This is a genomic window from Roseovarius dicentrarchi (assembly GCF_003316635.1).
GTDB lineage: Bacteria > Pseudomonadota > Alphaproteobacteria > Rhodobacterales > Rhodobacteraceae > Roseovarius > Roseovarius dicentrarchi.
Map to the genome: position 1 here is coordinate 114044 of NZ_QNQP01000001.1, position 189603 is coordinate 303646.

184 protein-coding genes, 2 tRNA genes and 1 riboswitch (1 of these 187 running past the window's edge) are annotated in these 189603 nt (G+C 62.8%); of the genes, 76 read left to right on the forward strand and 110 right to left on the reverse strand.

Translation table 11 applies throughout. The annotated features are described in order from the left end of the window. Positions 1-764: the final stretch of an ABC transporter substrate-binding protein gene (locus DQ230_RS00530; protein WP_113910536.1), read on the forward strand. The gene continues 796 nt to the left of window position 1, outside the view; only the last 764 of its 1560 coding nucleotides appear in the window; its start codon lies off the left edge, out of view; the stop codon is at positions 762-764. A 164-nt stretch (positions 765-928) separates the two neighbouring features. Further along, positions 929-1630: a dimethylsulfonioproprionate lyase family protein gene (locus tag DQ230_RS00535; RefSeq protein ID WP_113910537.1), complete on the forward strand. Its 702-nt coding sequence runs from the start codon at positions 929-931 to the stop codon at positions 1628-1630. Positions 1631-1640: 10 nt separating this feature from the next. On the opposite strand, the gene DQ230_RS00540 is transcribed toward DQ230_RS00535, so the two are convergent. From DQ230_RS00540 to DQ230_RS00595, 12 genes are all read right to left on the reverse strand, one after another. Next, on the reverse strand, positions 1641-2534 hold the full coding sequence (locus tag DQ230_RS00540) for a DMT family transporter (RefSeq protein WP_238987377.1): 894 nt from the start codon (positions 2532-2534) through the stop codon (positions 1641-1643). A 1110-nt stretch (positions 2535-3644) separates the two neighbouring features. Next, positions 3645-4439: a shikimate dehydrogenase family protein gene (locus DQ230_RS00545; protein ID WP_113910538.1), complete on the reverse strand. Its 795-nt coding sequence runs from the start codon at positions 4437-4439 to the stop codon at positions 3645-3647. Between the two features lie 7 nt (positions 4440-4446). Continuing rightward, positions 4447-5694 carry a pyruvate dehydrogenase complex dihydrolipoamide acetyltransferase gene (locus tag DQ230_RS00550; RefSeq protein WP_113910539.1) on the reverse strand — a complete coding sequence of 416 codons (1248 nt, stop codon included), beginning with the start codon at positions 5692-5694 and terminating at the stop codon, positions 4447-4449. 11 nt (positions 5695-5705) lie between these two features. Continuing rightward, positions 5706-7898: an alpha-ketoacid dehydrogenase subunit alpha/beta gene (locus DQ230_RS00555; protein WP_113910540.1), complete on the reverse strand. Its 2193-nt coding sequence runs from the start codon at positions 7896-7898 to the stop codon at positions 5706-5708. Between the two features lie 12 nt (positions 7899-7910). After that, complete coding sequence (locus DQ230_RS00560; protein WP_113910541.1) at positions 7911-8687, reverse strand: SDR family NAD(P)-dependent oxidoreductase; 777 nt, start codon at positions 8685-8687, stop codon at positions 7911-7913. A gap of 89 nt (positions 8688-8776) precedes the next feature. Beyond that, positions 8777-9520 carry an SDR family NAD(P)-dependent oxidoreductase gene (locus tag DQ230_RS00565; RefSeq protein WP_113910542.1) on the reverse strand — a complete coding sequence of 248 codons (744 nt, stop codon included), beginning with the start codon at positions 9518-9520 and terminating at the stop codon, positions 8777-8779. Then, a complete protein-coding gene (locus tag DQ230_RS00570) occupies positions 9517-9999 on the reverse strand; it encodes a VOC family protein (RefSeq protein WP_203227968.1) in 483 nt (160 codons plus the stop codon). The genes DQ230_RS00565 and DQ230_RS00570 overlap by 4 nt, the downstream gene beginning before the upstream one ends. Before the next feature lie 25 nt (positions 10000-10024). Continuing rightward, positions 10025-10738, reverse strand: a complete 714-nt coding sequence (locus DQ230_RS00575; RefSeq protein ID WP_113910543.1) for an ABC transporter ATP-binding protein — start codon at positions 10736-10738, stop codon at positions 10025-10027. Positions 10739-10766: 28 nt separating this feature from the next. Then, entirely contained in the window at positions 10767-11486 is a 720-nt protein-coding gene (locus tag DQ230_RS00580; RefSeq protein WP_238987378.1) for an ABC transporter ATP-binding protein, read from the reverse strand. Then, positions 11483-12712: a branched-chain amino acid ABC transporter permease gene (locus tag DQ230_RS00585; RefSeq protein WP_113910544.1), complete on the reverse strand. Its 1230-nt coding sequence runs from the start codon at positions 12710-12712 to the stop codon at positions 11483-11485. Before DQ230_RS00585 ends, DQ230_RS00580 begins: the two co-directional genes overlap by 4 nt. A gap of 4 nt (positions 12713-12716) precedes the next feature. Further along, positions 12717-13658, reverse strand: a complete 942-nt coding sequence (locus DQ230_RS00590; RefSeq protein WP_113910545.1) for a branched-chain amino acid ABC transporter permease — start codon at positions 13656-13658, stop codon at positions 12717-12719. 102 nt (positions 13659-13760) lie between these two features. Further along, positions 13761-15005, reverse strand: a complete 1245-nt coding sequence (locus tag DQ230_RS00595; RefSeq protein ID WP_113910546.1) for a branched-chain amino acid ABC transporter substrate-binding protein — start codon at positions 15003-15005, stop codon at positions 13761-13763. Positions 15006-15241: 236 nt separating this feature from the next. On the opposite strand from DQ230_RS00595, the gene DQ230_RS00600 reads away from it, so the two are divergent. Beyond that, on the forward strand, positions 15242-15991 hold the full coding sequence (locus DQ230_RS00600; protein ID WP_113910547.1) for a FadR/GntR family transcriptional regulator: 750 nt from the start codon (positions 15242-15244) through the stop codon (positions 15989-15991). A gap of 155 nt (positions 15992-16146) precedes the next feature. Here the strand turns inward: DQ230_RS00600 and DQ230_RS00605 are convergent, their stop codons facing one another. Beyond that, the gene (locus DQ230_RS00605) at positions 16147-17130 is read right to left on the reverse strand and encodes a LysR substrate-binding domain-containing protein (RefSeq protein WP_162497326.1); all 984 of its coding nucleotides are present in this window, start codon (positions 17128-17130) and stop codon (positions 16147-16149) included. Between the two features lie 65 nt (positions 17131-17195). Between DQ230_RS00605 and DQ230_RS00610 the strand changes: the two genes are divergently transcribed. From DQ230_RS00610 to DQ230_RS00660, 11 genes are all read left to right on the forward strand, one after another. Next, entirely contained in the window at positions 17196-18722 is a 1527-nt protein-coding gene (locus DQ230_RS00610) for a GMC oxidoreductase (protein WP_162497327.1), read from the forward strand. A 285-nt stretch (positions 18723-19007) separates the two neighbouring features. Continuing rightward, positions 19008-19964, forward strand: coding sequence for a 3-hydroxyacyl-CoA dehydrogenase family protein (locus DQ230_RS00615; RefSeq protein WP_113910550.1), 957 nt, complete (start codon positions 19008-19010; stop codon positions 19962-19964). A 72-nt stretch (positions 19965-20036) separates the two neighbouring features. Continuing rightward, positions 20037-21209, forward strand: coding sequence for an ABC transporter substrate-binding protein (locus DQ230_RS00620; protein ID WP_113910551.1), 1173 nt, complete (start codon positions 20037-20039; stop codon positions 21207-21209). A 21-nt stretch (positions 21210-21230) separates the two neighbouring features. Beyond that, a complete protein-coding gene (locus DQ230_RS00625; RefSeq protein ID WP_113910552.1) occupies positions 21231-22079 on the forward strand; it encodes a branched-chain amino acid ABC transporter permease in 849 nt (282 codons plus the stop codon). Then, a complete protein-coding gene (locus DQ230_RS00630) occupies positions 22079-22999 on the forward strand; it encodes a branched-chain amino acid ABC transporter permease (RefSeq protein ID WP_113910553.1) in 921 nt (306 codons plus the stop codon). The genes DQ230_RS00625 and DQ230_RS00630 overlap by 1 nt, the downstream gene beginning before the upstream one ends. Continuing rightward, the gene (locus DQ230_RS00635) at positions 22996-23772 is read left to right on the forward strand and encodes an ABC transporter ATP-binding protein (RefSeq protein WP_113910554.1); all 777 of its coding nucleotides are present in this window, start codon (positions 22996-22998) and stop codon (positions 23770-23772) included. The genes DQ230_RS00630 and DQ230_RS00635 overlap by 4 nt, the downstream gene beginning before the upstream one ends. Next, positions 23762-24487 carry an ABC transporter ATP-binding protein gene (locus DQ230_RS00640; RefSeq protein ID WP_113910555.1) on the forward strand — a complete coding sequence of 242 codons (726 nt, stop codon included), beginning with the start codon at positions 23762-23764 and terminating at the stop codon, positions 24485-24487. Before DQ230_RS00635 ends, DQ230_RS00640 begins: the two co-directional genes overlap by 11 nt. An 11-nt stretch (positions 24488-24498) precedes the next feature. Then, positions 24499-25149: a glutathione S-transferase family protein gene (locus DQ230_RS00645; protein ID WP_113910556.1), complete on the forward strand. Its 651-nt coding sequence runs from the start codon at positions 24499-24501 to the stop codon at positions 25147-25149. Positions 25150-25154: 5 nt separating this feature from the next. Further along, a complete protein-coding gene (locus tag DQ230_RS00650) occupies positions 25155-26009 on the forward strand; it encodes a sulfurtransferase (protein ID WP_113910557.1) in 855 nt (284 codons plus the stop codon). A 36-nt stretch (positions 26010-26045) separates the two neighbouring features. Then, complete coding sequence (locus tag DQ230_RS00655; protein WP_113910558.1) at positions 26046-26807, forward strand: SDR family NAD(P)-dependent oxidoreductase; 762 nt, start codon at positions 26046-26048, stop codon at positions 26805-26807. Between the two features lie 34 nt (positions 26808-26841). Further along, positions 26842-27723 carry a cyclase family protein gene (locus DQ230_RS00660; protein ID WP_113910559.1) on the forward strand — a complete coding sequence of 294 codons (882 nt, stop codon included), beginning with the start codon at positions 26842-26844 and terminating at the stop codon, positions 27721-27723. A 25-nt stretch (positions 27724-27748) separates the two neighbouring features. Here DQ230_RS00660 and DQ230_RS00665 read toward each other — a convergent pair whose 3' ends face one another. Beyond that, positions 27749-28474 carry a GntR family transcriptional regulator gene (locus DQ230_RS00665; RefSeq protein WP_113910560.1) on the reverse strand — a complete coding sequence of 242 codons (726 nt, stop codon included), beginning with the start codon at positions 28472-28474 and terminating at the stop codon, positions 27749-27751. Between the two features lie 361 nt (positions 28475-28835). Between DQ230_RS00665 and DQ230_RS00670 the strand changes: the two genes are divergently transcribed. The 3 genes from DQ230_RS00670 (at position 28836) to DQ230_RS00680 (ending at position 34041) form a co-directional block, all read left to right on the forward strand. Further along, positions 28836-29159: a monooxygenase gene (locus tag DQ230_RS00670; RefSeq protein ID WP_113910561.1), complete on the forward strand. Its 324-nt coding sequence runs from the start codon at positions 28836-28838 to the stop codon at positions 29157-29159. A 162-nt stretch (positions 29160-29321) separates the two neighbouring features. Continuing rightward, a complete protein-coding gene (locus DQ230_RS00675) occupies positions 29322-30185 on the forward strand; it encodes a 3-oxoadipate:acetyl-CoA acetyltransferase (RefSeq protein WP_113910562.1) in 864 nt (287 codons plus the stop codon). A 415-nt stretch (positions 30186-30600) separates the two neighbouring features. Beyond that, the gene (locus tag DQ230_RS00680; protein WP_113910563.1) at positions 30601-34041 is read left to right on the forward strand and encodes a pyruvate carboxylase; all 3441 of its coding nucleotides are present in this window, start codon (positions 30601-30603) and stop codon (positions 34039-34041) included. Between the two features lie 176 nt (positions 34042-34217). Here the strand turns inward: DQ230_RS00680 and DQ230_RS00685 are convergent. The 15 genes from DQ230_RS00685 to DQ230_RS00755 form a co-directional block, all read right to left on the reverse strand. Then, positions 34218-34292: transfer RNA gene (locus DQ230_RS00685), tRNA-Gly, on the reverse strand. 430 nt (positions 34293-34722) lie between these two features. Beyond that, positions 34723-35055, reverse strand: coding sequence for a hypothetical protein (locus DQ230_RS00690; RefSeq protein ID WP_113910564.1), 333 nt, complete (start codon positions 35053-35055; stop codon positions 34723-34725). Between the two features lie 90 nt (positions 35056-35145). Beyond that, the gene (gene nusB, locus DQ230_RS00695; RefSeq protein ID WP_113910565.1) at positions 35146-35631 is read right to left on the reverse strand and encodes a transcription antitermination factor NusB; all 486 of its coding nucleotides are present in this window, start codon (positions 35629-35631) and stop codon (positions 35146-35148) included. Continuing rightward, complete coding sequence (locus DQ230_RS00700) at positions 35628-36173, reverse strand: 6,7-dimethyl-8-ribityllumazine synthase (RefSeq protein ID WP_113910566.1); 546 nt, start codon at positions 36171-36173, stop codon at positions 35628-35630. Before DQ230_RS00700 ends, nusB begins: the two co-directional genes overlap by 4 nt. Positions 36174-36179: 6 nt before the next feature. Then, positions 36180-37313: a 3,4-dihydroxy-2-butanone-4-phosphate synthase gene (ribB, locus tag DQ230_RS00705; RefSeq protein WP_113910567.1), complete on the reverse strand. Its 1134-nt coding sequence runs from the start codon at positions 37311-37313 to the stop codon at positions 36180-36182. A 46-nt stretch (positions 37314-37359) separates the two neighbouring features. Beyond that, positions 37360-38769, reverse strand: coding sequence for a UDP-N-acetylmuramoyl-L-alanine--D-glutamate ligase (gene murD / locus DQ230_RS00710; RefSeq protein ID WP_113910568.1), 1410 nt, complete (start codon positions 38767-38769; stop codon positions 37360-37362). Positions 38770-38811: 42 nt separating this feature from the next. Continuing rightward, positions 38812-39894 carry a phospho-N-acetylmuramoyl-pentapeptide-transferase gene (gene mraY, locus DQ230_RS00715; protein WP_113910569.1) on the reverse strand — a complete coding sequence of 361 codons (1083 nt, stop codon included), beginning with the start codon at positions 39892-39894 and terminating at the stop codon, positions 38812-38814. Beyond that, the gene (locus DQ230_RS00720) at positions 39895-41334 is read right to left on the reverse strand and encodes a UDP-N-acetylmuramoyl-tripeptide--D-alanyl-D-alanine ligase (protein WP_113910570.1); all 1440 of its coding nucleotides are present in this window, start codon (positions 41332-41334) and stop codon (positions 39895-39897) included. It lies immediately after the preceding gene. Beyond that, positions 41331-42830: a UDP-N-acetylmuramoyl-L-alanyl-D-glutamate--2,6-diaminopimelate ligase gene (locus DQ230_RS00725; protein WP_113910571.1), complete on the reverse strand. Its 1500-nt coding sequence runs from the start codon at positions 42828-42830 to the stop codon at positions 41331-41333. Before DQ230_RS00725 ends, DQ230_RS00720 begins: the two co-directional genes overlap by 4 nt. 11 nt (positions 42831-42841) lie before the next feature. After that, a complete protein-coding gene (locus DQ230_RS00730) occupies positions 42842-44638 on the reverse strand; it encodes a peptidoglycan D,D-transpeptidase FtsI family protein (protein ID WP_113910572.1) in 1797 nt (598 codons plus the stop codon). Next, positions 44635-44994 (reverse strand): cell division protein FtsL, encoded by a 360-nt coding sequence (ftsL, locus tag DQ230_RS00735; protein ID WP_113910573.1) that lies wholly within the window; start codon positions 44992-44994, stop codon positions 44635-44637. Before ftsL ends, DQ230_RS00730 begins: the two co-directional genes overlap by 4 nt. Continuing rightward, positions 44994-45980: a 16S rRNA (cytosine(1402)-N(4))-methyltransferase RsmH gene (gene rsmH / locus DQ230_RS00740; RefSeq protein ID WP_113910574.1), complete on the reverse strand. Its 987-nt coding sequence runs from the start codon at positions 45978-45980 to the stop codon at positions 44994-44996. Before rsmH ends, ftsL begins: the two co-directional genes overlap by 1 nt. A gap of 3 nt (positions 45981-45983) precedes the next feature. After that, positions 45984-46487, reverse strand: coding sequence for a division/cell wall cluster transcriptional repressor MraZ (mraZ, locus tag DQ230_RS00745; protein WP_113910575.1), 504 nt, complete (start codon positions 46485-46487; stop codon positions 45984-45986). Positions 46488-47501: 1014 nt separating this feature from the next. Next, positions 47502-47741, reverse strand: coding sequence for a DUF2842 domain-containing protein (locus DQ230_RS00750; protein WP_113910576.1), 240 nt, complete (start codon positions 47739-47741; stop codon positions 47502-47504). Positions 47742-47772: 31 nt separating this feature from the next. After that, complete coding sequence (locus tag DQ230_RS00755) at positions 47773-49068, reverse strand: adenylosuccinate synthase (RefSeq protein ID WP_113910577.1); 1296 nt, start codon at positions 49066-49068, stop codon at positions 47773-47775. A 223-nt stretch (positions 49069-49291) separates the two neighbouring features. Between DQ230_RS00755 and secG the strand changes: the two genes are divergently transcribed. Together secG and DQ230_RS00765 are read left to right on the forward strand one after the other, a co-directional pair. Next, a complete protein-coding gene (gene secG, locus DQ230_RS00760) occupies positions 49292-49660 on the forward strand; it encodes a preprotein translocase subunit SecG (protein ID WP_113910578.1) in 369 nt (122 codons plus the stop codon). A gap of 186 nt (positions 49661-49846) precedes the next feature. Continuing rightward, entirely contained in the window at positions 49847-51490 is a 1644-nt protein-coding gene (locus DQ230_RS00765; RefSeq protein WP_113910579.1) for a CTP synthase, read from the forward strand. A 1350-nt stretch (positions 51491-52840) separates the two neighbouring features. On the opposite strand, the gene recN is transcribed toward DQ230_RS00765, so the two are convergent. The 13 genes from recN to ftsW form a co-directional block, all read right to left on the reverse strand. Continuing rightward, on the reverse strand, positions 52841-54490 hold the full coding sequence (recN, locus tag DQ230_RS00770) for a DNA repair protein RecN (RefSeq protein ID WP_113910580.1): 1650 nt from the start codon (positions 54488-54490) through the stop codon (positions 52841-52843). Between the two features lie 119 nt (positions 54491-54609). Further along, on the reverse strand, positions 54610-55497 hold the full coding sequence (locus DQ230_RS00775; RefSeq protein WP_113910581.1) for an outer membrane protein assembly factor BamD: 888 nt from the start codon (positions 55495-55497) through the stop codon (positions 54610-54612). Positions 55498-55636: 139 nt separating this feature from the next. Beyond that, positions 55637-56557, reverse strand: a complete 921-nt coding sequence (gene lpxC / locus DQ230_RS00780; protein WP_113910582.1) for a UDP-3-O-acyl-N-acetylglucosamine deacetylase — start codon at positions 56555-56557, stop codon at positions 55637-55639. Positions 56558-56829: 272 nt separating this feature from the next. Then, positions 56830-58527: a cell division protein FtsZ gene (gene ftsZ, locus DQ230_RS00785; RefSeq protein WP_113910583.1), complete on the reverse strand. Its 1698-nt coding sequence runs from the start codon at positions 58525-58527 to the stop codon at positions 56830-56832. Between the two features lie 179 nt (positions 58528-58706). Then, positions 58707-60041 carry a cell division protein FtsA gene (ftsA, locus tag DQ230_RS00790; RefSeq protein WP_113910584.1) on the reverse strand — a complete coding sequence of 445 codons (1335 nt, stop codon included), beginning with the start codon at positions 60039-60041 and terminating at the stop codon, positions 58707-58709. Further along, the gene (locus tag DQ230_RS00795) at positions 60038-60904 is read right to left on the reverse strand and encodes a cell division protein FtsQ/DivIB (protein ID WP_113910721.1); all 867 of its coding nucleotides are present in this window, start codon (positions 60902-60904) and stop codon (positions 60038-60040) included. The genes ftsA and DQ230_RS00795 overlap by 4 nt, the downstream gene beginning before the upstream one ends. Continuing rightward, the gene (locus DQ230_RS00800; protein ID WP_238987379.1) at positions 60901-61779 is read right to left on the reverse strand and encodes a D-alanine--D-alanine ligase; all 879 of its coding nucleotides are present in this window, start codon (positions 61777-61779) and stop codon (positions 60901-60903) included. Before DQ230_RS00800 ends, DQ230_RS00795 begins: the two co-directional genes overlap by 4 nt. Before the next feature lie 110 nt (positions 61780-61889). After that, positions 61890-62816: a UDP-N-acetylmuramate dehydrogenase gene (gene murB, locus DQ230_RS00805; RefSeq protein WP_113910586.1), complete on the reverse strand. Its 927-nt coding sequence runs from the start codon at positions 62814-62816 to the stop codon at positions 61890-61892. Continuing rightward, the gene (locus tag DQ230_RS00810) at positions 62813-63094 is read right to left on the reverse strand and encodes a hypothetical protein (RefSeq protein ID WP_113910587.1); all 282 of its coding nucleotides are present in this window, start codon (positions 63092-63094) and stop codon (positions 62813-62815) included. Before DQ230_RS00810 ends, murB begins: the two co-directional genes overlap by 4 nt. Positions 63095-63143: 49 nt before the next feature. Beyond that, entirely contained in the window at positions 63144-63404 is a 261-nt protein-coding gene (locus tag DQ230_RS00815) for a DUF2484 family protein (protein WP_113910588.1), read from the reverse strand. A 3-nt stretch (positions 63405-63407) separates the two neighbouring features. Continuing rightward, complete coding sequence (gene murC, locus DQ230_RS00820) at positions 63408-64826, reverse strand: UDP-N-acetylmuramate--L-alanine ligase (RefSeq protein WP_113910589.1); 1419 nt, start codon at positions 64824-64826, stop codon at positions 63408-63410. Beyond that, entirely contained in the window at positions 64827-65942 is a 1116-nt protein-coding gene (gene murG, locus DQ230_RS00825) for an undecaprenyldiphospho-muramoylpentapeptide beta-N-acetylglucosaminyltransferase (protein ID WP_113910590.1), read from the reverse strand. After that, entirely contained in the window at positions 65939-67105 is a 1167-nt protein-coding gene (gene ftsW / locus DQ230_RS00830; protein ID WP_113910591.1) for a putative lipid II flippase FtsW, read from the reverse strand. The genes murG and ftsW overlap by 4 nt, the downstream gene beginning before the upstream one ends. A gap of 136 nt (positions 67106-67241) precedes the next feature. Here ftsW and DQ230_RS00835 point away from each other — a divergent pair, with 136 nt between their 5' ends. Further along, positions 67242-68441 (forward strand): BaiN/RdsA family NAD(P)/FAD-dependent oxidoreductase, encoded by a 1200-nt coding sequence (locus DQ230_RS00835; RefSeq protein WP_113910592.1) that lies wholly within the window; start codon positions 67242-67244, stop codon positions 68439-68441. Between the two features lie 78 nt (positions 68442-68519). Here the strand turns inward: DQ230_RS00835 and map are convergent, their stop codons facing one another. Both map and sfsA read right to left on the reverse strand, forming a co-directional pair. Next, a complete protein-coding gene (gene map / locus DQ230_RS00840; protein WP_113910593.1) occupies positions 68520-69386 on the reverse strand; it encodes a type I methionyl aminopeptidase in 867 nt (288 codons plus the stop codon). Between the two features lie 115 nt (positions 69387-69501). Continuing rightward, positions 69502-70203: a DNA/RNA nuclease SfsA gene (sfsA, locus tag DQ230_RS00845; RefSeq protein ID WP_113910594.1), complete on the reverse strand. Its 702-nt coding sequence runs from the start codon at positions 70201-70203 to the stop codon at positions 69502-69504. 47 nt (positions 70204-70250) lie between these two features. Between sfsA and DQ230_RS00850 the strand changes: the two genes are divergently transcribed. Genes DQ230_RS00850 through DQ230_RS00860 form a run of 3 tightly spaced genes read left to right on the forward strand, consistent with a single transcriptional unit; the run spans position 70251 to position 72645 of the window. Continuing rightward, positions 70251-70970, forward strand: coding sequence for a competence/damage-inducible protein A (locus tag DQ230_RS00850; protein ID WP_113910595.1), 720 nt, complete (start codon positions 70251-70253; stop codon positions 70968-70970). Next, complete coding sequence (locus DQ230_RS00855; protein ID WP_113910596.1) at positions 70970-71707, forward strand: GNAT family N-acetyltransferase; 738 nt, start codon at positions 70970-70972, stop codon at positions 71705-71707. Before DQ230_RS00850 ends, DQ230_RS00855 begins: the two co-directional genes overlap by 1 nt. After that, a complete protein-coding gene (locus DQ230_RS00860; RefSeq protein WP_113910597.1) occupies positions 71704-72645 on the forward strand; it encodes an OmpA family protein in 942 nt (313 codons plus the stop codon). The genes DQ230_RS00855 and DQ230_RS00860 overlap by 4 nt, the downstream gene beginning before the upstream one ends. A 25-nt stretch (positions 72646-72670) precedes the next feature. On the opposite strand, the gene DQ230_RS00865 is transcribed toward DQ230_RS00860, so the two are convergent. From DQ230_RS00865 to DQ230_RS00900, 8 genes are all read right to left on the reverse strand, one after another. Then, entirely contained in the window at positions 72671-73933 is a 1263-nt protein-coding gene (locus tag DQ230_RS00865; RefSeq protein WP_113910598.1) for a C45 family autoproteolytic acyltransferase/hydrolase, read from the reverse strand. Between the two features lies 1 nt (position 73934). Next, entirely contained in the window at positions 73935-74993 is a 1059-nt protein-coding gene (locus DQ230_RS00870) for an extracellular catalytic domain type 1 short-chain-length polyhydroxyalkanoate depolymerase (RefSeq protein WP_113910599.1), read from the reverse strand. A gap of 28 nt (positions 74994-75021) precedes the next feature. After that, entirely contained in the window at positions 75022-75438 is a 417-nt protein-coding gene (locus DQ230_RS00875) for a CopG family transcriptional regulator (protein WP_113910600.1), read from the reverse strand. A gap of 465 nt (positions 75439-75903) precedes the next feature. Further along, a complete protein-coding gene (locus tag DQ230_RS00880; protein ID WP_113910601.1) occupies positions 75904-76935 on the reverse strand; it encodes an NADP-dependent oxidoreductase in 1032 nt (343 codons plus the stop codon). A 131-nt stretch (positions 76936-77066) separates the two neighbouring features. After that, positions 77067-79046 carry an oxidoreductase gene (locus tag DQ230_RS00885; protein WP_113910602.1) on the reverse strand — a complete coding sequence of 660 codons (1980 nt, stop codon included), beginning with the start codon at positions 79044-79046 and terminating at the stop codon, positions 77067-77069. Continuing rightward, positions 79043-79774 (reverse strand): NAD(P)-binding domain-containing protein, encoded by a 732-nt coding sequence (locus tag DQ230_RS00890; protein ID WP_238987380.1) that lies wholly within the window; start codon positions 79772-79774, stop codon positions 79043-79045. The genes DQ230_RS00885 and DQ230_RS00890 overlap by 4 nt, the downstream gene beginning before the upstream one ends. Position 79775: 1 nt before the next feature. Next, positions 79776-81821, reverse strand: coding sequence for an NADH:flavin oxidoreductase (locus DQ230_RS00895; RefSeq protein WP_113910604.1), 2046 nt, complete (start codon positions 81819-81821; stop codon positions 79776-79778). Positions 81822-81830: 9 nt separating this feature from the next. Beyond that, the gene (locus tag DQ230_RS00900; protein ID WP_113910605.1) at positions 81831-83390 is read right to left on the reverse strand and encodes a trimethylamine methyltransferase family protein; all 1560 of its coding nucleotides are present in this window, start codon (positions 83388-83390) and stop codon (positions 81831-81833) included. A 94-nt stretch (positions 83391-83484) separates the two neighbouring features. Between DQ230_RS00900 and DQ230_RS00905 the strand changes: the two genes are divergently transcribed. Further along, complete coding sequence (locus tag DQ230_RS00905) at positions 83485-84144, forward strand: TetR/AcrR family transcriptional regulator (protein ID WP_113910606.1); 660 nt, start codon at positions 83485-83487, stop codon at positions 84142-84144. 12 nt (positions 84145-84156) lie between these two features. Here DQ230_RS00905 and DQ230_RS00910 read toward each other — a convergent pair whose 3' ends face one another. Beyond that, positions 84157-85236, reverse strand: coding sequence for a C45 family autoproteolytic acyltransferase/hydrolase (locus DQ230_RS00910; RefSeq protein WP_113910607.1), 1080 nt, complete (start codon positions 85234-85236; stop codon positions 84157-84159). A 136-nt stretch (positions 85237-85372) separates the two neighbouring features. Here DQ230_RS00910 and DQ230_RS00915 point away from each other — a divergent pair, with 136 nt between their 5' ends. Continuing rightward, complete coding sequence (locus tag DQ230_RS00915; RefSeq protein WP_113910608.1) at positions 85373-85708, forward strand: hypothetical protein; 336 nt, start codon at positions 85373-85375, stop codon at positions 85706-85708. A gap of 19 nt (positions 85709-85727) precedes the next feature. Here the strand turns inward: DQ230_RS00915 and DQ230_RS00920 are convergent, their stop codons facing one another. Next, positions 85728-87242, reverse strand: coding sequence for a biotin carboxylase (locus DQ230_RS00920; RefSeq protein WP_113910609.1), 1515 nt, complete (start codon positions 87240-87242; stop codon positions 85728-85730). Between the two features lie 389 nt (positions 87243-87631). Between DQ230_RS00920 and DQ230_RS00925 the strand changes: the two genes are divergently transcribed. From DQ230_RS00925 to DQ230_RS00935, 3 genes are read left to right on the forward strand one after another with little or no spacing between them, the layout of a single operon-like run. Beyond that, positions 87632-88654, forward strand: a complete 1023-nt coding sequence (locus tag DQ230_RS00925) for a TRAP transporter substrate-binding protein (protein WP_113910610.1) — start codon at positions 87632-87634, stop codon at positions 88652-88654. Beyond that, positions 88654-89274 (forward strand): TRAP transporter small permease subunit, encoded by a 621-nt coding sequence (locus tag DQ230_RS00930; RefSeq protein ID WP_113910611.1) that lies wholly within the window; start codon positions 88654-88656, stop codon positions 89272-89274. The genes DQ230_RS00925 and DQ230_RS00930 overlap by 1 nt, the downstream gene beginning before the upstream one ends. Positions 89275-89319: 45 nt before the next feature. Further along, complete coding sequence (locus tag DQ230_RS00935) at positions 89320-90633, forward strand: TRAP transporter large permease (RefSeq protein ID WP_113910612.1); 1314 nt, start codon at positions 89320-89322, stop codon at positions 90631-90633. A gap of 209 nt (positions 90634-90842) precedes the next feature. On the opposite strand, the gene rpoC is transcribed toward DQ230_RS00935, so the two are convergent. From rpoC to DQ230_RS00995, 12 genes are all read right to left on the reverse strand, one after another. Continuing rightward, complete coding sequence (gene rpoC / locus DQ230_RS00940) at positions 90843-95072, reverse strand: DNA-directed RNA polymerase subunit beta' (protein WP_113910613.1); 4230 nt, start codon at positions 95070-95072, stop codon at positions 90843-90845. A gap of 88 nt (positions 95073-95160) precedes the next feature. Beyond that, positions 95161-99297, reverse strand: coding sequence for a DNA-directed RNA polymerase subunit beta (gene rpoB, locus DQ230_RS00945; RefSeq protein ID WP_113910614.1), 4137 nt, complete (start codon positions 99295-99297; stop codon positions 95161-95163). Between the two features lie 312 nt (positions 99298-99609). After that, entirely contained in the window at positions 99610-99984 is a 375-nt protein-coding gene (gene rplL, locus DQ230_RS00950) for a 50S ribosomal protein L7/L12 (RefSeq protein WP_113910615.1), read from the reverse strand. 72 nt (positions 99985-100056) lie between these two features. Continuing rightward, on the reverse strand, positions 100057-100575 hold the full coding sequence (rplJ, locus tag DQ230_RS00955) for a 50S ribosomal protein L10 (protein WP_113910616.1): 519 nt from the start codon (positions 100573-100575) through the stop codon (positions 100057-100059). 318 nt (positions 100576-100893) lie between these two features. Continuing rightward, positions 100894-101313, reverse strand: coding sequence for an adenylyltransferase/cytidyltransferase family protein (locus DQ230_RS00960; protein ID WP_113910617.1), 420 nt, complete (start codon positions 101311-101313; stop codon positions 100894-100896). Positions 101314-101404: 91 nt separating this feature from the next. Then, positions 101405-102229, reverse strand: coding sequence for a LicD family protein (locus DQ230_RS00965; protein ID WP_113910618.1), 825 nt, complete (start codon positions 102227-102229; stop codon positions 101405-101407). 177 nt (positions 102230-102406) lie between these two features. Continuing rightward, positions 102407-103105, reverse strand: coding sequence for a 50S ribosomal protein L1 (gene rplA / locus DQ230_RS00970; RefSeq protein ID WP_113910619.1), 699 nt, complete (start codon positions 103103-103105; stop codon positions 102407-102409). A 1-nt stretch (position 103106) separates the two neighbouring features. Further along, positions 103107-103532: a 50S ribosomal protein L11 gene (rplK, locus tag DQ230_RS00975; protein WP_113910620.1), complete on the reverse strand. Its 426-nt coding sequence runs from the start codon at positions 103530-103532 to the stop codon at positions 103107-103109. Between the two features lie 137 nt (positions 103533-103669). Next, the gene (gene nusG / locus DQ230_RS00980) at positions 103670-104200 is read right to left on the reverse strand and encodes a transcription termination/antitermination protein NusG (protein ID WP_113910621.1); all 531 of its coding nucleotides are present in this window, start codon (positions 104198-104200) and stop codon (positions 103670-103672) included. A gap of 216 nt (positions 104201-104416) precedes the next feature. Further along, entirely contained in the window at positions 104417-104614 is a 198-nt protein-coding gene (gene secE / locus DQ230_RS00985) for a preprotein translocase subunit SecE (protein ID WP_113910622.1), read from the reverse strand. A gap of 179 nt (positions 104615-104793) precedes the next feature. Beyond that, positions 104794-104869, reverse strand: a tRNA-Trp gene (locus DQ230_RS00990). Between the two features lie 69 nt (positions 104870-104938). Further along, positions 104939-105568, reverse strand: coding sequence for a hypothetical protein (locus DQ230_RS00995; RefSeq protein ID WP_113910623.1), 630 nt, complete (start codon positions 105566-105568; stop codon positions 104939-104941). A gap of 128 nt (positions 105569-105696) precedes the next feature. On the opposite strand from DQ230_RS00995, the gene DQ230_RS01000 reads away from it, so the two are divergent. Together DQ230_RS01000 and DQ230_RS01005 are read left to right on the forward strand one after the other, a co-directional pair. Beyond that, positions 105697-107064 (forward strand): cytochrome P450, encoded by a 1368-nt coding sequence (locus DQ230_RS01000; RefSeq protein WP_113910624.1) that lies wholly within the window; start codon positions 105697-105699, stop codon positions 107062-107064. A 121-nt stretch (positions 107065-107185) separates the two neighbouring features. After that, positions 107186-107539, forward strand: a complete 354-nt coding sequence (locus DQ230_RS01005; protein WP_113910625.1) for a hypothetical protein — start codon at positions 107186-107188, stop codon at positions 107537-107539. A 124-nt stretch (positions 107540-107663) separates the two neighbouring features. Here DQ230_RS01005 and DQ230_RS01010 read toward each other — a convergent pair whose 3' ends face one another. Beyond that, positions 107664-109985 carry a DNA topoisomerase IV subunit A gene (locus tag DQ230_RS01010; RefSeq protein WP_113910626.1) on the reverse strand — a complete coding sequence of 774 codons (2322 nt, stop codon included), beginning with the start codon at positions 109983-109985 and terminating at the stop codon, positions 107664-107666. A 155-nt stretch (positions 109986-110140) separates the two neighbouring features. Between DQ230_RS01010 and DQ230_RS01015 the strand changes: the two genes are divergently transcribed. The 6 genes from DQ230_RS01015 to DQ230_RS01040 all read left to right on the forward strand — a co-directional run bounded on the left by DQ230_RS01015 (position 110141) and on the right by DQ230_RS01040 (position 114395). Continuing rightward, the gene (locus DQ230_RS01015; RefSeq protein ID WP_162497330.1) at positions 110141-110815 is read left to right on the forward strand and encodes an SH3 domain-containing protein; all 675 of its coding nucleotides are present in this window, start codon (positions 110141-110143) and stop codon (positions 110813-110815) included. An 11-nt stretch (positions 110816-110826) separates the two neighbouring features. Next, entirely contained in the window at positions 110827-111675 is an 849-nt protein-coding gene (locus DQ230_RS01020; RefSeq protein ID WP_238987381.1) for an SDR family oxidoreductase, read from the forward strand. An 86-nt stretch (positions 111676-111761) separates the two neighbouring features. Then, complete coding sequence (locus tag DQ230_RS01025; RefSeq protein WP_113910629.1) at positions 111762-111974, forward strand: twin transmembrane helix small protein; 213 nt, start codon at positions 111762-111764, stop codon at positions 111972-111974. A 2-nt stretch (positions 111975-111976) separates the two neighbouring features. Then, a complete protein-coding gene (locus DQ230_RS01030; protein ID WP_113910630.1) occupies positions 111977-112549 on the forward strand; it encodes a cob(I)yrinic acid a,c-diamide adenosyltransferase in 573 nt (190 codons plus the stop codon). Positions 112550-112707: 158 nt separating this feature from the next. Further along, positions 112708-113466 carry an electron transfer flavoprotein subunit beta/FixA family protein gene (locus DQ230_RS01035; RefSeq protein WP_113910631.1) on the forward strand — a complete coding sequence of 253 codons (759 nt, stop codon included), beginning with the start codon at positions 112708-112710 and terminating at the stop codon, positions 113464-113466. Then, the gene (locus tag DQ230_RS01040; protein WP_113910632.1) at positions 113466-114395 is read left to right on the forward strand and encodes an electron transfer flavoprotein subunit alpha/FixB family protein; all 930 of its coding nucleotides are present in this window, start codon (positions 113466-113468) and stop codon (positions 114393-114395) included. The genes DQ230_RS01035 and DQ230_RS01040 overlap by 1 nt, the downstream gene beginning before the upstream one ends. A 64-nt stretch (positions 114396-114459) precedes the next feature. Here the strand turns inward: DQ230_RS01040 and DQ230_RS01045 are convergent, their stop codons facing one another. Next, a complete protein-coding gene (locus tag DQ230_RS01045) occupies positions 114460-115293 on the reverse strand; it encodes a DUF6473 family protein (protein ID WP_113910722.1) in 834 nt (277 codons plus the stop codon). 170 nt (positions 115294-115463) lie between these two features. Here DQ230_RS01045 and DQ230_RS01050 point away from each other — a divergent pair, with 170 nt between their 5' ends. Further along, positions 115464-116339 (forward strand): 3-hydroxybutyryl-CoA dehydrogenase, encoded by an 876-nt coding sequence (locus tag DQ230_RS01050; RefSeq protein ID WP_113910633.1) that lies wholly within the window; start codon positions 115464-115466, stop codon positions 116337-116339. A 238-nt stretch (positions 116340-116577) separates the two neighbouring features. Here DQ230_RS01050 and trpB read toward each other — a convergent pair whose 3' ends face one another. From trpB to ihfB, 4 genes are all read right to left on the reverse strand, one after another. After that, complete coding sequence (trpB, locus tag DQ230_RS01055) at positions 116578-117807, reverse strand: tryptophan synthase subunit beta (RefSeq protein WP_113910634.1); 1230 nt, start codon at positions 117805-117807, stop codon at positions 116578-116580. A gap of 80 nt (positions 117808-117887) precedes the next feature. Then, the gene (locus DQ230_RS01060; RefSeq protein WP_113910635.1) at positions 117888-118532 is read right to left on the reverse strand and encodes a phosphoribosylanthranilate isomerase; all 645 of its coding nucleotides are present in this window, start codon (positions 118530-118532) and stop codon (positions 117888-117890) included. Between the two features lie 9 nt (positions 118533-118541). After that, positions 118542-118892, reverse strand: a complete 351-nt coding sequence (locus tag DQ230_RS01065) for a lipopolysaccharide assembly protein LapA domain-containing protein (RefSeq protein WP_113910636.1) — start codon at positions 118890-118892, stop codon at positions 118542-118544. Positions 118893-118895: 3 nt separating this feature from the next. Further along, positions 118896-119177, reverse strand: coding sequence for an integration host factor subunit beta (gene ihfB / locus DQ230_RS01070; RefSeq protein WP_113910723.1), 282 nt, complete (start codon positions 119175-119177; stop codon positions 118896-118898). A 401-nt stretch (positions 119178-119578) separates the two neighbouring features. Here ihfB and DQ230_RS01075 point away from each other — a divergent pair, with 401 nt between their 5' ends. Next, entirely contained in the window at positions 119579-121264 is a 1686-nt protein-coding gene (locus tag DQ230_RS01075; RefSeq protein ID WP_113910637.1) for an acyl-CoA dehydrogenase family protein, read from the forward strand. A gap of 226 nt (positions 121265-121490) precedes the next feature. Continuing rightward, positions 121491-122189: a DUF1045 domain-containing protein gene (locus tag DQ230_RS01080; protein WP_113910638.1), complete on the forward strand. Its 699-nt coding sequence runs from the start codon at positions 121491-121493 to the stop codon at positions 122187-122189. 34 nt (positions 122190-122223) lie between these two features. On the opposite strand, the gene recO is transcribed toward DQ230_RS01080, so the two are convergent. The 12 genes from recO to folK form a co-directional block, all read right to left on the reverse strand. Continuing rightward, positions 122224-122973 (reverse strand): DNA repair protein RecO, encoded by a 750-nt coding sequence (recO, locus tag DQ230_RS01085; RefSeq protein WP_113910639.1) that lies wholly within the window; start codon positions 122971-122973, stop codon positions 122224-122226. A gap of 45 nt (positions 122974-123018) precedes the next feature. Continuing rightward, complete coding sequence (locus tag DQ230_RS01090; RefSeq protein WP_113910640.1) at positions 123019-123351, reverse strand: DUF1491 family protein; 333 nt, start codon at positions 123349-123351, stop codon at positions 123019-123021. A gap of 52 nt (positions 123352-123403) precedes the next feature. Further along, positions 123404-124309 carry a GTPase Era gene (gene era / locus DQ230_RS01095; protein ID WP_113910641.1) on the reverse strand — a complete coding sequence of 302 codons (906 nt, stop codon included), beginning with the start codon at positions 124307-124309 and terminating at the stop codon, positions 123404-123406. A gap of 82 nt (positions 124310-124391) precedes the next feature. Then, positions 124392-125078 carry a ribonuclease III gene (gene rnc / locus DQ230_RS01100; protein WP_113910642.1) on the reverse strand — a complete coding sequence of 229 codons (687 nt, stop codon included), beginning with the start codon at positions 125076-125078 and terminating at the stop codon, positions 124392-124394. Further along, on the reverse strand, positions 125075-125905 hold the full coding sequence (lepB, locus tag DQ230_RS01105; RefSeq protein ID WP_113910643.1) for a signal peptidase I: 831 nt from the start codon (positions 125903-125905) through the stop codon (positions 125075-125077). Before lepB ends, rnc begins: the two co-directional genes overlap by 4 nt. A gap of 69 nt (positions 125906-125974) precedes the next feature. Beyond that, entirely contained in the window at positions 125975-126397 is a 423-nt protein-coding gene (acpS, locus tag DQ230_RS01110) for a holo-ACP synthase (protein ID WP_113910644.1), read from the reverse strand. Beyond that, complete coding sequence (locus tag DQ230_RS01115) at positions 126394-126837, reverse strand: ABZJ_00895 family protein (RefSeq protein WP_113910645.1); 444 nt, start codon at positions 126835-126837, stop codon at positions 126394-126396. Before DQ230_RS01115 ends, acpS begins: the two co-directional genes overlap by 4 nt. Beyond that, complete coding sequence (locus DQ230_RS01120) at positions 126834-127580, reverse strand: pyridoxine 5'-phosphate synthase (protein ID WP_113910646.1); 747 nt, start codon at positions 127578-127580, stop codon at positions 126834-126836. The genes DQ230_RS01115 and DQ230_RS01120 overlap by 4 nt, the downstream gene beginning before the upstream one ends. A gap of 64 nt (positions 127581-127644) precedes the next feature. Continuing rightward, positions 127645-128319: a DUF2062 domain-containing protein gene (locus DQ230_RS01125; protein ID WP_113910647.1), complete on the reverse strand. Its 675-nt coding sequence runs from the start codon at positions 128317-128319 to the stop codon at positions 127645-127647. A gap of 19 nt (positions 128320-128338) precedes the next feature. Beyond that, entirely contained in the window at positions 128339-130471 is a 2133-nt protein-coding gene (locus tag DQ230_RS01130; protein ID WP_113910648.1) for a RelA/SpoT family protein, read from the reverse strand. Positions 130472-130521: 50 nt separating this feature from the next. Further along, complete coding sequence (gene rpoZ, locus DQ230_RS01135) at positions 130522-130875, reverse strand: DNA-directed RNA polymerase subunit omega (RefSeq protein ID WP_113910649.1); 354 nt, start codon at positions 130873-130875, stop codon at positions 130522-130524. Between the two features lie 69 nt (positions 130876-130944). Continuing rightward, positions 130945-131514, reverse strand: a complete 570-nt coding sequence (gene folK / locus DQ230_RS01140) for a 2-amino-4-hydroxy-6-hydroxymethyldihydropteridine diphosphokinase (RefSeq protein WP_113910650.1) — start codon at positions 131512-131514, stop codon at positions 130945-130947. A 150-nt stretch (positions 131515-131664) separates the two neighbouring features. Between folK and DQ230_RS01145 the strand changes: the two genes are divergently transcribed. From DQ230_RS01145 to DQ230_RS01170, 6 genes are all read left to right on the forward strand, one after another. Further along, the gene (locus DQ230_RS01145; protein WP_113910651.1) at positions 131665-132237 is read left to right on the forward strand and encodes a LabA-like NYN domain-containing protein; all 573 of its coding nucleotides are present in this window, start codon (positions 131665-131667) and stop codon (positions 132235-132237) included. A gap of 123 nt (positions 132238-132360) precedes the next feature. Next, complete coding sequence (gene ispH / locus DQ230_RS01150; RefSeq protein ID WP_113910652.1) at positions 132361-133311, forward strand: 4-hydroxy-3-methylbut-2-enyl diphosphate reductase; 951 nt, start codon at positions 132361-132363, stop codon at positions 133309-133311. A gap of 5 nt (positions 133312-133316) precedes the next feature. Further along, positions 133317-133769, forward strand: a complete 453-nt coding sequence (locus DQ230_RS01155) for a DUF3429 domain-containing protein (RefSeq protein WP_113910724.1) — start codon at positions 133317-133319, stop codon at positions 133767-133769. Further along, the gene (locus tag DQ230_RS01160; RefSeq protein WP_113910653.1) at positions 133766-134359 is read left to right on the forward strand and encodes a class I SAM-dependent DNA methyltransferase; all 594 of its coding nucleotides are present in this window, start codon (positions 133766-133768) and stop codon (positions 134357-134359) included. The genes DQ230_RS01155 and DQ230_RS01160 overlap by 4 nt, the downstream gene beginning before the upstream one ends. After that, the gene (gene rnhA, locus DQ230_RS01165; RefSeq protein ID WP_113910654.1) at positions 134352-134816 is read left to right on the forward strand and encodes a ribonuclease HI; all 465 of its coding nucleotides are present in this window, start codon (positions 134352-134354) and stop codon (positions 134814-134816) included. Before DQ230_RS01160 ends, rnhA begins: the two co-directional genes overlap by 8 nt. Then, positions 134813-135436 (forward strand): trimeric intracellular cation channel family protein, encoded by a 624-nt coding sequence (locus tag DQ230_RS01170; RefSeq protein WP_113910655.1) that lies wholly within the window; start codon positions 134813-134815, stop codon positions 135434-135436. The genes rnhA and DQ230_RS01170 overlap by 4 nt, the downstream gene beginning before the upstream one ends. Before the next feature lie 68 nt (positions 135437-135504). Here DQ230_RS01170 and DQ230_RS01175 read toward each other — a convergent pair whose 3' ends face one another. The 4 genes from DQ230_RS01175 to def (DQ230_RS01190) are packed head-to-tail and all read right to left on the reverse strand — an operon-like array spanning position 135505 to position 137688. Next, positions 135505-135747 (reverse strand): hypothetical protein, encoded by a 243-nt coding sequence (locus tag DQ230_RS01175; RefSeq protein ID WP_113910656.1) that lies wholly within the window; start codon positions 135745-135747, stop codon positions 135505-135507. Further along, complete coding sequence (gene fmt, locus DQ230_RS01180; protein WP_113910657.1) at positions 135747-136661, reverse strand: methionyl-tRNA formyltransferase; 915 nt, start codon at positions 136659-136661, stop codon at positions 135747-135749. Before fmt ends, DQ230_RS01175 begins: the two co-directional genes overlap by 1 nt. A 5-nt stretch (positions 136662-136666) precedes the next feature. Beyond that, on the reverse strand, positions 136667-137164 hold the full coding sequence (gene def, locus DQ230_RS01185; RefSeq protein ID WP_113910658.1) for a peptide deformylase: 498 nt from the start codon (positions 137162-137164) through the stop codon (positions 136667-136669). 5 nt (positions 137165-137169) lie between these two features. Beyond that, a complete protein-coding gene (gene def, locus DQ230_RS01190; RefSeq protein WP_113910659.1) occupies positions 137170-137688 on the reverse strand; it encodes a peptide deformylase in 519 nt (172 codons plus the stop codon). A 109-nt stretch (positions 137689-137797) separates the two neighbouring features. On the opposite strand from def (DQ230_RS01190), the gene DQ230_RS01195 reads away from it, so the two are divergent. Next, the gene (locus tag DQ230_RS01195; protein WP_113910660.1) at positions 137798-138967 is read left to right on the forward strand and encodes a MalY/PatB family protein; all 1170 of its coding nucleotides are present in this window, start codon (positions 137798-137800) and stop codon (positions 138965-138967) included. 106 nt (positions 138968-139073) lie between these two features. On the opposite strand, the gene DQ230_RS01200 is transcribed toward DQ230_RS01195, so the two are convergent. Further along, on the reverse strand, positions 139074-139430 hold the full coding sequence (locus DQ230_RS01200; protein WP_113910725.1) for a hypothetical protein: 357 nt from the start codon (positions 139428-139430) through the stop codon (positions 139074-139076). 105 nt (positions 139431-139535) lie between these two features. Then, complete coding sequence (locus DQ230_RS01205) at positions 139536-139910, reverse strand: response regulator transcription factor (protein WP_113910726.1); 375 nt, start codon at positions 139908-139910, stop codon at positions 139536-139538. 221 nt (positions 139911-140131) lie between these two features. Here DQ230_RS01205 and cbiB point away from each other — a divergent pair, with 221 nt between their 5' ends. Together cbiB and DQ230_RS01215 are read left to right on the forward strand one after the other, a co-directional pair. Next, on the forward strand, positions 140132-141043 hold the full coding sequence (gene cbiB, locus DQ230_RS01210; RefSeq protein ID WP_113910661.1) for an adenosylcobinamide-phosphate synthase CbiB: 912 nt from the start codon (positions 140132-140134) through the stop codon (positions 141041-141043). Between the two features lie 106 nt (positions 141044-141149). Further along, entirely contained in the window at positions 141150-142319 is a 1170-nt protein-coding gene (locus DQ230_RS01215) for a lytic murein transglycosylase (RefSeq protein WP_113910662.1), read from the forward strand. A gap of 145 nt (positions 142320-142464) precedes the next feature. On the opposite strand, the gene DQ230_RS01220 is transcribed toward DQ230_RS01215, so the two are convergent. Continuing rightward, positions 142465-145920 (reverse strand): chromosome segregation SMC family protein, encoded by a 3456-nt coding sequence (locus DQ230_RS01220; protein WP_113910663.1) that lies wholly within the window; start codon positions 145918-145920, stop codon positions 142465-142467. 137 nt (positions 145921-146057) lie between these two features. Between DQ230_RS01220 and DQ230_RS01225 the strand changes: the two genes are divergently transcribed. Next, positions 146058-146507, forward strand: a complete 450-nt coding sequence (locus DQ230_RS01225) for a GNAT family N-acetyltransferase (protein WP_113910664.1) — start codon at positions 146058-146060, stop codon at positions 146505-146507. Positions 146508-146539: 32 nt separating this feature from the next. Here DQ230_RS01225 and DQ230_RS01230 read toward each other — a convergent pair whose 3' ends face one another. Both DQ230_RS01230 and DQ230_RS01235 read right to left on the reverse strand, forming a co-directional pair. Then, on the reverse strand, positions 146540-146731 hold the full coding sequence (locus tag DQ230_RS01230; protein WP_113910665.1) for a cupredoxin domain-containing protein: 192 nt from the start codon (positions 146729-146731) through the stop codon (positions 146540-146542). A gap of 105 nt (positions 146732-146836) precedes the next feature. Then, positions 146837-147238, reverse strand: a complete 402-nt coding sequence (locus DQ230_RS01235) for a hypothetical protein (protein ID WP_203227970.1) — start codon at positions 147236-147238, stop codon at positions 146837-146839. Between the two features lie 181 nt (positions 147239-147419). On the opposite strand from DQ230_RS01235, the gene DQ230_RS01240 reads away from it, so the two are divergent. Beyond that, positions 147420-148748 carry an NAD(P)-dependent oxidoreductase gene (locus DQ230_RS01240; RefSeq protein ID WP_113910727.1) on the forward strand — a complete coding sequence of 443 codons (1329 nt, stop codon included), beginning with the start codon at positions 147420-147422 and terminating at the stop codon, positions 148746-148748. Between the two features lie 30 nt (positions 148749-148778). Continuing rightward, positions 148779-150083, forward strand: a complete 1305-nt coding sequence (gene preA, locus DQ230_RS01245) for an NAD-dependent dihydropyrimidine dehydrogenase subunit PreA (protein WP_113910666.1) — start codon at positions 148779-148781, stop codon at positions 150081-150083. Positions 150084-150131: 48 nt separating this feature from the next. Here the strand turns inward: preA and DQ230_RS01250 are convergent, their stop codons facing one another. Together DQ230_RS01250 and DQ230_RS01255 are read right to left on the reverse strand one after the other, a co-directional pair. Continuing rightward, positions 150132-150362: an N-(5'-phosphoribosyl)anthranilate isomerase gene (locus DQ230_RS01250; RefSeq protein WP_113910667.1), complete on the reverse strand. Its 231-nt coding sequence runs from the start codon at positions 150360-150362 to the stop codon at positions 150132-150134. A gap of 363 nt (positions 150363-150725) precedes the next feature. Continuing rightward, a complete protein-coding gene (locus DQ230_RS01255; RefSeq protein ID WP_113910668.1) occupies positions 150726-151358 on the reverse strand; it encodes a TetR family transcriptional regulator C-terminal domain-containing protein in 633 nt (210 codons plus the stop codon). Positions 151359-151517: 159 nt separating this feature from the next. On the opposite strand from DQ230_RS01255, the gene DQ230_RS01260 reads away from it, so the two are divergent. The 7 genes from DQ230_RS01260 (at position 151518) to DQ230_RS01290 (ending at position 158241) form a co-directional block, all read left to right on the forward strand. Further along, positions 151518-152768, forward strand: a complete 1251-nt coding sequence (locus DQ230_RS01260; RefSeq protein ID WP_113910669.1) for a Zn-dependent hydrolase — start codon at positions 151518-151520, stop codon at positions 152766-152768. Positions 152769-152846: 78 nt separating this feature from the next. After that, the gene (hydA, locus tag DQ230_RS01265) at positions 152847-154310 is read left to right on the forward strand and encodes a dihydropyrimidinase (protein ID WP_113910670.1); all 1464 of its coding nucleotides are present in this window, start codon (positions 152847-152849) and stop codon (positions 154308-154310) included. 189 nt (positions 154311-154499) lie between these two features. Further along, positions 154500-155279 (forward strand): ABC transporter ATP-binding protein, encoded by a 780-nt coding sequence (locus DQ230_RS01270; protein ID WP_113910671.1) that lies wholly within the window; start codon positions 154500-154502, stop codon positions 155277-155279. After that, positions 155272-155481, forward strand: coding sequence for a hypothetical protein (locus DQ230_RS01275; protein ID WP_113910672.1), 210 nt, complete (start codon positions 155272-155274; stop codon positions 155479-155481). Before DQ230_RS01270 ends, DQ230_RS01275 begins: the two co-directional genes overlap by 8 nt. Next, entirely contained in the window at positions 155481-156353 is an 873-nt protein-coding gene (locus DQ230_RS01280; protein WP_420820880.1) for an ABC transporter permease, read from the forward strand. The genes DQ230_RS01275 and DQ230_RS01280 overlap by 1 nt, the downstream gene beginning before the upstream one ends. Beyond that, positions 156353-157198, forward strand: coding sequence for an ABC transporter permease (locus DQ230_RS01285; RefSeq protein WP_113910674.1), 846 nt, complete (start codon positions 156353-156355; stop codon positions 157196-157198). The genes DQ230_RS01280 and DQ230_RS01285 overlap by 1 nt, the downstream gene beginning before the upstream one ends. Positions 157199-157239: 41 nt before the next feature. Then, positions 157240-158241, forward strand: coding sequence for an ABC transporter substrate-binding protein (locus DQ230_RS01290; protein WP_113910675.1), 1002 nt, complete (start codon positions 157240-157242; stop codon positions 158239-158241). A gap of 76 nt (positions 158242-158317) precedes the next feature. Here DQ230_RS01290 and aroA read toward each other — a convergent pair whose 3' ends face one another. The 8 genes from aroA to DQ230_RS01330 form a co-directional block, all read right to left on the reverse strand. After that, complete coding sequence (aroA, locus tag DQ230_RS01295; RefSeq protein ID WP_113910676.1) at positions 158318-159667, reverse strand: 3-phosphoshikimate 1-carboxyvinyltransferase; 1350 nt, start codon at positions 159665-159667, stop codon at positions 158318-158320. Between the two features lie 73 nt (positions 159668-159740). Continuing rightward, entirely contained in the window at positions 159741-160586 is an 846-nt protein-coding gene (locus DQ230_RS01300; RefSeq protein WP_338050491.1) for a lysophospholipid acyltransferase family protein, read from the reverse strand. 118 nt (positions 160587-160704) lie between these two features. Next, positions 160705-160983 carry an HPr family phosphocarrier protein gene (locus DQ230_RS01305; RefSeq protein WP_113910677.1) on the reverse strand — a complete coding sequence of 93 codons (279 nt, stop codon included), beginning with the start codon at positions 160981-160983 and terminating at the stop codon, positions 160705-160707. 4 nt (positions 160984-160987) lie between these two features. Then, positions 160988-161383 (reverse strand): PTS sugar transporter subunit IIA, encoded by a 396-nt coding sequence (locus tag DQ230_RS01310; protein ID WP_113910678.1) that lies wholly within the window; start codon positions 161381-161383, stop codon positions 160988-160990. Between the two features lie 31 nt (positions 161384-161414). Further along, on the reverse strand, positions 161415-162335 hold the full coding sequence (gene rapZ, locus DQ230_RS01315; protein WP_113910679.1) for an RNase adapter RapZ: 921 nt from the start codon (positions 162333-162335) through the stop codon (positions 161415-161417). Between the two features lie 11 nt (positions 162336-162346). Then, positions 162347-162778 carry an HPr kinase/phosphorylase gene (locus DQ230_RS01320; protein WP_238987382.1) on the reverse strand — a complete coding sequence of 144 codons (432 nt, stop codon included), beginning with the start codon at positions 162776-162778 and terminating at the stop codon, positions 162347-162349. Positions 162779-162782: 4 nt separating this feature from the next. Continuing rightward, positions 162783-164492: a sensor histidine kinase gene (locus tag DQ230_RS01325; RefSeq protein ID WP_113910681.1), complete on the reverse strand. Its 1710-nt coding sequence runs from the start codon at positions 164490-164492 to the stop codon at positions 162783-162785. A gap of 2 nt (positions 164493-164494) precedes the next feature. Further along, positions 164495-165199, reverse strand: a complete 705-nt coding sequence (locus tag DQ230_RS01330) for a response regulator transcription factor (RefSeq protein ID WP_113910682.1) — start codon at positions 165197-165199, stop codon at positions 164495-164497. 393 nt (positions 165200-165592) lie between these two features. Here DQ230_RS01330 and DQ230_RS01335 point away from each other — a divergent pair, with 393 nt between their 5' ends. After that, entirely contained in the window at positions 165593-167197 is a 1605-nt protein-coding gene (locus DQ230_RS01335; RefSeq protein ID WP_113910683.1) for a phosphoenolpyruvate carboxykinase, read from the forward strand. A 106-nt stretch (positions 167198-167303) separates the two neighbouring features. On the opposite strand, the gene DQ230_RS01340 is transcribed toward DQ230_RS01335, so the two are convergent. Both DQ230_RS01340 and DQ230_RS01345 read right to left on the reverse strand, forming a co-directional pair. Then, complete coding sequence (locus tag DQ230_RS01340) at positions 167304-167636, reverse strand: AzlD domain-containing protein (RefSeq protein ID WP_113910684.1); 333 nt, start codon at positions 167634-167636, stop codon at positions 167304-167306. Beyond that, complete coding sequence (locus tag DQ230_RS01345; RefSeq protein WP_113910685.1) at positions 167633-168352, reverse strand: AzlC family ABC transporter permease; 720 nt, start codon at positions 168350-168352, stop codon at positions 167633-167635. Before DQ230_RS01345 ends, DQ230_RS01340 begins: the two co-directional genes overlap by 4 nt. Positions 168353-168409: 57 nt before the next feature. Between DQ230_RS01345 and DQ230_RS01350 the strand changes: the two genes are divergently transcribed. From DQ230_RS01350 to DQ230_RS01365, 4 genes are all read left to right on the forward strand, one after another. Further along, positions 168410-169300 carry a formate dehydrogenase accessory sulfurtransferase FdhD gene (locus tag DQ230_RS01350; RefSeq protein ID WP_113910686.1) on the forward strand — a complete coding sequence of 297 codons (891 nt, stop codon included), beginning with the start codon at positions 168410-168412 and terminating at the stop codon, positions 169298-169300. 67 nt (positions 169301-169367) lie between these two features. After that, positions 169368-169970 carry a molybdenum cofactor guanylyltransferase MobA gene (gene mobA, locus DQ230_RS01355; protein ID WP_113910687.1) on the forward strand — a complete coding sequence of 201 codons (603 nt, stop codon included), beginning with the start codon at positions 169368-169370 and terminating at the stop codon, positions 169968-169970. Next, a complete protein-coding gene (gene mobB, locus DQ230_RS01360) occupies positions 169967-170470 on the forward strand; it encodes a molybdopterin-guanine dinucleotide biosynthesis protein B (RefSeq protein ID WP_113910688.1) in 504 nt (167 codons plus the stop codon). The genes mobA and mobB overlap by 4 nt, the downstream gene beginning before the upstream one ends. Beyond that, positions 170467-172596, forward strand: coding sequence for a molybdopterin-binding protein (locus DQ230_RS01365; protein WP_113910689.1), 2130 nt, complete (start codon positions 170467-170469; stop codon positions 172594-172596). Before mobB ends, DQ230_RS01365 begins: the two co-directional genes overlap by 4 nt. Before the next feature lie 17 nt (positions 172597-172613). Here DQ230_RS01365 and DQ230_RS01370 read toward each other — a convergent pair whose 3' ends face one another. The 3 genes from DQ230_RS01370 to DQ230_RS01380 are packed head-to-tail and all read right to left on the reverse strand — an operon-like array spanning position 172614 to position 175216. Next, positions 172614-172727, reverse strand: coding sequence for a DUF2474 domain-containing protein (locus DQ230_RS01370; protein WP_113910690.1), 114 nt, complete (start codon positions 172725-172727; stop codon positions 172614-172616). After that, on the reverse strand, positions 172727-173764 hold the full coding sequence (cydB, locus tag DQ230_RS01375) for a cytochrome d ubiquinol oxidase subunit II (protein ID WP_203227971.1): 1038 nt from the start codon (positions 173762-173764) through the stop codon (positions 172727-172729). The genes DQ230_RS01370 and cydB overlap by 1 nt, the downstream gene beginning before the upstream one ends. A 3-nt stretch (positions 173765-173767) precedes the next feature. Then, positions 173768-175216 (reverse strand): cytochrome ubiquinol oxidase subunit I, encoded by a 1449-nt coding sequence (locus DQ230_RS01380; RefSeq protein ID WP_113910692.1) that lies wholly within the window; start codon positions 175214-175216, stop codon positions 173768-173770. 155 nt (positions 175217-175371) lie between these two features. On the opposite strand from DQ230_RS01380, the gene DQ230_RS01385 reads away from it, so the two are divergent. From DQ230_RS01385 to DQ230_RS01420, 8 genes are all read left to right on the forward strand, one after another. Then, positions 175372-176085 (forward strand): Crp/Fnr family transcriptional regulator, encoded by a 714-nt coding sequence (locus DQ230_RS01385; protein WP_113910693.1) that lies wholly within the window; start codon positions 175372-175374, stop codon positions 176083-176085. A 94-nt stretch (positions 176086-176179) separates the two neighbouring features. Beyond that, positions 176180-176392 carry a YgaP family membrane protein gene (locus tag DQ230_RS01390; RefSeq protein ID WP_113910694.1) on the forward strand — a complete coding sequence of 71 codons (213 nt, stop codon included), beginning with the start codon at positions 176180-176182 and terminating at the stop codon, positions 176390-176392. A 27-nt stretch (positions 176393-176419) separates the two neighbouring features. Next, on the forward strand, positions 176420-177301 hold the full coding sequence (locus tag DQ230_RS01395; RefSeq protein WP_203227972.1) for an MBL fold metallo-hydrolase: 882 nt from the start codon (positions 176420-176422) through the stop codon (positions 177299-177301). Between the two features lie 22 nt (positions 177302-177323). Next, complete coding sequence (locus tag DQ230_RS01400) at positions 177324-179003, forward strand: bifunctional protein tyrosine phosphatase family protein/NAD(P)/FAD-dependent oxidoreductase (RefSeq protein ID WP_113910695.1); 1680 nt, start codon at positions 177324-177326, stop codon at positions 179001-179003. Between the two features lie 72 nt (positions 179004-179075). Next, entirely contained in the window at positions 179076-180818 is a 1743-nt protein-coding gene (locus DQ230_RS01405) for a SulP family inorganic anion transporter (RefSeq protein ID WP_113910696.1), read from the forward strand. A gap of 1 nt (position 180819) precedes the next feature. Beyond that, positions 180820-181260 (forward strand): YeeE/YedE family protein, encoded by a 441-nt coding sequence (locus tag DQ230_RS01410; RefSeq protein WP_113910697.1) that lies wholly within the window; start codon positions 180820-180822, stop codon positions 181258-181260. After that, positions 181260-181679, forward strand: coding sequence for a DUF6691 family protein (locus DQ230_RS01415; protein WP_113910698.1), 420 nt, complete (start codon positions 181260-181262; stop codon positions 181677-181679). The genes DQ230_RS01410 and DQ230_RS01415 overlap by 1 nt, the downstream gene beginning before the upstream one ends. Positions 181680-181687: 8 nt before the next feature. Further along, positions 181688-182599 carry an MBL fold metallo-hydrolase gene (locus DQ230_RS01420; RefSeq protein ID WP_113910699.1) on the forward strand — a complete coding sequence of 304 codons (912 nt, stop codon included), beginning with the start codon at positions 181688-181690 and terminating at the stop codon, positions 182597-182599. A 61-nt stretch (positions 182600-182660) separates the two neighbouring features. Here DQ230_RS01420 and DQ230_RS01425 read toward each other — a convergent pair whose 3' ends face one another. After that, positions 182661-183479 (reverse strand): TlpA disulfide reductase family protein, encoded by an 819-nt coding sequence (locus tag DQ230_RS01425; RefSeq protein WP_113910700.1) that lies wholly within the window; start codon positions 183477-183479, stop codon positions 182661-182663. 128 nt (positions 183480-183607) lie between these two features. Here DQ230_RS01425 and DQ230_RS01430 point away from each other — a divergent pair, with 128 nt between their 5' ends. The 4 genes from DQ230_RS01430 (at position 183608) to DQ230_RS01445 (ending at position 188106) form a co-directional block, all read left to right on the forward strand. Beyond that, complete coding sequence (locus DQ230_RS01430) at positions 183608-184288, forward strand: response regulator (protein ID WP_113910701.1); 681 nt, start codon at positions 183608-183610, stop codon at positions 184286-184288. Then, on the forward strand, positions 184279-185616 hold the full coding sequence (locus DQ230_RS01435; RefSeq protein ID WP_113910702.1) for an ATP-binding protein: 1338 nt from the start codon (positions 184279-184281) through the stop codon (positions 185614-185616). The genes DQ230_RS01430 and DQ230_RS01435 overlap by 10 nt, the downstream gene beginning before the upstream one ends. 184 nt (positions 185617-185800) lie before the next feature. Continuing rightward, complete coding sequence (locus DQ230_RS01440; protein WP_113910703.1) at positions 185801-187027, forward strand: aromatic ring-hydroxylating oxygenase subunit alpha; 1227 nt, start codon at positions 185801-185803, stop codon at positions 187025-187027. A 5-nt stretch (positions 187028-187032) separates the two neighbouring features. Next, positions 187033-188106 (forward strand): FAD-binding oxidoreductase, encoded by a 1074-nt coding sequence (locus DQ230_RS01445; RefSeq protein WP_113910704.1) that lies wholly within the window; start codon positions 187033-187035, stop codon positions 188104-188106. A 249-nt stretch (positions 188107-188355) separates the two neighbouring features. On the opposite strand, the gene DQ230_RS01450 is transcribed toward DQ230_RS01445, so the two are convergent. Continuing rightward, on the reverse strand, positions 188356-188688 hold the full coding sequence (locus DQ230_RS01450) for a hypothetical protein (RefSeq protein WP_162497331.1): 333 nt from the start codon (positions 188686-188688) through the stop codon (positions 188356-188358). Between the two features lie 121 nt (positions 188689-188809). Then, positions 188810-189018, reverse strand: a riboswitch (cobalamin riboswitch). A gap of 140 nt (positions 189019-189158) precedes the next feature. Between DQ230_RS01450 and DQ230_RS17000 the strand changes: the two genes are divergently transcribed. Further along, entirely contained in the window at positions 189159-189392 is a 234-nt protein-coding gene (locus DQ230_RS17000; protein ID WP_162497332.1) for a hypothetical protein, read from the forward strand. Positions 189393-189603 lie beyond the last annotated feature (211 nt).

Here is a 189603-nt window from a genome sequence, read left to right on the forward strand (position 1 = left end):
ATCCCAACCTGAACATCAGTTCGATCGCCGGGACGCAGCATTTCACCTTTGCCATGGATTCGCGTCAGGCGCCGTTTTCGGACAACAACGTGCGCCTTGCCATGAAATACGCCATCAACCGCGAGGAGCTGGTCGAGAAGATCCTGTTCGGCTACGGCTCGGTCGGGAATGACATTCCAATCGGCCAGAACCAGCAGTTCTACAACACCGAGCTGGAGCAAAAGACCTACGACCCCGACAAGGCGAAATTCTACCTCAAGGAAGCGGGCGTCGACTCTGTCGATGTCGAACTGTCGGCCTCTGACGCGGCCTTCGCCGGGGCGGTGGATGCGGCGACGCTCTATCAGAACTCGGCCAAGGCGGCGGGCGTCAATATCAAGGTCGTGCGCGAGGCGAATGACGGCTACTGGTCCGACGTCTGGATGAAAAAGCCCTTCACGGCGGTGTATTGGGGCGGGCGCCCGGTGCAGGATCAGGCATTTTCCATCGCCTTCACCTGCGGCGCGGAATGGAATGACGGCTTCTGGTGCAACGAAAAATTCGACGCGCTGCTCAAACAGGCCCGCGCCGAGCTGGATCAGGACAAACGCCAGCAGCAGTATTCCGAACTGCAAGAGATCGTCAGCACCCAAGGGTCGGTGATCATCCCGATGTTCGCCAACTACGTCTATGCCACCGACGCCAAGATCGGCATGCCCGAAAAGGCCGCGTCGAACTGGGACATGGACGGCGAACGCTGGGCCGAGCGGTGGTGGTTCGTCTAAGCCGCGCGCGGACCCCTCTGGGAGATCTGGATCGTTAAATAATCAAAGCTGCCGGGATGAGGATCCCGGCAGCTTTTTTTTATTGCACCGTCTTGCGTGGGGCGCAGCCCGTCTGCCATGCTGAACTGCGCGCCGGTGGCCGCAGTCCCGAACCGGAGAGGCTGATGACATCCGCCGCAAACGACCCCAACGCCGACAGCCCCCCGCGCCTGAATGACAGCCCGGACTGGCTGTATCTGCTGCGCGAATTCGACGCGCTCTACCGCCACGGGTCGGACGGGGGCAGCGCACCGATCCGCAGCCATCGCAAGCGGGTGCGCGATGCGCTGTCAGCGTGCTTTGCCGCAAACCCCGAAATGACGCCGCGCGCGCCGCATCTGAAACCGGTCACCGCCCACCTGCCCCGCGCACTGGATCTGGGCGAGCGGGCCGCGATGCAGGGCATGGCCCGCGCCCTGCGCGAAGTGCGCGGCGCGCTGACATGGGAATATGGATATGCCCAGATCTCGAAATCCCTCGCCCGCAAATACGCCTATTGCGAAATCCTCGGCCCTCAGGGGCCGGTGCCGTCAGACCGGCTGATATTGGGCTTCGTGCTGTTTGCGCCCGACACCACCTATCCGCAGCACAGCCACATGGACATCGAGGAAAGCTATATTTCAATCGCTGGTGCGTGGTCGGAAAACAATGCGGCGGTCTATGCGCCCGGATCGCTGATCTTCAACCGCTCGGGCGACGAGCATCGCATCACCACGGGCGACCGCGATCCCTGCCTTCTGGCCTATGCCTGGACCGGACCCGCAGACCGCCTGCGCGCACCGGGGATGAAGCTGACCGCCCCGCGCCGCGCAAAACCGGCAGGCTGACAGGGGCGCGCTACAGCTTGGTCTCCAGGCTGGTCGGTGTGATCGCGCGGCGCTTCAGGATCGCCTCACGCCAGGTGATGAAACTGACCGACGCGACGATCACCAGACCGCCCAGCACCACGTAAGGGTCAACCCCTTCGCCGAACACCAGCGCGCCCAGCAGCACCGCCCAGACCAGTTGCAAAAACGTCATCGGTTGGGTCACCGCCAGCGGCGCCGCCTGAAAGGCCAGGGTCATGGTGTAGTGTCCTGCCGTCGCCAGCGCCGCGACACCGAACAGGATAAACAGCTCCAGCGCCGTCGGCGTGACCCAATCCATCGCCGCCAGCGGCGCCAGCCCGATGGTCGCCGTCACCGAAAGCATACCCACCACGACGACCGGCGACACCTCGTTCGAGGCCAGCTTTGCCAAGAGGTAGGACGCGCCGAAACAGATCGCCGTCAGCACCATCGCCATATGCCCCGGCCCGACCTCGCGCAGGCCCGGACGCAGGATGATCAGCGCCCCGATCAGCGCCAGAATCACCGCCAGAAGGCGGCGCAGCGCCAGCCGCTCGCCCAGAAACAGCGCAGCGCCGATGGTGACATAGATCGGCGACAGGAAATTCATCGCCGTCACATCGGCCAGCGGAATCCGCGCCATGGCATAGAACCACAGCGCCACCCCAACGGTATGCACTGCACCGCGCGCGCCGAACACCGCCCACAGGCGCGGGCTGTAGGGCGCACGCCGGATCACCGGCAGCGCCGGAACCAACAGGACCAGCCCCAGCGCATAGCGCAAGAACGCCGCCTGCGGCGCGGGCAACCGCGTGCCAATCGTCTTGACCAGCGCGGTCACGCCAACAAACAGGACGCCCGTGATCACCATCCAGAAAATGCCCCAGCCGGGCCGCGTATTCATTTGCGCAGTCATACCGCTAACATGCCGATGCGGCCCCGAATGTCGAGCCGTGATCTGCCGCTTTTTTCATCATTCCCAAATACACCTGCCGAGAGGGAGCCGGCCGCCATGCGGCGTCATCAGAAACCGCAGAATGTTGCAATCGAGCGCTGACAGAAATGTAGGGCTCACGTGACTTGCGCGAAAAACGGAGACTCTGAGAGTGAACAGCTCGCGGCAGCGGACAGTGGTTCTATAAATACTGGACATCAACAAGCGACGGGGTTCGGCCTGTTCAACCTTTGTAATAAAAAATTACAGTAAGTGCTTTGATCGCCGCTGTAAAACCGGGGGACAAAGCAATCCTGCCGCAAAATACCAGACTTGGGTGAGTGCTAGAATTATCCAGAATGATCGTAGAGTGATGTTGTTTGCCTGTATCGTAATCCGGCCACGCATCGAACCATGGTTCCGAATTATTTTAAATACGCCTCTTTGTCAGATTGACCAAGCCGATCAGGTCGCACCCCCATCCATCCCTACGGCAACATGAGCTGCCCGGAGTATGGAATTTTGCTGACCATTCCCGATGGTCGCAAACCGGAGCGCCGGTGAAAGTGGGCTAACCACTTATAACTCGGTGACTTTTCAATATGGACCGGCCTCACTATTGGCCCGGCCTCGGTGCGATCATTACCAGACTTGGCGCGGAAGTCACCCGGCCCGGATTGCTGCGAGTCGTCCTCTTCACGTCCCGAAGACCTTTATTTACCCTTTCCAGATGTGCCTACACACAGGCAAGTCACGGTGGGGTTTCATGACTGGATTACCACCGTTATTCAGTATCATTCTGCGCAAACTTCAGAAATGACAGCCCGCGCGACGCACCTTTTTTTTGCAGGATCAAAGTCAACGCGACACCTTGACCGCCAGTGCGGGCGTTGTGGGGCCTTTTGCATCCGTACTGCGGTGCCCGGTGGCGGTGCTGTGTCAGGCGCCCTTATTTCGGACGAAACGTCGAATTTCAGCGGCACTCTCGTTTTTATCGTATCACCGATCGGATCATCACGACCCGTGCCAAAACAAATTTCTTGCGCCTGGAATGTGCGATGCGCAATGCATCCGGTTATCCTATGTCATATCCTGCGTTAAAAATCGGAACATTTCGGAAAGTTGTGCGTCCAGCATATGCTGCCCTGTATGGATCTTGAGGTCGCGGGCCTCGGCGGCCCTGAGAAGTGCAGTTATTTCGGGTTGCATGATGACCTCTGCAACCAGCGTTCCATCGCTCAGCCTGGCAACATCGAAAGGCAACGGATCGTCTGCCTTCAGCCCCAGCGACGTGCCATTGATGGCGATATTGTGATCCGACGGATCAGTGCCGGCACGCAACGCGACATCGGGGAAATGTTGGCGCAGCCGCGCCAGCAGCGCTTCGGCCTTGGCAGCAGATCTGTTGGCGACCGTCAGCGCGCTGATGCCCTGCGCCGCAAGAGAGAATGCAATCGCGCTTGCAGCACCGCCGGCGCCGGCCAAAAACACCTTTTTGCCAGCCAGCTTAACGCCGGCACGTGTCAGCCCAAGCGCGAAACCTTCACCGTCCAGCAGCTCCCCGTGAAGGAGGCCGTCGGCGCTTCGCCGGATCACGTTCACACTTTGCGCCGCCTCTGCGCGCGAGCTGAGCGTATCGCACAAGGCGGGGATGGTGGTCTTGTGCGGCACCGTGACCACGAACCCTGCGAAATTACGGCAGGCTTTCAGGCCGGTCATCGCTACAGCCAAATCTTGGGCCGACACTTCGAGCGGGACAAGCACCGCGTCGACGCCCTCCTCTTCGAACTTGCGATTCAGAGCCTGCGGGGTGCGAACATGCGTGACCGGATCGGCCAGAATTGCCAGCGTTTTCGTGTGTCCTGTAATCGTCATAGCATCCTCATACTAAAAGGGTCATGGGCGCTTCGACCGCGTCCTTGAATGCAGCAAGCCATGCCGCGCCGACAGCGCCATCGACCGCTCTGTGATCGACGGACAGTGTCACGCTCATCACGTTGGCAAGGACAATCTGATCGCCCCGTCCCACCGGGCGGCGCGCGGCTGCGCCCACGGCCAGGATGCAGCTTTGCGGCGGGTTGATAATGGCGGAAAAGCTTTTGACATCGAACATGCCCAGATTGGACAGCGAAAAACCACCGCCCTGATATTCGTCGGGCAAAAGGCGGCCATCGCGCGCCCGGACAGCAAGTGTTTTCATTTCCCTGGAAACAGCCCCAAGGCTTTTCGTATCTGCCTGACGTATGACGGGCGTAATCAGCCCGCCATCAGTGGCGACAGCCACGGAAATATCAACGGATTTCAGCCGCAGGATGGCATCATCCGTCCAGATTGCGTTCGCCTCCGGCACCAAAGCCAGCGCATGTGCAACCGCCTTGATGACAAAGTCATTGACCGAGATTTTATCCGCAGGATCGCGCCCCTCGTTGATCTGCGCGCGCAGATCGAGCAACGCGTCGATCTCGCAATCAGCCTCAAGGTAGAAATGCGGAACCGTTGTTTTGGACTCCAGCAGCCGCCGCGCGATCGTGCGCCGCATACTGCTGTGCGGGATTGCCTCGTATGCGCCAAGCCCGGCCATATCGGGCGCGGGCGCGGGCGCACTGGCGGGCGCGGTATCGGCAGGCGCGGGCGCGGCAGCTTGCCGGTCTGCCGCGCGATCAACATCAATGCGCACGATCCGCCCGTGCGGGCCTGACCCCGTCAGCGCCGCCAGATCGACGCCCTTTTGCGCCGCGACGCGCCGTGCAAGCGGGGAGGCGATGACATCGGCGCCATCGCGCTTGGGTGCAGGAGCCTGACTGGCGCCGTCCAGCGCCCGTTCTGGCGACGGGTCCATCGCTGGCGATGCTGCGGGCGCGTCCGGCAAGGCGATCTGCGCCGCGTCCTCGCCTTCCTCCAGCAATACGGCGATCACATCGTTGACGTTGGCGCGCTCCCCGGCCGGCACGGCGATCAGGCCGACGCGCCCGGCGGCAGTCGCCTCCAGCTCCATCGTGGCCTTGTCGGTTTCGACCTCGGCCAGCGCCTCGCCTTGGGCGACCATGTCGCCCTCGGCCTTGAGCCAGCGGGCAATGATTGCGTCCTCCATCCCTGCGGACAGGGCCGGCAGCGTGATTTCCTTGGGCATGATCGCGCTCCTTATTCCGCCGCCAGCGGCAGGCCCTGATCGGCCATGACCTCGCGCAGCGCGGTCTCGATGTCCTGCGGACGGGCGCAGGCGGCGGCCTCCAGAACCTTGGAAATGCTGGGCGACGCTTCGGCGCCATGCACACGTTTGATCGGCTGGTCCAGCCAGTCAAAGCAGCGCCGTTGCAGCTCGTCCGCCAGCCATCCGCCATAGGACGTCCCGGCGGCGCCCTGCTCGACGATCAGCACATTGCCGGTTTTCTTGATGGATGCCTCTACCGTTTCCCAATCCAGACCTGCGCGGTCCAGACTGCGCAAATCGATGACTTCCGCGTCGATGCCCAGCCGCGCGACCGCGTCGGCGGTGGACTGCACCATCGACAGATAGGTCAGGATCGTCATCCTGGCGCCCGTGCGCACGACCTTGGCCTTGCCCAGCGGGATAAAGTAATCAAGATCGCTGGCAGGCGCCGGGCCTTTGGATGCATAAAGATCGACATGCTCCAGCACCAGCACCGGATCCTCGCACAAAAGCGCCGAATTCATCAGGCCGATATAGTCGAACGGCGTTGAGGGCGCGACAATGCGCCAGCCGGGCGCGGTGGAGAAAATGCCGGCAGGGTCCATGGAATGCTGCGATCCATAGCCGGTGCCCATGGCCACCTTGGTGCGCAGCACAACCGGCATGGCATTTTCGCCGCCGAACATATGCCGCGCCTTGCCAATCTGGTTAAACACCTGATCGGCGGCGACCCACATGAAATCAGGGTACATGAATTCGATCACCGGGCGCACGCGGCCATCGGCCGCCATGCCACCGGCAAGACCGGTAAAGGCGTTTTCCGAAATCGGTGTGCCAAGGCAGCGATCGGGGAACGCATCGGACAGACCGCGTGTCGCGCCGTTGGTGCCACCCTTCAGGCGGTGGACATCCTCGCCCATCACGACAATGCGGTCATCGGTCTCCATGCGGCGCGTCATGACGTTTGCCACGCAGTCGATGAATTTCACGTCATCCGTCAGCTCGCCGGTAAAGGTCGCTTCTTCCTCGAACCGTGCGCCGTCGAATTCGGACAGATCGCCGCGCAGGCCCATATCGCGAAAGCTTTCTTCGGGCCAGAGTGCGGGAATGATCCGGCGCTGGCCGTCCACTTCCTCGATCAGCTCGCCCGCGATCTCGTCCATCATGGTCTGGCAGTTGGCGCGCAGGTCTTCGATGCCTTGCGATCCGATGATCTGACGCTCCATCAGATCGCGCGCCATGGCGTCCAGGGGATCGCGCGCCCGCCACTCGGCCTCTTCCTCCTTGCTGCGATAGCCGAAGGCAGAGCCGGGCAATGCGCCGTTCTGATGGAAATAGCGATAGACATCCGCCTCGATCACCACCGGGCCACCGCCCTTGCGCATGATCTCGTTGGCCTCCTGGCACGCCAGATAGACCGCGATCGTATCCATCCCGTCCACGCGAAGCGCCGGGATACCAAAGGCCAGACCGCGCGCCGACAGGCGCGGTTCGGCGGTGACTTCGTCCACATGGGTCGACACCGCATAGCGGTTGTTTTCGACGAAAAAGCAGATCGGCAGCTTCCACGCCGCGGCGATGTTCATCGTCTCAAGGACCGAGCCGATGTTGATTGCCCCATCGCCGAAATAGGTATAAACCACATCGCCGGTACCCGCGTTCCTGTGCGCCCATGCGGCGCCCGCCGCCATGGGTACGCCGCCGCCGACAATGGCGTTGGTGCCCAAATTGCCGCTTTCGCCCCAGCGCAGATGCATGGACCCGCCGCGCCCCTTGCAGAACCCATCGGCAAGGCCCAGGATTTCCGACAGCGTGCGCTTGGACAGATGGCGCAGGTTGTCACCAATGCTGGCCTCGGGATCAATGCCATCGGGCGCGACATAGGCCAGCGCCTTGGCCAGAAACTGGTGATGCGCGCGGTGCGATCCGTTCACCTGATCGCTGCCACGCATCGCCAGCGCAGACCCGACCGCGCCGCCCTCCTGCCCGACGGCAGAATGGGCCGGCCCATGGACCAGCCCCTGCCCGGCCAGTTCCAGAACCTTTTCTTCGAAGGCGCGGATCAGGTGCAACTGGCTGAGCATGGTGCGGCCGATTGTTGGCTCCAGCGCGGCGCGATCCTCGGGGGCGGCGGCAATGTCGCGCCAGTATGTCTTGGGCATCAGATCGGTGTAGGTGGGCATGTCAGATGTCCTTTACAAATAGCTATATGAAGACCAGCCGCCATCTGCGACCAGTGTCTGGCCGGTCACGTAGGCGGCCGCGTCAGAGGCCAGAAACAATGCGGCCTGTGCGATTTCTTCGGGCGTTCCAAGACGCCCCGCCGGCACCCGGTGATGCAGCGCATCCAGATCGATCCGCCCCTGCTGTATCAGCGTTTCGGTCAGCGCGGTGCGCACATAGCCCGGCCCGATGGCATTGACCCGAATGTTGCGGTCTGCCCATTCGATGGCCAGCACCTTGGTCAGGGCCACGACGCCGGCCTTGGCCGCGCAATAGGCGGCCCGTTCGGGCGCGGTGACAACACCGTACATCGAGGCGGTGTTCACGATGGACCCGCCGCCCTGATCGGCCATGATCCGGCCCGCCGCCTGCGCGACCAGAAACGCGCCGGTCAGGTTGACGTCGATTGCATGGCGCCAGGTCTGTTCGTCCAGGTCCAGCGACGACGCGTTGCCCGATATGCCGGCGTTGTTCATCACGATATCGAGCCGCCCGGTCAGCGCCTGCGCATCGCGGCAAGCCGCTGCAACCTGGGCCTGATCCGTGATCGACCCGGCGCGCGCGATCGCCCGGCCGGGATGGCGTGTGTTGATCGCCTCGGCCGCTGCGGCGGCGCCGCCTGCGTCCATATCGAACAGAACCAAGGACGCGCCCGCATCTGCAAACGCGTTCGCCATGGCAAGCCCCAGTCCCGAGGCCGCGCCGGTCACCAGTGCCGTGCGGCCAGAAAAATCGAAGTGAATATCCATGCGATGTCCTTGTCCCTGTTTTGCGCGGCGCGGCGCGCGGCGATGTCTGGATCGCCCGAAATAGATGCCGGCCTGCCCGGCACATCCGATCAGGCCATGTAGAGGCCGCCGTTCACATGAATCGTCTCGCCGTTGACGAAACTTGCCGCCGGGCTGCAGAGAAACGCGATGACGGACGCGATTTCCGATGCCCGGCCAACCCGCCCCATCGGCGTGTGGCGCAACGTGTCGTCGCCGCGCGTGGCGATCAGATCGGCGGTCATCGGCGTTTCGATCACGCCGGGCGACACGGCGTTGACGCGGGTGCGCGGCGCCAGCTCCTTGGCCAGCGCGCGGCTCATCGCGCCAAGCGCGCCCTTGGACGCGGCGTAATGCGCGTTGGTCATCGCGCCGCGATGCGCCGCCATGGAGCTGAGATTGACGATGGACGAGTCCGGCGCCAGATGATCCACCGCGCGGCGCGTGATGTAGAACACGCCGTCAAGGTTGATGGACAGCGTGCGCCGCCACTCGTCATCTGTCATCTGCGCGAACGGCTCGGCCAGATATATGCCGGCAGACGGCACCAGAAAATCAACCCCGCCCAGATCGGCGGCGGCGGCAATCACGCGGTCTGCATCGGCAGGGTTCGCCGCATCCATTTCCAGCGTTTCGACCATGCCGGCGCCGGTGTCCGGTGCCAGCCCGGCGGCGAAGGTCGCCAGCGCATCCGCATCCCTATCCGCCAGCACCAGATTTGCCCCCGCCGCATGGAACAGCGACGCGGCCGCGCGGCCGATCCCGCCATTGGCCCCGGTCAAGACGAGCGTGCGACCACTGAAATCAAACATCATTTGGGATTTTCAACCAAATCAGGGCGATACGCGTGAATATCTGCATATTGAACGATCTCGACGATATGCCCCTCCGGGTCGCGCAGAAACACAAGGTAGGTGCCGGGGCGCACCTCGACCGGATCATCGCCGGTCATCAACCGGGCGCCGGCCGCCACGGCGCGGGCGGTGACAGATTTGATATCGTCAACGATGAAGGTGACATAGCTGGCGGGGTGCTGGTCCAGAATATGCGCCCCCGGCGCCGGCATGTCCGATGGCGTCAGATCCGGCGCCAGCAGCTTGATCCGCTCGCCCCATGGGGTTTGCAGGCGCACAACGCGGTAGCCACCGGCGCTGAGCGCGGCCTGATCGGCCTTGGGCGCGGGCACGGTGACATCGGCCTCCACCGTCAGCCCGAAAGCGTCGCGGTAGAAATCCAGCATGGCAGGAAGGTCTTTGACCGTCAGGCCGATTTCCATAGGGGCAGTCATTTTCATGGGTATCTCTCCTCGCGCCGCGTGCTTAGACGGCAAGCCATTCTTCGGTTATTTCCGGCGCGTCATTCAGGGCCTGGGGCGTGCCGGAAAACACGATCTGGCCATGGCCCATCACGCAGACGCGGTGTGACACCTTCATCGCGATGGTCAGCTTCTGTTCCACCAGCACCACTGAAACGCCCTGCTTGTTGATGTCCTTTATGACCTCGCCAACCACCGTGACGATCTTGGGCGCAAGACCCTCGGTCGGCTCGTCGATCAGTATCACCAGCGGATTGCCCAACAGCGAACGGCACATCGTCAGCATCTGCTGTTCGCCGCCCGAAATACTACCCGCGCGGGTGTTGCGGCGTTCCTTGAGGCGCGGGAAATAGGTGAACATCTGGTCGACCGTCCATTTGGTCGCGCCTTCCGGCCCCTTTTGCTGACCCATTTCAAGGTTTTCATCGACCGTCAGGTTCAGAAAGATCTCGCGCTCTTCAGGAACGTAGGCCAGTCCGCGTCGGCAAATCGTATAGCTGCGCTGGCCTGCCAGATCCTCGCCATCAAGCCGAACGTGACCCGAACTGGGCGGGGCGAGGCCCATGATCGATTTCAGCGTGGTTGACCGCCCCGATCCGTTGCGCCCAAGCAGACTGACCACTTCGCCGCGCTGCACATCCATGGTGACACCGTGCAGAATGTGGCTTTTGCCATAGTAGGTGTGCAGGTTCTCAACCGAGAGAATAGGATCGCTCATGCTACCTCCTCGCCCAGATAGGCTTCTTTCACGCGGGCATTGGCGCGGATTCCTCGGGTGTGCCGGTGGCGATGATTTCGCCGTAAACCAGCACGCTGATGCGGTGCGCCAGCGAAAAGACCACGCTCATGTCGTGCTCCACGATCAGCAGGGTGCGCCCGTCGGTGATTTCACGGATCAGCCCGGAGGTGTAATCGGTTTCCTCCTGCGACATCCCCGCCATCGGCTCGTCCAGCAGGATCACCTGCGGGTCCGAAGCCAATGTCATGCCGATTTCCAGCGATCTTTGCTCGGAATAGGACATTTCACTGGCCAGCGAATGGGCCCGCTCGGTCAGGCGGATCTTGGTCAACAGATCGTCGACCTCCTGATTGACCTTCTTCAGCCGCGCGGCCGAGCGCCAGAACACAAATTGCAGGTTGTGCTTGCGCATGACGGCCAGGCGCAGGTTCTCCAGAACCGTGACACCGGGAAAGATGTTGGTGATCTGAAACGACCGCGCGAGGCCAAGCCTGTTTACCTCGGCAGGTTTGAGCCCGGCAATGTTCTTGCCATTCAGCACGATTTTTCCCGATGTCGGCGCAAACTGACCCGAGCACAGGTGAAACAGCGTGGATTTGCCCGCCCCGTTCGGCCCGATGATGGCGTGACGTTCGCCCCGGTGGACATCAAGGTTGGCGTTCTGAATGATCTTGGCTTCGCCAAAGGATTTGTGAACGTCCTGCAAGGCAAGGATGGTATCGGTCATGCGCTTGCCTCCTGAGCCGCCGCAGCGCGGCGATTGACGATCATTGTCAGCGCAATACCAATGGCAAACAGGCCTATGCCAAACGCCCATGGCAGCACGGACACGGGCGACCAGACATATGAGAACAGCGCGATGTCAGGCCAGTTGCCGTTGCCCGCCGTCGCGCGATAGTCGGACGACAGAAAGCGCTGGATAAACTCGATCATGAACACGCCACCAAAGGCCGCGATGGCAAGGCTGGCCACGCGGAGCGCCATTGTCCCCGCCGTTTGAGCAAGCCCGCGAAGAGATGAATGCCGGAACCGCTCGATCACCTCACCGACGATACCGCGCGGCATGAACATCATCACCAGAACAAAGATGATACCCTGATACAGCAGCCACACCCGCGTCAGATCGGAGGTGATGTAGCCAAAGAACGTCATCAACGCGCCGCCGATGGCAGGCCCGAAAAACACCCGCACGCCCCCGATGAAGCTGTTCAGTACAACCGCCGTCGATATGTGCGATTCCAGAACGACGTAATTGGCAGCCTCAAGGTTCAGCGATTGCAACGCACCGGCGATCCCCGCAAACATCGCCGATACGGCAAAGATCAGCGTACCGAGCGCATGTGTGTTATATCCCAGAAACCGCATCCGATGGGCATTCTCGCGCAGGCCCAGCGCCAGACGGCCCAGCGGGGTTTTGCTGAACAGATACAGCAGCAGGATGCAGCCCAGCGTCCAGATCAGCGTCAGATAATAGACCTCGCTCAGCGATCCAAAGGTAAAGCCCCAGGCCGGCATCCGAAACGAGGAAATCCCCGCCTCTCCGCCAAAGACCGCTTTCAGATGCGGCGCAAGGGCGTGCAACAGCTCGGCCAGCGCAAGGGTGATCATCGCGAAATAGACGCCCGTCCGCTTGGTCGAGAAATAGCCGGCAATAAGCCCGCTGATCATGCCCGTTCCCGCGCCGACCAGCGGCAGCAGCGGCGTCGGCAACAGACCCTCGCCGTTGAATGCGTTCATGGCGTGAACCGCCGCAAATGCGCCAACGCCGAAATATGCCGCGTGGCCAAAGCTGAGCATGCCCGCCCGCCCGCATAGCAGGCCAAAGGCCATCGCAAAGAGCGCCGCGATCAGCATCTGCACCGCCGCATTCAGCATGGAATCCGATACCAACCACGGCAGCGCCAGCAAAAGCGCCACGCCGATGGTCAGAATTGCCAATGTTCCGATCTTCATGGCCCTACTCCTTCTCGCCCATCAGCCCCGAAGGACGCAGTACCAACACCAGCAACATGATGAAGAACGGCAAAGTAGCAGCCAGACTGGACAAATTGATGGTCAATAGTCCGCCAACCCCCTCGGCCCAGTCCCCAAGCCCGAAGACGGACAGCAGGTCGGCCATGCGGAAATCGCTGCCAACGGCCAGCGAATTGGTAATCCCGATCAACAAGGATGCGGCCATAGCCCCGCCCATGGAGCCAAGCCCGCCAACGACCACGACGACAAACACGATCACCCCCAGCTCAAGCGCCATGTTCGGGTTCGTGGTATAGAACGCACCCGCAACCGCGCCGGCCAACCCGGCCATTGCCGCGCCGATGCCAAAGACGCTCATGAACACCAGCGGCACGTTATGCCCCAGCGCCTCGACGGTCTGAGGCCGGTAAATGGCAGAGCGCACCACGATACCGACCCGCGTGCGCGTCAGCAGCAGATAGATGGCGATGAACATGGCCACGGCGACCGCACCCATGAAGATCCGGTAAAACGGGTAGTCCAGCCCCGAAAGGGTAAAGGCGGCAAAGCTCAGCTCCGGCGGCACACGGTATTCGACGGGGAAATTGCCGTACACCATCTTGATGACCTCGGCGATCACCACCGCAAGGCCAAATGTCACCAGCAGCTCATGCGCGTGTCCGTGCGCATGAACACGGCGCAGGATGAATCGCTCGACCAGTATGCCCAGCCCCATGACCAGAAGCGGCGAGACGACAAGCGCCAGCCAGAAGCCGATCAGCGGCTCCAGCGTATAGGCAAAATACGCCCCAAGCATGTAAAAGGACGCATGGGCAAAGTTCAGAACTCCCATCATCCCGAAGATCAGCGTCAAACCGGCCGACACCATAAAGAGCAAAAGCCCGTAGATCGTCCCGTTGAGCAAAGCAAAGACTAATTGATCCACACTATCCCCTAACTACTCCGTTGAAGCGGCTTTGCCGAATGGGCCGGGACAAATGCCCCGGCCATGACTTTCATCGGTAATGCTGGAAAAGAAGGCAGCGGGTTAACCCGGACGCTTCATGTTGCAGCTGTCCTGCACCGGCTGAACGGCATCCTCGGCCGCGATCACCTTGACCGGCACAAAGCCGAATTCGGTGTCGTCCGCCTTGAATGCGGCGTCCTTGCTGACCTCCTGCACGATCATCGGCAGAATGACCTGGTGATCATCCGAGCGCATCGAGATCTGGCCCATCGGCGTCTGCACCGTTGCCTGCTCAAGCGCCAGCGCCAGATCCTCGGCGTTCAGCCCGTCCTCGGTTGGCTCAACATTTTTCAGCGCCTCGCCCAGCAGCATCACACCAAAGACTGTCGCAGGCTCGACATAGGATGGATAATGCCCGGTGACGGCCTTGTAATCCTCGACGAATGCGGTGGTTTCTTCGGGGTTGACTTCGGGGTTGAACGGGGCCGACAGGAAATGCCCTTCTGCCACGGCGCCCGCATTGCCGATATTGCCCGGCTGATCCAGGAATGCCGTGCCGAATTTCACGTCGATCCCTGCACCGCTGACCGCCTTCATCAACAGCAAAAGATCGTTGGACCAGTTCCCGCTGATAACGCTGTTGACGTCTGCGGCCTGGATGCGCGCCACGTAGGGGGCGAAATCCTGAATCTTGTTCACGTCGTGAAGGGTCTGCTCGACCACCTCAAAGCCCAGCCGCTCGGACCCGGCGACGGTGTTGTTCTGGAAATCAACGCCCCAGGAATAGTTCTGGTTGATCGCATAGACCCGGTCGCCCAGCACGCCCGCGTCCTTCATCCCGTCCAGCAGTGTATTGACGCGGATCGCGGCGTTCGGGCTGGTGCGGAAGTGGTAAAAATGGCATTTCTCGCCGGTCAGTTCCATCGCTTCGCCGCCAAGGTTGATATACAGAATCTCGTTGCCCGCGTTGCGCAGATTGTACTTGCGCACATCCTCGGTGACCTGACCGGCCACGGCAGAGGACGACCCTTGCAGGATCACATCGGCGCCATCGGAAATGGCCGCGCGCACACGGTCGGCAGCGCCCACCGGTCCACCCTGATTGTCGTATTCCATAAGCTCGATTGGCTGGCCGCCAAATCCACCGGCCGCGTTCAGCTTGCCGATCTGGTAGTTCACAGCATCGCGGTACAGCAATCCGGTGGATGCCTGCGGACCCGACAGTGTTTCAACCAGCGCGATTTTCAGCGGCTCGGCCGCCACAGCCCCCGCGCAGATCACGAAAGACGCCGCAGCGGTGCTGCCCAAAAGATTTCGAAGTGCCATGTTTCTCCTCCCCGAGGTTAGACGGATCCGGCAGAGATTTTCCCCACTTCGCCGTCACGCATTTTTGATCGCACAAATGGTCTTACCGGTCAATAACTGGATGGACCACTTTTTCCAATCCTCCGCAACAGCAGGCAAGCGGTGCCATATGCTCAACAAAATCACATATTTCTGCGGACTTCTGTGTTTGATCTGTCAGGCCAATAAGGTATCCATCTTTAATAAAAGAGGGCCACATGACAGAAAACAATCGAATCTCTGCCGATCTTCCACGCGGTCGCCTGCAACGGCGCAGTGGCCATCTGCCCGAAGAAATCGCAAAGGATCTGATCGAAGGCATTGCATCGGGGTCACTGCCCGTTGGCGCACGCCTGCCATCCGAGCGCGATCTGTGCGCCCATTATCTGGTCAGTCGCGCGGTCGTCCGCGAGGCCCTGTCCCAACTCAAATCCGATGGGTTGGTCGCCGCACGCGCAGGTAGCGGGGTCTATGTCATCGAACAGGACGCAACAAACGCGTTCCGATTCCAGAACTTCTCAGTCTCCAACCTGACATCCCTACAGGAAGCGATGGAGCTTTTGATCCCGATCGAAGTCGCCGCAACGCGCATCGCCGCGCGCCGCAGGAATGCCGAGGATCTCAAGAAGATAAGGCGCGCCTTGGTCGGCATGGAGTATGCCATCGCCAGTGACCAGTTGGGCGACGAAGAGGATTACGCGTTTCATCAGGCGATCGTAGAGGCGACGCACAACCAGCACTTCATATCCCTGTGCAAGCATCTGGAGGCCAGCGCCAGGAACATCATCCGCCAGGCCCGAAACAACACCCGCGTTCATCACGAAAATCTGCTTGAGGCAGTGCAGGAAGAGCATAAAGCCATTTTTGAAGAGCTGAAAAACGGCGACGAAGCCGCTGCCGCGAAGGCGGCAGAGCGGCACCTGGTAAATGCCGGCTCCCGCATCCAGCTATATCTGGATGTTATGTAGGGCGCAGTGATTTGCGGCCCCGATTGCAGCTGAGCGCAACCAACTTCAACGGGATCGAGCGAGCCGGCAGAGACGCTTTGCGCAGCTCGTCCTGACATGACGTTGATGCAGCCTGCGCACAAAGCGGGCGCAAACCGGTGTCATTGAACCTGATGTCAGACAGCAGGCGGCATCGACAGGGCTTGATGTAGGTCGGCCAGACGTGACTGGATTGCGCGGGTCAGTACGGTAAGTGGCTTTGAGCGGGGGCTTCCCTCCGGATAGAGCAGCTTGGGCGCCCATTGCAAAAGCGGCTCGAATGGACGGGTGACGACCTTTTCAACCCCGGTGCCGCTGGCGGAAAGGGCATCCAGAATCGAAACTCCGACACCCGACGCCACGATCTGGCAAATTGAAATGCCCAGCGTGCATTCCCCTGCTGTCGTGAAAGGGACATTCTCTACTGCAAAACTTTGCGCAATCTCCTGGTAAAGCTGGGTGTTCTCAGGTGGCGCAAAAATCGATTCCTCCGCCAGATCCTGTGGCCGCACGCAGGGTGCCGCCCCAAGCCGGTGACCTTCGGGCAAAACACAGACCAGCGGAAAGCTGGGCAGATCCTCGCATTCAATTCCCGCAGGGTTGGGCGCGACCGCCGTGATCCCCAGATCACAGCGGCGGGTGCTGACCAGATCAATGATCTCGGAGGACCGTGTCACCGTCAGCTTGATCCGGACGTCGGGAAATTTGCGACGCATCTTCATCATCGCGAAAGGCAGGCACTGGTAACCCAGTGCGCCAGTGACCGCCACGTGGATTAGTTTCTCTCGCTTTTGCCGGATGGCAAGCGCCGTATGTTCCAGATGCGTCATGCCGACAAAGCAGCGCTCAACCTCGTTGAAAAAGGTGATGGCATCGCGGGTGGCGCTGATCCCTGAACCGCTGCGCTTGAACAATGTCAGTTCGGTTTTCGCCTCCAGATCCCGGATAAGCCGACTGACCGCTGGCTGTGTGATCGACATCAGCCGGGCTGCCGTTGTCATGCTGCCACTTTGAAATACCAGGTGGAAAGCCTCTATCTGGCGTGGATTTAACTTCATTGGGAACCCATAACATTTTGTGATTTCAGCCCGCTTTAAGGCATTAGACATTTGGCTTGTCACCTTGTCAAATGCGTCGGCACGCTCAACGCCGCAATGAGGGATGAAAAGCTCAAATGACGGAAAACATGACAGAAGCTGTCGTGATCGGCAGCGGTTTCGGCGGTTCCGTCACCGCGGCACGTCTGGCGGAAGCGGGCGTGAACGTGACCCTGCTGGAGCGCGGGCCATGGTGGGATACGGTGCCGACACGGTCGATGGGTGTCGAGGATCGAACACCCTTTCCGAGACACGCGCGCCTGTTCACCCATTCCTTGCGTTCTCTCACCCTTCGCTGGACGCCATGGGGGCGCACACGGCTGAACCGCAAGGGTCTGTTCGAGGTCTATATCTCGAAGGGGATGGAGGTCGTCTGCTCCTCCGGTGTTGGCGGGGGCAGTCACGTTTATTCGGCCCTGCATCGCCGCCCGCTGTCGCCCGACTATTGGGACGGGTACTTCGACGATCTCAGCGAACAAACCATGGCGCCGCATTACGCGGATTTCATCGACCGGGTCGGATCATCCAAGCCAGATCCGGAAAACGCGCCTCCGCATACCGCGATGCAGATGTATTCCAACCATCCCGATTTTGCGCCGGTCGTGCCGCAGGTTGACGTGCGCACCGGGTTCCTGTTTCCACGCGATAAGGACAATCCCCGGCTGGTCACAACTGAACACGGCGTTGCCCGGTACGAGACGGATTACAGCACCGGCGATCACGGGTTTCTGGGGGCGCCGTCGGGGTCAAAATCCACGATGGATATTGTGTATCTTGCCCCCGCTCTGGCGCAGGGCCTGACGATCCGCGCGCTGTGCGAAGTGATTGCAATACGCCGACAGGCGGACGGCGCGCGTCGCTTTCGAGTGGATTACATGGATCACGACATCCGCAAGACGAGGTCAATCCAGACCGATCACGTGTTTGTCGGCGCAGGCACGATGAACACGCTGCGCCTGCTGCTGGAAAGCCGCGACAAACATGGCGGTCTGTCCGGAATGCCGCATCTGGGCCACAGATTCAGCGGCAATGGCGATATCCGGGGATTCTGGGATCTGGACATGGACGACACGGATTTCACGCAAGGAGTGCCCAGCAAGGGCGCGATACACCTGCGCGACGACAAATGGCCTCGCATCGGTATCGGCCGCAACAACATGCCCAGCGTTTCCGCCTACCCCCTGCCCGGCCGGATACGCGAACGGCTGAAGCGTGGACTGGTTGTCAGCGGCATGGGTGCAGATTCGGCAGACGGCGTGGCAAGCATCCGAAATGGCAAATTCCACATCGAGTTTGATCCGTCCAACAGCCCGATCTACGCGCAGATTTACGACACGATGATGGAAATGGCCCGGCTTTCGGGCCGCAAGATCTTTGCCGGGCGGCGGCCATCCACCGTGCATCCGATGGGCGGCGCCTGTCTTGGTCCGGCGGATGCCGGCGGGGTCGTCGGCCCCGACGGCCAGGTGCATGATGTGCCCGGCCTTTATGTTGTCGATGCGGCCGCGTTTCCCGCGCCCACGGCCGCCCCCCCAACGATGAGCATAGGCGCCTGGGCCGAGAATGTCGCCGCCCGCTTCATCAAGGCCCATCAGCCGCCGGGACAGGCAGAATGAAACAGAATTACCGTGCGACCGGACCTGTTCCGCACAGCCAGGCTGGGCCAAAAACCCTTTTTTCATTGGCTATCTGTTTGAAAGGCAGCTTGCATCGCTGCTTTGGAATGCGAACACAAATCTGTTGACAGGTGGGTAAATTATCTAATTATGTTCGACATATCAGAGTTACTGACGCTCAATATCTGGCAGGCGGCTTAAAAAATGCTGGCCGTTTCAGGGATCACACACTGCACCGATAGCGGGTCATGATCGGTGGCATGGGCGCGCGCGAAAGGGGAAGGAATGGCAGATTGGACTTGCACACATGTCGCCATTGTCGGGGCTGGCCTGTTGGGCCATGCCATCGGCCTGGTTCACGCCGTTGGCGGATGCCATGTCGTGCTGCACGATCTGAGCGGTGACGCGTTGGACCGCGCCATGGATCTGGTGCGGTCGGCGGCGGACGGAATTGTCGAGGGCGGCATCCACAGCCGCGATGAGGTCAATCAGGCCATTGCCCGGATTTCGACCGAAACCGACATGGCTGCCGCCTTGGCGCGCGCGGATCTGGTCGTCGAGGCGATCATCGAGGATGCAGAGGCCAAGCGCGAGGTGTTCGCGCAGATCGACAGGCACGCGCCGGAGCAAGCCGTGATTGCCAGCAACACGTCCTATCTGGATATTTTCCCGCTGGTGCCTAATCGCAGGCAAAGCCGCACGATGATCGTTCACTGGTACACGCCGCCCTATGCGATCGACCTTGTGGATGTGGTGCGTGGCCCGCACACCCGGCCGGATCTGACGGATGCCATGTGCAGCTTTCTGCGCGGCATCGGAAAAAAGCCGGTTTTGCTGAAACAGTTCATCAACGGCTACATTGCCAACCGAATCCAGACCGCCATCAGCCTGGAGGCGTTTCATCTGATCGATGCCGGGCTGGCCACGGCAGAGGATATCGACACCGCGATCATGCATGGGTTGGCCGGGCGGCTGGCATTGATGGGCCATCTCAGGCGCATTGATTACACCGGCCTGAAGGTCACGCAGATGAATCTGGCAAACAAAGGCTACAGCCCGCCAGTTGCGCGCGGACATGCTGACGTGGTCGACAGGCTGGTGGCCGAAAACAAGCTGGGCGTCGCGACGGGCGAAGGCTTCTACAGCTATGAAGGGCGTACACCTGCCCAGCTTTTCAAGGGGCGCGACCGCAAGCTGTTCGCGCTCAAGCGCGCACTCACAGACATCAGAAAACAGGAGTGAACCTGTTCGCCGAACAAGGAAACCAAGCAGTCGGCGCCACTGACCTCGGCCACATTTCAAGGGAGAGAAAAGTTGGATATCAAAATTCATCGCAGAGCAATGATGGCCGCACTGACATGTTCAGCGCTGGCGTTGTCGGCAGGCGTTGCGCAGGCGCAGGACGTGCTTCGTGTCGGCGTGATCGGACCGCTGACCGGCGGGGGCGCCGCCTGGGGTCTGGGCCTGGACGGCGGCGTCAAGATTGCCGCGCAGGAAATAAACCAGGACGGCGGCCTGAAAGTGGGCGACGACACCTACACGATCGAGGTCGTGTCCTATGACGATCAGTACAAGGCCGCAGAAGCGCTGACCGCCGCCAACCGCCTGATGGGCCCCGACGATGTGCGCTTTATCTTTGGGCCGATCGGCTCGGCATCGCTTCTGGCGATCAAGCCGATGACCGAACGCGAAGGTGTGCAGCTTTATACCGGCGCCTGGGCGGCGGATGTGCTGAAGGACAGCGAGTATGTCTTTCGCGTTGGGCCGACGACACAGGAATTTGCGCCCTCGACCGTTCAGTGGGTCAAGGAAAACAAGCCTGACGTGCAGCGTATCGGCCTGATCGCGGCCAATGATGAAACCGGCTGGAACAGCCAGAAAATTCAGGCAAACGCCTATTCCGAGGCCGGCTTTGACGTGGTCACAACCGAATTCTTTGAGCGCACGCAGAATGATTTCAGCGCGATCCTGACCAAGATGCTGGCGCAGGACCCCGACAACATCGAGCTGGACACAGCGGCACCGCGCACAGCGGGCCTGATTGTGCGTCAGGCCCGCGATCTGGGCTACACCGGCAGTTTCACCAAATTCGGCGGTTTCGATGTCGATGAATTGGTCAAGGCCGCGGGCAAGCAATACGCCGAGGGTGTCGTCGGCATCACCATGGCCGCGCCGGATACGGAGGTCTGGAACCGTCTTGGTGACGAATTTGCAAAGCTGCACAAGGCCGAGATGAACGACTATGTCGTCATGTTCTATGACGCGGCAAACCTGGTGTTCAGCGCCATGGAAAATGCCGGATCTCTGGACAGCGACGATGTGGTGGCGGCCCTTGAATCCAGCGCCCCCTTCGAGGGGTCGGTCGGCACCATGACATGGGGCGGCGGCGAGGCTTACGGCGTCGATCACCAGATCTATCGCTCGGTCGTGATGGTCGAAATTCAGGACGGCGCCGGTGTCGTCATTGGCGAAGCCAAGCTCAACTGATCATCAAGCGGGACGAAGCGAATGTTACAGCAATTTCTGGTCGTCGCGGGCCTGTCGTCTGCGACATACATGCTGACGGCACTGGGGTTCACCCTGATCTTCGGGATCATGCGTGTCGTCAATTTCGCGCATGGGGAGTTTTTGCTGATCGGCGCCTACACCGTCTTTGTTGCCCAGTACAATCTGGGCCTGGACTATATGATCGCACTTCCCCTGGCGGCCGTCGTCGCCGGGGGATTTGGCATCATTGCAGAACGCCTGGTATTCCGCCGTTTTACCGGCGACGAAACGGGCGGCATGATTGTTGCGCTGGCGCTGGCCATTACGATCAAGGGCGCGGTGACGATTATATGGGGCGTGGACAGCCAGCCCATCGACAGACCCTTTTCCGGCTCGTTCCAGATCGCCGGCGCTTTCATTCCCAAAGATCAGCTGTTCGCGGCGGTCATGGCACTGGTGCTGGTTGCCGGCACGTACTGGCTGCTTAACCATACGCGCCTTGGGCTGGCGATGCGCGCCGTCGCGCAGGCACCTGATGTGGCGCGCCTGCAAGGCATCACCCCGTGGAAGACGTACCCGGCCGCCTTTGCCATCGGCTGCGCACTGGCCGGTTTTGCCGGTGCGCTGGCCGCACCAATCTACGGGGCAGAGCCGAACATGGGCGAGGCCGCGCTGATGAAGGCCTTTATTGTCGTGGTTCTGGGCGGCCTTGGCTCTATTCCCGGCGCCTTGCTGGCTGCGGTCCTGCTGGCCACAATCGAGGCGGGGATATCCATCTTGTTCAACTCCAGCATTGCCGCGCTTGCGTCATTTCTGGTCGTGATCGTGGTCCTGCTGGTGCGCCCGGCCGGCATTCTGGGGAGGACATAATGCGAAACTACGCCCAAATCGTTCTGGCGCTGGTCATTTGCGCTGCCGCGCTGTCCCCGTTCCTTATCGGTGGACGGTTCACCTATCACATTGCGATCCTGATCGGGATCAACCTGCTGCTGGCACTCAGCCTGCATCTGATGTTGCGCATCGGGCAGTTGTCGCTGGTGCAGGCGGGTTTCATGGGCATTGGCGCCTATGCATCCGCACTCCTGACGCGCGATGTCGGCTTTCCCTTCTTGCTGGGCATGCTCATGGCCATTGCCATCCCGGCGGCTATTGCATTCGTTCTGGGCACTGTCATCCTCAAGGTGCGGGGCGTGCATTTTGCGCTGCTGACATTTGTAATGGGCGAGGCGATCGTTCTGGTTTTCGTCGAGTTTGTGGTTCCCTTCGGCGGCAATAACGGGCTGATGCGGATACCCGCGGCGTCGATTTTCGGGCTTTCCCTGCACGACCGGCCCAGCTTTTACGTCTTTGTTCTGGTCGTCGTCGGCGCGGCGCTGCTGGTGTTGCGCGGCATGCTGCACGGCCAGTCCGGGCGCATTCTGGACGGGCTGGACAAGAACGAAGCGCTGGTTCAGTCCTTTGGGATCGACGCGTTGGGCTGGCGAAGGTTTGTCTTTGCGGTCAGCGCCGGCATCGCGGGGGCATCGGGCTGCCTTTATGCGCATTACCTCAGCTATATCTCGCCCGAAGCGTTCAATGTCATAACCTCGATCAATGCCCTGGTCATCAACGTCGTGGGCGGCGCGTCGCTGATTGCCGGGCCGATCATCGGGGCGGTACTGCTGGTGCCGCTGCCTGAATTGTTCCGCTCAGCGATCACATATCAGCAATTTCTGTACGGAATCTCGCTGTTGCTGCTGATGCTGTTCATGCCGCAGGGCATTGCCGGACTGTTGAGGAGGAAGAAATGACGCACGCACAGCTGGAACTGAAAGGTGTCTCGCGCAATTTCGGCGGTATCAAGGCGGTCGACAATGTCAGCTTTGCCGTCGATCCGGGGCGCATTACCGGGCTGGTCGGTCCAAACGGCGCGGGCAAGACGACGTTGTTCAACCTGATCACCGGCGGCATGCGCGCAAATAGTGGCACGATCCACTTCAACGGCCGCGAAATCTCCGGCTGGGCGCCGGGCAAGGTTGCGCAGGCTGGACTGGTGCGCAGTTTCCAGACCGCGATGACGCTGCCGGAGCTGACCGTGCGCGAGCATCTGGAGCAGGCGGTACTGTTCAAAACCGCCGGTACGCCGCTGTCGATCCTGTCGGCGCGAAAATTGCGCGCGGCGCGCGATGAGGCGCGGACGGTGGCCGAAGACATGCTGACATTCGCCGGTCTTGCAGACAGCGCCGATGAGGTCGCAGCGTCCCTGCCCTATGGATTGCAGAAAATACTTGGCGTCGCCATGGCCATCGCCACGAGGCCCCGGATGCTGCTGGCCGATGAGCCGGCCGCCGGGTTGAACGGCGCCGAAACCGCCCGCATGGAAACGCTGTTTCGCGCGGTTCACAATGAACGCGGCATTGCCCTGATCGTGATCGAACATGACCTGCCAATGGTCATGCGGCTGTGCGACCGTATCATTGCCCTGTCACAAGGCCAGCTGATCGCCGACGGCACGCCCGGCGCGGTGCGCAACGATCCGACCTTCATCGAGGCCTATTTGGGAAGCTCGGCAGATGCGGCTTGAACTTGACAATATCTCGATCCATTTCGGCGCGATCAAGGCGGTTCGCAATGTGTCGATAGACGTGCCATCCGGCAGCGTGGCCGCGATCATCGGCGCCAATGGCGCGGGCAAGACCACGATCATGCGGGGCATTGTCGGACTGGTGCCGCTTGCGGGCGGCGATATCCGGCTTGATGGGACTGTTATCAACGATGTGCCGACCGAACAGCGCACCCGCAGCGGTGTGGCGCTCTCGCCCGAAGGGCGCCGCCTGTTCCCCGAAATGACCGTCGAGGACAACCTGCGTACCGGCGCCTATCTGCGGCGCGATGCGGCGGCCGTGAAGGGCGATATGGACATGGTTTATGACCTGTTTCCGCGCCTGACGGAGCGGCGCCAAAGCCTGGGCCGCACCCTGTCCGGGGGCGAACAGCAGATGGTCGCCATCGGGCGCGCCCTGATGGCTGCACCGCGTCTTTTGCTGCTGGACGAGCCGTCACTGGGGTTGGCGCCGGGGGTCATCCACATGATGGCCGGTGCGATACGCCGTATTGCAGATACCGGGGTGACCGTTTTGTTGGTCGAGCAGAACTCGCATCTGGCCCTGTCGCTGTCCCGCACCGGGCATGTTCTGGAAAGCGGGCGACTGATACGCTCTGCCCCCTCGGCCGAGCTGTTGCAGGACGAAGATCTGAAACGCGCCTACTTGGGCGATGACCCGATGGCCGTAAAATGAGGGATCGCTGAATGAAACTGTTTTACTCTCCCAATTCGCCTTTTGTGCGAAAGGTATTGATGACCGGAATGGAGCTGGGGCTGGACGACCGGATCGAGCGCGTTCAGGCCGCACCGCATCCGGTAAATCGTGACCGCGACCTGATCGCGCATAATCCGCTGGGCCAGATCCCCGCCTGCCTGACCGATGATGGTGAAGAGATTTCGGACAGCCGGGTGATCTGCGAATATCTGGCGGCGCTTGTGCCCGATCAACAGATTTTCCCGTCAGGGCCGCGCCGCTGGGCAGCCCTGACGGAACAGTCCATCAGTGACGGGCTGATGGCCGCGGCCCTGTCGATCCGCTACGAGCGCAGCACACGGCCCGCCGAACAGCAATCGCAAACATGGATCGCAGGCCAGACCGACAAGATCGAAACCGTCCTGGACGCGCTGGACCGCCGCTATGTGCGGCCGCCGCCTGGCTTTGATATCGGGCATATCTCGGTGGCCTGTGCGATTGACTATCTGGCGTTTCGTTTTCCTGAAATCACGCTTGGCTCGCGCTGGCCGCATCTGGCGGATTATCATGCGCTGTTGGACGCGCGGCCCTCGTTCGCTCAGACCATCCCGCCGGACAGCCCCCGTGCGCAGTCCGGCGCGGCATCCGGTGCGCCAAAGTGACGGCGATGCTTGTCACCCAGGATTGGCTGCTTGACCATCTGGGCGATCCGCAGATACGCATTTTTGACTGCACTGTGGAAATGCAGCCACAACCGGTGGGCAAATCCATTCTGATCAGCGGGTATGATGACTGGGCGCAGGTACATATCCCGGGCGCACGCTATCTTTCCATGCCCGACGATCTGTCTGCGCCCTCTGCCACCATCCCCTACGGGCTGCCCCCGGCGGCACAGATAGAAGCGGTGCTGCGCCGGCATGGTGTCAATGCAGGCGACACTATCGTGCTGTATGGTGCGGGCTATGCCGGGCCGGTCATGCGCAGCTGGTGGGTATTGACAGCCATGGGGGCGCAGGACGTGCGCATTCTGGACGGCGGGCTGGAAGGGTGGCGCGATGCGGGCCTGCCGCTGACGGATATCTCCGCCGCCCCCCTGCCTGGCAATTTCATCGCCCGGCCCCGTCCCGCGCTGGTCGCGGATGCCGACGTGGTCGCGGCCGCAATCAATGACCCCGATACGGTTTTGCTGAACGCGCTGGCGCCTGAGCAGTTCACCGGCGCGGGCGGCGCGCATTATGGCCGTCCCGGCCGTATCCCGCACAGTGTGAGCGTGCCGTTTCGCGATCTGTTGCTGCCAGGGACGTCTTGGTTCAGATCGCCCGATGAACTGCGCGCAATCTTTGCGGCTGCCGATGTTTTGGAACAGCCGCGGATCATCAGCTATTGCGGCGGCGGGATCGCGGCAAGCGGCACGACATTTGCACTGCATCTGATCGGGCGCGATGACGCCGCGCTTTATGACGGGTCGCTCACGGACTGGACAGCCGACCCCGACCGCCCGATGATCCTAGGCCCGGCCTGACGTGGTGCGCCTTGCATTCAGCAACCGGAGAGTAGCATGATCACAGCAAATCTGACAGGCAAGACCGCGCTGATCGCCGGCGGCGCCTCGGGGATCGGTTTTGCCGCTGCCCGGATGCTGGGGCAGTCCGGGGCAACGGTCTGCATCAATCATCTGGCCGGCGATCCGGTGGCGCCTGACAGGATCGCCCAGCTGCGCAGCACCGGCATAGACGCGCATGCTGCCGAAGGCGATGTCAGCGATCCCGGTTCTGCACGGATCATGGTGACAAATGCGATTCAGACGCTTGGCGGTCTTGATATCCTGATAAACAACGCCGGCACTTCGGGCGGCGCGCAGCCTATCGCGTTTGGTGAACTGGACAAGATGACCGAGGAATTCTGGCAGCAGATCCTGTCGACAAACCTTCTGGGCGTCTTTCGCTGCACCAGCGCTGCGGCAGATGCATTGCGGGCCAGCAGGGGCGCGGTAGTCAACACTGCTTCGATCTCGGGGTTTGGCGTGCGGGGCAGCAGTATCGCCTATGCCGCCAGCAAGGCCGCCCTGATCAATCTGACACGCAGCCTGTCGGTCGCCCTGGCGCCAGATGTGCGCGTGAACGCCGTCGCGCCGGGGTTCGTCGATACGCCGTGGACGCAAGGCTGGTCAGATGAGCGGCGCGCAAAGGCGGTCGCGCGCACCTTGCTCAAGCGTATGGCCGCGCCCGAGGATATCGCAGAGGCCATGCTGTATCTGGCCGCTGGTGCCGCCTATGTCACCGGCCAGACAATTATTCTGGATGGCGGCACAGCCCCCTGAAATGCCAACGATTTGAAAGCCGAGGAGAGAGTAAATGCATCACTGCCATTCCCAGTGGGGCCGCCGCGAACAGATCGGCGCCGGTGTGTATCTGACCCCCGAGAAAACGCTGTCGGCGATGGCGCTGGTGCGCGACGGAATACTGACGGATATCAGCCATGATATTTATTACGGCGCGCCCTGCATGCCGCCCAATCAAACGCCGTTCCTGATGTCGATCTTTGCCAGTTGGAAAGACACGATGAAGCGGCGGCGCCAGATGAAATACAACAACGAAATGGGGACCAATCTGGAACGCGTCGAAATGACGATGCATACCGGCACCCATGTCGATGCCTTGGGCCATGCCACGATCGGCGACCGCATGTTCGGTGGTGTTTCCGCCGGGGATGAGGTGACCAGCCGGGGCCTGGATACACTGGGGGCCGAGCATATCCCGCCGATGATCACGCGCGGTCTGCTGTTTGACGTGGCAGCTGAGACCGGGCGCGACGCGGGCGAGGTCATCACCATCGCCGATCTGGAGGCCGCAGCGAAGCGGGGTAAATTCAGCGTCGAGCAGGGCGATGTTGCGATGATCCGCACAGGATGGGGCCGTCATTACGAGACTGACAATGCAAAATATCTGAATGGGGAGCCCGGCATTGACTGCGCTGCGGCAGAGTGGCTGATCGCGCAGGGCGTGGTTGCCATCGGCGCGGACAACATGGCGGTCGAAGTCCTGCCCAATCCCGATCCATCGCAGATCATGCCGGTACATCAACTGGCGTTGGTTGATCACGGTGTTTACCTGATCGAAAATCTCAATCTTGAGATGGCGGCCCAGGACGGTGTTTATACATCATGCTTCATCATGCTCTCGACCAGGTTTCGGGGGGCGACCGGCGCACCGGTCCGGCCTGTTTTGCTCCGCTAAGGCGGATGCCAGACGCGCAGGCGGCTTAGGTCTGATTGATCTTGATGCGGGTCTTGTATTGCACTTCAGCGGGTGGGTAGTAGGACACCGACACCTCGAACAGTTCGTCATCCATCCCGTGGAATCTGCGAATGATCAATAGCGCCTGACTGTTGCGTTTGATGCACAGCACCTTGGCGGCTGCGTCCGTGAACGGGGCCGAGGACACTTCGACGTCAATGAATTTGACCGCCTTTTTGTATTTCATGTTCAAAAGTTCATAGATCCCGCCGCGCTCTTGGCCAATCAGGTCAACGACGCCCAGAAACTCCTTGCGCAGATAAATATAGGACCACGAAATCGCACGGTCCGACTCCGGCGCGCAGCGATAGGTATCAAGTTGCGCCCAATCGGCCAGATCCCCGTCAAGCTGGGTTTCTGCCGGTTGTCGCGGCAAGTCCGTAACAGTCCGGACCAGCTTCAGGTCAGTGCGTTCAAGATAGCGGCCCAGACTGTCCGATGATTCAAAATTCAGCCCATAGAGGGGCATGCTCGATGCGCTGATAATCTTTGTGCCCGAGCGTTTCTTGCGTTTTACCAGCCCGCGGTTTTCAAGGTTGCGCACTGCCTCGCGAATGGTGTGGCGGCTGGTGTTGAATTCCGCGCAAAGATCCAGCTCGTTCGGAATATTCTCGCCGACACGGTAAATCCCACCCGAGATCCGCTGAATCAGATCCGATGCAATCTCGTCAATTCTGGAGCTTCTGGACATCTTAATCGACTCTGTTCACGCGGGAAAATTCAGGCGCCGCCAAGCGAAAGACCTGTCACTTTGCCCGTGGCTGTTACGCAATCTGCGATCATTATCTTATGGTATCAAATACATATTCGTAAAGATCGATACCTCTAATTCAAGCGGTCAGGCCCACTTTCCGCGCCGAAATAACACGGACGGCTGCATGGATTGCATTCATTGCCAGCGTCGCACTCCCCGGAATATGCGCTGTGAGGCCCACCGCCGGAGGGGCGCTGCATGGCCATAACATTCGCGCATGTCCAATCAGGTAAAACGCCTTGCCTGCTTGGGGTTGATCTGGGAATGTCAGACAAATACTACTCGGAAGGGGCGGCATATGTTGATAGCAATCGTTCAGATTCCGGGGCTTGAGCGGTCAGAAGAGGACGCAATCGCCTCGGCCCGGACGTCGGCGCCGACATTCAGCCATATGCCCGGTCTGACACGCAAATATTTCCTCAACGGTGAAAATGGCGGCGGCGGGGTTTATATCTGGGAGTCACGCGAGCAAGCCGATGCGTGGTACACACCGGAATGGGCAAACAAGATCAAGGAACGGTTCGGGGCCGCGCCGACCCTGACCTATTACGACAATTACGTCGTTCTGGACAATATCGCCAACACATTCAGCGTAAATGGCACGGACGAGCCGCTGGACTGATCGCGGCGCGCGCTGCCAGGCCGCGCCGGACTATCGGTCATTATACAATGTGGCGGCCCGTAAAACGGCAGCGTTCAGATCAAGAGCCGGTGCAATTCCTGGGGATTACGGCATCGCAGACGCTCAATGTATCGCGCCGCGTCACTTCCAAAAGGCAGCACCATGACCAATCCCTGCATCATCTGCGTGGCCATCACCGGAAGCCTTCCGACCAAGGACAATAATCCGGCGGTGCCAATCAGCATTTCCGAACAAATCGAAAGCGCCCACGAGGCGTTCGAGGCGGGTGCCACCATCGCGCACTGCCATGTCCGCGACGATCAGGGCAAGCCGACGTCAGATCCCGGCCGCTTTGCCCTGCTCAAGGAGGGGTTGGAAAAACACTGCTCCGGCATGATTGTGCAATTCTCCACCGGCGGTCGGTCGGGGGCGGGCCGCGAACGTGGCGGGATGTTGTCGCTATCACCCGACATGGCCTCGCTTTCCGTGGGGTCGAATAACTTTCCGACGCGTGTCTATGAAAATCCACCCGATCTGGTGGACTGGCTAGCCTCGGAAATGTTGATCCATGACGTCAAGCCCGAGATCGAAGCCTTCGATCTGAGCCATATCGTACAGGCCGCACGCATGGCGGCCGACGGTCGCCTGAAAGGGCCGCTATACGTTCAGTTCGTGATGGGCGTAAAAAATGCCATGCCGGCGGATGAGGCGATCCTCGATTTTTACATCGAAACATTGCGCCGTTTTGCGCCAGACGCCCAGTGGTGTGCTGCCGGCATCGGAGCGGCGCAACTCACCTTAAACGAATGGTCCATCGCCAAAGGCGGTCACACAAGGACAGGGCTGGAAGACAACGTGCGGCTGGATCGCGACCGTCTGGCACCCTCCAACGCAGCCTTGGTTCGGCGCGCCGTTCAAATCTGCGAGGAACATGACCGGCCTGTTGCCACATGGCGCCAGGCACGGACGATCCTGGGATTGCGCGATATCAGCGGCCAACCCGACCGACATCAAACCGGGACGTGACCACGTTTCATCAGAGGGCGGATCTGCACTTGGGAGGCGGCACCGCACGCAGGTATTTTGGCAATCACCTGTCTCGCCGCGAAATCTGGGTGATGTTACCTCCGGCGCCACGGCTCTCACGCCGAGCACAGTGCGCTGTCATCGCTGTGATGACTGATCGGCCGCATTCCTCGCCAACTATCTGATTCCGAGTGGAAACACCTATTGACGATATCGCAACCAAAGGCGGCCCGGCCCGCCCCGCGCCCCACCGGGTAGGAAATGTCGCAAAGGGGTGGGTAGAGCGGCGCAATCGTTGCGCAAAACAGACACGCGCCGTACAAAGTGTGAAAAAAGTTGCTCTGCGGTGCAGCGTTCAACACTCTGCGCCGCAACACCATCAACACGTCACTTCATCAACGGGGGACATAGCGCTGTGACCGAGTTCAAAAAGATCCTGATCGCCAACCGGGGCGAAATTGCCATCCGCATCATGCGCGCCGCCAATGAGATGGGCAAACGCACCGTCGCCGTCTTTGCCGAAGAGGACAAGCTGGGCCTTCACCGCTTCAAGGCCGATGAGGCATATCGCATTGGCGAGGGGCTGGGACCGGTCGCCGCCTATCTGTCGATCCCCGAGATTATCCGCGTTGCCCGCGAATCCGGCGCCGACGCCATTCATCCCGGCTATGGCCTTCTGTCCGAAAACCCCGATTTCGTGGATGCCTGCGTTGCCAACGGCATCACCTTCATCGGCCCGCAGGCCAAAACCATGCGCGAGCTGGGCGACAAGGCCAGCGCGCGCCGCGTTGCCATCGAGGCCGGCGTGCCCGTCATCCCCGCGACCGAAGTGCTGGGCGACGACATGGACAAGATCCGCGCCGAGGCCGAGGAAATCGGCTATCCGCTGATGCTGAAAGCGTCCTGGGGTGGCGGCGGGCGCGGCATGCGCCCGATCAACGGCCCCGACGAACTGGAGGAAAAAGTGCTGGAGGGCCGCCGCGAGGCGCTTTCCGCGTTCGGCAACAGCGAGGGGTATCTGGAAAAGATGATCCTGCGCGCCCGCCACGTCGAGGTGCAGATCCTCGGCGACAAGCACGGCAACATGTACCACCTGTTCGAGCGTGATTGCAGCGTCCAGCGCCGCAACCAGAAGGTGGTGGAACGCGCCCCGGCCCCCTACCTGACCGAGGAGCAGCGCGCCGAAGTGTGCGAGCTGGGCTATAAGATCTGCAAGCACGTCAATTACGAATGCGCCGGCACGGTCGAATTCCTGATGGATATGGACACCGGAACCTTCCACTTCATCGAGGTGAACCCCCGCGTGCAGGTCGAACACACCGTCACCGAGGAAGTCACCGGTATCGACATCGTGCAGGCCCAGATCAAGATCGCCGAGGGCAAGACGCTGGCCGAGGCGACCCGCAAGGACCGGCAGGAGGATATCCACCTGCACGGTCATGCGCTGCAAACCCGGATCACCACCGAGGATCCGCAGAACAACTTCATCCCCGATTATGGCCGCATCACAGCGTTCCGCGAGGCGACCGGCATGGGCATCCGCCTTGACGGCGGCACGGCCTATTCGGGCGGGGTCATCACCCGCTTTTATGACAGCCTGCTGGTCAAGGTGACGGCACACGCGCAAACGCCCGAGGCGGCGATTGCCCGGATGGACCGCGCCCTGCGCGAGTTCCGCATTCGCGGCGTGTCCACCAACATCGCCTTTGTCGAAAACCTGCTGAAGCATCCGACATTTCTGGACAACACCTACACCACCAAATTCATCGACCAGACTCCCGAGCTGTTCACCTTCTCCAGCCGCCGCGACCGCGGCACCAAGGTGCTGACCTACATCGCCGACATCACCGTCAACGGTCATCCCGAGGTCAAGGACCGCCCGCTGCCCCGCCCCGGCCTGAAAGAGCCGCGCGCGCCGCAGCCCCAGCGCGAGCCGCAGATGGGCACCCGCAACCTGCTGGAGCAAAAAGGCCCGCAGGCCGTCGCCGACTGGATGAAGAAGCAAAAGCAGTTGCTGATCACCGACACCACCATGCGCGACGGGCATCAATCCCTGCTGGCCACGCGGATGCGCAGCCGCGACATGATCGCCGTCGCGCCCGCCTATGCCGCGCATCTGCCGCAGCTGTTTTCAGTGGAATGCTGGGGCGGCGCGACATTCGATGTGGCCTACCGCTTCTTGCAGGAATGTCCGTGGCAGCGCCTGCGCGATCTGCGCGCGGCCATGCCCAACCTGATGACGCAGATGCTGCTGCGCGCCTCCAACGGCGTCGGCTACACCAACTACCCCGATAACGTGGTGCAGGAATTTGTCCGGCAGGCCGCCGAAACCGGCGTTGATGTCTTCCGCGTATTCGATTCGCTCAACTGGGTGGAAAACATGCGCGTTGCGATGGATGCAGTGGTCGAGAGCGGCAAGATTTGCGAAGGCTCGATCTGCTACACCGGCGATATCCTGAACCCGGACCGCGCCAAATATGATCTGAAATATTACGTCGGCATGGCACGCGAGCTGGAGGCAGCAGGCGCGCATGTGCTGGGCCTCAAGGATATGGCCGGCCTTCTGAAGCCCGCCTCTGCCCGCGTTCTGGTCCGCGCCCTGAAGGAGGAGGTCGGCCTGCCGATCCACTTCCACACGCATGACACCGCCGGCATCGCCTGCGCCACGATCCTTGCCGCCGCCGATGCGGGCGTCGATGCCGTCGATTGCGCGATGGACGCCCTGTCCGGGAACACCTCGCAGGCCACGCTTGGCTCGATTGTCGAGGCGCTCGCCCATACCGAGCGGGACACCGGCATTGATATCGGCGCTGTGCGCGAAATTTCGGACTACTGGGACAATGTGCGCGGCCATTACGCAGCGTTTGAATCGTCCATGCAATCGCCCTCCTCCGAGGTGTATCTGCACGAAATGCCGGGCGGCCAGTTCACCAACCTCAAGGAGCAGGCCCGCTCCATGGGGCTGGAGGATCGCTGGCCCGAGGTCGCGCAGACCTATGCGGATGTGAACCAGATGTTCGGCGATATCGTCAAGGTCACGCCCTCCTCCAAGGTTGTGGGCGACATGACGCTGATGATGGTGTCCCAGGGACTGAGCCGCGCCGATGTGGAGGATCCGAAACACGATCTGTCCTTCCCCGACTCGGTGCTGGACATGCTGCGCGGCAATCTGGGCCAGCCTCCCGGCGGATTCCCCCCTGCGATCACCACCAAGGCACTGAAGGGCGAAAAGCCCGTCACCGACCGACCCGGAGCCCACCTGCCCCCCGTCGATCTGGAGGCCACTCGCGCCGAGCTGAGCGCGCTGCTGGAGGGGCGTGCCGTCGATGACGAGGATCTGAATGGCTACCTGATGTATCCCAAGGTGTTCCTCGATTACATGGGCCGCCACCGCATCTATGGCCCTGTCCGCGCCCTGCCGACGCGCACCTTCTTCTACGGCATGAAGCCGGGCGAGGAGATCACAGCCGAAATCGACCCCGGCAAGACGCTGGAAATTCGCCTGCAAGCCATTGGCGAGACAGGCGATGACGGCAACGTGCGCGTGTTCTTCGAACTGAACGGCCAGCCGCGCGTGACCCGTGTGCCCAACCGCGCCGTCAAGGCCACAACAGCCGCGCGCCCCAAGGCCGAGCCGGGCAACCCCTGCCATATCGGCGCGCCGATGCCCGGCGTGGTTGCCAGTGTGGCCGTCACCGTGGGCGCCGAAGTCAAAGCGAACGATCTGTTGCTGACAATCGAGGCGATGAAGATGGAAACCGGCCTGTATGCCGAACGTGACAGCGTGGTTAAGGCCGTTCACGTCACCCCCGGCGGCCAGATCGACGCCAAGGATCTGCTGATCGAGCTGGAATAAGACCGCAGCCAACACGCGATAGAAAGGCGGAGGCAGATCAACCTGCCTCCGCCTTTTGCATTCGCGCCAAGACGCGCAGGCGCCCGTCCGTCGCTCGTTCCAAATGCATGTGGTAAAAAGCAGAAAGGCCACCCGAAGGTGGCCTAGTCTGACCTGCTGGGTGGGCAGGATCTAATTGGAGCGGGCGAGGCGATTCGAACGCCCGACCCTAACCTTGGCAAGGTTATGCTCTACCCCTGAGCTACGCCCGCACCGATTGACGTGGATGTACAAATTTACCGCACGGGCCGCAAGGGTAAATAACCGATATCCTGAAAAAAACCGCGGCGACCCAGCCGCCAGCCCACTCGCGGGCACGTCCCCTATGACGCACGCCGCAGAATATAAACCAAAACGCCCACCCGCGCCCCTTGTTACGAGGCCACACGCACCCTAGTTTGAGCGGTGGCGGGTTCTGCCCTTCTCGTGAACGGTTGCATTCCGGTGGCCTTAAGCAAATCCGAGGGAACTGGCTCTGTCCTGGCCCTGGTCAGGTTACCCGGTGCCCACCTGTAAATACAGGTCCTCGGGAATGAGATAACCAAACGGCTGCGTGCGGGCCCGCCACTTTCCTACGTAAGCAAACACAAGAAAACACGCCCCTTTCAGGGCGTGCGCCGGATGGCAATCTCGCAAACTCTGTCAACGGCGTTTTGACGTCTCCGGGCGTGCCTGCGCGGCAACGCGCACCGGCACCATCTGGCCGTGGTTGCGGCTGACGCGCTGCTTGTGGCCGCCGCGCGGCTCGTCATCGTCGTCCTTCATGTTCATGACCGCAATACCGAACTGCACCCCGGCAAACACCACACCATTGGCCAACCACAGCACCAGAACAGCCAGCCACCCCTTGTCAGAGTTGGATACAAGATGCCACAGATTGGCGATATCAAACCACAGCAGCATCCCGACAAACGCGCCGGCAATCGCAAATCCGATGATCACATGCGTAATATATAGGCGGATCAGTTTCGGCATCGGGGCATCTCCTGCAAATGGGATACCTTTTAATGTAACGCGGGTGTGTCCCGTCGCAAGGGCAATCGGCGAATAATGGCGCACAGCGTGTCAAAAGGCCGCCGGTTGCGCCTCCCGCGCCATGTGGTCCAGCACGGCATTTACAAATTTCGGCTCGCGCCCGTCGGGGAAAAAACTGCTCGCAACATCAACGTATTCGGTAATAACGACGCGCGGCGGCGCGTCATCGCTGATCAACTCGGCGCCGGCAGCCCGGAACAACGCGCGCAAAGTGGGGTCAATCCGCGCAATCGGCCATTTTGCCACCAATGCGCGGTCGGTCATCTGGTCAATCCGGCGCTGATTTTCCACCGCACTGTCCAGAACGCTGCGAAACAGATCCTCGTCCCCGTCAACCATATCGCTATCGTCGTCAAAGGCCGCACCAAAGCGGTGGTCGAGAAACTCTAGGTACACGGTATCGGCGCTTTGGTTGGAATGCTCCATCTGGAACAGCGCCTGCACGGCATAAAGCCGCGCGGCAGAGCGCATCTTGCGTTTTTGATTGCCGGAAATGGGTGCAGGCTCGCTGGTCATGCCGTCGGTTTGTCCTTGGATGTGCCGGCAATGCGCCTGTCGCCCTCGCCGGGAATGAACCCCACGCCCTTGCGCGGAGCGCCCCATTTACGGGTCAGCGCGATCAGATGCAAGGCAGCAGCGGCGGCGCCCCCGCCTTTGTTCATGCGCGCGGGATCGGCCCGCGCCTCGGCCTGATCGCGGTTTTCCACCGTCAGAATGCCGTTGCCGATGCAGATGCCCTGAAGGCCCAGCAGCGTGATGCCCCGGCTGGAATCGTTGCACACCGTCTCGTAATGGGTCGTCTCGCCGCGAATGACGCAGCCCAGCGCAACGTAGCCGTCATAATTGCTCAGCCGTTCGGCGATGCCGATGGCGGTCGGCAGCTCCAGCGCGCCGGGCACCTCGACCAGATCAAAGGTGGCGCCGGTCGCCTCGATCTCGGCCGTGGCGCCGGCGATCAGGTTGTCGGCGATGTCGCGGTAGAACGGCGCGACGACGACCAGCAGCTTGGCGGGTTTGTCCAGCGCGGCGCGGGGCATGGTATATTCGGTGCCTGCCATGGGATTTTAACCTTTGCTCAAGGGATGCGTGCCAATGATGGTGATACCGTAGGCATCAAGGCCCAGATACCGCGTGTCGGGGTTGTCAGTGACAAGGATCAGCTCGTGAATGCCCATCGTCGACATGATCTGCGCGCCCAGACCAGTATGCTTGATCGTGCGTGGGCCATCCTCGTCCAGTTCCTCGGCCAGCTCGGGACGTGGCTGGCGAAACAGGAAAATGGCGCCGCGACCCTCGTCCGCGATGATCTGCATCGCGCTGCGCAGCTTGCCCGCGGGCGCGCCGCCGATGCCCAGCACATCCTCCAGCGCGTTCAGCGCATGGGTGCGCGCCAAGACAGGTGCGCCATCAGTGATGTCGCCCTTGATCAGCACGACATGCTCGGTGCCAGATATCTGATCTGCAAAGATGCGCATTTCCCAATCGCCGCCGATATGGGCGCTGACCTGCTCGCGCCGTACTTCGCGCACAAGGTTGTCGTGCTTGTGCCGGTAGGCGATCAGATCGCTGATCGTGCCGATTTTCAGACCATGCTTTTGCCCGAATTCGACCAGATCGGGCAGCCGCGCCATGGTGCCGTCGTCCTTCATGATCTCGCAGATCACGCCGGACGGGTTCAGCCCCGCCAGCCGGGAAATATCTACAGCCGCTTCGGTATGGCCCGCCCGCACCAGCACACCGCCCGCGCGCGCGCGCAAGGGGAAGATGTGGCCGGGCGTGGCCAGCGCGGCCATCGTGTTCTGCTCGTTGATCGCGGTGGCAACGGTCAGCGCGCGGTCGGCGGCGGAAATGCCGGTGCTGACGCCTTCGCGCGCCTCGATCGACACGGTAAACGGCGTCTCGTGACGCGAGGAGTTGTTGACGGCCATCATGGGGATGCCCAAACGGTCCACCCTTTCGGCCGTCATCGGCAGGCAGATCAGGCCGCGGCCATGGACGGCCATGAAGTTGATGGCATCCGGCGTGGCGAATTCGGCGGGGATGACCAGATCCCCCTCGTTTTCGCGATCCTCATGGTCGACCAGAATGAACATCCGCCCGGCGCGCGCCTCGGCGATGATCTCCTCGGTCGGGGCGATGGCGCTGCTCAGGTCCGATTCGACCGGTCCGGGCGTGCGATAAGCTGTCGTTTCAGGCATGGGCCCCCCTTGACGTCCTTTGCCGTTCAGATAACCCGCGCCGCCCCTATTGACCAGAGCGGAGTGCCGCATGGACGCATGCGGCAAAATCGTCGCCGCGCTGCTCGAAACTGTCATATTGATCAAAACTGGCCGCCGCAGGTGCCAGCAAAACCGTCTCGCCCGGTTGGGCATCGCAATGCGCGCGGCGCACCGCGTCGGCCATCGTGGTGCAGATCTCGGCCTGCACACCCTCCAGACCCAAGGCGAAATGCGCCGCCTCGCGGCCTATCACATACGCCTTGGTCACATGCCCCAACGCCGGGGCCAGCGCCGCCAGGCCGCCCTCCTTCTCCAGCCCGCCGCAGATCCAGCGGATACGGTCGAACGCCTGTAGCGCCTTGAGCGCGCTATCGACATTTGTCGCCTTGCTGTCGTTCACGTAAGTGACGCCGCCCGCCTCGGCCACGATCTGGCTGCGATGGGGCAGGCCCGGATAGCTGTGCATTCCCTGCTCGATCACGCGCGGGGCAAGGCCCATGGTGCGGCAAACGGCATAGGCGGCGCAGGCGTTCTGGTGGTTATGCGCGCCGGGCAGCCCCTTGATAGGGCGCAAATCTATGCTGCCTGCCTGCCGCCCCTTGCGGTATTCGGACAAAAACCCCTTGCGCGCAAAGACTTGCCAGCCGGGGCCAGTCAATTTTTCCGTGACGGAAATGCGGATGACACGGTCATCCCCTGCCCCCTCGGACATTTGCCCGGCCAGAAATCGGCCCTCGGGCTCATCGACGCCGATGATGGCACGGTCCGGCCCGCCTTCGGCAAACAGGCGCCGCTTGGCCGCGAAATATCCGCCAAGACCGGCGTGCCGGTCCAGATGATCGGGGGTGAGGTTGGTAAACACGGCGACATCCGGCGTCAGCGCGCGCGCCAGTTCGGTCTGGTAGCTGGACAGTTCCAATATGACCGCGCCGCCATCCTCGGGCGGGTCGATGTCCAGCACCCCGCGCCCGATATTGCCCGCCAGTTGCGCGTCGCGCCCGGCCTCGGACAGGATGTGGTGGATCAGCGCAGATGTGGTGGATTTGCCGTTTGACCCGGTGATCGCAATGACTTTGGGCGGCTGGTCAAAATCGGCCCACTCGGCGCCGGCAAAGGATCGGAAAAACAGCCCGATATCATTATCCACCGGAACGCCCGCGGCCTGTGCCGCCGCGACAACGCGGTTTGGCGCCGGATACAGATGCGGGATACCGGGGCTGACAATCAGGCTGGCAATGCCGTGAAAGGCGCCCTCGCGCGTGAGGTCCAGCAGGTCGAACCCTTCGGCTGCCGCCCGGTCGCGCGCCGCGTCATTATCGTCCCAGCAGACCGGCAGCGCCCCACCCGCCCGCAAGCTGCGCGCCGCAGAAAGGCCGGACCTGCCAAGGCCCAGAACAGCCACCCGCGCGCCGTCATATCCGCGAACGGGGATCATTGCGCCCTCCAGCGCGTTGCAAAGTCACCCTTGAACATGGCGTTACCGCACCTTCAGCGTTGCCAGACCAATCATCGCCAAAATCAGGGAGATGATCCAGAAACGGATGACGATCTGCGGCTCCGACCAGCCCTTTTTCTCGTAATGGTGGTGAATGGGGGCCATCAGGAACACCCTCTTGCCGGTGCGTTTGAAGTACAGCACCTGGACAATCACGCTCAGCGCCTCGACCACGAAAAGGCCGCCGACAATGGCCAGGACAATTTCGTGCTTGGTGGCCACGGCGATGGCGCCCAGCGCTCCGCCAAGCGCGAGCGAGCCGGTGTCTCCCATGAACACGGCAGCCGGGGGCGCGTTGTACCACAAAAACCCAAGTCCGCCACCGACAAGGCCCGCGACGAAAATCAGGATTTCGCCGGTGCCATCGACGTAATGCACATCCAGATAGGTGGTGAAATCGACCCGCCCGACAACATAGGCGATCACGCCCAGTGTGGCGGCGGCGATCATCACCGGCATGATCGCCAGCCCGTCCAGACCATCAGTCAGGTTCACAGCGTTGGCCGCACCGACGATGACGATCATCGCAAAGGGGATAAAGAAGAATCCCAAATCAATCAGCGCATTCTTGAACACCGGCATAGCCAGTTGATATTGCAGCGCTTCGGGGTGATAGACCGCCGCCCAGTAGGCCGCGATGGCCGCGATCAGGAACCCCAGCGCAAGGCGCAGCTTGCCCGGCACGCCGGCGTGGTTTTGTTTCGACACCTTGGCGTAATCATCGGCAAAGCCGATCGCGCCAAATCCCATGGTGACAAACAGCACGATCCAGATGAACGGATTGTCCAGCCGCGCCCACAGAAGCGTCGATGTCAGCAGCGCGCCGACAATCAGCAGCCCGCCCATGGTGGGCGTGCCGGCCTTGACGAAATGCCCTTCGGGTCCGTCGGTGCGGATGGGCTGCCCCTTGCCCTGGCGTTTGCGCAACACGTTGATCAGGGGACGGCCAAACAGGAAACCGAAAATCAGCGCCGTCAGGAATGCCCCGCCGGTGCGAAAAGTGATGTAGCGGAACAGATTGAAAAAATCGCCGCCGTCGGACAGGGCGGTGAGCCAATAGAACATTCAATCATCCCTTTCATGGGAACGGTCTGCCCGCCCCGACTTGCGCAAGCTGTCGACAATCTTGCTGACTTTGCTGCCCTTCGATCCCTTGACCAGCAGCACATCGCCCGCGTCTATCACGTCATGCACGCGCTGCGCCAGATCCTCTGCGCGCTCAAACCACTGGCCGCGTTGCGCGCGCGGTAGCGCGTCCCACAGCGCGCGCATACGAGGGCCGACGCAATGTACGGTTGTCAGCGCGGCGATGTGCGGCAGGTCCGCCAGCGCGCGGTGCATGTCCGCCTCGGTCGCGCCCAGCTCCAGCATGTCGCCCAGAATGGCAATGCGGCGCCCCTTGGAGATGCGCCCGACATCATGGCGCGGCGCGCTGGCGGCCAGCACTTCCAGCGCGGCGGCCATGGATGTGGGATTGGCGTTGAAAGCATCGTCGATCAGCTCGATCGTCCAGTCCTCATGGGCGCTGTCCAGCTGGACCACCTCGCGCGTGCCGCGCCCGGCGGGCGGCTGCCAATGGGCAAGGTCCGGCGCGGCCAGCCCGGTATCGCCGCCCAGCGCATCGACGGCGGCCAGCACGGCAAGGCCGTTCATCGCAAAATGGCGCCCGGCGCTGAGGATCTTGAACACCGCAGGCGCGCCATCAATCGCGGCACGCACCACGGTGCAATCATTGCTAAGCTGCGCCGTCTCCAGATGGTAGGCTTCGCCTTTGGCGCCGAAGGTGACGATCCGCGCAGCCGCGCGCTGCGCGGCCTCCAGCAGAATGGGCGTCGTGTCCAGATCGGCGTTGACGATGGCGGCGCCGCCCGGCTCCAGCCCGTCAAAGATCGCCGCCTTTTCGCGCGCGATACCGTCGATATTCTCGAACGCTTCCAGATGGGCGGCGGCGACGGTGGTGATCATCGCCACATGCGGGCGCGCCATGCGGCTGAGCGGTGCGATTTCGCCGGGGTGGTTCATGCCGATTTCGATCACCGCGAATTCGGTGTCCTGCGGCATCCGCGCCAGCGTCAGCGGCACGCCCCAATGGTTGTTATAGCTGGCCTCGGCGGCGTGGGTGCGGCCCTGACGCGACAATACTTCGCGCAGCATTTCCTTGGTCGAGGTCTTGCCGACGGACCCGGTGACAGCAACGACGCGGGCGCCCGTGCGCGCCCGCCCGGCCCGGCCCAGCGCCTCCAAAGCTGCCAGAACGTCCGGCGCGATCAAGAGCGGCGCGTTCCGTGCAACGCCGTCCGGCACATGGCTGACCAGAGCGGCGGCCGCGCCCTTGGCCAGGGCAGCGGCGACGAAATCATGGCCGTCCCGCTCGGCCTTCAGCGCAACGAACAGATCGCCGGGGCGCAGTGTACGCGTGTCAATCGACACCCCACCTGCCTGCCAGTCGCCCTGCACCTGACCGCCTGTCGCGGCAGCGGCATCGGCGGCGCTCCAAAGGGTCACGCGCGGTCCCCCGCCTCGGCGGCGTCCAGCGCCATGACGGCAACGCTGGCCTGTTCGGCATCGTCAAAGGGCAGCACATCGCTGCCGACGATCTGACCGCTTTCATGGCCCTTGCCAAGGATCAGCAGCGCATCGCCCGGCCCCAGTGCATCGACGCCGCGCAGGATGGCCTCGGCCCGGTCGCCCACGTTCGAGGCATCCGGGCAGCCGCCCATGACGGCGGCGCGGATGACGCCGGGATCTTCGCTGCGCGGGTTGTCATCGGTCACAATCACCAGATCGGCATGGGCGGCAGCGGCCTGTCCCATCAGCGGGCGCTTGCCCGGATCGCGGTCGCCGCCCGCGCCGATGATCGCCACCAGGCGGCCCATCACATGCGGGCGCAGCGCCTGAATGGCGGTGGCCACCGCATCGGGGGTATGGGCGAAATCGACGAACACCGCCGCGCCGTTGGCCCGCGTTGCGGCCAGCTCCATCCGGCCGCGCACGGTGCGCATGTCGCCCAGCACATCGAACACGCGCGCCGCGTCGGACCCCGCGCCAATGGCTAGCCCCGCCGCCAGCAGCAGGTTTTCGCCCTGAAAGCCGCCGATCAGCGGCAGTTCCACCTGCTGCGGATCGCCCATCCATTCATAGCGCAGGCTTTGCCCGGTCGGATTGAACCGCTGCCCCAGAAGGCGCAGATGCGCGCCCCCGGCCCGGCCCACGCGCAACACGTCATGGCCATGCGCCTCGGCCAGATCGGCCATATCGGCGCCTTTGGAATCGTCCATGTTGATCACCGCCACGCCGCCCTCGGGCAGGACGCGGGTGAACAGGCCGGCCTTGGCGTCGAAATACGCCTCGAACGTGTGATGATAATCCAGATGGTCCTGCGTGAAGTTGGTAAACGCCGCCGCCATCAGCTGCACCCCGTCAAGGCGGCGCTGCTCCAGCCCGTGGCTGGACGCCTCCATCGCCGCATGGGTGACGCCCGCCGCTTCGGCCTCGGCCAGGACGCGCATCAGCGTGATCGGATCGGGCGTGGTATGGGCCAGCGGCGCGGCATAGCTGCCCTCGACCCCGGTGGTGCCGACATTGATCGCCTCCAGCCCCAGCGCCTGCCAGATCTGGCGGGTAAAGCTGGCGACCGAGGTTTTGCCGTTGGTGCCGGTGACGGCCACCATCACCTCGGGCTGGGCGCCGAACCACAGCGCGGCGGCAAAGGCGAGCGCGGCGCGCGGATCTTCGGTCACGACCAGCGCGGCGTCCGAGGCATCCAGTACATCCGAGGCAATGCGCGCGCCCTCGTTATCGGTCAGGATCGCGCTGGCGCCCATGCGCAGCGCGTATTGAATGAATTCGGCGCCGTGAACGCGGCTGCCGGGAAGTGCGGCAAACAGCGTGCCCTGCGCCACCTTGCGGCTATCGACCGCCAGTCCGGTGATGCGCGCCTGCGCGCCGCCCTTGGCGGCAAGACCAAGATCCGCCAGTGTCTTTGCCTGCGCCTGTGCCATGCCTGCCCCGCTCAATCGCCATCCATTGATGTCAGCGTTATATCAACCAGCGCGGCAGGTTCAATCTCGGGGCGCATACCCAGCAGCGGCGCGACGCGCGACACGATTTCCGACGAGATCGGCACCGCCGTCCAGCCGGCGGTGCGGCGCGGCTTGTCGCCCGATGTTTCCACCGGCTCGTCCAGCGTGACGATCAGAACGTATTTCGGATCATGCGCCGGGAACATCGATGCAAAGGTTGCGATCACCTTGTCCTCGTAATAGCCGCCGCCATTCGCGCGGGGCTTGTCGGCGGTGCCGGTCTTGCCGCCAACGGCATAGCCCGGCACCTCGCCCATGCTGGCGGTGCCGCTGGTGACAACGCGGCGCAGCATATCGCGCGCCTCGCGCGCGGCCTCGGCGGACATCACGCGCGTGCCCTCAACCGGGCCTTCCTGCTTGAGCAGGGTCGGCTTGACGTAGCGGCCGCCATTGGCAATCGCAGCATAACCTGCAGCCAGATGCAGCGGCGTTGAGGATAGGCCGTGGCCGTAGGAAATCGTGACGGTGGACAGATCCGTCCAGCGTTTGGGAACCAGCGGCTTGCCGCCGCTCGCCTCGATCATTTCGAAATCGACGGCGTCAAAAAAGCCCAGCTTTTTCAGAAAATCCTGCTGCCGCTCTGTTCCGATCTGCAAGGCCAGCCGCCCGGTGCCGCGGTTCGAGCTTTGGACGATGATTTCGGACACGCTCAGCTTGCCGTAATTCTTGTTGCGAAACTCGCCGATGGGAAAGCCGCCCACCCGCATCGGGCCTGCGGTGTCGATGATGGTATCGGCGTTGACCAGCCCAAGCTCCATCGCCTGCACCGCGGCGAAAATCTTGAAGGTCGAGCCCAGCTCGTACACGCCCTGAACCGCGCGGTTGAACAGCGGACTGTCGGCGGCAACCCCCTGCACCAGAGGGCGCGGCCGGTCATTGGGATCAAAATCGGGCAAGGACGCAATCGACACAATCTCGCCGGTCTGCACATCCATGAGGATGGCGGCGGCACCCTTGGCGTTCATGATGCTCATACCGCCGGCCAGAACCCGCTCCATCGCGGCCTGCACCGGCAGATCCAGCGACAACGTCAGCGGCTCGTGGTTTTGCGCCGGATCGCGCAGACGCTCGTCATAGTATTTCTCGATGCCCGCCACGCCGATCACCTCGGCAGCATGCACGCCCTCGCGGCCAAATCCGGCACCGCCCAGCACATGCGCGGCCAGCGTGCCGTTGGGATACAGCCGCATCTCGCGCGGGCCGAACAGCAGCCCCGGCTCGCCGATATCATGCACGGCCTGCATCTGCTCGGGGCTGATTTTCTTCTTGATCCACAGGAACTTGCGCTTGCCGGTGAAATCACGGATCAGCCGGTCTTCCTTGAGATCGGGAAAAATCTTGACCAGCCGCTCTGCGGTCTTTTCCGGCTCGATCATTTGCTGCGGCTGGGCATAAAGACTGTGCGTGTCGAAATTCGTGGCCAGAATCCGGCCCTTGCGATCAACTATATCGGCGCGCTGCGCGAGGATGCCCGCACCCGCCGCGCTCGCGCGCGGCTCTGCCGGTTCGGTTTGCGCCAGAACGCCCATGCGCAGGCCGATGACGCCGAAGGCGCAAAAAAACATGGTGCCCAAAACCAGCAGCCGCCCCTCGGCGCGGCGGCGTGATTTGTCGCGCAGCGCCTCTTGGCGCAGGCGGATATTCTCGCGTTCAATCGCGTCGGGATTCTCGCCCTTGGCGCGGGCCGGCAGGATGCGCGCCAGCGGGCGCAGGGGGGTACGGATCATGGCAAAAGCTCCGCATCGTTATCGCTGGACACCTCCACCGAGTCCGAAAAATCGATGCGCATATCCACCTCCGGCGGGTATTCCACCTGATCGATCCGCCCGAATTGCTCGGCCTCCAGCGGAAGCAGCCCCAGCCGGTCAAAGTTGATATCCGCCAACTCGCGCAAACGCTGCGGGCGGTTCAGATAGGCCCATTCCGCATTGAGAACGCGCAGCCGCTGCCGCGCCGTCGAAATACGGTTTTCCAGACGCTCTGCATGGCTGATCGCAGCTTGCGTGCGATAGTTCTCGCTATAGGCCCAGTAGGCCAGCCCGATGACGGCCAGCGCACTGAAAACATACAATATACTGCGCATCACTTGCCCCCTTTCAGCAGCGGCATACCCAGTGCCTTGCGATCCGTCACGCCCGGCGCCGCTTCCGTGCGCAGCGCGACGCGCAGCTTGGCACTGCGCGCGCGCGGATTCGCCGCCAGCTCGGCCGCGTCTGCTGTAATTGCCTTGCGGCTTTTCAATGTGAATTGCCGTGCGGTCGCTTCCTGCATCGGCGCGTAGCGGCTGCCGCCCCCGCCCCCGTCGCTGCGATCTTGCAAGAAACGTTTGACCATGCGGTCCTCGATCGAATGAAAGGTGACAACGGCCAGCACACCGCCCGGCTTCAGCGCGCGCTCTGCCGCCTGCAGCCCGCCGATCAGCTCGCCGTATTCGCCGTTTACCGCAATGCGGATCGCCTGAAAACTGCGCGTTGCGGGATGTGCCTGGCCCGGCTTGGACCTTGGCAGGCACTTCTCGATAATACCGGCCAATTCCAGCGTCGTGGTGATCGGGGCTGCATCGCGGCTGCGCACAATCGCCCTGGCAATCCGGCGGCTGGCCCGCTCTTCACCGTAAAGATACAGGATATCGGCCAACGCGCCCTCTTCGATCCCGTTCACCAGATCCGCGGCGCTTGGCCCGCCCTGGCTCATCCGCATATCCAGCGGCCCGTCGCGCATGAAGGAAAAGCCGCGCTCTGCCAGATCCAGCTGCATCGAGCTGACGCCCAGATCCAGCACCACACCGTCCAGATCCGTCGCATACGCGTCCAGCCGGGAAAACACCCCCTCGACCAGCTTCACCCGGTCGCCGTAGGGCGCGGCCCATTCCTGCGCCATCTCCAGCGCCATGGGATCGCGGTCAATCCCGATCACCCTATCCGCTCCGGCCTTCAGCAGCGCGCGCGCATAACCGCCGGCGCCCAGCGTGCCATCCAGCCAAGTGCCGGAAACCGGCGCCGCCGCCGCAATCAGCGGCGCGATCAGAACAGGAATATGCGGGGCCGCGTCCGGAGCGTCAGCAGACATCGCCTAGTCCCCCTTTGCGCCATCCAGGAACACCAGCGGATCGAAATCCTCGGGCAGATCGTCCAGCCATTCCTCGGTCTTGGCGGCCTCCTCCGTCTCGTATGTCTCGGGCTTCCAGATCTGGAAGGTGTCACCGGCGGCGATGAAAAACGCCTCATTCTCCAGCCCGATCTTGGCGCGCAGTTTGGCGGGCAGCACAAGGCGCCCGGTCTCATCGACAGTGGTGGGGAAGGACTGGCCGTGAAACAGCCGCTGCAGCATCTTGCGCTCCATCGAGCCGCGCGGAAGAGCGTCGATCTTGTCATCGACTTCGCTGATCGCATCAACGGTATAGCATTCCAGATAATTGCGGCGGTGATCGCCGTAGACGATGACCAGTTCGGGCGGCAGGCCGTCGGTCCAGTTGGGATCAGACGCCTCGATCACACGGCGAAAAAGGGCCGGGATCGAAACCCTGCCCTTGCTGTCCACCTTGTGGTGGCTTTCACCTCTGAACCTGCGTGCCACGTATGCGGCCCCTTGCCCTGCCTCGTTTGGTCGAAATCGCCTCTTTAAACGAAAACGACGGATTGAGCGGCTGCCACTGCCCAATCCGTCGCCCTCGTCCCGCTCTTGGCGGGGTGTCCGACTGCGCGCGCCACCTGGGGGGATGTCTGCTCGCTCGCGCGCCGGATCTCTTTGTTGGATGAAGGCGGATGCCTGTATGAAACCTGACTTTGGTTGTTATTGTTCGGGATCGTTTAGCGTCCCTTTGTTTGTCGTCCCGTCCTCATCACGCTTACAGGGATGCCATGGGAATTTATGGGACGCAACTCTTAAATCACCACCACAGCCACATCATATAGTTATCCACAGGAGTACAAAACAAGATCATGTGACACGGATCTGTGATCAAACGCAGAACCTAGCTATAAATTCCAGTAATTTCACTACATCTTGTGGCATCGAAGGTGACCAAAGTTTTTCCCGTGAATTCCCGATCTATGGCCAAGATGCCACTAATCCGCACAATCACCTCTGGTGAAAAATCAGAATCCGCTCTGACCCATCGCCGAATCCGTAGAAAGAATCGGCCTTACCGGCGATTCCCCCCTCCGATTCCATAACCGCACTCCATCCGGGCCCATCCGCGCAGCGCCCCGTCCCACGATTTCCCACAGCGACCCGGCACAATCGCTACCGACCGACATCCTCCTGCATGGTGTTGAATGAAAATCAGGTCCGTCGCGCCAGACGTGTCGCCCGCCGCAATCAGAATCACGCGATCCGGCCGACGACGATGCGTTGGGGAATTGAACATTCGCACAGCGCACAACGTCATTGATCACGCCATCTCGCGCGCGGCGACGCCGGACCATAGCATCGGGTCGCCGCCCAGATCCCCGGCCCCCAGCCTGTCGGCCCGGAATCCGTTTGCCCGCCTGTAAGCGCGCCGAGCTTCAGGCGCGGCAACATGCGCGCCGTATGCTTGTTTTCGCTAAAGGTGCTTTTTCTTGGGACAAATACCCAATGCCCAACCTGTCACCGAAATCCGGCCTCGGAATTGGGCGCATCCGGGTCCGCCTGGCCTATTCCGAGAAACACGAACCTCAGTGGAGCCATCCAGGCAAAGCCAAGTGCGACATAAACAATGAACGTCACCCATCCCGGCAGATCCGGCAACCACGCGATCAGGCTGATCGCCGCCACAATGTAGATCGGCAGGCCAATCAGCAAAATCACAAGGGACCAGCGCCTGCGCGCCTTATAGCTGAGTGGCATGCCGTTTCTCCTTGTTCGCTGCGCAAAATTATCAGTCTGCAAACGGGTCTGTCACCAGAATGGTATCTTCCCGCTCGGGTGAGGTTGAGAGTAGTGCGACGGGACATTCGATCAACTCTTCGACCCGGCGCACATATTTGATCGCGCCCGCCGGCAGATCGGCCCAGCTGCGCGCGCCTTCGGTCGATTCGCTCCAGCCCGGCATCTCCTCGTAGATCGGCTTGCAGCGGGCCTGCCGGTCTGCGGCGGTCGGCAGGTAATCCAGCCGCTCGCCATCCAGCTCGTAACCGGTGCAGATGCGCAGCGTCTCGAACCCGTCCAGCACGTCCAGCTTGGTCAGCGCGATACCCTTGACGCCCGATGTCGCGCAGGTCTGGCGAACCAGCGCGGCATCAAACCAGCCACAGCGCCGCTTGCGGCCCGTGACAGTGCCAAACTCGCGCCCACGCTCGCCCAGCCGCTGGCCGTTATCGTCGTCCAGCTCGGTCGGGAACGGGCCTTCGCCGACGCGGGTGGTGTAGGCTTTGACGATGCCCAGCACGTAGTTGATCGCGCCGGGGCCGACACCCACGCCGGTTGCCGCCTGCCCTGCAATCACGTTGGAGGAGGTCACGAACGGATAGGTGCCGAAATCAATATCCAGCAATGCGCCCTGCGCGCCCTCGAACAGGATACGTTTGCCGGCCTTGCGCTTGTCGTTCAGCACCTTCCACACCGGCTGCGCGTATTGCAGGATTTCGGGCGCGATATCGCGCAGCTGCCGGATCAGCGCGTCGCGGTCCACCGGCTCGATCCCCAGCCCCTTGCGCAGCGGCCCGTGATGCTGAAGCGCGCGGTCCACCCGCGCCTCCAACGTCGCCAGATCGCCCAGATCGGCAACGCGCACGGACCGGCGGCCAACCTTGTCCTCATAGGCAGGGCCGATGCCGCGCCCGGTGGTGCCGATCTTGGTGCCGGTGCAGGCCGCCTCTTCGCGGGCGCGATCCAGCTCGCCGTGGATCGGCAGGATCAGCGGCGTGTTTTCGGCAATCATCAGTGTTTCGGGGCTGATGTCGACGCCCTGCTGACGGATCTTGGCAATCTCGGCCACCAGATGCCACGGGTCCAACACCACGCCATTGCCGATGATCGACAGCTTGCCGCCGCGCACCACGCCCGAGGGCAGCGCATTCAGCTTGTACACCTCGCCATCGACGACCAGCGTGTGACCGGCGTTATGGCCGCCCTGAAACCGCGCGATGACGTCTGCGCGCTCGCTCAGCCAATCGACAATCTTGCCTTTGCCTTCGTCGCCCCACTGGGCGCCTACGACGACCACGTTTGCCATGCTGGACCTCTTATCTATACGGTAAAACCCGCGTCCTTGTAGCGATGCGCGCCGGGGGGCGAAACCTCTAAAGCACGCGGCGCCGCGTGCGCCCCGCTGTTTTCAGCGCAAAAGAGCCGCACGCGCGGCGCGGCCCCGCCGATGCCGGGTTGCGGGGGGCGGGGAAATTCCTTAGATAGCGCGCAACACGTCCTCAGATTTCTCCTACCCGGCAGGCCGCTCAATGGAAAACGTCGTTCTCATCATCCACCTTCTTCTGGCGCTGACGCTGATCGGCGTCGTGCTGCTACAACGGTCGGAGGGCGGCGGTCTGGGCATGGGCGGCGGTGGCGGCGGTGGCCGTGTCGCGGGACGCTCGGCAGGCACCGCCATGGGCAAGCTGACATGGGTTCTGGCCGGTGCGTTCATCTGCACCTCCATGGCGCTGACCATCATCGCCGCCAGCAATTCCGCCGGCTCTTCGGTTCTGGACCGCATCATCGAGGCGCCCCGCCGGGATGAGGCACCCGCCGATCCGGCACCGGGCACATCGCCGCTGCAATCGCAGGACGAAAGCGACGCGAACGCCCCCCTGCTGCCCACCGCTGAATAATATCACATCACATGTCAGGCCGCGCGATGGCCTGACCTGACCGGCACGATCAGTCGTGCGGCGTGGTTGCGCATGCCGCAGTTATCCTCTATGGCTCAAGTCCCGTGATGCAGCGGTTTCTTGAACCCGCATTTGCATAAATTCAGGCTCCGGTTTGGGCCACTATCACGGGGGGAATGCCTGCCAATGGCACGTTACATCTTTATTACTGGCGGTGTTGTTTCCTCCTTGGGCAAGGGGCTGGCCTCTGCCGCGCTGGGGGCGCTGCTTCAGGCGCGCGGATTTTCGGTCCGCCTGCGCAAACTGGACCCTTACCTGAACGTCGATCCCGGCACGATGTCGCCGTTCGAACATGGCGAGGTGTTCGTCACCGATGACGGCGCCGAAACCGATCTGGATCTGGGCCATTACGAACGCTTTACCGGCGTTCCCGCGCGCATGACAGATTCGGTCAGCTCCGGGCGGATCTACTCCAACGTGCTGGAGAAGGAACGGCGCGGCGATTATCTGGGCAAAACGATCCAGGTCGTCCCGCATGTCACCAACGAGATCAAGGATTTCCTGGCGATCGGCGCCGACGAGGTCGATTTCATGCTGTGTGAAATCGGCGGCACCGTGGGCGATATCGAGGGCCTGCCCTTTTTCGAGGCAATCCGGCAGTTCAGCCATGACCAGCCGCGCGGGCAGTGCATCTTCATGCATCTGACCCTGCTGCCCTACCTGGCAGCCAGCGGCGAGCTGAAGACGAAGCCGACCCAGCACAGCGTCAAGGAATTGCAATCCATCGGCATCGCACCCGATATTCTGGTTTGCCGCTCCGAACACCCGATCCCGGAAAAGGAGCGGGAAAAGATCGCCCTCTTCTGCAACGTACGCAAGGAACATGTGGTCGCGGCCTATGACCTGAAATCCATTTACGAGGCGCCGCTGGCCTATCACCGCGAAGGTCTGGATCAGGCCGTGCTGGACGCGTTTCAGATATCCCCCGCGCCTCGCCCCGACTTGACCGTGTGGCAGGACGTGGCCGACCGGATCTACAAGACCGATGGCGAAGTGAATGTCGCGATCGTCGGCAAATACGTCCAGCTTGAGGATGCGTACAAGTCGATCAAGGAGGCGCTGACCCATGGGGGCATGTCCAACCGCGTCAAGGTCAACGTCGAATGGGTCGATGCCGAAGTCTTTGACACCGAAGACCCGGCGCGCCATCTGGAAGGGTTTCACGCGATCCTCGTGCCCGGCGGCTTTGGCGAGCGCGGCACCGAGGGCAAGATAAAGGCGGCCCAATTCGCCCGGACACGCAAGATCCCTTATATGGGCATCTGCCTTGGTATGCAGCTGGCCGTGATCGAGGCGGCGCGCAACGTCGCGGGTATTGCCGATGCCGGCTCCGAAGAGTTCGAGCTCATCCCCGGCGCCAAAAAATTCGAGCCGGTTGTTTATCATCTGAAGGAATGGGTGCAGGGCAACGCCAAGGTCAAACGCAAAGTGACCGACGACAAGGGCGGCACCATGCGCCTTGGGGCCTATGACGCCACGCTCAAAGAGGGCAGCCGCGTTGCGGAAATCTATGGCACCACGTCGATTGAGGAACGTCATCGCCACCGCTACGAAGTCGACGTGAAATACCGCGACCAGCTGGAGGAATGCGGCCTGCAATTTTCCGGCATGTCCCCCGACGGACGCCTGCCGGAGATCGTGGAATGGGCCGACCACCCCTGGTTTATCGGCGTGCAGTTCCACCCCGAGCTGAAATCCAAACCTTTCGCGCCCCATCCGCTGTTTGACGATTTCGTGCGCGCCGCCGTTGAAACGTCGCGCCTCGTTTAAAATGCGGCGCGCGCGGTTTCTGTCGGATTTTGGGTATTTGGACCAAGAAAAAACAGGGCGGCGCGCCCCGGCTTTCATCTTCCGGGACATATTCCCGCCGTATGGATGGCTTGAGGCCATGTGGATCAGATCAGTTGGCATCGGGACGCTCGCGGTTTCAAGCCCTGCTTTGATCCCGATGCGTTGCGCCTCCCAAGCGCCCCCGGCCGAAGTCAGGACATGTTGCAGCCATGCGTTGGCGGGCTGGCGCGGAGTGCGAACACGCTGAAAGCGGTGCAGGTGAAGGGAATTGCGGCAGGAAACTACGGGCCGGTGGACTCGTCTTTGATTTGTGAAGAGTGCCGACAGGCGCCAGAGTTTTGCCTTTTCCCCCTGGGGCAGGCGCCGATAGGCGGATCAGAGACTTGTCTTTGCTTTCACGCTTGGCAATGCCCGGATCGCGGCAAAGGGCGCGTGCCGCGATCTTTGCGGAGGCCGCGATATGGTGAAGCAGCGACTGTTCGGCCCACGCTTGGAGCGGCGCCTATCGACCGCACCGGCATCCACGATGCGATTTCGCCGCTCAGGGAAATGAAGGAAGGCACGGGACCGCGAAGCGTTGTCTTACCGGGCGACTGTATTGGGCTATGCGGTCGCTTGGGGTGTGGAACTTGATCCGCATCCCAGGTCGCGTTCGTAGTTTGGAGACCGCCACAGGCGTTCGACAAACATGTTGCCGAGACATCGCCCCTTGGCGGGCACGCCGGCACTGGGCGGGCACCGGGCTGGCGCGACTGCTTTCAAGAGACAAGCGCGCAGTGTCTTCGCGGCGCACTCGAAACGGCATTTCACCGAAATGTCCCGGTCTGGGGCCTGACACGGCGTTGGTTGAGATTGCACCCCCTGCCATGCAGCTTGATGATTCGACAAACATACGCTTTAACTGGCGTTCTGGCGCGCTAGGGCGGATAACGTGTCGTCGGACAGGTTCCGAGATATCCGTACCGCTTTTCACGTTTCGGGGAGGTTCCGACAGTGGACCGGAACGACACCCCCAAGACCGCGAGCGGCAAATAACCAGACGCCCCTTGCGCCGGTTATAAATGACGATTTGACCAAGAGCGACGCGACGATCCAACCCGATGGGAAATCCGGATCATCCGCATATCTTCGCTTTGGTATCATTGATTTCATTGTGTAACTTTTCGGAGAAATCCAAAAACCGGCTGAAACCGTGCAGCGTGTGACAAAACACCTGCAAGCGCTCAAGACCTGCGGCGCAAGGACCGGCGATCATCCTTTCTATCCGGCCGATCCGGGTCCGGCTTTTCCTGACAACTCGGACTTGACATAGACTTGCCCCGCGCCGTGTCAGCCGGCCATCAGCGCCTCGGCGGCGGCGCGCGCGGCGGGGGTGATGGTATCGCCGGATAGCATGCGCGCGATTTCGTCCACGCGCTGCACGGCGTCCAGCGGGGTCACGGTGGATAGTGTCACGCCATCCTCCACCCGTTTTTCCACGCGCCAATGGTGGGCGGCCAAGGCTGCCACCTGGGGGCTGTGCGTCACGACAAGCACCTGCCCGCCCTGCGCCAGATCGGCCAGCCGCCGACCGACGGCGTCCGCAGTGGCGCCGCCTACGCCGCGGTCAATTTCGTCAAAGATCATCGTCAGGCCGGGCTGGGCGCCGGTCAGGCACACTTTGAGCGCCAGCAAGAAGCGGCTGAGCTCGCCGCCCGAGGCGAGTTTCGCCAGCGGGCCGGACGGCGCGCCGGGGTTGGTGGCCACGCGAAACGCGACCTCGTCAATGCCGTCCGGGCCGGGGGGCTGTTCGGTCATCACCGTCTGGAACACGGCGCGCTCCATCTTGAGCGGGGCCAGTTCGGCCATGACGGCGGTATCGAGGCGCCCTGCCGCCTCGGCGCGGGCGGCGCTGAGCGTGGCGGCGGCGTCATCGTAAAGCTTGCCCGCACGTTTCAGATCGGCGCGCAGCGCGTCGATCTGGGCATCGCCCGCGTCCAGCGCGGCAAGCCGTTCTTCCAGCCCTTGGGCAAATTCGCCAAGGTCATCAGGACCGACGCCGTGCTTGCGGGCAAGGGCGCGAATGGCAAACAGCCGTTCTTCGGTGTCCTCCAGTTCGGCCGGGTTGAAGGCCAGCGCCTCGGCGCAATGCTCGACACCGCGGGCGGCCTCGTCCAGTTCGACCATGGCGCGGCCCAAGGCGGCAATCGGCGCGTCAAGCTGCCCGCCCACCTGCGCCGCTGCATCCTCCAGCCAGCGCAAGGCATCACCAGCCGCGCCTTCGGCCCCCTGCCCGCCCAGCGCCTGAGCAGCTTTGGCGATGTCGGCGCGCACACGCTCTGCCGCCTGCATCATGCGGCGCCGTGCGTCCAGTGCCGCATCTTCGCCCGGCTCCGGCGCCAGCGCGCGCATTTCATCAACTGCGTGGCGCAAAAACTCTTCTTCGCCGCGAATCGCGGCCAGCGCATCCTCGGCGGATTGCAGCGCTTTGGCGGCGACCTGGCGCGCGGTCCATGCGCCGCGCACATCGGCGCGCAGCGGGTCCATCTGGCCATATTCGTCCAGCAGCGCACGATGGCCGCGCGCATTCAGCAAGCCGCGGTCATCATGCTGGCCATGCAGTTCAACCAGCGTTTCGCTCAGGCTGCGCAGCACCTCGCCCGAACATCTGCGGTCATTGACCCACGCCGTCTTGCGACCCTCGGACGTATTGATGCGGCGCAGGATCAGCTCGTCGCTGGCGGGAATGCCGGCCTCCTCCAGCACCGCATGGGCGGCGTGGCCTTCGGGCAGGTCAAATACTGCTGTCACCTCACCCTGATCTGCGCCCGCGCGGACCAGTTCGGCACGGCCCCGCCAACCCAGGACAAAGCCCAGACTATCCAGCAAGATCGACTTGCCCGCCCCGGTTTCGCCGGTCAGCGCATTCAGGCCCGGCTGGAAGGTCAATTCCAGCCGGTCGATGATCAGCATGTCGCGGATATCAAGACTGCGCAGCATTGGCTAAAGCCTTTTGCGATGTTCTGGCGTGAAACTACGGGAATATGACGCGGATACAAGCCGGGCATTGCGCCGCGCGCAACACGCGGATCCCATCGCGCCGATCCGAACCACGTGGCCTACAGCCACTCGCCCTTGACCATCTGGCGGTACACCTGGGCCAGCCAGTTGTCGCCGCGCGCTTCCATTTTCAGGCCGCGCCGGGTGAGCAGCTTATAGCTGTCCTCGTACCACGGGGTCGACCGGAAGTTATATCCCAGAATCGCGCCCGCTGTCTGTGCCTCGTCATTCAGGCCCAGCGAAAGATAGGCTTCGACAAGACGGTGCAGCGCCTCGGCGGTGTGCGATGTGGTCTGGAAATCCTGAACCACCACGCGGAACCGGTTGATTGACGCCGGGAAGTGATCGCGCTTGAGGTAATACCGGCCGACCTCCATTTCCTTGGCGGCCAGATGATCGAACGCGAGGTCGAATTTCAGCATGGCCGAGCGTGCGTATTCGCTGTCGGGATACACTTCGATCACGCGGCGCAGCGCCTGTAGCGCCTGAAAGGTCAGGCCCTGATCGCGGCCCACTTCGTCAATCTGGTCATAGTAGCTGAGCGCCAGAAGATACTGCGCATAGGCCGCATCCTCGTCCGTGGGATAGAAATCGATATAGCGTTGCGCGGCGCTGCGGCTTTCCTCATAGCTTTGATCGAGATGGTGGGAAAACGCCTGCATGATCACGGCGCGCTTGGCCAGATCCGAATAGGGATAAAGCCGCTCAACCTCGGCAAAGCTTTGCGCTGCAACGGAAAATTTGTTCGCGGCAAGGTCGAATTCGCCCCGTTCAAATATCTGCTGTGCAGTGTAATTCTCATAATCGACGGTGCCGCGCTCTACCTTGCCGGTGATGCCGGTGCACGACGCGATCGCCGCCGCCAAAAACAGCGCGCCGGACAGTTTCGCCGCTTGTTTTGCCGCCAGTGTTGCGCGCAGTTTTGCGCCCTGTCTGCCAAACGTCATGCCTGATCTGCCCTTCTTCCGCGATGACGCGGTTGTAGCTTAATCATCCGGCCTGTGCCAGCAGAGAAATCCATGAGGCGGTCAGCGTTTAGCCAGCCTGTGCCAAGCGGCGCCCGGCCATGCGATAGCCCGATCCGCATCACGCGACTTGCGGCACTTCGCCCCAATGCACCCCTGCGCCGGGTAGTTTGGCGGCAAGCGCGGCGTCGCAGGTGACCCATTCAACCGCGCCGGGTGTGTTGAACAGCGCGCGCAGCAGATCGTTGGTCAGGGCATGGCCCGCCAGATGGCCCTGATAGAACCCCAGCAGCGGCGCACCGGCCAGCGCCAGATCCCCCAGCGCATCCAGCATCTTATGGCGCACAGCCTCGTCGCGGTGGCGCAGGCCACCGGGGCTGAGGATGTTGGCGCCGTCCACCACGACTGCATTTGTCAGCGATCCGCCCAGCGCAAGGCCGTTGGCGCGCATCGCGTCCACATCCGCCTTGCGGCAGAAGGTGCGGCTGCTGGCCAGTTCACGCACAAAGCTGCCATTGGCCATGTTCAGCGTCTTTTTCTGCACACCGATTGCCGCATCGTCAAAGGCGATGTCGAATTCGATGGTCAGCGTATCATGCGGCGTCAGCCGCGCCCAGGCATTGCCGCGCCGCACCTCGACCGGGCGCAAAACGCGCAGCGCCCGCACAGGATGCCCCTGCTTGCGCAGACCGGTTTGCAGGATACCGCGCACGAATTCGGCCGAGCTGCCGTCGAGAATGGGCACTTCCGGCCCGTCAACGGTGACCAGTGCGTTGTGAATACCGCAGCCCATCAGCGCGGCCATGATATGTTCGACTGTGGAAATCTGAACGCCATCCGCGTTCTCCAGCCGCGTGCACAGCGGTGTCTGGTTGACGTGGCTCCAATGTGCAGGAATGTCGCATTGCCCGGCCAGGCAATCGACGCGGCGGAACACAATGCCGTGACCCACCGCTGCGGGACGGATCACCAGACGCGCGGGCCGCCCGGAATGCAGGCCGACACCGTCGAACGAAATGGGCTTTGTCACCGTGGTTTGCACATGAGCCTCGTGAAATATGTTGCCTCAGGGATCCACCAGCTGGTCCTGCCGCTGTGGTTGACAAAGATTTAAGGCGCGGGCGGCGTTGCGGCAACTCAATCTTTGCAACGGTTTGAAACATGACCGGGACCGCGGTGGCGGATATTCGCCCAATGCCGATTTGTAATGTAAATTCCACTGGTTAAAACGCGGCGTTACTGCGCGCCATCACGAAAAAAGGCCACCCGAAGGTGGCCTTTTCCTGCACAGATGACACAATCCGCGCGCTTTGCCTAGTTGGCCTGACGGCGCAGGAAGGCCGGAATTTCGATCTGCTCGTCGCGCTCTTCTTCCTGCGGCACCGGCGCGGGCTGCTGCGCCTGAACGCTGGGCTGCTGGCGATGCTGGCGCGGCGCCTCGGCTTCGGAATTGTGGCCGGTCATCCGGTTCAGCAGCGAATTGATGCCAAAGCGCGGACGCTCTGCCGACGGCTGCGGCTCGGGATTGCGGGCCTGCTGCTGCTGTGCCTGGCGCACCTGCGGCGACTGGGCGCCTTCGGGGCGGCGCGATGCGGCATTGCCGACAGCGGTGTGCAGACGGGCCAGCGCATCGGCTGATGGCGTGCCGGGAGATGCCGGACGCGGGGCGACATAGGCCTGCAATTCCTCTTCTTCCTCGTACTCGGACGGGGCGGCGCGCGGCGTATAGGCGGGCGGCGGCAGGTCATTTCCGGCCTGCACGGGCGCCTTGCGCACCGGCTCGAACTGGCGCTCCTGACGTTCCTGGCGCGGCTCGAACACCTCTTCCATCTGCTCTTCCTGTTCGGGCGTGTCGTCGTCCATGCCGGAGAACAGCGACGGCTCGGGCGTCTCTTCGACGCGGGCGGCGGGCTGTACTGGCTCGGGCTGCGGCGCAGGTGCGGGGCGCTGTGCCTCCTCGCGGGCCTCGGTCTTTTCGGCGGGAGTGGATTGGCGCAGCGGCTCGGCCAGGGTGCGGCGCGGAACCGGAATTTCGGTCGTGGCCGGGGCGGCGTCGATACCCGTGGCGACGACGCTGACGCGCATCTTGCCTTCCATGGAGGGGTCCATGGTGGAGCCGACGATGATGTTCGCCTCGGCGTCCACTTCCTCGCGGATGCGGTTCGCGGCCTCGTCCAGTTCGAACAGGGTCAGATCGGTGCCGCCGGTGATGTTGATCAGAACACCCTTGGCGCCGCGCAGGCTGATTTCGTCCAGCAGCGGGTTTGCGATGGCCTTTTCGGCGGCCTGGATCGCGCGATCCTCGCCCTCGGCCTCGCCGGTACCCATCATCGCCTTGCCCATCTCGTCCATCACCGCGCGCACGTCGGCAAAGTCGAGGTTGATCAGGCCGGGCCGCACCATCAGATCGGTGACGCCCTTGACGCCCTGATACAGCACATCGTCGGCCAGCGAAAACGCCTCGGTGAAGGTGGTCTTTTCATTGGCCAGACGGAACAGGTTCTGGTTGGGGATGATGATCAGCGTATCGACGACCTTTTGCAGCGCCTCGACGCCGTCCTCGGCCTGTTTCATCCGCTTGCCGCCCTCGAACTGGAACGGCTTGGTCACGACGCCGACAGTCAGAACGCCAAGCTCGCGCGCGGCCTGCGCGATGATCGGCGCGGCGCCGGTGCCGGTGCCGCCGCCCATCCCGGCAGTGATAAAGCACATATGCGCGCCGGCCAGATGATCGACGATCTGTTCGATGCTTTCCTCGGCGGCGGCGGCGCCAACCGATGCCCGTGCGCCCGCGCCCAGACCTTCGGTTACCTTGACACCCAGCTGGATCACGTTTTCCGCGTTCGATTGCTGAAGCGCCTGCGCGTCAGTGTTTGCAACGACGAAATCGACCCCATCCAGCTGCTTTTCAATCATGTTGTTGACTGCGTTACCGCCGGCACCGCCAACACCGAAAACGGTGATCCGGGGCTTGAGGTCTTCGCGTCCGGGCATGGTGAGGTTCAATGTCATTGCTCTGTCCGCCTGTATTTGTGCTTGCGCCCACATTCGCGGGCCATTTTTCTGCCTTATTTCGCATTATTACCGGGATGTGCCCGGATCGTCACCTAAAAAACATCGTAAAACCACCAAATATAGACAGATTTTCACGTCTTTTCGCGGGATTTCGCCGATCGCACCGCATTTAGCGATCACCAGTTATCCCGGAACCATTTCACCGCGCGCTTCAGCGACCGTGCCGGATAGCGGTCTACCGGCAATTCAAAGTCCCACCATTCGTCCTGCGGGTTCGCCGCAAACAGGCACATGCCCACCGCGCCGGCAAACCCGGCGCCGGTCGCCGCCTGCGGCAATCCATGCACGCGAAGCGGACGGCCCAGCCGCACCTGCTGGCCCAGAATACGGCTGGCCAGCCCGTCCAGACCGGGGATCTGGCTGCCGCCACCCGTCAGCACGATCTGCTGGCTGGGCAGGCAATCAAAGCCGGCGGCGTCCAGACGGGCGCGCACCTCTTCCAGAATTTCCTCGACCCGCGGGCGCATGATGCCGATCAGCTCGGCGCGGCTGACGCTGCGGCGGTCATGGTCCCAGTCGCCGGTATCGCCGCCCGTTTCGATCATCTCGCGGTCGTCCATGCCGGTGGCGACGACGCCGCCGTAGAATGTCTTGATCCGTTCGGCGACGGCAGTGGGCACTTGCAAGCCCATGGAAATGTCCGAGGTGACATGCTCGCCGCCCATGCGCACGCTGTCGCAGTAGATCATGTGTTTCTTGATAAAGATCGAAATGCCGGCGCTGCCGCCGCCCAGATCGATGCAGGCGGCGCCCAGCTCCTGCTCGTCCTCGACGAGGCTTGAGATACCGGCGACATAGGCCGAGCTGGCGATGCCGGCCAGTTCCAGATCGCAGCGTTTGACACAATGCGCCAGGTTTTGGATCGGCGCGCTGTCCACGGTCAGCATGTGCAGATCGGTGCTGAGTGTATTGCCCATCTGCCCGCGCGGATCGATCAGCCCCGAGCGGTGATCCAGCGCAAAGTTCACCGGCTGCGCGTGCAACACCTCGCGCCCATAGCCGAAATCGGGCACCTCGCAGGCCGACAGAACGCGGCTGACGTCCTGCTCGGACACCATATGACCCTCAAGCTCGACCTGACCGGCAAGGCCATAACTGCGCGGCTCGGCGCCGGAAAAACAGGCGATGACGTGATCGACACGGATATTGGCCATCTTCTGCGCCGCCTGCACGGATGTGCGAATGGCACGTTCGGTTTCGGCCATCGCCTCGATCTCGCCAAAGCGGACACCGCGCGAGCGGGTGGTGGCGGCGCCGATCACGCGGAACCCCGCCTGCCCGGCCATGGCGCCGATGCCGCTGTCGCCATCATGCCGGCCCGCGCCGTCAAAACGCAGCACAAGACAGGCAATCTTGGACGTACCCACATCCAGAACAGCCACGACACCGCGTTGCATCGCCGCGCGGCGCATGTTGCGCATCGCGCGTTGGGATTCATAGAGTTCGATCATTCTGCACGTATCCCTGCACTTGAGTTTCGCACGCGCCACCATTCCTGGCTGGCAGGCTCATTCATTCTCAGCGTTGGCCGGTCGGCCAATCGCATGTCCACAACCGCGATATCGCGCTCCAGCATCTTCTGCGTCTCGTCCAGAACGATCACCCGCTCCAGCGCGCGCACCGGATCCTCCACGGGCAGCAGGATGCGCTGGCCGCGATCCAGCACCATGTCCCAGCGGCGCGCGCCCATGCGCACCATGCCGCGCAGGCGCGGCGCCAGCGGGCCGGCAGCGGCGCGGATCGCCAGCGCCTCGGGCACCGCGTCCTGCGCGCCGTCGCCGGTCACAACCAGCAGTTTGGCGCGTTCGGCGCGGTGCGCGACGGCGTCCAGCGCGACGCCCTCGCCATCGATCACGATCAGCCCCTTGGGCACGCGCAGCAGCGCGGCGGGCTGGCGTTCATGCACGCGTACCTCCAGCACACCGCCCTGGCGCACCCGCACGGCGGCGCTGGCGACCGCCGGAATATCCTCGATGGCGGCGCGCACCGCCTCCAGATCCATATCGAACGAGCTGAGCGGCAGGGTGTAGCCAAAACTGGCGCGCACATCTTCGGTGGTGCGGGGGCTGGCGCCCTCGACGGCCAGCAGCTTGACCATGAATTCGGGGCGGGTCTGGATCTGTTCGCGCACGGATTCGTAGGTTTGCACCATGCGCTGCTGAACGGCCGGGTCCGACAGATACCAACTGGCCACGCCAAACGTCAGGCAGAACGGCACGCCAAAGCGCAGAAGGCGGCGGTACATCGGCGTCAGCAGCACCCGCTGCATCCGGTAGGACCAGCGCGACGGCGCCGGATCGTTCCTTGCGCTCATCTGCCCCATGACGCATCCTCGACCATCCAGCGGCAGAGCGCGCCAAACGTCATGCCCACGGCCTGCGCCTGTTCGGGGCTGAGCGAAGTGGGCGTCATGCCCGGCTGCGTGTTCGTCTCCAGCAGGATCAACCCTGCCGGCCCCTGCGCCTCGTCCCAGCGGAAATCTGTGCGGCTGACGCCCCGGCATCCCAGCGCGACATGCGCGCGCAGGGCATACTCCATGCACAGATCGAATATCTCCTGCGGGATTTCAGCAGGCACCACATGGCGCGATCCGCCAACCTCGTATTTCGCGGAATAGTCGTACCAGCCGTCGGTGATGATGTCCGTCACGGTCAGCGCGCGATCCCCGACCACAGTGGTGGTCAATTCGCGGCCCGGTGCGTAGGCTTCGACCATCACACGCTCGGGCATATCATCCGACAGTTGCGCCGGGCCATCTGCCGCATCATGCACAATATAGACGCCGACGGATGACCCCTCATTATAAGGCTTGACCACATAAGGCGGCTGCATCGGATGCCGGGCGCGCACATCGTCGCGATTGGCAAGAATACTGGGAACCACCGGCAGGCCAGCGGCACGGTAGGCCGATTTCGTCGCCTCCTTGTCCATGGCCAAAGCCGAGGACAGAACGCCCGAATGCGTGTAGGGGATGCGCAGCCATTCCAGCATGCCTTGCACGCAGCCATCCTCGCCCCAGCGGCCATGCAGGGCGTTGAATACAACGTCAGGTGAAATTTCACACAGCTTCTGCGCAAGGTCGGGGCCTGCATCGACCTCAACCACTTTATAGCCTTCGTCCCTCAGCGCGGCGGCGCATTCGCGCCCAGACGACAGCGACACGTCACGCTCTGCTGACGGGCCGCCCATGATTACCGCAACTGTGGGGTTTGTTCTGCTCGAACCAACCACCGATCTGCCTCAATGCCCCGGACCGTTTTCGGCCCTGTTTTTATTGGTCGTGTGGGTATTTTACCCGTTCAAGGGGCCGGTTCGCCGACCCTCATGATTTCCCACTCTAACTCTATTGCGCTGGTTTGATAAACCCTTTTTCGCACTTCTTCGCCAAGTCCTTCCAGATCGGCGGCAGTGGCGCCGCCGGTGTTGACCAGAAAGTTGGAATGCTTGGGGCTCATCTGTGCGCCGCCGCGCGTGGCGCCGCGCATTCCGGCGTCATCAATCACCTTCCACGCCTTCAATTCGTGGGTGTCATCGCTGCGCCCCGTACTGCTGAACCCAGCGGGGTTGCGAAAGGTGCTGCCGGCGGTGCGGTCCTTTGTTGGCTGGGTTTCGTCGCGTTTTTGCAGCTGCGCCGCCATGCGCGCCTCCAGCGTTGCGGGATCACCGCGCGGCCCCTCAAACACGGCAGAGATCAGAACGGCCCCTTCGGGCAGGTCCGTCTGGCGGTAGCGGAAATTCAGATCATCGGCGCCGAGCGTCACGATCTGCCCCTTCCGCGTAACGGCGCGGGCCGAGACGAACACATCAGCCGTATAGGTGCCATAGCAGCCCGCATTCATGCGCAGCGCGCCGCCAATGGCGCCCGGTATGGTGCGCAGAAATGTCAGATCAACGCCGGCCGCCGCCGCACGTTTGGCCACATGCGCATCCAGCGCCGCAGCGCCGGCCGTGACGCGGCCTCCGTCCACTTCGATCGTGTTGAAGCCGCGGCCAAGCCGGATGACAACAGCCCGGATCCCGCCGTCACGCACGATCAGATTGCTGCCCACGCCCATCGGGAACACCTGCACCGCCGGATCAAGCGCGGCCAGAAACGCGGCCAGATCCGCCTCATCGGCCGGCTGAAACAGCCAGTCGGCAGGCCCGCCCACGCGCAGCCACGTCAGATCGGCAAGGGGGCGCTGCGGCGTCAGCCGGCCGCGCACCGGGGGCATCGGGGCGCTCATGCGCCCGGCCCTTGCGGGCGGATCGCGGCAATCACCAGGCCCAAAAGGCCGCCTATCGCCCAGACAGGCAGAACCAGCCCGGCAAAGATCCTGGCATTCGCGGGCAGGTCCATTTGCGCCGCGATAAGCCCCAGCGCCAGCACCACCGTCGTGGCGATCAGCCACCGCATCCCGGCCGAGCGCGGCGACCGGCGCGCGCAGATCCGGTAGAACACCCCAACCCCGACGCAGAACGCCGCTGCCAGAACGGCGTACAGGATCACCGCATAAGATGTCATGTCTCGCCCTCCCTTGCCGTGCGGACAGGTATGCACGGCGCCGACCATGTCAATCCTCGGCCAATTCATGGCGCGGACCGCGCAGCCAGCGCCACAGGTACACCACCGGCCAGCGCAGCACCGACATGGCCGCAACTAGGCACAAAAGCCCGATCCACGGCCCCGTTTGCCACGTCACATAGCCCAAAATCGGAATGCCCACCGCGATCAGGATATAGGCCGCGCGCCAGTGGTGATCGCGGCTGGATGTCATCGCCAGAAGGTTCGCGCCCAGCGCCCAGATGCAGGCCAGTATCAGTGACGGCGCCATCGCCTATCCTTCCCGCAACTGGGGCGCTTTCAGCGCGTCGGGCAGACGGTTGGCCCAACCGCTGATCGTGCCGGCGCCCAGACACACCACCAGATCGCCGGGCTTTGCGTGGGCGCGCACCAACGCAGCCAGCCCCGCCTCCCCCTCGATCGGATGGGCGTCGCGGTGGCCGCGGTCAATCAGCCCGGCGACCAGATCATCGCGGCTGGCGCCTTCGATAGGCTCCTCTCCGGCGGCGTAGACCGGCGCGATGCCGACCACGTCCGCCTCGTTGAAGCAGGCGCAGAATTCTTCGAAATGATGGTGCAGCCGGGTATAGCGATGCGGCTGATGCACGGCGATGACGTTGCCCTCTGTCGCGTGGCGCGCGGCCTTCAGCACGGCCGAAATCTCGGTCGGGTGGTGGCCGTAATCGTCGATGATGGTCACGCCGCCGACCTCGCCCACGCGGGTAAAGCGGCGATTGACGCCGCCGAACGCGGCCAGCGCCTCGCGGATTTCGCCGGTTTTCATGCCCAGATGCCGCGCGACGGCGACGGCGCTCAGCGCATTGCTGACATTGTGATCGCCCGGCATCGGCAGGGTGCAGCCGTCGATCCGCGTGCCTTCGGATTGCAGCGCGATATCGAAATGCGCCACCCCCTTGGCATAGCGCAGGTTCAGCGCGCGCACATCGGCCTGCGCGTTGAATCCATAGGTGATCACGCGCCGGTCCGTGATCTTGCCCACCAGCGTCTGCACGTCCAGATCATCGGTGCAGCAGACCGCCAGACCGTAGAACGGGATGTTGCTGACGAAATCCTCAAACCCCTTGTGCAGCGCGGCCTCTGTTCCCCAATGCTCCATATGCTCGGGGTCGATATTGGTGACGATGGCGATGGTGGCCGGCAGGCGGTTGAATGTGCCGTCGCTCTCATCGGCCTCAACCACCATCCATTCGCCACCGCCGACGCGCGCATTGCTGCCATATGCGTGTATGATGCCGCCATTCACCACCGTCGGATCGAATTTGCCATGATCCAGCAGCGCGGCAACCATGGTGGTTGTCGTCGTCTTGCCATGCGTGCCGGCGACCGCAATGTTGGACTTCAGGCGCATCAGCTCGGCCAGCATCTCGGCGCGGCGCACCACCGGCAGGCCGCGCTTGCGCGCCTCGTCCAGTTCGGGATTGCCCGGTTTGATCGCGGAGGAGATCACGATGACCTCTGCCCCCTCAAGGTTTCCGGCGCGCTGGCCTTCGAAAATCCGCGCGCCGCGCGCCTCCAGCCGGTCGGTCAGCGGGCTGCGCCGCAGGTCCGAGCCCTGAACGGTATAGCCATGGTTCAGCAGCACCTCGGCAATGCCTGACATGCCGATGCCGCCGATCCCGACAAAATGGATGGGTCCGACATCGCCGGGCAGTTTCGTGGCTGCTGAATTCATCTATGTCTTTCCTTTTTGCGCCGCGTTCGCGGCCAACCATTCCACCATTTCGGCCAGCCGGTCAGTCGCGTCGGGCATTGCGCTGCCCAGCGCAGCGCGTGACATCTGTGCCGCGCCGCCGGGATTGCCGATGATGGTTTCGATCTGCTCGGACAGTGCCTCGTGATTCAGGCGGCTTTCCGGCACGAGGATGGTCGCCCCGGCCTGTTTCAGCGCCTGCGCGTTGGCCGTCTGGTGATCGCCCGTCGCCGCCGCATAGGGGATCAGGATGGACGGACGGCCAATCACCGCAATATCGGCCACCGACGACGCGCCGGCGCGGCTGATGATCAGCTGCGCCTCGCTCATCCTGCGCGGCACGTCGTCAAAAAACTCCTCGACCTCGGCATCAATGCCTTGCTCGGCGTAATATTCCCCGACACGTTGCAGATCCTCGCCGCGCGCCTGATGGGCCACGCGGATATTGCGCAGCACCTCCATCGGCAGGCTGGCAATCGCGGGGGGCACAACATCGCTCAGGATGCGCGCGCCCTGACTGCCGCCAATCACAAGGATCGACATCGGGTAATCGCCCGGTGGAATGTACCCCGCCCCCGCCCGTTCGCGCACCGCGCCGCGCACAGGGTTGCCGATATGATAGCCCTCGACCCCCTCCGGCAGATCCGTCGGCCATATGCCGCACGCCACAGCATCCACACGTTTCGCAAAGATCCGGTTAACGCGGCCCAGAACGCCGTTCTGCTCATGCACCATGCGCGGGCGGCGCAAGGTCCACGCCGCCGACAGCGCCGGGATGCTGGGATACCCGCCAAATCCGATGACAACATCCGGCTTGTCGCGCAGCATGCTCCAGATTGCTGCAATCGTGCCGCCTGCGATCTGAAGCGGCGCCATCACCTTGGCCGCAATGCCGCCGCGCGCGAAAGTGCCGCTGGAGATTTGCGTGATCTCGACGCCCTCGGGAAACGCGCCGGTGTAGCGCGCACCCCGCGCATCCGTGGCAAGTTTGACCCGCCAGCCGCGCGCCAGCATATGCTCGGCCAGCGACTGCGCCGGAAACATATGGCCACCGGTGCCACCAGCCGCCATCAGCAGAAGGGGGGCGCGGCCGGTCATCGGACACGCCCGCGCAAGATATCGCCGATTTCGCCCTGAGGCCGCGACCGGGTGAACGCAAACAGCATCCCCACCGCGATCCCGCCGGCAATCAGCGACGAGCCGCCATAGCTGACAAATGGCAGCGTCATGCCCTTGGCCGGCAACAGCCGCACCGCGACACCCATGTTGATCATCGCCTGCACGCCAAACGCGCAGGCCAGCCCGGTCCCGGCCAGCCGGATGAACGGATCACGCTCGCGCATCAGGCGCATCAGCGACCGCACCACGATGGTGGCATAAAGCGCGATCACGATCAGCACCAAGACCAGGCCATACTCCTCGGCCGCGACGGCGATGATGAAATCGGTATGCGCATCGGGCAGCGACCATTTAACCGTGCCCTCGCCCACGCCGACCCCGAAAAACCCGCCTTCCTGAATGGCGTTGGTGGCAAATCCCAGCTGAGTCGTGGGGTCCACGTCGGGCGACAAAAACCCGTCGATGCGGCGCGCGAAGTGCTGCGAGTTTGAATAGGCGAACGAGCCCGCCAGCACCACCAGCCCCGCCATTGCCGCCAGCAGCAGGATCGGCGCGCCGGCCACGAAATACATCACGCCCCACGCAAACAGAACCAGCGACGCCTGCCCGAAATCAGGCTGAAGCGCCAGAAATGCAACGATAATCAGCGTAAGGATGAAAGACCAGCTCATGCCGGGCGGCCCGCCTACCTCGCGGCTGGCGGCCATCATCCATGCGGCGGCAACGACAAAGCCGGGCTTGAGAAATTCCGATGGCTGCACCGAGGCAAATCCCAGCGAATACCAGCGCACGGCGCCCTTGCCGAAATCCGTGCCCAGAAACGGCAGCATCATCAGCGCCAGCAAGGACAGCAAGAATCCGATGACGGCCAACCGCCGCACCAGCGCCGGCCCCATCATCGACGTCAGCAGCATGGCGATCATCGCCATCCCGCCGAAAAATGTCTGTCTCTGAACATAATGGAACGGCGCGAATCCGTTCTTTTCCGCCAGCGGCGGCGACGCCGCAAACCCCAGCAGCAACCCGATCCCGAACAGGATCAAAACGCAGGAGATCGACCATTTGTCGATCGTCCGCCACCATTTGGGAAGGACCGGCTCGACATCCCGAATGGGAGCCGATCCATAGACCATTTCTGTCATGACACCCGCCGATTTCCGCCTCAGAACATTGCCCCTTTGCGGGGTCTATCGGATCACTCTAGCAGGACATGCGCGGCGAGGAAAGCGTTCTGACACACGCTTGACCACGCGCGCCGCTTCGGGCAGGGCATGGCGGATGCAAGTTGATACGCTGATCCTGGGCGCCGGCGCTGCCGGCATGATGTGCGCTGCGCAATGCGGCGGGCGCACGCTGATCATCGACCACGCCAAGGCGCCGGGCGAAAAGATCCGCATTTCGGGGGGCGGACGCTGCAATTTCACCAATCTCTATACCGCGCCGGATAACTTTCTGTCCGCAAATCCGCATTTCTGCAAATCCGCGCTGGGGCGCTATACTCAGTGGGATTTCATCGCACTGGTCGAAGAGTACCGCATTGCCTGGCACGAAAAGACGCTGGGCCAGCTTTTTTGCGATAATTCAGCCAAGGACATCGTCGCAATGCTGCGCAGCGAAATGGCCCGCGCCGGCGCCGATCTGTGGCTGCATACCAGCCTGTCCGATCTGCGCCATGACGGGACTGACTTTGTTGCGACGCTGGAGGCCCAGGGCGCGCGCCGCAGCGTGACCGCGCGCAATCTTGTGCTGGCGACGGGCGGTAAATCCATCCCCAAGATGGGCGCGACGGGTCTTGCCTATGATGTTGCGCGCCAGTTTGGCCTGACCGTGACCGATACCCGCGCGGGCCTTGTGCCATTCACCTTCCCCGAGGGGCGCTTTGCCGATCTGGCAGGCGTGGCCCTGCCCGTTCGGGCGCAGGCGGGAACCGCCAGCTTTGACGAGGCGATGCTGTTCACCCATCGCGGGCTATCAGGCCCGGCAATGTTGCAAATCTCGTCCTACTGGCAGGACGGCGCGCCCATTACCGTCAATCTGGACCCCCAGGGCACATTGCTCGACACCCTGCGCAATCAGCGCGCGCGCGCGGGCCGCCACAACCTGACGACCGAACTGGCGCGCCACCTGCCCGCCCGGCTGATCGCCGCCCTGCCCGCCCAGACCGGGCTGAGCCTTGCGGGAAATCTGGCGGACCAAAGCGATGCGGCCCTGACGCGACTATGCGGCGCCCTGTCAAACTGGCAACTCACCCCCGGCGGCACCGAAGGCTACCGCACCGCCGAGGTGACCCTGGGCGGGATCGACACCGCGGGCGTCAGCTCGAAAACGATGGAGGCGCGCAGCCTGCCCGGCCTTTACGTCATTGGCGAGGCGCTGGATGTGACGGGCTGGCTGGGCGGCTACAACTTCCAATGGGCCTGGGCCTCCGGCGCTGCCGCAGGCCGCGCGATCAGTGAAAAAACCAACCGCGCCCCCTGACGCGGCCCATGTTTTTTCTTGGTCCAAATACCCAATCAACATAAGATTTTTCTGCGAAAAATCGGATACCGCGCGCTGTCAGTTGTAGGTAGGGTGAAACAATCCGCCGGGGGACAGGGTGAAAATCTCGGCCCCGGTTGCCGTCACGCCGATGGAATGCTCGAACTGCGCCGACAGCGATTTATCGCGCGTGATCGCCGTCCAGTCATCCGCCAGAACCTTGGTTTCGGGACGGCCCAGGTTGATCATCGGCTCGATGGTGAAAAACATGCCCTCTTCCAGCACGGCGCCGGTTCCGGCGCGCCCGAAATGCAGCACGTTGGGCGGCGCATGGAACACGCGGCCCAGACCGTGACCGCAAAAGTCGCGCACCACCGATGTCTGGTGCGCTTCGGCATAGGCCTGAATGGCGTGGCCGATATCGCCGAAGGTATTGCCCGGCTTCACCGCCTCGATCCCGACCATCAGCGCGTCATGGGTGACCTGAATCAACCGCTCGGCATAGGCTTTGGGTTTGCCTGCGACATACATGCGGCTGGTATCGCCGAACCAGCCATCGACGATGACGGTGACGTCGATATTCAGGATGTCGCCGTCCTTGAGGCTGTCATCTGCGCGCGCGTGCGAGTCGTTTTTCCATTTCGGAATTTTGCCGCCGGGAATGCCGTGGCACACGACATGGTTCACGCTGATGCAGCTGGCGTGGCGATAGCCCTTGTAGCCGATCGTGGCGGACGTGGCGCCCGCGTCATTGACCATACCCTCGATCAGCGCATCCAGCGCGGCGGTGGTCTGGCCCACGATGATATGGGGCGCGATGTCATCAAGGATCTGTGCGGCCAGTGCCCCGGCCCGGTGCATGCCCGCGAAATCTGCGGCCTCGTGAATGCGAATTCCGTCGCGCGTGGTGCGTCCGCGATGCTGATCTGTCACGTTTGGCCTCATCCTTGGTGTCTTTGCGCCTCTTTACTGCGCAAATGTGCAAAGGGCCAGAGCGCGGCGATCTTTGCGGGCAGCGCAATTTGAGCATGTCAGGACAGGTGAAAGCGCCTTGGATGGCTCATTCGCAAGGGAGCTGCGGGCCTAATGTGATCTGCGTTTGCGTGATCACAGTTGCGTGCGCCATGATTTCGACGCCTGCGGCGCGCGCATCGTTCAGCGCGGCGGCGTAGGCCGGGTCGATATCTGCGGCGGTTGCAACGCTTGTGCAATCGCTGCGCTGGACCAGATAAAGCAAGACCGCGCGCTGGCCGTTGCGCGCGACCTGCGCCAGTTCGGCCAGATGACGTGCGCCGCGTTCGGTGCGCGTGTCGGGAAATTCGGCCAGCGCGCCCTGCCGGCGCAGCGTGACGGATTTCACTTCGACATAGGCATCCGGGCGCCCGGCGCCTTGCAGCAGGAAATCGATACGGCTTTTGGCGCCGTAGCGTTGCTCGGGCAGGATGCTGTCATATCCCGCAAGCGCCGCGATCCGGCCCGCGCGCAGCGCCGCGCCGACAACGCGATTGGCCGCCGCGGTATCGACGCAGGCATAGTGGCCGCCCGGCAGTTCGACCAGACGCCACGCGTAGTCCAGCTTTTTCTTCGGGTCATCATTTGGCTCGATCCAGACGGGCAGGCCCGGCTCGGCAAGGCCGGTCATGCGGCCGGGATTGGCGCAATGGGCCACCACCTGCCCGCCACCGGGCAGCTGGATATCCGCGAGGAAGCGTTTATATCGCCGGATCAATACGCCGGGCTCAAGAGGGGTTTGAAACCGCATGGGCGCGGCCCTATACCCAAGATGAGGCCCGATCAAGGAGAACACCGATGTCGAACCCTACCGCCGCCATGCTGGTGATCGGCGACGAAATCCTTTCAGGGCGCACGCGCGACAGCAACACCCATCATCTGGCCGGCGTTCTGACCGCCGCCGGTATTGCCTTGGCCGAGGCGCGCGTTGTCAGCGATGACGCCAGCGCGATTGCGGGCGCTGTTCAGGCGCTGAGCGCCGCGCATACGTATGTCTTTACCTCCGGCGGGATCGGCCCGACGCATGACGATATTACCGCAGACGCCGTGGCGCGCGCGTTTGATGCCCCGATTGATGTGCGCGAAGATGCGCGCGCCATCCTTGCCGCGCATTACGAAAAGGCAGGGATTGAACTGAACGCGGCCCGCCTGCGCATGGCGCGCATTCCCGATGGTGCCGCGCTGATCGAAAACCCGGTCAGCGCGGCGCCCGGTTTCATCATCGGCAATGTGCATGTCATGGCCGGCGTGCCCAAGATATTCGAGGCGATGGTTGCCTCTGTCCTGCCGACGCTGACGGGCGGTGCGCCGTTGATGTCGCGCAGCATGGATATCTTTCGCGGCGAGGGCGACATTGCCGGCCCGCTGGGCGAGGTGGCGGCGCGGTATCCGCAGCTTAGCTTTGGGTCCTACCCGTTTCAGCGCAGCGGCGCGCATGGTGCCAATGTGGTGGCGCGCGGTCAGGACGCCGGCGCGCTGGACGCTGCCATGGCCGACCTGGCGGAGCAGTTTGCGTGATGACGCCCGACGCGCGCAGACTGTTCCGCGCGCTGGAGGCGACGTGGCCCGCCCATGCCGCGCACAAGCTGGGGCCATGGCTGCTGCGCGAGGGGCGCGGCGGCGGCAAGCGGGTGTCGGCGGCGTCCGCGCATGCCCCGGCGACGCATGCAGATCTGGCACAGGCAGAGGGCGCGATGGACAGCATGGGGCAACCGCGCTGCTTCATGATCCGGGGCGGCGAGACGGGCCTGGACGCGCTGCTGGCGCAGGCGGGGTATGAGGTGATCGATCCCGTTACGATCTATGCGGCGCCGCTGGATGCGCTGAAGATGGACACGCCCGCCCCGACCGCCAGCTTTCATCTGTGGGAGCCGCTCGCGATCCAGCACGAGATCTGGCACAGCGGCGGGATCGGCCCGGCGCGCATCGACGTGATGTACCGCGCAGGCGGCGCGAAAACGGCGCTGATGGGGCGCCGGGACGGGCATGTCGTCGCCACCGGATTTGCCGCGATAGACGGCGCCACCGCGATGGTGCATGCGCTGGAAGTGCTGCCCGGCTACCGCAGGCAAGGCGTGGCCCGCGCGTTGATGCTGGAGGCGGCGCGATGGGCCATCCCCCTTAGCGCCGCGCATCTGGCCGTCGCCTGCACTGCGACGAACAGCGCCGCGACCGCGCTCTATACATCCATGGGGATGCGCAGCGCCTGCCGCTATCATTACCGGCAGCAGCCTGCATCGGGCGCGCGCGCATGACCGCGCTGGTGCGATCCCCGGCGCTGATCGCCGCCGTGCTGGCCACCTTTGCCGCGCCATTGGCGGCGCAGGAGCTGGCCCTGCCCGCCAATGCCATGCTGATGCGCGAGGCGGTCGATGACAGCGGCGGTCATGCCGTGCCGACAGGCCCGTGGTCGGAGGGCACCGTGCCGACGCAGGCCGCGCAGGGCCGCGTGACACGGCAGGCGTGGCGCATTGCAGGCGCGCCTGTCGCCACCCCGCAGCTGACCGATACGCTGGCGGCGCAGCTGGACGCGGCGGGATACAGTCCAATCTATCGCTGCGCGTCGGCGGTCTGCGGGGGGTTCGACTTCCGCTTTGCCCTGACCGTGCTGCCACCGCCCGAGATGTTCGTCGATCTGTTCGACTATCATTACCTGTCGGCGCGCAAACCATCGGGCGACCAGGATGCCTATGTCACGCTGCTGGTCAGCCGGTCCGGAACCGATACCTATGTGCAGATCACCCGGATCAGCCCCGGCACGGTCGCGAACCGGCCCCCCGCCGCAGCGCCGCCGGGCGCGGCCCCTGTGCCGTCCGCGCCCTTGGTCCAGGCCCTGACGCAGCGCGGTCATGCGGTGCTGCCCGATCTGGATTTTGCCACCGGCGCCGATACGCTTGGCCCCGGTCCGTTCACATCGCTCACTGCGCTGGCGTCATTCCTGAAGGCAGGCAGCGACAGGCGCATTGCGCTGGTCGGGCATACCGACACGGTCGGCGGGCTGGCGCCCAATCTGGCCCTGTCGCGGCGCCGGGCGCAGGCGGTGATGCAACGCCTGATTGACGCGCATGGCGTCGCGCCCGCACAGCTGGAGGCCGATGGCATTGCGTACCTCTCGCCCACCGCACCCAACACCACAGACGCCGGGCGCGAAGCGAACCGCCGGGTCGAGGCGGTCCTGCTGAGCGGCGGCTGAGCCACGCGCCCAGCCGCGCACAACCCTAGACGTGCATTGCGCAGCCATGCGCGGCGCAGGCCGCTGCGATGTGACCCGCCGCCATTGGCGTACGCCGTTTGGGCAGGTAGCTATGGATCGGGCGCCCCCGGCCTGCGGCATAGTCCATGCCCACCCCTGCCCAATCGACAGCGGCCCAGGCGGCCCAATCCTCGCCCGCCCAATCGCCAGCCCAATCGCCCGCTGGCCGGACCTGCGCGGCGGGCTGCTGCCCCTGCCATGCCCAGACGCCGGCATCCGGCGCCGCATCTGCCATCGCCGGGGGGTGCATCGGCGCGGCCTCGCTATAGTCGACATCGCGCCGCCCTTCGGTAAACGCCTCCAGCGTCTGGTCCCAGCGGGTGCCCTTGATCGTCAGCCCCAAGGAACGCGCAACCGGGTCATATTCCGCCGTAAACAGCGTTCCGAAGCCCTGCGCATAGCGGTCCTGAAGCAGTGGTTTCGTCAAAAACTGCGCGTTCAGCGTGCGCGGCGTGGCCTGCATCCGGTCCAGATGCGCGTGCCGCGCGTGGGTCAGGGTAAAGCCGGGGTTGCTGGCCTGCTCCGGCCCGCTTTGGTGGTTGGTGGCGATGGCGCGCGGGGTGATGCGAATGCCGCCGCCGGGCAGAACCTCGACACCCTTGGTGGCGCCAGACGCATCTGCCAGAACCAGATTATAGGCCATATGCGACGGCACGCGGCGCAGCGCGGCCAGCGCCTCGTCCACCGTATCGCACGTCTCCAGCAGGTAACGGATGATGGTGGTGATGCCAAAGCCGATGCCGGTTTCCGGGCGCCCGCCATAGGCAATGGCCACGGCCAGCCCGGCCTCGTTCACGCCATCCGACAGCCCCCAGAGGAATTCGGACATGCCCATCACGGCGCGCCCGCACCATTCGCTGCGCAGCAGCATCCCCTCGTTCAGCTCGGGCGCCAGATCGTAGTTGCGCACCAGCCGCACGTCGCCGCCCTGTGCCACAGCGGCCAGCGAACAGCCGCCCAGATAGGCCGGCGGGCACCATGTGGACAGGAACCGCGCGGCCCGGTCCGACCCGCCCGCAAGCGCGGTCAGGCGGGCATATGTCGGCACCAGTTCGGGCATGTAGCGGCGCAGCGCATCCTTGCACTCGGCCAGCGACGGGCCGTCATCGCCGCCCTTGGCGATGAACCATCCGCGGTAATCGGGCCAGCAGCGGCGCCAGCGGGCGGCCCATTTCGGGCCGGGCATGACTTCGGAGATCGCATCGAATTGCAGGGTCAGATCGGTCATCTCAAAGGTCCTTTTCATTCAGGAAAAAACGTATCATTTCGGCGCTGGCATCGGGGCCGACGGGGTCGGTATGGCTGCCGCCCGCCTGTCCGCCGGACCACGCGTGGCCCAGCCCGTCTATCGCCCAATGCTCCAGCCGCGCGGGCGCGCCGGCAGGTCCCGCAATGCGGCGGCTGTAGCTGCGCCCGGCCCTGGCGCCGGTGATTTCTGTATCCAGCCAAGGGCCATCCGCCACCACTTGTGCGGCGATCTGCGCGCCGTTTGCGGGGTTGACGATGGTGTCATTTGTGCCGTGAAACACGATGCTGCGTGCAGGCATTGCACCATGCGCCACCGCCGCATTGCCCGATGCCATGGCGGCCAACGCCGACGGCAGATCCCGCGCCGCGCCCAGTGGCAGGCCGGAATGGGCGCCCACAGCGGCGAAGACATCGCCGTAAACCGCGCCCAGAATGACCGCCATTGCCGCCCCCGCAGACATTCCGGCGACAAAGCTGCGATCGGCCGGCACGCCGAATTCGTCCATCGCGCTGCGCGCCATTCCGGCCAGTATTTCAGGCTCCCCGCGCCCGCGCCGTTGATCGCCGGGGTTGAACCAGTTCCAGCACGATTGCGCGTTGTCGCCGCGCGCCTGATGCGGGTAGATCACGATCAGCCCGCGCGCCTCGGCCAGGGCATTCATGCCGGTGCCGATGGCAAAATCCTCGGGCGTCTGCGTGCAGCCGTGCAGCATCATCACGCTGCCGTTTGCGCGATCCGTCACGCTGGACGGCACATACATGCGGTAGCTGCGCGATCCGGTGATGCCGGTATGCGTGCCGCTGCGAAACGCGGCCCCCACCGGGATCTGCACCGCAGGCGCAGCGCTGCCCCCCATGGACAGAGTCAGCCCGGCCAGCAGCCCGGTGGCATCGGGCAAACCATTGGTGCCGGTCTGTATCGGGGACGTTATCCCGTGCTGGGCCAGCGTGCGCTGCACCAGATCGTTGGCGGCGGCAAAACGCACGGCGCGTGCGTCACCGGTCGCCGGGCGCAGTGCGCCGACGTTGAATTTTCTCATGTTTTCAGTCCTTTTGAGGCGGAAGACGCTAGAGGATGCGCCCGGCCAGTGCCTTTTTAATCTCCGGACTGGCCTGCAAGGCGCCCAGAACAGTGATGGAGCCAATCGTTGCCAATGCCAGCTCGGGCGTCACGTCGGGCGCGATGCGGGCAAGGCCCACCACCTTGACATGCAGCACCTCGCCCGCGCGCTGAAGCGCATCCAGATCGGCGGCGGTATAGTCGCGCAGGCCCAGCTCCATCGTGTGGCGCTCAATGGTTTTGCTGACCACCTCGACATGGCTGTCCAGCTGGTTACGAATCGCGGTGCGGATGAAATCGCTGCGGTTGGAGTAGAACCCCTCCTGCACCAGCAGATCGATCCGGCCCAGATCCACATAGCCAAGGTTGATCGTGATTTTCTCGCTGTCGGGGGTTTTGTCCCGCAGCTGCCTGACATTGCTCATCATCAATTCTCCATCTGTATGGATGGTATATGGATGTATTATAGCTGATGCCAAGGGTGCCGTAGGGTAAACCGCATGATGTGAGCGCAAAACCGGCGCGATCGGCGCATCCTGCGCAGGGCCGTTCTGGCAGGCATCGCGGGCGCGGACCGCGCGTCACGCAGACAGGCTTCATTGTCGTGCAATCCGGCCCGGCGCTATTTCCGCCGATAGCAGGTGGTCCTGCCACAGCGTTTGCCCGCTGTCGAAATACCCGGCGCCCCATGTCCCTACCGGTCCGCGATCAACGCGGTCCAGTCGCTGGCGGACGTCCCTGCTGCCGAACGCGCGACCCTGGGCGGGGCGCGCAAGAGTGGCTGGACGCTGCCGGGTCTGGCGCGCGGACCCAGCGCGGACCGTCCCCACGTGATACGCGCACCTGAACAGCAGCGGGGCGGCGGGATGAACCGCCGCCCCGCGTTCAAATCAATCGGCCAGCTTGACCACACGCTTGCCGAAATTTTCGCCCTTCAGCATTCCGATGAATGCGGCGGGTGCGTTCTCCAGCCCCTCGATCATGTCCTCGCGGTATTTGACCTTGCCCTCTTTGACCCATGACTGCATCTGACCGGCAAATTCACCATATAGATGACCGAAATCATCGAACACGATGAAGCCGCGCATCGTCATCCGCTTGCGAAGGATCGTCCCCAGCAACAGGTTCAGACGGTCCGGCCCGTCCGGCAGGGATGTGGCATTGTATTGCGACACCAGTCCGCACACCGGAATCCGCGCCGAGGTGTTCAGCAGCGGCATCACCGCATCGAACACCTTGCCGCCGACGTTTTCAAAATAGATGTCGATCCCGTCCGGTGCAGCCTGCTTCAGCGCATCCTCAAACCCGTCTGCCTTGTGGTCGATGCAAGCGTCAAAGCCGAGGTTATCCACCACATGCGTGCATTTCTCAGGCCCGCCGGCAATGCCGACAACGCGGCAGCCCATGATCTTGCCGATCTGGCCCACGGTGGCGCCCACCGGTCCGCTGGCGGCGGCAACAACCAGCGTCTCGCCCTTCTGCGGCTGGCCGATCTGGGTCAGCCCGGCCCATGCCGTCAAGCCGGGCATTCCCAGGACACCCAACGCCCAGGACGGGTTTTCCGGCGATTTACCCAGATTGATCACCCCCTTCCCATCCGACAGCGCATAATCCTGCCAGCCGCCAAAGGCCGACACCCAGTCGCCCGCCTCGAACCCGTCCACGTCCGACGTGACCACCTGCGATACCGTGCCGCCCACCATCACATCGCCGATTTCTACCGGATTGGCATAGGATGGCGCGTCGCTCATCCGGCCGCGCATGTAGGGGTCCAGCGACAGATAGATGTTGCGCAGCAGCATCTGGCCCTTGCCCGGCTCGGGGCGGTCCGTCGTCTCCAGCTTGAGAGTGTTCTCATCCGGCGCGCCCTTGGGGCGTTCGGCCAGAGTGAGCTTGCGGTTTTTGGTGTCCGATTGTGACATGCTCGGTGCCTTTCCAACGTTCGGGGTGAATTGCCTGCGCGCGGCAGGGCGCCACCCATCAGGTGGGGACGGGGCGCCTGACATCAACGCCCCCGGCGGCAAGCCGTTCCACCCACGCGGTAAGGCGCGCGCTACAGCGCCAGTGCGGTCTTGCGCCCCTCGTAAATGGCAAAGGCGGCGTTGCGCGGCGCGCTGGCGTCGCCGATCACCTGCGCAAGGATGCCTCTCTGCGCCAGATCATCGCGCAGGCCCATATCGGCCATGTTTGTCGTCGCCATCACCAGCGCATCGGCGGCGATATGTTCGGTCTGGCCGGTCAATAGTGACAGCACCTCGGCGCCCTGCCCGGTCCATTCGGCTATGGCGCTGTCGGTGATAAACTGCGCACCCTTTTGCGCCAGCGCCCGGCGCAGCGGCAGGTCGGTGGCCGAGCGTTGCAGCTCCTTGCCGACCAGCGCATCGGGCGTGACCAGCGTCACCTGATGGCCGTCCTCGGCCAGCCGCCATGCCGTGCCGCAGCCGCGCCAGTTGCCACCCTCGTCCAGCACGATCACGCGCGGGCCAAGCCGCGCGGCGCGCATCATCACATCCTCGGCGGAATACACGTTGCTCGCGTCCAGCCCCGGCAGGGTGGCAAAATGCGGCAGCGCGCGCTGGAAACCGGTTTCGGCCGGCAGCGATCCGGTGGCAAGGATCACATGATCCGCGCCGAAGGCGGCGATATCATCCGCATCCATATAGCTGTTGTAGCGCAGCTCGGCGCCCAGCTGGTCCAGCTGGCGCTGATACCAGCCGATCAGGTCGGTGATCTGCCCCCGGCGCGGCTGCAAACCGGCAAGGCGGAACTGCCCGCCAATCTCCGGCCCTGCCTCGGCCAGCGTCACGCGGTGGCCGCGCTCGGCCGCCGCGCGCGCGGCCTCCAGCCCGGCAGGACCGCCGCCGACGACCAGCACCGAGCCGGGCGCGTCGCTGGCGGTGAAGCGGTCGCCGCCCCAGAGGTATTCGTGCCCCGCCGACGGGTTGATCAGGCAGGAAATGTAATAGTCACGGCTGCGCCGGCCCCAGCATTGCTGATTGCACGAAATGCAGCCGCGCACATCGTCGGCGCGTCCTGCTTCCGTCTTGGCCACCAGATGCGGATCGGCGATCTGCCCGCGCACGATGGACACCAGATCGGCCTCCCCCGCGCCCAGCACGGTATTGGCGTTTTCCGGCGTGCGGATGTGGCTTTCGGCTGTAACCAGCGCGTTTTTCACCACGCCCTTGAGCAGCGCCGCCAGATCGACGCCCAGTTTCTCGCCATACACGAAGGCCGGTATGATCTTGTAGAAATCGAAATACCCGCCCGAGCCGCAGGTGACGTAATCCATCAGCCCCTCGGCATCGTGCAGCGCGACGATCTCGGCGGTTTCCTCGCGGCTGAGCGCGACCTTCACATCAGGCTCGTCATTGACGGCAAGGCCGATGATGAAATCGTTCCCGCAGGCCGCGCGGATACGGCGCATGACCTCGCGCGAGGCGCGGGTGCGATTTTCCAGTGAGCCGCCCCACTGGTCGGTGCGCTGGTTGGAAAACGGCGTCCAGAACTGGTCCAGCAGACCATTATAGGCTGCCCAAACCTCGACCCCGTCAAAGCCCGCCTTTTGGCTGCGGATCGCGGCCTGAACGAAGCCGTCGATGGTTTCCTCGATCTCGGCCTCGCTCATCTGGTGGCTGCCATCGCTGTCGTGATAGCTGGGCCCGCCCGAAGGCGACCAATGCGCGTGCCATGAATTGTCGCCGTCGCCATGCGCGCCAATGTGGTAAAGCTGCTGGATCATCACGGCGCCATGCGCCTGACATGCCTCGGTCAGTTTGCGGAAATGCGGGATGACGTCATCCGTTCCGGGCCGGAAATTGCCGCGCGTCAGAACGGCGGCGGGATGGACCGGAACCGGCTCGACCACGATCATGGCGGCGCCGCCGCGCGCGCGCTCCTCGTAATAGCCGATATGCTGCGCGCCGGGCAGGCCAGCTTCGGCCATGTTGGTGGTATGCGCGCCGAAAACAACGCGGTTTTTCAGCGTCTTGTGGCGCAGTTGCACCGGCTTAAAGATATGCGGATGGCTCATTTATCGCGCTCCAGTCTGTCCAGCCCTGTGGCCAGCGCCGCGTTCATGCCGGCCCTGTCCATGTGATTGCGCAGCCGCTGGTTATACCCGCCCGGCGTGTCCAGCGCGGCAAGCAATGTGGCGCAATCCGACCCCATCAGGCTGGAGCCGACCAGCGCGCGCAGGAATGCCTCGCCCTGCGCATGGTCCTCTATCCGCGCGCCCAGCCAGTCGGCGGCGTCCGCGACCATGCGGATGCTGGGCGACAGCACCGCCTGCGCGCAGTTATAGGCCGCCAGTTCGCCCTCCGATTTCAGGGCAAAGATCGTGTTGCGCGCGCCGAAAAGCTCTTGCAACAGGTCCGTGTCGCCATAACCCAAGGCAGGCGAGCCGCCCTGCGCGATGCCGGGAAAGGGGATCATCACCGCCGCCGCGCGGGCCGGGCGGGCCATCTGAGCGACGCGTTCCAGCGGGCAATCGGCCATCAGCGAGATCACGCGCTGATCGCTGCGAAACGTCAGCGGGTCGAGGATCTCCGCCGCCGCATTCGCCATCAGGCCGAGGAAGATCACGTCGCTGCGATCCAGCACCGCCTGATTATCATGCACGGTGACATTTTCATGGTCCTCGGACAGCCGCGCGGACTGCACCGCGCTGCGCCGCGACACCGCAATATGATGCCCGTCCCCCGCGATCCCCTCCACCACCGCCGAGGCGATGGTGCCGGTGCCGATGACCCCGATGCGCATGTCAGATATCCTTGAGCAGCCGCAGCGCGTCATAGATCGCCGCATGGGTGTTGCGCGCCGAGACGGCATCGCCGATGCGGAACAGCTGGAACTGGCCCTCGGGGTTGCGCACAACCTGCTGAGGCCGCCCGTCGATCAGCGCCTCATGGTCCAGCGCGCCGCCGTTGGAGGACTGCTCGCGCAGCTCGAAATAGAGATCATCCAGCGGCAGGGTGCCATAGTTGACGACCACCTGATCATACTGCGCCTCTTCCTTCAGATCGCTGTAATCGGTGCCGATCGTCGCGGTCAGCTTGTTACCGTCCCGCGCCACGCCCAGAAGGCGGCGGGTGACGGTGAACGTCACGCCCTTGCCCTGAAGGCTGCGCATATAGGGAACCAGGTTCATCGCCATGATGTCGGGGGCAAAGACGCGGTCGGGGGTCATCACCTCGACCGTCGCGCCGGCCTCCACCGCCATTTCGGCGGCCTGCAAGGCGGGGTGATCGCCGCTCTCGTCATAGATCAGGATATTTTCGGCGGGCTTCACATCGCCTGAAATGATGTCCCACGCGGTGACGACATGCGGCTCTTCGCGGCCCTTTTCGAACAGTTCGGTGTTGGGCAGCCCGCCGGTGGCGATGATGACGACATCGGGTTTCAGCGCAGTGACGTCATCCGCCTCGGCGAAGGTGTTAAAGTGAAAGGTCACGTCGCGCGCGGCGCATTGCGCCATGCGCCAGTCGATGATGCCGATCATCTCGCGGCGGCGCTTGCTTTGCGCCGTCAGGCGGATCTGGCCGCCGGGGTCGGCGGCGGCCTCGAACACGGTCACGTCATGGCCGCGCTCGGCGGCAACGCGCGCGGCTTCAAGGCCGCCGGGGCCGGCGCCGACAATCACCACCTTTTTGCGCGTCTCGGCGGGCGGGATGTCATGCGGCATCGTCAGCTCGCGGCCCGTGGCGGCGTTGTGGATGCAGAGCGCATCGCCCGCCTGATAGATCCGGTCAAGGCAGAAGGTGGCGCCGACGCAGGGGCGGATATCCTCCTCGCGGCCTTCGATGATTTTGCGCACGATATGCGGGTCGGCCATATGCGCGCGGGTCATCCCGACCATATCCAGCAGGCCATCGGCAACCGCATGGCGCGCGGTCGCCACATCGGGAATACGGGCGGCGTGGAAGGTGGGCATGCCGGTCGCCTTGCGGACCTCGCCCGCGAAATCCAAGTGCGGCGCGCTGGCCATGCCCTGCACCGGAATCACGTCGGTCATGGCCGGATCGGTATGGATGCGGCCCCGGATCACGTTGAGGAAGTCGACCAGCCCGGATTTGGCGAGGCGCTTGGAAATCTCGATGCCCTCGGCGGCGTCGATGCCGCCGGTCTGCACCTCGTCGGCGGTATAACGGATGCCGAGGATGAAATCCTCGCCCACACGGCTGCGGATCGCGCTCAGGACATCCATCGGAAACCGCAGGCGATTTTCCAGCGTATCGGCACCATATGGCCCGGTCAGATCGTTGGTCAGCGGCGACCAGAGCTGGTCGAGCAGGTGGCCGTAGGCCTGAATTTCGATCCCGTCCATGCCGCCGGCCTTCATCCGTTCGGCGGCATCGGCGAAATCGTTGATGATCCGCTCGATATCCCAATCCTCCAGCAGCTTGGGAAAGGCGCGGTGCGCAGGCTCGCGGTGCTTGGTGGAGGATACCGAGGGCAGCCAGTCACCCTTGTTCCAGTTGGTGCGGCGGCCCAGATGGGTCAGTTGGATCATCACGGCGCAGCCATGTTCATGGCAGCCATCTGTCAGCTTCTGGATCCATGGCACCACCTCGTCGCGGTAGGCCAGCACGTTGTTGAAGACCGGCGGGCTGTCCTTGGATACGGCAGCCGACCCGGCGGTCATGGCCAGGGCGACGCCCGCCTTTGCCCGCTCGGCGTGGTAGGCGGCATAGCGCTCTTTCGGCATGCCATCCTCGGGATAGGCAGGCTCGTGGCTGGTGGTCATGATGCGGTTTTTCAGCGTCAGATGCTTCAGCTGATAGGGCTGCAAGAGCGGGTCTTTGGTCATGTGGTGTCCTTAATACCAAGCGTCCGGCATCGACGCCTTGCGCCGAGCCATGAAATCCTGAAGCGCCGCATCAATGCCGGGGTCCAGCGGCGGCGCCTCGTAGCTGTTCAGCTGTGCCTTCCAGCGGGTATTGGCGCGGGTGGCGGCGTCAATGCCGCCCTGCTCGTCCCACGTCTCCCACGGCTGGTTGTCGTCCAGCGCGCTGTCGTAATAGGCGCTCTGGTAGTGGCGCAGGGTGTGGGCGGTGGAGAACAGATGCTCGCCCGGCCCCTTTTCGGCCAGCGCCTCGAAGGCCAGCGTGTCGTCATCGACCGGCAGACCGCGCGTGTAGGCGTGCAGCATGCCGCAAAGGTCGGTGTCCATCATGAATTTCTCGTAGGACATCGACAAAAGCCCGTCGAGGAAACCGGCCGAATGCAGGATATAGTTGGCGCCGCATTGCACCGCCGACATCATCGACATTATGCCCTGCTGCATCGCCTGCGCATCGGGCAGTTTGGATGTGCTGAAATTGCCCGCGCAGCGCAGCGGCAGGTTTGCCCGGCGCGCCAGTTGCCCCATCACCAGCGATCCCAGCGCAGGCTCCGGCGTGCCGAAGGTGGGCGAGCCGGACCGTAGCGACATCGACGACAGGAACGAGCCCAGCACCGCAGGCGCGCCGGGGCGCACCAGCTGCGTCAGCGCGCAGGAGGTCATGCTTTCGGCCAGGCACTGCGCCACCGATCCGGCCATGGTCAGCGGAGATACCGCGCCGCCCAAGAGGAACGGCAGGTGGATCGAGCCTTGGTTCGCGCCCGCATAGGCGCGGATGCCCTGCGTTGTGACGCCGTCCAGAACCAGCGGCGATGTGGTGTTGAAGTTTCCCATGATGACGCAGTTCTGATCGACGAAATCCGCGCCGAACAGGATGCGGCACATCTCGATGCTGTCCTCGGCCCGCTCGGGCGCGGTGATCGAGCCCAGAAAGGCGCGGTCGGAATAGCGGATGTGGGAATAGACCATGTCCAGATGGCGCTTGTTCACGGCGATATCGGTCGGCTCGCAGATGGTGCCGCCGGAATGGTGCAGCCATGGGCTGGACTGCGCGAGCTTCACGAAATTGCGGAAATCCGTGATCGTGCCGTAGCGGCGCCCCTTGTCCAGATCCATCACGAAAGGGGAGCCGTAGGCGGGCGCCAGCACCACCGCATCACCGCCGATCTCGACATTGCGGGCCGGGTTGCGCGCGGCCTGAGTAAAACGTGCGGGGGCGGTTTTCAGGATCTCGCGGATCATGCCGGGCGCGAATTTGATGTTCCAGGCATCGCCGCCCAGATCGGTCACCTCGCCGCCTGCCTCGCGGAACAGGCGCACGGTTTCGGGGTCTTCGCGGAATTCGATGCCGATTTCGGCCAGGATACGGTCGGCGGTCTGCTCGATCCGTTGCAACGCCTCCTCGCCCAGCAGATCATAAGTGGGGATGCCGCGCGTAATGAACGGCACCTCCAGATGCGGGTTCTGCCCCGGAGCGCCACTGCGGGCCTCGCGCGGGCGGCGGCGTGGTTTGCGTGTCTCGTCGCTGGCTTGCATCTGGAAGTCCTCCCCGACTCAGATCCGATTCAGGCGTGCTGACACAAGTGTCATGCGAATTGACATACCTGTCAATAAATACCATTTTCATTCCATGAACCAGATTGCCCCAGATCCGCCCCGCGCCCCACGTGATGCCTGGCTCAAGGTCGCTTATGACGTTCTGACCGAAGACGGGGTCGAGGCGGTCAAAATCATGCCGCTGGCCAAGCGTCTGGGCGTCACGCGCAGCGGATTCTACTGGTACTTCGCCGACCGCGAGGCGCTGCTGGAGGCGATGATCGCCCATTGGGAGGACAAGAACACCGGCAACCTGATCGCCCGCTGCGAGGCCTATGCCGAGTCGATCTGCGAGGCGGTGCTGAACCTGTTTGATTGCTGGCTGGATGATGCGCTGTTTGACGGGCGGCTGGATCTGGCCATTCGCAACTGGGCGCGCAACGATGCCGGTCTGGCGGCGCGTCTGGCGCAGGCCGACGCGCGCCGCAAGGCCGCGATGCAGGCGATGTTCCTGCGCTTTGACTATGCCGCGGAGGAGGCCGAGGTCCGGACCATGACGATGATCTACACCCAGATCGGATATCTTTCGATGCAGGTGAATGAGGATCGCGCCCTGCGTATGGCGCGGATGCGCGCCTATATCGAGGTGTTTACCGGCCGCACACCGACGCCGTCCGAACTGGACCGTTTCATGGCGCGGCACAACATGACCCTGCCCTGTGGCGAGGGTGATAGCATGGCCGCGTCGGCCTGATCCGCAGGCGGGCTAGACAGCCACCGCATCCGGCGGCCAGCCATATCCGCCGGCCTGACTGTCTGGCGCACTGACCTCGCCCCGGCCCGGCCCTGTCGCAAGGGTCCGTGATCCGCTGGAGGAAAACTCGACCAGCCGGGTGCGCGGCTCCACCGCCCCCAGTTGCCATGCGTCCGCGCTGCCATCCATCCAGCTAAGCGAGATTGACCCCGCACGGGGCCGGTACGCGGCTGTATAAACAGTGCCGAACCCACGCGAATAGCGCGTGCTGGCCAGCGGCGCAGTCAAAAACTCGGCCGCCAGCCGGGGCGCCGATATGCCCGGATCTTCAAGCAACGTCGCCAAATGGTCCGAACGCCCCTGCGTGTTGGAAAACCGGCCGTGGCGCGGCCATTCCACCCCGATCTGATGGTTTGTCGCATAGGGCGTGCGCGTGACGATGGTGGGCCGGTCGGGCGCCAGATAGACGGTGGCGAAATCGCCCGCCGCATCGACCACCGTGACGTTATAGGACATATGCGACGGCACCGCGCGCAACGCCTCGACCGCCTGCTGCACGTCGACGCACATCTCCAGAACATAGCGTACGATCAAGGGGATACCGAAACCCGGCGCGCATACGGTGCGCCCGCCGAATGTCAGCGATACGGCAAGGCCCGCATCATTCATGCCATCGGCCAACCCGACGATGCCATCCACCATTCCCGCCACGCGGCGCCCGCGCCACGCGGTCGAAAACAAGGTGGATTCGTTCAACTGCGGATCCAGATCATAGTTGCGGATCAAGAACGGACCATCCGCATCAATCAAGACCGCCTGCGAGCAATTCACCAGATAGCGCGGCGGCGACCAGAAGCTGAGGAACAGCGCCGCGTCATCATCGGCGCCGCAGACATCCACCCAGTTGTCCCACAGCGCCTCGAATTCCGGCATATGACGGCGCAGCGCCAGCCGCGCATCGCGCAGGTCCGTTGTGCGCGCCGTGCGCCGCTTGTCCAGCCAACGTGACCAGCCCGGCCAGCCGCGATTGAAGACCTGAGCGAGCGCATCCGACGGCTTGTCTTCGGCAAGGCTGGTGAAGTTGAGTTGCATGATGTGTCCGTATATATCCGGAGTCAGATATGTGCGCGTCGCACAAAGCCCTCCTTACCAGAAATGCGGCGGAGAACACCATAAGCCATGATGTAACGATATTGACATTGAGCGTTACATTGTCAACATCGGTGTCATGCTGCCATCCCCTATTCCAGCCGGCACGATACGCCAAGTCGATATTCCCGGCATGGTCGCGGCGTACCGCATCACCCAATATCCCTGCATTGTCCGGGTACGGCGCACCGTACAGGGCGGCGGTTTTGGCGATCAGGACCGCAATCCATTTACCTGGACGGTGTTTTTTCTGGTCGATGGCGTCTGGATGTCACTGGAAAGCGCGCGGGGCATGCGCCGCGAATGGGGCAGCCTGGACAAGCTGGAGGTCTGGCTGCGCGGTCAGGGATTCGCATTTTTCTGGGTCCGGAACGACATTGACGCCATCGGGGTGCCAAACGGGGAGCCTGAATGACCCCCCGTTTGCGCTGTTTCTAGAACCATTTACCGGCTGTCATATCGGCCGGCATCGCAACCTCGGTCTTGGGCGTCAGCGGGACGGTCTTGAACTGGCCCTTGATCGCGCTGTTCCACTGCTTGGCCCGCTCCAGCAGCTCGCGCTCGTCCGATTGCATCCGGCCGCGCGCCAGAACACAGCCCAGATCGGCACCGTGATAGCAATATTCGCCAACGCCATAGACGCGCAGGTAAAACGCCTCATGCTCGTCCCCCAGCGCGTTGATGTTGTGGCCCGCGCGCACGAATGAGATCGCACCATCGTCATCCATGCTCCAGATGCCCGAGCGCGGCGCCTGCGTGATCAGCTCCACCTTGTCCTCGGTCTGCTTCAAAATCAACTGAGTCCAGTAATCGTAATGATTCCAGCGACTTTGCACTTCTTCGATGTTGATCTCATAGTCGACATCCATGAATTCCAGCAGATGGAACAGGAACATCGGGCAGCCGCCATAGGTGGAGGTGATGAGGTTCGTTGGCGGGGAGGCACCCGAAACGCGCGGGTTAATCTCGCCCAGATACACCTCGTTCGTGTCGGTATCGAGCAGGAAGTCGGTGCAGAAAACACCCTTGTAGCCCTCGATATACAACTGATCGCCCAGCTTGCGCGCCATTTCGCGCACCTTGTCCGGCACGCCGTCCGGCAGGATGGCGGGGGATACATCATTGCCGCACCAGCCGCCTTTATAGGGGGTAATTTCCTCGAACCCGGTGATGTCCGTCATCACCGGCCCCACCAGCGTGCCGTGGCGCGTGGCGCAGCCCTCGATCGTGCCGGGCAGATGGTTCAGGCGCTTCATCACCTTCAGTTCTTCGCCGACGATCTTGGAGGCGAACTTGTCCCAATCGGCTTTGGATTTAATGAAAAACGTGGTGCGCCCGCTGTCGCCGTAAGGGGTCTGAACCACCAGGTCCTTGCCCAGCTTGGCGCCGGTCGCCAGCTTGGTCAGTTGCGCATAGGTTTCGGCGCGGCCCATGACGTTTGGCGCGCTGTCAACGCCGGCCTCGTTGCCGATGCGGGTCGTCTCGATCTTGCTGTCCAGCCGGTGGCGCAGCTCATTCGAGGGCAGCGCAATCTTCAGGCCGATTTCCTCGCACAGCTCTTCGGTTTTTTCGTCGAACATCACGAACACCGCCAGCCCCGGATCGCGCTGCTTTACCCGGTCGCGGAATTCGGGGTGATCCACCAGATAATTGCCGACATCCTCCATCGACTGGAATACAGGTGCGCCGATCTGGGTGGGTTTGAACACGCGCGGATGCTCGCCGTCGAACACGTCGAAATAGTTGACGAATTCCAGCCCGCCAACCCATTGGTCCAGCCCCATCAGGTTGAACGGCGTCGGCATGATCACGTAAATCGGCGTCTTGTTGCGGCGCAGATAGCGGTAGATTTCGGTCAACCCGTTCAGTTTTTCGCGGGCCTGCTCCGATTCCCGCTGAGGTTTCGCGGCCTTCTTCGGCTCTTTTGGCTTTGCTGGTTTTTTGGCCATGTCTGGCTGTCTCCCGTTGGTGTGTGCCTGTTCATCCAGGCTACTTCTATGTGGATGTTGAACGGTGCTGTCGCTTGTGCCAAGCTTTGATTCAAGTTTCTGCCTGGCCAAAGCGACAGAATCCCTTGCCCATCGCCACACCACTTTAAGGCTAGTTGTTTTCAAATGTCCCGTCACTTTGCGAATATTGCGTAAAATCGCCCTTTTGCGATACTTTCCCCGCCCTTACGTCCTGTTTCTAACATTATCATTGCCGGCAGTATAGTCCATGATGTAGGCTTCCTGTCCAAGCCCCGTCGAAAGGGGCGCAAAAAAGGGGCCGCCGACACAGATTCGGCAGAGTTCCCTGATCAAGGGTGCCACCGCGCCCAACCCGGAGGAGATACTACATGAGTTTCAGCCTATTCACCCGCCGCGCCGCCATTGCCGCCGTGTCGGGCGCCGTTGCGTTGACGGCCATTTCAACAGCGGCTAGCGCAGACACCACGCGTTTGCGGTTCCACACCTATTTCGGAACTGAAATCGACCACGTCATCAAGAAATTCCGCGACACGGTCAAGGAACAGTCCGGCGGCGATCTGCGCGTGTCGGTGTTTCACGGCGGCGAATTGGTGGCCAGCGACCAACTGCTGGAGGCCGCGTCCAAAGGCTCCATCGATATCGCGCATGGCGTGGGCAGCTACTGGTCCGGTCAGGTCGATATCGGCAGCATCGAAGCGGGCCTTCCCGGCGGCTGGACCAGCATGGAAGAGGCCGAGGCGTTCTTTGCGCAGGACGCGGTCGATGAAATCCTGAACGAGGCCTACGAGGAGGCCGGCGTCGTCTTTATCCAGAAGGGTTGGGGCCATGATTATGACCTGCTGACCAAAGAGCCGGTATCGTCGCTGGAAGACCTGAAAAGCCGCAAGATCCGCGCCACCGCGCAGATCGGCAAGGTTCTGGGCGCGCTGGACATTCCCACCGTTTATCTGCCCGCGGGCGAGCTGTATATCGGCCTGTCAACCGGCGTGATCGACGGCGCAATTTACGGCGGCCCGGTCGAGTACGAGCAGCTGAAGCTGAACGAGACGGCGTCGCATTACACGCGCCTGAACATGCTGATGCCCGGCTGGACCGACACCTATGTGGCCAACCCGGACACATGGAATGCCCTGTCGGACGAGCACAGGAAGATCATGGAAGACGCGATCGCCCAATACGCGATTGACCTCAACACATGGCTGGCCGAAGGCAACAAATCGGTCGAGGAAAAGGGCGGCGTCTTTACCTTTGCCACCCTGCCCGAAGAAGACTCCAAGCAGCTGACAGTCGCCGCGCAGGAAGTCTGGCAGGAAGAAGCCGACCGGTCCGAGCGTAACGCCAAGCTGATCGAACTGCTGGTTGAGAACGCCAAGGCGCAAGGTCGCCTCTGATGGCTTGGGTGACAAGGTATCTTGTCGCCCAGGACGGCCTGTCCGAATTTGTCGGGCGGGCCATTTCCTGGATGACGCTGGGAATGATCGGCGTGCTGATGTACGAGATCGTCTCCCGGTATTTTCTGAATGCGCCGACGCTTTGGGCGCATGAAAGCAGCACCATGCTGTATGGCGCGTTCTGCATGCTGGCCGGCTGCTATACCCTGCGCCACCGCGGCCATGTTCGCAGCGAGGTTATCTGGGGCGCGTTGCCCAGACGCGGACAGGCATTTTGCGATGTCATCATCTGGTCCGTCGGTCTGGTCGTGCTGAGCATCTTCCTGAAAATGTCGATCGTCTTCGCCGCCGAAAGCTGGGCCGTTCTGGAATATTCCAACAAAAGCATCTGGCAGCCGCCCCTCTACCCGATCAAGACGGTCATTCCGCTGGCTGTGGGTCTGGTCCTGCTGCAAAACATCGCAGAACTGGTGCGCGCCGTGCTGACACTGTTCAAGGTTGATTACGACGACCCGCGCGAGGCTGAAGTGACCTCAGACATCGACCCCGAACTGGTGCCGTCCATCATGGACGCCAACGTGGCCGAGGCCGTGGACACAGGCGCACCGCGCAAACGCTGACCGGCGGCGCCGCTTGCGCGCACCTGCCGTATCAAGGAACGATTTATGGAAAATCTGGACCCGCTGGCCATTACCGGCATCATGTTTGCGTCAATGCTGCTGCTGATGGCGCTGGGCGCGCCGCTGGCATGGGCATTGACGATCTGCGGCATCGGCAGCGCCTATGCGATCTATGGCGATGGGGGTCTGGATCTGCTGATATCCTCGACTTTCAGCGCGATGGACAACTTCCTGCTGGTGGCGCTGCCGCTTTTCATCTTCATGGGGCTGGTACTGCAACGCTCGGGCATCACGGACGACCTGTTCGAGATGATTCACAAGCTTATGGGCCGCCTGCCCGGCGGTCTGGGTATCGGCACGGTCATCATCTGCGCGCTGATTGCGGCAATGGCGGGCGTGTCCGGCGCGGCGACGGTCAGCCTTGGCATCATCGCCCTGCCCGCGATGCTGAATCGCGGCTATGACAAGCGGCTGGTTACGGGCACCATCATGGCCGGCGGCGCGCTTGGCTTTCTGATCCCGCCCAGCGTTCTGATGATCATCTACGCGTTTCTCAGCCGCGACTCGGTTGGCAAGCTTTTTGCCGCCGGGCTGATGCCGGGCCTGATGCTGGCCACCATCTACATCATCTACATCCTGATCCGCTGCCGCATCAACCCCACCCTCGGCCCCCCCGCCGAGGAGCAATTCACGACCGCCGAAAAGCTGAAATCCCTGCGCTTCCTGATCGCGCCGGGCCTGCTGATCTTTACCGTATTGGGCTGCATCATCGGCGGCATCACCTCCCCGTCCGAGGCGTCGGCCATCGGCGCATTCGGCGCGCTGCTGATCGCGGCGGTTCAGCGCCGGCTCAGCTGGGACACGCTGCGCTATGTCATGCTGTCCACGACCAAGCTGATGGGCATGCTGATGTGGATCACCATCGCCGCCGTCTTCTTCTCCAAGATCTATGTCGGCGTCGGCGCCGGGATGGTCGTGGGCGAGTTGATCGAGGATTATGACCTGTCGCCCAATCTGGTGATCGTCGCGATGCTGCTGACATATTTCATCCTGGGTATGTTTCTGGATGATTTTGCAATCGTGTTCATCACCGTCCCGCTGTTTGTGCCGATTGTGCGCGATCTGGGGTTCGACACGACATGGTTCGCTGTTCTGTTCATCCTCAGCATGCAGTCCGCCTATCTGACGCCGCCATTTGGCTACAACCTGTTCTACATGCGGTCGGTCGCGCCCAAGGATGTGACCATCGGTGACATCTACATGTCTGCGCTGCCATTCGTGGCCTTGCAGATCCTTGGCCTGTTTCTGGTCTTCATGTTTCCGCAGATCGCGCTTTGGCTGCCCAGCCTGATCTTCTGATCACGTCGGCACATTTTCTGCGGGCGGCTTAGCAGCTGCCCGCAGCCATCGGCCCCCTCTTATAAATCAGACCGCCCGCCAAAGACGGCATTTATCCCTGCGCGCCCTCTTGCCCTGCGGCGACCGGCGCAACGTCGCGCCCAGTCATTGCAAGGAAAAAGGGGCCCCGCGTCACCGCGAGGCCCCTTTCAGCTTGAGCTGAGAACGCTTTACTCGTCGCCGTTCTCTGGCGTCTGAACCATCGTCTCGCCATCATCGTCCATCACCGGAGCAGCAAGGGCGGCGGCCGCTGCGGCCTCCTCCCGGCGTGCTTCGATCACGACGTTATCGCGGCTGACGGCAATCTTGCGCATTTCCTGCGTCGCGCCGCCGGTGCCCGCCGGGATCAGGCGGCCCACGATGACGTTTTCCTTCAGGCCGACCAGCTTGTCCCGCTTGCCCTGAACCGATGCTTCGGTCAGCACGCGCGTCGTTTCCTGGAAGGACGCCGCCGAGATGAAGCTGCGCGTTTGCAGCGACGCCTTGGTGATGCCCAGAAGGATCGGCTCGCCCGTGGCCGGACGCAGGTTCTTGGCCAGCGCCTTTTCGTTTACGGCGTCATATTCCGCCTTGTCCACATGCTCGCCCTTCAGCAGCGTTGTCTGGCCGCTGTCCTGGATTTCCCATTTCTGGAGCATCTGACGCACGATGACTTCGATGTGCTTGTCGTTGATCCGCACACCCTGCAGGCGATAGACGTCCTGCACTTCGTCGATCATGTAATCGGCCAACGCCTCGACACCCAGAATGGCAAGGATGTCATGCGGCGCCGGGTTGCCGTCCATGATGTAGTCGCCCTTCTGGACAAAGTCACCTTCCGCAACCGGGATGTGCTTGCCCTTGGGCACCATGTATTCGACCTTGTGATCGGGATCCTCGGCAGACTCGATCGAGATACGGCGCTTGTTCTTGTAGTCCTTGCCGTAGCGCACATAGCCGTCGATTTCCGCGATGATGGCGTGATCCTTGGGGCGGCGCGCCTCAAAGAGTTCGGCCACACGCGGCAGACCACCGGTGATGTCCTTGGTCTTGGCACCCTCGCGCGGAATACGCGCGACGACGTCACCCATCTTGACCGCGTCACCCTCATCAATGCTGAGGATCGCGTCGACCGACATTGCATAGCTGACGGGGTTGCCCGCGTCATTGCGCATCGGCTCGCCATCTTCGCCAACGATAAAGATCTCGGGCTTCAGCTCGTTGCCCTTGGGGGCCGCGCGCCAGTCCATCACGATCTTCTGGGTCATGCCGGTGGCATCGTCCGTCTCATCGCGCAGGGCGACGCCCGTCACGAGGTCAACAAACTTCGCCGTACCCGATTTCTCGGCGATGATCGGCAGGGTGTAGGGATCCCATTCAAACAGCTTGTCGCCGCGCGCAATGGTATCGCCCGCCCGCACATGCAGCTTGGTGCCGTAGCCGACCTTGTGGCTGGCCAGCTCGACATCGCCCTCGCCCAGGATGAGCAGCTTCATGTTCCGGCCCATGACCAGCATCTCGCCGGCCGCGTTTTCCAGCGTCTGCTCGCCGTCGAAGGCGATCTTGCCCGACTGGCTGGCCTCAAGGAACGATTGCTGACCACCCTGCGCAACACCGCCGATGTGGAATGTCCGCATCGTCAGCTGCGTGCCCGGCTCGCCGATCGACTGCGCGGCAATGATGCCGACAGCCTCGCCCTGGTTCACCATGGTGCCGCGCGCAAGGTCACGCCCGTAGCACATGGCGCAGACGCCATCTTCGGCCTCGCAGGTCAGGGGGCTACGGATGCGCGCGGTCTGCACCGCGGCCTCCTCAACCGTGTCGGCGGTAACTTCGTCTATCAGCTGACCTTCCTTGACCAGCACCTCTTCGGTGCCGGGGCGCAGGATGTCCTCTGCCGCGACGCGGCCCAGGAGACGCTCGCCGATGGACGACACGACCTCGCCGTCGTTGACCGCAGCTTCGGTGGTGATGGCGCGGGTGGTGCCGCAATCATGCTCGCGCACGATGCAATCCTGCGCCACGTCCACCAGACGGCGCGTCAGATAACCCGAGTTCGCCGTTTTCAGGGCGGTATCGGACAGACCCTTGCGGGCACCGTGGGTCGAGTTGAAGTACTCAAGAACGGTCAGGCCTTCCTTGAAGTTCGAGATGATCGGCGTCTCGATGATGTCGCCGTTCGGCTTGGCCATCAGGCCGCGCATACCGCCCAGCTGCTTCATCTGCGTGACCGAGCCACGGGCGCCCGAATGGGCCATCATATAGACCGAGTTCGGCTCCGCTTCGACGCCACTCTCGTTCAGCTTGCTGGCCGAGATGGTGTTCATCATCGCCTCGGTGACCTGATCGTTACATTTCGACCAGGCATCGACCACCTTGTTATACTTCTCGCCCTGAGTGATCAGGCCGTCCATATACTGCTGCTCGAACCCTTTGACCTGATCGCGCGTCTCGCCCACCAGATCCCACTTGTTTTCGGGAACGACCATGTCGTCCTTGCCAAAGGAAATCCCGGCGCGGAACGCCTCGCGGAAGCCCATCGTCATGATCTGATCGCAGAAGATGACCGACTCCTTCTGACCGCAATAGCGGTAGACGGTGTCGATGACCTGCTGCACTTCCTTCTTGCGCAGAAGACGGTTGACCAGGCTGAACGGCGCCTTGGCATTCTTGGGCAAAAGCGCGCCCAGCCGCACGCGGCCCGGTGTCGTCTCGAACCGTTCAAACACCTGATTGCCCTCGGCGTCGATCTGCGGAATGCGCGCAGTGATACGCGCGTGCAGATGCACCTCGCCGCTGTCCAGGGCATGCTGAACCTCGTCGATGGACGAGAACATCATGCCCTCGCCCTTCATACCCGCACGCTCAAGCGTGGTATAATACAGGCCCAGGATCATGTCCTGCGACGGCACGATGATCGGCGCGCCGTTGGCGGGCGACAAAACGTTGTTCGTCGACATCATCAACACACGGCATTCCAGCTGCGCCTCAAGGCTCAGCGGCACGTGAACAGCCATCTGGTCACCGTCAAAGTCGGCGTTGAACGCCGAGCAGACCAGCGGATGCAGCTGAATGGCCTTGCCTTCGATCAGGATCGGCTCGAACGCCTGAATGCCCAGGCGGTGCAGGGTCGGCGCGCGGTTCAGCATCACGGGATGCTCGCGGATCACCTCGTCAAGGATGTCCCACACCTCGGGACGTTCCTTTTCGACCAGCTTCTTCGCCTGCTTGACGGTGGAGCTGAGCCCCTTGGCCTCAAGGCGCGAGTAGATGAACGGCTTGAACAGCTCCAGCGCCATTTTCTTGGGCAGACCGCACTGATGCAGTTTCAGCTCCGGGCCGGTCACGATGACCGAGCGGCCCGAGAAGTCGACCCGCTTACCCAGAAGGTTCTGGCGGAAGCGGCCCTGCTTGCCCTTCAGCATGTCGGATAGCGATTTCAGCGGACGCTTGTTGGCGCCGGTGATCACGCGGCCACGGCGGCCGTTGTCAAAGAGGGCGTCGACGGATTCCTGCAACATCCGCTTTTCGTTGCGCACGATGATATCGGGCGCGCGCAGCTCGATCAGGCGTTTCAGGCGGTTGTTGCGGTTGATGACCCGGCGGTAAAGATCGTTCAGGTCCGACGTGGCAAAGCGGCCCCCGTCCAGCGGCACCAGCGGGCGCAGCTCTGGCGGGATGACCGGAATGACGGTCATCACCATCCATTCCGGGCGGTTGCCGGATTCTAGGAACGACTCGACCACCTTCAGACGCTTGATGATCTTCTTGGGCTTCAACTCGCCGGTGGCCTCGGCCAGATCGGCGCGCAGGTTCTCGGCCTCGGATTCCAGATCAATCTGGGCCAGCATGTCGCGGATCGCCTCGGCGCCGATATTGGCGGTGAAGGCGTCGATGCCATAAGCATCCTGCGCGTCCATGAATTCCTCTTCGGTCAGCATCTGGCCATAGGTGAGGTCGGTCAGGCCCGGCTCGATCACGACGTAGTTCTCGAAATAGAGCACACGCTCCAGATCGCGCAGCGTCATGTCCAGCATCAGACCGATGCGGCTGGGCAGCGATTTCAGGAACCAGATATGCGCGCAGGGCGCGGCCAGCTCAATGTGGCCCATACGCTCGCGGCGGACCTTTTGCAGCGTGACTTCGACGCCGCATTTCTCGCAGACGACGCCGCGATACTTCATGCGCTTGTATTTGCCGCAAAGGCACTCGTAATCCTTGATCGGGCCAAAGATACGCGCACAAAACAGGCCGTCCCGCTCGGGCTTGAACGTGCGGTAGTTGATGGTTTCGGGCTTCTTGATCTCGCCGTAGGACCACGAAAGGATACGCTCCGGCGATGCCAGCGAGACGCGGATCTCGTCAAAGGTCGCTGCGGGCGCGACGGGGTTGAACGGGTTGTTTGTCAGTTCCTGGTTCATTTAGTTACCTCGAATTTTGGGTAGGCCGGAAAGGCAGGCGCCCGGTTTTCGTGTGAAAACCGGGCCAAGAAAATTACTGCGAATTTTCTTATTCTCCCCCTTCCGAATCCAGGAGTTCCATATTGAGGCCCAGACCCCGGACCTCCTTGACCAGCACGTTGAACGATTCCGGCACGCCGGCCTCGAAGCTGTCTTCGCCTTTGACGATGCTCTCGTAGACCTTGGTGCGGCCTGCCACATCGTCGGACTTGACCGTCAGCATCTCCTGCAAGGTGTAGGCGGCGCCGTAGGCTTCCAGTGCCCAGACCTCCATCTCACCAAAGCGCTGTCCACCGAACTGCGCCTTGCCGCCCAGCGGCTGCTGGGTGACCAGGCTGTAAGGCCCGGTCGAGCGTGCGTGGATCTTGTCATCGACAAGGTGGTGCAGCTTGAGCAGGTACTTCATGCCCACGGTCACGGGGCGCGCGAACTGCTCGCCGGTGCGACCGTCGAACAGGATCGACTGGCCCGACGTGTCAAAGCCGGCACGGCTGAGCGCGTCATTCACATCCGCCTCTTTCGCGCCGTCAAAGACCGGCGTGGCGATCGGAACACCGTTCGTCACGTTGCCCGCCGCCTCGACCAGTTGCGCATCGTCCATGTCCTTGATGCCCTCTTCAAAGACATCATCGCCATAGGCCAAGTGCATCGCTTCGCGCACCGGGGACAGATCACCATTGCGGCGATAGCCCTGAAGCGCCTCGTCGATCTTGATGCCAAAGCCGCGTGCGGCCCAGCCCATATGCGTCTCAAGGATCTGCCCGACGTTCATCCGGCTGGGAACGCCCAGCGGGTTGAGGCAGAAATCGACCGGCGTGCCATCGGCAAGGAACGGCATGTCCTCCATCGGAACCACCTTGGAGATGACGCCCTTGTTGCCGTGACGACCGGCCATCTTGTCACCCGGTTGCAGCTTGCGCTTCACCGCGATGAACACCTTGACCATCTTCATGACGCCGGGCGGCAGGTCGTCGCCGCGGCGCACCTTCTCGACCTTGTCCTCGAACCGCGCATCCAGGGCACGCTTCTGCGCCTCGTATTGCGCGTGCAGCGCTTCCATCACCTGCGCGTCGGCCTCTTCCTTCAGCGCCAGCTGCCACCACTGCCCCTTGGTCAGCGTGCTCAGCAGATCCTCGGTAATGTCCGAGTTCGACTTGACGCCCTTGGGGCCTTTGACGGCAACCTTGCCCAGGATCATGGTGTGCAGACGGGCGTAGATGTTGCGATCCAGGATCGCCAGCTCGTCGTCGCGGTCACGGGCCAGACGCTCGATCTCGTCGCGCTCGATCTGAAGCGCACGCTCGTCCTTTTCCACGCCGTGACGGTTGAAGACGCGCACTTCGACGACCGTGCCGAAATCGCCCGGCTTGACGCGCAAGGACGTGTCCCGCACATCGCTCGCCTTCTCGCCAAAGATCGCGCGCAGCAGCTTTTCCTCCGGCGTCATCGGGCTCTCGCCCTTGGGGGTGATCTTGCCCACAAGGATATCGCCCGGCTCCACGTCGGCGCCGATATAGACGATGCCGGCCTCGTCGAGGTTGCGCAGCGCCTCTTCGCCCACGTTGGGAATGTCGCGGGTGATCTCTTCCGGTCCCAGCTTGGTATCGCGCGCGGCGACTTCAAATTCCTCGATATGGATCGAGGTGAAGACGTCATCGCGGGAAATCCGCTCTGAGATCAGGATCGAGTCTTCGTAGTTGTAGCCATTCCACGGCATGAACGCGACGATGACGTTCCGGCCAACGGCCAGCTCGCCCATGTCGGTGGCGGGGCCATCGGCGATGACCTCATGCTTGCCGACCGTGTCGCCCACCTTGACCAGCGGACGCTGGTTGATGCAGCTATTCTGGTTCGAACGCTGGAACTTGCGCAGGCGGTAGATATCGACGCCCGGATCGCCCGGTTCCATATCCTCGGTCGCGCGCACAACGATACGCTGGGCATCGACCTGGTCGATGACACCGGCACGTTTCGCCATGATCGCGGCGCCCGAATCGCGGGCAACGACGCCTTCGATCCCGGTGCCGACCAGCGGTGCCTCGGCCTTGATCAGCGGCAGCGCCTGACGCATCATGTTCGAGCCCATCAGCGCGCGGTTCGCGTCGTCATTCTCAAGGAATGGGATAAGCGAGGCGGCCACCGAAACCAGCTGTTTCGGGCTGACGTCGATCAGATCGACATTCTCGTTGGGCGCAAGGGTATAGTCGCCGGACTGGCGGGTGCTGACCAGATCGTTCACGAACCGGCCATCATCGTCCAGATTGGCGTTCGCCTGCGCGATGGTGTGCCGCGATTCCTCGGTTGCGGACATGTATTGCACATCGTCCGTCACCTGACCGTCGACAACCCGGCGATAGGGCGTTTCGATAAAGCCGTATTTATTGACCCGCGCGAAGGTCGCCAGCGAGTTGATCAGACCGATGTTCGGCCCTTCGGGCGTTTCAATCGGGCACATGCGGCCATAGTGGGTGGGATGCACGTCACGCACCTCAAAACCGGCACGTTCGCGGGTCAAACCGCCCGGCCCAAGCGCGGACAGGCGGCGCTTGTGGGTCACCTCAGAGAGCGGGTTGGTCTGGTCCATGAACTGCGACAGCTGCGACGAGCCGAAGAATTCGCGCACGGCAGCGGCAGCAGGTTTGGCGTTGATCAGATCCTGCGGCATGACGGTGTCGATCTCGACAGAGCTCATCCGCTCCTTGATCGCACGCTCCATCCGCAAGAGGCCAACGCGGTACTGGTTTTCCATCAGCTCGCCGACAGAACGCACCCGGCGGTTGCCCAGATGGTCGATGTCGTCGATATCGCCCTTGCCATCGCGCAGCTCGACCAGCGCCTTGATGCAGGCGACGATGTCTTCGCGGCGCAGCGTGCGAACGGTGTCTTCGGCGTCCAGATCAAGGCGCATGTTCATCTTGACCCGGCCAACGGCGGACAGATCATAACGCTCGCTGTCAAAGAACAGCGTGTTGAACAGGTTCGACGCGGCCTCCTCGGTGGGCGGCTCGCCGGGGCGCATGACGCGGTAGATGTCCATCAGCGCGGTCTCGCGGCTCATGTTCTTGTCCGCGGCCATGGTGTTGCGGATGTAGGGGCCGACGTTGATATTGTCGATGTCCAGCACCGGAATGTCGGTGATGCCCGCATCCAGCAGATCCTGAAGCGTGCCGCCGGTAATATCGCCCGCCTTGTCGTATTCCAGCGTCAGCTCATCGCCGGCCTCGACGTAGATCGCTCCGGTTTCTTCGTTGATGATATCCTTGGCGGCGAACTTGCCCAGAATATGCTCGAACGGAACCAGAAGCTCGGTCACGTTGCCATCGTCGATCAGCTTTTTGACAGCGCGGGGCGTGACCTTCTTGCCAGCCTCGGCCAGGATTTCGCCGGTGGCTGCGTCAACCAGATCATAGGTGGGACGGGTGCCGCGCACACGCTCGGGGAAGAACTTGGTGACCCAGCCCTTGCCCTTTTCCAGCTTGAACTGGATCGTGTCGTAATAGGCATTCATGATGTCTTCCTGGTCCAGCCCCATGGAATACAGCAGGGTGGTCACAGGCAGTTTGCGGCGGCGGTCGATGCGGCAGAACACGATGTCCTTGGCATCAAATTCAAAATCCAGCCACGAGCCGCGATAGGGAATGATGCGGCAGGCGAACAGCAGCTTGCCCGAGCTGTGCGTCTTGCCCTTGTCGTGGTCAAAGAACACGCCGGGGCTGCGGTGCATCTGGGAGACGATGACCCGCTCGGTGCCGTTGACGACGAATGTGCCGTTGGGCGTCATCAGGGGCATGTCGCCCATGAACACGTCCTGCTCCTTGATATCCTTGACGGATTTGGCGCCGGTATCCTCGTCGACATCGAACACGATCAGACGCAGCGTCACTTTCAGCGGCGCGGCATAGGTCATGTCGCGCTGCATGCACTCTTCGACGTCGTATTTGGGCTTTTCCAGATCGTAGCTGACGAATTCAATCACGCTGGTTTCGTTGAAATCCGAGATCGGGAAAACCGACTGGAACACGCCTTTGATGCCCTCGCCATCGGTTGGCGTGGCCTGCTCACCAGAGCGCAGGAACAGATCGTAGGAGGATTTCTGAACCTCGATGAGGTTCGGCATTTCGAGGACTTCGCGGATTTTACCGAAGTATTTGCGCAAACGCTTTTGGCCAAGATAGGATTGAGCCATGTGTCTGGTCACCTTTCAAATTCTGAGCGGTCGCGCGTGCTGTCGGGCCCCAGCCGCACGGCCATCAGAGAGAGCGGGGGTGCGGTCCATTCATGGCCATCGTCCCAAAGACGGCCTCCCGATCGCACGAACCTCGCCTGAGATAAGCCCCCTGCCCTGCGCCGCAACTGCACATGCCGGTATCGTGACCGGCACAGCATCCGGCACATGAGGGCCTGTCCAAGACAGGTTCGGCTGGACCCGGAAATTCCGGATCCAGCCACATCAGGCGGGGTAAGGCGGGGCGATATGCCCCGGCCCGATCCCCATCAATTACTTCAGCTCGACTTCGGCGCCAGCTGCTTCCAGCTTGGCCTTGATGTCGTCTGCTTCGTCCTTGGAGACCTGCTCCTTGACGGCCTTGCCACCGGCTTCGACCAGGTCCTTGGCTTCTTTCAGGCCCAGACCGGTGATTGCGCGGACTTCCTTGATCACGTTGATCTTGGAGGCGCCGGCCGACTTCAGGATGACGTCGAATTCGGTCTGCTCTTCAGCCGCTTCGCCGCCCTCTGCGGGGCCGGCCATCATCACTGCGCCGCCTGCTGCGGGCTCAATGCCGTACTCATCCTTCAGGATGGTTTTCAATTCTTGTGCTTCAAGCAGCGTCAGACCAACGATCTCTTCTGCCAGTTTTTTCAGATCAGCCATTTTTCCATGCTTTCCGTTTTAGATGTGTTCCAACGACAGGGCATCATGCCCTTGCCGGAAATTCCAGTTGCGTCAGGCCGCTTCGGCCTTTTCCTCGATGGTCGAGAGAATGCTCGCGATGTTCGAAGCAGGCGCGCCAATCGCACCGGCAATGTTCGAAGCGGGTGCGCCGATGCAGCTTGCGATCTGAGCGATAAGCTCGTCGCGCGAGGGCATCTTCGACACGGCTTCGACGCCGGCACGGTTCAGAGCGTTCTCACCCATTGCGCCGCCGAGGATCTCAAACTTCTTGTTATCCTTGGCAAAACCCTCGGCTACCTTGGCTGCTGCCACGGGATCCTCGGAATAGGTCAGAACGGTCATGCCCGTCAGGTAGCCTGCAATGGATGCGCAGGGCTTGCCGTCGAGGGCGATCTTGGCGAGCTTGTTCTTGGCAACGCGCACGGATGCCTCGGCCGCGCGTGCGCGCGCCCTCAGATCCTGCATTTCCGCAACTGTCAGTCCGGCGTAATGGGCAACCACTACGACGCCAGAGCTTTCGAAGATCTGGCCGAGTTCCTCGACCACTTTCTCTTTCTGGGCTCTATCCACAGTTTCACTCCAATATTCGGGGGAAAATTCCCCCGGCTCAGTTCAGCCGGACAAGTTTGCCCGGCATTTGGTCCTGTAAAACGGGGCATCGTCGACCCATCCAGACGCGCGGTCTGTCTGATCCAGTCACTCCCGCCTCAGGCAGGCTATTAAGGGCCAAGGCCCACCCACCTTCTTGGACGAAACGTACAAAAGACATAAGATGCGAATCTCATGCCACCTGCACCCTGCTGCCCATAGAGGTTTCTGCGCGTCTTGCCAACCCCTGCGGCACCGGAATGTGGAACGACCGCCGCGGCCCAGCCGAAAAGGAGCGGGTCATTTCGCCGCGTCGGCCCGCGCAAGCACCCGGCTCTTCAGTTCCGTCGTGGAAATATTATCCGTACGCGGCAGGTAAACCATCTCACATACATCCCTCAGATCATTGAAGCGATCGGTCCAGTCGCTGCCCATCGCAAAGATATCGGCATTATATGTGCGAATATCGCGGCGCTTTTGGTCCCAGCTTTCCTCGGGAATCACCAGATCGACATAGCGACATGCCCGAAGGATCTCAGCCCGCCCCTCATAGGGCGTGACGCACAATTTGCCCTTTTCGGCGTTGAACTCGTCGGTCGAGCAGCCAACGATCAGGCGGTCGCCCATCTGGGCCAGACGCGCCAACAGCCGGACATGCCCGGCATGGAACAAATCGAACGTGCCGTAGGTCAGGACTGTCGCGGCGGGCCTTTGCGCCATCTCAGACCTCCACAGCGCATTTGCGCAAAAAGCGGCCGAACTTGCGCTTTTGCGGCTTCCAGGGAAAAACGAAATAAGGGTCGGGTGATGTTCAGTCCGCGCCATAATTCACCGCCAGCATTTTCTCGGGCCGGGCGGGAATGGGCAATCCTGTCACATCGCAGGTTGCGAGCGGCAGCACATCGCCTTCTTCCAATTCGCCGTAGGTATGCGGATATACATAAGCCCCGGCGCCGGATACCCACGCCGGAAACAGGTCCACCTTCAGTCCGCCGGGCAGTCCAAGCGTTATTTGCGGCGCACGGGGCGATGACAGATCCTCGCCGCCGGCAAGCGATACAAGCGACGCGCGCATCTGGGCCCATTTGCGTCCGGCATCACGCTCGTCTTTCGCCTCGATCAGCACGGCCAGATCTATATCGTCATCATGATCAATCAACTTGCCATCCCGAACCACACCCAGCAACGTACCCGAATTCAGAAAAACACCGGAAACATGCCCGGAAAGACGCGCGATCAGATCGCGCGTCTGCACCCAGATGGGCTGATGATCCTGTGCGGCAAAACCAGCTACGCCGAAATCATGACCCACAATGATCTGCGTTCCGAGGCGCTCCTTGAGCAAGGCTTCAAACGCATCAAAGGCCTCGGGATTGCCCTCTTCCACGCGCAATTTCCGGAGCGTATTCAGAAAGATCCGGGTCCGGGCGGGGCGGATGCGTCCGGCCAGTTGCAGCATGATGCGGGCTTCAAGCTCGATCAGCCCGCGCGGCGACTGCGCGACGGCGTCCAACGCATTCGTGTGGCTGAACACATCGAAATTCTCGCTGCGCTGTGCCAGTTCAGCGGACGCGATGTCATGAATCGCCTTGATCTTGGCCTCTTGCGCGGTGTCTTGCGCTGGATCTGATCGCATGAATGTTGCTCCGTTTTGCAATCTATGGCTGCGGGTGCGATCAGATGCTATGCAATCTGGCCGGGAACGCAAGATTTGCCGGACCGCACGCCGAATTGCAAACGCTGTGACGTATAAAGGAAACAGGCCCCGCGTCAGCGGAGCCTGTTCAAAACGTCGCTTGGTACTATTTCGCGATCACTCGACCGCGGCATCCGCCACGTCGATTGTCACGCCCGGACCCATGGTGGAGGTCAGCGAGATACGCTTCATATACGCACCCTTGGCGCCGCTCGGGCGGGCCTTTTGCACGGCGCTGATGAAGGCGCGCACGTTTTCAACCAGTTTGGCCTGATCGAAGGATGCCTTGCCAACACCGGCATGAACCACGCCGGCCTTCTCGGCCTTGAACTGTACCTGGCCGCCCTTGGCGTCCTTGACAGCCTGCGCCACATCCATCGTCACCGTCCCGATTTTCGGGTTCGGCATCAGGTTGCGCGGGCCCAGCACCTTGCCCAGACGGCCCACGACGGGCATCATGTCAGGCGTGGCGATGCAGCGGTCAAAATCGATCTTGCCGCCCTGCACGGTTTCCATCAGATCCTCGGCGCCGACGATGTCCGCACCTGCGGCCTGCGCTTCTTCGGCCTTGGCGCCGCGGGCAAAGACAGCGACGCGGACGTCCTTGCCGGTGCCGTTGGGCAGGCCGACAACACCGCGCACCATCTGGTCGGCGTGGCGCGGGTCAACACCCAGATTGACGGCGATTTCGATGGTTTCATCGAATTTCGCATTGGCGTTGCCCTTGACCAGTGCAACGGCGTCCTCGACCGTCAGATCGGACTTGCCCTCAAAGGCTTCGCGGGCTGCGCGTGCGCGTTTTCCAAGTTTTGCCATCTTACTTCACCTCGATGCCCATGGAGCGTGCGCTTCCGACGATGATCTTCATCGCGGACTCGACGTCGTTTGCGTTCAGGTCTTTCCACTTGGCTTCGGCGATCTCGCGGACCTGCTTGACCGTCACGGACCCCGCCGTGTCGCGGCCCGGCGTCTTGCCGCCCGACTTCAGCTTGGCGGCCTTCTTGAGGTAATAAGCCGCCGGAGGCGTCTTGATTTCCATCTCAAAGGATTTGTCCTGGTAATAGGTGATCACGGTCGGGCACGGTGCGCCCGGCTCCAGATCCTGCGTCTTGGCGTTGAACGCCTTGCAGAATTCCATGATGTTGATGCCGCGCTGACCCAGTGCGGGGCCGACGGGCGGGCTGGGGTTGGCTTGCCCGGCTTTCACCTGCAGCTTCATCTTCCCGGCGAGTTTCTTGGCCATGAGGCCTCTCCTTCCAATTCAACAGGCTTTGGGGCGCGCCCCGCAGCCAACTCAGTTGCGTGGTCCGGGCTTGGGTGCCGCGGCCCCCTCACCTCCCACAGGATGCCCGGATAGATCCGGGCGGCATCGCGCAGCCCCTATTGCTTGGAGACTTGCGTGAATTCCAGTTCGACCGGGGTTTCCCGGCCAAAGATCGACACCGACACCTTGAGGCGCTGATGCTCCTCGTCGACATTCTCGACCGATCCGTCGAAGCCCTCGAACGGGCCATCGTTGACCTTGACCTTCTCGCCGATCTCGAAATGGATCAGGGTGCGCGGGCTGTCCTCGCCTTCCTGAACGCGGCCGAGGATGGCCTGCACTTCGGAATCGCGCATCGGCATCGGGCGCCCCTGCGGCCCCAGAAAACCGGTGACGCGGTTGATCGAGTTGATCATGTGATAGCCCTTGTCGGACATTTCCATCCGCACCAGCACATAACCGGGCATGAAGCGGCGCTCGGCGGTGACCTTCTTGCCACGGCGCACTTCGATCACTTCCTCGGTCGGAACCAGCACCTCGTCGATGTCATCCTCAAGGCCGTTTTCAACGATCGAGGTTCTGATCTGCTCGGCGATCTTCTTTTCGAAGTTCGAAAGAACGCTCACCGAGTACCACCGCTTTGCCATGCTGAGCTATTCCCTCGTATCACACGGCCATATTGGCCGAAATTTCCTGTCCTGCACCGTCTGCATCGCGCAGCGACGTGCCGAACATCCGTTAAACAAAATCGGCGCGAAGCTCGATTCGCCGCGCGCCATATTGCAGAATTGTGCAGCAGTTACCCGTCATCGCGCCCGGTTTCAAGGGGCTGCATCCACAAACGCGGCCCCACCTTCGCGCAATCAGCCGAAAATGTTCAGAACCGCCTGAAGGCCGCTGCGAATACCCAAGTCCACCAGCGCAAAGAAAGCCGCTGTCAGCGCGGCCATGATGAACACCATGACGGTGGTCAGCAGCACTTCGCGGCGGGTCGGCCAGACGACCTTGGAGACTTCCGAGCGGACCTGCTGAACGAACTGAAGCGGATTGGTGCGTGCCATGCGCTGCCTTCTTTACTGTTTAGGTGGTCCTGCGCGGCGCAGCACCATTGAGGGCGCACATACCCGGCAGGCGCGCGGAATTCAAGAGGCCAAGCACCAGCGGGCGCGATCCCGAGCGGCGCAAACGCAATCGCCGCGCCTACGGCCGACCGCTTGAATACACATTCCTATCTGGAAAATGGCAGGGGCACCAGGGTTCGAACCCGGGACCTACGGTTTTGGAGACCGTCGCTCTACCAGCTGAGCTATACCCCTGCAATGTGCGACCGATTACGCGACCTTGGGGCGGGAATCAAGCCATCAATCGCACAGAAAATCGCACGATCAGCTTTTTGTCGGCGCGGATTTCGCCGGGGCCGCAGCAGGCGCAGCGGCGGGCTTTGCTGCCTTGGGTGCAGCGGCCCGGTCCGCCGCTGTCCCGCCGAACCAGTCCTTTTGATGTTTTTCGCGCATCATCCAGTTCTGGATCAGCTTTGCCGCGTTGCGCGCCAGATTGGTCATCTGCTCTTCTTTCGATTGCGTCAGCCCCGAGCCAACCCAGGTTTCCCCGGAAAAGGATTCGATGACGGTGATCTGCTCGGGCTTTTCATTCAGCTTCTTGCCGGCCGCATCATCCCACAGCGTGACCTTGACGATCAGCGCCGATTTGGGCGAGGCCACCACCGGCACGCCCGGCACCGCCAGAACATAGCCCTCGATAGACACGCCAATATGATAAAGCTTGTCGCCGTCGTAACGGCTGAACCGCTCGTCAATGGCCTTGGTCATTGCGGCAACCCACTCGGCGTCCGACGCATCGCGCGATGCGGGGCCTTTGGTGATGTTTGGCGTCACCACGATATTATGGGCCAGCTTGAAATCCCCCAGGGGTGCCGGCCCCTCGTCCAGATCGTTGGGGTTGGTGCAGGCGGCAAGACCTATCAGCAGGGCAGCAACGGCAAAAAGGCGATACATGGGCAGATCCTTGGCAGGCGAAAACAGATGTGCAAGCCTCGCCGCGATAGCGCACCCGCGCCGTTTTCGCAACGAATTGCAGGCGCGGTGATTTGCCGGGCGGTATCGCCGCGCCTATATGATGGATCATGACGACAGATACATCCCAGACACCCAGACTGCCCGTCCGCGTTCCGCTGGTCACGCAGCCGATGGGCATTTTCGCCAGCCTCAATGCCGCCCGCCGCAACGTGCTGAGCATCATTCCCGATATTGCCACGCGCCAGCCGATGGTATCGGGGCGCACCGGCAAACGCTGGCATATGGTGATGGACCCCGGCGCGCTGCGCCGTGTCCTGTTGGAGAACGAGAGCAATTATCCAAAATCGCTGGTTACGAAAAACCTGCTGCGTCCCGCCATAGGTGACAGCATGTTCATCGCTGAAGGCGCGCATTGGCGCTGGCAGCGGCGCGCGGCGGCGCCGGTGTTTTCCCACCGCAACGTGCTGAACCTTGCACCGATCATGACCGCCGCCGCGACGCGCAGCGCCGAGCGGATCGCCGCCGCAGGCCCGCGCGCCGTGGACGTGGCCGAGGATATGGTGCGCACCACCTTTGACGTCATCGGCGAAGTGACGTTTTCCGGCGATGGCAGCTTTGATTCGGACGCCGTACACGGCGCCATTGATGCCTATATCGCCGAGGCGGGCAAAATCTCGCTTTTCGATATTCTGGGCCTGCCTGACTGGGTGCCGCGCCCCGGACGCATGGTGTCGGGCGCGGCGATGAAGCAGATGAAATCCATTGCCGACGACGCGGTGGAGGCGCGCCGCCAGCGCGGCCCGCAGGGTGTGCCAGACCTGCTGGATCTGCTGCTGGAGGGCGAGGATCCCGAGACAAAGCGCCGGATGAATACTGCCGAGCTGCGCGATAACCTGCTGACATTTATCGTGGCCGGGCACGAGACGACGGCGCTGACGCTGGCATGGTCTCTCTATCTGTGCGCGTTTGATCCGCGCGTGCAGGACAAGGCACGCGCCGAAATCCGCGCCGTTTGCGGGGATCGGCCTGCCACCGGCGATGATGTGGCCCGCCTGCCCTATATCCGCCAGATCGCGGATGAGGCGCTGCGCCTGTATCCGCCCGCTGCCATGGTGTCGCGCAGCGCCGCGGCGGATGACACGCTGTGCGGCCGGCATATCCGCAAGGGCGATACGGTCATCGTTCCGATCTATGCCCTGCATCGCCATCATCAGTTGTGGCAGGATCCCGACGCGTTTCGCCCCGAGCGGTTCGAGAACCGCAAGGATGTGCAGCGCTATGCCTACCTGCCCTTTGGCGACGGGCCGCGCATCTGTATCGGCGCCAGTTTTGCGTTGCAGGAGGTGGTCATCATTCTGGCCACATTGCTGGGCAGGTTCCGGTTTTCCCCTGTCGCCGGCCGCGACCCGGACCCTGTGATGATCCTGACACTGCGCCCCGAAGGCGGCGTTTGGCTGACGGCAGAGCCGCTGTAGGTGCTGCTGCCAGCCTCCAGCGGAAAGGCGCGCAGGGGTCATCAGGCGCGCCGCCAACACCATTGATAACCGGCCTCTCGCCCTATCTAGTGAAGCTCAACCAACAACGGAGATACCGCACATGACCATCCGAATCGCCACCCGCGCCGCTTTGGCCGCGGCCCTTGCTCTTGGCACGTTTGCAACCGACGCCATGGCCGCCTCCAGCGCGGAGGAACTGCGCGCGGCGCTCGTTGGCAATACCTTCACCGGCGACATGGGCGGCGGCGGCTATGCCAGCTATTTCGCCGAGGACGGCACCTACGAGGACGCATCCGGCGGCGGAAAGTATGAGATCACCGACGACGGCGTTTGCTACCCCGGCACCGATTTCGGCTGCTACGAGGCACAGATCGACGGCAATCAGCTGGAGTGGTTCCAGAACGGCGAAAGCGCCGGCACCGGCATGATCAAGCAGGGCAACACGCTGGAGTAATCCAGCAACCATGCACAGCATTCAGGGCGGCATCTGCCGCCCTTTTTCGTGCAGGACAGCCTCTGGCGGAGGCAGGGTTTCACGGCGACAGGCGCAGCCTGCACAGCACCGGTCACATACGGTGTCAGCCGGTGAATTTGTTATCCCGCGGGAAGCCGCGCGGCGCCATCCGGCCTGATCCCGCACGCTTGCCTATCCAGTCGTCCAGCTGCGTTTCGGTCCGGGTGCGCCCCGCCGGGTCCAGCCATGTCAAACCGGCGGACAGATGGAACGTGGTCGCATCGCTCAGCCCGCCATCCTTGTACTTTTGCAACCTCACGCCCTTACCTCTCCCCATTTCGGGTAGCTCGGACAGGGCAAAAACCAACACCTTGCGGTTTTCCCCGACGACGGCGACGTGATCGCCCGCAACAGGGCGACAGACGATGGCGCGGGCCGGGCTGCGCACGTTCAGAACCTGCTTGCCGCCGCGTGTCTGGGCCAGAACATCATCCTCGGGCACCACGAACCCGTCACCGGCGCTGGAGGCAAGCAACAGCTTGCGGCCCGGCTGGTGGATCAGGATATCGACGATCTCGGCCTCGTTCGGCAGGTCGACCATCAGGCGTAGCGGCTCGCCCATGCCGCGCCCGCCGGGCAGGTTTGACGCCGGGATCGTGTAGAACCGTCCATTGCTGGCATAGACCAACAGCCGGTCGGTGGTTTCGGCGTGAAACAGGAAACGCGGCCCATCACCGTCCTTGAATTTCAACTCGCGCGTCAGGTCGATATGCCCGGTCATCGCGCGGATCCAGCCCATCTGACTGCACACCACCGTGATCGGCTCGCGGTCGATCATCGCCTCCAGCGGCACCTCCTCGACCTCGCCCGCGACGGCAAACTGCGTGCGGCGGGCGCCGCCGGCAGAGTTTTTGCCGAACAGCTTCTTGACGTCGCGCAGCTGGTCAGCCACCGAATTCCACTGAAGCTCGGGGTGTTCCAGCAGGTCCTCCAGCGCGGCACGTTCCTCCATCAGGGCGCTTTGCTCTTTCAGAAGCTCGATCTCTTCGAGGCGGCGCAGGCTGCGCAGGCGCATGTTCAGGATGGATTCGGCCTGAAGATCGGTCAGCCCGTCCGCACCCCCCTCGGCGGGGGGCACATAGTCCGACTCGTCCGTGGCGCGGACAAAATCGCGGCCCCAATCCTCGCGCATCAGCGCGGCTTTGGGCGCATCGTCATAGCGGATGATGTCGATCACGCGGTCAAGGTTCAGGAAGGCGACAATCAGCCCTTCGAGGATCTCCAGCCGGTGGTCGATCTTCTCCATCCGGTAGACGGTGCGGCGCTGCAATACGTCGCGGCGGAAATCGAGGAAGGCGCGCAGCACCTCCTTCATCGAGCAGACTTTTGGCGTAACCCCGTCGATCAGGACGTTCATATTCAACGAAAATCGCACTTCGAGGTCCGAGTTGCGATACATCATGTTCATCAAAAGCTCGGGCGCGACGTTCTTGCTGCGCGGCTCCAGAACCAGACGGATATCCTCGGCGCTTTCATCGCGGACGTCGCCCAGGATCGGGATCTTTTTCAGCTGAATTATCTCGGCGATCTTTTCGATCAGGCGGGATTTCTGCACCTGATAGGGGATCTCGGTGACGACGATCTGCCACTGGCCGCGGCCCAGATCCTCGACCTCCCATTTGCAGCGCAGGCGGAACGATCCGCGCCCGGTGCGGTAGGCTTGCGCGATGCTTTCGGATGGCTCGACGATGGTGCCGCCGGTCGGAAAATCCGGACCCGGCACGTATTTCAGCAGCGTGTCATCCTGCGCATCGGGCGCCTTGATCAGGTGCAGGCAGGCGTCGATCAGCTCGGCAATGTTGTGGGGCGGAATGTTGGTCGCCATCCCCACCGCGATACCGCTGGACCCGTTGGCCAAAAGATTCGGGAAACTGGCCGGCAGAACGACCGGTTCGGTCAGGGTGCCGTCGTAGTTATCCCGAAAATCGACGGCGTTCTCATCCAGCCCCTGAAGAAGCGCCTCGGCCGCCGCTGTCATGCGCGCCTCGGTATAGCGCGCGGCGGCGGGGTTATCACCGTCGATATTGCCGAAATTGCCCTGCCCGTCGACCAGCGGATAGCGGACCGCGAAATCCTGCGCGAGGCGCGCCATGGCGTCATAAATCGCCGCATCGCCGTGCGGATGGTAGTTGCCCATCACGTCGCCGCTGATCTTGGCCGACTTTCTGAAGCCTCCGGTGGAACTTAGACGCAGCTCGCGCATTGCATAGAGGATGCGGCGGTGGACAGGTTTCAACCCGTCGCGCGCATCCGGCAAGGCACGGTGCATGATGGTGCTGAGCGCATATGTCAGATAGCGGTCGCCAATGGCGCGGCGCAGTGTTTCTGGCACAGGCTCGGGAGAGGTGTCACCGGGCGCGCCGGGAGTTTTGATCTTGTCGCTCATGGCTCGCGTCATAGCTGTGGCGCCGATGCTCGTAAAGCGTTCGTCGCACAGGGCCGTCGCGGTTTGTCGTTATCTGAGCAGGCGAATCGTGTTAACTTTTTGGTATTCGGGGCCTGCCAGCCTCGACCGAATACATGCGATGGGGGATTGCATTGATGTGGCGTCTTATCTTGATCAGCTTCGGCTTTCTGGCAGCGGCCTTTTATCAGGCCAGCGGCGGTGCCGACTACGCGCCCGCGCCCGGATCGCTTCAGGTTGCGCTGCGCGACAAGCCATTCTTTGCGCCGCCCTTGAAGGTTGCAGCTACGGCAGACCAGTCTGCCGATGCAATCGCTGAGGCGGACGCTCCCAAGCTGCCGCCCATTCAAAAGCCTAAATCCGAGAAAACCGCCGCCGCGCCCATGCCAAAGACGCAGCGTGCCCAGCCGACATTTGCCGGGCTGTCCGGCATTGGCAAGGGGGATACGGGCGGCTTTGAAATCACGCTTGCATCAGCGGCCCGCACCCTGGATGGCGGCGATGCGATCCCGCAGCGCCCGCTGGAGACGATGGGCGCCTTCAACGCGGATACTTTGGTCGAGGACGTCAATCGCACCCCGATCGATCAGGCGCTGGCTGTTCCCCAGCAGCCTGCCGACATTCGCAGCGTGATCGGCAGCCGGGTCAACATCCGCAGCGGACCGGGAACGGACTACGCCGCGCTTGACCAGCTGACACAAGGGACGCAGGTCGAAGTGCTGGATCGGCGCGGTGACTGGCTGGAGCTGCGCAACATGCAGACCGGACAGACCGGATGGATGGCCGACTGGCTGATCACTGCCGTGAACTAAGGCTCCCTGATTTGACACATACCAATAACGGCGCGGGCCGCGCGATCCTGATTACCGGATGCTCTTCAGGGATAGGATATGACGCGGCGCACGGGCTGGCCGCGCGCGGCTGGCGGATTTTCGCCTCCTGCCGCCAAGCTGCCGATTGCGAGCGGCTGCGCAGCGAAGGGTTCGAAAGCCCGCTGATTGACTACGCCGACGCCGCCACCATCAAAACCGGCCTTGCCGAGGTGCTGAAGGCAACCGGCGGCAGGTTGGACGCGCTGTTCAACAACGGCGCCTATGCCTGTCCGGGTCTGGTCGAGGATCTGCCGACCGGCGCCCTGCGCGAGATATTTGAAACCAATCTGTTTGGTTGGCACGATTTGACCCGGCGCGTGATCCCGGTGATGCGGGCGCAGGGGCATGGGCGCATTGTGCAGTGTTCCTCGGTGCTTGGGCTGGTCACGCTGCCATGGCGCGGCGCCTACAACGCGACGAAATTCGCAGTCGAGGGGCTGACAGACACCATGCGGATAGAACTGCGCGGCACCGGCATCCATGTCTGCCTGATCGAGCCGGGACCGGTGACATCGCGCATCCGCCACAATTCCATCCCGCATTTTGAACGCTGGGTCGATTGGCAAAATTCGGCCCGCGCCGAGGAATATCGCGCCGGGCTTCAAAAACGGCTTTATGCCGAAAAAGGCCCGGACAGGTTCGAGCTGCCGCCCTCTGCGGTGACCGCAAAACTGGCGCACGCAATCGAGGCCCGGCGCCCGCGCGTGCGCTATTACGTCACGGCGCCGACCCACGCGATGGGCCTTGCGCGGCGCATCCTGCCCGCCCGCGCGTTGGACTGGATCCTGTCGCGCGCCTGAGGCGGGGCGCCGCACGCGCGGTTTTATGGTTTCGCTTTCCCTGCCAACAGGGCTACATCGGCAGCAGAGCCAATCAGGAGATCCGCATGCTGAACGATCCGCTATTCCTGCTCGCTGCCGGGGCGTGCCTTGTCGTGGCAATCATTCTGGCCATGGGCATCAGCACCTTTGGCAAACCCGGCATTGATAATGCCAAGCGATCCAACAAATTCATGCGCTGGCGCATCATTGCGCAATTCATCGCGGTCATGGCCATTCTGGCATTCGTGACAATCCGCAACCAGTTCGGAGGGCAATGACGATGGTCGTTCTCAACAAGATTTACACACGCACCGGCGATGCCGGCACAACCGCGCTTGGCGATGGCAGCCGCGCGGCCAAACATTCGGCGCGCGTTGCCTCCTACGGCAATGTGGACGAGCTGAATTCCACGCTGGGGCTGGCGCGCCTGCATGCCACCGCAGAGACCGACGAGGCGCTGGCGCGGATCCAGAACGATCTGTTCGACGTGGGCGCCGACCTCTGCCGCCCCGACATGGAAAAGGATGCAGACGCCGAATACCCCCCCCTGCGCGTCACATCCGCGCAAGTGGACCGGCTCGAGGTGGAAATCGACGCCATGACAAAGGTGCTGGAGCCGCTGCGCAGCTTCATCCTGCCGGGCGGCACCGACCTGGCCGCGCATCTGCACCTGTGCCGCACCGTCTGCCGCCGCGCCGAACGCGGCGCGACCGAACTGGCGCAGATCGAAACCGTCAACCCGGTTGCGATCAAATACCTCAACCGCCTCAGCGACTGGTTTTTCGTAGCGGGCCGGATGGCGAATAACGGCGGCAAGGATGACGTTCTGTGGGTTCCCGGCGCGAACCGCTGACCAAGGCGGCGACGCGCATTTCCCAAGCGTCGCCAACACACCAGGACGCGACGATTTTACGCTGTTTTCCGCCTGAGCCTTTCTATATCAACGCCCAAGGAAGCGTTTATTGAAGAGTCGCGCCCGCGGCTTTTCGTCAATCTGAGGAGATTATGCCAATGAAGGTGCTCGTGCCCGTCAAGCGCGTGATTGACTACAACGTGAAGGTTCGCGTCAAAGCGGACGGTAGCGGTGTCGATCTTGCCAACGTCAAAATGTCGATGAACCCGTTCGACGAAATCGCCGTTGAACAGGCGATCCGCCTGAAAGAGGCCGGCAAGGCCGACGAGGTGATCGCCGTCTCCATCGGCGTCAAACAGGCGCAGGAAACGCTGCGCACCGCGCTGGCGATGGGCGCCGACCGCGCGATTCTGGTGATCGCGTCCGAGGACGTGAACACCGATATCGAGCCGCTGGCCGTTGCCAAGATCCTCAAGGCAATCGTGGACGAAGAGCAGCCCGGTCTGGTTCTGGCGGGCAAGCAGGCGATCGACAACGACATGAACGCCACCGGCCAGATGCTGTCGGCGCTGCTGGGCTGGTCCCAGGGCACGTTCGCCTCCGCGCTCGATATCGAGGGCGATCATGCGCTGGTCACGCGCGAAGTCGACGGCGGCTTGCAGACGATCAAGGTGAAAATGCCCAGCATCGTCACCGTCGATCTGCGCCTGAACGAGCCGCGCTATGCGTCCCTTCCCAACATCATGAAGGCCAAGAAAAAGCCGCTGGACGAGAAAACCGCCGCCGATTACGGCGTCGATGTCACGCCGCGCCTGACCGTCACCGGCACAGCGGAACCAGAGGCGCGCAAGGCGGGCGAAATCGTCGGCTCGGTCGATGAACTGGTTGCGAAACTCAAAGAAGCGGGGGCTGTATAATGGCTGTTCTTCTCCTTGCCGAAGTCACCAATGGTGAGCTGAACGTCGACGCGACATCAAAGGCTGTCACGGCAGCCGCCAAGCTGGGCGATGTCACCGCACTGTGCTGCGGCGCGTCCGCTGCTGCCGCGGGCGAAGCAGCGGCAAAGATCACCGGCATCACGCGCGTTCTGGTGGCCGAGGATGCGTCGCTGGGCCACCGCCTTGCGGAACCGACGGCCGCGCTGATCGTGTCACTGGCGGGCGATTATGACCACATCGTTGCGCCTGCCACGACGGACGCGAAAAACGTGCTGCCGCGCGTTGCGGCACTGCTGGACGTGATGGTGATCTCGGACGTGTCCGGCATCGTTGACGGCGACACGTTCGAGCGCCCGATCTATGCAGGAAACGCAATCCAGACCGTCAAATCGACCGACGCCAAAAAGGTGATCAGCATCCGCACCTCCACCTTCGATGCGGCCCCCGATGGCGGCTCGGCCCCGGTCGAGACGATTTCGGCGGCAGAAAACCCCAATCTGAGCGAATGGGTCGAGGACAAGGTTGCGGCCTCTGACCGTCCGGATCTGACTTCGGCGGGCGTTGTCGTCTCTGGCGGTCGCGGTGTCGGCAGCAAGGATGACTTTGCCATGATCGAAGCGCTGGCCGATGCGCTGGGCGCGGCTGTGGGCGCGTCGCGCGCGGCGGTCGATTCAGGCTATGCCCCCAATGACTGGCAGGTTGGCCAGACCGGCAAGGTCGTTGCCCCCACGCTTTATGTCGCGGTCGGCATTTCCGGCGCGATTCAGCACCTCGCCGGTATGAAGGACAGCAAGATCATCGTCGCGATCAACAAGGACGAAGAGGCGCCGATTTTTCAGGTTGCCGATTATGGCCTGGTCGCCGACCTGTTCGAGGCAGTCCCCGAACTGACCAAGCAGCTGGGCTGATCCCCGGTCCTGCATCTACCGACGAAGGCCCGCCATTATCCGGCGGGCCTTTTTCATTTCAGCGTCACATCTGCATGTATCGGCCCAGCTGCGGCGCCAGATTGCGCGCCACCTCCCTATGCGCGGCGACACCCGGCAATTCGGCGGCAACGCTGGCCTCAAGCTCGGAATAAACCATACCGTCACAGCCCTGCGAACGCGCCTTTTTGCTCAGCGTTGCATCGACAATGCAGACCGGCGGCGCGCTCACTTTCTCAAGCATCGCACGTGTGACAAAAGCCGGATCCGCCGAGATTTCGGGATCATCCGCATGGTCCGGCGGCGCCTGCGATGATATCCACAGCAGCACCACGGCAGACTCGATCTTCTGCAACAGCAGCTTCATACGCGACACCCACTCGGCCTGTAATTCATCGCGCAGAACCGCGAATCTTTCAGGCGATACGTCGCTCAGGTGCCGCAAAAGATGCCGCACGAAATGGAATTCGGTGAAATCAACACCGCCATACATGGCACGCAAAAGCGGCGTTGCCTCGACAAAGCGGTCGTTCCTGCGCGGATGCACCGAATAATACCGGTTCGACAGATTTTGCGCGCCCAACACCTGAACCACCGTCACGGCAGCACCGGAGGCCGCGGCGCGGATATGTTCATCATTCGCCAGCACATCCAAACCCGCATTTGGCCAGCCCAGATTGATGCAAGCCATGCCTGTCTGCGCCTCAACCAGCGCTGGAAAGGGACGGTCGATGAATTTACCGTAAGTCTCCGTGCCGCCGATGAACACGGCATACTGCCCCTCCAGCTTTCGCTTTGGTCCGCGAAACAGTAATTTCGACGCAGCATACCGACACGGCATGTAATCAAGAGGCTGCGCCCGCTGTTTTTCATAAGCCATAATTCCCACCATTAAGTTCACCCAGGAATGAGAATCACCGCAATCCCTTTAGAAATTGCTAAAAGATGAATTCATCGTAAAGTTTAAGCTTCCCCGCTGCCCCTGCCCCCCTTGCAGGCGCCGGTCGCTGGGGCCTATTGTGCATGCAAACCAGCAGATGGGGCAGGCATATGGACATCCAGACAATCGGTATCGTAGGTGCGGGGCAGATGGGCAATGGCATCGCGCATGTCATGGCGCTGGCCGGGTATCAGGTCCTGCTGACAGATGTCAGTCAGGATGCGCTGGACAGCGCGATGCAGATTATGCGCCGCAACCTCGACCGGCAAGTCAGCCGGGAAAAGATCAGCCAGACAGATATGGACGGCGCGCTGGAGCGTATCGGCACAACCCTGAAACTGACCGATCTGGGAAAAACCGATCTGGTGATCGAGGCCGCAACCGAACGCGAGACGGTCAAGCAGGCGATATTCGAAGATCTGCTGCCACATTTGAAACCCGACACAATCCTGACCTCGAACACGTCATCCATTTCCATTACCCGCCTCGCCAGCCGTACTGACCGGCCAGAGAAATTCATGGGTTTTCACTTCATGAACCCTGTCCCGGTCATGAGCCTCGTCGAACTGATCCGCGGCATCGCAACAGATAAAGAAACCTACGACACCTGCCTCAAGGTCGTGGAAACACTGGGAAAAACCGCCGCCTCCGCGGAGGATTTTCCGGGCTTCATCGTCAACCGGATCCTGATGCCGATGATCAACGAGGCGGTCTATACCCTCTACGAGGGGGTCGGCAATGTCCGCTCGATTGACCAGTCAATGAAGCTGGGGGCAAACCATCCAATGGGGCCGCTGGAACTGGCCGATTTTATCGGACTGGACACCTGTCTGGCGATTATGAACGTACTGCATGACGGCTTGGCCGATACCAAATATCGTCCCTGCCCGCTCCTGACCAAATATGTCGAGGCAGGCTGGCTTGGCCGTAAAACCGGCCGCGGTTTCTACGACTATCGCGGCGACGAGCCTGTGCCCACTCGCTGAGACAGCGCATATATCACAGGTAGAATTGAGTATTTTTCACCAAGATGAAGGTGCGCGTTAACCTAATATTAAGGTTAATCGCGCCTTATGGTATGGCGGTACAGGCTGGAGAGCCGATGACCGCCCAAGGTGAAGCCCCGCCACCCTTTCCGCCTGGCGAGTTTCGGGGGCGGGGTGGACCTTCTCGTTCATCTTGGCAAAAATACTCATTTCTCCCGTCGCAGCACACGCCCCGGTTTCAGTCTTTTTCGTCCATATCAAAGCCTAGATGCTTGGCCACGGTAAAGATGTCTTTGTCGCCGCGCCCGCACATATTCATGATGATCACATGGTCCTTGGGCAGATCCGGTGCGATCTTCATCACGTGCGCCAGTGCGTGACTGGGCTCCAGCGCAGGAATAATCCCCTCCAAAGCGCAGCTCAGTTGGAACGCTTCCAGTGCTTCCTTGTCGGTGATGGCGACATATTCAGCGCGACCGATGTCGTGCAGCCAGCTATGCTCGGGGCCGATACCGGGGTAATCCAGCCCCGCTGAAATCGAGTGACCTTCGAGGATCTGGCCGTCGTCATCCTGTAGCAGATAGGTGCGGTTGCCGTGCAAAACGCCGGGGCGACCGCCGGTGAGCGACGCGCAATGCTCCATCTTGGCATTGACGCCTTTTCCGCCTGCCTCGACACCGATGATGCCAACGTCCTTGTCATCAAGGAACGGATAAAACAGGCCCATCGCGTTGGAACCGCCACCGATTGCCGCAATCAGTGTATCCGGCAGGCGCCCTTCGGCAGCCAGGATCTGCTCCTTGGCTTCCTTGCCGATAATGCTTTGGAAATCGCGGACCATGGCCGGGTACGGATGCGGGCCGGCCACCGTGCCGATGCAATAGAACGTATCGCGCACGTTCGTCACCCAGTCGCGCAATGCGTCGTTCATCGCATCCTTCAGCGTGCCGCGGCCAGAGGTTACCGGGACGACCTCCGCGCCCAGCAGGCGCATGCGGAACACGTTGGGCTTTTGACGCTCGACATCATGCGCGCCCATGTAAACCACGCATTTCAGGCCAAATTTCGCACAGACCGTCGCCGTGGCCACGCCATGTTGCCCTGCGCCCGTTTCGGCGATGATGCGGGACTTGCCCATGCGGCGGGCAAGGATGATCTGGCCGAGTACGTTGTTGATCTTGTGCGCGCCGGTGTGGTTCAGCTCGTCGCGCTTCAGATAAATCTTGGCGCCGCCCAGATGCTGCGTCAGCCGCTCGGCGTAGTAGAGCGGGCTGGGGCGACCGACATAATTGGTCCACAGATCCTGCATTTCAGCCCAAAAGCTGTCATCGGTTTTTGCATGCTCGTACTGCTCTTCCAGTTCGAGGATCAGCGGCATCAGTGTTTCCGACACGAACCGCCCGCCAAAATCGCCGAAACGGCCCTTTTCATCGGGGCCTGTCATGAATGAGTTGAATAGATCGTTCATATCGCTGGCCTCTCCCGTCATGCGCTTGTGTTGGTGAATATGGGACGGCGCAGAACTTTTCCAGCGAAAAGGGTGCCGCCCTAACCTTGGGCCGCCATCACGAAGGCCCGCATCAGCGCCGCATCCTTGACGCCCGGTGCGCTTTCGATGCCTGAGCTGACGTCAAGCTGGGTCGCACCGGTGCGCTGCACCGCTTCTGCGGCATTGGCGGGCGTCAGGCCGCCGGCCAACATCCATGGCAATGTCCAGTCGCGCCCGGCGATCAAAGACCAGTCGAAGGACAGCGCATTGCCGCCCGGCAGCGGCGCGCCCTTGGGCGGTTTGGCGTCGATCAGCAACTGATCGGCAACGTCGCCGTACATGTCTATTTGCGCCAGATCCGCCTGCACGGCGATGCCGATCGCCTTCATCACAGGCAGGCCATAGCGCGCCTTGAGCGCGGCGACGCGCGCGGGCGTTTCCGACCCGTGCAGTTGCAGCATATCCAGCGGCACAGCAGCAACCAGCGCGTCAAGCTGCGCGTCATCCGCATCCACCGTCAGAGCAACGCAGGTGACCCCCTGTGGCGCGCGCGCCGCCATCACGGCAGCTGCGTCGACGCTGACATTCCGCGGTGAGCGCGGGAAAAACACAAACCCGATATACTGCGCCCCTGCCGACACTGCATTTGCAACGTCAGCAGGCTGCGTCAGCCCGCACATCTTGATCCGGATGTCACTGCTCATGCGGATCGCTCAGCGACCGTCATCCAGAAGGGCGATCACCTCGTCATTGCCCTCATGCTTGTCCCGCTTGAGGCGCTTGATCTCGGCGCGTAGTCGGGCCATTTCGCGGGTTTGTCTGGCGGCTGCGGCGCGCTCACCCGCCTCGCGGATCCACTCCCATATAAAGCCGAGGATCAGGCCCGCCAGAATGCTGCCGAAGATGACAACGAATAACGGCAGATCGTAGGTCGGGCTGAGGGCCGTAAACCTGTTCAAGCCATCGGGCACCAGGGCCACAGGCACAACGACGCGGTTCGCCAGCGCAATCAGGATCAAGGCCACCGCAAAAATAGCGATGGAGGCATAACGAATATAGCGCATGATTTACTTTCCGTTCAGTCGGTCCCGAAGGAGTTTGCCAGTCTTGAAGAATGGCACGTGTTTTTCTTCGACAGGAACGGACTCGCCCGTGCGCGGGTTCCGGCCCAATCGCGCATCGCGCTTTTTAACTGAAAATGCGCCAAAGCCGCGCAGCTCCACCCGGTTGCCTGACGCCATTGCATCGGTAATCTCGTTAAAGACCGTGTTTACGATCCGCTCCACATCCCGTTGGTACAGATGCGGATTTTCATCGGCAATCTTCTGAATCAACTCCGATCGGATCATCGGCATAGTCCCCCGGTCCAGTGCGTTGCGCAGATTCTGCTGCTTGGGCAGTATATGCGCAATACGTGGAAACAAAACCATAAAGCGCGCCGCATCTGCGGCAAATGCGGCGATAATTCGCACCTGCCAGTGCAATCTGGCGTAAAACAAGCCCGGAAATTGCGCGATGGTCGCGTCGCATCGCGCCCTGCATCCTTGCGATTCGCGCCGCCCGCGCCAGTTGTCAAAATGACCGTACCGCAACAGAAAGACGGTTCCATCACCTAATAGACAGCACCAAATTACCTCACATTAAGAAATGTCGCGCAATATTAATCCAAAACGTGCCGCCCAAAGGTATAATAGTTGCGCTGCACCTGCGAAGTGATTAGGACGGACTGCAAGTTTGAAAGGATCTAGAAATGGCCCATGACGGACAAATTGAAATGACATCACCTGCCGTACTGCTGGACAATCTGCCGGAACTGACCCGCGCCAGCCTTGCCCCCGTCGCCGCCCTGCTGGACGCCGCCACAGCCAGTGTCAAGGCGCTGGTCTCCGAGGGGGACCGGGTCTCGAACGCGCTGGTCGAACAGCATCAGACCGCCGCACATGGGTTGGCATGGCTTGCCACCTATTCCGAGGCGCTCCACCAGATGCAGGCATGGGCCGACCGCCTGCAAGAGCAAGGCACCTTCAGCGAGGTCGAGGCGCTGCTTCACCAGATCGCCTTTGGCGAATATCTGTCGCAAATCCATGGCGGCATCCCGATGAGCCAGGGCGAGATCCTGCGCCTTTCCGATATCGGCCTGTCGCAGGACGATGTGCGCGGCCTGATGACGCCCGAAATCATGACCCTTTCGCAGAGTGGCAACAGCCAGGCCGCCCGCACGCGTCTGGTGCACCTGATGCAGGACCGCGCCGCCGAAATCACCGTTGGCCGCACCGGTCTGGACGAAGAATTGGAGATGATCCGCGAGCAGTTCCGCCGCTACGCCATCGACCGGGTCGAGCCGCACGCGCATGACTGGCACCTCAAGGACGAGTTGATCCCGATGGAAATCATCGAGGAACTGGCCGAAATGGGCGTGTTCGGCCTGACCATCCCCGAAGAATTCGGCGGTCTGGGCCTCAGCAAAGCGTCGATGGTCGTCGTCTCCGAAGAGCTCAGCCGCGGCTATATCGGCGTCGGCTCGCTCGGCACGCGCAGCGAAATCGCGGCCGAGCTGATCATCTGCGGCGGAACCGACGCGCAAAAGGCGCATTGGCTGCCCAAACTCGCCAGCGCCGAAATCCTGCCGACGGCGGTGTTTACAGAACCCAACACCGGCTCCGACCTTGGCGCGCTGCGCACCCGCGCGGTCAAGGATGGCGACGATTACCGCATTACCGGCAACAAGACATGGATCACCCACGCCGCCCGCACCCATGTGATGACCCTGCTGGCGCGCACCGATCCAGCCAGCACCGACCACAAGGGCCTGTCGATGTTTCTGGCCGAGAAAACCCCCGGCACGGACGCGGCCCCCTTCCCCACCGACGGTATGTCGGGCGGCGAGATCGAGGTGCTGGGCTATCGCGGCATGAAGGAATACGAACTGGGTTTCGACAATTTCCACGTCAAGGGCGAAAACCTCTTGGGCGGCGAAGAGGGCAAAGGCTTCAAACAGCTGATGGAAACGTTCGAATCCGCCCGCATCCAGACCGCGGCACGCGCCGTCGGCGTGGCGCAATCGGCGCTGGACGTGTCGATGCAATACGCACAGGACCGCAAGCAGTTCGGCAAATCGCTGATCGACTTCCCGCGCGTGTCCGGCAAGCTGGCGATGATGGCCGTCGAAATCATGATAGCCCGCCAGCTGACCTATTTCTCGGCCTGGGAAAAGGACGAGGGCCGCCGCTGCGACGTCGAGGCCGGCATGGCCAAGCTGCTGGGCGCCCGCGTGGCATGGGCCGCTGCCGACAATGGCCTTCAAATCCACGGTGGAAACGGCTTCGCGCTGGAATACAAGATCAGCCGCATCCTGTGCGACGCGCGCATCCTCAACATCTTTGAGGGCGCCGCCGAAATTCAGGCGCAGGTCATCGCCCGCCGCCTCTTGGGCTAGAATACCTTGGCCGCACCGCAGATCGCCTGCGGTGCGGCACGCCCGGCCCGCCGCAAACGCGCCCTGCGGCATTTTCTTGGTCAAAATACCCATTGCGCCGCATGTGCGGCACGGAACATCATCAGCATTGAGAGTGTTCGCCATATTCCGGGACACGAACCATGGCTGCCGCGCTATGCCATCCCTAAGGCCCCGGCGAGACCCTCTAACAAAAGCCTTCCACTCAATGCCCCATCCTGAATTTCAGCGCTACGCGATCTACTACACACCTGCCGAAGGTCCCCTTGCCCGGTTCGGCGCCGAGTGGCTGGGCTGGGACATTCGCGCCGGCCGCGTTCCAGCGCAGCGCATCCGCGTGCCAAATCTTCCCATACACATCGACGAACTGACGCAAACGCCGCGCCGATACGGCTTCCATGCCACGATCAAACCGCCGTTCCGCCTCGCTGCCGGTCGCACCGAAGCCGAGTTGGCCGCGGCCCTGACAGCCTTCTGCGCTGCCATGACACCCGCGCATAGCGACGGACTGGAATTGGCCCAGCTTGGCCGCTTCCTCGCTCTGGTGCCCCAGGGGGATGCGGAGCCTCTGGCGCGCCTTGCGTCAGACGTGGTCCAGTCCTTCGATGGATTTCGCGCACCCCTGACCGAGGCCGAGCTGGCCCGGCACAGCACTCCCCGCCTTGGCCCGGCCCAGGTCCAAAATCTGCACCGCTGGGGGTATCCGCATGTAATGGACTGTTTTCGCTGGCATATGACGCTGACAGACAAACACCCAACAGCGCAAGTTGCAAAAGCGCACGCCGCTCTTGCTGATAGAGTGACACCCCTGCTGCCCCGTCCGTTCACACTCAACACGCTCAGCCTTGTTGGGGAGTCCCGGACCGGATACTTTCATCTGATCCAGCAAACACCGCTTGGCGGCTGAAGCAACGGCATCACGTTCACCTTCCTTGAAAGGCTCAATCGACGGTCCCGCCTTGCGCGATCCGTGCCTCAAATCGCGCGATGAACCGCGCGCGCGCATCGGGGACGGGTTTGCCACCCAGATCCGCCGCCAGCTTATTGTGCAGGAAAAAGCCGGTGGTGCGCAGCCCCTCGGCAATGTCCGCGTCGGGCGCAGCGCCATGGCCCAGCATGCAGGGCGGCAAGGGCAGAAGCCGATCCGCCCAGTCCCCGGCCCCCGCCCGCGAGACCGCGCGGCCGCTGCGCGGCGATACATAGCTCAGATCGTTCGCGCGCGCGCCGCGCACCGCACAGGCCGACAAATCGAGGCCGAACCCAAGATCGCGCAAAAGCGCCATTTCCCAGCGCAGATAGGCCAGCGGCCACGCATCACGGGCCCCCATGAGATCCAGCAGCGTTTCCGTCCGCTGATACAAATCTGCATACGCCTCCCGTTCGGGCAGCGAAAACAGCAGTAGCGACGTGACCGCATTCAGCCCCGACAGTGCCAGCCGGTCCTCCATCGCAAGGGCCGTACGGCTGCGCACAGGCTCAACCGTGAAAACGCCCATATGCTCTTCCAGACGGGCGCGCCATGCCAGATCCAGCTGCGCGCCCGGTTGCAGGATCGGCGCCAGCCTGCGCGACGCGCCGCCCCGCACAACGCCCGCGTGACGGCCGCGCCCCGGCGTCAGAACTTCGATGATTGCGGCGCTTTCGCCATGCGGGCGCGCCGACAGTAAAATCCCCTGATCGCGCCATTCCATTCCCAGCCACTCCTGCACCGCCAAGGCAAAACTAAGCCAAGCGCATCACTCTGCAAGGCCGGGCTGGTCCAGCAGATGGCGCCCTGCGCGATCCTCGACCTCGATCACCCAAAGATCGGGATCAAATCCGCGTTGCCGCGCGATGGCGGCGTCCACATCCGCCTCCGCGCCTGAAATCAGCGTGTCCCATTTGCGCGCGCCGCTCATCAGATCGAAGCTGCGACAGTATGCTGCGGCCTGCCCGTCCAGAGTGTTGAGCTTGACCAGAACCGCGCCGGACGCGTCATCGCCATGCGCGGTCACAAAGGCCGGGATATCCGCGCCGCGCAGGCGGGCAATATAGGCATGCACCCAGAATTCTGCGGTAAGGCGCGTCATGTCTTGTGTTGAATTTGAGTATTTTTACCAAGATGAAGCACCAGGGGCCGCATCAATTTCCGTCCTTGAAGTCCAGCCCCATTTCCGAATACCGCTCGGCCTCTTCCAGCCAATTTGGGCGTACCTTGATCTGCAGGAAAAGATGGACGCGGCGGCCGAGGAATTCCTCCAGTTCCGCGCGGGCGGCGGCGCCGACCTGTTTGATCGTCTCGCCCTTGTGGCCCAGCACGATGCCCTTGTGGCCGTCGCGCATGACGTAGATCAGCTGATCAATGCGGGCTGATCCGTCGGGCCGTTCCTCCCAGTTTTCCGTCTCGACGGTCAGCTGGTACGGCAATTCCTGATGCAGGCGCAGCGTCAGCTTTTCGCGGGTGATTTCGGCGGCGATCATGCGCAGGGGCAGATCGGCGATCTGATCTTCGGGGTAGAGCCATGGGCCGTCCGGCAGCTGGCCTGCCAGCCAAGCGCGCAGGCTGGCGACGCCGTGGCCCTTTTCGGCGGATATCATGAAGGTTTCTTCAAAGGGGAACCGGTCGTTCATGTCCTTGGTCAGCGCCAGCAGTGCCGGCGATTGGACGCGGTCGATCTTGTTTATCGCCAGCGCCACTTTGCGGCCCCTTGTCACCTCGCCCAGGTTTTCGAGGATGGCCTTCACACCGTCGGTGATGCCGCGGTTCGCCTCGATCAGCAGGACGACAACGTCGGCGTCTGCGGCCCCGCCCCAGGCGGCGGCGACCATGGCGCGGTCAAGGCGGCGGCGCGGTTTGAACAGGCCCGGCGTGTCGACAAACACCAGCTGCGCGTCACCCTCGATCGCAACCCCGCGGATGCGGGCGCGGGTTGTCTGCACCTTGTGGGTGACGATACTGACCTTGGCGCCGACCATGCGGTTCAGCAGGGTCGATTTACCTGCGTTCGGCTCTCCGATCAGGGCGACAAATCCGGCGCGTGTGCTCATGTGGCTGTGTTCCATCTGTTGCAGGCCGCAGACCTACCCGATTGTGGCGCGCTTGCCCAGAGGGTGCGGCGGCGCGCTGCGTTCAGGCGCCTTGCTCAAGCCGGGCCATCAGCGCCTTGGCGGCCATTTGTTCGGCCTGCCGTTTGGAGCCGGCTGTGGCGGTTTCTTCGGTCCCGTTCTCAAGCCTGGCCGATATGGTGAAAAACGGGGCGTGGTCGGGACCGCTGCGCGCCGTCTGCACGTAGCGCGGCGGCGGCATGCCGCGCGCCTGCGCCCATTCCTGAAGCGCTGTTTTCGCGTCGCGCGCGTCCTGCTCCACCGCGTCTATCCGGGGGGCCCAATGCGCCATGATGACGCGCCGCGCCGCCTCGAACCCGGCATCCTGATAGACCGCGGCAATCACCGCCTCCATCGCGTCGCCCAAAAGCGCCTGCTTGCGGCGCCCGCCGGACAGCATTTCCGAGCGGCCCAGTTTCAGCACCGCGCCCAGATCAATCGCGCGCGCGACGTCTGCGCAGGCTTCCTTGCGCACCAACGCGTTGAAGCGGGGCGCCAGCAGCCCTTCGGCGGCGGTCGGATCATGGGCCAGCAGCGCCTCGGCCATCACGAGGCCCAGCACGCGGTCGCCCAGAAACTCCAGCCGCTGGTTGTCAGACCGGCTGGGCGAGGACATCGACGGATGCGTGACGGCCTCGATCAGCAGCGCGGGGCGGGAAAAATCATGCCCGAGCCGCGCCGCAAAGGCCTTGAGGTCAGCGGAGAGTCTCAATCCAGCCCCTTGAAGAAACGGTCCGAGCGCCACGTCCAGAAATACAGCATGGATTTGCCGGCCGAGGAGAAGATCACCCGATTGGCGCGGCCGATCAGGTTTTCGAACGGCACGAAGCCGACGCCGCCGACGGTCTGGGGATAGCGGCTGTCGGTGGAATTGTCGCGGTTGTCACCCATGAAGAAGTAATGCCCCTCGGGGACCGTAAACACGCCGGTATCGTCCGAGCGTTGGTCGCCGATGTTCAGAACATTATACGATTTGCCGTTCGGCAGCGTTTCAATCTGCCGCTCCTTGACGCACGTCGCGCCCTCGCCCACGACGCCATTGGCACAGCGCGGGCGGCTGTTCATCGAGCCTTGGCTTTCGTATACTTCATCGAAACTGCCCGCATCCTCCAGCTGAACCGGGGTGCCGTTCAGATGCAGCACGCCGTCCTTCATCTGGACCGTGTCGCCCGGCATGCCGATCAGACGTTTGATGAAATCGCTGTGGTTGACGGGATGGCGGAACACGATGATATCGCCGCGCTCAGGCTCCGAGCCCCAGAGCCGGGTGTTGTCGCCGTCCAGAAAGCCGCAGATGTCGGCGGCGTCGACATCGATCGGGCCAAACCGGACCGACGGGCAGGACGCGTAGGAATAGCCATACGCCATTTTGTTCACGAAAAGGAAATCACCGATCAGCAGCGTATCCTTCATCGAGCCGGACGGAATCCAGAACGGTTGAAAGAACAGTGTGCGGAAAATGCCGGCGATCAGGAGGGCGAAAACCACCGTCTTGATCGTCTCGATGATGGGATTGCCTGTCTTGGCCTCGGATGCCATGCGCGGTCTCCGCCTTTGCAATATGGGTCTGTCAATCGTGCTGCTTCATGGGCGCGGGGGCGGGCCAAGTCAACCCGCGCTGTCGGGCGCGGGCGGGACCGGGCGCGCCTCGATCACCACAAAGGCCTGCGCCCAAGGGTGGTCATCGGTCAGCGTGACGTGGATGATGGCCGTGTGTCCCGGCGGGGTCATTTGCGCCAGCCGTTCCTTGGCCCAGCCTGTGACCTGCATCACCGGCTGGCCGGTGGGCAGGTTGCTGACGGCCATATCCTTCCACGCGATGCCCATGCGCAGGCCGGTTCCCAGCGCCTTTGAGCATGCCTCCTTGGCGGCCCAGCGTTTGGCATAGGTGCCGGGGGTGTCGGCGCGCGCTTCGGCCTTGCGCTGCTCCACCTCGGTAAAGACGCGTGCGCGGAAGCGGTCGCCGAAACGGTCCAGCGTGCGGGCGATCCGCTCGATATTGGCCAGATCGCTGCCGATGCCAAGGATCACAGTTTATCCACGCCGTTCCGGCGGCTGATCGCATCCTGCTCGCTGCGCGCGCCGATGCTCAGGAAAAAGCGGTTCGACAGAAGATAGCCCAGCGCATAGAGCGCCAGCAGGATCAGAAACTGCCGCGAGCCGAATTCGGCAATGGTCAGCTTGGCAAATTCGGGCAGCAGCGCCGCCATTGCGTAGCTCAGCGCGACATTCAGCACCACCGCAAGCGCCGTGGCCAGCAGGGCAAAGTTCCACGCTTCGGCCATGTTGGGCTTGCGCCCCTCCTCGCGGACGAATGCGCGCCCCTCGATCAACGCCGCGACCATCGCGGGCGCCAGAAGCTGCGCGGACGATCCAAGCCCCGCATCAAGCCACGCATTGGCCGCCATGACGATCAGCGCAACGCCGATGGCCATGCCCAGAAAGACGGCCGTATAGCGCGGATAATTCACCGCGCCGCGTCCATCCGGCGGCGCATCTCCGCGATGGCGGGCGCCAGCCCCATGAACACCGCCTCGCCGATCAGGAAATGACCGATATTCAGCTCCATCACTTCGGGCAATGCCGCGATGGGGGCCACGGTGTCAAAGGTCAGGCCATGCCCCGCATGCACCTCAAGGCCCAGCGAATGGGCATAGGTCGCCATTTCCGACAGCGCCGCCAGTTCGGCATCGCGCGCGTCAAAACGGCCCTCGGCATGGGCGTCGCAATAGGCGCCGGTGTGCAATTCGATCACCGCCGCGCCGATGCGCGCGGCCGCGTCGATCTGTGCCGCATCCGCGCCGATGAAGATCGACACGCGGCTGCCCGCCTCGCGCAGGGGTGCGATGTAATCGGCCAGCTTGGGTTCGCTGCCGACCACGTCCAGCCCGCCCTCGGTCGTGCGTTCCTCCCGCTTTTCCGGCACCACGCACACGGCGTGGGGTTTCAGGCGCAGGGCGATCTGCGCCATCTCGTCGGTTGCGGCCATTTCAAAGTTCAGCGGCACGGCCAGCGCGTCCATCAGCGCATCGATATCGGCGTCACGGATATGGCGGCGATCCTCGCGCAGATGGGCGGTGATGCCATCGGCGCCGGCCTCTTGCGCCAGCAGGGCCGCGCGCACCGGACACGGCACGGCGCCGCCGCGCGCGTTGCGCAAGGTGGCGACGTGGTCGATATTCACGCCAAGGCGCAGCTTGGATGCATCCGTCATGGTGTCCCCCCGAACAATACTCAACCTTAGTAAGGTCCCTGCCCGGCGCAGGGTCAAGCGGCGTTCAGCGCTCGGGCGGCGACTGTGGCGCTTTGGCATCGTCCACCGCGGCCTTTTGTTTCAGCGCGATCCACTTGGCCTTGAGCCGGGCCTGCCTGCGTTTTTGATAGACCAGTATGACGGGAAGCGAGAAATAGTAGGCGGCGATGGCGCAGATCAGGCCGGGGATGATGCCGCCGATCAGATAGGGCAGGAAAACCTCGTCATAAAAAACGGCCAGCTTGCTCCAATGCGCCGTTTCATCGGTGAACATCGCCATGAAGTTGTGCTTCAGATCCGCCATCGCGCCGACGATCTTGGCCCCCAGTGTCAGGTGGACATCCTCGGCCGTGCGCCCGCTGCCGGTGCCAAGAATGAAATAGCCGGTTTGCAGGGCGCTGGCGGCAATCGCAGGAAAGGTCAGCGGATTGCCGACGAATGTGGCCAGCAGCGCCGCCACGATATTGCCGCGAATGATCTTGGAAATCAGCGCCGCCAGAACGAAATGCAGCCCGAAGAACGGCGAGAATGTCACCAGCACCCCGACAAAGATGCCCCGCGCGATGCGGTGCGGCGGGTCCGGCAGGCGGGTGACGCGATATTTGACGTAGCGGGCCGCACGGGTCCAGCCGCCCTTGGGCCAGAAAAAGGCGCCGACGGTTCTCCAGAACGATCTTTTATCTCGTCGCTTGAAGACCAACGCGGCGCACTCCCGTTTCTCAGGTTTCGCCCTTGCCGGCGGCACGGGACAGATCGCGAAGACGCTCGACCTGCGCAACGTCGGTATCTGCATTCAGCATATTGATCACGCTGTGCAACTGTTCGGCATCACGCAACTCGACCTCGACCAGCAGACGGTAAAAATCGGGCTTACGATCCACAAAGGTCATGTTCGAGATATTGGCACCGCACTCGCCGATCAAGGTGCAAATGCGCCCCAGCACGCCGGCGTCATTGCTCATCGTGATATTCAGCGACACACCGTAGGACGCCGCATGCGTGCCCGAATGCCAGGCCAGATCAATCCAGCGCTCCGGCTGCTCCTCATAGGTGCTGAGGCTGTCGCAGTCGATCGAATGGACGACAACGCCCTTGCCGCGAAAGGTGATCCCGACAATCCGCTCGCCCGGCAGCGGCTCGCAGCATTGCGCGCGCTCGAATCGCTGGTCAGGCTCAAGGCCGATGACGGCGCGGTCGCGGCCCACCTCATCGCCGCCTTGCGGCGCCAGATCGGGATAGACGGCGCTGACCACCTCGCGCGCGGTCAATTCGGCGCTGCCCATGCGCGCCAGCACGGAATCGACATCCTTCAGCTGGAGGGTGCGCGCGGCGGCGGTCAGCGCCTTGTCTGTGGCGCGTTTGCCCACATGCTCGAACGCGGCGCGGGCCAGTTCGCGGCCCAGCTTGATGTAGCGGCCGCGATCCACCTCGCGCAGGGCGCGGCGGATGGCGGATTTCGCCTTGCCCGTCGTGGCGATGTCCAGCCATGTCGATTGCGGCATCTGTCCGTCCGCGGTGATGACGTCCACCGACTGGCCATTCTTGATCCGTGTCCAGAGCGGCACGCGCATGCCGTCAATCTTGGCCCCGACCACCGAATTGCCCACGCGGGTGTGGATGGCATAGGCAAAATCAATCGGGGTTGCGCCGCGCGGCAGCTTGACCACCTCCCCCTTGGGGGTAAAGCAAAAGACCTGATCGGAATACATCTCAAGCTTGACCGCCTCAAGGAAATCGGCGTCGTCATCACCGTCCAGCTGATCGGTCAGCGTGTTGATCCACTTGGCCGGATCGACGGCAAAGGGGTTCTCGCTGCGCACGCCGTCGCGGTAGGACCAATGCGCGGCAACGCCCGATTCGGCCACGTCATGCATCTGGCGGGTGCGGATCTGCACCTCCACCCGCTTGCCATCGCGGCCCGACACGGTGGTGTGGATCGACCGGTAGCCGTTCGATTTGGGCTGGCTGATGTAATCCTTGAACCGGCCCGGTACGGCGCGCCAGCGTTGATGGATCGCGCCCAGAATGGCGTAACATTCGGCCTCATCCGCGCAGATGATGCGGAACCCGTAGATGTCCGACAGGCGCGAAAAGGCCAGATCCTTTTCCTGCATCTTGCGCCAGATCGAATAGGGTTTCTTGGCGCGGCCCAGCACTTCGGCCTCGATGCCGACGCGGGTCAGTTCCTTGCGGATGTCGGCGGTGATCGAGCTGATGACGTTGCCCGATTCGTGTTGCAGCGTGATGAACCGGCGCATGATCGACGCGCGCGCCTCGGGGTTGATGACGCGAAAGGCCAGATCCTCCAGCTCTTCGCGCATCCATTGCATGCCCATGCGCCCGGCCAGCGGCGCATAGATATCCATCGTCTCGCGTGCCTTTTGCACCTGCTTGTCGGGGCGCATCGCCTTGATAGTTCGCATGTTGTGCAGACGGTCGGCCAGCTTGACCAGAATCACGCGCAGGTCCTTGGACATGGCGATCAGCAGCTTGCGGAAATTCTCGGCCTGCTTGGTCTCGCTGCTGCTGAGCTGAAGATTGGTCAGCTTGGTCACGCCATCGACCAGATCGGCCACCTCGACGCCGAACATTTCAGCCACGCTGGCGTAGGAGGCGCGCGTGTCCTCGATCGTGTCATGCAGCAGGGCGGTGACGATGGTCGCATCCCCCAGCCGCTGCTGCGCCAGAATGGCGGCAACAGCGATGGGGTGCGTGAAATAGGGCTCTCCCGAATAGCGGGTCTGCCCTTCGTGCATGCGCAGGCCGTAATTATAGCCCCGCCGCAGCAGGCCCTCATCGCAGCGGGGGTTGTAGCTGCGCACCAGCGCGATCAGGTCATCGGCGGTAATCATGTGATGCACCCGTCGCGCCGCGGCGCTGTGCCGCGGATGGGCCGGGGGTATCAGCCCTGGCCCTGCGCCTTCATCAGTTCGCGCAAAAGACGCTCTTCGGACATGTCGTCTTCGGCGGGCTTGTCCGCCTCACCGCCCATCAGAAGCGCCATCTGGTCCTCTTCAGGCTCGTCGACTTCGATTTCGGTCTGGTTCGACTCGATCATGCGCTCGCGCAGGTCGTCGGCGCTTTGGGTTTCCTCTGCGATTTCGCGCAGGGCCACGACCGGGTTCTTGTCGTTGTCGCGGTCCACGGTCAGCGGCGCCCCGGCGGTGATTTCGCGGGCGCGATGCGCGGCCAGCATCACCAGCTCGAACCGGTTGGGAACCTTGTCGACGCAGTCTTCGGTAGTTACGCGGGCCATGAGACCTCCGGAATTTAAGCAGCGTGGAAACGTCTCCCTTACGCGCGTATCGCGCGATACGCAAGCAGGTTATGGCAGGCGGACCACCTCGGCGCGGACCTGTGCGGGCAGCGCGTCCGCCATTTCGCGCACCGTGCGGCCCAGCACCGGATGGCGCCAGTCCGGCGCGATATCGGCCAGCGGCACCAGCACAAAGGCGCGGTCCTGCACCCGCGGATGCGGCAGGATCAGCTCATCGGGGGTGCGCGTCATCTGGTCATCCAGCGGCAGATCGCGCCAGGCAGCATAACCGGCCGGGTCCGGCAGAACCGTCTGCCCCTGCGCGATCAGATCCAGATCCAGCGTGCGCCGCCCCCATCGCTGCACCCGTTCGCGGCCAAAATGCGCCTCAACCCGGTGCAACAGGTCCAGCGCCTGCTGCGCATCCCCCCTGACCCCGATTTCGGCCGCCGCATTGACATAGTCCGGTCCCGCCCCCGCCGGAAAACATGGCGTGGCATAGAATGGACTGACGGCGCGCAATTCGGCCCCTTCGGCCACCAGCAAATCCAGCGCCGCGCGCAAGGTTTCGCCGGGCGCGCCTGCGCTGGACGGCAGATTTCCGCCCAGTGCAATCAGAAAACTTTCAATTACCGTCACGTCACCCACCTAAAGATCGAACCCGGTGGCCTTGCCCCGCGTTACGCTTGAAATTAAGCCTGTGCCAGATTAATCCGGCAACACTTTCTTTTACGGTAATTTTTCACCGCCGTAAGCGATCCTGTGCAAGCCGGCGGAAAGGATCAAGGAATGTTTTACAAAGATGAGCGCCTTGCGCTGTTTATTGACGGCTCGAACCTCTACGCGGCCGGCAAGGCGCTGGGCTTCGACATTGACTACAAGCTGCTGCGGTCGGAATTCATGCGCCGCGGCAAGCTGCTGCGCGCGTTCTACTATACTGCCCTGCTGGAAAACGACGAATATTCACCGATCCGCCCGCTGGTTGACTGGCTGAATTACAACGGTTTTTCCATGGTGACAAAACCGGCCAAGGAATACACCGACAGTCAGGGCCGCCGCAAGGTCAAGGGCAACATGGATATCGAGCTGGCCGTCGATGCGATGGAACTGGCACCGCGCGTCGACCACATCGTTCTGTTTTCGGGCGATGGCGATTTCCGGCCTCTGGTCGAGTCGCTCCAGCGGCAAGGCGTGCGCGTGTCCGTCGTGTCCACCATCCGCAGCCAGCCCCCGATGATCTCGGACGAGCTGCGCCGTCAGGCAGACAACTTTATCGAGCTGGAAGACCTGAGGGACGTCATCGGCCGCCCGCCGCGTGAAATGCCCGCGCCGCGCGAGGATACGCTCGAAGAGCAGGACTGACCGGCGACGATATGAGCCCAGCCGCGCTGCCACCGGCGCGGCTTTTCCGCCCTGCCCACTGGACGCGCGGCGCTGCGCAGCTTACCTCTGCCGCCAAGTCGCGCAGACCAAGGAGCGCCGAAAATGAGCAAACCACCCCTGACCCTGCATCTGGCCGCCCCGCGCGGGTTTTGCGCCGGCGTCGATCGCGCGATCAAGATCGTGGAAATGGCGCTGACCAAATGGGGCGCGCCGGTCTATGTCCGCCACGAGATTGTTCACAACAAGTACGTCGTCGACGATCTACGCACCAAAGGTGCGATTTTCGTCGAGGAACTGGACGAATGCCCTGACGACCGTCCGGTCATCTTTTCCGCGCATGGCGTGCCAAAATCCGTGCCGGCCGAAGCGACCGCCCGAGAGATGATCTATGTCGACGCCACCTGCCCGCTGGTCTCCAAGGTGCATATCGAGGCTGAAAGGCACCACGAGGCGGGGCTTCAGATCGTCATGATCGGCCATGACGGCCACCCCGAAACTATCGGCACCATGGGCCAGTTGCCCCCCGGCGCGGTCATTCTGGTCGAAACCGAAGATGACGTCGCCCGACTGGAGGTGCGTGACGCCTCCGCCTTGGCCTATGTCACGCAAACAACGCTGAGCGTGGACGACACGATCGGCATCGTCGCGGCGCTGAAGGCGCGGTTCCCCGCCATCATCGGCCCCCACAAGGAAGACATCTGCTACGCCACCACCAACCGGCAGGCGGCGGTCAAGGCAATGGCGCCCGATTGCGACGCGATGCTGGTGGTCGGCGCGCCCAACTCCTCCAACTCGCGCCGACTGGTCGAGGTTGGCGCGCGTGCGGGCTGCGAGTATGCGCAGCTGGTGCAGCGCGCGGATGACATCGACTGGCGCAGCCTGACAGGCGTGCGCAGCATCGGCGTGACGGCTGGCGCGTCCGCCCCCGAAGTGCTGGTGAACGAGGTGATCGCCGCCATTCAGGACCGCTATGACGTGACCATCAATCACGTCGAAACCGCCGTTGAAAACGTCGAATTCAAGGTGCCGCGCGTGCTGCGGGCGCCGGCATGATGGGCATGACCGGCGTGCCGCGCTCCGCGCTGATTCTGGGCCTTGCCGGGCTGATCCCGTTCCTGTGGGGCGCGATCACGATCCTGCAACCCGGCCTTGCTGACTGGACGATCCGCAGCATCGGCCCACGCTTTGCCGGGCCATATGTCATGCTGTTCTACGGCGCGATCATTCTGGCCTTCATGTCCGGCGTGCTCTGGGGATTTGCCACGAAGCTGGAGGGGAATCAGGCGGCGGTCGGCTATGTCTTATCGGTGATCCCTGCCCTCTGGGCATTTTTCACCACCGGCGGCGGGCCGGTCAGCGCGGGCATGTCGCTGATGGCGGGCTTTGCCGGCCTTCTGGGCATCGATTGGCTGTTCTGGCGCTTTGGCGTGGCGCCAGAATGGTGGATGCAACTGCGCGTGCTGCTGACGGCGATCGTGCTGGGCTGCCTGGCCGTGGCGGTCTTTCTATGACCGTCGATGACGAAACTCTGGGCGTCTATCGCGCCCGCGCGCAGGACTACGCCGCGATGACCGACGAGCTGTCAGGCGACAAACATCTTGCCGCCTTCATCGCAGCCATGCCACCCGGCGCGCGCGTGCTTGATATCGGCTGCGGCCCCGGCCGCGCAGCGGGCCAGATGGCCGCTGCCGGGCTGGCCGTCGATGCCATTGATGCGGTGCCCGAAATGGTCGCCATGGCCGCCGCACAGCCCGGCGTCACCGCATGGCAGGCCAGCTTTGATGATATCGGCGGCGATGCGATCTATGATGGCGTCTGGGCCAATTTCAGCCTGCTGCACGCGCCACGCGCGGCGCTGCCCGGCCACCTCGCCGCGATCCACCGCGCGCTGAAACCCGGCGGACTGCTGCATATCGGCATGAAAACCGGCACCGGCGCGGGCCGTGACGATCTGGGCCGCTTCTACACCTACTATACCGAGGCCGAGCTGCGCGAACTGCTGATTGCCGCGGGCCTGACCCCCGCGCGCAGCTGGACAGGCCGCGATACCGGCCTTGCCGGAACCTGCGACGAATGGAGCATCCTGCACGCCCATGGCTAAGCTTTTCGCCTATACCGACGGCGCCTGTTCAGGCAATCCCGGCCCCGGCGGCTGGGGCGCCCTGCTGCGCGCAATGGACGGCGATACCATCGTCAAGGAACGCTGCCTCAAGGGCGGGGAGGCCAACACCACCAACAACCGGATGGAGTTGCTGGCGGCGATCAACGCGCTCGAAACGCTGGCCAAACCCTCCAAGCTGACAATCGTCACCGACAGCCAATATGTCAAAAACGGCGTCACCGGCTGGATTCACGGATGGAAGCGCAACGGCTGGAAAACCGCCGCCAAAAAGCCGGTCAAGAACGCCGAACTGTGGCAGCGCCTCGATGCGGCGCAGGCCCGTCACACAGTCACATGGGAATGGGTCAAGGGCCATGCCGGCCATCCCGAAAACGAACGCGCCGATGAGCTCGCCCGCGAGGGTATGGCCCCCTTCAAAAGCAAGTCCGCGAAATGAGCGCGGTTGCCCTGCTCGATTACGCCTCGGTGCTGATCTTCGCGCTGACCGGCGCGCTGGTCGCCAGCCGCGCGCAGTTGGACATCGTCGGCTTTGCCTTTATCGCCAGCCTGACGGCGGTAGGCGGCGGCACCCTGCGCGATGTGATGCTGGACCGGCATCCGATCTTCTGGATGGGCGATCCAACCTACATTTTGCTGGCCGCCGGCGCCGCCGTGCTGATCTTCTTCACCGCTCACCTGGTCGAAAGCCGCTATCGCTGGCTGCTGTGGCTTGACAGCTTTGCCTTGGCCGTTGCGGTCCCTGCGGGCGTTTCGGCGGCGCTGGCAATGGGACAGGCGCCGCTGATCGTTGTGCTGATGGGCGTCTCCACAGGCTGCATGGGCGGCCTGATGCGCGATGTCGTGGTCGGCGAGGTGCCGCTGGTCCTGCGCAAGGGCAAGCTATATGTCAGCGCCGCCTTCGCCGGGTCAAGCGTTGCGGCCATACTTGATCAATTCCAGTTCGACACCATCGTCGTGCTTGGCAGTTGCGGAGTGGTCACATGGTCGCTGCGCGCAGGCTCGCTCGCCTTCGGCTGGTCGATCCCGGTGTATAAAACATCACCGCCGCGCCAGTAAAAAACGCCTGCCTTATCGCGCGCCCCGCAGGCTTTTCTTGGTCCAAATACCCAAATCCGCCGCCGCGTTCAGCGCCGTCCGCGCCAATGGAACGGAACGATCACCAGCGCGCCAATGGAGGACACGATCGCATTCACTCCCGGCGACCCAAAGCCGATCCCGAACATCAGCCGCACAAAGTAAAACAGGAATGCCCCGCCGACGCAGATGATGATCGACGGCAAAAACCCGTTGCGCGTGAACCCGGATTTCTCCGAGATATATCCGACGATCCCGGCAATCACGACCGTCCCCATGATGGTAGGAAACATCAGCCGTCACCCAAAATATCGCCCGCCGCAACGGACATGCCGCGCAGAAATTCCGCCCGGCCTTGCGCCGCGCGCCCGGCCCGCTGCAAGCGCAGAAGCTCCACAGCGCCCGATCCGCACGCGACCTCCAGCGCGTCGTTCAGCACCTGGCCCGCCGCGCCCTGCCCGCCTGTGACGCGCGAGGCCAGCAGCTTGACCCGCTGCCCGGCGATCTGCGTCCAGGCACCTGGAAACGGCGCAAGCCCTCGTATTTTCCGGTCAATCTCGGGCGCGCCGAGGGTCCAGTCGATCTGCGCTTCGGCCTTGTCGATCTTGGCGGCGTAGGTCACGCCCTGCTCGGCCTGCGGCTCCGGCACCAGCGCATCCAGCCGTGCCAGCGCGTCGCAAATCAACGCAGCGCCCATAATGCTCAGACGGTCATGAAGCTGGCCGGTCGTCTCCTCGGCGCCAATCGGCGTCTGTTGGCGCATCAGGACCGGGCCGGTATCCAGCCCACGCTCCATCTGCATGATGCACACGCCGGTCTCGGCATCGCCGGCCATGATCGCGCGATGGATCGGCGCCGCGCCGCGCCAGCGCGGCAACAGCGACGCATGAATATTCAGGCAGCCGCGCTGCGGCGCGTCCAGCACCTCTTGCGGCAGGATCAGGCCGTAGGCCACCACCACCGCAACATCTGCCTTCAGCGCAGCGAAGTCCGCGCGCTCCGCTTGCTCGCGAAAATTCAGCGGGTGGCGCACGTCCAGCCCCATTTCGGCCGCGCGGGCATGAACGGGCGTGGGCCGGTCCTTTTTCCCGCGCCCGGCCGGACGGGGCGGCTGAGTATAAACGGCGGCAATATCGTGACCTGCGGCGACCAGCGCCTCCAGCACCGGCACCGAAAAATCGGGCGTTCCCATGAAGATCACGCGCATCCGCCCTACCCCGCCAGCTTTCGCGCCTTGCGCAACAGCATGTCGCGGCGCAGTTTTGTCAGGCGGTCAAAATACATGCGACCGTTCAGGTGGTCGATCTGATGCTGCACCGAGGTGGCCCATAGCCCGACAAAATCGCGCTCCTCCACAGCGCCATCCGCGTTCATGAACCGCACCGTCACGGCACGGGGCCGCGCAACCAGCGCGGACAGGCCGGGCAGGTTCGGGCTGGCTTCCTCATGCGGGCGGAACTGGACGCTGGCATGCAGCACCTCGGGGTTGGCCATGCGGATCGCCTGACCGCGCGCCTCGCTGGCATCGACCACGGCAAGACGCAGCATCACGCCAATCTGCGGCGCGGCAAGCCCGACGCCCGGCATCGCCTCCATCGTGTCGATCATGTCGTCCCACAGCGCAAGCGTATCCTCGGTGATCGCGTCCACCGAGGCCGCGGACATGCGCAGCCGCTTGTCCGGCCAGGGGATGCAGCGGCGCACGGCCATATGCCCTAACCCCGCGCCATTTCGCGCTTCAACTTTTGCATCCGGCGCGTGATCAGCTGCCGCTTCATCGGGCCAATATGGTCAATGAACAGCTTGCCATCCAGATGGTCGATCTCGTGCTGGACGCAGGTCGCCCACAGGCCGTCAAACCCGGCTGTCTGCTCGTCGCCGTCCATATCGATCCAGCGCACTTCCACCTCGGCGGGGCGCTTGACCTCGGCATATTGGTCGGGGATGGACAGGCACCCCTCCTCATAGACGTTCATCGCGTCGGACACGGCGGTGATTTCCGGGTTGAACATGACCACAGGTTCGGGCGCGGCGCCCTCCTCCTTGACGCAATCCATGACGATCAGGCGGCTCAGCACGCCGACCTGCGGCGCGGCCAGGCCAATGCCCGGCGCGTCATACATCGTCTCCAGCATGTCCTTGGCCAGAGCGTGCATTTGGCCCGTCACATCCGCGACAGGATCGCAGAGCTTTTTCAGGCGCGGGTCGGGATGGATCAGGATCGGCATTTTCATGGAAATGCATGTAGGCCACCCGCAGCCCCAGCGCAACGGGTGCAACGGCCCTTGCGCTTGCCCGCAGGTCGTTTAGCGTCGCGCCGGGCGACAAAACGGAGGTGGCACCATGAATTTCGACGAAATAATCGACCGCGTCGGCACACATTCCAGCAAATGGGACATGATGGAGCCGATTTATGGCGTCAGCCCGCAGGACGGCATCCCGATGTGGGTCGCCGACATGGATTTCCGCCCGCCGCAATGCGTGTCGGACGCGGTCAAGGCGATGCATGACCACGGCGTTTACGGCTATTTCGGAGACGAGGGCGCCTACCGCGCCGCAATTCAATGGTGGATGAAAGAGCGGCACGGCTGGACGCTGGACAAGGATGCGATCTTTACCACGCATGGCTTGGTCAACGGCACGGCGATGTGTCTGGACGCATTTACCCGGCCCGGCGACGGCGTCGTTCTGATGACGCCGGTGTATCACGCATTCGCCCGCGTCATCAAAGCGGCGGGGCGCCAGGTGATCGAATGCCAACTGGCCCTGGAGGCGGGCAAGTACCGGATGGACTTCAGCGCATGGGACGCGCAGATGACCGGCAACGAGACGCTGCTGATCCTTTGCTCACCGCACAACCCCGGCGGGCGCGTCTGGACGGCGGACGAATTGCAGGGCGTTGCCGATTTTGCCCGGCGTCACGACCTGCTTCTGGTATCGGACGAAATTCACCACGATCTGGTTATGCCGGGTCACCGCCACATTCCGATGGCTAATATAGGCGGCGTCGAAGATCGACTGGTAATGATGACCGCCACGACCAAGACCTTCAACATCGCCGGATCGCACACCGGCAACGTGATAATTCCCGATCCCGATCTGCGCACTCGTTTTGCGGCACGCATGGCAGCGATGGGCCTGTCGGCCAACTCCTTTGGCCTATTCATGACCGAGGCGGCCTATTCCCCCGAAGGTGCGGCTTGGGTCGATGCCTTGGTGCAGTATCTGGACGGCAACCGCCAGATATTTGACGACGGCGTGAACGCCATCCCGGGTGTTACATCAATGCCGCTTGAGTCGACCTATCTGGCATGGGTGGATTTCAGCGGCACTGGCATGGCTCAGGACGACATCATCGACCGCGTGCAATCCGGCGCCCGCATCGCCGCCAACCACGGACCGACCTTTGGCAAAGGCGGGGACAGCTACCTTCGCTTCAACATCGCAACCCCCCGCGCGCGCATTGTCGAAGCGGTTCAGCGGCTGCAAGCCGCATTTGAGGATCTCCAATAACCGTACGGTCAATAGGCGAGAAGCGAGCAAACGATTGCGTACCGGCCCCGGCTTGCATGATCGGGACACATCGACGCCCGGCTGCGCACTCGAACCCTGCCCGGCCTCAGCTGCTGAAATCCTCCAGCAGCCCGGCCGGGCGGTCCGGCGCACGCTCAAAGTCCAGCGGCTGATTTCCGGATGCATCAGTCACGCGCTTATAGTCGAAATGCCACTCGCCCCCCTCCTCCGCCGCAGCGACAATCAGGCATTGCGAAATATGACGCGCCCCGTCAAACAGATCCACCCGCCCGCGCAGATGCGGCGCATCGGCGGCATCCACGGCAAATCCGCCCGGCCATGCCCGCAGAATCCGGTAAACCTTACCGTCTACCTCAACCCTCAAACGGTGGCTTTTGAGACAGGCAGCGCGGCGCGCGGCATCCAGTCCAAGTTGCACCTCACTGGGTAAACCCGATTCCATGACCATTCCTCCCGCGCTCTTGGCTTCCTGTCTAGGATGCAGGCAAAATGGTTCCAATCAAGTTAAGATCTCCGAAAAATTTCGGACGTCGCGCTTTTGCATGCCTCAAACTGTATCCGGGCTATGCCGTCCATAATGCGCCACCATGGTCGCCAGGTCTTCGGGCGGGGTGCTGTTGTGAACAAATGCGCGCGCATTCGAGCACAGCTCGAAAATAGAGCCGTCAGAGAAAAAAGAGGTGCTGTTGACGAAGATGATCTGCGCCTCGGGATGTTTGTAGCTGGCGTAATCGGCCACCGCCAGCGCGCTGCCGTCACTTAAGACCAGATCCAGGACGATGACGGCAAAGAAGGCTGTCTGAAGCGCCGAAATCGCTTGTTGCTGGTCAGCCTCCAGACGCACAGTCAGCCCCTGACGCTCCATGTGGCGCTGCCACAACCGTCCCAGATCAGGATCGCTTTCGACAATAAGAACGTTCATCGCAATCCCCAACACACCCACATCGTCCACCATCGAAGCGCCCGTCCAGCAACCGCGCCGCAAGAACAGGAGCGTTTAGTCTTTCGCAATTCTCATTGCAAACCTACTGCTGAATGAGGCAGGTCCAAAGCTGGCGCGAAGACGCCCCCTTGGTCGCAGGCTTCGGCAAGTATCCGCCTGTATCACGCTGGAATTGTGCACGAGAGGTAGGAGTTGAGACTATGAGCATCGCTGCAATCGTGACAATCGCCATGGCGCTGGACGCCTTGCTGGGCGAGCCGCGCTGGCTGTGGCAAAAATTGCCTCATCCAGCGGTTTTGATGGGCCGGGCCATCGACGCACTGGACAGCAGGTGGAACATTGGCACCGCGCGCCGCGCGAAGGGTGTCGCGGCTATTGCCCTGCTTGGCACTGCCGCGATCGCCATTGGCGTTTTGCTGTCGCAGGGCGGCGTTATATTTAGCGCCGTCATCGCGGCCATTTTAATCGCGCAGCGATCCTTGTGCGATCATGTGGCTGCCGTCGCATCCGCATTGCGCCTGTCCCTGCCGGAGGGGCGCGCGGCAGTCGCCATGATTGTCGGCAGGGATACAGCCCAAATGGACGCGCCTGCAGTGACGCGAGCGGCCATCGAATCGGCGGCTGAAAACTTCAGTGATGGCGTGATCGCACCTCTCTTCTGGCTTGGCATCGGTGGGTTGCCGGGGCTGATACTGTATAAGATGGTCAATACGGCCGACAGTATGATTGGCCACCTGACGCCCCGCCACGCGCAATTCGGTTGGGCAGCAGCACGTCTCGACGATTTCATGAACCTTGTTCCCGCCCGCATCAGCGCTCTGCTCATCTCGGCCCTATCCCGCCCACGGCCCGTATGGTCCGACATAGCGACCGAGGCACGGCAGCACCGCTCACCGAATGCCGGCTGGCCCGAAGCGGCCATGGCACGCGCAATCGGCGTCGCGCTGTCAGGTCCACGTGCGTATCACGGCAAGATGCAGATGCATCCTTTCGTCAATCCGAATGGTTCGAAAAACCCCAGACCGCTGCATATCGATGCCGCGGTTACGGTGCTGTGGAAAGCTTGGTCAGTTGTTTTTTCCATCGCGCTCCTTTTCATTCTTTTCCTCTAAAGACCTGCACGTTGCCCAAGAATGGCCTCATAATCGTTAAATTTCCGTTTCAAACCGGCAGCAACTTGCACGTCTTGGCAGCAATTTAATTCAAACGAGGACAAACATGCGTTTTCTGCACATAATGGCCGCCATTGCGCTAAGCGCTGCGCCCGCATTGGCCACACCATGTGGTGGAAACTTTGGCGACTTTGTCGCGGATTTGAAGCAGGACGCGATAGACCAAGGCCACGATCCGGCGACTGTTAACAGTTTCTTCAGCCATGTGCGCCAGGATGCAAAGGTATTGCAAGCGGACCAGGCACAGGGCGTATTCCAGAAACCATTTACCGAATTCGCGCGACATCTTATTTCATCTAATCGCCTCAACACAGGAAAGGCCAAAGCGAAAACCAACAGCACCGTTTTTGACCGAATTGACCGACAATATGGCGTCAATCGGGGTATCTTGCTATCTTTCTGGGCTTTCGAAACAGATTTCGGCGGGTTTCAGGGCGATTTTAACACGTTGAATGCACTGGTGACATTGGCCCATGATTGTCGCCGCCCGGCACTGTTCCGTCCTCAGGTTCTTGCGGCACTCCGCCTGTTCGAGCAGGGAAGCTTTGATCCGGCACGGACCACCGGAGCGTGGGCCGGCGAAATCGGCATGGTGCAGATGTTGCCACAGGATATTCTGGACAACGGTGTGGATGGTGATGGTGACGGACGGGTTTCGCTAAAGGTTTCCGCGCCGGACGCGTTGATGTCCGGTGCGCGCATGTTGCAAAGCCTGGGCTGGCGCGCAGGCGAGCCTTGGTTACAGGAAGTTGCCGTGCCCCAAACCCTCGACTGGTCCCTGACTGGATTGCGCACCACAAAGACAGGGGCGGAATGGAAGGCGCTGGGCGTGAGCGCCCGGACCGGTGAGATCGCGGCAGACCTGCCCGCAAATATCTTGCTGCCCGAAGGACGCAGCGGGCCCGCGTTTATCGCTTATCCTAATTTTCAGGTCCTTTTTGAATGGAATCAAAGCTATACTTACGTTCTGACCGCAGCCTATTTCGCCACCCGGCTTGAAGGTGCGCCGATCATGACGGCCGGCCAACCTGCGCCCGGTCTGGCGTCAAGCCAGATGAAACAGTTGCAGCAAAAGTTGTCCGAGCGTGGATATGATGTGGGCAAGATTGATGGAATCCTTGGCGCAGGAACGCGCGCTGCTGTTCAGGATGTCCAGCAGGAATTGGGACTACCGGCAGATGCCTGGCCAACGCGTGATCTTTTGAACCGCTTGTAGGCTTTGCTCATCACTCCTTGAAGGTTTTCGATTAGTCAGACTTCAATGGCGCCCCCAGATTACAGAGATCGCCCGTATCAGGCGCTCCAGATTGAAGGGGCAATCTTTGCTTCAAAACACGAACGACGTATTTTTGCGTTACAGATCAAGCAACCATTTCCTCGGCTTTTTTAAGGTCAACTGAAACCAATTGAGACACGCCTTGCTCGGCCATTGTGACGCCGAACAGGCGATCCATACGGCTCATCGTGACGGCGTTGTGGGTGATAATCAAAAACCGTGTTTCTGTACGGCGGCACATTTCGTCCAGAAGATCACAAAAACGCGCGACGTTGGCATCGTCCAGTGGCGCGTCGACCTCATCCAGAACGCAAATGGGTGCGGGGTTGGCCAAGAACACCCCGAAGATCAGCGCGAGGGCTGTCAGCGTCTGCTCCCCCCCTGAAAGCAGGCTGAGCGTGGCCAGTTTCTTGCCGGGCGGCTGGCACATGATTTCCAGACCGGCCTCCAGTGGATCGTCGCTTTCGACCAGTACCAGATTGGCCTCGCCGCCGCCAAAGAGATGCTTGAACAAGGTGGAAAAGTTGGTGTTTACCTGATCAAACGCCGCCAAAAGGCGCTCGCGGCCTTCGCGGTTCAGGCTGCTGATTCCGCTGCGCAGCGCCTTGATCGCCTCTTCCAGATCGGTTTTTTCCGATATCAGCGCGCCATGCTCTGCCTCGATCTCCTTGGCATCCTCCTCGGCGCGCAGGTTGACCGAGCCCAGTGCGTCGCGCTGGCGCTTCAGGCGGTTTACATCGGCCTCGATGCTGTCCAGCGACGGCATGTTTTCAGTATCCACCGCGAGCGTGTCCGCCAGCGCCTCTGGCGTTGAGTCCAGTTCGTCCCTGATGCGCTCATGCGCGGCGCGTCTTGCTTCGCTGGCGCCGTCAGCGCGTGCCTCGCTGCGGGCGCGCGCCTCGCGCGCCTCGCCGGCGGCGCGCTCGGTCGTGCGTTCGGTTTCCGTGGCATCGCGCAGCGCGGTGTCAGCAGCAGCCAGCGCCGTGCGGGACTGATCGCTCCGCGCGCGCGCATCGGCAATCTTTTGCGTCAGCGCCTCGGCCTTTTGCGCCAAAACCGCCGGTATCGCGGACGCCTCCGCCAGTTCCGCCTGAGCGCTGTCCTTGCGCGCGATCAATTCGGCGCTTCTCTTTTCGGCCGTTTCAAGCCGGGTGCGCCAGCTTGCAAGCTCGCGCGCCACGTCTTGCCGGCGGCGCACGCGGGCGTCGCCCTCGCGGCGCAGCTCGTCATGGGCCGCGCGGCGCGACATCATGGTGATGCGCGCAGCCTCTACCGCGGTTTTGACGTCGTCGACGCGGGCGCGTTCCTGGTCCAGATCGCCAAGCGCCGACAGCGCGGCCTCGGCCTCCGCCAACTGGGCGCGGCCGGCCATCGCGTCCTCCTCATGCCGGGTCACGGCGAGGCCCAGCGCCTCCTGCTTGGACGCGGCCAGCGTCCGATCGGCTTCGGCGCGGCTGAGCGCGCGGGAGGCGTCGCCGATGGCGCTGTCTGCGCTGCGACGGGCGGCGCGGGCGGCTGTGTCGGCTTCGGTCCGCTCGGCCAACTGGCGCTTGAGCGTGTCATGCGCGGCGCGGGCGCCTTCCGCACGGGCGGTGGCGTGTTCCAGCAATTGTTTCAGCTCTTCCAATCGGTTAAGCTGCTGAAGGCGTAGCGCCGCTGCGGATGGGGCATCCTCCGCCCAGGCGCGGAATCCATCCCAGCGCCACAAATCCCCCTCGACGCTGACCAGCCGCTGGCCGGGTTTCAAAAGCGCCTGCAAACGCGGGCCATCATCTGAATCGACCAGACCGATCTGGCTCATCCGGCGCGCCAGAACATCGGGAACCGATACGTTTTGCGTCAGGGGCGGCACCCCTTCGGGCAGGGTTTGAGCTTGCGGATAATCCGGCAACTCCGTCCAGCCGGACGGCCCGTCCGCCGCGACCTGAGGCGCGCGCAGATCATCGGCCAGCGCGGCGCCCAGCGCCTTTTCATAGCCTTGCTGCACTTGCAGCCGGTCCAGTATCTGGCCGCCTTCTGCCGTATCCCGGTCCAGCATCCGGGCCAGCGCTGACACTTCGGCGCTGAGCGCGCTGAATTCACCGTCCGCGGCGCTGCGCTCGGCGCGCGCATCCGCCTCGCGCGTTTGCGCCTCGCTGCGGGCCTCATCGGCAGCGATCAGCGCGGCCTCAGCGGCATCGGCGGCCTGCCGGGCCGTCTGCTCGGCCTCCCTCGCGGCTTCGAAATCGCGGCCGGCGGTGTCCATCATCGCGCGGCTTTGCTCGACTGCGGCGCGGGCGCGCGACGCCTCAGCCTCGCTGCGGTCCAGCGTTTTGCGGCTGTCAGAGACGAGCCGGGCAGCAGATTGGTGCCGGGCAGACAGGCGCGCGACATCCTCGGTCAGGATGGCCAGATCGCTTTCGCGTTCCTGCAAAACCTCGCTTGCCTCAGTTGCCGCTTCCGCGGCAGCGTCCAGCATATCCTCATGGCCCTCATCGGCATCGGCCAGTTCCGCCTCTTCGGCGCCAAGGCGCGTGATCGTGTCGTCCGCGTCCTGATTCAGCTCCGCCTCGCGGGCAAAGTCACGGTCCAGTTGCGCAATGCGGCCTTCCAGCGTTTCGATGCGCGTGCGGGCGGCGGTGGCCTGATCGGTCAGGCTGGCCTGCTCAACGGTCAGGCGCTGAAGCACAGCGGCGGCGATCGCCTCCTCCTCGCGCAGACCCGGCAGCGCCTCTTCGGCGCCGATGCGTGCCTTGGCCGCCGCGCGCGCGGCTGTTTCGGCGCGCGTCGTGGCCGTGATCCGCTCGCGCAGTTCGGCGCGGGCGGCGGCCAGCGCCTGATCCGCCTCATGCCAGCGACGATAGAGAAGCAGGCCCTCGGCGGCGCGCAGGGCATCCCCGATGGTGCGATACCGGGCCGCCTGCCGGGCCTGCCGGGCCAGCGTCGCCAGTTGCGCGGCCAGCTGGTCCACCGTGTCATCGACGCGTGTCAGATTGGCCTCGGCGCCGCGCAGCTTCAGCTCCGCCTCGTGGCGGCGCTGATAGAGGCCGGAAATACCCGCGGCTTCCTCCAGAATGCGGCGGCGCGATTTCGGCTTGGCGTTGATCAGCTCGGAGATCTGCCCCTGCCGAACGAGTGCGGGCGAATGGGCCCCGGTCGAGGCATCCGCGAACAGCATCTGAACGTCGCGGGCGCGCACATCCTTGCCGTTGACCTGATAGGCGCTGCCGACGTCGCGGGTGATGCGGCGCACGATTTCAATGTGATCGGCGTCGTTGAAACCCGCAGGCGCCAGACGATCCGCGTTATCGATGTGAATCGTGACCTCGGCAAAGTTGCGCGCCCCGCGCGAGCTGGTCCCGGCGAAAATCACGTCTTCCATGCCGCCGCCGCGCATCGCCGTGGGCCGGTTTTCGCCCATCACCCAGCGCAGCGCCTCCAGCAGGTTGGATTTGCCGCAGCCATTGGGGCCGACAACGCCGGTGCGCCCGTCACCGATGATCAGATCGGTCGGGTCGACAAAGCTTTTGAAGCCGGTCAGTCTGAGCTTGGAAAATCGCAAGGGGGGTCTGGTCCGTTCTGGTTGTGTCTGTTCAGCTTTGCGGCGCAATGTGGTGACCGGGCGGGCGGGCTGTCAATGCGAAACGCGCGCAGCGCCCCGCTTGACTTTGCCCGCAAGGGCGCGCCACATCTGGCCTCATGATAATCGTCGCCCCTGCCAACCCGCTTGACCCTGCGCCGCGCGCGCTGCTGGAGCAAAGCCATGCGCTGATGCAGCAGCTGTTCGCGCCCGAGGATAACTTTTTCCTCGGGTTTGAGGCGCTGTGCGCGCCCGAGGTTCATTTTATCACGGCCCGCGATGGCGGGACGGTTCTGGCAACGGGCGCCGTGGTGCAGATGGACGGTTACTGCGAAGTCAAATCCATGTTTACCGCCGCCGAGGCCAGAGGGCGCGGTGTTGCCGCCGCCGTGCTGCGCGCGTTGGAAGATCATGCGCGCAGTTTAAAGGTGCCACTCTTGCGGCTTGAAACGGGCGAAGCCCTGGCCAGCGCCATCCGTCTGTACGAGCGCCATGGCTTCACACGCTGCGACCGCTTTGGCGACTACCAGCCCAATGACGTTAGCGTTTACATGGAAAAAACTCTGTGAATACCGGGCAGTAACAGGCTCCTTTGCACGGTTCAGCTGTCGTCGCTGCCCTCTTTGCTACGCTCGTCCTGTGCTGCTTTCATACGTGCCAAAAGTTCGGCCTTGCTGGGCCGCCCGCCCGAGCGCTGGCCAAACGGATCCTTATCCGACCCCGGCGCATTGTGTTCGGAGTGGCGGGGGGCATTGCGTCCCATCTTGGGGGCGCCCTGTGCCTTGTAATTCATGACTCTATCCTCGCGGGCGAAGCTGCCCAAAGCCAGCTATCGCGCAAATATACGCATTATTCAAGCGCTGCCAAACCGCCCGTCAGCGGCGGGTGGACCGCTTTTTCAGTATCGCACCCCCTCGCATGTCAACTCGGCCAGTCCATCCGTAATTGCGTAAACATCACAGTCATATGTGTTGCCGCGTGGCAAGGGCGCCAGCGGCTGACCGCAATCCAGACGCGCCGTCATCAGCGCAGCATCGCCGCCAAGCCGCCTGACCCGGCAGCCCGACACACGCTCGATCGCGGCAACACCCTGCGGCGCCACTGAATCAAGGCGCGGCGCCCATTGCCGGTCCAGGCGAATCGCCTCGGCGCGAGCGCCATCCACACGCACATCGAAGGTCGCGCCCGCGACAGTGATGCGCGTCGCTTCAACCCCGCGAAAGCCAGGGCCGGGCGTATTGCACGCGCTGCACAGCAGCACGGCGAGCGGGATCAGGTAGCGCAGCAAATCACTCATCATGCCAACCTAACCGCCTGAACCTTAACACCCGCCTAACAACGCCGCAGCGCAGCAATCATTCATGGCACAGCCGATAATCGCAACAAAATATCGCCACCCAATATTTTACCAATTGATAAAATAAAAAACTGTGAAATAGTGAATGCAGCCACCCCACCCGACCTGCGTGATGGAGGACGCCATGAAAGACACCGCGTTGACCCCCGGCATAACCGCCGGACGACTGCCCCCCGAAGACTATGCTCAGAACTTCTCGGATCTGCACGCGCCGCTGGACCGGCACGAGGCGCTTGTCGCGGCGGATCGCTGTTATTTTTGCCATGACGCCCCATGCATCACGGCCTGCCCCACCGCCATCGACATTCCGCTGTTCATCCGGCAGATCGCCACCGGAACGCCGGAGGCCGCCGCCCGGACCATCCTGACGCAGAACATCATGGGCGGCATGTGCGCCCGCGTCTGCCCCACCGAAACCCTGTGCGAAGAGGCCTGCGTGCGCGAAGTGGCCGAAGGCAAACCCGTGCTGATCGGCCAGTTGCAGCGCTACGCGACCGATACGCTGATGGACGCCGGCGTGCATCCCTTCACCCGCGCGGCTCCAACCGGAAAACGCATCGCCGTGGTGGGCGCCGGGCCTGCTGGCCTTGCCTGCGCGCACCGGCTGGCGATGCATGGACATGATATCACCGTGTTTGACGCACGTGAAAAACCCGGCGGGCTGAATGAATATGGCATCGCCAGTTACAAAACCCCCGATGACTTTGCCGCGCGCGAGGTTGAGTGGCTGCTGAAAATCGGCGGGATCGACATACAGACCGGCCAGCGCCTGGGCGAGAGCCTGACGCTGGAACAGCTGAAATCAGACTATGACGCTGTGTTCCTGGGCATCGGGCTGGGCGGTGTGAACGCGCTGAACCTTGAGGGCGAAGACAAGGACGGGTTGCGCGATGCGGTCGATTTCATTGCCGACCTCAGACAGGCAGGCGACGTCTCAAACGTACCCATCGGCCGCGATGTGGTGGTGATTGGCGGCGGCATGACCGCTGTGGACGCCGCCGTGCAGGCAAAGCTGCTGGGCGCACTGAACGTCACGCTGGTCTACCGGCGCGGCCGCGAGCGCATGAACGCCAGCCCGTTCGAGCAGGATCTGGCTGCCTCGACCGGCGTTCGGATCATCACAGGCGCCACACCGCGCGGCATCATCGGCAACGGCGCCGTGCGCGAGATCGAGTTTGAATATACCGACGACGATCTGAACCCGACCGGCCAGACCTTTCGCCTTGCCGCCGATCAGGTCTTCAAGGCAATCGGTCAGTCGCTGCAGGGTGATGCCCTGCCGGATCTGGAAGGCCGCAAGATCGCTGTCACCGGCGCCGGACGCACCTCGATGCAGGGTGTCTGGGCAGGCGGTGACTGTGCTGCGGGCGGCGACGATCTGACCGTCACGGCCGTGGCCGAGGGCCGCGACGCCGCAATGGATATTCACGCAAGTCTGACGAACGCGGGCTAAGGCCCGACACGCAAGACAGGGAGACATAAGATGGCTGACCTCACGAGCGACTTCATCGGAATCAAATCGCCGAACCCCTTCTGGCTGGCCTCCGCGCCGCCGACGGACAAGGAATACAACGTGCGCCGCGCCTTCGATGCAGGCTGGGGCGGCGTGGTCTGGAAGACACTGGGCGAGGCTGGCCCGCCCGTCGTCAACGTCAACGGACCGCGCTATGGCGCGATCTACGGCGCGGACCGGCGGCTTTTGGGCCTGAACAACATCGAGCTGATTACCGACCGCCCTTTGGAGGTGAACCTTGAGGAAATGAAGCGCGTCAAGCGGGACTACCCTGACCGCGCCCTGATCGCGTCCCTGATGGTGCCCGTAAACGAGGACGCTTGGCGCGAGATCCTGCGCCGCGTCGAGGATACCGGATGTGACGGGGTCGAACTGAACTTCGGCTGTCCCCACGGCATGAGCGAGCGCGGCATGGGCAGCGCGGTGGGCCAGGTGCCGGAATATGTCGGGCAGGTTGCGCATTGGTGCAAGAAACACTCGGATTTGCCGGTGATCGTCAAGCTGACGCCGAATATCACCGATGTCCGCAAACCCGCACAGGCCGCGATGGAAGGGGGCGCCGATGCGGTCAGTCTGATCAATACCATCAACTCGATCACCTCGGTTGATCTGGACCTTTTTGCGCCGCAGCCGACGATCGACGGCAAAGGTGCCCATGGCGGCTATTGCGGGCCTGCGGTGAAACCGATTGCGCTGAACATGGTTGCGGAAATCGCCCGCGATCCGGCCACGCGACACTTGCCGATCAGCGGCATCGGCGGCATCACCACCTGGCGCGACGCTGCCGAATTCATGGCGCTGGGCGCAGGAAATGTGCAGGTTTGCACGGCGGCCATGACCTACGGGTTCAAAATCGTCGAAGAGATGATTTCAGGTCTTAGCCAGTGGATGGACGAAAAAGATCTGACATCCACATCGCAAATTGTGGGCCGTGCTGTGCCAAACACCGTCAACTGGCAGGATCTGAACCTGAACTATGTCGCCAAGGCGGTCATAAATCAGGACGATTGCATCAAGTGCGGCCGCTGCTTTGCTGCCTGCGAGGACACGTCGCATCAGGCTATTTCGATGTCCGAAGACCGCGTATTCGAAGTGATCGACGCTGAATGCGTTGCGTGCAACCTGTGCGTCAATGTGTGTCCGGTCGAAAACTGCATCACGATGGAGCAGATGGCACCCGGCACAACAGACCCCCGCACTGGCAAAGTTGTCGAGGCAGACTATGCCAACTGGACGACACACCCCAACAACCCAGGCGTCTGCGCCGCCGAATGAGTCAGATTTTTCGCGAAAAATCTCACTGGAGAAAATTCGCGAATTTTCTTAAAATATCACTTCGATCGGGCCGTTGTGGCACACAACAATGAACTGATCGGCGGTGCGTATCAGGTGAAATCCACGCTTGCGCACCGCCTGAACGAAGGTTTCGCGCCCCACTTCGCGGTCTACCCACGCCTGAGACCGGCGTACGACGCCGCCGCAACGCGCGGCTTTGGCCGCAAACATCTGATCAAGCCAATACTCCGGTTCTGTGATTCTGCTAAGGTTCTGCATGGCAAACATCTTGCAAGAACAAGATGAACCCAAGATTAACGGCGCCGATAATGATCGGTGCGATCTTCGATGACGCGCGCACCATCCCCGCCCAGATCATCGGCGTCCAATATTTGCCCTGACACGGCCGTCACGCGCGGAACTGGCCCACTGCCCAAGGCAGCGGCAACACGCACTGCGCGCATCAGTTGATCCGTGCGCAACCGCGCAGCGGCAGGATCAGCCGCAGCAGAATTTTCATAGATAAATCCTTGACGATATAACCCCGACATTTCGCTCCCCCACGGAGCCCTCACCCACCCCCACCATAAAACCCGCAGCTGCGGGCACCAAATTCAATCTGGCATCAAGATTAACGCAATTCTAATCCGAATCGGCGCGTAACAGGCGGGTATAGAGCGTCATCAGAAACGCTTCGGCGCCGTCTGTCGCATCGCGCCCCGCCATCAGGACGCCGACTTGCGCCTCGAAATCGGCGTAATGCTGCGTGGTGGCCCAGATGGAAAATATCAAATGTTGCGGGTCCGTGGGTGCGATGCGGCCCGCGTCGATCCAACGCTGGATCGTTCTTGCGGCGTCGTCCACCAGCGGCTTCAGATCACCATCCAGATGCGGGGCGATTCGAGGGGCGCCCTGAAGGATCTCATTGGCGAAAAGCCGGCTTTCACGCGGGTATTTCTGACTCATCTTCAACTTGCGCCGAATGTAGGTCAGGATCTCCTCCAATGGCTCGCCCTCAGGGTTCAGACGGCGGAGCGGAGCCAGCCAGCGATCCATGAGCTGATTCAGCAACGTCACATGAATCTCTTCTTTGCCATTGAAATAATACAGAATATTCGGCTTACTCAGCCCGGCCTGCTCGGCAATCTGGTCCAATGTGGCGCCGCGATATCCATGCTGGGAAAACACATCAAGCGCCGCCTCGATAATCCGCGCGCGATTGCGTTTCTGGATACGGCTGCGCCTTGCGGTCCCATCATCGCCTGCGTCGCCCATTACGCCCCTCCCCTGTTTCCGGCCGCACATGTCCGCGCAAACCGGCACATGTGCAAAACTCGCTCAACACTATTCTTGACAGGCGCGGGAGCGTGCGCAATCGTTAAGTTGACCATTTGGTAAAAGACGATCCAGCGACCACGCAAGGAAGGCACAGACATGGCTGCACCCGCACAAAACCTCAAGATCAACGGCCAGCGCCTGTGGGACAGCCTGATGGACATGGCCAAGATCGGCCCCGGCATCGCCGGTGGCAACGACCGCCAGACACTGACGGACGAGGATGCCGAAGGCCGCGCGCTGTTCCAATCCTGGTGCGAGGGTGCGGGCATGACCATGGGCCTTGACACCATGGGCAACATGTTCTTTCGCCGCGAAGGCACGGACCCCGACGCGCTGCCGGTCTATGTCGGCAGCCATCTGGACACGCAGCCCACGGGCGGCAAATATGATGGTGTGCTGGGCGTTCTGGCCGGGCTGGAACTGGTGCGCACCCTGAACGATCTGGACATCAAGACCAGGCACCCCATCGTCGTCACCAACTGGACGAACGAGGAAGGCACCCGCTTTGCGCCCGCCATGCTGGCCTCCGGCGTCTTTGCCGGCGTGCATGACGAGGAATGGGCAAATGAGCGCGTGGATGTGGATGGAAAAACATTCGGCGATGAGCTGAAACGCATTGGCTGGAAAGGCGACGAGCCGGTTGGCGAACGTAAGATGCATGCCTTTTTCGAACTGCACATCGAACAGGGCCCGATCCTGGAGGCCGAAGGCAAGGATATCGGCGTCGTCACCCACGGTCAGGGACTGGAGTGGACCGAGGTGACGATCACCGGACGCGACGCGCATACCGGCTCCACCCCGATGCCGATGCGCCGCAATGCCGGGCTGGGCATGGCGCGGGTGATGGAGAAGGTCGATCAGATCGCCCTTGCCCATGCGCCAAACGCCGTCGGCGCAATCGGTGCGCTAGAGGTGTTTCCCAATTCGCGCAACGTCATCCCCGGCAAGGCCGTCTTCACCGTCGATTTCCGCTCGCCCGATATCGATACGCTGACCGAAATGGTCGCCCAGATGAAGGATGCCGCGCAAAAGATTTGCGATGAAATGGAATTGCAGGTGACGTTCGAGAAGGTCGGCGGTTTTGACCCTGTCGAATTCGACGCCGGTTGCGTAAGCGCCATCCGCTCCGCTGCCGAGCGTCTGGGCTATTCGCACAAGGATCTGATCTCGGGCGCGGGCCACGATGCCTGCTGGATCAATCAGGTCGCGCCCACGGCAATGGTGATGTGCCCCTGCGTGGACGGTCTGTCGCATAACGAAGCCGAGGAAATCACACTGGACTGGGCGCGCGCGGGCGCCGACGTGCTGTTGCACGCGGTTGTTGAAACGGCGGGTGTTGCCGACTGAACCACACACACGATCATATCCTGCGGGATAGCCAAAGCGGCGCAAAAAGACGCCGCGCGAAGCTCAGGGAGAATTACAATGACCACCAAAGTCATCAAGGGCGGCACTGTCTGCACCGCCGATCGCACGTGGAAGGCCGACGTCCTGATCGAGGGCGAGACGATCAAGCAGATCGGCGAGGATCTGAAGGGCGACGAATATATCGACGCCTCGGGCGCCTATGTCATCCCGGGCGGGATTGACCCGCACACCCATCTGGAAATGCCCTTCATGGGCACAACCGCCGCAGAGACGTTCGAGACCGGCACATGGGCCGCAGCTTGCGGCGGCACCACGATGCTGGTCGATTTCTGCCTGCCCGGCGCCGATGGCAGCATCAAGAACGCGATCAATGAATGGCACCGCAAATCCGCGCCGCAGATCTGTAGCGACATCGGCTATCACATGGCGATCACCGGCTGGAACGAGAGCGTTTTCAACGAGATGAAAGACGCCGTCGATATGGGCGTCAATTCCTTCAAGCATTTCATGGCCTACAAGGGCGCGCTGATGATCGAGGACGACGAAATGTTCGCGTCCTTCAAGCGCTGTGCCGAGTTGGGCGCGCTGCCGATGGTGCATGCCGAAAACGGCGACCTGGTTGCGGAAATGCAGCAGAAATATTTCGATCAGGGCATCACAGGCCCCGAGGGCCACGCCTATTCCCGTCCCCCCGAATTCGAGGGCGAGGCCGCGAACCGCGCCATCTGCATCGCCGATGCGGCGGGCGTGCCGCTTTATATCGTGCATGTCAGCTGCGAGCAGGCGCATGAGGCGATCCGCCGTGCCCGCCAGAAGGGCATGCGCGTCTATGGCGAACCGCTCGTGCAGTTCCTGACGCTGGACGAATCCGAGTATTTCAACACCGACTGGGATCATGCCGCCCGCCGCGTCATGTCACCGCCTTTCCGCAACAAGGAACACCAAAATTCGCTTTGGGCCGGTCTGCAATCGGGATCGTTGCAAGTGGTCGCCACCGATCACGCCGCCTTCTCGACCGAGCAGAAGCGCGCCGGACGCGACGATTTCCGCATCATTCCCAATGGCTCCAACGGGCTGGAGGAGCGTCTTCCGGTCTTGTGGACCACCGGCGTTGAAACCGGGCGCCTGACACCGAACGAATTTGTCGCTGTCACATCCACCAACGTGGCCAAGATCCTGAATATCTACCCGAAAAAGGGCGCCATTGTCGAAGGTGCCGATGCCGATATCGTGGTCTGGGATCCCAAGATCACGAAGACGATCAGCCCCGCCAATCACCACTCGATCCTCGATTACAACGTGTTTGAGGGATTTGAAGTGACCGCCAACAGTCGTTTCACCCTGTCGCGCGGCGAGGTCATCTGGGCCTGGGGCCAAAACTCACAACCACAACCCGGCCGTGGCCGCTTCGTGCCACGCCCCGCTTTCCCGTCAGCCCACACCGCGCTTGGCAAGTGGAAAGCGCTGAATTCTCCCAAGATGATCCAGCGTGATCCACTGAACATTCCGGCGGGAATTTGATGGCTGCTGCATTTTGTGCGGGCGCGCTGTGCTTCACGTTCCGGGCAGCCTGTGCGGCGCTTGCGTCTGCCGTCTGGCAATCCTTGGCAACGCGATCTGTTGCGTCAAAGGCCGACACCCCCGGCGCGCTGATGGGTGCATCAGACTTTGCCGCTGTCGATGGCGTCTTTGCGCGCTGGAGGGTTGCAAATGTCTGAACCTGTCATAAGCGCCAACAACCTCAGCCTGACATTCGAGACAAATGACGGCCCGGTTCACGCCCTCAAAGACGTGAATCTGGACGTTCACAAAGGTGATTTCGTCAGCTTCATCGGCCCCTCCGGCTGCGGCAAGACAACCTTTCTGCGCGTCATGGCCGACCTTGAACAGCAGACCGCCGGCACGATTACCGTGAACGGCGTCACTCCGGAAGAGGCCCGGCGACAGCGTGCGTATGGCTACGTTTTTCAGGCCGCCGGCCTTTATCCGTGGCGCACGATCGGCGGCAACATACGGCTGCCGCTGGAGATCATGGGCTATTCCCGCGCCGAGCAGGAGCAGCGCACCGCGGATGTGCTGGACCTTGTCGAACTGGCAGGTTTTGAGAAAAAATACCCATGGCAGCTGTCGGGCGGTATGCAACAACGCGCGTCCATCGCCCGCGCCCTTGCCTTCGACGCTGATATCCTGCTGATGGACGAGCCGTTCGGCGCGCTGGATGAAATCGTGCGCGACCACCTGAACGAACAGCTTTTGCAGTTATGGGACCGCACCGGCAAAACGATTTGCTTCGTCACCCACTCCATCCCCGAAGCCGTCTATCTGTCGACCCGCATCGTCGTCATGTCCCCCCGTCCCGGCCGCATTGCCGACATCATAGAAAGCCCCCTTCCCCGGCACCGCCCGCTGGATATCCGCGACAGTCCCGAATTCATCGAAATTTCCCATCGCGTCCGCGACGGGCTGCGTGCAGGGCACGGCGATGACTGATCGCGGCATCCCGCAGCCTGCCCTGGCCGGTCATGGTGGCAGCCGCACTTTCACCTTTCAGGGTCATCGGCTCTCCAGCCTGTATTGCAGGTCCATAGGAACACCGATTGCTTTCATCTTCCTTAAATTACTCAGGGAAATTGAGTGCGGCAGCGCAGTTGAAGTGAGTATTTTCACCAAGATGAAAGTCAGGGGGGTCTGATGCGCAACGTTCTGCCGATCCTGACGATCATTTTGATGATTCTTGCAGTTTGGTATGCAGCCGCAATCATGCTGAATGCCCCTTGGGCGCATGACAAAGCAAAACGTGCGGGCGTTGAGTTGAGCCAGCTTGATCTGGTTGCCGATACTTGGAGCCAGCAAAAACCCAAGTTGCCGGTGCCCCATCAGGTTGCTGCGGAAATCTGGGACACCACCGGCGCGATGGTGCTGAAGGGCCGCGGATTTTCCAAGCGCTCGCTGATCTATCACAGCTGGGTCACATTCAGCGCGACGATCCTGGGCTTTGCGCTTGGCACCGCTCTGGGCATCGCCTTGGCCGTTGGTATTGTTTTCAACAGGACGATGGACCTAAGCGTCATGCCGTGGGTCATTGCCAGTCAGACGGTGCCGATCATTGCGATTGCGCCGATGATCATCGTCGTCCTGAATGCCGTCGGTATTTCTGGACTGCTCCCCAAGGCAATGATTTCAATGTATCTTTCTTTCTTTCCTGTGGTCGTCGGAATGGTCAAGGGGCTGCGCAGCCCTGACGCCATGCAGCTGGACCAGATGCGCACGTGGAACGCCAGCCCTGCCCAAACCTTCTGGCGACTGCGGCTGCCCTCTTCGATGCCGTATCTTTTCGCCTCGCTGAAAGTCGGCATCGCTGCCAGCCTTGTCGGCGCGATTGTGGGCGAGCTTCCGACCGGCGCGGTGGCCGGCCTTGGCGCGCGCCTTCTGGCGGGTAGCTATTATGGCCAGACCGTTCAGATCTGGAGCGCCCTTCTGACCGCCGCCGCGCTGGCCGCGCTGATGGTCGGCGTGATCGCTCTGGTTCAGCGTGTCACGCTCAAACGGATGGGGCTGGTGTGATGGGGTGGCTTGTCGCAGCAATTATTGTCTGGTTTCTTGGCCGGCAGATCAACGCCCGTCTGGCGCGGCGCCCGGCCAGCCGGGCCACCGGGCTGGCTGGGCCTGTCATATTCGGCGTGACGGTTATCGTGATCTGGGAATGTCTTGTGCATGGGCTGGAAATCTCGCCCATCCTCTTGCCGCCGCCCAGCCAGATCGCAGTGACCTTCGCCGGATCTCTGCCAACGCTGTGGCGCGATTTTGTGCAGACCGTGATCAAGGGGGCATTGACCGGATACATCATCGGATGCGGCGCGGCATTCTTGCTGGCTGTGGCGATCGACAGGTTTCCGTTCCTGCAACGCGGCTTGTTGCCGGTGGCCAGCTTCATGGCGGCCCTGCCGATCATCGGCCTTGCCCCGATCCTGGTGATGTGGTTCGGCTTTGACTGGCAATCCAAGGCGGCAGTCGTGGTGGTGATGGTGTTTTTCCCCATGCTGGTAAACACCGTTGAGGGATTGAACGATACCGGCCCGATGCAGCGTGACCTGATGCGCACCTATGCGGCTGGCTATTGGAAGACGCTGCTGAAACTGCGCCTGCCTGCGGCCATGCCGTTCATCTTTAATGGCCTCAAGATCGCGACAACGCTGGCGCTGATCGGAGCTATCGTCGCCGAATTCTTCGGCTCACCGACCAAGGGCATGGGGTTTCGCATTTCCATCTCGGTCGGGCAGTTGGCGATGGATCTGGTCTGGGCCGAAATTGTCGTGGCGGCAATCGCTGGGTCGGCGTTTTACGGGGGCATCGCGCTGCTGGAAAAGGCGCTGACATTCTGGCACCCTTCGCAGCGGAGCCGGGCGTGAACACGTGTGAAACGGCCACCAAATAACAGGGAGAGAGAACAATGAAAAATAAATCAAAGCTTGCAGCACTTGGCCTCGGGGCGCTGGCACTCAGCGCGGCAGGGGCGGCGACTGCGGCCGATGACGTAACGCTGCAACTGAAATGGGTCACGCAGGCGCAGTTCGCCGGCTATTACGTGGCGCAGGATCAGGGATTCTACGGCGAGGAGGATCTGAACGTCACGATCAAGCCGGGCGGCCCGGACATTGCCCCGGCGCAGGTCATCGCCGGTGGTGGCGCCGATGTGGTCGTGGACTGGATGCCGTCCGCCATGGCCAGCCGCGAAAAGGGGCTGGATCTGGTGAACATCGCGCAGCCCTTCAAATCGTCGGGCATGATGCTGACCTGTCGCAAGGACACGGGCGTCAACAGCCCCGAGGATTTCCCCGGCAAGACATTGGGCGTCTGGTTCAGCGGCAATGAATATCCATTCCTCAGCTGGATGAGCAAGCTCGGGCTTGCCACCGACGGATCGGATGGCGGCGTCACCGTTCTGAAGCAAGGGTTCAACGTCGATCCGCTGCTTCAGGGCCAGGCTGCCTGCATCTCGACGATGACTTACAACGAATACGGTCAGGTTCTGGATGCGGGGCTGACGCCCGAAGAGCTCGTTGTTTTCAAGTACGAGGATCAAGGCGTCGCCACGTTGGAGGATGGTCTATATGTGCGGGGTGACAATCTGGACGATCCCGAATTCGTCGATAAAATGGCGCGCTTTGTCCGTGCGTCGATGAAGGGCTGGAAGTGGGCCGAAGAAAACCCGGAAGAGGCCGCTCTGATCGTTCTGGACAACGACGCCAGCGGCGCCCAGACCGAAGCGCATCAGGTTTTCATGATGAAAGAGGTCGCCAAACTGACCGCCGGAAGCAATGGGACGCTGGACCCGGCAGATTTCGAGCGCACGATTGAATCGCTCCTGTCCGGCGGATCAGATCCCGTCATCACCGAACATCCCGGCGATGATGCCTGGACCCACGCAGTGTCCGACAAGGCACTGAACTAGATACAAAAAGGGGCGCGCCGAGATCCGGCGCGCCCTGCTTTCATCTTCCTCGAAATACTCAAATACGGCGCCGGCTTCAAACGCTGCGGCTGATTTGAGCGCCCAGCTTGGCCATCAGCGGCTCGAATATCGGGAATGATGTTGCAATCGGTCCGCCATCATCCACGCTCACTGCCGCATTTGCTGCCATTCCCAAAATCAGGAACGACATCGCAATCCGGTGATCCAAATGGCTGGCGCAGGTCGCGCCGCCGGGAACATTGCCATGGCCGCGGCCGTGTACAATCCACCAGTCCGGTCCGTCTTCCACGTTGATACCGTTGGCACGCAGGCCGGTTGCCATCGCCTCGATCCGGTCGGATTCCTTCACGCGCAGCTCGGACACGCCGCGCATAACAGTCGCACCTTCGGCAAAGGCGGCGACGACCGACAGGACCGGGTATTCGTCGATCATCGACGCGGCACGCGCCGGATCCACCTCGATCCCCTTCATGTCCGGTGAGAACCGCGCGCGCAGATCGGCCACAGGCTCGCCCCCTTCGCTGCGCTCGTTTTCATAGGTCAGGTCGGCGCCCATCTCGCGCAGCGTGGTGAACAGCCCGGCGCGCGTCGGATTCAGGCCGATATTGGGCACCAACACGTCCGAGCCGGGCACGATCAGCGCCGCACAGACCGGAAACGCGGCCGAGCTGGGATCGCGCGGCACGTCGATTGTCTGCGGACGCAGCTCGGGCTGGCCGGTCAGGGTGATGACGCGGCCTTCTTCGGTCTCGTTGGTTGTGATCTGGGCGCCAAACCCGGCCAGCATCCGCTCGGTATGATCGCGGGTTGCCTCGCGCTCGATCACCACGGTTTCGCCCGGTGCGTTCAGCCCGGCCAGCAGCACCGCCGATTTCACCTGCGCCGAGGGCATGGGCACCGTGTAGCGTACCGGCACCGGGTCGGCTGCGCCCACGATGGTCATCGGCAGGCGCCCGCCCGCGCGGCCCACGGTCTGCGCCCCGAACAGCGCCAGCGGATCGGTCACGCGCGCCATCGGGCGTTTGTTCAGCGATGCATCGCCTGTAAAGGTGACCGCGATCGGCGAGGTCGCCATCGCCCCCATGATCAGCCGCACGCCGGTGCCGGAATTGCCGCAGTCGATCACATTCTCAGGCTCGGCAAAGCCGCCAACCCCAACGCCATGCACCGACCACGCGCCGCCGCCCAGATCCGTCACCTCGGCGCCAAAGGACCGCATGGCGCGGGCAGTATCCAGCACATCCTCGCCCTCCAGAAGGCCGGTGATCCGCGTCTCGCCCACCGCCATTGCGCCCAGAATAAGCGCGCGGTGCGAAATTGACTTGTCCCCCGGCACATCCGCCGTGCCGGTCAGGGGGCCGCATTTGGCCGAACTCATGGGGATGGGGGTGCCGTGGCCAGACATACATGCGCCTTCGTATTAGGGTGTTCGCCTGATCTGATAGCGCAACCAGCGCACGGCGTCCATCGCCGCCGCATTACTGCGTTCGCTCGCCGCCCAGCGACAGGGTGTGCGCGCGCAGCCACGTCATGAAGCCGCGCGGATCACTGGCCAGCATTTGCATTCGCGCATCAGAAACAGGCGCGCCGACGACCGGCTTTTGCGGGCGGTTGCAGCTATGCACCACCTCGTGCAGCAACAGCCCCTGACGCAGTGTGGGCGACACGCGATTGGCGATCTGATACCATCGGCTGTTGGCGCCGGGGAAATAGATCGGGACCACCTTGGCACCCGACCGGCGGATCATCTGCGCGGTGAACACGTTCCACTCCCGCTCAATCGCCGGGCCGAACATCGTGTCCGACGACGCGACAACCCCGGAGGGGAAGACACTGATCAGCCCGCCCTCCTTCAGATGCGCCATGGCATTGGCGCGCATTTCCACTGATTTGCGTTGCGCGTCCGGCTCGTGCGGGAATGGCACCGGGATCATGTAGCTGGCCGCCACCTCGTCAATGCCGGTCAGCAGGGCGCGGGTCAGAATCTTGTAATCCGTGCGGCGCCGCCCGATCAGATCGGCAAGGATCATCCCGTCAACCAACCCATGGGGATGGTTTGCCACCGCCACCACAGGCCCGTCGCGGGGGATGTTGTCCAGCTCCGCCTCAGGCGTCAGAAGGTCGATGCCCATCGTATCCAGCGACGCGCGCCAAAACGGCTGCCCGGTCGGGGCGCCGCGCCGCTCGAATTCGCGGATCATGCGGATGATCGAGACCTTGCCGGTCAACCATTCGATTCCGCGAATGATCGACGCCGTCAGCGGTGCATCGAAAGAATTTGAATAGGTCAGACTGCGGCGATCATATTTGGGGAACGTCATCATGCGGGTATCCGCATCATCCGCATGACTGCCCGCCCCAGCGGATGCCTGATCGCCCTGATCGCGTTGCTCATTCACCAAGTGGGACCGTTCCATTCCGTCCTGAACGCGGCGCGCCGCGCTACATATCCTCGCCGAACCGGGCCGCGACAAGGGCAGCAATGGCATCGGCCAGCGCCTGTGCATCGGGGCCCCGGGTTTCGACGTCAATAGTGGTTCCCATCGCGGCTGCCAACATCAAAAGCCCCATAATGCTGTCACCGCTGGCCGATTGGCCGTCATGGGACACTTCGGCAGTCGCATCGAACCCTTCCACCACCTCGACCAGTTTGGCCGAGGCGCGCGCGTGCAAACCCTTGACGTTCACGATCTGCAATTTGCGTGTCACTACTGCGGACATAGGCTCAATCTTCCACTGAAATATTTTGGCTGTCAGTATATTTGCGCGCCGCGTATATCGCATCGCGCACGGCGTCGGGCAATGGTTTGTCGCGGCTTTTGGCCAGCTTGATCAGCATGGGCAGGTTCGCGCCATACAGCATGCGCCGGTCACCGGTCCGGCAGGCCGGCAGCGACAGGTTGGACGGCGAGCCGCCGAACATGTCCGTCACCACCGCAACGCCGGCGCCGCTGTCCACATCGCGGGCCGCTTGGGTGATTTCCTCGGACTTGGCGGCACGGTCGTCATTGGTATCGACCGAAATGGCGCGCACACCATTCTGGGGGCCGACCACATGCTCGACCGCTGCGAGGTATTCCCGCGCCAGGCCCCCGTGGGCAACAATGACGATTCCAATCAACGCCCTTGCATCCTTTTATAGGTAATGCGCGTTATGACGCGTCCGCAATGGTCGCGTGCCGCTCAAGTTCACGGTGCCTAGTTGACACCTGCCAGCCACCATCTGCAAGGGTACGCGCCAAAGTTTCCGCAACTGCGACAGATCTGTGCTGCCCACCCGTGCAGCCCAGCGCAATCGACAGATAGGATTTCCCTTCGGCCTCATATCCGGGCAGTAAATGGTCCAACATACCGGTGAGTTGTGCAAAAAACGTCGCAAAACGCGGATCGGCCATCACAAACTCTGCTACCTGCGGCGCACGCCCATCGAGGGGCCGCAGCGGCTCCTGCCAATATGGGTTTTGCAAAAAGCGACAATCCAGCACCATATCGGCCCCCCGCGGCAATCCGCGCTTGTAGGAAAACGAATGGATCGACACCGCCAGACGGCCGCCGCCACGCGGCACCAACAATCGCTCCAGCTCCGCACGCAGATCGTGCGGGCTTAATTCCGAGGTGTCGATCAGCACATCGGCGCGCGCCCTGACCGGGCGCAACAGGGCCAATTCGCGCGCGACCCCGATCTGCGCGCTTTCCGTCGGGGCAAGCGGGTGGCGGCGGCGCGTCTCGGAAAACCGCCGCAACAACACGTCGGAACGGCAATCGAGATACAACAGCTGCACCTGCCCGGCCTTCGACGCGCCCAGCGTTGCAACCGCATCAATCAGCGCCTGAGGCGAAAAATCGCGGTTGCGCGTATCAACTCCCAGCGCCAAAGGCCGCTCCAGCGGCTGCCCGTCGCCCGGCGGCGCGCTCAGCAGCCGTGGCAGCAAACCCAGCGGCAAGTTGTCAATCGCCTCATACCCCATATCCTCAAGCGCCCGGATCGCGGTACTGCGTCCTGCACCGGACGGGCCGGTAATCAGCATCACCGGCGCGCCCTGCCCCTGCTTCAACTGTATTCCGTCAGTCATTCCCGCATCTTTCACGCAAATCGTCCATGTAACAAATACAGATAGATCGCAGCCGGAAAATGGGCTGCGGCGCTTGCGCGCACCAAGGGCACGCTGACGCCCAGATATGCCTCCTGCTCGGGCTCTGGCAGGCGCGCGGGCCTGGGGGCATCCATGTCAATCACCAGGGCAACCGGATGCGGCCCCGCCGCGGGCGCGTTCAGAATACCGACCCCACGCGCCTCGATCCGGCCCCGGATTGCAGCGGGGGCATCCACCAGCAACCGATCGGCTTCACGCCACAACAACGTCCTGTCGTCAGACACAAGCGCGCAACCCAGCCCAATCAACTGAAGCGCCAGCCCGGATTTCCCGCGTCCCGAAGCCCCCCGTATCAGCGCCGCATGTCCGCCAATCGCAACGGCCGTTGCATGCAGCGTCACCACGCCATTCGTGTCGGTCACAACATCAGACCGGAAGGCCGACGACAAACCGCGCTCCCAGCGGGTCGGACGTGATATCTGCATCCGTGGGGCGAATATTCTCGGCCCAGATGACGCCGCCATGCGCTTCGACGATCTGCTTTGAAATCGCAAGGCCGAGGCCCGAATTGTTGCCGAAATCAGTCGCAGAGCGTTCCGAATAGAAGCGTTGGAAGATCTTGGTCAGGGCCTGCTCGGGAATGCCCGGCCCCGTATCCTCGACCACCACCAACACACGATTGTCCCGCCGCCGCGCCCAGATGCGGATCGCATCGCCGGACTCGCAAAAACTGGTGGCGTTCGAGATGAGGTTGACGAAAACCTGTGCCAGTCGCGCCTCAAGCCCGTTGATGTAGATCGGGTTTTCCGGAAAATCGACAATGAAATCGATGCCTTCCTTCGCCGCCTGTTCGCCCAGATACGAACCCAGATTCCCCAGCATCTTCAGCAGATCGAACGATTCTTCTTCTTCCTTGACCAATTCGCTGTCCAGACGCGACGCATTGGAAATGTCGCTGACCAGCCGGTCCAGCCGCCGCACGTCATGTTCAATCACATCAAGCAGCTTCTCACGCTGGTCATCGCGCTTGGCCACGCGCATGGTGCCTACCGCGCTGCGCAAACTGGCCAGCGGGTTTTTGATCTCGTGCGCGACATCTGCGGCAAACTGTTCGTTTCCGTCTATCCGGTTGTAAAGCGCGGCCACCATGCCGCGCAGCGCACCCGAAAGGCGGCCGATTTCGTCAGGGCGCGCGGTCAGATCGGGGATGCGGATCCGCCCTGCGCCCTGTTTTCCGCGGTTGCGCGCGCCGCCAATCTCCGCCGCTGCGGCAAGATCCGCCAGCGGGTGCGCAATGGTCGAGGCCAGGATCAGGCTCAGACCTATGGAGACCAGTGTTGCGATGATAAACATCTGAAGCACGCGCTCACGCTCGGACATGACCAGACTGTCAATCTCGCCTGTGGCGCTGATCATCGCGACGACGCCGACCGGGGTATCCCCCTGCAGGATCGGGGTGGCCACCGCAAAGACCGCGCCGCCGGTAACATCGCCCGACACCACTTGGGTTTCGCCGCTGGCCAACGCCGCCGCGACCTGATTCCGGGCCATGTCCTCGATACTTGGTGCGGGGTCGCCGGTTGATGCAAACGGGGTGGCCAGCCAGCTCCAAAAGCGCGAAAGCGCGTCCGTGATAAAGGTCGGCTGGCTTCTTGAAGTCCCCGCCGGCCGCGTGGCCTGCCCGGTCACCCGGCCTGCGACATTGCCTGCGGTGTCGAAAACAAACACCTCGGCCCCGTCCTGAACATCAATTCCGGACAATGTGCCGGGCACATCAATGCCATCATTGGTGATCAGGTTGACCGGCGAGCGGCCGGGCATCTGAACTTCAAACACGTTGGCGACCAGCTCGGCCTCACCCACCAGACCGCTGGCGCGCTGGACTGCCAGACCGTCGCGCGACGAGTTGAGGTAAAGGATGCCGGCAACAAGGATGTTCAGCGCAATCAGATTGAATATGATGATCTTGCGCGTCAGAGGCGACTCGCGCAGCGAGAACAGCCCCCGCCGCGCGCGGCGCGCGCGTACCTCGTCCTCGACCACGCTGTCGGGCGCGACAAAATCGTCGCCCAGGACCACATCGCCGTCACGCCCCGGTGCACCATCGCGCACATTCATCCCCTCGGCCAGTGCCATATCTATTCTTCGTTATATCTGTAGCCGATGCCATACAGCGTCTCAATCGCCGAGAATTCAGGATCAACCTGGCGCAGCTTCTTGCGCAGCCGCTTGATGTGGCTGTCGATGGTCCGGTCATCCACATAGACCTGATCATCATAGGCCACGTCCATCAGCTGATCCCGGCTTTTGACAAAACCGGGGCGCTGCGCCAGCACCTGAAGCAGCAGAAATTCCGTCACCGTCAGCGACACGTCGCGCCCCTTCCAGGACACGGCATGGCGCAGCGGGTCCATCCGCAGCGCGCCGCGCTCGATCACCTTGCCCTCTTCGGCATCGGCAGGGGTCACGACCCCTTCCAGCGCGTCCTGGCGGCGCAGCAGGGCGCGGATACGCTCGACCAGAAGGCGCTGTGAAAACGGCTTCTTGACATAGTCATCTGCCCCCATCCGCAGCCCCAGAACCTCGTCAATCTCATCGTCCTTGGACGTGAGAAAGATCACCGGCATCTGGGATTTCTGGCGCAGACGTTGCAGCAGATCCATGCCGTCCATGCGCGGCATCTTGATATCCAGAACCGCCATATCCGGCAGTTTCTTGGCAAACGCATCAAGCGCCTGCTGGCCGTCATTATACGTATCAACCTCAAAGCCCTCTGCCTCGAGTGTCATGGACACGGATGTCAGAATATTCCTGTCATCGTCCACCAGGGCGATTTTGGACATGTCGTTATTCCTTGTACTGCTCAGATTGCCTGATTTTTCCCTTAATATGTCCCTGTTTCGCTCAACCGATCAATCCCAATTCGCGAATCGCCCTGCCCCGCCGCCCCATTTGGCGCCGATTTCCATAACCAATGGCTAATATGACTCACTTTTTTTCGCCCGGCGCGGCAATCCGGCAAGGTTTTGCCGGTTGCCCCGGACCCGCCCACGGTGATTGCGCTAACTCTTCTTTGGTTGCGCTAACCGGTGCAAAGCGATCTGTTCATTCCACAAATCGGCATGTTATGACCCGGACGAGCCAAGGGGAGGCCGCGCTGTAACAGCGCCCGCACCCGCTATATGCCACCACAGGCCAGACGGCCGGCACTGACCAGTATTTGGAGAGCGATTGTCATGACATTGGGACGGGTAAACCCGAAATTCCGCCTTGAGGATCAAGGGATCACAGGGCTTGGCGACGTGCATTACAACCTGATCGAGCCGGCGCTGGTCGAGGCGGCGCTGAAAAACGGCGAAGGCGCGCTGGGCCGTGGCGGTGCCTTCCTTGTCTCAACCGGCAAGTTCACCGGCCGCTCGCCGCAGGACAAACACGTGGTCAAAACGCCCAGCGTCGAAGACAGCATCTGGTGGGAAAACAATGCCGCGATGTCGCCCGAAGGGTTCGATGCGCTTTATGACGACATGGTCGCCTACATGGCCGGCGGCACCTATTACGTGCAGGACCTGATCGGCGGCGCGGACCCCGCGCATGCGATCAAGGTGCGCATGGTCACCGAGCTGGCGTGGCACGGCCTTTTTATCCGCCACTTGCTGCGTCGCCCCGATGCAGACGCGCTGGACCATTTCATCGCCGATTTCACCGTCATCAACTGCCCCGGCTTCCAGGCCGACCCGGCCAAGCATGACTGCCGCTCCGAAACGGTCATCGCAATGAATTTCGACCGCAAGATCATCCTGATCGGCGGCACCGAATATGCCGGCGAAAACAAGAAATCCGTCTTTTCGTTGCTCAACTACCTGCTTCCCGCCAAAGACATCATGCCGATGCACTGCTCGGCCAACCACGCCAAGAACAATCCGGTCGATACGGCCATTTTCTTCGGCCTTTCGGGCACCGGCAAAACGACGCTTTCCGCAGATCCCAACCGCACGCTGATCGGCGATGACGAACACGGCTGGTCCGACCGCGGCACCTTCAACTTCGAGGGCGGCTGCTACGCCAAGACGATCAACCTCAGCCCCGAGGCAGAACCGGAAATCTACGCCACCACCAGCAAATTCGCCACCGTCATCGAAAATATGGTCTATGATGAAAGCACGCGCGAGCTGGATTTTGACGACGATTCACTCACTGCGAACATGCGCTGCGCCTACCCGCTGGAATATATCTCGAACGCCAGCGACACGGCCATCGGCGGCCACCCCAAGAACATCATCATGCTGACCTGCGACGCATTCGGCGTCCTGCCCCCCATCGCGCGGCTGACCCCGGCGCAGGCGATGTATCACTTCCTGTCCGGCTTCACCTCCAAGGTGGCCGGGACCGAGCGCGGCATCACCGAGCCCGAGCCGACCTTCTCCACCTGCTTTGGCGCGCCCTTCATGCCGCGCCGCCCCGAAGTGTACGGCAACCTGCTGCGCACCAAGATCGCCAAGCACGGCGCAACCTGCTGGCTGGTCAACACCGGCTGGACAGGGGGCGCCTACGGCACCGGCAGCCGCATGCCGATCAAGGCAACGCGCGCGCTGCTGACCGCCGCGCTGGACGGATCGCTGAATGATGTCAAATTCCGCACCGACGCCAATTTCGGCTTTGACGTGCCGATTGATGCGCCCGGCGTGCCGACCGTCCTGCTGGACCCGCGCCGCACATGGGACAAGCCCGACAGCTATGACCGCCAGGCGGCAAAACTGGTCGATATGTTTGCAAAGAACTTCGAGCAGTACATGCCCCATATCGACGAAGACGTGAAAGCCGTGGCCATCGGCCAAAAGTAACGCCGCGCCTTATACACCGTAAATAATACAAAAAACCCGGCAGCTTTGAAGACTGCCGGGTTTTTTCTTGGGCCAAATACCCTCGCCGAAGGCGAAAATCCCTGCCCTATCCAACCAGATACAGCATCAGATACAGCGCCGCGCCGCCAGCAATGATGGCGGCCAGAACATTTCGTGTGATCAGTCCGGCAATGATCGTCACGCAGGCCGCCGTCAGCCGCGCCGTGTCCAGGGTGCCCCCCGTTGCGGGCGGCCACACCACCATCGGCGCGACCAGTGCGGGCAACACCGCCACGGCCGTATACCGCAGGTGGCGCAGCACCCAGCCGGGCATCGGGCGGTCGCCGATCAGTCCCAGGAAAACGAACCGCAGACCGAAGCTACCCAGCCCAAGCACTGCAATCACGATCCAGATATCCAGCGTCGCAATGTCCCTCATCGCCGCGCCTCCATTCGACGCGTCGTCATCAGCTCCACCTGCGCGCCCGCGATCATTCCGGCTGCCCCCGCGACCAGCAGCCCCAGACTGTAGGGAATGAACGCCAGCGACAGGGACACCATGATCGCCACCAGTGCCGCCACCACATGCGCTGCGGTGCGCAGCATCGGCGCGATCATCGCCAGGAATGTAATCGGCACCGCAAAGTCCAGCGCGAATTCCGGCGGGATCGCCGTGCCCACGACCGCGCCGACGACGGTAAAGATCAGCCAGAGGGGAATCAGCGGCGTGATGGCCCCGAAATAAAACGCCAGCTTTGCGGGAATTCCCCAATCTGGGTTTTTCTCATAGGCCAGGATGGAGCAGGCATAGGCCTGATCGACCATCATATACGCCACCAGCGCGCGCTGGCCCAGTGGCGCGCGGCCCAGATGCGGCGTCAGGGATGCCGAATACATCGCCATGCGCAGATTGACCGCCAGCGCCGTGACGCAGATGATGATCGTCGGCGCATGTTCCGACAATAGCTGAATGGCCGTGAACTGCGCCGCGCCTGCCACCACCAGCAGGGAAAAGGCGAATGTCTCGATCAGGGTCAGCCCCGCCTCGGTTGCCACGACGCCGAACAGCATTGAAAACGGCACCAGCACCAGAATGAACGGCGCGCCGGCGCGCACGCCTTGCCAGTATGTCGATTTGGTGGTCACAGTGGTCATTTGGAAATACGCCGGCAAGGATGGGATCATCCGTTGCCTACCGGCCTGCGACAGGAGATGCAATTGCCCCGCACGGACAACGACAGCCCCTACATCATCGCGCCCGCACCGGACGCCCCCGGTCTGACGCGCGCCGTGACCGGCACCGACCAGACCGGCACGCCGCAGACCGTCAACGTCGTCGAAGAACGCCCGCTGACCATTTTCCTGAACGCACAGGAAATCGTCACCGCCATGACCATCGGCGACTACCCTGAATATCTGGCGCTGGGGTTCCTGCGCAATCAGGGCATGCTGAAGGACGGCGAGAAAATCCTGCGCGTCGATTACGATGAAGAGCTTGAGACGGTCGTTGTCCGCACCGACGGGCAGACCACCTACGAGGACAAGCTGAAGAAAAAGACCCGCACCAGCGGCTGCGCCGTCGGCACCGTCTTCGGCGACATGATGGAGGGGCTGGAGGGTGTCACCCTGCCGCAAGCCAATTTGCGCACCTCGCACCTTTACGCGCTGGCGCATGTCATCAACACCACGCCGTCGCTCTATCTGACGGCCGGCGCGATCCATGGCACGGTGCTGTGCGAAGGGGATCGCCCGCTGGTCTATATGGAGGATGTCGGCCGCCACAACGCGGTGGACAAGATCGCCGGCTGGATGCTGTCCGAGAATGTCGCGCCGACCGGCAAGATGCTCTACACCACCGGGCGTCTCACGTCCGAGATGGTGATAAAAACCGCGCTGATGGGCATTCCCATCCTCGCCTCGCGCTCTGGCTTTACCGCATGGGGGGTGGAGATCGCGCAACAGGTCGGGCTGACGCTGATCGGGCGGCTGCGCGGGCGCCGCTTCGTCTGCCTTGCGGGCGAAGAACGGCTGATCCGCGACGCAGATCCCGCCGCGGTGGCCGACGAGGACAGCAAACACCGCCGCAAAAGCGCCGGGGCATGATCCTTGCCCGCCCCAGCCTGCCCGCCTAAGACAGTGCCGAGCGCCGCCAGTACCCAAGGATCCTAACATGCAACAACCCTATGCCATCATCCTTGCCGGAGGCCGCGCCACGCGTATGGGCGGCGGCGACAAGGGGCTGCTGCCGCTTGGGCGCAGCACGCTGCTGGAGCATGTGCTGGACCGGATCGCGCCGCAGGTCGCCGCGACGGCGCTGAATGCCAATGGCGATCCGCAGCGCTTTGCGCGGTTTGGCCTGCCGGTGCTGGCCGACCCCGTCGGCGGCTACGTTGGCCCCCTGGCGGGCGTTCTGGCAGGGCTGGACTGGGCCGCGAAGGAGGGCGCGGAAACAATCGTTTCCGTCGCCGCCGATACGCCGTTCTTTCCCTGCGATCTGGTCGCCCGGCTGGTGCTGGCCGCCGAGGGGATGCAGGCGCCGCTGGCGCTGGCCGCCACGCCGGACGGGCGCCACCCGACATTCGGCCTTTGGCCCGTGGCCCTGCGCGACGATCTGCGCGGCGCCCTTCAAGGCGGGCTGCGCAAGGTGGTGCAGTGGACGGACGCGCACAATGCCGCAACGGCGATGTTCGACGATGGCGGCGATCCCTTCTTTAACGTCAACACGCCCGAGGATCTGGCCAACGCGCAAGCCATGCAGGAGGCCGGGCAATGAAAATATACGGCGTCACCGGCTGGAAAAACGCCGGGAAAACCGGATTGATGGAACGTCTAGTGACTGAAATCACCGGGCGCGGCCTGCGCGTGTCGACGGTGAAACACGCCCATCACAGCTTTGACGTGGATCAGCCGGGGCGCGACAGCTATCGCCACCGCGCGGCAGGCGCGGACGAGGTGTTACTGGTTTCCGGCACCCGTATCGCCCTGATGCAGGAGCTGCGCGGCGCGCCCGAGCCGCCGCTGGCGGACCTTCTGGCGCGGCTCACCCCCATCGATCTGGTCCTGATCGAGGGCTACAAACGCGAGGACCACCCCAAGGTCGAGGCATGGCGCAGCAGCGCCGGCAATCCGCTGATCGCGCCCGATGATCCCACGATCCGCGTCGTCGCTGCCGATATCCCCGCCGAGGTGGCAGGCCAGGTCAGCCAGCCGGTGCTGGACCTGAACGACACCGCCGCCATCGCCGATTTCATCCTGGCCGAGCTGGGGCTGTGACCGGGTTCGACAGCTTTCTGGTCGTCGACTGGTCGGCATCTGCCGCGCCCGCGCCCGCGCGCCCATCCAAGGATGCGATATGGCTGGGCCTTGTGCAGGGCGGCACCCCGCAGGATCCACTCTACTGCCGCACCCGGACCGAGGCCGAGGCGCGTATTGCCGACATTATCGCGGGCGAACGCGCCGCCGGTCGCCGCCTGTTGGTCGGCTTCGATTTTCCGTTCGGCTATCCGATCGGCACCGCGCGGCGCATCACCGGCAGCGACGATCCGCTGGCCCTTTGGGACTGGCTGGAGGCGCGCATTACCGACAGCGACACCGGCGCCAACAACCGCTTTGACGTGGCCGAGGCGATGAATGCCCGCTTCGATGATCCGGGCCCATTCTGGGGCAAGACCCACGCGGATCGCTGGCCCGGCATCCCCTACCGCAAGGCGGGCATAGACTACACCGAAATCGCGGAAAAGCGTGCCTGCGACGTGGCCGCCAAGGCCGCCAGCAGCTGTTTTCAGCTGTGTTTTCCGCCCACGGTGGGCAGCCAGATGTTGATGGGCCTGCCGATGCTCTCGCGGCTGCGCCGCCAGCATGGCGCACGCGCCTGGCCATTTGACGATTGGCAAGACGCGCCGACAGTGCTGGCCGAAATATGGCCCGGTTTGATAGAATCCGCCGTGACATCCGCGCTCGGCGCAGGCGCGCCGATCCGCGACGCGGTGCAGGTCACGCTGCTGGCGCGGGCGCTGTCGCGCCTGCCGGCGGCGGACCTGAATGCAATGATGACAGACCTGCCGCAAGCGGCACAGCAGGAGGCTTGGATCTTGGGCACCGGACATGAAAGCACGCTGAACGATCTGGCCGGGGATGACGCGCCCCCCGCGCCGCCGCCGCTGCGCGACGATTGCTTTGCCATGCCCGCCGGGGTGGACTGGACGCCGGTGGATGATGCGCTGGCCACCCTGCGCGCCGGTCTGCACCCGGTCGTGCGCCCCGCGCACTGCAACGTGCCGGACGCCTGCGGGCGCATCCTGTCCGCGCCCGCCATCGCGCGCCGCGCCAATCCGCCCACGCCCAATTCGGCGGTGGATGGGTATGGCTTTGCCCATGACAGCCTGCCGCCGGGCGATCCGGTGCTGCCGCTGGTTTCGGGCCGCGCGGCTGCCGGCGTGCCCTATGACGGCACGGTGCCGCCCGGCCATGCCATCCGCATTCTGACCGGCGCGGCGGTGCCGGCGGGCGTCGATACCGTCATACTGGAAGAAGATACGCGCACGGGCGCAGGCCAGCTCGCCTTTCGCGCCGGGATAAAGCGCGGCGCAAACACCCGCAAGGCGGGCGAGGATGTGGACGCGGGGGCCGAACTGCTGCCCAAGGGCCGCGTGCTGACCCCTGCCGATCTGGCGCTGCTGGCCGCAACCGGGCTGGGCGTGGTCGAGGTGTTCGAGCGTCTGCGCGTCGCCGTCATTTCCACCGGGGACGAGTTGATCGAGGCAGGCGGCGCGGCCAATCCCGGCCAGATCTATGACGCCAACCGCCCGATGCTGCTGGCCCAGATCCGCGCATGGGGGCTGGAGGCGGTCGATATGGGCCGCATCCCCGATGACCGCGCCGCCCTGCGCGCCGCGCTGGATGATGCCGCCAGCCGCGCCGATGTGATCCTGACCTCGGGCGGCGCCTCGGCGGGGGACGAGGATCACGTCTCGGCCCTTTTGTCCGAGGCGGGCGCGATGCAGCAATGGCGCATCGCGCTGAAGCCGGGCCGACCGCTGGCCCTGGGTCTGTGGCAGGGCGCACCGGTGTTCGGCCTGCCCGGCAATCCGGTGGCCGCATTGGTCTGCACGCTGATCTTTGCGCGCCCCGCGCTTGGCCTGCTGGCCGGCGCGGGCTGGCAAGAGCCGCAGGTGTTCCACGTCCCGGCCGCGTTCGAGAAATCGAAAAAACCGGGCCGCCGCGAATATCTGCGCGCCCGCATCCGCGATGGCCGCGCCGAAGTGTTCGCGTCCGAAGGATCGGGCCGGATCAGCGGCCTCAGCTGGGCCGAGGGGCTGGTGGAGTTGCCCGACGCCGCCGCCACGATCCAGGCGGGCGATCCGGTGCGCTACTACCCGTTCGGCAGTTTCGCATTCTGACGGCCCATTCCGGCGGCTCAGACCAGAAACAGCCGGATGCCGTAGCCGATCGCCCCCAGCACGGCGACGGACAGCGCCCATATGGCGACGAACCACAGCAGGCGCTGCCAGAACGGGCGCGGCTGCGACATCAGTGATAGCCGCTTTCGGGGTCGATCTTGCCGCGGAACACCCAGTAGGCGTAGGCGGTATAGGCCAGAATGATCGGCAGCAGCACCGACGCGCCGACCAGCATGAACACCTGACTGCGCCGGGGGGCCGCAGCCTCCCAAATCGTGACCTCGGTTGGCACGATATAGGGGAACATCGACACGCCCAGCCCGACAAAGCACAAGCTGAACAGCGCCAGCGCCAGCACGAAAGGCCGGTATTCGTGCCGGTGGATGGTCAGCGACCGGAACATCAGCGCCGCAATCGCCAGCACCGCCAGCGCCACGCCACCCGCCAGCCCGATATGCCAGCCGGCGAACCAGCGGCTGTAGTACCCCTCTTGCAAGAACGGGGTCCAGAGGCTGATGATGCCGATGAACACCAGCGTCGCCACGCCCAGCGGCCATGCACGGGTGCGCATCCGCTCTTGCAACTCGCCGGTTGTCTTCATCACCAGCCACGTGGCGCCCAGCAGCATGTAACCGGCCATGACCGCCACGCCCACGGTCAGCGAGAACGGCGTCAGCCAATCCCACCAGCCGCCAGAATAGCTGCGCGCGGCCTTGTCGATGTCAATGCCTTGCAGCAGCGCGCCCAGCGCGATCCCCTGGCACAGCGACGCGATGCCCGACCCGCCGATGAATGCCGCATCCCAGGCGGCGCGCATGCTGCCCCGCTCGGCCCGCCAGCGAAATTCGAACGCCACACCGCGAAAGATCAGCGCCAGCAGCATCAGGATGATCGGCATATACAGCGCGGGCAGGATCAGCGCATAGGCCAGCGGAAACGCCGCCATCAGCCCGCCGCCGCCCAGCACCAGCCACGTCTCGTTGCCGTCCCAGACGGGGGCGACGGTGTTCATCATCACGTCGCGGTCGCCGCGCTTTCGCTCCAGCGCGAACAACATCCCAAGGCCCAGATCGAACCCGTCAAGGATGACGTAGATCAGCACCGCCGCGGCAATCAGGAACGCCCAGATCACGGTCAGATCGAATGAAAACCCTTCAACCATTGGCATGGATCATTCCCCCGCTTCTATCGGTGCCGACCGCGGCGGCTTGTCGTCATGGGCCGCCGCCTTGCCCGCTGTGCGCACCGGGCCCTGGCTGATATCCTTCATCCGCGCCTCGCCGGTGTGGGGCGGCTGGGCCATCAGGCGCAGCATGTAATAGGTGCCGGCGCCGAATACCGAAAAGTAGATGACGATGAACGCAACCAGCGTCGCGCCCACCGCCGGCGCATCCAGCGGCGCGGCGCTGTCGGCGGTGCGCAGCAGGCCGTAAACGGTAAAGGGCTGGCGCCCCACCTCGGTCGTGATCCAGCCCGCCAGCACCGCAATCAGGCCCGAGGGCGCCATGACCAGCGCCGCGCGGTGCAGCATGGGCGCATGAAACAGCGTGCCGCGCCAGCGCGCCCAGAGCGACCAAAGGCCAATGCCCAGCATCGCAAAGCCCAGCGCCACCATGATGCGGAAGGCCCAGAACACGATGCCGACAGGCGGCTGATCGGCGTCCGGCACGGTATCCAGCCCGGCCAGCGGCGCGTTCAGATCATGCTTCAGGATCAGCGAGGACAGCTTGGGGATGCCCAGCGCATAATCCAGCGTCTGCGTTTCGTCATTGGGGATGCCGAACAGGTAAAGCGGCGCGCCGTTCTCGTGGCTCTCGTAATGGCCCTCCATCGCCATGACCTTGGCCGGTTGATACTCCAGCGTGTTGATGCCGTGCAAATCGCCCAGGAATATCTGCACCGGCGCGACGATCGCCGCCATCCACATCGCCATGGAAAACATGGTGCGCGTGGCCGGCGTGACCTCCTCGCTGTGGCGCCGCCGTTTCAGCAGGTGAAACGCCGCAACGCCGCCAACGATGAAGGCCGTCGTCAGATAGGCCGCCGTGACCGTGTGCATCAGGCGGTAAGGGAAGGACGGGTTGAATACGATCTGCCAGAAATCCAAGGGAAGGAACTGCCCGGTCGCGGCGTCAATCTCGAACCCGACGGGGGTGTGCATCCAGCTGTTGACGCTGATGATCCAGAAGGCCGAGAAAAACGTGCCGAACGCCACCGCAGCGCAGGCCGCCATATGCAGGCCCGGCCCCACCTTGTCGCGGCCAAACAGCATGATGCCAAGAAACCCCGCCTCAAGGAAAAACGCCGACAGCACCTCGTAGGCCATCGGCCCGCCGATCACCGGCCCGGCCTTGTCCGAAAACACCGACCAGTTGGTGCCGAACTGGTAGGACATGACGATGCCCGACACGACCCCCATGGCAAAGGCCAGCGCGAAAATCTTGACCCAGTAGCGGAACAGATCCAGATAACGCCGCTTTTTCGTCCACAGCCACAGCGCGTTCAGCACCGCCAGATAGCTGGCCAGCCCGATGGTGAACGCCGGAAACAGGAAGTGGAACGATACGGTAAATGCGAATTGCAGGCGGGCCAAAAGCACCGCATCGAAGGAACCGAGCATGACAAACCTCGCTCTTTGCTGCAGGTGAGGTAACGCAGCCAGCCCCTTAAGGCAAATGATCCGCCTTGCGTGAAATGTCACACCCCCGCTTTGCAATGCTGCTGCGGACTGACTAAACTCGCACAATCGCACCCGATTTTCAGGATCTCCGCAGCATGAGCAACGACACCCCCCGCCCCGGCGCAGCAGAGCATCCGGCCGGGGCGCCCGAGGTCTGGATCGACCGATTTGCCGGCCTGTCCCGGCTCAAGGGGCAGGTCCGGCAAACGCTGCTGGCGCGCAGCACCATCATTGCCGCGCCGCGCGGCACGGTGGTATTCGGCCCCGGCAAGTCACCGGAAAACATGCTGTTTTTGCTGGATGGATCGGTGCGGGTGCAGCAAACCTCCGAAGGCGGGCGCGAAATTGTCCTCTACCGCATCCATGCCGGGGAAAGCTGCGTTTTGACCACGGCCTGCCTGCTGGCCTATGACGATTACGCCGCCGAAGGCATCGCCGAAACGGACATCCGCGCCGCCGCCCTGCCCCGGAGCGTGTTTGACGATCTGGTCGCAACATCGCCCGAATTTCGCAATTTCGTGTTCTTCGCCTTCTCCAAGCGCATTACCGATCTGTTCCTGATGATCGACGAGGTGGCGTTTCAGCGCATCGACGTGCGGCTGGCGCAGAAACTGCACGAGCTGGCCCAAGGCGGGCCAGAGGTGCAGACAACGCATCAGCAGCTGGCGGCCGAGCTGGGCAGCGCGCGCGAGGTCATCTCGCGTCAGTTGCAGGAATTCCAGCGCCGCGGCTGGATTGCCCAGACGCGCGGCACCATCGCGCTGACCGATGCGGGGGCGCTGGCCGAACTGGCACAGCACCGCAGCTGACGGGCCGGGGCTGCGCGGGCTGTGTGACAAAGTCACTGACCCCGCCCCCCGCGCGGCGGTATAGATTGGTCAAACCATTTGGAAAGGCCCCGCCATGACACCGAATATCGGACCCACCGACCGCATTTTTCGCATCGTTTTCGGCCTGCTGCTGATTGCGCTGCCATTTATCAGCGGCTTTGCCCTGTTTGACGCAACATGGGCCACGGCCGCATCTGTCATCATCGGCATCGTGCTGCTGGCCACCGCCGCCATGCGGTTCTGCGCGCTCTACACCCTATTTGGGATTCGCACCTGCAGCCGCTGACCCCACCTGCCCCCTCGGAGGACATACATGAGCTATCCCATCGACATGTCGATCACACCGGACGTTTCGGCGCATTTTGACGCGGCAACCAATACCATCAGCTATATCGCCCGCGATCCGGCCAGCAATCACTGCGCCATCATCGACAGCGTGATGGACATCGACTATGCCGCCGGCCGGATCACCCATGACCACGCCGATGCGCTGATAGCCGAGATCGAATCGCGCGGGCTGGTTCTGGACTGGATCATCGAGACGCATGTGCATGCTGACCACCTCAGCGCCGCGCCCTATATCCAGCAGCGGCTGGGCGGCAAGATCGGCGTTGGCGACCAGATCATGGTCGTGCAGGACACGTTCGGCAAAGTCTTTAACGAAGGCACCGAATTCCAGCGCGACGGCAGCCAATTCGATGCCTTGTTCGAGGATGGCGATACCTACAAGGTCGGGGAAATGGACTGCAGGGCGATCTACACCCCCGGCCACACGCCCGCCTGCATGGTGCATGTGATGGGCAACACCGCCTTTGTCGGGGATACGCTGTTCATGCCCGACGGCGGCTCGGCCCGTGCCGATTTTCCGGGCGGCGACGCCGGCACATTGTACGACAGTATTCAAAAGGTGCTGGCCCTGCCGGACGACATGCGCCTGTTCATGTGCCACGATTACGGCCCGAATGGCCGCGCCATCGCGTGGGAGACGACCGTGGCCGAGCAGAAGGCGCACAACATCCATGTCGGCGGCGGCAAGTCGCGCGAGGAGTTCGTGCGCTTTCGCAACGAACGCGACGCGACCCTGGCCATGCCGCGCCTGATCATCCCGTCGCTTCAGGTCAATATGCGCGCAGGCCACGTGCCCGCCGACAAGGACGGCAACCCGATGCTCAAGGTGCCGATCAACACGCTGTAATGACCGCCGCAAGGGAATTTCCATGACGTTAGAGACCAAGACGATTTCGGCGCAGCTTTCGGTCGCGCCCCAAATTACGGCGGCCGATATCCCCGCGCTGAAACAGCAGGGCTATCGTTCGATCATCTGCAACCGGCCCGACGGCGAAGGCGCCGATCAGCCCAGCTTTGGCGAGATCGAGCAGGCGGCGAAATCCGCCGGGCTTGAGGCGCGCTATATCCCCATCACCCACGGGCTGGTCAGCGAGGGCGACGCCGATACCTTTGGCGCGGCGCTGGCCGAATTGCCCGGCCCGGTGCTGGCTTATTGCCGATCCGGCACGCGGTCGGCAACGCTGTGGTCATTGGCGCAGGCGGGTAGCAAGACGGTCCCCGACATTCTGGCCGCCACCCAACGCGCGGGCTACGACATGAGCGGCGTGGTCCGCCGCATCGCCAATGGCGGCAAGACGCCGACAGATGCGCCCGATGCCAGCCATGATATCGTGATCGTCGGCGCCGGCGCCGCCGGTATTGCCGTGGCCGCCAGCCTGCATTCACGCGATGCCGCGCTGGATATTGCCATTATCGACCCGGCGGATGTGCATTATTACCAACCCGGCTGGACCATGGTAGGCGGCGGCATTTTCGACGCCAGCCAGACCGCCAAGACGATGGCCAGCCTGATCCCGAAAGGCGTCACTTGGATCAAATCCGCCGTCGCCGCGTTCGAGCCGCAGCAAAATGCAATCATCCTCGATGGCTGCCGCGTGGTGAAATACACCCGGCTGATCGTCTGCCCCGGCCTCAAGCTGGACTGGGGCAAGGTCGATGGCCTGATCGACACGCTGGGCAAGAATGGCGTGACGTCGAATTACCGCTATGATCTGGCGCCTTACACCTGGAAGCTGGTCCAGAACATGAGCAGCGGCCGCGCCATATTCACCCAGCCGCCCATGCCGATCAAATGCGCCGGCGCACCGCAAAAGGCGATGTACCTGTCCTGCGATGCGTGGCTGCGTCGCGGCGTGCTGAAGGATATCAATGTTCAGTTCAACAATGCCGGCGCGGTGCTGTTCGGGGTCAAGGAGTACGTGCCTGCCCTGATGGACTATGTCGAGAAATACAAGGCGCAGTTGAACTTTCATCACAACCTGATCTCGGTCGATGGCGCCGCGAAAACAGCCGTTTTCGAGGTCAAGGAGCCTGACGCGGAGGCAAGGCGGGTCGAGATGGAATTTGACCTGATGCATGTCTGCCCGCCGCAGACAGCGCCCGATTTCATCCGCGTCTCGCCCCTGGCCGATGCGGCGGGCTGGATCGACGTTGACCAGTCCACCCTGCGGCACAAAACCTACGACAACATCTGGTCACTGGGCGATGTGATGAATGCCCCGAACGCCAAAACCGCCGCCGCCGCGCGCGTGCAGGCGCCCACCGTGGCCGAGAATGTGATCGCCGATATCAGCGGCAAATCGGCGGTGGCGCTTTATAACGGCTATGGCTCCTGCCCGCTGACGGTGGAGCGGGGCAAGATCGTACTGGCCGAATTCGGCTATGGGGGCAAGCTGCTGCCCAGCCTGCCGGGCGCGCTGATTGACGGAACCAAACCATCCCGCGCCGCGTGGTTCCTGAAGGAACGGATGCTGCCGCCGATCTACTGGAAGGCGATGCTGCGCGGGCGTGAATGGCTGGCATCGCCGGAACATCCGGATCTGCCCTAGGCCGCGCCAGCCTGATCTGAAACGCGCCGTGCGGCCACCGCCGCCGGCGCCATTTTTGCCTGAGATTGACACATGCACGCCATCGCCCGCTATTTCCCGATCCTGACATGGGGCCGCGCCTATGACCGCGCCGCCCTGTCGGATGATCTGATCGCCGCCGTGATCGTGACGATCATGCTGGTGCCGCAATCGCTGGCCTATGCGCTGCTGGCCGGGATGCCGCCCGAGGCGGGGCTTTATGCCTCGATCGCGCCGATCCTGCTCTATGCGGTGTTCGGGACCAGCAATGCGCTGGCCGTCGGGCCGGTTGCGGTGGTGTCGCTGATGACCGCCGCCGCACTGGGCGAGGTCGCCAGTCAGGGCAGCATGGGCTATGCCGCCGCCGCGCTGACGCTGGCGGCACTGTCGGGCGTGATATTGCTGGCGATGGGGGTCTTCCGGCTGGGATTTCTGGCCAATTTCCTGTCGCATCCGGTCATTGCCGGGTTCATCACCGCCTCGGCCATCATCATCGCCCTTGGCCAGCTGCGCCATATCCTCGGCATTGCGGGCGGCGGCGATACGCTGATTGAACTGGCACAGAGCCTGGCGCTGAACCTGCACCAGATAAACATCCCCACGCTGGTCCTGGGCGCATCTGCCACGGCCTTCCTGTTCTGGGTGCGCCGGGGGCTGAAGCCCGCCCTGCGCCGCGTCGGACTTGGCCCGCGCATGGCCGATGTCGCGGCCAAGGCGGGGCCGGTGGCGGCTGTGGTCGCGACAACTCTGGCGGTCTGGGGGCTGGATCTGGGCGCACGGGGCGTGGCCATTGTCGGCACTGTCCCGCAGGCGCTGCCGCCGCTGACCATGCCGGATCTGTCACCGGATCTGATCGGCCAGCTGCTGCTGCCGGCGCTGCTGATCTCGGTCATCGGCTTTGTCGAATCCATTTCCGTGGCGCAGACGCTGGCCGCGAAAAAGCGCGAACGCGTCAGCCCAAATCAAGAACTTATCGGGCTGGGTGCGGCCAACATGGGCGCGGCTTTTACCGGCGGTTTCCCGGTAACGGGCGGCTTTTCCCGGTCGGTGGTGAATTTCGACGCAGGCGCGCGCACCCCTGCCGCAGGCGCGTTCACCGCCGCCGGGCTGGCCATTGCCGCGCTGGCGCTGACACCGCTGATCTACTACCTGCCAAAGGCGACGCTGGCGGCGACCATCATCGTCGCGGTCCTCGGCCTGGTCGATTTCGGCATCCTGCGCCGCAGCTGGACCTATTCCAAGCCCGATTTCATCGCCGTCGCCACCACGATCGCCGTCACACTTGCCTTGGGCGTTGAGCTGGGCGTGACCAGCGGCGTGGTGATTTCCGTGCTGCTCTACCTGTTCAAAACCTCGCGCCCGCATATTGCCGAAGTAGGCCGGATTGCCGGGACCGAGCATTTTCGCAACATCCACCGCCATGACGTGCTGACCGATCCGGCCATCGTCACCCTGCGCATTGACGAAAGCCTGTATTTCGCCAACGCCCGGTTTCTGGAGGATCACATTCTGGACCGCGTCACCCGCGACAAGGCCGTGCGGCATGTCATCCTGCAATGCTCGGCCATAAACGAGATTGACCTCAGCGCGCTGGAATCGCTTGAGGCTATCAACCAGCGGCTGAGCGGGATGGGCGTCGCGCTGCACCTGTCCGAGGTCAAGGGCCCGGTCATGGACCGGCTGAAGCGCGCGCGTTTTCTGAACGAAATGACCGGTTCCGTGTTTCTGTCCCAACATGGCGCCATCGCCGAACTGACCGGCGCGCCGTACACTGACACCACAAAGGGAGGCATTTGACATGCTGCCAATCACACCAACCGATTTCACGCCATGGGCGTCGCTGGGGGGCGGTATCCTGATCGGCCTTTCGGCGGTCATGGTCATGGCCCTGTTTGGCCGCATCGCCGGCATTGTCGGCATCACCGCGGGCGCGGCCACCGCAGGCGACCGGGGCTGGCGCATCGCCTTTATCGGCGGGCTGATCGCGGCGCCGCTGCTGTGGCTGGTCGCAACAGGCGCGATGCCGCAGCAGACGGTCAGCAGCAACCTGCCCGCCATGGCCATTGCCGGGCTGATGGTCGGCGCCGGCACCGCGCTGGGATCGGGCTGTACGTCGGGGCATGGGGTGTGCGGACTGGCGCGCCTGTCGGGCCGGTCGCTGGCGGCTGTCATCACATTCATGATTTTTGCGGCAGGCACGGTGTTCGTGCTGCGCCATGTCATCGGGGGGGCAGTGTGATGCGGATCGTTTTCGGCTTCCTGTCGGGGCTTGTCTTTGGCATCGGCCTGATCATCTCGGGCATGGCCAATCCGGCCAAAGTCCTGAATTTCCTCGATATATTCGGGGCATGGGATCCCAGCCTGGCGTTCGTGATGGGCGGCGCGATGCTGACGGCATTTGTCGGGTTCCGGCTGGCATGGAAGCAAAGCGCGCCAGTCCTGCTGCCCAAGTTCGACCTGCCCACCGCCAGCGATATCGACGGCAAGCTGCTGACCGGCGCAGCGGTTTTCGGCATCGGTTGGGGCATCGGCGGCTTTTGCCCCGGACCGGCCTGGACCGCGCTGACCATGGCGGCGCCCGGCACGCTGGTATTCGTGCCGATGATGCTGCTCGGCGTCGTGCTGGGCCGCTATCTGAAATCCAACACCTTCGCATAAAGGAGCGTATGAACATGACAAAGGACGCAATCACCCGCCACTCCCCCTCGACCGGCGCAGGCAGCCCGGATGTCTGGGGCATTTACGAGCCTGATACCGGGTCGATCCAGTATATCTGCGCCTGCCCTACCACCAAAAAGGCCGCGCTGATCGATGTGGTCTGGAATTTCGACCCCAAGAGCTTTGCCACCGATACGCGCAGCATGGATCAGGTGGTGGCACTGGCCAAAGAAAACGGTCTGGAGATCACCCTGATCCTCGACACGCACCCCCATGCGGATCACGTCATGGCATCGGCGCAGCTGAAACAGCAGCTGGGCGTGCCCAACGCCATCGGCGCCAAGGTGCGCGAGATCGCGGAATTGTGGCGCGATCTGTACAACACGCCGACCGCCTTTGACCCGGAGCGGGATTTCGACCACCTGTTCGAGGATGGCGACAGCTTTGCCATTGGCGATCTGGAGGTGCGCGTGATGCTGTCGCCGGGGCATACGCTGGGCTCGATCACCTATGTCTGCGGCGATGCGGCCTTTGTCCACGACACGCTGATGATGCCCGATGCCGGCACCAGCCGCGCGGATTTCCCCGGCGGATCGGCGGATGAGCTGTGGCAGTCAATCCAGGCCATCCTCAGCCTGCCGGACGAAACGCGCCTGTATATCGGCCACGATTACGGCACCGATGACCGCGACGCGCCGATGTGGGAGGCCACCGTTGCCGAGCATAAGGCCAAGAACAAACATGTGAAATCAGGAACGGACAAGGCGGACTATATCAAGACGCGGCAGGACCGCGATGCAACGCTGGCCCTGCCCGACCGGATGCTGGCCGCGCTGCAAATCAACCTGCGCGGCGGTCGCCTGCCGGAGGCCGAGGGTGACGGACATTCCTATCTGAAAATGCCGGTCAACAAGTTCTAAAGCGTCATCAACGGCCGGCGTTCAGCCATGACACGCGGCGCCAGATGGCGCCGCGTTTGCATCATCGCGCCACCGGCGCCACCTCGCTCAGCGCGCGCTCCAGAACCGCGCGCGATATTTCCCCGGTATGCGATTGCACCAGCGCGCCGGTACGGTCGAAAATCAGGGTCGCGGGCAGTCCCTTGGCCCCCAGCGCAGTCATCAGGTCCATCTGCCGGTCCAGCACGATATGCTCGGCCCCCAGCCCCTCGGCGGCCAGAAACCGGCCGATTTGCGCGACGCCCTCACCCTGGTTGGCGAATACGAAGGTTGCGCCGTCGCTTTGCGTCGCCAATTCCAGCATCATAGGCATCTCGCGCCGGCAGGGCGGGCACCACGTCGCCCAAAGGTTCAAGACAACCGGCCCCTCAATATTCTGAAGCGTAACATCGTTCCCTCTCAGCGCCTCGAAGGTGCCGGTCGGCAACTCGACACCGGGGCCGCTGAATGCGCTGCTGACCGCAAGAAACACCCCCGCCGCCACAACGGCGCCCAGCGCCAGTGGCATCACCGGCACCTTTCGTCGCAGACCCGCAAAGGCGATCATCACACCGGCGAAGGCGGCGCCGATCAATGGCGCGAAACTGCCCTGCCACAGCTTGAGCGCATCCCATGGGTTTGCAGCAAAACTACCGAGGTTTGCCAGAACAAACCCCGCCCGCGCCCCGATGATCCACGCAGCCAGCGCGGCAAACGCCCATGTCGATCGTGCGTGCCGCCCTTGGCGCGCGGCGGGTCCGGCGCCGCGAAATTCCGCGATCACCAGAAACACGATGACGGCGGCAATAAACGCCAGACGCGAGGCATCCATCACCAACGGCCCGAGCGATACGGCGTTCACAGCCGCGCCCGCTTGGTTAAAGGCCGCGTAGCAGGTATGAGGTCGAACATTGTCATCCTGCCTGTTTAACCCGGCAGTCTTAAGCCCATCTTAAGACAGATGCACCAGATTGGCGATATGGAGCGATCATGCGTATTTTGATAGTCGAGGATGACGCGGTTCTGGCGAACGGGCTGATGGTGGGCCTGCGCCTGAACGGGTTCACCGCCGAACCTGTGGGCACGCTGGCCGACGCGCGCGCGGCGTTGGACACGTCGGATTTCGCGGCCATCGTGCTGGATCTGATGCTGCCCGACGGATCGGGTCTGGACCTGCTGACAGGGCTGCGCAGCAAGGGCGTGCAGACCCCCGTTTTGCTGCTGACCGCGCGCGACCAGACGCGCGACCGGGTCGATGGGCTGGATGCCGGTGCCGACGATTATCTGGGCAAACCCTTTGATCTGGACGAGCTTTCGGCGCGGCTGCGCGCGATCCTGCGGCGCGGCGAGGGGCGCGCGGCGCCTGTCATCCATTGGAACGGTCTGGTGCTGGACCCTGCTGCACAAAGCGGCGCATTGCACGGCAATGCCATCCGGTTTTCGCGCCGCGAATTTGCGGTGCTGCATGCCCTGATCGAACGGCCCAGCCACATATTGTCCAAATCCCAGATCGAAGAGCGGCTATATGGCTGGCAGGAAGACGTCGAAAGCAACGCGGTCGAGGTGCATATTCACCACCTGCGGGCCAAGCTGGGCCGCGACTTTATCGAAACGGTGCGGGGCCTTGGATACCGGCTTGCGCCCGAAGATTGTCCTGCTGCATGTCGCTGAAAATACGCCTCTTTCTGCTGCTGTCCGCGGCGACCGGATTGGTCTGGCTGTCGGCGGTGCTGTGGATCGACTATTCAACGCGCGGCGAGGTCGAGAAGGTGCTGGACGCGCGCCTGCGCGAGGCGGCAACGATGGTGTCATCGCTGATCGCGGACCGCCGCATTGACGTGACAGCGGACGCGCCCCGGCAGCTGTCGGTGCCTGCCGCCACGGGCGCAGGATATAACAGGCAACTGTCCTGCCAGATCTGGTCGCTGGACGGCGGGCTTCTGGGCCAGTCCGAGGGCGCGCCGGCCGCACGTTTGACCACGGCCACGCAGTCCGGCTTTTCCCAGGAAGTGGTCGATGGCGAATTGTGGCGCGTCTACACGACCGTCAATACAGAACTGGGCGTGCGCGTCATGGTCGGGGATGCGGTCGCGGTGCGGGGCCGCCTTGTGCGCGACGTGATGACCGGCTTTGCGATACCGGCGGCGGTGATCCTGCCGCTGCTGGCCGCGCTGATCTGGCTCAGCGTCGGGCGCGGGCTGAAACCACTGGACCGGCTGGCCGAGGGGCTGCGCGAGCGCGCCCCGCAGGATCTCAGCCCGCTGCCCGCCGGCCCTGCCCCGCGCGAAATCCGGCCCGTGCGCCGCGCCCTGAATCGCCTGTTTGCCGAGGTCGAGGCCGTGCGCGCGACCGAGCGTGATTTTGTCGCCTTCGCCGCGCATGAGCTGAAAACCCCGATGGCGGGCCTGCGCATGCAGGCACAGATCGCGCGCATCGCCGAGGATGACGACACGCGCCGTCATGCGTTGCTGACGATAGGACAATCGGTCGATCGCACGGATCGTCTGGTGCGGCAACTGCTGGATCTGGCCACGGTCGAGCGGCACGGAACCAGCGCCGCGCCCGTGGATCTGGCCGCCCTGATCGCGGACGCGTGCCGGGATCTGGGCCAGATGGCCGCACAAAAGCGAGTGCGGGTTGAGGTCTTTGGCGAAACTGCGGGGACGACCCGCACCACCCGCTATCTGCTGCACGCCGCGCTGCGCAACCTTCTGGAGAACGCGATTGCCGCATCCCCCGAAGGCGGCACCGTCGATGTAAGCGTAGAGCAAACGCCCGATCGGCTGTCGATCACCATCCGCGATCAGGGGCCGGGCATCGCACCTGACCAACTGGACCGCGTTACAGAGCGGTTCTATCGCCCGGCAGATGCACCGCAGGGCGGCAGCGGCCTCGGCCTTGCTATCGTTGCAAGCGCGGTCAACCGGCTGAACGGCAGGCTGGATCTGCCAGCCGCGGCGGGCAGCGGGCAGACCGTGCGCATTCATTTCCCGCAGTAGCGCAATCGGTATCGCCGTGGATGTCTGTTTCTCAGCCCGGAATGTCGCAATCCTGTAATGACTCGCGCCTGATCCGGCGTAGAGGTGGCCTGCACCCTGCTGCGCCGCAGGTGCCGGAGCGGACCATGCCCCGCCCACTGACCCCACTTAACAGCCGCAAAACAGCGGCAGGAGAGATCGCCAGATGACCCACGATATCGACACCCTTCTGGCGCGGCGCATGTCCGGCCACGCGCTGGAGCAGCCCTTTTACACCGATCCCGGCATCTTTGCCGAGGATATGGAGGCGCTGTTTTATTCCGAATGGCTGTTCGCCGTACCCGCCTGCGAGCTGACAAAACCGGGCGCTTATGTGACCCTGCAAATCGGCGCCTATGGGATCATCGTGGTCAAGGGCGCCGATGGGGTGATCCGCGCATTCCACAACTCCTGCCGGCATCGCGGCTCGATCATTTGCAAGGCGGCGAAGGGCCACGCGCCCAAGCTGGTCTGCCCCTACCATCAGTGGACTTACGAGCTGGACGGCCGCCTGCTGTGGGCGCGCGAGATGGGCGATGATTTCGACCCCACCAAACACGGGCTGAAAACGGTGCATTGCCGTGATCTGGCCGGGCTGATCTATATCTGCCTTGGCGATGTCGCCCCCGATTTCGAGGCATTCGCCGACCTCGCCCGCCCCTATCTGGAGGTGCATGATCTGGCGAATGCCAAGGTCGCGCATGAAACCAGCATCATTGAAAACGGCAACTGGAAACTGGTCTGGGAGAATAACCGCGAGTGTTATCACTGCGGCGGCAACCATCCGGGCCTGTGCCGGTCCTACACCGATGATCCGACAGTTTCAGGCGTGACCGAAGGCGACGTGCCGCCGCATCTTCAGGCGCATTTCGACCGGCTGGAGGCGAAAGGATACCCGTCGCAGTTCCGGATGTCCGATGACATGCAGTACCGGTTCGCCCGGATGCCGCTGCTGCCGGGCGCCAAAAGCTTTACCATGGATTTGCAGCCCGCCAGCAAGCGCATCCTCGGCCGCGTCACCGATGACACCGCGGGCACGCTGCTGAAATATCACTACCCCACGACCTGGAACCACTTCCTGCCCGATCATACGGTGGTGTTCCGCGTGACGCCGCTGACCGCCACCACCACCGAAGTCACGACCAAATGGCTGGTTCACAAGGACGCGGTCGAGGGGGTGGATTACGACCTGACCCGCCTGACCGAAGTATGGATCACCACCAATGACGAGGATCGCCGCGTGGTCGAGGATAATCAGCGCGGCATCAATTCGCCCGCCTATCAGCCCGGCCCCTACTCGCCCATTCACGAAACGGGCGTGATCGGCTTTGTCGATTGGTATTGCAACGCCATGTCGCGCCGGCGCGGCCCTGCGGCACTGGCGGCGGAGTAACGCAAATGAAGGATCTCGCCCCAAGCACCGGCACCATCTGGCACCAGTCCGAGCCGCTGGAATGCGTCTCGGTCGTGCCGGAAATGGCCAATACCGCGTCTTTCACCTTTCGGGCGCCATCAGGTGCGCTGTTCGATTTCCGGCCCGGCCAGTTCCTGACGCTGGAGCTGCCGGTGCCGGGCGGCACGGTGCATCGCACCTATACCATATCATCCTCGCCCTCGCGGCCCCGATCCATCACCATCACCGCCAAGGCGCAGCCGAACAGCATCGGCACCCGCTGGATGCTGGACCATTTGCAACCGGGCATGTGCCTGAACGTCATGGGGCCGGCCGGGCTGTTCAGCCATGTTGAACGGGCGGCGGACAAACATCTGTTCATCTCGGCCGGGTCGGGCATCACGCCGATGATGTCGATGACCACGTGGATGTACGATCTGGGCGCCGCGCCGGACATCGTGTTCATCAACTGCGCCCGCCGCCCGTCCGAGATCATCTTTCGCCAGCAGCTGGAGCATATGGCCAGCCGCGCGCCCGGCCTCGATCTGCACTGGGTGGTCGAGGCGCCGGACCGCTACGCGCCATGGGCGGGCTATCGCGGCCAGATCAACCAGCTGATGCTGGGTCTGATGGCCCCCGATTATCTGGAGCGCGAGGTGTTCTGCTGCGGGCCAGAGCCATTCATGCAAGCGGTGCGCGAGGCGCTTCAGGGTCTGGGCTATGACATGGACCGCTACCATCAGGAAAGCTTTCAGGCGCCGGTGGCAGTACTGGCCGACGCGCCGGTTATCGACGATGTCGTGCCGGACGAGGAGACACGCGCCGAGATCACCTTTGCCCTGTCGGGCGTCACGGCAAAAGTGGCCGAAACCGATACGGTGCTGGCCGCGGCCAAGGCAAACGGGCTGAACATCCCCTCGGGCTGCACCTTTGGCGTCTGCGGCACCTGCAAGATCCGCAAGACGTCGGGCGAGGTGCATATGGTGCATAACGGCGGCATATCCGACGATGACATTGACAGCGGTTATATCCTTGCCTGCTGCTCCAACCCCATCGGCGCCGTCACGGTCGAGGTTTAGCGCACCGCGTCCAGCGCCGCACAGATTACGCCCTGCCCGCCGGTCAACGCCGCCGGGCCGGTCTATCGGCTCAGCGATGATTTGATCTCGACCATATGGCCCTGCGCGCCCGCCGGAATCGCGCCCCAGCCGGGCCGCGCCGTGATCCGCTCAGGGCGCGGCGTCGATCACCTGCTGGCCTGCCAGGATACGGTCCTTGGCGGCGGGCCGCGCCGATAGCGCGGGAAATCCATCGGCGCGGCGCGTTCCTCAAGCTAGGGGGTTGGCCGCGCCTTTCCAGCCTGATCTGCCCCGGCGCGCCCGCGCACCGCCCCGCCGCGCGGGCTTGGGCAAGGCCAGATCCAGCGGCGTCAGCGGATGGCGCACAGACGCGGCCAGCAATTCGCAAAAGACCGCAATCGCCGGGTCCGTTTCCGCGAAATCGACCGCCATCCGGTAGGCGCGCCGCGCCTCGGCCCCGTAGTCGGCATGACCCGGCAGGCCGCCCAGCCATTGCATATAGCCCAGCTGGCCCAATTCCCGCGCCCGTTGCGGCGAAGACAGGCCTATCCGAAGTTGGTAGAGTGTTCGTTCAATCTGCATCGCGCCCTCCGCGCAAAGGCAGGGGATCGCAGACAGCTCAGGGTCGAATCGGGTCCGTTTTGGTCCATCTCGATCTGCTCTCTCTCCGAGGCACCCCGCCCGGTTTAAGGTGGCTACGGCGCCAAAAGCACCGGAGATGGCAGGTCTCCTGACTCGCGGGTCGCAGCTTTCCTGAACCTTCCCGGACAATACGCCCAGTGGTGTCACTCAGGATCGCTCACCGCTTACAGTTGCGGGGGCAGTCACGGAATTGGGCAAGCGCCCGCACCGTGTTCCCTATTATGACGGACAGGCCAAAGCCGATCCGCCACCATCCCGATTTGCATCGCAGACATACGCCCCGATTTCAAGAAGATTTGGCAATGCGCTGATGGCGCCTCCACGTCCCGGCACGTTCCGGCAGGCTCCTGTCGCGTGCCACGTGGACCTTGGGCAGTATGCAGGCCCACCGCCAAGGCCCATGGCGTCACATGCAGCTTCTGAAACTGCCCACGGGCGGCTGGATCAATCGGCTCGATCGTGGCGCCTGCCCGGCCATTCCGGAAACATCCCGCGAGCAGAGGCTGAAGATAACCCACATGCACAGCGCAGCGCATGCGACAGGGTTGCCTGAAATGAAGCGACAGATCTCCGGCAAAACCGCATCAGCTGACGGCATAGCGAGCCAAAACCCTTGCTTGCGGAATGATCGCTGCCTGACTTGACATGCACTTATTGAATCAATACTTCTGGATATATGGATACAGAACACGCTCTCAAAGCCTTCGCCGCCCTCGGTCAGCCCACGCTGTTGATTGTCATTGAGAACTGACCCGGCATTTTCATCGAGATCTGACCCACCCAGTCGTTATGATCTGCTGATTATGATGGCGTCAATGCTGTTGCCTCCTTTCGCTTTTTCTTCGCTGTTTCGGA

Coding starts and splice junctions, on each gene's coding strand:
- mobB (WP_113910688.1), top strand. CDS start 169,967: ATGAAAATATACGGCGTCACCGGCTGGAAAAACGCCGGGAAAACCGGA.
- DQ230_RS01435 (WP_113910702.1), top strand. CDS start 184,279: ATGTCGCTGAAAATACGCCTCTTTCTGCTGCTGTCCGCGGCGACCGGA.
- DQ230_RS00835 (WP_113910592.1), top strand. CDS start 67,242: ATGCAAGTTGATACGCTGATCCTGGGCGCCGGCGCTGCCGGCATGATG.
- recN (WP_113910580.1), bottom strand. CDS start 54,490: ATGCTGCGCAGTCTTGATATCCGCGACATGCTGATCATCGACCGGCTG.
- ftsL (WP_113910573.1), bottom strand. CDS start 44,994: ATGCGCAGTATATTGTATGTTTTCAGTGCGCTGGCCGTCATCGGGCTG.
- ihfB (WP_113910723.1), bottom strand. CDS start 119,177: ATGATCCGATCGGAGTTGATTCAGAAGATTGCCGATGAAAATCCGCAT.
- DQ230_RS00775 (WP_113910581.1), bottom strand. CDS start 55,497: ATGACGTTTGGCAGACAGGGCGCAAAACTGCGCGCAACACTGGCGGCA.
- DQ230_RS01280 (WP_420820880.1), top strand. CDS start 155,481: ATGCGCAACGTTCTGCCGATCCTGACGATCATTTTGATGATTCTTGCA.
- DQ230_RS01390 (WP_113910694.1), top strand. CDS start 176,180: ATGACACCGAATATCGGACCCACCGACCGCATTTTTCGCATCGTTTTC.
- def (WP_113910659.1), bottom strand. CDS start 137,688: ATGAAAATGCCGATCCTGATCCATCCCGACCCGCGCCTGAAAAAGCTC.
- DQ230_RS01430 (WP_113910701.1), top strand. CDS start 183,608: ATGCGTATTTTGATAGTCGAGGATGACGCGGTTCTGGCGAACGGGCTG.
- DQ230_RS01225 (WP_113910664.1), top strand. CDS start 146,058: ATGATAATCGTCGCCCCTGCCAACCCGCTTGACCCTGCGCCGCGCGCG.
- DQ230_RS00535 (WP_113910537.1), top strand. CDS start 929: ATGACATCCGCCGCAAACGACCCCAACGCCGACAGCCCCCCGCGCCTG.
- DQ230_RS01155 (WP_113910724.1), top strand. CDS start 133,317: ATGACCGGCGTGCCGCGCTCCGCGCTGATTCTGGGCCTTGCCGGGCTG.
- DQ230_RS00575 (WP_113910543.1), bottom strand. CDS start 10,738: ATGAGCGATCCTATTCTCTCGGTTGAGAACCTGCACACCTACTATGGC.
- DQ230_RS01345 (WP_113910685.1), bottom strand. CDS start 168,352: ATGACCACTGTGACCACCAAATCGACATACTGGCAAGGCGTGCGCGCC.
- DQ230_RS00565 (WP_113910542.1), bottom strand. CDS start 9,520: ATGATGTTTGATTTCAGTGGTCGCACGCTCGTCTTGACCGGGGCCAAT.
- DQ230_RS01075 (WP_113910637.1), top strand. CDS start 119,579: ATGGCCCATGACGGACAAATTGAAATGACATCACCTGCCGTACTGCTG.
- DQ230_RS00755 (WP_113910577.1), bottom strand. CDS start 49,068: ATGGCAAACGTGGTCGTCGTAGGCGCCCAGTGGGGCGACGAAGGCAAA.
- cbiB (WP_113910661.1), top strand. CDS start 140,132: ATGAGCATCGCTGCAATCGTGACAATCGCCATGGCGCTGGACGCCTTG.
- DQ230_RS00585 (WP_113910544.1), bottom strand. CDS start 12,712: ATGAAGATCGGAACATTGGCAATTCTGACCATCGGCGTGGCGCTTTTG.
- DQ230_RS01330 (WP_113910682.1), bottom strand. CDS start 165,199: ATGTCCAAAATCGCCCTGGTGGACGATGACAGGAATATTCTGACATCC.
- rpoC (WP_113910613.1), bottom strand. CDS start 95,072: ATGAACCAGGAACTGACAAACAACCCGTTCAACCCCGTCGCGCCCGCA.
- DQ230_RS00815 (WP_113910588.1), bottom strand. CDS start 63,404: ATGGCGCCGTCACTGATACTGGCCTGCATCTGGGCGCTGGGCGCGAAC.
- DQ230_RS00595 (WP_113910546.1), bottom strand. CDS start 15,005: ATGGCACTTCGAAATCTTTTGGGCAGCACCGCTGCGGCGTCTTTCGTG.
- DQ230_RS01260 (WP_113910669.1), top strand. CDS start 151,518: ATGGCTGCACCCGCACAAAACCTCAAGATCAACGGCCAGCGCCTGTGG.
- rplL (WP_113910615.1), bottom strand. CDS start 99,984: ATGGCTGATCTGAAAAAACTGGCAGAAGAGATCGTTGGTCTGACGCTG.
- DQ230_RS01405 (WP_113910696.1), top strand. CDS start 179,076: ATGCACGCCATCGCCCGCTATTTCCCGATCCTGACATGGGGCCGCGCC.
- DQ230_RS00540 (WP_238987377.1), bottom strand. CDS start 2,534: ATGAATACGCGGCCCGGCTGGGGCATTTTCTGGATGGTGATCACGGGC.
- DQ230_RS01015 (WP_162497330.1), top strand. CDS start 110,141: ATGTGGCGTCTTATCTTGATCAGCTTCGGCTTTCTGGCAGCGGCCTTT.
- rplK (WP_113910620.1), bottom strand. CDS start 103,532: ATGGCCAAGAAACTCGCCGGGAAGATGAAGCTGCAGGTGAAAGCCGGG.
- DQ230_RS01420 (WP_113910699.1), top strand. CDS start 181,688: ATGAACATGACAAAGGACGCAATCACCCGCCACTCCCCCTCGACCGGC.
- lepB (WP_113910643.1), bottom strand. CDS start 125,905: ATGGCATCCGAGGCCAAGACAGGCAATCCCATCATCGAGACGATCAAG.
- hydA (WP_113910670.1), top strand. CDS start 152,847: ATGACCACCAAAGTCATCAAGGGCGGCACTGTCTGCACCGCCGATCGC.
- DQ230_RS01335 (WP_113910683.1), top strand. CDS start 165,593: ATGACATTGGGACGGGTAAACCCGAAATTCCGCCTTGAGGATCAAGGG.
- DQ230_RS00625 (WP_113910552.1), top strand. CDS start 21,231: ATGTTACAGCAATTTCTGGTCGTCGCGGGCCTGTCGTCTGCGACATAC.
- murG (WP_113910590.1), bottom strand. CDS start 65,942: ATGACCGGCCGCGCCCCCCTTCTGCTGATGGCGGCTGGTGGCACCGGT.
- ftsA (WP_113910584.1), bottom strand. CDS start 60,041: ATGATCGAACTCTATGAATCCCAACGCGCGATGCGCAACATGCGCCGC.
- DQ230_RS01035 (WP_113910631.1), top strand. CDS start 112,708: ATGAAGGTGCTCGTGCCCGTCAAGCGCGTGATTGACTACAACGTGAAG.
- DQ230_RS01170 (WP_113910655.1), top strand. CDS start 134,813: ATGAGCGCGGTTGCCCTGCTCGATTACGCCTCGGTGCTGATCTTCGCG.
- rpoB (WP_113910614.1), bottom strand. CDS start 99,297: ATGGCTCAATCCTATCTTGGCCAAAAGCGTTTGCGCAAATACTTCGGT.
- nusB (WP_113910565.1), bottom strand. CDS start 35,631: ATGACCAGCGAGCCTGCACCCATTTCCGGCAATCAAAAACGCAAGATG.
- rpoZ (WP_113910649.1), bottom strand. CDS start 130,875: ATGGCCCGCGTAACTACCGAAGACTGCGTCGACAAGGTTCCCAACCGG.
- DQ230_RS01195 (WP_113910660.1), top strand. CDS start 137,798: ATGAATTTCGACGAAATAATCGACCGCGTCGGCACACATTCCAGCAAA.
- DQ230_RS01255 (WP_113910668.1), bottom strand. CDS start 151,358: ATGGGCGACGCAGGCGATGATGGGACCGCAAGGCGCAGCCGTATCCAG.
- def (WP_113910658.1), bottom strand. CDS start 137,164: ATGGCCGTGCGCCGCTGCATCCCCTGGCCGGACAAGCGGCTGCGCATG.
- DQ230_RS00850 (WP_113910595.1), top strand. CDS start 70,251: ATGTCGAACCCTACCGCCGCCATGCTGGTGATCGGCGACGAAATCCTT.
- DQ230_RS00750 (WP_113910576.1), bottom strand. CDS start 47,741: ATGCCACTCAGCTATAAGGCGCGCAGGCGCTGGTCCCTTGTGATTTTG.
- DQ230_RS00610 (WP_162497327.1), top strand. CDS start 17,196: ATGACAGAAGCTGTCGTGATCGGCAGCGGTTTCGGCGGTTCCGTCACC.
- DQ230_RS00895 (WP_113910604.1), bottom strand. CDS start 81,821: ATGACCAAAGACCCGCTCTTGCAGCCCTATCAGCTGAAGCATCTGACG.
- rnhA (WP_113910654.1), top strand. CDS start 134,352: ATGGCTAAGCTTTTCGCCTATACCGACGGCGCCTGTTCAGGCAATCCC.
- DQ230_RS01205 (WP_113910726.1), bottom strand. CDS start 139,910: ATGAACGTTCTTATTGTCGAAAGCGATCCTGATCTGGGACGGTTGTGG.
- DQ230_RS01450 (WP_162497331.1), bottom strand. CDS start 188,688: ATGCAGATTGAACGAACACTCTACCAACTTCGGATAGGCCTGTCTTCG.
- DQ230_RS00915 (WP_113910608.1), top strand. CDS start 85,373: ATGCTGCCATCCCCTATTCCAGCCGGCACGATACGCCAAGTCGATATT.
- DQ230_RS01145 (WP_113910651.1), top strand. CDS start 131,665: ATGTTTTACAAAGATGAGCGCCTTGCGCTGTTTATTGACGGCTCGAAC.
- DQ230_RS01275 (WP_113910672.1), top strand. CDS start 155,272: ATGACTGATCGCGGCATCCCGCAGCCTGCCCTGGCCGGTCATGGTGGC.
- aroA (WP_113910676.1), bottom strand. CDS start 159,667: ATGTCTGGCCACGGCACCCCCATCCCCATGAGTTCGGCCAAATGCGGC.
- DQ230_RS01240 (WP_113910727.1), top strand. CDS start 147,420: ATGAAAGACACCGCGTTGACCCCCGGCATAACCGCCGGACGACTGCCC.
- murD (WP_113910568.1), bottom strand. CDS start 38,769: ATGATCCCCGTTCGCGGATATGACGGCGCGCGGGTGGCTGTTCTGGGC.
- DQ230_RS00925 (WP_113910610.1), top strand. CDS start 87,632: ATGAGTTTCAGCCTATTCACCCGCCGCGCCGCCATTGCCGCCGTGTCG.
- DQ230_RS00725 (WP_113910571.1), bottom strand. CDS start 42,830: ATGGCACAGGCGCAGGCAAAGACACTGGCGGATCTTGGTCTTGCCGCC.
- preA (WP_113910666.1), top strand. CDS start 148,779: ATGGCTGACCTCACGAGCGACTTCATCGGAATCAAATCGCCGAACCCC.
- mraY (WP_113910569.1), bottom strand. CDS start 39,894: ATGTTCTATTGGCTCACCGCCCTGTCCGACGGCGGCGATTTTTTCAAT.
- DQ230_RS01040 (WP_113910632.1), top strand. CDS start 113,466: ATGGCTGTTCTTCTCCTTGCCGAAGTCACCAATGGTGAGCTGAACGTC.
- DQ230_RS00930 (WP_113910611.1), top strand. CDS start 88,654: ATGGCTTGGGTGACAAGGTATCTTGTCGCCCAGGACGGCCTGTCCGAA.
- DQ230_RS01230 (WP_113910665.1), bottom strand. CDS start 146,731: ATGAATTACAAGGCACAGGGCGCCCCCAAGATGGGACGCAATGCCCCC.
- DQ230_RS00675 (WP_113910562.1), top strand. CDS start 29,322: ATGACCAATCCCTGCATCATCTGCGTGGCCATCACCGGAAGCCTTCCG.
- DQ230_RS01025 (WP_113910629.1), top strand. CDS start 111,762: ATGCTGAACGATCCGCTATTCCTGCTCGCTGCCGGGGCGTGCCTTGTC.
- ribB (WP_113910567.1), bottom strand. CDS start 37,313: ATGCCTGAAACGACAGCTTATCGCACGCCCGGACCGGTCGAATCGGAC.
- DQ230_RS01340 (WP_113910684.1), bottom strand. CDS start 167,636: ATGAGGGACATTGCGACGCTGGATATCTGGATCGTGATTGCAGTGCTT.
- ftsW (WP_113910591.1), bottom strand. CDS start 67,105: ATGACAGAAATGGTCTATGGATCGGCTCCCATTCGGGATGTCGAGCCG.
- cydB (WP_203227971.1), bottom strand. CDS start 173,764: ATGCCAATGGTTGAAGGGTTTTCATTCGATCTGACCGTGATCTGGGCG.
- DQ230_RS00665 (WP_113910560.1), bottom strand. CDS start 28,474: ATGTCCAGAAGCTCCAGAATTGACGAGATTGCATCGGATCTGATTCAG.
- DQ230_RS00935 (WP_113910612.1), top strand. CDS start 89,320: ATGGAAAATCTGGACCCGCTGGCCATTACCGGCATCATGTTTGCGTCA.
- DQ230_RS01120 (WP_113910646.1), bottom strand. CDS start 127,580: ATGACGGATGCATCCAAGCTGCGCCTTGGCGTGAATATCGACCACGTC.
- DQ230_RS01010 (WP_113910626.1), bottom strand. CDS start 109,985: ATGAGCGACAAGATCAAAACTCCCGGCGCGCCCGGTGACACCTCTCCC.
- DQ230_RS01235 (WP_203227970.1), bottom strand. CDS start 147,238: ATGATGAGTGATTTGCTGCGCTACCTGATCCCGCTCGCCGTGCTGCTG.
- DQ230_RS01270 (WP_113910671.1), top strand. CDS start 154,500: ATGTCTGAACCTGTCATAAGCGCCAACAACCTCAGCCTGACATTCGAG.
- DQ230_RS01090 (WP_113910640.1), bottom strand. CDS start 123,351: ATGACGCGCCTTACCGCAGAATTCTGGGTGCATGCCTATATTGCCCGC.
- rsmH (WP_113910574.1), bottom strand. CDS start 45,980: ATGTCTGCTGACGCTCCGGACGCGGCCCCGCATATTCCTGTTCTGATC.
- DQ230_RS00865 (WP_113910598.1), bottom strand. CDS start 73,933: ATGACCGATCTGACCCTGCAATTCGATGCGATCTCCGAAGTCATGCCC.
- DQ230_RS00645 (WP_113910556.1), top strand. CDS start 24,499: ATGAAACTGTTTTACTCTCCCAATTCGCCTTTTGTGCGAAAGGTATTG.
- DQ230_RS00800 (WP_238987379.1), bottom strand. CDS start 61,779: ATGGGCGGCCCGTCAGCAGAGCGTGACGTGTCGCTGTCGTCTGGGCGC.
- DQ230_RS01385 (WP_113910693.1), top strand. CDS start 175,372: ATGAGCAACGACACCCCCCGCCCCGGCGCAGCAGAGCATCCGGCCGGG.
- DQ230_RS00765 (WP_113910579.1), top strand. CDS start 49,847: ATGGCACGTTACATCTTTATTACTGGCGGTGTTGTTTCCTCCTTGGGC.
- DQ230_RS01300 (WP_338050491.1), bottom strand. CDS start 160,586: ATGATGACGTTCCCCAAATATGATCGCCGCAGTCTGACCTATTCAAAT.
- DQ230_RS01415 (WP_113910698.1), top strand. CDS start 181,260: ATGCGGATCGTTTTCGGCTTCCTGTCGGGGCTTGTCTTTGGCATCGGC.
- DQ230_RS01380 (WP_113910692.1), bottom strand. CDS start 175,216: ATGCTCGGTTCCTTCGATGCGGTGCTTTTGGCCCGCCTGCAATTCGCA.
- fmt (WP_113910657.1), bottom strand. CDS start 136,661: ATGCGCGTGATCTTCATGGGAACGCCCGATTTTTCGGTGCCGGTGCTG.
- DQ230_RS00885 (WP_113910602.1), bottom strand. CDS start 79,046: ATGAGCCATCCGCATATCTTTAAGCCGGTGCAACTGCGCCACAAGACG.
- DQ230_RS01350 (WP_113910686.1), top strand. CDS start 168,410: ATGCAATTGCCCCGCACGGACAACGACAGCCCCTACATCATCGCGCCC.
- DQ230_RS00730 (WP_113910572.1), bottom strand. CDS start 44,638: ATGATCCGTACCCCCCTGCGCCCGCTGGCGCGCATCCTGCCGGCCCGC.
- DQ230_RS00560 (WP_113910541.1), bottom strand. CDS start 8,687: ATGGATATTCACTTCGATTTTTCTGGCCGCACGGCACTGGTGACCGGC.
- DQ230_RS01030 (WP_113910630.1), top strand. CDS start 111,977: ATGGTCGTTCTCAACAAGATTTACACACGCACCGGCGATGCCGGCACA.
- DQ230_RS00650 (WP_113910557.1), top strand. CDS start 25,155: ATGCTTGTCACCCAGGATTGGCTGCTTGACCATCTGGGCGATCCGCAG.
- DQ230_RS00920 (WP_113910609.1), bottom strand. CDS start 87,242: ATGGCCAAAAAACCAGCAAAGCCAAAAGAGCCGAAGAAGGCCGCGAAA.
- murB (WP_113910586.1), bottom strand. CDS start 62,816: ATGAGCGCCCCGATGCCCCCGGTGCGCGGCCGGCTGACGCCGCAGCGC.
- secE (WP_113910622.1), bottom strand. CDS start 104,614: ATGGCACGCACCAATCCGCTTCAGTTCGTTCAGCAGGTCCGCTCGGAA.
- DQ230_RS01215 (WP_113910662.1), top strand. CDS start 141,150: ATGCGTTTTCTGCACATAATGGCCGCCATTGCGCTAAGCGCTGCGCCC.
- DQ230_RS01060 (WP_113910635.1), bottom strand. CDS start 118,532: ATGAGCAGTGACATCCGGATCAAGATGTGCGGGCTGACGCAGCCTGCT.
- sfsA (WP_113910594.1), bottom strand. CDS start 70,203: ATGCGGTTTCAAACCCCTCTTGAGCCCGGCGTATTGATCCGGCGATAT.
- DQ230_RS00875 (WP_113910600.1), bottom strand. CDS start 75,438: ATGAGCAATGTCAGGCAGCTGCGGGACAAAACCCCCGACAGCGAGAAA.
- DQ230_RS00570 (WP_203227968.1), bottom strand. CDS start 9,999: ATGAAAATGACTGCCCCTATGGAAATCGGCCTGACGGTCAAAGACCTT.
- DQ230_RS01440 (WP_113910703.1), top strand. CDS start 185,801: ATGACCCACGATATCGACACCCTTCTGGCGCGGCGCATGTCCGGCCAC.
- DQ230_RS00555 (WP_113910540.1), bottom strand. CDS start 7,898: ATGCCCACCTACACCGATCTGATGCCCAAGACATACTGGCGCGACATT.
- DQ230_RS01305 (WP_113910677.1), bottom strand. CDS start 160,983: ATGTCCGCAGTAGTGACACGCAAATTGCAGATCGTGAACGTCAAGGGT.
- DQ230_RS01410 (WP_113910697.1), top strand. CDS start 180,820: ATGCTGCCAATCACACCAACCGATTTCACGCCATGGGCGTCGCTGGGG.
- DQ230_RS01065 (WP_113910636.1), bottom strand. CDS start 118,892: ATGCGCTATATTCGTTATGCCTCCATCGCTATTTTTGCGGTGGCCTTG.
- ispH (WP_113910652.1), top strand. CDS start 132,361: ATGAGCAAACCACCCCTGACCCTGCATCTGGCCGCCCCGCGCGGGTTT.
- DQ230_RS00965 (WP_113910618.1), bottom strand. CDS start 102,229: ATGCGATCAGATCCAGCGCAAGACACCGCGCAAGAGGCCAAGATCAAG.
- DQ230_RS00795 (WP_113910721.1), bottom strand. CDS start 60,904: ATGAGCGCAAGGAACGATCCGGCGCCGTCGCGCTGGTCCTACCGGATG.
- rapZ (WP_113910679.1), bottom strand. CDS start 162,335: ATGACTGACGGAATACAGTTGAAGCAGGGGCAGGGCGCGCCGGTGATG.
- map (WP_113910593.1), bottom strand. CDS start 69,386: ATGAGGCCAAACGTGACAGATCAGCATCGCGGACGCACCACGCGCGAC.
- DQ230_RS01395 (WP_203227972.1), top strand. CDS start 176,420: ATGAGCTATCCCATCGACATGTCGATCACACCGGACGTTTCGGCGCAT.
- DQ230_RS01005 (WP_113910625.1), top strand. CDS start 107,186: ATGACCATCCGAATCGCCACCCGCGCCGCTTTGGCCGCGGCCCTTGCT.
- DQ230_RS01200 (WP_113910725.1), bottom strand. CDS start 139,430: ATGGAATCGGGTTTACCCAGTGAGGTGCAACTTGGACTGGATGCCGCG.
- DQ230_RS01080 (WP_113910638.1), top strand. CDS start 121,491: ATGCCCCATCCTGAATTTCAGCGCTACGCGATCTACTACACACCTGCC.
- secG (WP_113910578.1), top strand. CDS start 49,292: ATGGAAAACGTCGTTCTCATCATCCACCTTCTTCTGGCGCTGACGCTG.
- DQ230_RS00545 (WP_113910538.1), bottom strand. CDS start 4,439: ATGACGATTACAGGACACACGAAAACGCTGGCAATTCTGGCCGATCCG.
- mobA (WP_113910687.1), top strand. CDS start 169,368: ATGCAACAACCCTATGCCATCATCCTTGCCGGAGGCCGCGCCACGCGT.
- DQ230_RS01445 (WP_113910704.1), top strand. CDS start 187,033: ATGAAGGATCTCGCCCCAAGCACCGGCACCATCTGGCACCAGTCCGAG.
- DQ230_RS00690 (WP_113910564.1), bottom strand. CDS start 35,055: ATGCCGAAACTGATCCGCCTATATATTACGCATGTGATCATCGGATTT.
- rplA (WP_113910619.1), bottom strand. CDS start 103,105: ATGGCAAAACTTGGAAAACGCGCACGCGCAGCCCGCGAAGCCTTTGAG.
- DQ230_RS00995 (WP_113910623.1), bottom strand. CDS start 105,568: ATGTATCGCCTTTTTGCCGTTGCTGCCCTGCTGATAGGTCTTGCCGCC.
- DQ230_RS00960 (WP_113910617.1), bottom strand. CDS start 101,313: ATGGCGCAAAGGCCCGCCGCGACAGTCCTGACCTACGGCACGTTCGAT.
- DQ230_RS00910 (WP_113910607.1), bottom strand. CDS start 85,236: ATGCAACTCAACTTCACCAGCCTTGCCGAAGACAAGCCGTCGGATGCG.
- DQ230_RS00655 (WP_113910558.1), top strand. CDS start 26,046: ATGATCACAGCAAATCTGACAGGCAAGACCGCGCTGATCGCCGGCGGC.
- DQ230_RS00860 (WP_113910597.1), top strand. CDS start 71,704: ATGACCGCGCTGGTGCGATCCCCGGCGCTGATCGCCGCCGTGCTGGCC.
- DQ230_RS01250 (WP_113910667.1), bottom strand. CDS start 150,362: ATGCAGAACCTTAGCAGAATCACAGAACCGGAGTATTGGCTTGATCAG.
- DQ230_RS01050 (WP_113910633.1), top strand. CDS start 115,464: ATGGACATCCAGACAATCGGTATCGTAGGTGCGGGGCAGATGGGCAAT.
- DQ230_RS00580 (WP_238987378.1), bottom strand. CDS start 11,486: ATGACCGATACCATCCTTGCCTTGCAGGACGTTCACAAATCCTTTGGC.
- era (WP_113910641.1), bottom strand. CDS start 124,309: ATGAGCACACGCGCCGGATTTGTCGCCCTGATCGGAGAGCCGAACGCA.
- DQ230_RS01400 (WP_113910695.1), top strand. CDS start 177,324: ATGACGTTAGAGACCAAGACGATTTCGGCGCAGCTTTCGGTCGCGCCC.
- DQ230_RS00660 (WP_113910559.1), top strand. CDS start 26,842: ATGCATCACTGCCATTCCCAGTGGGGCCGCCGCGAACAGATCGGCGCC.
- DQ230_RS01000 (WP_113910624.1), top strand. CDS start 105,697: ATGACGACAGATACATCCCAGACACCCAGACTGCCCGTCCGCGTTCCG.
- DQ230_RS00700 (WP_113910566.1), bottom strand. CDS start 36,173: ATGGCAGGCACCGAATATACCATGCCCCGCGCCGCGCTGGACAAACCC.
- DQ230_RS00670 (WP_113910561.1), top strand. CDS start 28,836: ATGTTGATAGCAATCGTTCAGATTCCGGGGCTTGAGCGGTCAGAAGAG.
- DQ230_RS01130 (WP_113910648.1), bottom strand. CDS start 130,471: ATGATTACCGCCGATGACCTGATCGCGCTGGTGCGCAGCTACAACCCC.
- nusG (WP_113910621.1), bottom strand. CDS start 104,200: ATGGCAAAGCGGTGGTACTCGGTGAGCGTTCTTTCGAACTTCGAAAAG.
- DQ230_RS01325 (WP_113910681.1), bottom strand. CDS start 164,492: ATGGCACTGGCCGAGGGGATGAATGTGCGCGATGGTGCACCGGGGCGT.
- DQ230_RS01370 (WP_113910690.1), bottom strand. CDS start 172,727: ATGTCGCAGCCGCGCCCGTTCTGGCAGCGCCTGCTGTGGTTCGTCGCC.
- DQ230_RS00600 (WP_113910547.1), top strand. CDS start 15,242: ATGACAGAAAACAATCGAATCTCTGCCGATCTTCCACGCGGTCGCCTG.
- DQ230_RS00615 (WP_113910550.1), top strand. CDS start 19,008: ATGGCAGATTGGACTTGCACACATGTCGCCATTGTCGGGGCTGGCCTG.
- DQ230_RS17000 (WP_162497332.1), top strand. CDS start 189,159: ATGCAGCTTCTGAAACTGCCCACGGGCGGCTGGATCAATCGGCTCGAT.
- DQ230_RS00635 (WP_113910554.1), top strand. CDS start 22,996: ATGACGCACGCACAGCTGGAACTGAAAGGTGTCTCGCGCAATTTCGGC.
- DQ230_RS01290 (WP_113910675.1), top strand. CDS start 157,240: ATGAAAAATAAATCAAAGCTTGCAGCACTTGGCCTCGGGGCGCTGGCA.
- trpB (WP_113910634.1), bottom strand. CDS start 117,807: ATGAACGATCTATTCAACTCATTCATGACAGGCCCCGATGAAAAGGGC.
- ftsZ (WP_113910583.1), bottom strand. CDS start 58,527: ATGACATTGAACCTCACCATGCCCGGACGCGAAGACCTCAAGCCCCGG.
- DQ230_RS01160 (WP_113910653.1), top strand. CDS start 133,766: ATGACCGTCGATGACGAAACTCTGGGCGTCTATCGCGCCCGCGCGCAG.
- DQ230_RS01045 (WP_113910722.1), bottom strand. CDS start 115,293: ATGGCTTATGAAAAACAGCGGGCGCAGCCTCTTGATTACATGCCGTGT.
- DQ230_RS00640 (WP_113910555.1), top strand. CDS start 23,762: ATGCGGCTTGAACTTGACAATATCTCGATCCATTTCGGCGCGATCAAG.
- DQ230_RS00900 (WP_113910605.1), bottom strand. CDS start 83,390: ATGCAAGCCAGCGACGAGACACGCAAACCACGCCGCCGCCCGCGCGAG.
- murC (WP_113910589.1), bottom strand. CDS start 64,826: ATGAATTCAGCAGCCACGAAACTGCCCGGCGATGTCGGACCCATCCAT.
- DQ230_RS00880 (WP_113910601.1), bottom strand. CDS start 76,935: ATGTCACAATCGGACACCAAAAACCGCAAGCTCACTCTGGCCGAACGC.
- DQ230_RS00810 (WP_113910587.1), bottom strand. CDS start 63,094: ATGACATCTTATGCGGTGATCCTGTACGCCGTTCTGGCAGCGGCGTTC.
- recO (WP_113910639.1), bottom strand. CDS start 122,973: ATGGAATGGCGCGATCAGGGGATTTTACTGTCGGCGCGCCCGCATGGC.
- DQ230_RS00855 (WP_113910596.1), top strand. CDS start 70,970: ATGACGCCCGACGCGCGCAGACTGTTCCGCGCGCTGGAGGCGACGTGG.
- DQ230_RS00890 (WP_238987380.1), bottom strand. CDS start 79,774: ATGCGCATCGGGGTCATCGGCACCGGCACCATCGCCTCGGCGGTGGTG.
- DQ230_RS01285 (WP_113910674.1), top strand. CDS start 156,353: ATGGGGTGGCTTGTCGCAGCAATTATTGTCTGGTTTCTTGGCCGGCAG.
- DQ230_RS00905 (WP_113910606.1), top strand. CDS start 83,485: ATGAACCAGATTGCCCCAGATCCGCCCCGCGCCCCACGTGATGCCTGG.
- DQ230_RS00550 (WP_113910539.1), bottom strand. CDS start 5,694: ATGCCCAAGGAAATCACGCTGCCGGCCCTGTCCGCAGGGATGGAGGAC.
- DQ230_RS01175 (WP_113910656.1), bottom strand. CDS start 135,747: ATGTTTCCTACCATCATGGGGACGGTCGTGATTGCCGGGATCGTCGGA.
- DQ230_RS00630 (WP_113910553.1), top strand. CDS start 22,079: ATGCGAAACTACGCCCAAATCGTTCTGGCGCTGGTCATTTGCGCTGCC.
- DQ230_RS00870 (WP_113910599.1), bottom strand. CDS start 74,993: ATGAGAAAATTCAACGTCGGCGCACTGCGCCCGGCGACCGGTGACGCA.